The sequence below is a fragment of the Paenibacillus sp. YIM B09110 genome, assembly GCF_037167145.1.
In the GTDB taxonomy this organism is placed as follows: Bacteria; Bacillota; Bacilli; order Paenibacillales; family Paenibacillaceae; genus Pristimantibacillus.
On the sequence record NZ_JBANSP010000016.1, the window covers coordinates 1 to 162276 of the forward strand.

The 162276-nt window shown below is 47.0% G+C and carries 118 protein-coding genes and 6 pseudogenes; 17 read left to right on the forward strand and 107 right to left on the reverse strand.

Annotated elements, in window-relative coordinates; genetic code table 11:
* On the reverse strand, positions 1-1850 hold a 1850-nt coding region (locus V8F51_RS21160; RefSeq protein ID WP_337102461.1), incomplete at its 3' end, for a glycosyl hydrolase.
* Positions 1851-2020: 170 nt separating this feature from the next.
* On the opposite strand from V8F51_RS21160, the gene V8F51_RS21165 reads away from it, so the two are divergent.
* Entirely contained in the window at positions 2021-2833 is an 813-nt protein-coding gene (locus V8F51_RS21165; protein ID WP_337102463.1) for an AraC family transcriptional regulator, read from the forward strand.
* On the opposite strand, the gene V8F51_RS21170 is transcribed toward V8F51_RS21165, so the two are convergent.
* From V8F51_RS21170 to V8F51_RS21240, 15 genes are all read right to left on the reverse strand, one after another.
* Positions 2827-3579, reverse strand: a complete 753-nt coding sequence (locus V8F51_RS21170; protein ID WP_337102465.1) for a response regulator transcription factor — start codon at positions 3577-3579, stop codon at positions 2827-2829. The genes V8F51_RS21165 and V8F51_RS21170 overlap by 7 nt on opposite strands.
* Positions 3554-5317, reverse strand: a complete 1764-nt coding sequence (locus V8F51_RS21175; protein WP_337102466.1) for a sensor histidine kinase — start codon at positions 5315-5317, stop codon at positions 3554-3556. The genes V8F51_RS21170 and V8F51_RS21175 overlap by 26 nt, the downstream gene beginning before the upstream one ends.
* A 95-nt stretch (positions 5318-5412) precedes the next feature.
* Positions 5413-6984, reverse strand: coding sequence for an extracellular solute-binding protein (locus tag V8F51_RS21180; protein WP_337102467.1), 1572 nt, complete (start codon positions 6982-6984; stop codon positions 5413-5415).
* Between the two features lie 76 nt (positions 6985-7060).
* Entirely contained in the window at positions 7061-7942 is an 882-nt protein-coding gene (locus tag V8F51_RS21185) for a carbohydrate ABC transporter permease (protein ID WP_337102468.1), read from the reverse strand.
* A gap of 33 nt (positions 7943-7975) precedes the next feature.
* Complete coding sequence (locus V8F51_RS21190; protein WP_337102470.1) at positions 7976-8878, reverse strand: ABC transporter permease; 903 nt, start codon at positions 8876-8878, stop codon at positions 7976-7978.
* A gap of 278 nt (positions 8879-9156) precedes the next feature.
* Positions 9157-11568 (reverse strand): alpha-L-rhamnosidase-related protein, encoded by a 2412-nt coding sequence (locus V8F51_RS21195; protein ID WP_337102471.1) that lies wholly within the window; start codon positions 11566-11568, stop codon positions 9157-9159.
* Between the two features lie 2 nt (positions 11569-11570).
* The gene (locus V8F51_RS21200; protein WP_337102472.1) at positions 11571-12494 is read right to left on the reverse strand and encodes a nucleoside hydrolase; all 924 of its coding nucleotides are present in this window, start codon (positions 12492-12494) and stop codon (positions 11571-11573) included.
* 36 nt (positions 12495-12530) lie between these two features.
* Entirely contained in the window at positions 12531-13415 is an 885-nt protein-coding gene (locus tag V8F51_RS21205) for a carbohydrate ABC transporter permease (RefSeq protein WP_337102473.1), read from the reverse strand.
* A gap of 20 nt (positions 13416-13435) precedes the next feature.
* Entirely contained in the window at positions 13436-14356 is a 921-nt protein-coding gene (locus tag V8F51_RS21210; protein ID WP_442956470.1) for an ABC transporter permease, read from the reverse strand.
* Positions 14357-14465: 109 nt separating this feature from the next.
* On the reverse strand, positions 14466-16196 hold the full coding sequence (locus V8F51_RS21215) for an extracellular solute-binding protein (protein ID WP_337102476.1): 1731 nt from the start codon (positions 16194-16196) through the stop codon (positions 14466-14468).
* Between the two features lie 236 nt (positions 16197-16432).
* Positions 16433-18052 (reverse strand): response regulator transcription factor, encoded by a 1620-nt coding sequence (locus V8F51_RS21220; RefSeq protein ID WP_337102477.1) that lies wholly within the window; start codon positions 18050-18052, stop codon positions 16433-16435.
* Entirely contained in the window at positions 18030-19778 is a 1749-nt protein-coding gene (locus tag V8F51_RS21225) for a sensor histidine kinase (RefSeq protein WP_337102479.1), read from the reverse strand. Before V8F51_RS21225 ends, V8F51_RS21220 begins: the two co-directional genes overlap by 23 nt.
* A 217-nt stretch (positions 19779-19995) precedes the next feature.
* Positions 19996-22026, reverse strand: coding sequence for a Tat pathway signal sequence domain protein (locus V8F51_RS21230; protein WP_337102480.1), 2031 nt, complete (start codon positions 22024-22026; stop codon positions 19996-19998).
* A gap of 360 nt (positions 22027-22386) precedes the next feature.
* The gene (locus V8F51_RS21235) at positions 22387-23427 is read right to left on the reverse strand and encodes an NADH:flavin oxidoreductase (RefSeq protein ID WP_337102481.1); all 1041 of its coding nucleotides are present in this window, start codon (positions 23425-23427) and stop codon (positions 22387-22389) included.
* Positions 23428-23510: 83 nt separating this feature from the next.
* Entirely contained in the window at positions 23511-23939 is a 429-nt protein-coding gene (locus V8F51_RS21240) for a MarR family winged helix-turn-helix transcriptional regulator (RefSeq protein WP_337102482.1), read from the reverse strand.
* A 431-nt stretch (positions 23940-24370) separates the two neighbouring features.
* Between V8F51_RS21240 and V8F51_RS21245 the strand changes: the two genes are divergently transcribed.
* Both V8F51_RS21245 and V8F51_RS21250 read left to right on the forward strand, forming a co-directional pair.
* Positions 24371-25009: a cell wall hydrolase gene (locus tag V8F51_RS21245; RefSeq protein ID WP_337102483.1), complete on the forward strand. Its 639-nt coding sequence runs from the start codon at positions 24371-24373 to the stop codon at positions 25007-25009.
* A gap of 48 nt (positions 25010-25057) precedes the next feature.
* Positions 25058-25246, forward strand: a complete 189-nt coding sequence (locus V8F51_RS21250; RefSeq protein WP_337102485.1) for a hypothetical protein — start codon at positions 25058-25060, stop codon at positions 25244-25246.
* Positions 25247-25321: 75 nt separating this feature from the next.
* Here V8F51_RS21250 and V8F51_RS21255 read toward each other — a convergent pair.
* From V8F51_RS21255 to V8F51_RS21305, 11 genes and pseudogenes are all read right to left on the reverse strand, one after another.
* Positions 25322-25582 (reverse strand): annotated as a pseudogene (locus tag V8F51_RS21255) (sigma factor-like helix-turn-helix DNA-binding protein); the annotation flags it as partial.
* A gap of 43 nt (positions 25583-25625) precedes the next feature.
* Positions 25626-26708: a Gfo/Idh/MocA family protein gene (locus tag V8F51_RS21260; RefSeq protein ID WP_337102487.1), complete on the reverse strand. Its 1083-nt coding sequence runs from the start codon at positions 26706-26708 to the stop codon at positions 25626-25628.
* A 37-nt stretch (positions 26709-26745) separates the two neighbouring features.
* Entirely contained in the window at positions 26746-28548 is a 1803-nt protein-coding gene (locus tag V8F51_RS21265) for a sensor histidine kinase (RefSeq protein ID WP_337102489.1), read from the reverse strand.
* Entirely contained in the window at positions 28545-30128 is a 1584-nt protein-coding gene (locus V8F51_RS21270; RefSeq protein ID WP_337102491.1) for a response regulator, read from the reverse strand. The genes V8F51_RS21265 and V8F51_RS21270 overlap by 4 nt, the downstream gene beginning before the upstream one ends.
* 194 nt (positions 30129-30322) lie before the next feature.
* Complete coding sequence (locus V8F51_RS21275; protein WP_337102492.1) at positions 30323-32794, reverse strand: glycoside hydrolase family 3 N-terminal domain-containing protein; 2472 nt, start codon at positions 32792-32794, stop codon at positions 30323-30325.
* 54 nt (positions 32795-32848) lie between these two features.
* The gene (locus V8F51_RS21280) at positions 32849-35368 is read right to left on the reverse strand and encodes a glycoside hydrolase family 3 N-terminal domain-containing protein (RefSeq protein ID WP_337102493.1); all 2520 of its coding nucleotides are present in this window, start codon (positions 35366-35368) and stop codon (positions 32849-32851) included.
* Positions 35369-35621: 253 nt separating this feature from the next.
* Positions 35622-37181, reverse strand: coding sequence for an ABC transporter substrate-binding protein (locus V8F51_RS21285; protein WP_337102494.1), 1560 nt, complete (start codon positions 37179-37181; stop codon positions 35622-35624).
* A 47-nt stretch (positions 37182-37228) separates the two neighbouring features.
* Entirely contained in the window at positions 37229-38125 is an 897-nt protein-coding gene (locus tag V8F51_RS21290) for a carbohydrate ABC transporter permease (protein WP_337102495.1), read from the reverse strand.
* Between the two features lie 15 nt (positions 38126-38140).
* Positions 38141-39061 carry an ABC transporter permease gene (locus V8F51_RS21295; RefSeq protein WP_442956468.1) on the reverse strand — a complete coding sequence of 307 codons (921 nt, stop codon included), beginning with the start codon at positions 39059-39061 and terminating at the stop codon, positions 38141-38143.
* A 216-nt stretch (positions 39062-39277) separates the two neighbouring features.
* Complete coding sequence (locus V8F51_RS21300; protein WP_337102497.1) at positions 39278-41686, reverse strand: hypothetical protein; 2409 nt, start codon at positions 41684-41686, stop codon at positions 39278-39280.
* 40 nt (positions 41687-41726) lie between these two features.
* The gene (locus V8F51_RS21305; protein ID WP_337102611.1) at positions 41727-42524 is read right to left on the reverse strand and encodes an SDR family NAD(P)-dependent oxidoreductase; all 798 of its coding nucleotides are present in this window, start codon (positions 42522-42524) and stop codon (positions 41727-41729) included.
* Between the two features lie 337 nt (positions 42525-42861).
* On the opposite strand from V8F51_RS21305, the gene V8F51_RS21310 reads away from it, so the two are divergent.
* Positions 42862-44112, forward strand: a complete 1251-nt coding sequence (locus tag V8F51_RS21310; RefSeq protein WP_337102499.1) for a helix-turn-helix domain-containing protein — start codon at positions 42862-42864, stop codon at positions 44110-44112.
* Here V8F51_RS21310 and V8F51_RS21315 read toward each other — a convergent pair.
* The 9 genes and pseudogenes from V8F51_RS21315 to V8F51_RS21355 form a co-directional block, all read right to left on the reverse strand.
* The gene (locus V8F51_RS21315; RefSeq protein WP_337102501.1) at positions 44109-44999 is read right to left on the reverse strand and encodes a carbohydrate ABC transporter permease; all 891 of its coding nucleotides are present in this window, start codon (positions 44997-44999) and stop codon (positions 44109-44111) included. The genes V8F51_RS21310 and V8F51_RS21315 overlap by 4 nt on opposite strands.
* 14 nt (positions 45000-45013) lie before the next feature.
* A complete protein-coding gene (locus tag V8F51_RS21320; protein WP_337102503.1) occupies positions 45014-45943 on the reverse strand; it encodes an ABC transporter permease in 930 nt (309 codons plus the stop codon).
* 114 nt (positions 45944-46057) lie between these two features.
* A complete protein-coding gene (locus V8F51_RS21325) occupies positions 46058-47569 on the reverse strand; it encodes an ABC transporter substrate-binding protein (RefSeq protein ID WP_337102504.1) in 1512 nt (503 codons plus the stop codon).
* Positions 47570-47830: 261 nt separating this feature from the next.
* Positions 47831-49414 (reverse strand): response regulator transcription factor, encoded by a 1584-nt coding sequence (locus V8F51_RS21330; protein WP_337102505.1) that lies wholly within the window; start codon positions 49412-49414, stop codon positions 47831-47833.
* 22 nt (positions 49415-49436) lie between these two features.
* Positions 49437-51167 carry a sensor histidine kinase gene (locus tag V8F51_RS21335; protein WP_337102507.1) on the reverse strand — a complete coding sequence of 577 codons (1731 nt, stop codon included), beginning with the start codon at positions 51165-51167 and terminating at the stop codon, positions 49437-49439.
* 571 nt (positions 51168-51738) lie between these two features.
* Positions 51739-52309 (reverse strand): annotated as a pseudogene (sigK, locus tag V8F51_RS21340) (RNA polymerase sporulation sigma factor SigK).
* 177 nt (positions 52310-52486) lie between these two features.
* A complete protein-coding gene (locus V8F51_RS21345) occupies positions 52487-53458 on the reverse strand; it encodes an acetyl-CoA carboxylase carboxyltransferase subunit alpha (protein ID WP_337102508.1) in 972 nt (323 codons plus the stop codon).
* 12 nt (positions 53459-53470) lie between these two features.
* On the reverse strand, positions 53471-54391 hold the full coding sequence (gene accD, locus V8F51_RS21350; RefSeq protein ID WP_337102509.1) for an acetyl-CoA carboxylase, carboxyltransferase subunit beta: 921 nt from the start codon (positions 54389-54391) through the stop codon (positions 53471-53473).
* Positions 54392-54728: 337 nt separating this feature from the next.
* A complete protein-coding gene (locus V8F51_RS21355) occupies positions 54729-55082 on the reverse strand; it encodes a winged helix-turn-helix transcriptional regulator (protein ID WP_337102510.1) in 354 nt (117 codons plus the stop codon).
* Positions 55083-55330: 248 nt separating this feature from the next.
* On the opposite strand from V8F51_RS21355, the gene V8F51_RS21360 reads away from it, so the two are divergent.
* Together V8F51_RS21360 and V8F51_RS21365 are read left to right on the forward strand one after the other, a co-directional pair.
* Positions 55331-56170, forward strand: coding sequence for a pirin family protein (locus V8F51_RS21360; protein ID WP_337102511.1), 840 nt, complete (start codon positions 55331-55333; stop codon positions 56168-56170).
* 36 nt (positions 56171-56206) lie between these two features.
* The gene (locus V8F51_RS21365; RefSeq protein WP_337102512.1) at positions 56207-57400 is read left to right on the forward strand and encodes an MFS transporter; all 1194 of its coding nucleotides are present in this window, start codon (positions 56207-56209) and stop codon (positions 57398-57400) included.
* Between the two features lie 62 nt (positions 57401-57462).
* Here the strand turns inward: V8F51_RS21365 and V8F51_RS21370 are convergent, their stop codons facing one another.
* Entirely contained in the window at positions 57463-58107 is a 645-nt protein-coding gene (locus tag V8F51_RS21370) for a TetR/AcrR family transcriptional regulator (protein WP_337102513.1), read from the reverse strand.
* A gap of 244 nt (positions 58108-58351) precedes the next feature.
* Between V8F51_RS21370 and V8F51_RS21375 the strand changes: the two genes are divergently transcribed.
* The 3 genes from V8F51_RS21375 (at position 58352) to V8F51_RS21385 (ending at position 61947) form a co-directional block, all read left to right on the forward strand.
* A complete protein-coding gene (locus tag V8F51_RS21375; protein WP_337102515.1) occupies positions 58352-60052 on the forward strand; it encodes a CocE/NonD family hydrolase in 1701 nt (566 codons plus the stop codon).
* A 114-nt stretch (positions 60053-60166) separates the two neighbouring features.
* Positions 60167-60982 (forward strand): ZIP family metal transporter, encoded by an 816-nt coding sequence (locus V8F51_RS21380; protein WP_337102517.1) that lies wholly within the window; start codon positions 60167-60169, stop codon positions 60980-60982.
* Positions 60983-61008: 26 nt separating this feature from the next.
* Positions 61009-61947, forward strand: a complete 939-nt coding sequence (locus V8F51_RS21385) for a magnesium transporter CorA family protein (RefSeq protein WP_337102518.1) — start codon at positions 61009-61011, stop codon at positions 61945-61947.
* Positions 61948-61989: 42 nt separating this feature from the next.
* On the opposite strand, the gene mgrA (V8F51_RS21390) is transcribed toward V8F51_RS21385, so the two are convergent.
* From mgrA (V8F51_RS21390) to V8F51_RS21580, 39 genes and pseudogenes are all read right to left on the reverse strand, one after another.
* A complete protein-coding gene (gene mgrA / locus V8F51_RS21390; RefSeq protein WP_337102520.1) occupies positions 61990-62982 on the reverse strand; it encodes an L-glyceraldehyde 3-phosphate reductase in 993 nt (330 codons plus the stop codon).
* 14 nt (positions 62983-62996) lie between these two features.
* Positions 62997-64496: a glycosyl hydrolase family 28 protein gene (locus tag V8F51_RS21395; protein ID WP_337102522.1), complete on the reverse strand. Its 1500-nt coding sequence runs from the start codon at positions 64494-64496 to the stop codon at positions 62997-62999.
* Entirely contained in the window at positions 64496-67651 is a 3156-nt protein-coding gene (locus tag V8F51_RS21400; RefSeq protein ID WP_337102524.1) for a glycoside hydrolase family 2 TIM barrel-domain containing protein, read from the reverse strand. Before V8F51_RS21400 ends, V8F51_RS21395 begins: the two co-directional genes overlap by 1 nt.
* 32 nt (positions 67652-67683) lie before the next feature.
* A complete protein-coding gene (locus V8F51_RS21405) occupies positions 67684-69738 on the reverse strand; it encodes a glycosyl hydrolase 115 family protein (RefSeq protein ID WP_337102526.1) in 2055 nt (684 codons plus the stop codon).
* 103 nt (positions 69739-69841) lie between these two features.
* Positions 69842-70738, reverse strand: a complete 897-nt coding sequence (locus V8F51_RS21410) for an AraC family transcriptional regulator (RefSeq protein ID WP_337102528.1) — start codon at positions 70736-70738, stop codon at positions 69842-69844.
* A gap of 88 nt (positions 70739-70826) precedes the next feature.
* Positions 70827-71816, reverse strand: a complete 990-nt coding sequence (gene mgrA, locus V8F51_RS21415; protein ID WP_337102529.1) for an L-glyceraldehyde 3-phosphate reductase — start codon at positions 71814-71816, stop codon at positions 70827-70829.
* 39 nt (positions 71817-71855) lie between these two features.
* Positions 71856-73892 (reverse strand): hypothetical protein, encoded by a 2037-nt coding sequence (locus V8F51_RS21420; protein ID WP_337102531.1) that lies wholly within the window; start codon positions 73890-73892, stop codon positions 71856-71858.
* Between the two features lie 20 nt (positions 73893-73912).
* Positions 73913-75700, reverse strand: coding sequence for a sensor histidine kinase (locus V8F51_RS21425; protein WP_337102532.1), 1788 nt, complete (start codon positions 75698-75700; stop codon positions 73913-73915).
* Position 75701: 1 nt separating this feature from the next.
* Positions 75702-77135: a response regulator transcription factor gene (locus tag V8F51_RS21430; RefSeq protein ID WP_337102534.1), complete on the reverse strand. Its 1434-nt coding sequence runs from the start codon at positions 77133-77135 to the stop codon at positions 75702-75704.
* Positions 77136-77240: 105 nt separating this feature from the next.
* Positions 77241-78977, reverse strand: coding sequence for a hypothetical protein (locus V8F51_RS21435; RefSeq protein ID WP_337102536.1), 1737 nt, complete (start codon positions 78975-78977; stop codon positions 77241-77243).
* 115 nt (positions 78978-79092) lie between these two features.
* Positions 79093-79977: a carbohydrate ABC transporter permease gene (locus V8F51_RS21440; RefSeq protein ID WP_337102537.1), complete on the reverse strand. Its 885-nt coding sequence runs from the start codon at positions 79975-79977 to the stop codon at positions 79093-79095.
* A gap of 41 nt (positions 79978-80018) precedes the next feature.
* Positions 80019-80936 carry an ABC transporter permease gene (locus tag V8F51_RS21445; protein WP_337102538.1) on the reverse strand — a complete coding sequence of 306 codons (918 nt, stop codon included), beginning with the start codon at positions 80934-80936 and terminating at the stop codon, positions 80019-80021.
* A gap of 255 nt (positions 80937-81191) precedes the next feature.
* Positions 81192-86165: a glycoside hydrolase family 97 N-terminal domain-containing protein gene (locus tag V8F51_RS21450; RefSeq protein ID WP_337102539.1), complete on the reverse strand. Its 4974-nt coding sequence runs from the start codon at positions 86163-86165 to the stop codon at positions 81192-81194.
* Positions 86166-86186: 21 nt separating this feature from the next.
* Positions 86187-87200: a galactose/methyl galactoside ABC transporter permease MglC gene (gene mglC, locus V8F51_RS21455; protein ID WP_337102540.1), complete on the reverse strand. Its 1014-nt coding sequence runs from the start codon at positions 87198-87200 to the stop codon at positions 86187-86189.
* A 14-nt stretch (positions 87201-87214) separates the two neighbouring features.
* The gene (locus V8F51_RS21460) at positions 87215-88732 is read right to left on the reverse strand and encodes a sugar ABC transporter ATP-binding protein (RefSeq protein ID WP_337102542.1); all 1518 of its coding nucleotides are present in this window, start codon (positions 88730-88732) and stop codon (positions 87215-87217) included.
* 81 nt (positions 88733-88813) lie between these two features.
* Positions 88814-89854 (reverse strand): galactose ABC transporter substrate-binding protein, encoded by a 1041-nt coding sequence (locus V8F51_RS21465; RefSeq protein ID WP_337102544.1) that lies wholly within the window; start codon positions 89852-89854, stop codon positions 88814-88816.
* Positions 89855-89975: 121 nt separating this feature from the next.
* A complete protein-coding gene (locus tag V8F51_RS21470) occupies positions 89976-90944 on the reverse strand; it encodes a substrate-binding domain-containing protein (RefSeq protein ID WP_337102545.1) in 969 nt (322 codons plus the stop codon).
* Positions 90941-92695 carry a sensor histidine kinase gene (locus V8F51_RS21475; protein ID WP_337102612.1) on the reverse strand — a complete coding sequence of 585 codons (1755 nt, stop codon included), beginning with the start codon at positions 92693-92695 and terminating at the stop codon, positions 90941-90943. Before V8F51_RS21475 ends, V8F51_RS21470 begins: the two co-directional genes overlap by 4 nt.
* Before the next feature lie 2 nt (positions 92696-92697).
* The gene (locus V8F51_RS21480; protein ID WP_337102546.1) at positions 92698-94344 is read right to left on the reverse strand and encodes a response regulator; all 1647 of its coding nucleotides are present in this window, start codon (positions 94342-94344) and stop codon (positions 92698-92700) included.
* Between the two features lie 302 nt (positions 94345-94646).
* Positions 94647-95669: a Gfo/Idh/MocA family protein gene (locus tag V8F51_RS21485; RefSeq protein ID WP_337102547.1), complete on the reverse strand. Its 1023-nt coding sequence runs from the start codon at positions 95667-95669 to the stop codon at positions 94647-94649.
* Positions 95670-95703: 34 nt separating this feature from the next.
* On the reverse strand, positions 95704-96477 hold the full coding sequence (locus V8F51_RS21490) for a sugar phosphate isomerase/epimerase family protein (protein WP_337102548.1): 774 nt from the start codon (positions 96475-96477) through the stop codon (positions 95704-95706).
* A gap of 184 nt (positions 96478-96661) precedes the next feature.
* Entirely contained in the window at positions 96662-98677 is a 2016-nt protein-coding gene (locus V8F51_RS21495; RefSeq protein ID WP_337102549.1) for an RICIN domain-containing protein, read from the reverse strand.
* Between the two features lie 341 nt (positions 98678-99018).
* A pseudogene (sigK, locus tag V8F51_RS21500) lies at positions 99019-99558 on the reverse strand (RNA polymerase sporulation sigma factor SigK).
* A gap of 34 nt (positions 99559-99592) precedes the next feature.
* Positions 99593-99892 (reverse strand): hypothetical protein, encoded by a 300-nt coding sequence (locus tag V8F51_RS21505; protein ID WP_337102550.1) that lies wholly within the window; start codon positions 99890-99892, stop codon positions 99593-99595.
* A complete protein-coding gene (locus V8F51_RS21510; RefSeq protein WP_337102552.1) occupies positions 99880-100197 on the reverse strand; it encodes a hypothetical protein in 318 nt (105 codons plus the stop codon). The genes V8F51_RS21505 and V8F51_RS21510 overlap by 13 nt, the downstream gene beginning before the upstream one ends.
* 559 nt (positions 100198-100756) lie before the next feature.
* Positions 100757-101023, reverse strand: coding sequence for a hypothetical protein (locus V8F51_RS21515; RefSeq protein ID WP_337102554.1), 267 nt, complete (start codon positions 101021-101023; stop codon positions 100757-100759).
* Positions 101007-102797 carry a discoidin domain-containing protein gene (locus V8F51_RS21520; RefSeq protein WP_337102555.1) on the reverse strand — a complete coding sequence of 597 codons (1791 nt, stop codon included), beginning with the start codon at positions 102795-102797 and terminating at the stop codon, positions 101007-101009. Before V8F51_RS21520 ends, V8F51_RS21515 begins: the two co-directional genes overlap by 17 nt.
* Positions 102790-103377 carry a putative phage tail protein gene (locus V8F51_RS21525; protein ID WP_337102557.1) on the reverse strand — a complete coding sequence of 196 codons (588 nt, stop codon included), beginning with the start codon at positions 103375-103377 and terminating at the stop codon, positions 102790-102792. The genes V8F51_RS21520 and V8F51_RS21525 overlap by 8 nt, the downstream gene beginning before the upstream one ends.
* Positions 103367-104428 carry a baseplate J/gp47 family protein gene (locus V8F51_RS21530; protein ID WP_337102559.1) on the reverse strand — a complete coding sequence of 354 codons (1062 nt, stop codon included), beginning with the start codon at positions 104426-104428 and terminating at the stop codon, positions 103367-103369. The genes V8F51_RS21525 and V8F51_RS21530 overlap by 11 nt, the downstream gene beginning before the upstream one ends.
* Position 104429: 1 nt before the next feature.
* Positions 104430-104843 (reverse strand): DUF2634 domain-containing protein, encoded by a 414-nt coding sequence (locus tag V8F51_RS21535; protein WP_337102561.1) that lies wholly within the window; start codon positions 104841-104843, stop codon positions 104430-104432.
* Entirely contained in the window at positions 104843-105295 is a 453-nt protein-coding gene (locus V8F51_RS21540) for a DUF2577 family protein (protein ID WP_337102563.1), read from the reverse strand. Before V8F51_RS21540 ends, V8F51_RS21535 begins: the two co-directional genes overlap by 1 nt.
* Position 105296: 1 nt before the next feature.
* Positions 105297-106310, reverse strand: coding sequence for an XkdQ/YqbQ family protein (locus V8F51_RS21545; protein ID WP_337102564.1), 1014 nt, complete (start codon positions 106308-106310; stop codon positions 105297-105299).
* The gene (locus V8F51_RS21550) at positions 106307-106966 is read right to left on the reverse strand and encodes a LysM peptidoglycan-binding domain-containing protein (RefSeq protein WP_337102565.1); all 660 of its coding nucleotides are present in this window, start codon (positions 106964-106966) and stop codon (positions 106307-106309) included. Before V8F51_RS21550 ends, V8F51_RS21545 begins: the two co-directional genes overlap by 4 nt.
* The gene (locus V8F51_RS21555) at positions 106966-108882 is read right to left on the reverse strand and encodes a phage tail tape measure protein (protein ID WP_337102566.1); all 1917 of its coding nucleotides are present in this window, start codon (positions 108880-108882) and stop codon (positions 106966-106968) included. The genes V8F51_RS21550 and V8F51_RS21555 overlap by 1 nt, the downstream gene beginning before the upstream one ends.
* Before the next feature lie 66 nt (positions 108883-108948).
* Entirely contained in the window at positions 108949-109113 is a 165-nt protein-coding gene (locus V8F51_RS21560) for a hypothetical protein (RefSeq protein ID WP_337102567.1), read from the reverse strand.
* Positions 109114-109136: 23 nt separating this feature from the next.
* A complete protein-coding gene (locus V8F51_RS21565) occupies positions 109137-109535 on the reverse strand; it encodes a phage tail assembly chaperone (RefSeq protein WP_337102568.1) in 399 nt (132 codons plus the stop codon).
* Positions 109536-109620: 85 nt separating this feature from the next.
* The gene (locus V8F51_RS21570) at positions 109621-110055 is read right to left on the reverse strand and encodes a phage tail tube protein (protein ID WP_337102570.1); all 435 of its coding nucleotides are present in this window, start codon (positions 110053-110055) and stop codon (positions 109621-109623) included.
* A gap of 39 nt (positions 110056-110094) precedes the next feature.
* On the reverse strand, positions 110095-111153 hold the full coding sequence (locus V8F51_RS21575) for a phage tail sheath subtilisin-like domain-containing protein (protein WP_337102571.1): 1059 nt from the start codon (positions 111151-111153) through the stop codon (positions 110095-110097).
* The gene (locus V8F51_RS21580; protein ID WP_337102573.1) at positions 111153-111632 is read right to left on the reverse strand and encodes a hypothetical protein; all 480 of its coding nucleotides are present in this window, start codon (positions 111630-111632) and stop codon (positions 111153-111155) included. The genes V8F51_RS21575 and V8F51_RS21580 overlap by 1 nt, the downstream gene beginning before the upstream one ends.
* Before the next feature lie 232 nt (positions 111633-111864).
* Here V8F51_RS21580 and V8F51_RS21585 point away from each other — a divergent pair, with 232 nt between their 5' ends.
* Complete coding sequence (locus V8F51_RS21585) at positions 111865-112452, forward strand: response regulator transcription factor (RefSeq protein ID WP_337102575.1); 588 nt, start codon at positions 111865-111867, stop codon at positions 112450-112452.
* A gap of 14 nt (positions 112453-112466) precedes the next feature.
* On the opposite strand, the gene V8F51_RS21590 is transcribed toward V8F51_RS21585, so the two are convergent.
* A complete protein-coding gene (locus V8F51_RS21590; RefSeq protein ID WP_337102576.1) occupies positions 112467-113936 on the reverse strand; it encodes an ATP-binding protein in 1470 nt (489 codons plus the stop codon).
* Between the two features lie 114 nt (positions 113937-114050).
* Between V8F51_RS21590 and V8F51_RS21595 the strand changes: the two genes are divergently transcribed.
* Positions 114051-114425, forward strand: coding sequence for a hypothetical protein (locus V8F51_RS21595; protein ID WP_337102577.1), 375 nt, complete (start codon positions 114051-114053; stop codon positions 114423-114425).
* Positions 114426-114443: 18 nt separating this feature from the next.
* On the opposite strand, the gene V8F51_RS21600 is transcribed toward V8F51_RS21595, so the two are convergent.
* From V8F51_RS21600 to V8F51_RS21670, 15 genes and pseudogenes are all read right to left on the reverse strand, one after another.
* A complete protein-coding gene (locus V8F51_RS21600; protein WP_337102578.1) occupies positions 114444-114608 on the reverse strand; it encodes a DALR anticodon-binding domain-containing protein in 165 nt (54 codons plus the stop codon).
* A 58-nt stretch (positions 114609-114666) separates the two neighbouring features.
* Positions 114667-115088 (reverse strand): annotated as a pseudogene (locus V8F51_RS21605) (sigma-70 family RNA polymerase sigma factor); the annotation flags it as partial.
* A 120-nt stretch (positions 115089-115208) separates the two neighbouring features.
* Positions 115209-116153 (reverse strand): SDR family NAD(P)-dependent oxidoreductase, encoded by a 945-nt coding sequence (locus V8F51_RS21610; protein WP_337102579.1) that lies wholly within the window; start codon positions 116151-116153, stop codon positions 115209-115211.
* Between the two features lie 25 nt (positions 116154-116178).
* Positions 116179-117459 (reverse strand): glycoside hydrolase family 1 protein, encoded by a 1281-nt coding sequence (locus V8F51_RS21615; RefSeq protein WP_337102580.1) that lies wholly within the window; start codon positions 117457-117459, stop codon positions 116179-116181.
* Positions 117460-117501: 42 nt separating this feature from the next.
* Entirely contained in the window at positions 117502-119967 is a 2466-nt protein-coding gene (locus tag V8F51_RS21620; protein ID WP_337102581.1) for a glycoside hydrolase family 2 TIM barrel-domain containing protein, read from the reverse strand.
* 31 nt (positions 119968-119998) lie between these two features.
* Positions 119999-122629 (reverse strand): glycosylhydrolase-like jelly roll fold domain-containing protein, encoded by a 2631-nt coding sequence (locus V8F51_RS21625; RefSeq protein ID WP_337102583.1) that lies wholly within the window; start codon positions 122627-122629, stop codon positions 119999-120001.
* 46 nt (positions 122630-122675) lie between these two features.
* Positions 122676-124466 (reverse strand): family 43 glycosylhydrolase, encoded by a 1791-nt coding sequence (locus tag V8F51_RS21630; protein WP_337102585.1) that lies wholly within the window; start codon positions 124464-124466, stop codon positions 122676-122678.
* 59 nt (positions 124467-124525) lie between these two features.
* Positions 124526-126841: a glycoside hydrolase family 3 C-terminal domain-containing protein gene (locus V8F51_RS21635; protein WP_337102587.1), complete on the reverse strand. Its 2316-nt coding sequence runs from the start codon at positions 126839-126841 to the stop codon at positions 124526-124528.
* A 14-nt stretch (positions 126842-126855) separates the two neighbouring features.
* Positions 126856-127695, reverse strand: coding sequence for a carbohydrate ABC transporter permease (locus V8F51_RS21640; protein WP_337102613.1), 840 nt, complete (start codon positions 127693-127695; stop codon positions 126856-126858).
* 60 nt (positions 127696-127755) lie between these two features.
* On the reverse strand, positions 127756-128673 hold the full coding sequence (locus tag V8F51_RS21645; RefSeq protein WP_337102588.1) for an ABC transporter permease: 918 nt from the start codon (positions 128671-128673) through the stop codon (positions 127756-127758).
* 99 nt (positions 128674-128772) lie between these two features.
* Positions 128773-130281, reverse strand: coding sequence for an ABC transporter substrate-binding protein (locus V8F51_RS21650; protein WP_337102589.1), 1509 nt, complete (start codon positions 130279-130281; stop codon positions 128773-128775).
* 229 nt (positions 130282-130510) lie between these two features.
* The gene (locus tag V8F51_RS21655; RefSeq protein ID WP_337102590.1) at positions 130511-132118 is read right to left on the reverse strand and encodes a response regulator transcription factor; all 1608 of its coding nucleotides are present in this window, start codon (positions 132116-132118) and stop codon (positions 130511-130513) included.
* A 16-nt stretch (positions 132119-132134) separates the two neighbouring features.
* Positions 132135-133883: a sensor histidine kinase gene (locus V8F51_RS21660; protein ID WP_337102591.1), complete on the reverse strand. Its 1749-nt coding sequence runs from the start codon at positions 133881-133883 to the stop codon at positions 132135-132137.
* Between the two features lie 467 nt (positions 133884-134350).
* Positions 134351-135052, reverse strand: coding sequence for an RNA polymerase sporulation sigma factor SigK (sigK, locus tag V8F51_RS21665; protein WP_337102614.1), 702 nt, complete (start codon positions 135050-135052; stop codon positions 134351-134353).
* Positions 135053-135623: 571 nt separating this feature from the next.
* Positions 135624-137918, reverse strand: a complete 2295-nt coding sequence (locus tag V8F51_RS21670) for a beta-L-arabinofuranosidase domain-containing protein (protein WP_337102592.1) — start codon at positions 137916-137918, stop codon at positions 135624-135626.
* A gap of 248 nt (positions 137919-138166) precedes the next feature.
* Here V8F51_RS21670 and V8F51_RS21675 point away from each other — a divergent pair, with 248 nt between their 5' ends.
* Complete coding sequence (locus tag V8F51_RS21675) at positions 138167-139015, forward strand: AraC family transcriptional regulator (protein ID WP_337102593.1); 849 nt, start codon at positions 138167-138169, stop codon at positions 139013-139015.
* A 126-nt stretch (positions 139016-139141) separates the two neighbouring features.
* Positions 139142-140392: an MFS transporter gene (locus V8F51_RS21680; protein ID WP_337102594.1), complete on the forward strand. Its 1251-nt coding sequence runs from the start codon at positions 139142-139144 to the stop codon at positions 140390-140392.
* A 60-nt stretch (positions 140393-140452) separates the two neighbouring features.
* Here the strand turns inward: V8F51_RS21680 and V8F51_RS21685 are convergent, their stop codons facing one another.
* Complete coding sequence (locus V8F51_RS21685) at positions 140453-141196, reverse strand: phytanoyl-CoA dioxygenase family protein (RefSeq protein ID WP_337102595.1); 744 nt, start codon at positions 141194-141196, stop codon at positions 140453-140455.
* Between the two features lie 143 nt (positions 141197-141339).
* On the opposite strand from V8F51_RS21685, the gene V8F51_RS21690 reads away from it, so the two are divergent.
* The 3 genes from V8F51_RS21690 (at position 141340) to V8F51_RS21700 (ending at position 144008) form a co-directional block, all read left to right on the forward strand.
* A complete protein-coding gene (locus V8F51_RS21690) occupies positions 141340-142155 on the forward strand; it encodes an AraC family transcriptional regulator (protein WP_337102596.1) in 816 nt (271 codons plus the stop codon).
* Between the two features lie 198 nt (positions 142156-142353).
* Entirely contained in the window at positions 142354-142545 is a 192-nt protein-coding gene (locus V8F51_RS21695; RefSeq protein ID WP_442956469.1) for a transposase domain-containing protein, read from the forward strand.
* A gap of 179 nt (positions 142546-142724) precedes the next feature.
* Positions 142725-144008, forward strand: coding sequence for an outer membrane protein assembly factor BamB family protein (locus V8F51_RS21700; RefSeq protein ID WP_337102597.1), 1284 nt, complete (start codon positions 142725-142727; stop codon positions 144006-144008).
* A 501-nt stretch (positions 144009-144509) separates the two neighbouring features.
* Here the strand turns inward: V8F51_RS21700 and V8F51_RS21705 are convergent.
* From V8F51_RS21705 to V8F51_RS21730, 6 genes and pseudogenes are all read right to left on the reverse strand, one after another.
* Positions 144510-147353 carry an ATP-dependent helicase gene (locus tag V8F51_RS21705; RefSeq protein ID WP_337102598.1) on the reverse strand — a complete coding sequence of 948 codons (2844 nt, stop codon included), beginning with the start codon at positions 147351-147353 and terminating at the stop codon, positions 144510-144512.
* A gap of 13 nt (positions 147354-147366) precedes the next feature.
* Positions 147367-149397 (reverse strand): ATP-dependent DNA helicase, encoded by a 2031-nt coding sequence (locus V8F51_RS21710; RefSeq protein WP_337102599.1) that lies wholly within the window; start codon positions 149395-149397, stop codon positions 147367-147369.
* Positions 149398-149487: 90 nt separating this feature from the next.
* The gene (locus V8F51_RS21715; RefSeq protein ID WP_337102615.1) at positions 149488-150195 is read right to left on the reverse strand and encodes a vWA domain-containing protein; all 708 of its coding nucleotides are present in this window, start codon (positions 150193-150195) and stop codon (positions 149488-149490) included.
* A gap of 45 nt (positions 150196-150240) precedes the next feature.
* Positions 150241-150756, reverse strand: a pseudogene (locus tag V8F51_RS21720) (TerD family protein); the annotation flags it as partial.
* A 32-nt stretch (positions 150757-150788) separates the two neighbouring features.
* Positions 150789-151517, reverse strand: coding sequence for a hypothetical protein (locus V8F51_RS21725; RefSeq protein ID WP_337102600.1), 729 nt, complete (start codon positions 151515-151517; stop codon positions 150789-150791).
* A gap of 351 nt (positions 151518-151868) precedes the next feature.
* The gene (locus V8F51_RS21730; RefSeq protein WP_337102601.1) at positions 151869-152498 is read right to left on the reverse strand and encodes a GyrI-like domain-containing protein; all 630 of its coding nucleotides are present in this window, start codon (positions 152496-152498) and stop codon (positions 151869-151871) included.
* A gap of 161 nt (positions 152499-152659) precedes the next feature.
* Between V8F51_RS21730 and V8F51_RS21735 the strand changes: the two genes are divergently transcribed.
* Complete coding sequence (locus tag V8F51_RS21735) at positions 152660-153004, forward strand: cyclic-phosphate processing receiver domain-containing protein (RefSeq protein ID WP_337102602.1); 345 nt, start codon at positions 152660-152662, stop codon at positions 153002-153004.
* A gap of 13 nt (positions 153005-153017) precedes the next feature.
* Here the strand turns inward: V8F51_RS21735 and V8F51_RS21740 are convergent, their stop codons facing one another.
* The 8 genes and pseudogenes from V8F51_RS21740 to V8F51_RS21775 all read right to left on the reverse strand — a co-directional run.
* Entirely contained in the window at positions 153018-154001 is a 984-nt protein-coding gene (locus tag V8F51_RS21740) for a GNAT family N-acetyltransferase (RefSeq protein WP_337102603.1), read from the reverse strand.
* A 156-nt stretch (positions 154002-154157) separates the two neighbouring features.
* The gene (locus V8F51_RS21745) at positions 154158-154979 is read right to left on the reverse strand and encodes a copper amine oxidase N-terminal domain-containing protein (protein WP_337102604.1); all 822 of its coding nucleotides are present in this window, start codon (positions 154977-154979) and stop codon (positions 154158-154160) included.
* 106 nt (positions 154980-155085) lie between these two features.
* Positions 155086-155667, reverse strand: a complete 582-nt coding sequence (locus tag V8F51_RS21750) for a hypothetical protein (protein WP_337102605.1) — start codon at positions 155665-155667, stop codon at positions 155086-155088.
* Positions 155668-155976: 309 nt separating this feature from the next.
* Positions 155977-157314 (reverse strand): DUF445 domain-containing protein, encoded by a 1338-nt coding sequence (locus V8F51_RS21755; protein WP_337102606.1) that lies wholly within the window; start codon positions 157312-157314, stop codon positions 155977-155979.
* A 6-nt stretch (positions 157315-157320) separates the two neighbouring features.
* Positions 157321-158673: a DUF445 domain-containing protein gene (locus V8F51_RS21760; RefSeq protein ID WP_337102607.1), complete on the reverse strand. Its 1353-nt coding sequence runs from the start codon at positions 158671-158673 to the stop codon at positions 157321-157323.
* Between the two features lie 44 nt (positions 158674-158717).
* Complete coding sequence (locus tag V8F51_RS21765; protein ID WP_337102608.1) at positions 158718-160523, reverse strand: vWA domain-containing protein; 1806 nt, start codon at positions 160521-160523, stop codon at positions 158718-158720.
* 2 nt (positions 160524-160525) lie between these two features.
* The gene (locus V8F51_RS21770; protein WP_337102609.1) at positions 160526-161587 is read right to left on the reverse strand and encodes a MoxR family ATPase; all 1062 of its coding nucleotides are present in this window, start codon (positions 161585-161587) and stop codon (positions 160526-160528) included.
* 227 nt (positions 161588-161814) lie between these two features.
* Positions 161815-162276: pseudogene (locus V8F51_RS21775) on the reverse strand (peptidoglycan-binding domain-containing protein); the annotation flags it as partial.

Here is a 162276-nt window from a genome sequence, read left to right on the forward strand (position 1 = left end):
GTATAGGCGATCCCGCCTGACAGGCTCAACTGTGTCAGGCTTCCCCCTTGGTCGGCAGCCTCTGCTGCCGACCAACCGAACAAGGCTCGTACAATACCGTCTATCGTCGGGTCAATTGCACCGATTCGATCACTTGCCTCCGGCAACCGGTCCAGCGCGATAACAACGCCGCCTGCTTCGTGAAACAATTGAGCCTTCTTAAGCGTCGAATAACGCAAAGCGCGCATGGAAGGCAAAATCAAGACGCGATAGGCTTCTCCTGCCACGCGGAACTTGCGATCCTCCATTGTTGCCCGCTCTAGCGACTGAAAATCGATAAAATCAAAATCAATGCCTCTTTTATACAAATACTCGCCCATTTCGAAGGCTGACCTCACCGACGCTTCCCCGTCAAGTCCCGCTTCCATAGCCGCAACGGGATAAACAATGGCAACGTCGCAGGCATGAACCCCTTGGCTGAGCAAATAGCTGAGCCGCTCCGTGCATGCCATGAACGTCTTCATATGCTCCCAATACGGCATGCGGAAATGATTGCAAGGAGGCGCCCATTCCCACCAGCCGCCGAATGTCGTGTAATACAAACCGTGCAGCGTCAGCAAATTGTGTCCGGTAACGAAATTGCGAAACACCGCATCCGCTACATCCGCCGTCGTCGTGCCCCAGCCTGTGCCGTAAAATCCTTCCAGCCAAGTCCGAGGACGCTCATACAGATGGGCAATGGAGCTGGCTACTTTATTTTTGATCAGGTCGCTTTGGAAGTCGGGCTGGTCGCAGCCCGGTCCTTGATTCCAGCGCTGCGTGCGGAAATAATCGCCGAATTCGGTAATGTCCTTCCCTCTGCCGCCGTGATCGCAGCCGTAAATCATGCCGCGTTCCTGATGCCACTCGAATACCGGAATGAAATAATGCTCCTCGGATAATGCCACCATGACATCCCCGTAATCCAGTCGGATCTTAGTCGTTCGCGGGCCAATATCGATGAACAAGGCCGATAGCTCCTGCACGACGTCGTAGCCTTTGCGATTAATAAAGGCTTCCCTGAAGCGCTTGTTCCAAAGCAGCCCCCGGATGCCGAAATCCAGCTCGTCCGAGAAAAAGAATCCCAGCTTGGCGCCGCTTATCCCGGACAGCCGCTCCTCGAACCGTCCAAAAAAATGCTGAATGACCATAACCCCGCTTTCCGGATGCATCGGATCGATGGATCGCGGCTTGGGCTCTTCATAAACGATGGATAGATGCCATTTCCCCTCAGGCTTCTCCCACCGCAGCTTTCCACCCTTGACGAAGGACATGAGATTCATCATTCCCTTCGGCGGTCCCCCGTTCTCATCCTCCAACAATGCAGAGGCTGAGATCAAGCCAGCGGGAAGCTCCCTCTCGATCCATTCGCTCTGCCCCTCTGCTATCCAATCCAGGTGCGCAAGGTTCGATCCGGCAATATCCGGTCTTTGCGCCCGAATCTCATCCGTATACCATCCCTGTCCAGGCGCGCACAACGTATAGTCGCTAAGGCTGACCGCGATGCCGTATGTGCCGGCCTTCGCCGCAAACCAGGCAAACAGCTCCCACCATGCTTCTGAAAATAACGGAGGGTCGCTCTCATACGTCAATCCCCAGGCATCTCCGCCTTCGTCGCTATGCGCATAGTTGATCTGCAATCCCGTTATATGATGATCCTTTAACTGCTCCAGCTGCCAGGTCAACCTTTCCTTGGTAAGCGGCTCGCCGACCCACCAATAGAACGCAACCTCGCCGTAACCTGCCGGAGGGGCAACGAAACCCGGATACACGTCAAGCTCTTGACTTCGGCTAGGAACACCTGCCGCCGCAACGGCCTCTTCGTTATGCATGCGATACACCCCTTCATAAATCGAACTAAGCGATGATAAGCTCCATCGATTCGATCATATCGGAAATTAGCGCTTTCGAAGAGAGGAAGACGTAACCTATATGTGTATAAAACTAACCTGCTTTTGTACTCATACTATGTTAATATCTAAAGAAAAAGGAGGCGTACGGCGTGAATCAATTGCGGCTTAAGAAGTATTTCGAGGATCTTCAGGTGAACGTGACAATGGCCGGACATGTCCGAGTGCCTTCCGATTGGAAGCATCACAATCACATCACGGCGAATAACTGCCTTTATTATTTTTTGGAAGGGGAGGGGACGCTTCAAATTCGCAATTCGACCTTCAGTCCCCGGACTGGCGATTTGTTCGTGCTGCCTGCAGGAGCTCTTATTTCTTATTCCACGTCTCCAGACAATCCGTATCGCCAAATGTTTTGTCACTTCGACGCGACCGTGGGGCAAATCCCGCTTTTTCAACTCATAGATACGCCACTGCATATCTCTCTAAGCGATCAATTACAAGCAGAAACACTGTTCGGAAGGCTAATCGAGCGTTTTCATAGCAGTAACGCCTTCGCTGGACTTGCAGTGAAAGCAGCCATATTCGAGCTGCTGCAATTTATTTGGGAGCAGGAGCCGCAAAAGCCGTCAGCAGCCGTCTCACCGGCCGCCGAGCGCTGGAATGACATCTTGAGCTATATTGACGAACACGCCGACGGCCCACTGACGATCGACCAGATTGCGGACAACTTCAATTACAGTCCAAACTATTTTTTTCGTTATTTCAAATCCGCGTTTGGCATCAGCCCGCACCAGTATATCATCCAAAAACGCATGGAGAAGGCCAAGCAGCTCCTGCTGACTACCGATTGGACAACAGCCCGCATTGCGGGTGAGCTTGGCATGGAACGTTCCCATTTCTCTCGGCTGTTCCTAGCCTCCACGGATATGACGCCGCGTCAGTTCAGGAGCCTCCATCAATAACAAACGGATTTCCTATACTCTCCGGGAGTAACGCCTACCGTATTCCGAAAAACCTTATAGAACGTGCGGCTGTTGTCGTAACCGACGCATTTGGCGATTTTGTCCAGCGGCATATCTTTGGTGCCCTCGAGCAGTTGCTTCGCTTTCGTAATACGTACTTGATTCAAATATTTGACAAAGGTGTCGCCCGTTTCTCTTTTGAACATTTGTCCGACATAGCTTGGATGAAGGTTTAGGTTTGCGGCTATATCAGGCAAGGAAATATCTTTCATATAATTGGTTTCAATAAAGGCCTTCATGAGCGAAATATTCTCGTTTTGCGCAGAAGCCGCTAATGTGTTCGACGATAATGGCTCCGTTATGTGCTGTTTTTCCTCCAGCAGCGCCAAGGCGATTCGCTTCATCAGCTCGGCGAGCTCCTGTTGATTGACGGGCTTGAGCATATAATCCACGACCTGCAGTTGAATCGCTTTGCGGGCATACTCGAATACATCATGTCCGGTTAGAATGATGAACCGTTTCACCTTCTTCTGCTGAGCCTGTTTAATGAACTCGAGACCATTAATCCCCGGCATATGGATATCCGTTATGATAAGGTCGGGGTGAAAATAGTCGATTTTCTCCAATGCGTCGATCCCATCGTTAGCCAATATGATTTTGCCGAACGGCGTGTTTTCTTCCTCGATCATATCGCGAATGCCCTCTAGTATGATGGGTTCGTCATCCACGATCATCAGCCTCAACATGCTTGATCTCCCCCGTTTGCAAAATAAGAGTAAACGTAGTTCCCTGTCCATCCCCGCTTGCAACAAGCATCTTCGATTCCTTGCCGAAATACGCCTTCACGCGTTCTGTTACATTGCCGAGGCCAATGCCCGTTCCTGACGATAAAGCGAGATCTGCTATACCGCCATGAAGTCTTAGCCGCAGATTCGAAAGCTTCGGTTCCGGAATACCCGCTCCGTTATCCGTAACATGGATTTCAATAGCATCTTGTGCTCTCTTGAAATGGATAGCTATCTTCTTCGTCCCCCGCATGTTCGACAGTCCGTGAATCATGCTATTCTCTACCAGCGGCTGCAATATAAATCTCGGACAACGAACCTTGAGCAGCTCTTCATCCGTTTCAAGCTCGAACAGAAGATCCCTCATCCGAATCTGATGAATGGCGATATAGGCCTTGACATGCTCCAGCTCCTCCTGAAGCGTCGTATCATCTGATTGCGATAAACTATAGCGAAGGAGATTGCCTAAGGAATAGGCCATCTCAGCTACCGTATAATCCTTGTTCGACCTTGCAAGCATTCGCATCGTCTCCAGCGTGTTGTACAAAAAATGAGGCTGTATTTGAGCTTGCAGCATTTTGAAATCCGCATCCTTCTTCAGCAGCTCAACCTTCTGCACGTGATTGACGAGTTCGTCGATGCGCCCGATCATGGCGTTGTAATTGGATATGAGGAAGCCGATCTCATCCTTGCCCAGCCTTCCCGCATACGGTGTTCCAATATCATCCAAGCCGACTTTACGCATATGGCGGGACAGAAGCAAAATACGCTTTGTAAGCGATGACAATAAAACGTAATAAAGTACCGAAAGCAAACCAAGCAGGATAACTCCAGCTCCTGCGAGCCAAAGCTTCGTCCATAGAAATTGGAACAAGGCGTCTTGTTTATTCACTTCAACAACGGTTAGACCGAGGCGCGGCACTTGTACGGAATTAACCATAAGTCTCTCTCCGTCAACAAGGAACGTATTGTCCTCTCTGCTCAGAACGGATGATTTGATCCTCGCAAGCAGCCCGCTACGGATGACCGTTTCCCTACTCGAGCTGAAGACAGTGCCCTCCGAATCCATCAGCAGAATCGTATTTTGCGGATGAATGGCGCTAAGCGCTTTCATAAACTCCTCTAGTAAAGTCGATTTCACCTTGATTTCAACAATGCCAAGCTCGCTGGTATATGTTTCACTATAAAGCTTGTGATAGTACACCAAGGAAGGTTCCGACCCGGCGTCGATTGATTTCTTCCACAACCCCTTCGCCGGAAGCAACTTCCTCTTCTCCTCGCTGCTCAGCTTGCTGCCTATCTCCGAATAGTCCGCGAATTCAGGGAAAGACAACAGCCTTTTCTGCGTTTTCGGGTACACGACAAGCTGCTCGACCATCGGCTCGCCAAGAGACGCGAATGCAAAGGCGGGACTGATCTCCTTTAAATACGAGTAAATCAGATCCCTGTCATACACGTAATCCCCCCGCAGGAAATCAAGCAAGGCGGTATTATTTTGGTAGATGGAATACAAAGATTCGATCTTAGACAGACTGGCCTCCAAATTAGCGCCCTGCTGTTCGATATTTTGCTGATTGGTCAGTTGATACTGCGTAATCAATCGCCCATAGAGCTGGTTATAGACAAACGCCGAAAAAATAAGGAACGGGAGAACAATAAGGAAAATATAGCCAACGACCATTTTTGTGCTAATACGCATAGTATCAGATCTCCTCGATAAACTGAAAGCAAGCGAGCTCATACGGAAAGCCGCCCTTGCGGGCTAACCTTCCATATGAGCTTATAAGCAGCCTCTTATTTCGTCAAGCTATCATACTTTTCCTTTAAAGGTCCGTATTGCTCGCTTGCCCAAGCCTCCAGCTTCGACATTCCGATCTTCTCGGCTTTCTCCAACATATCTTCGTACGCTTGCAAAGCTTCGGCTTCCGTTGGCGCCAAATACACCTTCGTTACCTCTGTTTTCACCATGTTGTCAATGTTGGTACGAATGATTTGTTCTGGAGAATCCGTTTCCGGATTAATCATTCCGATAGCAGGATTGAAGGTTGTAATCTTCGAATAGGCTTCCCCTTGGCGAGTTGTTTCCGAACCTTTCTTGTAAGAGCTTAATGCCATGCCAACTCCCGTCTCAGTTGGTACTCCCCACCAGTATACGCCTTTTTGTTTTAGCGTCTCTAGATCTTGGACATTGTAGTTAAACTCAGGATATCCTTCTTCATTCCATGTCCAATCTTTCCCTTCAATTCCCCATTCCGCCGTACGCCAGCCCTCTTCAGAATACAAATATTCAAGGAACTTCACAGTCGCTTCTACATTTTTGTTATCCTTCGACACATACATGCCAAGTCCTCCGGTTCCGGTACTAACAACCGAGGCATCAGCTCCGAGAGGCTCGGCGAGCTGGATGAATTCTAAGCCTGAGTCTTTACTGGAAGCATTAAGGCGATCCGCGCCGGAATAGGTCCACGTGTAAGCAAAGCCTTTGCCGGAAACCATCATTTGCTCTGTCTCCGATTCATTCTTGTAGGCAAAATTTTCAGATGTAACATAACCGTTGCGGTATAAGCTGTTCATATACAGAATCGATTTACGTGTGGCATCTTGTCTGAGATAATATTCAATCTTTCCGTCTTTATCTGCAAATCCGCCTACTGCTCCATATTGCGTATCGAAGTAAGGACGTTGCCAGTTCGGATTAAGAATAAGCGGCGTCATGTCCGGATATTTCTCCTTTACGGCTGCAAAGGCTTTATCCAAATCTTCAATCGTGTTAATTGCCGGATTGCCGATTCCCTCCAAAATATCTTTGCGAAGCGTTAGCCCCGCCACCATCATATGGGCATATGGACTCGCTTTCCACTCCGATTCAGAAGAAAAGTCATTTCTGATGGCATAATAATTTCCATCGCTCACCGTATTGACGAGCTCCTTGACCGGGTCAAACTTCACGCTTGGAGCGTATTTCGGAAAAATCTCATTATATGGAAGGCTGATGTTGCCATCCGACATGAGCTTGAAGTTGAAGGAAACAACGATATCGGGCAAATCTCCCGATGCAACCATCAGGGCGAGCTGCTTGTCATCCGTAGCTACCGTAATTTTCGGCTTAACGCCTGTCGCTTTCGTGATCGCCTCCGGTATTTCACCCTTCCAGTCCTGGAACGGATACCATGTTGCATCGACGAACATCGTCAGCTCGACCGGTTCCTCTGTCCCGTTATTGCCGGAAGCTTCTCCTTCCGCTTTCCCATTGTTCGTGCTCGCCGCTCCGTTATTGCCGCTGTTGTTGCTGCAAGCCGATAGTGCTCCTCCTACCAATAATAATGCTGCGAACATGACAATAATCAGTTTATAGCTCTTATTCATTCCCATACCCCCGTCTATAATAGTCTTATTTTAAGGCCGCCAGTCCGATTATGAAAGCGACGGCCGAAAAACCGCATCAGCCTTTGACTGAACCTAACATCATGCCGGATACAAAATACTTTTGCAAAAACGGATAAACACCGAGAATAGGTACGATTGATACGACCATTGCCGTCGCTTGGACAGAGAAAGGCGTAACGCTGGAACGCGACATCGCTGCCGCCTGCGCATCTCCCGACGGGACCATGGATTGGTTAATAACCTGCATCATCCGGTAGGTCAGCGTACGAAGGTTCTCGTCCTGTACGAAGTAAGCTGAATCCAGCCATGCATTCCATTGACCGGAGCCGATAAACAAACTCATCGTGGCAAGCAGCGGCATCGAGACCGGAAGAATGATTTTGGCAAAAATACGCACCTCGGAGGCTCCGTCGATTCTTGCCGACTCCCCCAGCTCCTCGGGAATGTCAGTAAAGAAAGAGATCGCGATCAATAGGAAAAATAAATTCAGCATACCCGGGATAACATAAACGCCGAATGTATTAATGAGCCCAAGGCTCTTCAGCACGATATAGAAGGCGATAATGCCGCCGGAGAAATTCATTGCTACTACAACAATCGTAAAGTAGCTCTTGCGGAAGATGAGATCCCGCTTCGCAAGGCCATAGGCAACAAGCCCGGTGAACAAGACGCCTAGAACGGTGCCGACGATGGTCCTCAGCAGCGAAATGCCGAAGGCGCTGATCCACTTCGGATCCTCGAGAAAATAGAGATAGTTGCCAAATGTGAACTGCCTAGGCCACAAGTACATACCTCCGGCCGCGGTGTCGGTGCCGGCATTAAAGGTAATCAACAAAATATAGTAAAACGGATATAGCGTTCCGAAGACAACAACGACGAGAATAATCGTAATGATCGTGTCCAGTATCCGATCCTCTAGCGTTTTTCTTCTGCGCATGATGAATTCACCACTCTCTTGTTACTTATTGAATCAGAACAATCCGTTGCCCGACACGCGTTTGGCTATAGCGTTGCTGCTGAATATCAGGATCACGGAAATAACCGATTGCATAAGATCGATTGCCGTAGCGAACGAGAATCTTCCTTGGGCCAGACCGATCGTGAAGGCATAGGTTTGAATGATTTGCGACTTCTCGCTGTTAATCGTATTGCCAAGCAGCATCGATTGCTCGAAGTTTGATCCGACTAATCCTCCGCCAAGCATGCTGCCGATCGTTAGGATTAAGACAACGATGCTTGCCCCCTTCAAACCAGGCAGCGTAATGTGAATAATTCGCTTAAGACGACCCGCGCCATCCATCTCGGCCGCCTCGTATAGCGATGGATCAATGCCGGCAAGCGCTGCAAGGAATATAATCGTCCACCAGCCCGCTTCCTTCCATATGGCTGTCGAAACTGCTAGTCCCCAGAAAGCATCTGGATCGGTTAGGATGGCGAGCGGCTCCTTGATCAGATGAAGCGACAGCAGAAAATCGTTGACGATGCCGAAGCTTGACGAGAAGAAAGCAAACGATATGCCGGTAACGACAACCCATGAGATGAAATGAGGCAAATAGCTGACCGTTTGTACGAACCGTTTCACGAATACATGCCTGACTTCGCTTAAGATGATGGCGAACAGGATTGGAATCGGATACGAAAAAACAATCTTCAACAGGCTGAGCACCAACGTATTGCGAACCAGCATCGGAAAATTATAGTCGTTGATGAGCTCCTTAAAGTGTGACAAGCCTGCCCAGGAGCTGCTGAATATCCCGTCGATGCCGGTTGATATTTTATAATTTTTGAAGGCGATGATAATTCCGAACATCGGAATATAACTGAATACGAGCAGGAACAACAATCCAATCCATACGAATATCTGGAAGGGCAACTGTCTTTTGAACTGCTTTAGAAATAAAGATTTTTGAATGGGATTCGCCTCTCCTTTCGGTCTGTTTCGTGCTAGCTAGCTGCGCTGCGACCTCTTGTTTCTCATTATAAAAGCGCATACATTTTATGAAAACGGTTCATTTCGCATAAAATGATGTCCTTTTTCAAGGTGGAGCATACGGCAAAAAAAAAGAACCATTCATTGAGGTAATCAATGATTGGTTCTTTTTCGAGCAAATAACGAGTACTAGAGGGTGTAACGAAAAAACTTAATACTACTCACTTTGAAAACAATTCCTGCACTTTGGTTGCCGCTTCGAATCGCCCTCCAGCTTGGAAATCTACCTGCTCGCCGTTCGGCAGCACGATTATAAGCGGGATTCCTACCGGTCCAATGCCCGACAGGCGGAATACGCCCTCATCATCTAGCGTCCATTCGACTTCAACAGCTCCATGACGTGTGGCGACACGACCTCTCGCCCAACTCAACTGCAACGGCTTCGGCTCAACGACGATCGTCGAGAAGCCCGGAGCTCCCGGCCGAACCCCTAGAATCTCGCCTGTGAATTCCGATAGCGGCAGAGCGCTCCAAGCGTGGCAATCGCTCCGAGGATTGTTGTCATCCGTCACTTCTGGCAGCGTCGTTAAATTCACCCGCAAAAATGCTTTCCAGCGATCAATCACGCTGGAGGCTTTGTCGTACAGCCCGTGGCGTGATAACATCCGGAACAGTTCATAGGACGCCGGCACCGAAAGCTGCGCCATGTGCAAGTCAGACGTTTCAATCGTACGTTCCAGCAACAGGGCAGCCTCGTCACCTTTAACAGCACCACATAAGACACCCCATACCTGCGTATGCTGGCTGAAATCGTCCACCTCCGGTCCATCCGCGAACAGCCCGCGGTCCGGCCGCCAACAGAGACGTAGCAGCGCTACGTTCACGGCATTCGCATCAGTCCTCGCTTCGCGTGCAGCATCCGTCCAATCTAAAGCCTCATATAGTTCAGAAGCTGTATGGAGTGCCGCCGCGAACATCTGACTAAGTAGTGTGAGCGGACCGTGGGCATGTGCCGGAGGCGTGCCGATCTCCCATTCTTTGCACCAGTCAAAATAGGGCCAGTATGCGCGCGGCGTCGGAGCGACTAAAGCCTCTGGCGTCAACATTCGCCGGAACCAATCAAGTACCCCTGTCATCGTCGGCAAGTAACGCCGAATCAAGCCGCGATCACCATAATGCAAATAATGCTCATAGAGCATATGAATCCAATATAACGAGAACGAAGGGATGACCTGTCTGTACTCAGATGGATAGCGGCTCTGCAGCATACCTGACGGCAGCGCTGAGCTGTGGTAATCGAACAATGTACGACGAGCCATTCGGTCATCGGCACTGACCGCATAGGTGAACAACATTTGCAGGCGGGTATCCATTGTGTATTGCAACTGCTCGTAATAAGGGCAATCCTCGTACGTTTCGTGCATGCAGCGCCGAAGTGTGTTCAGCGACAATCCCCACAGCTTGTCATAATCCGGATCTGAGCAAGCGAAAGACGCCTGTACCTCAAGCGGGTAACCTGTGTCCCGGTAGGACAGCAGCACAAGCTCTAAAGGCTCATCTTTCGCGGTCGCTTCAAGCCTGATATACCGAAACGTACGGAATTCGAATGGTTCGTACCGCTCATTCTCTTGTCCGGTGCCTATTCCAGCTGCAGTGTAATAATCCGCTTCTCCGATCAGGATCCCGTTCTTGGCATCGTCGCGGATCCCCTTCACTTTATGGTGTACGGTGGATGTCGGCTCCTCGTAGGATTCGGCGTAAAGAAGCTTGAGCCTACTCTCGCGGCCGCCGCGTAATTCCAATGTCACGTAGCCGGTCACTAACTCGCCGGCATCAAGCTCTATCCATATGGATTCGCCCGCTTCGACCCGTACGGTTTCCTCTCGTCCTCCGTCCAGAATGGCCTCACAATACGAAAGATCTGCTCTATCATCAGCCTTTGTGATGCCTCGGAACGAAGCGAGCGACTCACGCATAGGCGGAATCGGACGCGGTGCTAATTGCCAAGGGGTCAGTTGACCAAATCTATCGTCAGTCTCGCAGACGATTATCGCATTCTCCCAACCATCAGCTGTGAATCCAGGTAGCTCCCAACCGTGGTCAAGTCCTCTTCCGTCGGTATCTTCACAACCGCCGAGAAAGAAGACTATCGGGCTCGGCACAAGCTTAAAGCCCGACATCTTCTTGCACTGCCACTTCTCATCGGAATGCAACGACTGGGAGTGCCCGTTTCGTTCAGTTAGTTCACCTTCGAGCAGCATAGCACCGCTGACTGCCCGATGAATCGAAAGCGGTCCGCCCTCTCCCAGCAAATGCGGTCCCGAAGGAGCGTAATGCAGCACCTGAACAGCCAACACGTTCGTTCCTGCTGCCAAACGATCACTAAGATCTACGGTCTCATAATAATGCGTTGATCGATCACCCTTGCATGGCCCAACGGAGACCGATTCCCCGTTAAGGAACAAGCGATAGCGGCTATCTGCGGTGACGTCGACGACAAGCCGAGCGTCGTGCGGATCGAATACTTCGAACTCGCGACGGAAGCACACCATCTCGTGCGCTCCCGGTTCCAATGTCCATGGATATCCCTGATGCCAGAGCCAACTAGCGTTCCATTTACGATTCTCCTCCATCTTTACGTCCTCCTAGCGAACAGTTCCAACTTGGCATACATATCTTCCAACGTAAATCTAACATCGACTTGACGGTAAACCCTGATCATCCGTTCCGTTTGATGGTGGATATAATGCATATCAGGGGTGATTCTCGGAGCAGGGATCGTGTCATAACCGTTCGTATACTCAAGATCGTCGAGAATGAGACTTACAGCCGGAGAGTCTCCAAGTCCCCAGGTCTCTCCCCGAGGCCACACGTTCGCTGGATCACTATTGAATTGAACGAGCTGCTCGAACAGATACTTCCCTATCTGACCGTGAGGCTTTACCCTGCTCTCCAACTCCGCCAAGCTGACACGCATCGTCCCGTACACATTTTGCGGTACCTGCCAAAGAGGGATTGGAGAACTCATAACCACGTTTGCCGCATGGATATCATTGCTCAGGTTGAATTCCAATCTTCCGTTGGGATAAGGCCCGCCGCCAATCCAAATCGCCGTCAATCGGTCTGCGATCCGAGGCTCCATGAGATAGGCCGAGGCCAAATCGGTTAACGGCCCAAAGAAAACAACGAAGAGACGGTGCGAATCGTCCTTAAGCGCTTCTCGGATAATCGCTTCGGCGCCTTCCGAGCCAACCGGCGTTTGTTCGTCCGGCAAAGCATGGGTGGCGCCTTTATAGATCGGAACATTCCCTGCCTCTCCCATTAAATGCGTAACAAATTTCGCTTCGGCATAGCTTTCTTCAATAGATTCCGTTGTTCGCCAAGTGCCGAAATGAGCGGCGATGATCCCCATGTTAATGAACATCGGGGTGAGCAAGGCATGAACAATCGCGTATTGGTCATCCGCTTCGTTCTTGACATCGGAATTGATTAGAAGACGGACCCGCTTCCGTTCCGTAACCTGAAAAGACAATCCCCTATTTTCACCTGTATGCCGCATCTGCATAAAACCCCCTTGTCTTGCCGTCAATATTGACTACTCTTTTACGCTTCCGAGCACGATTCCTTTCATAAAGAACCGTTGCAGGAACGGGTAAACAAGCAGGATCGGCAACGAGCCGAGAAAAATCTGCGCTGATTTGAAAGTGCGGTCGCTGATCTTTTGCAACTCAGCTATGCTCTCAAGGCTAGCGGAACTAAAATTCTGTTGGATTACCACGGTTTGCAGGTAACTCTGCAACGGGTAGTTATGAGGTGAATTCATGAAAATGAGTCCGTCGAACCAGGAATTCCAATGAAAGACCATGGTGAATAACGTAATGGTAGCCAAGGCCGGTGCGGACAACGGCACAAATATTTTCCACAGCGTCGTCCAATGGCCTGCTCCATCCATAAAGGAAGCCTCTTCCATTTCCTTTGGCAGACCTCGAAAGAAGTTAAGCAGCAAGATCATATTAAAGATCGGAAGCGCTTGCGGAAGGACAAGTGCCCACACGCTATCGAGGATTCCTGTGTATTTGACCATCATATAGATGGGAATAAGTCCGCCATTAAAAAGCATCGTGAATACAAACGCCCAAGCGTATATCGTGCGTCCGCGGAACTTTTGAACCTCTTTCGACAATGGATAAGCCACTAGCACGGTGAGTACCATATTGACGATCAAACCTATGCTAACCCGTTTTATCGTCATGAGAATGGATCGGAAAAACTCATCTTTACCAAGAACATATTTATACGATTCCAAGGTGAATTCAACCGGCCAAAGTTTGACATAACCTGCAGCGGCGGCCGAACTCGAACTGAACGAAACAGCCAAGACATGAATAAGCGGCATCAGACAAATCAATGACAGGATCGTCAAAAATACGTAATTAAACCCAATAAACAGTTTGCGGCTTAGTGTGAAGCGTTCTACCATAATCAATCATTTCCTCTCTCTTAGAATATCCGGTAGTTGGCGAAACGGTAGGCGAGGATGTAAGATACCGAAAGTAGAATAAGAGAAACGACCGACTTAAATAGCCCTACGGCTGTAGCTACTCCGTACTGCGCATCAACGATGCCTATCCGATAAACAAACGTATCAATAATGTCGCCTGTATCATATACCTGAGGACTGTATAAGTTGAATACCTGATCGAAGCCGGCATTGAGTACTTGCCCCAGAGCCAGCGTTGCTGTCAAAATGATGATTGGAGCCATGCCAGGCAGAGTGACATATAGCGTCTGCTTCCAACGATTCGCGCCGTCAATGACGGCTGCTTCATACAGGCTAGGATTAATGCTTGTCAGCGCAGCTAAATATACAATCGTGTTGAACCCGAATTCCTTCCACACGTCCGAGACGACCAATACGGAGCGAAACCATTCGTTGCTGCCCAAGAAGTAGATGGAGTCAATCCCCAACCCATTTAACATTTGGTTAACGATACCTTGCGAAGGGGACAAAATATCGATCAGAACCCCTCCAAGAATGATCCATGACAAAAAATGCGGCAAATAGACCATCGTCTGAATGGTGCGCTTGAACAGCTCCTTGCGAACTTCGTTGAGCAACAGCGCTACCGCGATCGGGACGATAAGACCGACTACGATCTTCATCACGGCAATGATGAGCGTATTCCAAACGACTTGAAAGGTGCCTGGCAAATCCATAACGTAGCGGAAGTTATCCAAGCCGTTCCATTCAGAATCAAAGATGCCGCGCGCAGGATTGAAATCCTGGAAGGCAATCATAGAACCGAGCATAGGACCGTAGCTGTAGACAATAATTAATAGTAGACCCGGCAGGATCATGAGATGCAGGGGCAATTGAGACCATTTCGTTTTCTTTGTCCCCGATCCGCCGGCAGACTCCATAACTGCCATCTGTTCGTCTGTCATTTTTCTCAACATGCGGCACTTCCTTTCCGAACAAGATGACCGCATTCTGCCCTCTGAGAGAGCAGAATGCGTATCTGGTTGCTATTTATTTAGCATTTATCAATTCATTGACTTCCTTCGTCATTTCATCCCCGCCAAGCTTCTTCCAGTTCGCAACGAAGGTGTCGAAGCTGTCGAGCGGCTCACCCAGAATAATTTTGGTAAAGGTTTGAAGTTCCTGCTTCAACAAGGTCGAGTCCCGCTTCACCATCGTATCCGTCATAACCTGGTCAAAGGCATTAGGAAGCAACAGGCTGTTTTTCTCATAGTCATCGATAATATGGAATGAAGAGTCTTCCGGACCGAAAACGCGATTCAAGGCCCAATCGATCGTCTCCATTTGTTCGCCGTTCACAGCCTTTTTGACGCTTCGATATGCGCCCATCTGTTCAATTGTGATGACCGATTCATCTTCATCACCGCCGATGACTTGTTTCACGATTCGATGCGTATTCAGGTTTTTCTCCGGTTCAGCCGTATAAATGGAATACATCCACCGTTCAATCCCGTCAACAGGATCAGTACCCAATCGATTGGCATCTTCCTGTGTATAAGTAGTACCGTATGTGACTTCAAAAAACAGGTTGATCATCTTAAGAAGCGCTTCCGGATTTTTGGCATCCTTGGTAACGGCAAGGTATTGAGGGGTTTTCAAATTGATCCCCGGCACTTGCGCCTTAGCAGGTTGCCCATCGATGGACACGAGCGGAAAAGGTATTAAATCCGCATTCGGATCATTGTTCTTGAGATCCTGTAATACAAGCGGGGCTGGCATTGTCCCAAACCACAAGCCGATCTTGCCTGCAACGATCAGCTCTTTCTCCTTATTCCAATCTTTCACGCCGAATTCGGGGTCGATGTACCCTTTCTTATAGAGCTCCTGCAGCTTGCCGAGCGCCGTCTTCACTTCCGGCTGAATGCTGCCGAAAGCGAGGCTGCCATCTTCGTCTTTGACCCAATTGCCTTTACCTTGTTGGCGCGGATAGGCATTGTAGCTATTAAAGAAGCCTTCCAACCCGTCGAAGAATCCGTACAGATCCTTATCCAAGGCCATCCCGAACGTATCCTTATTCCCGTTGCCGTCCGGATCCTGGTTCACGAACGCATCCATGATTTTGAACACATCATCCATGGTCTTAGGCGCCTGAAGTCCCAGCTTATTCATCCAGTCGGCGCGGATCCATATCATCGGAGCTTGGTCCGTCTTCGATGTAGGAGCAGGGATCGCAAGCAATTTGCCGTCGAAGGTGGCGGAATCTAGCGCTGCAGCTCCTGACGATGTCAAGACACCTTTCGTTATTGGGCTGGCATATTTTTCATAGATTTCCGTCAAGTCCGCCAGTTTGCCTGCATCCGCTAATTGTCTCAGCTGCGAGGCATTGACCGGAACGATATCCGGCAGACTGCCTGAGGCTATGGAGACGTTCATCTTCTGCTCCCCTTGACCGCCAGGCTCATCTCCTGTAACGGTCCATTCGTTGGTGAGCTTAATCCCAAGCTTGTTTTCATATTCCTGGTACCACACGTTTTTGTCTATCGTTTCGCCGTCCTTGAATTTCACAGATGGACTGAGAATGCGAACCGTCGACACATCGATAGGAGTTTCATACTTTCCTAAATACAAATCCTCAGGATTGCTTGACTCAACCGGAGGTGTCGTTCCTGTGCTCGATGCACCATTTTTCGGTTCATTCTCGTTATTCGAGCTGCATGCACTTAGAAGCAAACTTAAACCTAGCAATGCAGATAGTGCCAGCTTTCCAGCCTGTTGTCTCATTCCTGTATTCCCCCCATGATATGATAAGCAAGAGATCTCTTGAAATTTAGTATATAAGATTGAAGATGAAGGATATATGAGACTCTGTTTAGATTCTTATCCTCCCTTTGTGAGTTTCAAATGAGCCTACGTTTCAGAACCTATTCTTGTCGGTCGCAATCATTTTTACTCGCGATATGCCATAATGAGAAAAACTCCAGCGTCCCACGGGAACGTTGGAGTTTTTCTTATACCTCTTAGTCATTCGTCAATCGGCTGCGGAACTCTTGCGGCGTAACGCCAACATGCCGCTTGAAAAAACGGGTGAAGTAACCGGCTGTATCGAAACCGACCGCCAAGGCAATATCTTGCACCTTCGCATGCGATTCCACCAGTAGCTTCTTAGCTCGCTCGACCCTAAGCTCTGTAATGTAGTCTGAGATGTTGCGTCCGGTTGATGTTTTATATAGGTTCGATAAATACGATGGGTTCAGATAGACGGCATCCCCGAGAATAGCAAGCGAAAGGTCCTTATTCAGATGTTCGGCGATGTACTTGTTCAGCTTCTGGATGATGCGAGTCGTACGTTCATCCTGCTCCTGCTTCCCTTGCGCGAACAAATCGCGGCCCATTTGGCTCAGGAACTGAATCGCCTGCTCCTTCGTCGCGTGCGAATTCACGTCAAGCAGCCTGCTAATCATCGGCTCGGTATTCGCAACTGGCGTTAAGCCGCTCCGGTACATTTTGTTCCATTGATTGAGCAAGATGACGGCGACCGCGTAATAAGCCTGAGCATAGACGGTAAAACGATTCGGCACGCGCTGGAACAACTCGCTTAGCAATTTCTGGAATGCTTGCTCCTGGCCCATCTCGAACGTGTTCTCGATTCTTGTCAAGATTAACCCGGGAACGTCGGAAACCGAAGTCTCCCGATCCTGCTCACGGAAGAGCAAAATCATCTCTTCCCCGCTTCCGAGTCCAAGAATCAGATTCTGCTTCAGCAGTTTATAGGTTTTGGGTAGTTCCATCCATGCTAGAGGTCGTTCATGACAGATAAACGAGACCGGGACGCCAAGTAACTCCTTGCACGTTTGCTGGATGCTCTCCAGCGTCCCGTGTACAAAGGACACCATCTCTTCCCAAGGCGTTTCCCCAGGGGACTTCGATTGAATTAACCATGCAAAGTAGGATCCGCCTAACATAATGGGCAGCATGACGGCTCTTTGCATATATTCCTCAGCGATATTTTGCACTGCATACAACAACAATGTCTGGTCGGAAGTACGGTAATCTTCTTTCCATCGGTCAACACGACCGCAAACAAGAATGAGTGGCATTTCGGGATTCAGCGGCGTATCCAGCTCCTGCAGCCGGGTAATCAGACTGCCGGCGGGAAGCTCCCCCTGTTCGAGCAGCGCAGCGAACCATTCGCGGCGCAGCATTGGCAATACTTCTCTTAGTTGGCCCTTGGCTCGAATCAGAACCTCCTCGTTGCGCATTTCTTCGAATATCGTGTTGGCTGCACTGCGAATACTTCTTTCGATTGCTTCATCGCCCTCGGTCTTCAGAATATAGTCTACCCCGCCGTTCCTAAGGACGTGCTGTGCATACTGAATATCTCTAACACCAGTCAAGAAGATCACCTTACAGCGCGGCCATCTTGCCTGAATCCATTGCTGGAGCTGCAGTCCATCCATTTCGGGCATACGAATATCGCTTAAGACGATATCCATCTTCGTGCGTGAAAGCCGACTAATCGCTTCTTCGGCAGATGTTGCTTTGTACAGGTCCAAATCGAGATCCGGTACATCGGAGAGCATCTCAAATAAGCCTTCTGCGGTAAGCGGTTCATCATCAACGATGAGTAATCGAAGCAATAACAACATCCTCCTTTATCGGAATAACCAGAATGACCTTTAGTCCGCCAAGATCGCCTCGGCTCAATTGCAAACTTGCCGTACCGCCATAGATAATTTGCAGCCGCCGGTGGACATTAATCAGACCTGTGCTTTCTATTACATCCTGCTGGCTGTTCAACATAGTTTGCATGCGGGTCAGTGTTTCCTGTTCGAGCCTGCCGGAGTCTTCTATTCGAATGAGCAGCTCGGAAGAAGTCATCTGCATGTCCACCTCGAGCAAGCCGCCTTTTGCCATTTTCTCCAATGCATGCTCGTATGCATTCTCGATAACCGGCTGCAGAATGAGCCGAGGCACCAAGATTTGCGCTGCCTTCTCCGGAACATCAGAGAATATCACCTCGATGCGATTGGCGAAGCGTATCGTCTGAATATCAGTATAGGACTTCGCATGTGCCGCCTCGCTCTCCAGCGTCACTTCCTGTGTGCCATCACGCGTAATGTACTCGAAATATTCACCCAGATGATTGGTCAATCGAGCAATGCTTTCATTTTCCTCCTGCTTAGCGAGCCGGTAGAGGATGAAGAACGTGTTATACAAAAAATGCGGGTTAATCTGCGATTGCAGATGCCTAAGCTCCGCCACGCGAGCCCGATACTCCTGCTCGTACACCTCGTGGATCAGCCGTTTAAGCTCCCGCACCATTGCATTCAACTGCTTATACATATAACCAAACTCGTCTGTGAAAGGATACTCGATAGAGATGTCGAACCTTCCTTGCTCGATTCTGCGGAATGATCGGACGAGCAACTTGAGAGGCCGGTGGATAAGTCGGTATATTCCAAATGAGAATGAAACGATAACGATCACCGATACTCCATATAAAGCTAACACCCATTTTTGATACCGCTGCAACGGCTTTTCGACCTGCTCGGCAGGCACGAACATCATTAATTTAGCGTTAAGTATTCCTGACTCCTTACTGGTGTACAGATAGTCGACATGATTCAGAGTAATCATTTGAATGCCTTTCACATTAAACGTATCCAAACGATCAGGCATCCCTTTACTCAGCAGGTTGTCGAACTCACCGGATACTGCCCATTCCATGTCGTTGCTTACTACAGCCGCCATACCGGCTTGCTGGGTAAACTGCCTTAGCTTGGAGGATAACTGCGAGCTAGAAATCTCGACTGCTACTAAGAACAGAGGCTCGTTCTCTCCTGGATACGGCATACTAATGAAGATTCGGTCATTCCAAATTAGGAAAGGCGGCGCATATTCTTTTTGCTGTTTAGAAAGAGCTTTGAACATCTCTGTATCGAAATCCGAGATCGAATTCTCTTTTGAACTCACAAGTCGGTTCATGCTCGGAATAAAAGCCATCGAATTTTTGACAAAGGAACTTGTTCGGCTTAATTGATCCATTCGATTCTTCAACCTTAGTACAGCATCAGTCCTCTCGATGACTGGCATAATTTCTGAAGAAGTACTTAGTTTCATCAGATCATCGTCATACATAATTTCCCCTAGTTGTCGAATCGTCCTATCAAATTCGCTGTCCAAAAGATCCATGAATAATTCGGTACGCGATGATAATGAGTTTGCTATTTCATCCCGAACAATGTCCGAGCCAGACTCCCCCATTTGCAGGCTGATATAGAAAAGCGGCGTGAGCACAATCAGGAAAGTCAATGCAATTTTGGGGAAGATCGGCAACGAGCCGAGCCTTTTGATTATTCCCATCTATAACATCAATCCTTTTATTTAAAATCAACCATTGTATTTAAATTCTCTTCTTTCTTATCCCAAAGAGAAATTTCTTTCACTTGTAATCTTATCGTCCGCGGAACAGCAAATGCAATGTTGTTTAAAAACCACCATTCATTTATTAAAAATGCAAGACTCGATCAATATTGATCGAGTCCGGAATGATACTTTTTTTCACACTTAATAATAGTTATTAATGAACGACCACTCGAACTCGGCCCAGGTTTTCGATTCTTGCAAAGGCCGTTTTCGTATCTCCTTCACGCTGGGAAGTCACTCGAATCGACGGATAGTAGGTTCCTGCCTTCGTGTATTTGTATTTCATAGAGATGGTTACAGTCTGCCTTGGATCTCCAAACTTATATGCTTTGAAAGCGCCTGTACCGGTGAAGTCCAACTCGGTTCCTACAATCCTCCCAGCACCTGATGGTACCTGAATTTTCGCAACGAAGTTGACAGTCTGACCGGCACTAACATCAATTCTTTCAGCACCGTTGACGGTCAGATCCACAACAGGTTGAATGCCTCTTCGTACCACTGCCTGCTTCGGCACTTCAATTTGTCCGTCGACGACTTTATACTTGGTCGAACGGGCAGGCGATACCCCCTTTTCTACCCAAGCGCTTACATCACGTAACGCCTGCTGAAGAAGGCCGTCGTATTGAACGAGTCGGGAAGTACGGGCAGGGCTGATATGGTCCGCATTATCGTTGTACCATACCCGGAAGTTATCATCATATCTGTAGCCAAGCGATTCCTTCACTCTGGTACTATACCAATCGGCATTCCATGGATAAGCATCGACATCGAGCAAGTTAACTACCATAATAACCTTGGCATGGATCTTGCCAGTGTATGTAGCTCCGCCGGTTACGCCACCTGAAATCAGCGATCCCATCTCTAAGGGGCGCTGAGGATAAATAGGCGTTCCATCCGTTGCTCTAAACTGATTCCAAGTCGTGTAACTGGACTCTTTCGGAACTTGGTGCCGATGATAGGTGAGCGCTGCAAGATACCACCGATTATCTATTTTAAGCTTCGCTCCATTATGAATAGCTTCTAACACGTTCTCCGAGTTTCCTTCTCTGATTGTAAATACTTTTGTTTTTGAATCAAATGAACCTGACAACTTTCCAACCATCGTTGTGCCATCAGCTGCGTAAAGTGTGTAGTCGAGCCAGTAACTTGGCGTCGGGACTACTGGTACATGATCGAGGGTCAGATTAGTCGCAACATTCAGCGCGTTCCGTGTGACTTGTGTAATCGTAGAAGTGTAGTCAACCTTGGAGGACCTGAACAGATCGCCAAGTGCCGACTGTTCCGTCCCTAAATAACCCCGTTTATTCCAAAAATCATCAACATAAGCAGGATCTATATTGCGAAGGACAGCAAGAAAACCGAGTAAACCCTCCGGGTCTTTCAAACCGAGCAAATAGGAATAGTCCTCCCAACCCCTTAGCGGTACTCCCAGCTTCGTTACTTCACGGAGCACGGCCTGCTCCATATCGTTTAACCCTGCATATGGGTTTTGACTGCCCCCTGGGCTTACCGCATCTGCGATTTGCGGAGCTTTTTTCTCGAGTACAAAACGAGCGAATGCTCGTATGAAGAAATTATTTGGGATCGAAGTTGGAACTCCCGTTATATAGGGTACGGCACCATCCCATACTCGATTTGTACCCTCTAAAGCTCCGATTGTCTGAAAAGAGCCTCCGCTGCCACCATAGATATATCCGTAGATCCGTCCAGACCACCCATAGTACTTCGCCGCAACCGTTTTAGAAAACTTGGCCGCCGCAGCATCGACACGATAACCGCCTCCACCGTTCGTTTGCACAGTATAGGCTCCGCTGTCCGCACCGAAACTGACATTCACATCGGTAGCGTTCTGGTCCTGAAGCGGATACACAAGTTGGAAGAATCGTCCCTTAAACTGACTCTTCGGCGGTAGGTAAAAGGTAAATTTCTTATCCGTCCCTTCAAAGTGGCCCGATACCTTATGATGAGGCACCGGATTGGTCAGATCGGTCTCGTTGTCAATGATAGGTTTGTTGTATAACGGGTCTACACTGTCCGCCGTGACCAAAGTGGTCATGATCGGGTTCGGCGAAGATGCGCCCTCTGCAGCAGAGGCGCCGGTGCTTGGCAGCAGGAACGAGCTAAGCATAACAGTAGCCATTACACCTGCCGCAGCCTTGCGAACAAATTTCTTTGTAAAAACCATTTGGCTATCCCCCATTCTGATGAATGCGCTTTCTAAATCAATTTCATTTAGTACCTTATAACGCGTAAGAGATCTCTCGTGATTAAGTATATAGGAGGGATACTGAACGGCCTATTAGACTTTGTTTAGATAATGGACTTTCATTTGTTAGTTCGTCCGCACTTCAATAAACAACCTCGCCTCAGTTTGCATGCAAACAGGAGCCCTTTCTCTTTGATTAAATTCGTGTTGTAATCATAGAGGTCATCACATATTACAATTCGTTAAAAAGAAAAGACGCCACCTTCATAGGTGGCGCCACACTATCACTTCTTCGTCTTATAAAACTCATGATACAGTTTCATCAAAATTTGTATGGAATCAATATAATGTTTGGAGCGATTGAGGCGTGAATGGAATAAGTTCCTCCAGCCTTCCTTCCCTAATCTTGCTTACCCAAGCCGGATCCGACAGCAGCGCTCGGCCGATGGCGACTAGATCGAACTCCTGATTCTCCAGCTTGGGAATCAGACTATCCAAGCTCGCGATCCCCGAGCCGCTTCCGGTAGTGAAGAAGGTCGACACGTCCCCTTCCAAGCCGACGGAACCCACCGTGATGGTCGGTTTGCCGGTCAACTGCTTCACCCAGCCCGCGAAGTTCAGCTCGGAACCTTCGAATTCCGGTTCCCAGAAGCGTCGCGTCGAACAATGGAATATATCCACGCCTGCCTCCACCAACGGTTGGAGAAATTGCTTTAACTCCTCCGCTGTTCTTACGAGCTTAGCCGAGTAATCGGAACCCTTCCATTGCGAGATGCGCAGGATGATCGGGAAATCGGGGCCAACGGCTTCGCGGCAAGCTTTTACGACTTCCGCTGCAAAGGTCGTACGCGCGATGAAACTGTTTCCGTAACGGTCCGTCCTCTGGTTCGTTTTCTCCCAGAAAAATTGATCGATTAAATAACCGTGCGCTCCGTGCAGTTCGATGCCGTCAAACCCCAGACGTTTGGCTTCAGCAGCTGCTTTGGCGAATTCCCGCACGATATGGCCGATTTCTTCTTCGGTATACTCGTTCACGTTGCCGCGAGCGCCCATATGCCAGATTTGAGGAACGATCTTGCCTCCCGCATCGTGTACTTCGGATACGACATTCGCCCAGCCTTTCAAGGCTTCTTCCCCGTAGATGAACGGGACATCCTTCTGATTACTCGAATCGGCATGGTTAATGACCGTGCCCTCCGTTATGATTAGTCCGACTCCGTTCTCTGCCCTGCGACGATAATAAGCCGCGACGTCCTGTCCGGGAACGCCATTAGGCGATTTTTGGCGCGTCATTGGCGCCATTACCGTTCGGTTGGATAAGGATAGCTGCCCCATAGTAAAAGGACGGAATAGGGATTGCACCGTTTGCGTATTAGTCATGGTTACCCTCCATTAAACCTTATTTTTAAAAGCATGCGCATGCATATAAATTACCGAAATAATAGATTTCTGTCAAGTTGCTCTTATTTCAACAGTTTTCCGATAATATTTTCCAGATCAGTCAAGATGCCATCGCACTTAAGCTCCTCATTCAGAACCTGATTAACGGTTTCAAGCGCTTGTTGGCACTTATTTTCGCCCGACTCTGTAATGCGAGTATAAATGCCTCGCCGATCGTCGGCGCATGAGTGCCGTTCCAATGCTCCGACACTAGACGCTTCCATGCGATCAACTAGACGCGACGTCGCGCTTTGGCTTAACCCCACCAGCTCTTGGAGCTGTTGCAATCGCAGTTCTTTGCACGGTGAGCTGGACACGAATTTAAGCACGCAAAATTCCTTTAAGGAAATATCATATTGCTTGAGCAGCGCTTGTTCCAACTTTTCGTTGACGCTGGAATGAATCTGGGATACAGATAGCCATAGATCCAGACGTTCGCTGTTGTTTTGCAAGATTCGACCACCCCGAGAATAAAAGTTGATACCGTCGTCTTATTGTATCAAGCTTGCCCGGAATGGTCAAAACCTCGAGTAATAAATGATCTTCAAAATTTTTGTTTGAGCAGAATATAAAGGGTTACTTTCCTCAGGTAATGACTATTGGAAACAACAAGAGGTGATTAATTGGAAAAACGAAAAAAGAAGCTCAACACATTTGCAATGTGTTGACTTCCTTAGAACCTTCCCATGCTACAAGAAATTCTTTAGTAAATTCATCATCTCGTTTGTTAAATATAATAATAATTCGATGCATTTCCATTTTTTCAGGGGGGATGTATATGAGAAATTCTTAACAGGATTATCCTATTCATGCATGCTAGAATGAACGCTCTAAGCCATTCAACCATTTACCTATTATTTGCAAACGGAGGGATTTAATCATCATGTACAGATTTGTAGCTCTATTCGCTCTATTCGTACTCGTTACCGCAACGGTAACAAATCACAAAGTAGAAGCTTCACCTGTCTTGAAATTCGGCAGCGAGGGACAGGCCATTCAGGATTTGCAGTTCCGGCTTCAGACGACCGGTTATTACAATCTGCCCATAGATCTAAATTTTGGCAAGGCAACCCGCAGCGCGGTTCAACGTTTTCAAAAAAGCAACGGGCTCCAGAGTGATGGTGTTGTAGGTCCGAAAACATGGGCGAAGCTCAAAAAATTGTCGGTCAACAAAAAAGAGCTTTCCATGCTTGCGCGTGTCATCTATGCCGAGGCCAGAGGGGAAGCCTATAAAGGTCAAGTGGCAGTCGGTGCGGTCGTCATGAATCGCCTCCAGTCTTCAAAGTTTCCGAATACAGTAAAAGAAATCATTATGGAGCCAAATGCTTTCTCAACTGTAAAAGACGGACAGTACTGGCTTATTCCGAATCAAACGGCATTCAAGGCGGCTAAAGCTGCTGTAAAAGGGATGGACCCGACCGGCAATGCATTGTTCTACTTTAATCCGGCTATCTCAACATCGAATTGGTTCAAGACGCGTACAGCCACCAAGAAAATCGGCAATCATCTATTTACGCTCTAGGTATAGCCAAGAGAGAAGAACATTTATCTAGAACAGGAGAACGAATGAATGAGCATTTACACTAAGGACCGGCATCAGGCTAGAGTGGAATTGGTAATCGATATTATAAAAGGAATTTTTGAAAAAGAGACTATTCCGGAAGCTTTCAAAGAGAAATTAAATACAATGAGTTATGATGGTTTAGGAACTTTTGTTATGGATATCGTAAAAAAACGATCCGTTGATGAATTTTTTTAGCTCACGACTTCTCCATTCCTGTACTCAAAAGCTGACCTCGGACATAATCCGAAGTCAGCTTTTACATTTTCATCCCTATCGCTTCGCCTTATAAAACTCATGATAAAGCTTCATCAACGCCCACTTATCGATCCGGTTCACATAACTTCCCGAGATCCCGCGCTCCTTCGCGATCTCCCGCTGCGTCCGCTCGTCTCCGCCGTGAATAAGACCGAAGCGGCCAATGACGACCTCTTTCTCTCGGTCATCGAGAATGTCGAGATTTTTTTATATTTTTGATTTTTCGATCTTCAATTGTACTTTATCCGCCACATCGTCGGCTGCCGTGCCGAGGATATAGCGGCATTACCGCTCTGCTGTTTTCGAAGCAAATAAACGATTACTTTGTAAATCCCTGTTGGGACATTCCTAGCGGCAAGAGCTCAGGTTTGTCGCAAATGCTGCTCATCTGGTAATGTTGTCCGCTGTCTGAGGCCTTGTAAAAACGATATCCGAGTTCACCGCTCGCTCGGTGTGCTCTTCCATCTCTAATGGCAAAAGCCATGTCCATCAAACCTATTCCCCTGCTATTGGTTGTGAACCCGTAAGATAGTGGCACCTCAGCGAAGTCATTGTAATCCAGTCGTTTGATCAGCACCTTCCCTCCAAATTCATTGGGATCGCTCAGGATCATGGAACCAGCGGTTCCGTGAATTTCAATGAACGGCAATCGAGATCCCCAGACATCGAAGCTCATGACCATCGTCGCAATTGTACCATTGTGAAAATCGAGTACGCCTGCTACATGAGTTGGCGTTTCAACTGGGAACTTCCTTCCATAGTTGACCTCACCTGTTATCATCCGTTCCTTGGCATAAGACGCTGCCGAACCTGTAACACGCTTAACCGGCCCCAGGAGATGGACAAGCGCCGTCAAATAATAGGGGCCCATATCGAAGAGCGGACCTGCTCCCTTCTGATAGAAAAAATCCGGATTGGGGTGGAAACTCTCCGGACCGTGACTCATTAAGAAGGCATTCGCAGCGATCGGCTCCCCGATCCAGCCTTCCTCAATCAGCTTCCGTCCAGTCTGCAGCACACCACCTAGGAATGTATCTGGAGCCGATCCGACCAGCAGTCCTTTTTCTGCCGCTAAGCTCAGTATTTGTTTCGCATCCTCCAGTTCGATAGCGAGCGGTTTCTCACCATAGGTATGCTTGCCAGCCGCTAAAGTCTTTAGATGAATATCGGCATGGCTTGCAGGGATGGTCAAATTCAAAACCAATTCGATATCAGGCATAGCCAGAAGCTCGTCTACTGTGCAGGCATATGGAATTCCGTATTTTTCTGCTTGGGCCTGTGCTCTCGTCATATCCAGATCTGCACAAGCTACGATTTCTAGAATGGGAAACTTTGACCCTGCCTCGAAGTAAATGGAGCTAATGTTTCCACAACCGATAATTCCTACACGTACTGCTTTCATTCTTATCCTATCCCCTTTTTTAATAGTTTCCGATCTTTTATACGTTTAGCAATTTCTGCACGGGAATGCGAATTACAACAGCTGCCCCAAACCCCGGATTGCTACTAAAGGAAAGTCCATAATTCGAACCATAAAACAACTGGATCCGCTCATTTATGTTTCGCAGACCATATCCGCTCCCTCTTGTTCTATGATTGAGATCACCCGTGAGCAATTTCGATACGATATCCGGAGATATTCCTGCGCCATCATCAATAATCGAAATTACGATATCCCCTTTATCTAATCCGCCTGTAATCCGAATTGTTCCCGATTCCTCTTCGCTACAGAGTATGCCATGGATGATAGCATTCTCTACGATCGGCTGTAGGGTTATTTTCAAAATTCCATATTCCATGATTTCTTCATCCACTTGAATGTCCAGCAGGATTTTATTGGCGTATCGTGTGCTTTGTATATGCATATAACTGCTCACATGAAGAAGCTCGTCACGGATGGAGATTACCGTATTCCCTCTGCTTAAACTGAGTTTATAAAAATTAGAAAGAGAGGTTACAACTTGACCAATCTCGTCTGTCATTCCTTTTCGAGCCATCCATTTTAGCAAATCCAGCGTGTTATAAAGGAAGTGTGGATTAATCTGAGCTTGCAACGCATTAAGCTCCGCGCTCTTGATTGCTTGTCCAGACCGGAACTGATCTTCGAGCAATAATCCTATTCTTCCGACCATATAGTTATAATTCTCGATCAGCTCTCCGAACTCATCCCTGGACGGGGGTAAAGAGAGTGCAACGACATTGCCCTCTTGCACGTTACGCATTTTGCGCATGATCTGGGTTAAACGAGACGTCATATAATTGGAGATCAGAATGGAAAGCATAAAAGCGATAACAGCAATAACGATGAGCAGGATGAGTGAATGATTCAGCATTGCTCTGCTTTCGGAAGCAATCTCCTTTAGCGGAATCACCGTAACCATATACCAATCTGTCTCGGGTATCATTCTACTTTGTAAATATACTTGATGGGAGGAGTTCGCCAGTTTCACAAAATGTGGTCCTTTTTTGGAGGAACTCTTTACCTCATCTATGCTAAGTTTATATTCACCTTGAAGCGCGGGATTCGAGCTAGCGACGTAATCCCCACTGGAATTCTGAATATAAGTCAGGCTGTTCCGAATAGGCACAGCGTTGATTAAGATATCAATGACCGTCTGGATCGGGATGTCCAAACGGATGACACCGAGAAATTCCGAGTAATCATTAGGATTGCGAAATGGCCGGAGAACCGCCAAAAAATTATTTTCATTTGCACCCGACTCTGTGAAGTAAGAACCAGGGGCCCATAAAATCCCTTCGCCCCCCTTTATTAACCGCTTAAACCAATAAGTCTGACGAGCCTTTTGCAGACTGAACAGATTGACGTTATCTTCGGAATAGAACAATTGCTCGTTAACAAATAATTTGACGCTTTGAATATCACGTTGGTCCTCGAAGGAAGATAAAAACGGCCGCAAATCGAGAAAATCTCTGTACTGTATGAAAATATCGTTTGGTACATCGGAGATCATAACGTCGGTTAGCATTTTCTCAGCCAAAAGGATGTCGCTAGCGGATCGAATTTTTTGAAATTTATAGGAAAGAAATGAGTATGACTGGTCGAAATTCCGCTCGACCGAGAACGAAGTCCTATTCAAAAATTGCTTGTAAAGCTGTTCCGATGACAGATAAAAATAGCCGCCAAGCGGAAGAACGATTAATAAGAAGAAGGAAAGGATCAGTTTATGTCTAAGCTTCAGATCAGAGAAAAATTGAAAAATAAGCATTCCTTTCTCTCTCATCTCCCGAGTCCCTCCCTATACTCAGACGGGTTGCTTCCCGTAATCTTACGGAAACACTTCGCAAAGTAATCTCCATTGTTATAACCCACGCTTATCGATACATCTGCCACTTTCCGGGAAGGATCTCGAAGAAGCTCTTTGGCCTTTTCAATCCGGTATTGCGTAATATAATGATTGATAGTTTGACCCGTTTCCTGTTTGAATCGGTTGCACAAATAAGAAGTCGTAAGCATCGTGTGGGTGCTGATCTGACCAATTGACAGATGAACGTCATCGTAATGATCGTGCACGAATTGCAGGATTCCGTTTACTATGCCGCTGTAAGGGGATTGTTCCTTAATTAGCGACGCATATCGATCCACTCTCATGACGAGGAAATCTTTCATCTCGCTTAAAGTGTCGAATTCGTTCATCATGTTCCATAAAAAAACCGAACTATCGGTATTGTCGAATAAGCGAATGTTGCGATCTCCCGAGGTCCGGATCAATGTAATCAAAAGTTGGAAATAAATTTCTTTCACACGATTTACCAGCGTATTCTTATGCTGCTTGATGTCAAACGTGAGACTGAAGATGAGTCGCAACGCTTGTCCGAATTCCAGCTTGGATAGATGCTCCCCGAACATATTGACTAATTGTGGGTCGAAGGAAAATTCAGGTGCCTGGTTTTCGCGATATTCGTATACGGAGTACCCGTTATAGAACATTTGCTGCAAAGCAATGACGGCTGTATGATAAGATTCCTCTGCACCAGTCAGTCCTATGGCCGGCTTGCCTAATGCAAGGAATATCATCTCCTTGTCCGGCAAGACATCCAATAAGTTGGAGGCGAACCGATCGGCAGCATCTCGGAGGTCGTTCATATTGCCGGATGCAGTATATAAGTGAACGATGATATGGGACTCGTCTTTCACGGATCCAAATCCTGTCGTATTGGATTCCGTCAACAATCCGGATACCAACCCAAATGTATAATTTACTGAAAAGTCCATTTGTTTCAACTTCAAGATATTCATCTTCCGAATTTTGATAAGCAGCGTTTGTAGACGCATACGGGCAGGAAAAGCGTACCCGGCGAGTGTCGACAACTCTGCTATCCGTTCTCTATCGGATTGCGGTTTCGTTATCGCTAACGCTAGCTCACTTGAAATTAGTGGCATTGCCGCCGAGATCATGCTCGCCTCCGTATTGTTATTCCTTATTGTTGGCTGAGTCTGAGATACCGCAAGCCGGAGAGCGTCCTGCAGGTCGCTTATTTCAATGGGTTTCTCTACGTAAGACACGGCTCTAAGCTTAATGGCCGATTTCAAATATTGCTTGTCGGAGAAGCCGCTAATGAAAATGATTTGACAGTTCGGTTCCAGTTCCCTGTAAGCGGTGGCAAGCTCTATTCCGTCCATTTTAGGCATTCGCACGTCGGTTAATAACAACTGGGGGCGCTCCCGTCGTGCGATGTCCAATGCCTTGCTTCCATTACTTGCTTGGTATATCATCCCGATTCCAAGTTCGTTCCAGGGCATTGCCCCAACAATTCCCTCAAGCGTAAAGGGGTCATCATCCGCAATAATAATCTTCAGCATGTAAAGTCCTTCTTTCTAAGTACGTATTACTTGCGCTGGTCAAGTGATACTCACCCACATTCCCAAAGAATTCCCTCGATGATCTTTTTTATTCCATAAGCAAAACGGTCGGACATGAGATCATTCCCTCATGACCATCCACTCTTCTTCTATGCTCCACATAAGCGGCGTTGTCTTGTCTACGGGTGTTATTATTATTCTGTAATCGATACTTTCGACGAAAATATCTTTCGTTCAACCATCAGTTTCTCACCTGTAATTTCAAAAGCTCCTTTTAACCGTATATCTTGAGACGAAGCGCCGATAAATACGTCCATCTTCCCCGGTTCCACTACTTGATCCATATTTAGATCATGAAACGCCAGTTGCTTCATATTCACCTTGAATGCAACGTTTTTTGTTTCGTTAACATCCAAATGAACCCGGGCAAATCCAACCAGTTGCTTTACAGGTCTTGCAACACTGCTTACTCTATCCCGGATATAAACCTGTACAACCTCGTCCCCGGCAACCATTCCCGTATTTCTCAGTCTAAATTCAAGGTTTAATTCCCCATCTGGTTGAACCTCATTGTCGTAATTAAAGTTGCCATATTCAAATTCCGTATAACTTAATCCATGGCCAAATGGAAATAACGGTTCATTTTTGTTGATATCGATGTAACTTGCCCATTCATTAATATCCGCAAAGAGCGGGAGTCTGCTGTTGTACATGGGGATCTGACTTGCTTCTTTGAGAATAGTTGTCGGTAGCTTTCCGCTGGGATTTGTCTTCCCAGTAAGAATATTAGCGATCGCATACGCCCCGGACTGTGCTGGAAGCCAGGCATACAAGACTGCTTTGCTTTTTTCGCTAATCATAGGCGTAGCTAACGGCCGGCCATCGATGATAATCGAGATAACAGGTTTATTTAGCTTGAATATTTCATCCATCAATTCCAATTGTGATTGTTGTAGACCAATGTTGTGGTTATCTTTGTTCTCGCCGCAAGTCGCTTCAGGATCGATCATGCTTTCTTTTCCGCCTAATACAGCGATGACGATGTCCGCCTGTTTCACCACTGCTTTTACGGCTTCAATCCCGCCGTCGATGGCCTTCGAGATATTGCAGCCTTTGGCGTGCAGGACATGATCCTTGCCAAGCTTTTCTTCCAGAGCATCTTTGACCGATTTACAATCGGGGTAAAACATTTGCACAAATTGTTCACCTGTCTTGTACACTCTTTTCGAGGAGGCATCGGAAGCCAAATTCTCTCTGAGCATATTCATGATGATTTCTTTTTGCTCAGGAGTTGGCTGGTCCTCGAATTCGATACCCACAGATTTTAATGACTCTTTATTGTCGGTAATGGTCCCTGTGTAAATCATTCTTAGGAAACTGTCTTCCTCGGATTTGTCGAAATCGCTGCTTCTTGTGTTAGCGGATCCAACTGACGAATATCCTCCGAAGAAATTGGTCGTGGTGTCAGAGTTAGGGCCGATTAACGCTATTTTCAAATTCTTTTTTAATGGCAAAATCGCATCTTCGTTTTTCACCAACACCATTGATTTTTCGGCAATTTCTTGTGATAAAGCAGCATTCTCCGGTTTACGGATTTCGTATGCAAAATCGCCGTCTTCATACGGATTCTCGAAAAGTCCTAACGTGAGCTTAGTCTCAAGCACCCGTCTTACCGAGGTATCGATATCTGCCTCATGAATGTCTCCCGATTCAACTGCTTCTACCAAGTGCTGGTAGCACTGGTTGCCAGGCTGTTCGACATCCATGCCCGCTTTGAGCGCTAGAATGGCTGCCTCTTTGTGATCTTCTGCCACTTTATACCGCTTAGGTGCATGAGTGATACTGCCGTAATCAGCGACAACCAGCCCGTCGAATCCTAACTTGTTTCTTAGAATGTCGGTAAGCAGCCACTTTGACGTAGACACAGCCTGGTCGTTTAGAATTCCATAACTGTTCATAATCGCTTTCACGTTCGCCTCATGAATAGCCGCTTCAAAGGGGAAGCAAAAGGTATCCAACAGTTTTCTTTCCGCGATTTGCTGTTCTCCGCCGCCTCTTCCACCCTCCGCATTTCCATAACCGACAAAATGTTTGGCTGTCGCCATGACTTCATCCTTGCCTTGTATGCCTTTGACAAAAGATACACCTATTTGCGCAACTAAATAGGGATCTTCCCCATAGGTCTCGCCGAATCTTCCGAATCTTGGATCACGCGCTAAATCGAAAAGAGGGGAATGTACGGCCTTGAATCCGTATGCCATGAGCTGCTCTTTGACGACCTCCCCCATTTGTTGCGCCAAAGCCGGCTCCCAGGTAGCAGCAAGATTTAAAGACTGCGGAAAGGTAGTGGCACCGGGGATCTGCGCACCTCCTATACCTTCGCTGTGAAACAGTCCTGGGATACCTAATCTCGTTTCCTCTACAAGATATTTTTGTATGTTTTTGACCGTTTCCTTATCCTTTTTATTGTCGCCGGTCAGCGAATCATTTAGATAACTAATGGTTCCGATTCCGTCTTTTAATTTTTCATATCGGGTATCATATACGCTTTCTCCACCGTATGAGTTCGCACAAGTTAATTGAGCTACTTTTTCAATTACTGTCATTCTTCCGATTAAATCCTCGACTCTATCCTGAATTGAATACTTTGCGTCCTTATAGATCATTGTTCTTCCTCCTATTTATGATCATTAAACATCGATAAACAATATGAATTTCGTTTAAGGCAGAAGCTCGAATGACGCTTCTCGCACGTCGCGGGAATTGGACCCGATGTAAACAATGAAATCACCAGGTTCAGCTTCATATTGCCGATCTGCATTCCAATAAGTGAGCTCGGATTCCGTAATGTTGAAGCTGATTTCTGTTGCTTCACCTGCGGCTAAAGTTACTTTTTTGAATCCCTTAAGTTCTTTCACCGGACGGACCGCACTGCCGTAAATATCCTGAATATAGAGCTGTACCGTTTCTTCTCCCTTTTCAGTCCCTGTATTCGTTACCACCACGCTGGCGATTATCGTATCCAAAGCCTTCATTCGGGTGTGTGATAATTGAATATCCGAATACGCGAAGCTCGTATAGCTCAGTCCGTAACCGAAAGGATATAAGGGCTCATTGGAACCATCGATATACCTCGAAAAAAACTTCAGATGTTTGTTGCTTTCCGTTACAGGTCTCCCTGTTTTAAAGTGATTATAATAGACCGGCACTTGTCCGATATGAGCTGGGAAACTCATGGTCAGCTTACCCGACGGATTATAAAGACCGAAGAGCACTTCGGCTATGGCATGTCCGGCTTGAGATCCTAGGAACCATGTCTCTACTATTGCATCAACATGGCGCTCGAACCAATCCAACACAAGCGGCCGGCCATTGGTAAGAACAAGAACCGTTGGCTTCCCAACCTTGACAACAGCTTCCGCCAGTTCCTGCTGAACCTTCGGCAACATAATATCCATGCGGGATGCTGCCTCGCCAGACATCTCGCTGCTCTCCCCGAGCGCAAGGATAACTATGTCCGCCTGTTCTGCCGCCAAGACTGCACGCACCAAACCGCCCTCAATTTCAGCTTCAACCTTGCATCCTTCTTCAAGTATCAAGCGCTCTGCATGTACCCCTTGCTCCTCAAGTCCTTGTCGCAGCGTAATGGTTTCATTGGCGTAGCGAGACCACTGCCAAGGTCCAAGCAAATCTTTGTTATCACCGAACGGCCCGATGACTGCTATCTTCTTTTCCTTGCTTGCCATCGGAAGGACGCCGTTATTCTTCAGCATGACAATAGATTTACGAGCCAGATTTCGGCTTGCCTCCACGTGACTCTCATGGAAATGATATTCCTTTTCCTTCTCTGGCCGTACATAACGGAATGGGTCGTCCATAATGCCGATCTTATACTTGTAGGTCAGGATGCGCCGTACCGCTTCATTCAGTTGATCTTCCGCAACGAGACCTTCTTCCATTAATTCATGCAGCAGATCGTAGGAACGGGTCACCATTTCAATGTCCAGCGTTGCATCAAGAGCTTTTCTTGCTGCTTCTTTGCTGTCTTTTGCATACCCGTGGGCTACGATTTCATCGATGGAACCGTAGTCGGAAATTAAAATTCCGTTAAAACCTAACTCTCCTCTCAGTAAATCGTTAAGGAGATAGCGGCTTCCTGCCACTGGAACTCCTTGGTAAGTATTAAAAGCATTCATTACAGACCCGGCGCCGGCTTCGATTCCCGTTTGGAATGGAGGCAAGTAAACATTCCGCAAGGTGCCTTCCGAAATATCAACCGTATTGTAATCGCGTCCAGCCTCGGCAGCACCGTATGCGATGAAGTGTTTTAGACAAGCGATGAGCGTATCTCTATCGAATAAATCGTTCCCTTGATATCCCTCTACTTGAGCTCTCGCGACTAAACTTCCCAGGTAGGGATCCTCGCCAGCGCCTTCCACAACGCGGCCCCATCGCGGGTCCCTCGTTACATCGACCATTGGGCCGTGGTTATACGTAATTCCACTGGCAGTCGCCTCTTTTGCGGAAATTGCGCAAGCTTCTTTGATAGCTTCCAGATCCCAACTACAGGACCAGGCAAGAGGCACGGGAAAAATAGTCTGAAACCCATGTATAATATCAAAGTTAAACAGCAATGGAATACCGTGCGGAGATTGCTCCACTGCGATTTTTTGCAATTCGAACACACGGTAGCTGTTTACGGCCGCAAGTACCGAACCCACACGCCCCTCTTTAATCAATTTCTCCGGCGTTTCGGATTCAACATCTGTTCCAAGGGAAATGTTGGTAGACATACACTGACTCATTTGCCCGATTTTATCGGTTATGGACATCTTACTGAGTAGAGCTTCTACCGCTAAGCGTATTTCTTCACTATTCCTTTGCTTCACTTCATGTTTCCGATAAGGGGAAACCTCGGAAATCAGTATATCTTCGAGCGTCGGGCCAGAGCCTTTCGCCCCCTTCACCAGAAACTCATCCTGATAAGGCAACTTGATCTTTCCTTCAAATTCCTGCTCTTCAAAGGTCAATTCCATTTCAAATTGTTCATCCGGGACAAACGGCGATGTGCCCTTTGCCCAAAGAACATTTGCTTCAACAGTTAATGTGTCAATGCTGATCGGGAATGGATATGGCTCCAGAATCACGGATAACGTATAAGATTCTTTTTCCTCAATGATAAACTGCATTTTAATACTGGATTGTTGTGTTTGATGTAGAAAGTACCATGTGCCGATCATATGTTATCAACTCGCTCTTCTTGTTTTTTAAATATCTCTAACCACGCCCGTGGTTAATATCTCGACTCTCTATAGAATAGACTTACTCGTGTCTTCATCTCTGCTTTCCCAACGACATTTCATTGTTCATCCTCCGACTTTTGTCAAACAAACCGGTCACGTTTTAGCATGAGAGAGACCCGCAGCGTTCAACCGCTGCGGGTCCTTTCCTTACGCGTTTGTCAGGCTAGACAACCGAGCAACAGTTCTTTATTTATGGATTATTTGCCTTGTAAGCATCGATCTGCGCCTGCAGGTCCTGCAGAGCTTTGTCCAAACCGGCTTTCTTTGCTGCTGATTCAAATTTTGTATATGCTGTTTCGTAATCGACTAGTCCAACGCTTGCCGGATCCATATACTGTTGGGCGAGATTTTGAATCGCCGCATTTTCGTTCTTCACATTCGCGTCACTGTAAACAAAATTCCCGCCATATGGGTATTCGTGTACTTCACTTCGAAAACCCTTCAATGTATTGACAATTTCGTCTGGAGATTCGACGCTCCATCTTTCGTTCGGTCCGCGCCACCCCCAAGGATCGTTCGCACCAGGAGGATATTTAGGAGAATCTGCAAGCGCTTTGAATCGGTCGTCACCGACAGGTTCCCAATGTTTGCCCTCGATTCCGTACCAGGTCAAATCTGAGTAAGCCTTATTCCACTTCAACAGGTCAAGGAACATGAGCGCACGCTCGGGATTTTTTGATCGTGCGTTGATGGCGACAGCATTTTGCATATAACTGGAAGGAGGGACATTTATGCTCGGAATATATATTTCAGTCTTCCATTCTGGATGATCTTTTTCAACTTGTACGGCTATGTTTGAAATCTGATCCAATGACGAGAGTGCCACCGCAGATTTCCCTATCTGAAACAACTCAAATGATTTTTCTTTTTGCGACAATGCATTTTTCGAGAGAACTCCGGCATTCTGCCAGCGGAACATCGTGTTAGCAAAGCTTTTATATTGTTCACTTTGGAAATATAACAAAGCTTGCATTCCTTCTTTGCTAAATATGTTCCAACCTATAGCTTTGTTTGATGCTATTGTTCCAGAGGTATATGCTTGCGGATTCGGGTCGAATTGCCACTTGAAGTACTCTTCCGTTGGATTATGATAAGCAAACGGGGTAATCCCTTGATCATTCTTGGCAATCGCCGTTAAATAGGCATCTAACCCAGCCATGTCTTTAACCGGCGGCACATTATATTGTTCCCTTAAATCTCCGCGCAGCAAGAATCCTGGCGCCCCACTCTCTTGAACCGCCTGCGGCACAGCGTAGACTTTACCGTTAATTTCGGCTTGCTCCCAAGCGTCTTTCGGCGTTTTCTCCCAAGTAATCGGCGCATTCTTGGACAGAAGGTCCTCTGTCAGCTCCAGAAACCCGTTCTTACCGGCATAACCTTGATAATCAGTCCAAGTTGAGGCGTAGATCAGATCAAAATCCTCTCCAGCGGAGAAAAGAAGAGGGTATTTCTGCTGCCACTCGCCCCATGTTAGATTGGTCACTTCGATGTTGGCATTGATATCTGTCTTCGCCATTTTGCTTAATTCTTCGTAGACAAGATCAGCATCAGCAGGCTTGTCCCCAAGTAGAATCATCTTAAGCGTGACTTCTTCTAAGGCAGTGCTATCCCCCTTATCTGGTTGATTCCCGTTCTCAGAAGAACTGTTTGTCTCGGAATTTCCATTGTTCCCGCTGCATGCCGACAAGGCAAACGCGCAGACCATTACAACTGACAGTGCGATAAACCACTTGTTCCTTTTGTTTTTCATTTTGACCCTCCCGAATAGTATTTTATGTTAAACCGGTATTACCGGATTTAACCTTTAACAGCTCCTAAAGTCAGTCCTTTCACAAAAAACCGCTGTATGAACGGATACAAAAAGAGGATTGGGCCTATGGCGATCACGGTGACCGCCATTTTAAGCGAGTTTTGCGGCATATTGCTCAAGTCGACGGATGCTGCACCATTGGATAGCGCCAAAATTCTTCGCAGTTCGTCGGAGTTCGAGACCAGATTATAGAGAAGCAGTTGCAGCGGTCGCAAGTTCTCTTCCGAGATAAACAGCATGGATAGGTACCAATCGTTCCAATATTGTAAGGCAACGAAGAGCGTAACCGTCGCAAGCACCGGCTTGCTTACGGGGAGCATAATGGAATTGAATATACGAAACTCATTCGCCCCATCTATGAATGCGGATTCGCTTAGCGCGTCCGGCACCCCCCGCATGAACGCTTTCAGAACAATGATGTAGAAGACATTGAACAACGCGGGCAGAATAAGTACAAGTAAAGTGTCTTTCAAATTCAAGTATTTTATGATCAGGATGTACCAAGGCACGAGACCCGCATTGAACAGCGTGGTGAAGAAGAAATAGAAAGCCAAACCGTTTGCTATGCGGAACGTGCGCTTATGGATGACATAAGCCGTCATAGCCATCAAGTATACGCTCGCCAAGGTACCGATTACGGTAACCAGTATCGTAACGCCATAAGCTCTTAGAATGGTCATCGGGTTCTCAAGGGCAACCTCGTAAGCTTTGAATGTTAAGGAAGCCGGGATTAAAGTATATCCGTTCCGTACAATCTCCTGCTCACTGGTCAAAGACGAAGACAGGACCATTAGAAATGGTACGACGCACAGAATAGCAAAGACTCCAAGCAATAGATAAGATACGATATTGAAAACCACGATGTCCGTAGTTGTTTTTCTCAATCTGGCCCCTCCTTTCTAGAACAGTGAGTAATCTTTGTTGTATTTTTTGACCATAAAATTCGCAATAAGGATTGTAACGAAGCACAGTACCGATTGATAGAAGCCGGCAGCTGCCGCCATACCTTCCTCCCTTGTTGTCAGCAAAGAACGGAAGACGAATGTATCGATAACATCGGTCTTGTCGTACAGCACACCATTGTTTTGGACAAGCTGGTAGAACAAGCCGAAATCACCACGGAAAATGTTTCCGATCGCGAGGAGCACCAAGATGACAATGGTTGGGATAAGAAATGGCAGAGTCAGATGCCATATCCGGCGGAAAATGTTCGCACCATCAATTTGTGCGGCTTCGTATATCTCGGGATCCACGCTCATGATGGCAGCCAAATAGTAAATCATTCCGTAACCTATCGACTTCCACGCACTGACAAGAATAATCAGGAACGGCCAATATCCTGGGGAATTGTATATGTCGATTGGGTCGGAACCGCTCGACTGCAAGAAACCGTTAATAATCCCCGAGTCAAAATCAGCAAATCCGTAGACCAATAACCCCACGGTTACCCAGGATACGAAATACGGCAGGAACAGCATCGATTGCGTAATCTTACGGAACCACTTACCCGTCATTTCCACGAGTGCTATTGCAAGCACGATCTCTAGAATGTTGTTAACGATGATAAAGGCGATGTTGTACAAGAACGTATTGGTTGTTACAAGTAATGCCTTGCCTGAAATGAAGAAAAATCGAAAATTGTCGAATCCCGCCCAAGGGCTTCCAAAAATACCCTCTTGGTAGTTATATTGCTTGAAGGCAATAACCAATCCGGCAATGGGCACATAGTTGAAGATCAAAAAGAAGATGACTGCTGGCAGCGCCATTATCAGTAAAAGCCTGTTCTTTATCAGATGCCGGAGCAACGATTCGCGTTTCACTGTTGAACCCTCCTGTTCTCTTTGCACTTATCACGAAAGCGTTAACGTTATTATGACGGACTACCAACTCATCTTGAACCCGACAGAATTGTAATCTTGCCAACAATATTGTTCAGTCGGCAGTCAAAAAAAGACGCGACCACTGTGAGAGGTCGCGTCTTTTGAATGCTTGCTGAGAGGGAAGTTCGCAGTTCTACGATCAGCCCTATTCCTGCCTTACTTCAATTCCAGCAGGAAGTGGATAGCAGGAATTGTACCATCCAAACTGAAGATTACGCCGCCATGAATAGGAGTACCTTCGATTTGGGCGACTGGCGCGCCCACTGTGTCCAATGCGGTAAGCGTTGCGAACTTGTCGCGCACGAACAGGCTGCCTTCGGCGGTGTCCGCGTACAACTTACCTTGAAGATCGACAGTCGTAATAAATCCATCATTTGTAAAAATAGTTTCGTCCATACCAGTGTGGCCAATTACCGTCAGAAGAAAAGTTTCTGCGTGATCAATAGGAGCGCCTTTCACAGGTAGTAAAGCTGCCGAGATACGATCGTTACTAAGGTTCAATGTAATATCTTTCGTCAACGTGATACCACCTGCCGGGTTGCCGCTAAAGTAGGCGCATCCTTCGGTGCGAACACGGAAAGTTCCTGCAGTCGGATCGAAGGCTATCTCTCCTGTATCGGAAACGAGAGCATTGCCGACAAGGCCGCGGTCTTCAGGCAGGAGTCCCCATCGCTTGAACGCGGCATCCAAGTTGGCAGCAAAAGCGGTGTAATTACCTTCCCCAGCTAACGATGCTATGTCATTAAACACTAGCGTCTTGTCTCCCAATTTCGCGCCTTTCAGTTCTTCATCGGTCTGCTCCTCAAGTCTCTCCAATCGTCCTTCACCGCTTGCGTGTCTCATGGCGTCACGATAAGGCGACCAAGAATAATAAACGGCGTGTTGAGCCTGAGATAGATCACCGTTGTTCACGAAGCCCGCAGTAACTGCTACATCAGCATTACCGGTATAGGCATCCCCTTGATCCAAGAATACGTTGCGCATACTCGTGATGTAAGGCAGGAAGGTATTCGGCATACTAAAGGAATTCGGTAAAGTCTTAAGATCGTTTTTCGTGAAGACCAGATCCACCTGATTCTCGGCAGGGCGTACCAGACTTCCAAGGAATAATGCAGCCATAAAACCGAATTGACAGATTAGAGATGGGTCGTTGTAAAAGTCAAAAATATCTTCAATGACGTCGTCAGGCTGATCGTTCCAACTTTCTGAGGTATGGAAGCAATAGAGCATGAGGCCATCCCAATCGTTCAGACAAGCGTAAGACGCCATGGAAACAAACGACGTGGAGTGGAACGGATTGACCCCATATTCATTCCATTCGCTCAGAATGAACGGCTTTCCGGCAACTACTGCCGTGGTTGCCATTTGCAGCATTTCGGTACGGAGGAATATGCCATCTTTGTGTACATCCAGCGGGTTGGACGTTACAGCTTCCCTCATCCCAGGAACAATCAGCTTTTCCTGATGGAATGGCGGCATTGGATGGTTGAAGTACGTATTATTCTCCATAATGTCGGCGTCCGCGTGGGAGTAAACATCCGCAGAACCATTTATGAGGTTGCTTGTGCTAATAGGTACTTTAGCGCCCAACGAACGAACATGATCGATCATCGTTCCGTAATAACGCCGGTTGATCTGGATGCCGAACTCCATGAAATCGGCATAGCGAGCTGGACTTACACCGCCTGTCCATTCCCCCATCGGATTATTGGGAACCTGATAGAAACTGCCCTCTGGAAAAAACACCGTGCCCGCCTCTGGATCTTCTTCTTTACCAAGAGCACACTCACCGTTAAACGTCCAAGCTGCAGCTAGATTTTTCCTCGTATCATACTTGGCAAGCAGGAATCGGTTAAAGCGGCGCTGCAGTTCCTGCCGGTACGGCACAATGCCTTTCTCATCCTTAATGTCCTCTGTACCGCGGAAGATGGAATCCTCATTATTGATTTGAATGGTCATGACCGCAGGATCGTCAATTAAGGCCAACCCGGTGTAGGGATTGACGTGACAAAGGAGTTTCGTTGCATATTCCTTCTGAAGTTGAATCAGCCTTTCGTTAACATGGGTGAAGCTTTTGAAGAAGAAAGGCGACGCATCGGGATAGTCCAGATTATCCCCATCTTGGAAGACACGAGCCACAAGTAGATCTATTTGCAGATAAATCCCTTTTTCCTTGAGCTTCGCAACCAAATAATCAAAGCGATCAAGCCCCTTCTCATGGAACAATCGGCTCGAACCGCTGTTATAATCGATCAATGGATTTTCGAGGCTTGAGCTCCAACCGGAAGGACCGAGAGGCGCGTCGGCTGCATGTAGGCGGATGACATTGACACCTAGAGACGCAAATCGCTCAGCTAGAAGCTCCGCTGTGCGGTGGTCAGGCGTGTTCGCCCTTGTAGGAAGGTTGAATCCTATGAACTTCGCGCGAGTACCATCCGCAAAGTACAAATGACCGTCTCTAACCTCTGTGAACCCATGTTTGCCCGCAGGCGCGTCTAACAAATAAGAAAAATCCAGTGCTCCAGTGTTCGGTGCGACTTTATCGATTTTGATTCTCTGTTTCATATATAATCCTCCATTTTTGTATGAGATAATGATCAGCGCCTTAGAGTGTCAGGCCGCCGTCCACCGCAATGATCGAACCTGTCATGTAGCTGGACTTATCAGACGCCAAGAACACAACCGTTTCCGCGATCTCGGAAGGTTCGGCAAAGCGCCCGATCCGCATATTCGGAAACTCTTCTGGGGTATAACCCGATTCCTGCATCATCATAGGAACGGCCTGCGTGAGTGCCGTATCTACGCCACCCGGGCAGATGGCGTTCACGCGGATTCCCTTGCGCACGTATTCAATTGCCGCTGCCTTCGTCAGACCAATGACGGCGTGCTTGCTCGCCGTATAAGCAGACATACTATGCTCAGCGCGAATCCCTGCGGTGGATGCCGTATTAATGATAGAACCGAACCCCTGAGCGTTCATTATCTTTAGCACTTTATTCATGCCTAAGAAAACACCTCGTACGTTTACGTTCATAATACGATCGAACTCCACTGCATCGAGGTTCTCGATCAACGAAAACTTTTGCAAAATACCGGCATTGTTGAAAAAGACATCAATCCGGCCGTAGGTGTCAATAGTAGCCTTCGTGTACCGTTCAACATCCTCTTCCTTGGAAACATCGGCTTGAATAAAAAGTCCTTCTCCGCCTTGCGTACGAATCAAATTAACAGTCTCTTCACCCGTTATTGTGTTAAAATCGACAGCAACAATCTTGAATCCAGCTTGAGAGAGTTTAAGAGAGGCAGCACGCCCGATGCCGCCACCGGCACCAGTCACGACTGCCACCGAATCATTCGTCGGGAGTGGTTTTTGCTGGCTATCATTTTGCTCATTCTGTTGCATACTCGACGGCTCACCCGTGGAAATGATCGATAAATCCGATACGATTGCGGACAGGAGCTCCTTGGAGATATTCGCTTGAGGGAAAGCAGCCAACTGTTTTAAGGGAAAGCCCTTCCCCATGCTTGCCATCGGATTCGTCGAGATGCCTGGTAAATGCTTTTCCAAAATTTTTGCGGTTGTCTCGTTGGAAATAAGTTCACCTAAAGTTGAGTTTTCTGTAAATGCCATTTTTATCTCCTCCATTCTAGTATGATTCTAATTTTAGTACTCTTCTCTCTTTCGTTATGGTACGATTCTTATTAAAAGAGTATGGGATTATGATGAGGTGCTACTATTAATGAGATCAGCCGACCGTGAAGAGTATCTTCGTACTTCGTGCAAATTGCTTCAAGAAAGCATTCAATTACCCGTTTGCTACGCTTTGATGCATAGTGACCATATTCATGCGTTTACCGTAGAGGAAATACTGAGCAATCCATTTTTTGCTAACAAACCGGAACTTATTCGCTTTTTGATGCAGCAAGTTCAGCATTATAACGTTCCAAATATTCACACAACCAATTTCGGGGAATCTTTTATCATCTTGCCTTTGATTCAAGATGGGGTCTTGGAAGCAACCATATTTATAGGGCCGGCTATAACAATTCGGATGAATGACGAAATCATATTTAATAAGTTAAGCGAGCTTAATATTAAAGCGACAGAGGAATGGACCTCTTACTTGAAGCAATTGCCGCTCCTATCGTCAAAACGGCTTTATCATATCGGTATTTTGGCCAATCACCTCTTAAACGGAGTCATTCTTGATGTGACTGACATTATCGAAACTCATTATCGATTCGGGCAACCCGTCATATCAAAAAAGGAAGCCGACATTGTCATTTCTGACCGCCGAGAGTCTTTGGAGTTTCGAGGTCTGTTTGAGATAGAAAAGCAATTACTAAGTTCTATCCGGAATGGGGACAAAACAGCCTTTTACAATATGACGCTTTCAACAAACTATGACGGTCCAGGTATCCTGTCTAACTACAACAAGTTGCGTAATATTAAGAATCTAGGCATATATGTGACTGCATTAGCAGCCCGAGCCAGTATAGAAGGCGGTCTATACCCAGAAATCGCTTATACCCTCAGTGATCTACATATTCAAAACATTGAGGAACTACGCGACTATCACGCTGTTGTAAACGCAATCGGCGAGGCTCTGATTGACTTTGTTGACCGAGTGTCTAGGAGCAAAAGAAAACATCTTTCCAAATCTATTGCCACTTGTCAGGAGTACATTTTCAACCATTTGTACGAAAATACTCCATTGTCTATTCTGGCGGACATAGCTGGTTTACAGGAAAACTATTTATCACAGTTGTTTAAGAAAGAAACGGGAGTCACCATAACCCAGTTCATCCAACAGGAAAAAGTGGAAGAGGCAAAGAAACTGTTGGAACTAACCTCCGAACCTGTTACTGCAGTTGCCGCCAAGCTAAATTTTTTTGATCAGAACCATTTCATCAAAATATTCAAACGATATACCGGATTAACGCCTAAGAAATACCGGGACAAGAACAAGTTTGACGTTACGCATGATTAGCCCTTTACCGCGCCGATGGCCAGACCTTTTACGAAGTACTTCTGAAAGAAAGGGTACGCGATCATGATTGGGGCGATGCTGATCACGGCAATAACCATGCGGAAGGCCTCAGTCGGAATCTGATTCATTGCCTCTCCGGCCAAAGAGCTCACATTACTGTTGCTAGACAGAAATTGAATGTTGCTCATTAGTTGATTCATCACGTTTTGCAAGCTGTATAATTTAGGATTCGTAATGTAAATCAAGCCATTGAACCAGTCGTTCCAATACATGAGCCCTTGCAATAAGCCGACCACCGCTAAAATCGGCAAGGAGAGCGGCAACACGATTTTACGATAGATCGTAAACTCATTAGCACCGTCTATACTTGCAGATTCGATAACCGAAGGCGGCACCGTCGTCATGAAGAAGCCTCTCATCAACAGAACACTAAAGCCATTCATTAATAGGCCCGGCACAAGTAAAGCCGCCAGCGTATTTTTGATATCAAACAACTGGGTATAGATGATATAAGTCGGTGTTAACCCACCGTTAAACAATAAGGTGAAAAACAAAAGAAAGGCCACGAACATTCCACCAGGCAAATCCCTGCGCGATAGCGGATAAGCTAGCATCGACGTAATAATTAAACTGGCTGCTGTTCCGAACACAGTGACTAATATTGTGATTCCATATGCATTAAAGATTAATGACGATTGCTCCCAGATATATTCATAAGCAGTAAAGCTTATATCCTTCGGGAAAAAAGAATAACCGTCTCGGATAATGGATTGCTCATCGGTTATAGACGATATGACAAGAAGTACGAATGGAATTAAACAGGAAATTGATATCAATAGTAATATAATGTGTGAACCCCATTGCCAATAACGATCTTCACGTTGCACCGTTTTCCCTCCTTTTAGAATAATGCATCTTCTCGGCTGATCTTTCGAACGACATAATTCGAAAGGATAACTAGAACGAAACCTACAACGGATTGATACAACCCAGCAGCAGCCGACATTCCGATATCACCGAGCTGCATGAGTGCCCGGAACACGTACGTATCAATGACATTCGTTGTACTGAATAGGGCCCCCGAGTTCATTGGTACTTGGTAAAACAAACCGAAGTCTGAGTAGAAAATACGTCCTATCGCTAGAAGCGTCATCATAACAAGAATCGGAGTTATCATTGGGATCGTGATCCTTCGTATTTGTTGCCACTTACTCGCCCCATCGAGCATTGCTGCTTCATAGTATTCTTTATCGATGCTAATAATGGCTGCCAAATAAACAACGCAGGAGAATCCTAGACCTTTCCATACATTCACGATGACTAAAATATACGGCCAGTACTTTGGCTCGTTGTACCATGATATGGGATCGATTCCCAGTCCCGGTAGTATCGTGTTATTCAAGTATCCAACATTGACGCTTAATATCGAATACACCAAGTAACTTACCAATACCATGGAAATCAGATAAGGGATTAGCAAAACACTTTGATAAAACTTAACGGCAATCTTATTCTTGATTTCGTTTAATAGAATAGCCGTTCCAACGCCTACGATTAAACCAATCACAATAAAAGCTAGATTATACAGAATCGTGTTGCGAGTAATCACATATGCGTCTGACGACTGAAATAAAAATTTAAAGTTTTGCAAACCGTTCCAATCGCTGCCCCATATTCCTTTTGCAAAATTGATGTCTTTAAACGCAATGGTGACACCAAACATAGGCAGATAGTTATTGATGAGAAGATAAGCAATCCCTGGCAGCATCATAAGATAGAGAGGACTGTACTTCCATAGTTGCTTCCTCGTATTTATTAATCTAGTATTCATCGATCTAATCGCACTCCCTTCAACGTAAACTTTTATATCAATTAGTCTTTAACATGGTTAGGATGTAGAAACGGTCATGCAGCCGCATGACCGTTCCTAGATTTAAGAAACTCGTTATTGATTCACTTTTGCCCATTCGTCGAGTTGTTTTTGCTTTTCTGCAATCACCTTGTCGATACCCGCTGTTTTCAAGTTTTCTATAAACTTCGGCAAGATTTTATCTGGATCGACGCTCCCTGTTTCGAGGGGAATACGATATTGAGTAATCACATTTCCGATGGCAGCAACCTCCGTCTTAACCGAGGTCGGGTCGAATGAAAAGCCTAATGCCTTCGATTTAATTGCGGTTTCATTAAACTGTTTGACTTTTTCCCATAATTCCGGATCCGTTCCTTCCCAGACAAAGGAAATGAATTGATTTCCGAATAGCCATCCCATGTTCAAGTAATATCCCGAACTCTGAGCATCCACTCCTTCGGGGAAATCAATGACATTCTCCGACTTAATTTCATAATGCTTTCCTTCAATACCCCAAATTAATAGGTCTACAATCTCTTTATCGCTATACATCAGATTAAGAAATTCCATCGCTTTCTCCGGAGCTTTTGAATTTACAGCGATTCCCCACATCGTATTCGTAATTTGAGATGTTGTGGATACAGGAGGTTCTGAGAATGCTATCGTTTTCAAAGACACATCGCCATTGACTGTTTCAGCCAACGCTGCAGGATGCGCACTCGTTAATAGGGCGAAGCCCCTGTTGGATTTCACCAGATCGAGCGGATTGGTTTGATTAGTCGATGCATCCTTAAGAATCAAACCTTCTTCATACCACTTTCTGACCATCTGAATCCGCCCAGCGTATTCTTCTGACTCGTAAAGATTTACTGCTTGCAAATTATTATCAAACTCAGGTAGAACACCAAGCGTATTATCAAGTCTGTCATAGGTTAAATAGTTATCAAGGATAGATGCTCCTATAGTCGACGGAATTAAAGGAGCCATATCTGGTTCGCCGGCTTTAACCGTCCTTAATACATCCTCCAGATCTTCAAGTGATTTAATATTGTCCGTATTAATCTGGTACTTCTCAACAAGATCCTTCCGCATTGTAACTCCATTAACTGATGCCATTTCATGCAGAGTCGGCACACCATAAATTGTACCCTTAATTTTGGCTGCACCTAAGGTAGTCGGATCCAAAGCCGCAATAATTCCTTGTCCATGTTTCTCAAGCAGTTCATCTAGAGGTATCAATTGACCTTGAGACACCGCTTGGTTATACGTATAAATAGTTGGCATCAGGTCAAGCTTTTCACCACTTGAAAACATCAAATTTGTTTGCTGCGTCCAATTGGCAAAACTAATAGGCACTAATTTAACCTTAACATTAATTTTTTCCAGTGCGATTTCATTTACCGCATCTTCAACCGCTTGCATATCTTTCGGTTGTGCAGCGAATATCGGGAATGCAACCGTTAATTCTGTTGGTTTTTCGGAAGGTTTTGTAGATTGATTGGTTTCCTCCGTCACTCCATTACTACTGTTATTATTACCACTACAAGCAGCCAAAAGCATCATGGAACCAATGACCAACACGCTCAACAACTTCAATCTTATCTTCATCGTTCTCCCCCATTATTTAAATATTTTCCACTCACGAATCAACAAAGTTTCAAGTAGTGGATAGTTATAGTTTAATTCGAAGCACGTGTCGGCACTGCTCTTCGAACGACATTCGATTATTCAATTAACGACATCGCGTCATGTTTGCATATGAAGGAATCTTATTTTTCGAATTTATCCTTTTATCGTCCCCAAAAATCCTGAATAAAAAAAGGCGCTCCTGCAGGAGCACCACAATCATTAAACCGGTTTTCCGATACGCTATTTATGTCGATTCAACTGCCGATACTCATTTGGATTCATCGTTGTATGCTTCTTGAATGTTCGAGAAAAGTGGGAGAAATTCGCGTATCCAATATGGGATGCTACGGCGCTAATCGGCATATCGGACTTAGCTAGTAGTTCCTGCGCAAGCTGCATCCTTTCTTGAAACAGATAATCCCACATGGCCATCCCCGTTTCTTTTTTGAAAATTCGGGTCAAATGGTCTGGATTAAGAAATACGTGATTTGCAATTTCTTCTCGGGACAGATCCTCCGAAATACGAAGTTTAATCAATTCTTTTACTTTATCCACTACGCTTTGGGACTGCTGTAGGGTAAGGACATATTCCTTCGCTTTAGTTACGATATGTCTCATCCACTCCATCAAGTAAGTCACCGAACGGATTGCATTCGCATCTATTTCTTTAGAGTGAGGATCGCCAAAAAGTTGGTGAGCATGGATGCCTTTTGTCTGCAGGACATAATGCATCATTTGTTGAAAATCTTGATAAAATCGATTCAACGTATCCGCATTTAACTTTTCCTTTTCTATCCTCTCCAGATATTGTTTGGCTTCAGTCCATACTTCATCAAATTTATCTTCCTTTAACATGACGGACCACAACTGCATGTCAGCGGATTGCGAATGGGAGGAGTGGACTTGGGGTCTTGACAACAAGAGCACACTGTTGTTAAATGCAACATTGTTTCTTTCCATTTCGTAGAGCTTGGTTACCATCTCCAGCATTTCATGACCATGGACCTTCTCTCCAACATAGCAGGAAATATCGCAGTAAAAATAATGACTGCATGCATCAATATAACGCTGACATGCTGCTTCCAACTCAGAAGATGGGGCATTATTGCCCTGAACAGCTAATATGGCAAGCATTCTTCTGTTGTTCAACGTAATAAGTAGTCGATCTTGCCGAGATTCAAAGAGCACTTCCTCGGCCGAATTTTTGAGTCCATACTCTAATATTTTTTCGTCTCGAAGATTTACTGGCTTGTGCCATCTCTGCAGACTGATAAGAACGGGTATAAAAACCATTTCATCGAAATAAGGGATATTCCTGTCTGCCGCGGCGCGGCTAATCGCTTTTGCGTTTGAAAGAATGCTTTGATTTAGTATATCCTGCCAGAAACGTTCGATAATCATAGGTTGATTTTGAATCCAAAACTGACTGTATTGAACAATTTCTGATTCTTTATGGATTGTTGCTTTCGCTTTTTCAATTACTTTTTCAAGTTCTCTAAACGGCACTGGCTTCAAAATATAATCCAGGCTTCCTAGCTGAAGCGCCTGCTTGGCGTATTTAAAATCTGCATGGCAAGTTAAAAAGATCGTTTTCGTTTCCGGATATCGCTCTTTTACCCACTCTGCCAATTCTAATCCAGTTGCTTGCGGCATTTCGATGTCGCAAAGCATAATGTCTATACGCTCTTGTTCAAAATGTTGCTTCGCGCTTCTTACCGTATAGGCTTTAAATACCGTCGTTATCCCCAGTTTGTCCCAATCCACGCCTGAGTATATGCCCTCAACTGTATGAACTTCATCATCAACTATTAATATTTGATACATGCATCGATCCACCTTCCGACTCTTATCCAAAAGGAAGCTTGATTTCAACCACCGCACCGTTTGGGAACCCATTGTAACAAGACACTGAAGCCTCATCCGCGTATAAAATGGACAATCTTTTCTGCACATTCCATATTCCAATATGTTCGCCTTGTTCGTCAATAATCCGATTCCCCAATTTGATTTCATTTAATACATGATTGGAAAAGCCTTTGCCGGTATCTCTAATCATTATTTCTACATAAGGCTTTAAACCCGTTTCCTTTAAATCCAAGCTTACAGATAGATGTAAGGGTTCCTCCAGTGTAATACCATGTTTAATCGAATTCTCGAGAAAAGTTTGAATTAACAAAGGAGGAATTTGTATTGCTTTCAGAAACTCAGGGCAGCTAAATTGGCTCGTCAAATGACCGGGAAACCGCAATTCTTGAATCCGGATATAGTTCCGCACATGCTGTAACTCCTCCTCCAAGGTAACAAACGACAGGTTGCTGCGAAACATAAAGCGAAAATATCGGACTAAACATAATGTCATTTCTTGAATGAGCTCATAATTCTTCACCTCTGCAAGGTTAAACAGCATATTTAAGGAATTCATAAAGAAATGAGGATTTATCTGTAATTGGAGATGCTGTAGCTCCGCCTTTTGCTTACTCAATTTCTCTTCGTAAACGTTAATTTTTAATTCTTCGATCTGAGACATCATCTTATTAAAGGTTTGATTCACAAGAATGAATTCATCTGAAGTATTGAAGTTATCCATTCGGACATTCACAAACCCTTTATTAATTTTATTCATAACGGTGATGAGACGTTTAAGTGGAACTAATAATATTCGATGCAGGAATAATAGACTCAGTGGCACTAATCCTATGGCCGCAAATGATAACCATCCTATCAATTGAGTAATCCTTGGAAGATTCTGTAGGATCTCCTTATTAGGGATGACAGCGACAAGACTAAACTCACCTTTCTGTGATGCCTCTCCGACAACCATCAAATTTTTTTCGCTTCCTGTTAAATAAAACTTTTGGAATTCTCCTGAAAGATCAACTCCCTTATCTTCAGTCAAATTGGTATTGACCATTGGAACCCCTTCGGATGTAATGAGTAACGCGCTGCCATTCGAACCGAGATCAATTAAATTCATTGGTCCCAAGAGAGTCTTCGCTTTGACCCAAGCACCAAGATAGAGATTTCCAGATTTTATTGTCCGTAGAACGTAGTATGAGTTTTCAATTTTTCTTATATACCATCGATTAGGTCCAGGTTCGGGCGATATAGCAAGTTGGTCTAAATGCTGTACAAGATTCTTTTCTACCCCTATTTTTTCCGTATAGTTTACGGATGATTGTGAAATATTAAGAAGATCTTTTCTTTCATAGTTATAGATAAAAAAGGCATCAATCGATTCATAGAATAATATGTTTTTTGAAATGGTTGTCAACAAATGATATTTTGAAAGTTGATACTCGTCCTCATCGTTAGGCTCATCCATGGATTGAATATCATAATTCGTTGTATCTAAGCCTAATAAATTTTTTTCTGCAGCCTCCAATTGTGTGTCGATCTGGCCCATATATAAAGAGATCAGGTTTTTATTAGAAATAGCAACCTGGTTATGAACCACGTTAATACTGTAGTGATTGTTATAAAAAAATAAGGCTAACAGCGGAACGGTAACGAGAAATAGTCCTGCAACCAACTTTAATCGAATGGAGTTCCAAGAAATTTTCGGGAGTCGTATACGCATAAAAAGTCCTCCTGTTCGTCTAAAACTGCCGCAAACCTTGTTCTTATATAGTTAGCTATTCTTAGGGATTAATCCACTAACTTAACGACATTTCATTGTGCATTCACCGATCATTTCATTGTACCTGTAAACATCGACTTAGCAATACGGAAACTATCGGCGGTAGTATATCTCCGCAGAAAGGCGTTACTTGCATAATTTCATGTGATTTTGGGATGTTAACACGGATTTAAAGACGCGTTCATATCCAGTCACCGGATGCTCCTCAATACTTCCATCCTCCTGCTCATTGGCGACCATTTCCGTCTCTCTCCTCTCCAGTACCTTGATTGAAAGACAAATGACCCACAAGGGATCACTTTTTTAAAAAAGTGTCCTTCTTTGTGGGTCACAATTCAAACAAATAGAGGTGCTCTTTTCAATACAATTGTCACGATGGCTGACCAAAATACAATCATGCTTCCAAAGGCGGCTACGCATTTAGACAGTTCCTTACCACCCTTTATTTGACCAACAGAAGCAACTTCCGCTCAAGAGGGTACAGAGAAACAGCATTGCGATTTCTATTTCTTTATTTCTTCGCCTTATAGAACTCATGATACAACTTCATAAACGCCCGCTTCTCTATCCGAGATACATAGCTTCAGCTAATGCCAAGCTCCTTCGCAATCTCCCGATGCGTCCGCTCGTCGCCGCCGTGGATGAGGCCGAAGCGGCAGATGACTACTTCCTTCTCGCGGTCATCGAGAATGTCGAGGTTTTTGTATATTTTAGATTTCTCGATCTTCAATTGCACTTTATCCGCCACATCGTCGGCTTCCGTGCCAAGGATGTCTGATGAGCGTAATTTCGTTGCCTTCCTTGTCGGTACCGATCGGATCATGGAGCGACACGTCCTTGCGCGTCTTCTTTAGACTGCGAAGGTGCATAAGTATTTCGTTCTCGATACAACGTGCCGCGAACGTCGCCAGCTTCGTGCCTTTTCCTGTTTGGAAGCTCTCAATCGCTTTAATCAAACCGATTGTCCCAATGCTAATTAGGTCCTCGAGATCCTCGCCCGTGTTATCGAATTTTTTGACATTGTGAACACGAAACGATGTAATTTGTTTAAAATTATAACCGACCACTGTTTCGCAACAGATGTCGGCTTGTTCCCTAAATCTATCCTTCCAAACCCCAAGCAATTGCCCTGCTTGAGGTGGCCTGATATTTACGTGGATAGCCAGTACGCTGAGGAGAGCAGAAGCGAAAGCTTAGACAATGGGAGCTGTTTCAGTCATTATGCAAAAATCTAAATAATAATAATTCAAGAAATATACTCATCCGAGCTCTTCACTTACTTCTAAATATCTACCGATATTAAGCAACTTTTCTATCCTAGCATTAACCAAGTCATCAACTACAATCTCATTTACATTAATGAGATGTTTATTAATATATTTCTTAATAATATCTGCTTGGGCTTCAAAATCTTTATGAGCCCCACCTCTTGGTTCGGGAATAATCTCATCAATTATTCCGTACTCCATTAAATGGTTAGAAGTTATTTTTAAAGCTTCAGTGACTTCAGATACCCTCCCTGCATCCTTCAATAATATAGACGCAGCAGCATTTGGAGACGCCACAGCATATATTGCATTTTCTAGCATTAATAATTTATCTCCAACACCTAAGGCTAAAGCACCTCCGCTTCCTCCTTCGCCAATGACAATACATATTATTGGAACTCTTATCTTCGACATTTCTAGAAGATTAATTGCAATTGCTCCAGATTGTCCTCGTTCTTCGGCAGCCATCCCAGGGTAGGCGCCAGGCGTATCAATAAACGTAATTATAGGTCTTTTGAATTTCTCAGCTTGTTTCATTAATCTTAATGCCTTTCGGTATCCTTCTGGGTGGGGCATACCAAAATTTCGTTTTAAATTATCTTTCATATCCTTACCTTTTTGATGACCAATTACAGTGACCGTAGTTCCATTAATTCTAGCCAACCCGCCAACAATAGCATCATCATCGCCAAACAATCTATCACCATGTAATTCAATAAATTTTTCAAATATTCTAGCAAAATAATCTAAAGTCGATGGTCTCATTGGATGTCTAGCAATTTGCAACCTTTCATAAGCCGATAAACCCTTGTAAATCTCTTCTTCATTCTTGTTATAGCGTTCTTCTAATCTTTGAACTTCTTCCGTTAAATCAAATTTATTTTCTGTAATAAATGATTTAAGTTCATTAATTTGTCTTTTTAATTCTATTAAGGGCCGTTCAAATGGCATCTCTTCTGACATAATAAAAGCACCTCATAAATTTGTTGTGTCGTTCGAATTTGTATGCAAATCTATGATATCTATTATTGTCTTTCTTAGGTTTTTTCTATTAATAACACCATCTATTTGACCATGATCCAGATAAAATTCAGCTGATTGGAAATCCGGTGGAAGTTTTTGTCGGATTACTTGTTCAATTACTATCCGCCCAGCAAATCCAAAAGTAGCTCCTGCTTCAGCAAAGATATAATCACCCAACATCCCAAAACTAGCAGAAACACCACCAAATGTTTGATCAGTAATAATTGAAATGTATAACCCACCTGAATCGCTAAATCGTCCAATTGCTGCGCTTGTTTTTGCCATTTGCATTAAACTAAAAATGCTTTCCTGCATGCGAGCTCCACCAGAGGTTGAAAAAATAATTAATGGCAGCTTTAATATCATTGCTCTATTCACAGCTCTAACAATTTTTTCTCCTACTACTGCTCCCATAGTGCCTGTAAAAAAGTCATAACTTAGCAAAGCGACAATCACAGGGAAATCCCCAAGTTTCCCCTCGCCAGTTATGATTGCGTCATTTAACCCAGAAGATTGTTTAGCTTTATTAAGTTTTTCCTTATATCCTACAAAATGAAGCGGATCATCTGAAGTCAAACCACCACTAAATTCACACAATATACCGTCATCCAAAAAAAATGATATCCTTTCTCTGGCGGTTAAACGAAAATGATAGTTGCAAGAGCTACACACATTTAGGTTCTTCTCCAATTCCTTAGAATAAAGGATAGCATTACATTTCGGGCACTTTTTCATTAAACCGTTAGGAATAACATTCTCTGTTTCTCTTTTAACATTTATCTCTTGACGTTGTGATACAACAGCATATTTTTTCTTATTGGTTATAAAATCTCTGAATGAAATTATACTCACCTCATCTTGAAGCACCTGCATCAGCTGGGTTTTCTTCGATATTGATCTCGCTTCCTTTTATGACCAGCACCAGACTTTCTCCACCACTTATGAGAATGCTTGAAGCCTCAGCCATGCATTTGACACTTGACCTTTCTTCGAATTATAAAATTGGAGTAGGCTCCATTCAATAATTAATAAAGGCAATTGTGTTGGTTATGGAACATATTTAATAATTGTGTTGGGTAAAATTAACGAGGATATTGCTTGCGTAATATTAACCCTCCCCCGATTTACATGTCATTCGGACAAAAGAATCGATTCATAACTACATTCCCTCTGCTATCTGTTAAAAAACAGCGCTGGATTCAAGATCTTGTTAGGATTTAGTCTGAATGTTACTAATGTTTTCTTGTTTTCTTTCCAAATGCTGCACACCCCAATCATGCATTAAATGAAGTATGCTTTGAAGAGTTTGACCATACTCGGTCATGGAATATTCAACCTTTGGAGGAACCTGCGGAAAAGTAACTCGCTTGATAACCCCCTCCCCTTCCAATTCACGCAAATGGGAAGTAAGCATTTTTTGAGTTACGCCGGGCATGACCTGTCGTAATTCGCTAAATCGCATAGTCCCTTTATGAAGCAAGTTAAGCATAATTGCAATTTTCCACTTCCCCACTATCGTGTCTAATGTCGTCGCAACTTTACAATTGTCCGGTCTTTCGTCCATATGTCGAACCTCCAACTTACTCACTTTACCCTAGTATAACTGCCTCTTATGTTAATATGCGCCTTTAATACAGGTCTTGCAGGTCTTGCAGGTCTTCTTTAGGAAACAATCCGCTTGGTTACATAAATGATACTTTGTCACATTATAGTGCCTACTTCATAAATCGATTGAAAAGCAGCATAATGAGAACAAGACTTAATGTAACTTTATTTTATATAGTTAATACACATTACAGAGGAGGAATTGAAATGACCAATCAAGTTGTTTTCAGTCGGAGTATTAAAAATGTCCGTACACCCGAATTCCAACGTAATAGTGATATTCATACGATGGCATGGATTGTGGAACCTGGAAATTGGAAAGAGCATGATCCGTTTCTGCTCATGGCGCATGACCATATGCGCAGCGGAGTATTCGGCGTCCATCCCCATCGCGGAATGGAGACCGTTACCTTCTTAATAGATGGCAACCTTAATCATTACGACAGCAAGCATGGCAAAGGCGTTCTTCATGCAGGCGACGCGCAATGGATGACTGCCGGTAGAGGGGTTGAACACGTTGAGGATGCAGCGAAAGGAGAACTGGTTAACCTTCTTCAATTATGGGTTAACATCCCTGCTGAATCGAAGATGTCTCCCTCTAGATATCAAGACTTACGTAAAGATGAAATGCCCGTTCTACATGAAGCAGGTGTTCAAGTCCGCATATTTTCCGGATCATCCGGAAACAAGAGCGCCGCTACTCTCAATATAGCTCCAGTCACAATGCTGGAGATCAATATGGAACCAGGAGCAACATTTACGCAGCAATTGCCAAGCAACTATAATGGATTTCTGTATGTTTTGGAAGGAGAAGGCCGATTCGGAGCCAATACTGTTGCAGGTAAACAAGGACAGGTTTTATGGATGGGATCTGCGGGAGAAGCTGAGCGAAGCGAAATAACAATGGAAGCGAGAAGTAAAATGCGCGTTATGCTGTACGCTGGCGAACCAATTGGCGAGCCCGTTGTGGCAAGAGGCCCGTTCGTCATGAACACGGAAGAAGAAATTGTACAAGCCTATAACGATTATAGAAACGGTAGATTTTAAATCACTTATGAAAATAGACTTGGAGAGATAACACAAATGAAAAAGTATTTACTGCTTGGCTTCGCTTTATTTATCGCTTCATTGAACTTGCGGCCAGCGATCAATTCAATCGCTCCCTTGCTTGATAATATGAGAGACAGCTTGGGAATGAATGCCTCCGTTGCAAGTTTGCTTACTTCAATTCCTGTCCTTTGCATGGGACTCTTCTCGCCAATAGCCGCTAAAATGAGCGGAAAGTGGGGCATAGAACGGGTGCTTGGCTGGTCTTTGTTGGTGATTGGGATCGGTACCGTTCTTCGTTTCTTCACCCAATCGGTATCTTTCCTGCTTCTTACCGCCTTCATAGCAGGCGTTGGCATTGCAACTGCAGGACCGCTTCTACCCGGTTTTATTAAGCGTCATTATTCCAAGCATGTTCCGTCTATGATCGCTGTGTACACGGTTGCGCTCACACTAGGAGCTGCGCTTAGCTCTGGATTTGCCGGGGGTCTGCAAAAAGGGTTGAACTCTTGGCAAGGCGCATTAGGGATTTGGGCGCTAATCGCTTTCGTTGCCGTACTTTTATGGTGGTTGATCGTCATGCGGCATCATGCACCAGCAGTACAACAACCATCGGCAGGAACGAAATCAAGTTTGCCGTGGACGAATAAAAAAGCGTGGATGCTTACTCTGACATTTGGCTTGATGGCCATGCTCTTCTATTCGTTTACTGCCTGGCTGCCACAAATCATTCAAGGGATGGGCTACAGCAAGTCTTACGCAGCTAATGCCCTTACGATATTCGTCGTTGTTCAAATACCGGTAAGTCTCATTCTGCCGTTTCTACTTCGCAAATTCCCTTCCCGACGCCTATGGCTAACAATTGAAGCGTCGTTAGAACTTATCGGACTAATTATGCTTGCTCTTTCGTTTGAACCGATGATGGCTGCTGTCTTTATTGGATTGGGAGCTGGGGGATTGTTCTCGCTTAATCTGCTCCTGCCATTGGACGCTACCGACAATCCGCAGGAAGCAGCTGGCTGGTCAGCCATGACACAATCCGTCGGCTACGTTATCGGAGCGCTAGGCCCGATTATTTTAGGCTGGATTCATGATGTGACCAATAGTTTCTCTTCAGCCATAGCTGGGCTAATTGTGATCAACTTAGCAATGATCGTTGTACAAATTGCCGCTACGTCTGTCAAAAAGAAACAACAATCGAACAATAAACCAGTTCTTGTATCGAAGTGACCAAAATAAGTTAGACCTTATTTAAACAGCTTTGAGGGAATGAATTCGGTATTCTGCCGGAATCATTCCCTTTTCCTATTCGTTGAGGATTTTTTTTTTAGTCCAGCTGCAAAGAAAGGACCGTTAACCGAAATGGTCGTTAGGATACGAGCCATTTCTTGAGGAGATTCTTTCCCACCGCTTTCCAACCATTGTTGAATGACGCCTATTATCGCGCTGCCCAAATAAGAAGCTAAATATTGATCTGGAACAAGAAGATTTTCTTCCTTTAAAAATGCGTTTGGATTATTTCCATAAAGTGTTTCCCACATAAATTTTTTCAGTCTGGTTTGAAATGATAAATCCCCTTTTGGACCTAACACAGCTTTCATAAACTCACTATTTATATTTAGATATTCAAACAATGAAATGGTAAAGGAAAACGGTGTCAAAGTATGAGCGTCATTTTCGAGCGCGGCAATAACGCTTGGATAGTTTTGTTTTGTAATTTTGGACATATCGAGGATAATATCCTCTTCACATTTAGTCATTAAATCAAATTTGTCTTGATAGTGGGCATAAAATGTCCCTCTATTAATTCTCGCCTTCGTTGTTATGTCTTTAACTGTAATGGCTTCAAAACCTTTTTCATTTATTAATTCTACTAGTGCGTGTCGAATGGATTCTTTCGTCCGAACGACACGCAGATCTGGGTTATTATTACGCAAGCAAGTTCCTCCTTCATTTTACCCAACACAATCCTTAAAGGTGTTCCGTAACCAACACATTTGCGATATTTAATTATTGTAGAGAATCTAATCCGATTTTATAATTCGAAGTGTAATAAACAACAGGTTGTTGGTTATTATAACTTAACATCAAGGAGGGAGTACAGCCAACATTTCAAATGAAGGTATACGTTATGGTTTCATCAATCCATTCCATTTCTAAATTGAGAGGAAGTAATTTTATATGAACAAATTCTTAGGTCGCCCTGATCTGAAACCGACACATCCCAATGACACAAAACCAGGCTTGAACAATATAGTGATGACGACTGCGCATTATGGAAATCAAGAGATGATCATGGAAAAAGATGTTCCCATCAAAATGCGGGATGGGATCACAATCTACGTCAATGTATTCCGTCCTGATAAACCAGGGAAGTTCCCGGCCGTAATGAGCCTGGATCCATATAATAAAGACGGCCTACCGCCCTATGATGTTTTTCGTCAAGTCTGGCCGACATTAGGCAGTATCGTCACCTCTCTTTTTACGCCATTTGAGTCACCTGATCCCGGTTTCTGGGTGCCAAACGATTATGTTCTCGTAAAAATCGCAACGCGGGGAAGTTCAAATTCGGAGGGTGAGCTATATCCCTGGACGGAACAGGAAACGCAAGATTATCATGAAGTCATCGAATGGGCCGGCGTCCAGGAGTGGTGCGACGGCAATGTAGGATTAAACGGCGTATCTTATCTGGCCATGACCCAATGGCGGGTTGCCGCTACGAATCCTCCTCATCTGAAGGCGATCATCCCATGGGAAGGTACATCTGATTTGTACCGGGAATGGTACTTTCACGGCGGAATACCGGAAACGGTTTTCACAACATCTTTCGAGCAGTTAAATAAAACCCGATGGCCGAATAATAAAGTTGAAGATATGATTGCGGCGCAAGAAGAGCATCCTTTACTCGATGAACACTGGGAAGAAAGACAGGTCAAATTGTCCGATATACAGGTACCTATGTTCGTTTGCGCCAGCTGGTCGACCCATGGCTTGCATTCCCGCGGCACCTTTGAAGGTTTTAAACAGGCTTCATCCAAAGACAAGTGGCTGTTGGTCCACGGCCGCAAAGAGTGGGAAACCTACTATTTGCGTGAATCGCTGGAACAGCAAAGGGAGTTCTTCGATTATTTCCTGAAAGGCATTGAGAATGATTGGATGGATACGCCTAGGGTACGTTATGAGGTCAGAGAGAAATTCTACAAAGGACATATTCGCAGCGCGAATGAATGGCCGATAGCCAATACCCAATATACCGAACTTCATCTGAATGGCGAAGATTCGTCCCTGCAGCAAATCCCTGTTCAGAACGAAACCAAACTTACCTATAATTCCCAGCCTGGTCAGACCGAAAACAGTGATTTGAAGTTTAAATTCACCGCTGACGAGGACATAGAGCTCACCGGCAATATGAAGCTCAAACTCTGGGTCTCCACCGACGACACGGATGATATGGATATTTTTGTCGGCATTAAGAAGTACGACAAGCGCGGCAATGAAGTGTACCTGCCTGATTTCAACCATATTGAAGAAGGTCAGGTGTCCAATGGATGGTTGAGGGTTTCCCATAGAGAGCTGGATACGGAGAAATCTACACCTTATCAACCGGTACTGAAGCACAAGAGATTATTGAAGCTTACTAAAGGCGAGATCGTGCCTGTAGAAATCGAGATATTACCTGCAAGTATTTTCCTATCAAGCGGAGAAAGCCTGGTGTTGGTCATAAAAGGCAGCGAGATCGTAATCGAGGAACTCGCACCAGGCACAGGCGGTTCAAGGGGTTATGGGCACACGCAAACCGTGAACAAAGGAACGCATTCGGTTTATGCCGGCGGAAAGTATGATTCTTTCCTTTTGGTACCGGTAGTTCCCACAAAAGATTAGTGGAAATCCAGTTTAGGGTAAGAATAAACGCTAAGCCTGTCATGTCCGAAGGGTTAGCGTTTATTTAATTAAAATGTTGGCTAGCCCCAAAAATATCTGAAAGGAGTCCTTGCTATGGTTCATTTTTTTCAAAATTTCAATCCTATAATGCAAGCATTTATAGCCACCTTATTTACGTGGGGAATGACAGCGTTAGGGGCTACGCTCGTTTTTGCAACAAAAACAGTAAACCAGCGATTATTAGACAGTATGTTAGGGTTTGCGGGAGGCGTAATGATTGCAGCCAGTTATTGGTCTTTACTGGGGCCGGCAATCGAAATGTCAGAGCATCATGCAATAGGAGCTTGGTTTCCGGCAGCGTCCGGATTTCTATTAGGCGGGATATTCTTATGGGGAATTGACAAAATTATACCTCATCTTCATCCCAATACCCCTCTTAGAGAAGCGGAAGGGTTAAATCCTAAAGAAAGAAAAAGAAGCACGCTGTTGGTCCTTGCCATCACCCTTCATAATATCCCAGAAGGGTTAGCTGTCGGGATTGCTTTCGGTGCCCTTGCAAATGGGGGAACGGAAGCTTCATTAGCAGGCGCCTTGACCCTTGCCCTCGGAATCGGCATTCAAAATTTCCCTGAAGGCCTGGCGGTTTCCATGCCTTTAAGAGGAGAAGGAATGTCACGCAGAAAAAGCTTTTTCTACGGTCAATTTTCAGGTATGGTCGAACCTATAGCCGCAGTCATTGGTGCATTTGCCGTCGCGTTCATTGAACCCTTGTTACCTCATGCATTGAGCTTTGCAGCTGGGGCAATGATATTTGTTGTAGCTGAAGAAGTGATTCCAAGCTCGCAAGAAAAAGGAAATAAAGATCTGGCTTCAATGAGTTTAATGGTTGGATTTGTTTTGATGATGATTCTCGATGTGGCATTGGGTTAACTTGAATTAGAAAGGAGTGATATATGATGTTGATTACTTATAAATCTTCACATGATGGTATTCTAGAAATAATACAAAACTTCGAAAAAGATGGCTGGATAAATATTACTGCACCATCAAAGGAAGAACTTAAAGAGGTATCTCAACTTTATAATATCCCAATTGAATTTTTAGAAGATCCGTTAGATTTGGAGGAAAGCGCTCGGATTCAATATGATGAAGAATCGAATTGTACATTAATTATTAATGATTTTCCAACGATTGATGTTAATAATCATCAATTTGATTCTTATATAACCATTCCTCTTGGAATCATCTTAGGTAAGGATTACATTGTTACCGTTTGCAACCAATCGACTAACTCTTTAGAAAGTATTATCAAGAAAAATGCAAACACCTCAATGAGGAATCGTTTTGCATTAGAGATTTTGTTGTCATTTTCAACTCAGTATATAGAAAAATTAAAACAGATCAACAAACAACGTCTTAAAATTGAGAGCCATTTGCGCGACTCATTAACGAACAAACAACTCTATGACCTAATGGAGATTGAAAAAAGTTTAGTTTATTTTCTCACGTCGTTAAAGGCAAATGCGGATGTAATAACCAAACTATCACGTACCCATTTCGTAAAGTTAAATGAAGATGAGAAAGATCTTCTAGAAGATCTTAGAATTGAAAATAACCAAGGAATCGAGACCACAGAATTATATACAAGAATTTTGGACAGTATAACGGGCTCCTATTCTTCGTTGATATCGAATGAATTGAATAAAACAATGAAAACTCTTACGTTAATGACCGTGTTTTTAACGCTGCCTACGCTCGTATTTAGTTTCTTTGGCATGAATGTTACCTTACCAATCTCCGTCCAAAACCCCTTCTCTTGGATGATTACAATGATAATAGCATTCATATTTGTAATATTGATCGGACTTGCGCTTTGGAGAAGGAGGATGTTCTGAGGCCGCCGAGTTATTACTCGGCAGCCTGCTTCATTTTTGGAGCTATATTTTCAATATTTCCTCAATGCTCGACAGCTCTTCCTCGCTGAAATCCAGGTTGTTCACGGCTGCAGCGTTATCCTCAATCTGGCTTACTTTACTTGCCCCTATTAGAGCCGAAGTTACTCGTCCTTCTCTAAGCACCCAGGCTATGGCCATTTGGGCGAGGCTTTGGCCGCGCTCCTGTGCAATCGCGTTCAAGCGTTGAATTTTGGTCATAACCTCTGCCGTGATTGCATTGACAGACAATGCTCGACTTGGTCCCCCGGCCCTTGAATCGGAAGGAATGCCGCCAAGGTAGCGGCTGGTCAGCAGTCCCTTGGCTAGTGGGGAAAAAGCGATAGAACCCATCCCCTCCTCTTTCAGTACATCCTGCAGCCCCCCTTCTATCCATCTTTCAAACATAGAGTACTTCGGTTGATGGATAAGACAGGGGGTACCCAACCTTTTCAGTATGGCTGAAGCTTCTCTTGTCTGCTCGGCGCTGTAATTGGAGAGTCCCACATACAAAGCTTTTCCTTGTCTTACTGCCGAATCAAGCGCATTCATCGTTTCTTCCATTGACGTCTCCGGGTCTGGCCTATGCGAATAAAAAATGTCGACATAATCAAGCCCCAAACGCTTAAGGCTCTGATCAAGGCTCGCAATCATATGCTTCTTTGAGCCCCCGTCGCCGTAAGGGCCTTCCCACATTTGATTGCCTGCCTTGGTTGAAATAATTAATTCGTCGCGATACGAGGCGAAGTCCGCTTTGAATAATTGGCCAAAATTTTCTTCGGTCGTTCCTGCGGGCGGACCGTAATTGTTGGCTAGGTCGAAGTGGGTAATGCCTAGATCGAATGCTCGGCGCAGCATGTCGCGCTGGTTTTCAATCGCATTGACGCCTCCATAATTTTGCCAAAGCCCAAGAGAAATGACCGGCAATTTGAGACCTGAGTTACCGCATCTTTCATACTTCATGTTCGAGTATCTGTTTTGTTGGGGCATATAGCTCATATTTAAAACCTCGCTTATTCTGATTGATCAGCTTTCACCGTAATACCGGACACATAGCTGCCTTCAATGATTTTCCCATCCCAGTCATTCGTCAGCATATCTCCGCACAAGTCCACTTCGGCAAATACAACATTCGATACCGCATTGGAATCGCTTGAACCATAAATATGAATCTGATTATACGCCGGATTTTCGAATAGAGCGTTGTCGATATAGACATGGGTAATCGGTGCTGATCTCGCATCGATTTCGACGGGAATGCTTTTTCCCATGGAGGTAAAAACATAGCTTTCCACTCTTGTATTTACAAAATGGATGTTATTCATGAGTTGATCGCCCGAGCTTGCTTCTGCCACGATTCCGCGACGTGCCTGCACGACGTCGTTATTTTCAAACCAGACATCATACATAGGGCTCAGTGACTGCAGGCCTGCTTTCAGTCCAGCGCAGGACGAGAATACGATGTTGTTATTGAAACGGATGTTATACATGGCGAAGTCCACGATAGTCGATTTAGCGCACAAGGCATCATCTACCGTCATGACAAAGTTTTTTTCCGCTAAGGCATTCCTTGTCCCGCAAATGTCTATACCGTCATTCATGATTTTATATTGGTCTGCATTTTTGTGATTCATAATTTTGACGTTTCTTACCGTAAATCCATCGCCGCCTTGAATACCGTTAATCGTCCACGTTGTTGAGTCTTTTATAATGATGCCTTCTATCGTTACATCGTTGGAAAAGTTGCCTACAATAACGTTTCGTCTGAATCCGAGATACGTTGACGATTCGCGGTCCTTATCCATAATCGCTATGCCGCTGGCGTCCAGCGTGCCCCGCCCCGTGATACTGGCATTAGGTGCATGGTCTATCCTGATCATGGGATCGATAAATACTTTACCTTCACTGCTGGTCGTATAATCATACAAGGTTCGGTCCGGATTGGACTTGATGACCGCCCCCCCTTGCAAGTAAAGATTGACATTGCTCCTCATATAAACAATATCCTTCACTTTATATACACCTGCAGGTACATAAACGACGCCTCCGCCAGTTGAAGACGCATCATCGATGGCCTGCTGTATGATGCCGGTAACATCGTTCGTCCAAGTGTTGTCGGCTAGGTAAGGAGAGTCGGTTATATTATAAATATCGGTCCCAGTGGATGATGGAGCATCGATTTCGAAAGGATCGGCGAGAACAACCAGCTTCTCCAGACTATTAATCTGTATAACCAGATAGTTTGGCATTTCCGCGTTGCTGTCAATCGAGAAAGTCAATTGATTCCCTGCCGCTTTCCCTGAAATCCCTAAGCTGTGCGGGCTTATATCATAGCTTGTGATAGGCTCGCTTGCCCTGACAGTTAGCAGCGATGTGCCCGAGTAAGAAAAATGCGCATAATGATAGTCCAAAAATTTCTCAACAGGAATCAATGCATCGTCTACATTTAAACAAAACTCAGAGCTCGTTGTCGTATAAGCGGGTTTAGGGTAAGCAATCGTCGTTTTGCACATTAGCTTAACTTCACCTCGCGTTTGGCAAGCTGCGCGGGCGAACCCGACCCGGAGGTCAACGGCGTGAGGCGGACTTGGAAGCGGAAGCCCTCCGCATTCAGCACATACTGCGGGAGCACGCCGGGACCGCAGCTGGCGCTTCCGATGCCGTTCTGCGCAAGATCGAGATGCAGGAAGACGCGGTCATGCTCCTTCAGCTCATACGTATGCTTCGCCTTCTCCAAATCCTCGCTCGTGTAGCGTCTAGCAGTGAAATCGAACTGCGGTGATCCTGTAGCAAGTAGACCCGCTCCCTGCTCATTCGTCAACGCGAGCCAGCGCGTATCGGCGCGGTTGCCGTTCTCCTGCGGTACGATGTATTCGGTGAACAGCTCGCTTACGGTTCTCCGGTAAACGCCGAACCTTGCGGCTTGCTTCAAGTCAGCATACGATTCGCCAGGGCCGCGGCCATACCATTCCGCACGATCATAATCGTTCGGCAGCGCCATTCGCAGACCGATGCGCGGGAGCGTCTCCGGAGCTCCGCTGCCTTCGATCGACCCGTTCACTTCGATCGTCACGTCGCCTTTTGCATATATCGTGTAGGTATACAACGTGTCGACCGACCACTTCAGAATCGGCGGCGCAACGCGTACTCTACAGGTGACTGTCACGATCGTTCCGCTGACGTTACTGCTCCAGTCCACACTCATGACACGGTGCTGAAGCCAATGCAGGCCAGACTTCTTCCATAGGACAGTCGCTCGCTTATCATCATCAAGGGATGTTCGCCAGTCGCCGATCGGCCGCATATCGTTGTCCGTCGGAGCGCGCCACAGATCGAGCCTCGGTCCTTCCTCGAGCAGACGGACGCCGGCATGTCTCCAGTCCGAGATGGTACCGTAAACGGTGTCGAATTGAAGCACGAAATCACCGCCCCGCACCTCGAGCATTACCCCGTTCTCCGTCACGGACAATGGTACGAAGCCGAAATGCTCAATGTCGGATTTGTACTCCGATTTATTCGGCAGCTCGAACTGAGCCCATGCAACCTCGAAGCCTGCTTCGGACCACGCTGTATCGGCTGTATTTACAAGGCTGACGTTCAACCAGTAGTCGGTTGCTGGCTGCAATCGGTCCGGTAACGTATAACTGACGTCCACGGAACCCGTGCAGCCTGGCGCGACATCGGGCAGCTTGCTTGTACCCGAGCTTAGCACTTTGCCGTCTGCCATTACGTTCCATACGAGCTGCAAATGATCCAAAGACAAGAAATCATATCGATTCGTAAGCTTGATCAGGCCAGCTTGCAAATCCAACGCTTCGATCACAACCGGCTCGATCACCTTCTTTAGCTCCAGCAGCCCCGCCGATGGCACTCGGTCCGGGTTAACGAGTCCGTCGATGACAAAGTTCGAATCGTTCGGGTGGTCGCCGAAATCGCCGCCGTAGGCGAAGTATTCCCGGCCATCAACCGTCCGCTGCCGGATGCCCTGATCGACCCATTCCCACACGAACCCGCCTTGCAGGCGCTTATAGGTATAGAAGACGTCCCAGTACTCCTTCAAGCCGCCAGGACCGTTGCCCATTGCATGCGCATATTCGCAGACGATATGCGGCTTGTCGAGATCCACACGCTGGCCAAGCCCGTGCAACTGCCAAATCCTGTTATACATCGTGCTGAACACGTCGGCGGTTTCGGCTTCCCTATCTTCCGCGTAGTGCACCAGACGAGTGGGGTCGTGCTCCTTGGCCCAGCGGTACATCGCCGCGTGATTACAGCCATAGTACGATTCATTGCCAAGCGACCAAAGGATAATGGAGGGATGATTTTTGTCGCGCTCGATCATTCTCTCTAGCCGGTCTATATAGGCAATCTCCCAATCCGGGTCATCGCTTAACTGATTGGAATTGTCAGTCCGATGGAAGCCGTGGCACTCCAGATCGGCCTCATCGATGACGTAAAGCCCGTATTCGTCACACAAGTCATAAAATCGCGGATCGTTCGGATAATGAGAGGTGCGAACCGCGTTAATATTGTGCTGCTTCATCATCAGAAGGTCCTTGCGCATCCACTCAAGCGGCACGGTTCGACCTAAATCGGGGTGATGATCATGCCGGTTGACTCCCTTGAACTTAATCGGGACCCCGTTTACAAACAGCAAGCCGTCCTTCAGCTCGATGCAGCGGAAGCCAACGCGCGTTGCGATGACTTGCTTCTGAGCGGTGTCACTAATTACCCGAATCAACAGCTTGTATAAGTATGGATCTTCAGCAGACCATTTCCTTGGGGCTCTAAGAGGGAGCGCAAACATCGCTTCCTGATCCTGCGTCTGTTCATCGCAGGCTATCGTTTCCTTCGCATAGCCCCCATCTACCTCTCCCCCGTTCGCATCAAGCAGTTGCAGCTCGACCCGCACGCTTTGGGCAGTTGTATTCATGCTACGCAAGTTCAATCTGACCTCGAGCGTCGCATCACGGTAGTTCGCATCGAGCAGCGTGCGAACCGAATAATCGTATACATGCGTTTGCGGCGCGGCTGTCAAATACACGTCGCGGAAAATACCGCTTAGCCACCACATGTCCTGATCCTCGATATAAGAACCGTCCGACCACTGCATGACGCGAACGGCAAGGACATTGGTCCCCTCGCGGACAAGATCAGTGATATCAAACTGCGAAGGCATGCGGCTGCCCTTACTGAAGCCCGCTTCACGTCCGTTCACCCATACGAAAAATGCGCTGTCCACCCCTTCAAAATGAAGCGTAATGCGTTGTCCGTCCCAGCCGGCCGGAACCGTAAATTCACGACGGTAAGACCCGGTCGGATTTTCGGTCGGCACAAGCGGCGGTACAACCGGAAACGGGTAGACGACGTTCGAGTAATGCGGCCGTCCGTAGCCGTGCATCTGCCAGCAGGAAGGCACAGCGAGCTCGTCCCAGCCGCTTGTGTCAAAAGATTCTAGGTGGAAGCCCGCCGGCGCGTGAGCTGGAGTCGGCGCATAGTCAAATTTCCAGGTTCCATTCAATGGTACATAATAAGGAGATAACTCCCGTTCGCAATATAATGCGCCTTCGTCATTGTTAAAGGGGATGAATGCGGCTCTTGCCGGCAAACGGTTCCGGTGCAGTAGTCTATGATTTTCCCAATCGTTCATCGTATCCCATTTATCCAATTAATCTCACCCATCCTTAATCTTGTTTGAAATTAAAGTCCCCGACTGCCGCTCATTTGTTGAAACGAACCCGCACATTCCATTACTTGGCGAATCAGGTCAGGAAGGTTCAACAGTACATCTCCGTCGTACCATCCCTTCCACTGGTCCCGCTCAGCGTGCAGCCGGATAATGGAAGCTTGCTGCAGTTCCGCCACAGCCTCTATAATTCGGCCGCGTACCAAGCTTGCATCCTTGGTAGAGCCCGAGAGCATGGCTTCGGTCGCAACGGACAAATGATGAACAGCGCGGTAAAGGGCTCGAATAATGGACAGCTGGACCAAAAGGTTGGAAGTGAAGAAATCTCTGCGACTCTCGTCTATTACTTGCAATGCGTTATAAGCTTCATTCAAAGCAAAATCCCACTTCGGAAGAGCAACTGCTGTGGCCCTTTTGTAATAGTCCACGAAGTCTGCTGCCTGGCTAAAATCCATCAAAGTTTTGTTCTGGACTTTGTCTTTAGTGAACGGTTGACCGTTAAGCAGGGCCACAAGCTTGATCGTCAATCTGCGGCACATTCCATCCATTAGGAGCATACGGCCGTCGAATCCGCTATCATCTAATGAGTGGAATGCTGCGAAGTAAGCTTGATAAGCCTGAGCGGCGGCTAGCCCGCCTTGCTGTCCATAATGTTCAATTGTCCAATCTTGAATGAACGATTCTGGCTGGTATGCTTCAAAGTTCCACCCCATGGCTGCCGTACATTGAGTACCGAGCAGCATCTCTCTGAGATTCGTAACGTTGACGACCAAGTAATCGGTATTCCCTTTCTGAACGGCTGCGTGCAGATTGTAATAAATTTTGTCAGGTAATGTCCCTTGGACCAGATGGGGCCCGCAGCTCCAGAAAGCGACGTGATAATAAATGCCATACTGCCTGTCCGGTTCCCGTTGCACCTCATAGAAGCTGTCGCCCAACATCTGGGTCGGACCAAAATCCGCATGGATAATGATCGTTTCCGTCGGAAACGACAAATGTCCTCCCTTCAGCAGCTCCATTCCTTCCATCCACAAAGTGGCTGTAGAAGCAAAGTTGTCGTGACCGAGCGCTTCGGCTATAATCTCGCGTTGCTTCGCAATAGCATCCGTGATCAACTGCCCTCTGCCACATTCCGTGTCAGGCGCATATGGATCATCCTCCCATACGGGCTTGTCGCCCATGCCGCGAAGACCGAGCTGCCAAACGACATTGTCATACCTTGCCCATCGACTAGCATAGAGCTTCCAAACCTCTTCATACTTCTCTGGGTTTTTCGTATAAGACAGCGGACTATCGTCCCCCCGTTCCTGCCAGTAGCGCAACACCCGTTTGGGGAATACCCCGAGCGGCTCGATATGATGCTGGGAAATGAAAAGGCCCCGCTCCGTCACCCGCCGAACCAAGTCTTCATCCGATGGATCGAGTATATCGAGCAAAGAACATGGGATAAGCAGATTCTGTTTGAGCCGAAGCGCGGTCTCCATAATTGGCTCCAGCGCATCCGCATAACCCGCATGCTTCGTAAATGCATTGTTCTGGAAGTCATTATCGAATTTCCCGGTCCACCCCAGCAGCAGATCCTCATCATTGATAAACCAGCCTCGGTAATCGAAAGTGTTGGGCCCGTCGCTCAACGAAATGCTGCCGAAATCGAGATTTTCCTTAGTAGCAGCTTCATGCCCTGTCCATAGATGCAATGGATTGACGCCAAGCACGACGCGGCTAAATTCATAGATGCCATAGATCGCTGCCAGGGTATCGCTGCCGGCAATGACCAGATGGCGGCCTTCTTCCCCAACGCTCTTAATGAAGTAGTGCTCCTTCTTACCATCGATGCTGCTAAAATCGAACCTTATCTTTTTCAAATAATGCCCAAAAGCAATGTTGCTTAATGTCCCCACAGTAATGGAGAAACCATCCGTATCTGAAAGGTATTTCCGACGCACTCCCTGAATACCCATCACTTTGCCCAAATCATGAATTAAATCTTGCAAAGCTAACCCGACTCCCGTATGCTCCCGAGCGTCTATTCGGATTTCCACTGTATCATTAGCCTGTAACTCCAACATGACTCACCCTTTGCAGATGCTATTAGAAACATGCATTTTATTTTAATACGAGTGGTTTATTAAAAATATCCGCTGATTAACCAGAAATGTTGCTAAGGAGACTTTATACAAAAGAATATTTGCTTTTGTTGTTAGATACCCGATACTGCAAAGGAGTCAGCCCGATTCTATGTTTGAATACTTGACAAAAACGGGACACATTGGGTATCCCGATATGCATCGCGATTTCTTGAATGGAAAGCTCTGTCGTGCAAATAAACAAACATGCTTCTCTTAATCTGCGGGTCAGTACGTATTCAGAGATCGTACTCCCTGTAGCGTTGCGAAACAGCCGAGATAAATATTGCGGGTTTAAGAAAAGCTCATCCGCCATCTTGCGAAGATCAAAGGACTCGCGGAAATGGGTTTCGATCCACTCGAGCGCTTTCTCTGAATGGTTCAAGGTACGCGGCGCTTCTAATGAGGTTTTCTTCGAAAGCCTCCATGAATGTTGCAGCAATTGCAGGAAGCATAACAGCAGGATGGAGAACCTTTCCTGCTGCTCCTCTGCCGATAAGCTCTTATTTGGTTTGTACAGCTCGAATAGATGCTCAAGCTCCTCGCGCCGATCTGACAGATCAATGACTTGGGTCGGAAGCCGTTCCTTCCACAGCATCATGAAAAACTTCTTCATAACAGGTAAATGTTCGAAAAGCGGATAAAATATTTCGGGCTCGAAAAGAATTTTCGAACGGGTATACGTGCAGGCTTCTGACGCGTAAACCTTCATGCGGTGCATTTGATAAGGTTGAAAATAAAATACGGTGCCCGGCTTGATCGGAATGATTTTCTGTTCGATTATTACTATGCCTTCGCCATGCTGAACATAAACGAATTCCATGCCTTGATGGGCATGGTGCTTATCCCAAATAGCCCCCTCGCCGCTAGTTACGTCACGAGAGTGCAATTTGAAAGGTGTTTGATTCAATTCGAAATTTTGGTAGACTGGATTCCGTTTCAACAGGGACACCTCCTTGTCATATTGGATATATGTTTTTGTAAGCAGACCGGTAGGATGGAAAGAGGGGAAAAGCATATAGCTATTCCCCTCATTTCAATATTTCTTCTATGCCCGCCAGCTCTTCCTGGCTGAAATCCAGGTTGTTCAAGGCAGCAACGTTGTCCTCAAGCTGGCTTACTTTGCTTGCTCCTATGAGAGCCGAGGTTACGCGACCTTCTCTAAGCACCCAGGCAATGGCCATCTGGGCCAAGCTTTGACCGCGCTCCTCCGCCATGCTATTCAAGCGTCTTATCTTGGATATGACTTCATCTGTGATAGCCCCCGCGTTCAAGAACGGACTTCCGCCTGCAGCCCTTGAATCGGAAGGAATTCCGTTAAGGTAGCGGTTGGTCAACAACCCCTTTGCTAACGATGAAAAGGCGATGGAACCTATTCCATCCTGCTCCAGCACATCCTGCAGTCCATGCTCCAGCTTTCTTTCAAACATCGAATACTTGGGCTGATGAATCAAACACGGAGTACCAAGCGACTTCAAAATCGCAGAGGCCTGTTTGGTCTGCTCAGCGTTGTAATTGGATAAGCCTACATACAACGCTTTTCCCTGCCTAACTGCCAAATCGAGTGCGGCCATCGTTTCTTCCATCGGTGTTTCGGGGTCAGGCCTGTGGGAATAGTAAATATCCACATAATCAAGCCCCATACGCTTAAGGCTCTGATCTAGGCTCGCAATCATATATTTCTTTGAACCCCAGTCCCCGTAGGGCCCATCCCACATCGTATAACCGGCTTTGGTTGATAGAACCAGTTCATCGCGATATGCCATAAAGTCGGTCTTCAGGATTCTGCCGAAATTTTCTTCCGCCGAGCCTGGAGGCGGACCGTAATTGTTCGCTAGGTCAAAGTGGGTGATGCCAAGGTCGAATGCCCGATGCAGCATGGCACGCTGACTTTCGATTGCATCTACTCCGCCATAATTGTGCCAAAGACCAAGGGAAATAGCAGGCAGCTTGAGACCCGAGTTTCCGCATCTGTTGTACTTCATGCCGGCATATCTTTCGTTATTGGGTAAATAGCTCATATAATAACCTCCATTATTCAATTCTTTCTATTATCGCTCTTACTTCTTCGATGACTTGTAAATACCATGGTAGCCTAGCTCGTGATAGTATTTATTCATGTCGCAATTCAGCCGCCACCTGATGTCGCTAATCAACGCATTAGCATGTTTTGCTTGCACCTCGTCGTATTCACGAAGCAGCGCAACTTCCTTCTCGCATCTGCTCATGCAATCTACCAGCAGCTCATGCCTGTTTTCGATCTTCGTCAACATTAATAATCTGTATCTGAAAAACATCTCCGTATGGACTTTAAACGTTTTGACAACCTGTATTTGAAAATCCATGCACTTCCGTAAAGCCATATAGTCCTCTGCCCAAAGTCCAGGCTTGCATTGCTCCAATATCGCGCTCATTCGTAATACGTTATTAATGGCATTTTCTTTTTCCTTTAAGATGATGCTTAAGTTCTCTTCCGTAGGTTCCAAAATCCATTTTCTTTCCATGCAAGCCGTATTGTAGGGATGGTCGAAATATTCCAGCTGCCACTCGTACCTTTCGATAGAGCCAATAAAGGAGGAGTGAAAGTTATTTACAATCGATTCGTTCGAGTATTGGGCTTGCTCGGCTACTTTCTCCGACAGCTGGAAAAACTCAAGCATACGATCTGGGAATCTTCCTTTGTTGCTCATCCGCCATACATCCGCCAGCTTTATATTCACATTCCAACAGGATTTGAAGAAGACATCGTATTTAATCGCCTGTATTCCCTTTAAAACGGCATAATCACCAATAAATTTCGAATTAGGTGCCATGGAGTAACCGCGAATCCTGCACATAAATCCATCTATTCCTCGGTCATAGTAGTGCCTCATTCTATCCGGAATAAACTGCAATGCACAGGTGATCCAACCGCTCCAATCGCCTCTGTATTCCCCTCCAAGATCAAACTCAACCCATTCCTTGCCCGGGGTAAGCTTGCCTGGGAGCGTCGCAGGAGAATGAAACCGATAATAGTCCTCAACCTGCATCTTGCTGCGCGCTTCGCATCGCTCCGGCAATCTGCCCGCGATATCCTCATATATCTTTTCGCAATCCGGATGATGGGTAAAAGTCGAGCAAATGATCCGTCCATCGCTTCTTCCCGCTTCATCCATCGCCTCAAGCGCTTTATCGTACATCTCAAGGAACAGCTCTCCGATCGACCGCTTGTCCGTGTCAGGACGATAGCATTGCCATATTTCCATGGCTTCTCCTGTCCATAGTTCAATTCCAGAGAGAGATGGGAATTCTTCCATCACCTCTCTGATCTTAGCTTTGTAGAAATTCCAGGTATCTTCATGATCTAAGCGCAGTACGAATAGACCCGTATCAGGATTACGATGGAACATATCCGGGTGGATCGTAAGAAGCTCTTCGGGAATATTGAATTCGGTGCATGATAGATAGACGTCCATCCCCCAATTTTTCGCTTCATTAATAAGGGTTCGAAGACACTGCTTCGCAAGCTTGATCTGCCCGGTTGCATCCTCCCGTTCCAATCTAGGAAAATGCCTCAGATCGAGAAACGGGTACCAGCTCTCGCGAATCCAATTATCAATCCACATAAGATGATTGATTCTTTTCCTTGCCAGCAGCTTGATGAGCTTTATATTTTCGTCCAAGCTCTCCGTTGCCGTCATCGAGGGCCCCCAATGTCTCTCGACGCCTCTTCTTTTGATGTCCGGCGTACTTGTCAAGTTTAATTGGGGCAGTCTTACTTCATTATTACGTGTATACGTCTGATCGAGAATTTCGCAAATGCCGTATAACAGAGCTTGTTCGCTTGCCCCGGAAATATCGACACAATAACGTCCGTCTTGAACAACGGTATGAATCGTAAACGTTTGCTCGTTCTGACCTTCTACGGCCTCGGGCTTGTTGATTCTAATTCGGTTTCCTCCGTACGATTCCGTACTTATTGGGAGATTTCGGACATGATGGACATCCCTCCATTCCTCGAGCAACAAATCGATGGCATTTTGCGTAATGATACCGCAGGTGTAGCCGATCTCAATACTGACGTGAGGTGTGCCGTTTTTCGTAATGTATAAATCCATATTTCGTTTCTCCTTTCCGTCTATTCCATCTGCAAAGGCAGCTTTAAAGTAACTTTCGTGCCTACGTATTGTTCGCTGACAATATCCAATCCATATTGCGAACCGAACTGAAGCTTGATTCTCTTATTGATATTGCCAAGCCCGATCCCTTGTTTGTCGTTGCCGAGCAGCTCAATATTCTCATCGTCTCTAATCCCTTGAAGCAGCTTTGATAGCTGCTGCTCATTCATTCCGATTCCATTGTCCTCAATATCAAACTGCAAATAGCTTTCTTGGTATATAAAACCGCGAATCGATAGCCGCCCTTTCCCGCTTTTCCGCTCCAAGCCGTGGTACATCGCATTTTCCACAATAGGCTGAAGCACCATCTTCGCCATTTTCCTCTCCAGCAAGGACGGATCTATCTCGATTATGGACTCAAACTTGCCCTTGTAGCGGATATCCATGATTAACAAATAGTCCGTAATACAGCTTATTTCGTCTTGCAAGCTCACGATATCGTCCCCTTTGATGCTATATCTGAATATCCTGGACATGGCGGAAGAAATATTGACGACCTCCGTCACATCATAAGCAATTCCGATATTGCTCAAAGTGTTCAACGTATTGTACAGAAAATGCGGATTAATTTGGCTTTGCAAAGCCGATAGTTTGGCCCGGTTTTTCGATAATTCGGCTTCATAGAGATGGGTTTGATTGTCGACCACGTTCTTAGTCATCACATCGACTTTATCCAGCATCAGATTAATATTGTCCGCAATGATACCGACTTCGTTTTTGGAGTGGATTTTTAATCTTTGCTTAATATCCTGCTCGCCGATTTTGGATAAAAATCGTACGATTAACATAACCGGACGAGTAGTGCTGTAGATAAACCCGATACCTACGCCAATAAGCAATGCAATCATAATCAGACCGATCCAAATACCATAGGTAACGATCTGTTTCATGTCGCTGGTCAGTTCTTTAACAGGAATGACGCTGATAACTTTCCATCCCATGCTATTTATTTTTTGATACTGAACGATCGATTGATGACCCTCGTACTCGATTTCATCCTTTACAACGCCGCTTTCCCCTTCTTGCCAAAAGACGTTTTCATAGTTATCTCCTGCTTTTAGACCTTTGTTGCTAACGATAACCCGATTATCTGAATCGAGTATTAAAAACAGCGAGTTTTTGGTTAGCTCTGCCGTATTCACCAATTTGTCTAATTCTCGCGTATCCAGCAGAAAAATGCAGTTGCCGATTTTCGAATAGTTCTCCGTCATATCATAGGTAGAAAAGATTGGAGAAATATGAGAATAATAATAGAAGGCATCGCTGCTGTCTCTCACAATGGAAGAGAAAACCGCTTTCTTAAATTCAGGGTCTCGGAAGCTATACATCTCCTCCAATTTCTTCATAATGTCATTATTGTAATGAAGCGCGTCTGTAATTTGTCTTCCGTTATTATTCAGCAGAACAATGCTATAAATATTTCGATTGGAATGTCTAGTATGGCTAAACAGTTCAGCTACAAAGTCGTTTAATTCCGTATTCCTGACGGTATCATTCGAGATGAGCAGCTCCTGCACATACTTGCTGTAGCTAATGGTAATGGAATCCCTTTCTATACTGCTCGCTGTATTGTCCACATTTAGCGCAATCTGAGTAATAAGATCTTCTGCCACTTTCGAAGCGCGCTCGCGAGTCAACGAATAGAAGCCAAAATAATAAATGATCTGCAGTATGATCATCATAATCAGCGCGATCAATATAAGAAGCGACAATTGGTATTTCAGCTTCAAATTATTAAAAAATCGCATCTCACTTCTCCCAGTCTTTGCGATATTTAGCAGGGGTGCTTCCTGAATACCGTTTGAACACTTTATTGAAATAAAAATAATCGCTATATCCCACAGTTTTGCACACATCGGCTATGGATAAAGCACTATTCTGAAGCAGCTCGCTGGCTTTCTTCATCCTCAAATCCGTTATATATTGCGAGAACGTCTTGCCCGTCACCTTCTTGAACAGCTCGCTGCAATAGCTTACATTAATAAAAAAGCGATTGGACAATTCCTTGAGGAACAGCTCCTCTTGATAATGTTTATTCGTGTAGTGCAGCAGCTCTTTGAATTTGCTGCCGGCATCTCCAGGCTGATCTCGTTCCAGATCGGATAATAGTTCAAACAAATATTCGCTAAGCGCTTCCAAATTCATAAACTTTTCTTTGATTTCGCTATAGTCGAGATACTCAAGATCGATGAATCGGCTTTCGTTCTCCCCATTAGCTGTCGTATGCATCACGATTTCATTCCACATGAACACGGCATCCTCAATACCTAAGCCGTTAGCAACATAAAATGACGGCATGCCTGATGTTATCTCTTTAAGTGTCTTGTACTGGGCAAGCTCCAATGCTTCCGTAATCTGCTTGGCATATTGCCTGACCACATTTTTTTGGCCTTTGTTATATTGCGATATTTTGTTGGATGAATCAACAAAACAATCATTGCTGGCTAAGTCCGACGTTTTCAACAGATTGGATAAATGGTCAGACCCCTCACTGGACAAACTGATCCCTGCTCTGCCCAGCAAACTTTCCTTTGCAATCAGACCGTTATAAATCAGTTCGCTTTGATCTTCTTCGCTATTTATTATAAAAACACATTTCTGCGGACCTACTTTCAAGGTCGTGAATTGTGCTTTGTTGCCAAAGTCGAATAGTGCCGTATCATCAAATTCAGTGCTGTTAAAATAGACCGTTGCAACCTGAAATCTTTGATACAGGTTACGGTGCATTCTTGCTTTCATCATGGACTGAATATCTTTGTATTCTTCCAGCAACGAGATATAAACACTCAAATCAGACGCGTTGCGCTTATCCTCCAGTCTACGAAACAGCTTTTCAATCATTTCCTCGGCCTTTGTCATATCCAATGGCTTTAATTGATAATCGATCGCACCTTCTTGCAACGCACGCTGAACATAGGAGAATTCCGCAAATCCGCTAATGACAATAAAGTCCGCTTCCACGCCTAAGGCTCTTGTTTTCTGCATCAGCTCAATACCGGAAATGTCCGGCATTCTGACATCTGTAAATATAACATCCGGACGTTCTTTGCCAATCACTTCCAATGCATAGAGCGGTTCTGTCGTTTCGCATATCACTTTAAATCGTTTTCCGCTGCTTTCCAGCATTTTCCGAATGCCAATGAAAGCCCATGGTTCATCATCAACTATAACCACGCGATACATACTAATCCCTCATTTCTAAGGTGCGTATCTTGAAACCGCTTTTTTGAGCAACAGAGAACTCTTTATCCCTAGGACAAAGAGTTCTCCATCGCATATGTGACTAACTTATTGTTGGATCTTGGAATTCGCTTTAGCTGAAGGCAACAATTCCGGCTCGATTTTCAAGCCTTCGAAGTCTGCAGGCGACAGCATCGAGTCTTTATTTTGTTGATAGTAATCGTTGTAGAATGCATCGACATCTTCACCGCCAGCTTCCTTCCAAGCTTTCTTCGCGTCTGCAATAGCCTGCTCCGCCGTGTAGCTTGTCGTTACAAGGCTTTTCAGAAGAATACCGTCCACTGCCTTGTTACCATTTGATTTCTTCAAGAAATATTCGGAAGGGAGCGCAGGCATGCTTTGCTGCCATTTTCTTGGTTCAACGGCATTAGGTCTGTTTGCAATTTGCGACATCTTGAAGAACAAATCTCCGAATTCTTGTGTAATAGGGTCAGATGATTTCAAATACTGGTTATACCATTCATTAGCGAGCGGATCGTACGTTTGAGCGCTTCCCGTTAACTGCGCATTTCTTACGATACTGTAATCCGAAGCATAGTCATATTCCATTTTATTTTTCTCCAAATCTACAGCAACAACCGTACCTTCCGCATCACGTTTTTTGTAAACGCCATCAGGTCCATTTTGCAAATAGTCTGAAACGACTGGATCGTTCAACCAGTTAATAAATCTGGCAGCCGCATCCGGATCTTTCGTATTTGCATTAATGAAGCCAACAGCTGACGGTCCGCCATTGATATATCCTGTGAAGCTGCCGTACTTAGTTGCAGGCAAATCAAACGTATCCAGCTTCGCATCTGGATGGGCCTTCTTAAAGTCCGCAAAAACAGAAGAATTCACTGTGCTAAATCTACCCGTGAAATAAATGCCTGTCTTGCCATTAAGGAAGTCTGCCATTACCTTATTGGCATCGCTAAGCGCAAAGTCAGGGTCGACAAGCTTCGCATCTACGAATTGCTTGGAATACGCGAGCCAATCCTGCATTCTATCCCATACATAGGTTAGCTTTCCATCCTCCACTGCATATTTTTCAGGATTGCCGTATCCGAACATATGAGACAACATTCTTTGAGCGTCTGTATTCAAGTTTAACCCGTAAGTATCATCTTTACCATTTCCATCCGGGTCTTCCTCTGCAAAAGCTTTTGCTACGGCAAATAACTCTTCAGGCGTTTTAGGAATTTCGAGATTTAATTTCTCCAGCCAATCCGCCCGGATGACTACGGCATGATTAGCCGCAATATTTGTTACTGTTCCTACTGTGTAAAGCTTGCCATTAACAGTAGTCAGCTTTCTTAGTGCTGGATATTGATCCAAAATCGTCTTGTAGTTCGGCATCTTATCCAGCAGCTCATCCGTGATCTCCAGTGCTTGTCCTTTGGAGATGAATGGCAACATATCCTCGTAGTTCGCTACGACATCTGGACCTTCTCCTGCGGCAAAGAGCATGTTCATTTTCTCTGGCGCTTCCGATCTAGGTACGACGATAAACTTCACTTCTTCGAATGGAGCGTTTTCTTGAATCCATTTGGTCCAGCGATTATTGTCCATTGTACCTTCTGAAGAAGGAATGGTACCGCGATCGTAAACCATTACCGAAACCTTGCCGACTTTCGCATTTGGATCTGCCGTAGGGCTTGTACCGCTGTTTGTCGCATTGCTTGGGCTGTTTGTTGCTTTGACACCGCTTTCTTTTTCGTTGTTGGAGCTGCAGCCTGCTAACGCAGCAGATACCAGCATCACCGACGTCAATGCAACTGCAATGCCTTTAATCTTCTTTTTCATCCCCTGTTTGCCTCCCTTTTCGTTATACATCTTTATCGATTAGGATAACCTAATCGAAATTTATGTGAAAGGCTGCGGCATTAAACAGCACAGCCTCTACATATCCATTTCATTTCTAGCCTTTCACAGAGCCCAGCATAACGCCTTTTACAAAGTATTTTTGCAGGAAAGGATATACAATGAGCATCGGAATGATCAAAACAACGACACCTGCCGACTTAACGGATTCAGATATAACCTCGCTTGCGCCCGGTATCGCGCTAAGCTCTGCATTGCCTTCAACACTTAGCTGTTGAAGCTGGAATACCATCTGCTGGATGAGCACCGGTAAGGTATAGCCATCCGTGTCATTGATGTACATCAACACCTTCAAGAACATGTTCCAGTAGGCGACTCCGTAAAAGAGGCTTATTGTGGCAATCGCAGCCTTCGAAAGAGGCAAATAAATTTGAGCCATCAGCCTAAACTCTGAACAGCCGTCTATTTTGGCTGCATCGTTCAGCTCATCCGATATACTCTCGAAAAACGATTTCATAATTAACATGTTATAGGGACTGATCAGCGTCGTTAACCACAGCGCCCAATAGGAATCCAATAACCCTAGAGACTTCACTAGTAGAAAGCTAGGTATAACACCGCCGCTGAACAACATCGTGAAGACGACGAAAAACGTTATTTTTTTTCTCGAAAATAAATATTTTTTGGATAGCGGATACGCACATAATATGGTGAAGATCATGCTAAACGCCGTACCGCACAACGTGACCACTACGCTATTTGTGAAATATCGGGGTAAATTGGTCGACGCTATCAACACATCGTAGGCTGCCGCCGTAAAATCAACCGGCCATAAAAAAACTTTGCCCGCGTTAATAGCCGCACCGCTGCTGAATGATGTTGCAACGATATATAGAAGTGGAAGCAAACAAGTTAACGATATTACAAGAAGCAAGATGTTATTGATGACATAGAACGCTTTTTCTCCAGTCGATATTTTCATTTTTCTTCCACCTACTCGTCCTGTATTGTTTGTAATGTTGATTAGAATAATGCGTTTCCGGATCGCTTAGCCAATCGATTGATCGTAAGCACCAGCAACAGCCCGACCAAAGATTCGAATAATCCCATCGCCGTCGTAAGACTGAACTCCCCTGCTCGAATCCCATCGGTATAAACAAATGTAGACACGACCTCAGAGATGTCGCTGACTATCGGATTCTGCAGAACATAGATACGATCGAATCCAACTTCCATGATTTGCCCCGTTGCCAATATAAACGTAAGGATGATAATCGGAACCAAACATGGAATGGTGACTTTCGTAATTTGTTGCCACTTATTCGCGCCGTCTACTACCGCGGCCTCATAATACGTTGGATCGATACTCGATAATGCAGCCAGATAGATGATGGCGCTGAATCCCGCGTCTTTCCATATTCCAGCTCCTAGGAAGATTGCCATCCAAGAGGTTGGTTCAAACAACAGCTGCTTCGGCTCTCCGCCGAATGCTTGAACAATAAATGATATGGGACCATTGTTAACGGAGAAGATGTTAATAATGATGCCTCCAACGATGATCCACGAAAAAAAGTGGGGCAAATAAAAAATCGTTTGCGCTGCTTTTTTGTACCACTTTACTCTGATTTCATTAAGCAATATGGCTAGAATAATCGGGAACGGAAAGGTCACAACTACGGTAAGCAAACTAATCACAAATGTATTGCGAATAACTTGCAAGGTTTGCTGCTGTGCGAATATCATTTTGAAATTCCGAAGCCCTACCCATTCGCTTCCGATAATGCCATCTAAAAATCGATAATCTTTAAATGCAATTACGGCTCCTAGCATCGGAATATAGCTGAAAATCACAAAAAACGAAATGGGTAAAAGCAACATTAAAAATAACGGTACGTTTTGTTTGATTCTTGTTTTCCTACTCATTCTCTCGTTACTCGTCATATGGTCGGTCCTCCTGCAGCATTCAATAAACTCTCCCTCGCTAAAGCGCTTTCTTTATTTGATATCCTTATTGTATGGCATGCGACAACGTATAAAAATGTAACAATATCGTTTGTTTTATGTAATATGATCGTCACCGACTGTCCAATCTGCTTCCTTGAATTTATCTGTACTCCAGAAGAAGCCCGCTCGGCCTTCGTAAAGGCTGGGCGGGCTTCTATTCGAACAAGCGCCTTTAATAAACCAAAGGCATGCTTATTTCAGGGTATCCAGGAGGCTCTTAAGCTCCGGATTAGTCTCTAGAACGTGCAGTACAATAGTTAACGCTTCGGCACGGGAAGTCTGCTTGGCTGGAAGAAATCTACCATTTCCAAACCCGCTGATAATGCCGGCTGCCGCTGCTTGCTCGATCTGCTCCTTATTCCATGTCTTATCTAGATCCGAGAAGCTAGAAGACGCATCATTAACGCTGTTCAGGTTAATGATCTTGGAGATCATTGCAATAATCTCGGCGCGGCTGATTTCCCGATCAGGCAGGAATGTTCCGTTCGGATAGCCGGTAATTACACCTTTTTGCTGCAGGGCGCTAATGGAGGCTTCGGCCCAGTGACCGGAAACATCACTTAAAGAGCTTCCGGCAGCGTTGCCTGCAAGACCAAATACCTTGGCAAGAACCGTAGCGAACTCCGCGCGGGTGATGCTTGCATCCGGGCGGAAGCTGCCGTCCTGATAACCGGTAACTAACCCTAACTTCACAAAGATACCAATGGTGGAGTCAGCCCAATGAGAGGAAGTATCCGTAAATTTCAATGGAGCCTGAATGGACTTGGCTTCCTCAATTTTTTGGGCGAAGCTGGTTAGCATACTGGCAATATCAACGACATTGTCCATGAATTGCACTCCCGACTGAACGGATACAGGCACTGGCGTTGGTGTTGCGCTTGGTGTTGGTGTTGCGCTTGTTGTTGGTGTTGGTGTTGCGCTTGGTGTTGGTGTTTCAGTCTCTCTAGTAAGTGCATCTACTGCTGCATTAATTGCTGCTGTTGCTTCAGCCACTTCCTGCTGTGTAGCATTCTCTTTTGCAGCTACTTCTTTTCCTGCATTCAATTGATTTACTAATGCTGCCCAGCTTTCTGCTGTGTAGTCTGCTTCTTTTAATGCTTCTACAGCTGCTATTGCATCATTCAGCGCCGTTTTATCAACAACTTCTGGATCTACAACTACAAGTGCTTCTACTGCTGCTTTAATTGCTGCTGTTGCTTCAGCCACTTCCTGTTGTGTAGCATTCTCCTTTGCAGCTACATCTTTACCTGCATTCAATTGATTTACTATTGCTGCCCAGCTTTCTGCTGTGTAGTCTGCTTCTTTTAATGCTTCTACAGCTGCTATTGCATCATTCAGCGCCGTCTTATCTACTACTTCTGGTACCAAGGTGTCAATGGCTATCGGTACCTTCACATCATTGTAAGTAAACTCGCTGACTGTGATATCAATTGCTGTTTGTCCCCCGCCGGAGCCTGCATAGAAACCTACAGAAAGATTTGCACTTGCTGCCAAATTTGCATTTGTAGTCGTTCGGGGTGTTCCTTTATCGGTCATTACTGTCCAATTTTCACCATCATAGCTATAGGAACCAATAAATGTATTTCCATCTTTTTGAATTTTAACGTAAACATCCTCATTGTAATACTCATCTGCGCTGTAATATTCAGAGGTAGCACCTGAGGCCGTTGACATTACGCCGAACGCCTGAGGGTGACTTCCCATCATGCCGCTGTGATAACGCCGTCCTGCTGCTACCGATAGGCTATTCGGATTCGCTTTATCAAAGACTGTAATGAATCCACCCTGATAATTGGCCTTAAGGCCACCGGAAATCTTAGCTGTGATCGTAAAGTCTCTATCGCCTTCCGGAATGTCCATAGAGAACATGTTTTTCCAGTTATTCGCGCCAAGTACGCCCGTTTCTGTTGTAATTGTTGCAGAATCGGGATGATTGATAATAACATTTTCACTACGATTAAGGATTGTCCACCTATCACTATCAAGAACATATCTTGGAGATGTAACCGTTACTTTAATTTCTGCTTTTACAGTGTTGTCGTATGCAGAAGCTACTGTTACTGTAGTCTCACCTTCAGCAACGCCTCTGATTACACCGCTCTGATTTACAGTTGCGATTGTGTCGTCTGCAACACTCCATATAACATCTTTGAATTCTGCTTTTTCCGGACTGAGCGTAACTGCAACCGGATCCGATAAATATCCTTTTTCTACGGTCACTTCTGCCGGATTGGCAACGATTGAAGTGATGCTATCCAACTCTGCTGTCGGAACTGCACGTAATGCATATCCGCCGCCATAAAGTACTTTTATGTTTAATACTGTTTCGTTTGTAACATTCGGGATAATCTCCATATTTACGTCCCGTCTGTCGTTTTCTTTGTAAAGCAATACCGTATAGGTTGTATCTGCATCAAGGGATTCTAATGGAACTTCAATCGTTCTTGGATTCACACTGATTCCAGAAACATACCAGTTCGTTCCGGCCCTTCTTGCTATGCTCAGATATTGACCAATTTCACCGCCAACAAATTGTGTTGCATCCCATTTTTTCGGATAATTTTTATAGTAAGACATTCCTTCCGGAATATTTCTATAAGCATCCGGCGTAGATCCCATACTATGAATTCCGTCTTCAATTAACGCTGTCAATGCGAACTGGAATCCCATAGTCGTCTTGTTATAGTCCTTAGATCTGATTTCTTCAGTAACCTCTGCCGGTCCAATAGCCGCTCGGATAAACGGAATCATTGTGTACTGCTCCGCAGTAATACCTCCTGCTTCCTGTCCGCGGATTGCTTCACGTCCATATACGTTTGGATAAGTTCGAATTTCACCGGTTGGTTTATTTGCACCATGTGCAAGAACCATGAGCTTATACTTTGCCGCATCTCTATACAGATCATCATAAAGCTGCATGCGTTCCTGACTTTCCCCATCAAAGAAGTCCGGCTTGATGCCTACGATACCTTGTTCAGCCCATTCGGAAAAGTGCCTATCGCGTTCTTCCTGTGTATCAATATCGCGTACATGTACCCATGCCCACAATCTAACTCCTTTTTCCTCTGCAAAATCTCTTACCTCCGGCCACCAGTCACGCATACCGCTCACGTTTCCACGACCGCCCAAATTCCAGCCTTCATCAAGGATATAATAATCCCATCCGATTTCAGCTCCAAATTCGATCCAGTTCAAATGGGTTTCAGCTTTCGACTGATCACTGATTCCACTTCCCCAGTTAGCTACCCATGACCAGGAGGATAAACCTGGGTCTACCCATGATTCATAGTCATATGTTTCGTAATCTGCCGGAGTACTCAGGTTTTCAATCATTGTATTTTCTACAAGGTCTTTCGCAGCACCTGTGATTGCCGCTCTCCATGGAGATTTAAAAGGCGTCGTTGTCACTACATCTCCCGTTTGAGACTTAGAGAATGAGACATCTAACATCCCGTTTTCTTTTACTGTAAACATAGAACCGCTGAAACTTCCGTTGAGGTCTGCTTCTGAGAACAACGTCCATACCCCTTCTTTTCCATACAAGAATGGCATGGAGGGAGTAGAGTTCACCGCTAAACCTTCCGTCGTAGTCACTTGATACTGACCTTCATAGTTCCATGTAGCCGAAGTATAGTTCATCCAATATACCTCTGCTTCGTTCGGAAGCTGTAAGCCAGATACTTCATCACTGATTCTAATCTCTGTTTCCTCATCTGCGCGGACCGCATATCTGTATGCCGTTCCATCGTCATACGCGCGGATTATCAAATCAAATTCAACAGAATCATCATTTTTCCTTACAAATGTAAGCGTCTGTTCATTAAAGTGATCTGTATATTCATCACTCTTACCGGAAAGCACTTTATAGCTATCGTTGATTTCTTTCACTTCTGAAGCTTCTCTTAATACTAGGCCGCTCGAAAAGTCACCTAAGCTGGTTACCAAACCAAGCGGTGATGTCCCAATATTTTCTACGTCATTCTTTTCCGCAGTATATTGAAGAACTCCGCCTGTGATCATTTCTACCGTCATCTTGGTATTGCCATCTGGAGATGAAAGCTCCCAAGATTCTTCTGTCTCAATATCTCCAACTTGAATGCCCAGACTAGCTGTTTTTGTAACTTCGCCCAATGTTGCTTCGGCAGTAATGACTACATTGCCGTTACGTACACCAGTAACAACACCGTCTTCACTAACCGTTGCCACATCCTCATCACTGCTTGTGTAAACTACCGAATCAAAAGCTGTAATTTCATTTTCATCATAATCTCTACCTGTCATGTTAAGCGTTTGTGTATGAGCAGCACCTACGCCCATTTCCGCTTCTCCAGAAAGCACAACGGATTTTAATGCACTTGAATTTATAGCGAAGGGTACCGGTTCACCACCGATTCTCAGATCAGAGAACGTAATATTTGTAGGTGTAGCCCCGCCACCATTTGCCGCAGCGATACCTAAATAAATGTTCTGAGGCGAAATGAGAGCATTGCCCTTATCAATGTACTCTACAGCGCCACCAGACACCGTAGTATCAATAATCTGATTCCAATCTTCTACGCTATCACTGTAATCCTTTGCATAGTAACCGTAGACTCTACCGTTCCGCTTCTCCAATCTCAGATAAAACTCATTACCGAGAGCTGCAGCACCTTCATAATACTCGTTGTTTGAATTCGTATTCTGCATAAGACCCATGATCTCGTTTGTTCCATACCTTCCACTGAGATATCCATGCTGTCTGCGAACCACAGCAACGGCATTCTCACGGTTCTTTCCGCTTGCGATCATCAGATGAGCCCCATGATAGTTTGCTGTGAAATTACCACTAACTTTCACAGTAAAATCATAGTCCGTCTGATTCGGAAGTTGATAGTAAAGAATGTTTTTCATTCCCCCTGCATCACTAATTGTTCCAGCTTCCGTTGTGATCGTAATACTTCTATCCTCATTAACAACCAGATTTCCTTCTGTCGGGTTTACTACTTCCCATGCACTATCCAGCACCATGCTTCCTTCTTCCGCAGCTGGCAGCTCCGCCGCAAGTACGGGCACTACATTACCCAATAGCATCTGGCTAGACAGGACAAGCGCCAATATCCATTTAAAACCATTGGGGATCCACAGACTTTTTTGGTTCGTCGACATTTTCTTATTTCTCATATTCATATTAATCCTCCATTTCCATATTTATTTCTTCGCTAGATATTTACGAACATCAAACGCCACCGCGGCAACAATGATCAATCCTTTAATAATAAGCTGCCAATACGGGTTAACTCCGATAAAGGTCAAGCCGTAGTTGATAACGCCGAAAATCATAACGCCAACCATGACACCCTGAACCGTCCCAACGCCGCCTGTAGTCGATACCCCGCCTACAACGCAGGCTGCGATCGCATCAAGCTCATACATATTGCCGTAGTTGTTGGATGCTCCTCCGGATTTGGCAGCTTCCAGCACTCCAGCCAAACCGTATAAAGCTCCGGCAATGCTATAAATCCATAACAGATTGCGACTAACGTTGATTCCGGACACATGAGCCGCTTGAACATTGCCTCCTATGGCATACATATTTTTTCCTAGTCTTGTTTTGTTGAATATTACCCAACAGATGAAGGCCACCACAATCGCGACGATGACCAGATAGGGTAGACTGAAAGAACCGATCTCGATCGTTCCTGAACCCCACTTCGTAAAGTCTTGGCGCAACCCGCCGATCGGTTGAGAGTTATTAGGCTCCATATCGAAGTAAAGCGAATTGACTCCCAGTACAATAACCATTGTGCCGAGCGTTGTAATAAAAGGCGGGACGTGGAGCTTAGAGATAATAAGGCCGTTGACTAAACCAACGATGAGCCCTGCTAGAACAGCTAGCAGTACGGGGATAATAATAGGCAATTCATTTAGATTGGGAAAAAATTTCTGCGGGTAGTTAGACACCTGCACCATCGATGCCGAGATAACGGCGGATAGTCCAACGACTCGTCCCGCCGAAAGATCGACTCCTCCTGTAATCAGTACGAAAGCAGCGCCAAGCGCGATAATGGCTTTCGTTGAATTCTGATGCAGAATGTTCGTCAAGGTGCTCATCGATAAAAATGACGGATCAGATAAGGTTATGCCAATGATGAGTACGGCAAGTACGACATAGATCGCGTAATTCGTCAGGAATGACTTTGTTTGTTTAATAGAAATATTCATGTTAACTCCTCCGTTCAAGCCGTATGTTGAGCTGCAAGCCGCATAATCTCTTCTTCCGTCGCTGCCTGGCCTTCCACGATACCCGTTAATTTCCCTTCACTCATGACCATAATGCGATCGGACATGCCTAGAAGTTCCGGCATTTCGGAAGATATCATAATAATACTTTTACCTTGAGCGGCTAAATCCGCGATGATGGAATAAATCTCGAACTTAGCGCCGACGTCAATCCCCCGTGTCGGCTCATCTAACAACAGTATGTCGGGCTCCGTCAGCAGCCATCTGGCTAAAAGCACCTTCTGCTGATTCCCGCCCGACAAATATCTGATCTGCGTCCTCATGGATGGAGTCTTGACACTTAATCGGCTGATGCTTTGATCTGTATCCTCCCGCCTTCTGCTGTCGTCCAATAGGAGGTAGGATTTCTCATATTTCTTCTGATTCGCGATTACCGTATTTTCAAGCACCGACAATACAGGAAATATGCCGGTGACGCGACGTTCTTCGGTCAGTAAAGCCATTTTGTGCTTAATGGCATCGATTGGCCTGCGAATCTTAATCGGCTTGCCTCGCAGCGTTAATTGACCGGACGCGAGTGTGCGGATTCCGAATAAAGCCTCAATAAGCTCCGTCCTTTGGGCACCGACCAATCCGCCTACGCCGAGAATTTCACCCTTTCGCAACTGGAACGAAACGTTCTGAAAGGATTTCGGGTACGAAGAAGTAAAGTTATCAACTTGCAGAAGTACATCTCCTGGAACATTCGAACGCTCCGGAAATCGTTGAGTTAGATCGCGTCCGACCATACGGGATATAATAAGATCGGTCGTTAATTCCTTGGCTTCCCATGTGCCGATTTTTTTACCGTCGCGCATGATTGTAACTTCATCGGAAATACGCAGTATTTCTTCCATTTTGTGCGAGATGTAGATAATGGCAACGCCGCGGCGCTTTAAGCTCTCAATAATACGAAATAATTGTTCAACCTCATTGCCCGTTAGAGATGAGGTCGGTTCGTCCATAACGATAATTTTGGCATTGTACGAAACCGCTTTGGCGATTTCCAGCGACTGGATTTTGGAAACCGACAGCTTGCCGGTAATCATATCCGGTTTAATATCCATATCCAGCTCCGCAAAAAGCTTCTCGGTATCGCGGTACATTTTCCTGCCATCCACGAAACGAAAAGGTGTAATACCGCGTAACGGCAGTCTGCCCAGCCATATATTCTCCATAACGCTGCGGTATGGGACCGGATGCAGCTCCTGATGGATCATGGAGATACCGTTACTTAGTGCTGATTTGGAATCGGGCAGATGAAGCTTCTCGCCGTTCATCCGAATTTCTCCAGCTTCGGGAGAATAAATGCCGAAGAGACACTTCATCAGAGTCGACTTGCCTGCACCATTCTCTCCCATCAGCGCATGGACCGTGCCCGCGCGGACATTCAAGGTGATATCGTCAAGAGCCTGAACGCCTGGGAAAGACTTCGAGATCCCTACCATTTCGAGTAAATATGGCGATTTTGTCATTGTTCACGCCCCCTATTGACGGTTATAGCGGCATAAGAAAGGCGGGTAAGCCTTGTTCGCTCGCTCCCGCCCACTCTTCCGTTACTTGGCGTCGTTCATATTGTCTTTCGTGATTTTCTTATAAGGCACCCACACATACTTGCCATCCGTAATGTCGTAGCCGGAGTTGTCCTTGGAAGGCGTCTCGCCTTTAGCCAGCACAGCGGCAAGATTCAACGTCGCCGCGCCTTGATTCTTAGCATCATTAAGCACCGTTCCGAGCAATGTTCCCTCGGATAAAGCTTGCAAAGCAGCAGCCGTAGCATCGACACCTACGACAGGCATGAACTTATTGTCCTTGAAATAGCCGTTAGCCTTAAGCGCTTCAATCGCACCTAGAGCCATATCATCGTTATTCGCGAGAACGGCTTCGATATTATCTCCGTGCGCGGAGAGGAATGTTGCCATTTTGTCCTGTGCTTTAACGCGATCCCACATCGCTGTGTCTTCCGCCAGCTTCTCCACCTTGATTCCGGCATCCTCGATGGCTTGAATTGAGAATTTCGTGCGAAGCTCGGCATCCTGATGCCCTGGTTCGCCTTTCAGCATAATGTATTGAAGAACTCCGTCCTTGTTCTTGTCCATTTCCGGATGCGCTTTCCAATAATCGACGAGCAGCTCGCCTTCCATGGAGCCGGATTGCTCCGCTTTAGCACCCACGTAGTAAACTTTATCCCATTTCTTCATATCATCCGCAAGCGGTTCGCGGTTAAAGAAAACAACCGGAATGTCAGCCTTCTGCGCTTTCTCGATAATAACGCCTGCCGCCGTGCGATCAACCGGGTTAATCGCTATCGAATCGTATTTCTTGGAGACGAACAGGTCAACCTTGTCATTCTGGGTCGGCTGAGAATTCTGACTGTCAACGATATCGACTGTCGCTTTGCCGCTTGCAGCGCTCTCGATCGCGTTGCGTACACCTGTCATAAAGGTGTCGTCGAACTTGTAGATGGCCACCCCGATCGTACTGCTGTCCCCGCTTGAGCCTTCGCTATTTTCGTTGTTGTTCGCGTTGCCGCACCCTGCCGTTACTGCCGCCATCATGGCCCCCGCCACTAATACCGGAATGATCTTCTTATTCATATTGCTGTGACCTCCTCGACTCTTTCGTTTATACTTACAATATCGATTATGTCTCATAGAAGGAGCAATTCGAATTCAAAATCCTCCTCATTTCTAGCAAAATCCTGCTCATCTATCGTCGTTATTGTACGAACGGGAAGAGCATTTTTTGATTATCCGACCAGAACATGTTCTCCGCATCTATTACCTTCGTCACCGTGTCTATCCTATCGGGCACGTTCTGTTTATCCATCGCTTCAACAGCCGTCTTCACGCCTAAATAGCCCATGCTGAACGGATTCTGGATGACGGTCGCCTGAATGACGCCTTCCTGCAGCCATTCTAATTCCTCCGGCGTATTATCGAAAGCAACCAGCTTCACGATCCCATCCTGCCCAAGGCTCCGTAATTGCTTCGCCGCACTTATGGAAGCGCTTGCGTTTAAAGCCAGTATTCCGTCTATTTCACCGTATTTCCTCATCATCTCACTCGTTATTTGTTCACAACGCTCTTCCGAATCGCAATGAACCGTCTCCAATAATTGCATGTCCGGATTATTTGCCCATTCATCCCGAATGCCCTTTTCCCGTTGTTCAGCGTTACGCGAACCTTTCACGAAATTTAGAATAACGAACCTTCCTTGAGAGTCCGACAACTCCTTCATCTTCAACGCTGCTTGCCTTCCGGCTTCATAATTGTTAATACCGATAAAGCTTCGTACCTCCGGAGAATCGATTTCCGATTCTATCGTGACCACGGGCACTCCCATCTTACTCGCTTTCTTAACGGAGCCGGCAAGCTTCGTATAATCATTAGCTGCAAGAATGAGAGAGTCCGTGCCATAGGCTAAATACTTATCGATGAGATCGATCTGCGTCTTTGCATCCGTCTCAATCGACGCCCCATCATAAATAAGCTTCATATTAAATTCCTTAGCAGCCGCTTCCGCTCCCATCTTAACCGTATTCCAGAACTCCCCATCCATGTTTTTGACGATCAGAACAATCTCCCTCTGCGTATCCGTAACGGGATGAAGTTCTCCCCCTCGACTGCAGGAAGCTAGCAGTATGATCAATGGAAGCCCAAGTAGTAGAGCGATCGACCGTTTCATGACTCCACTCCTTCCTGCACACAGGGCAGCCATATGTAGACGATTGTACCTTCTTCGCGTTCACTTTCGATTTGCAGTCCATATTCTTCACCGTAATTCAGACGAATGCGTTCATGAACGTTCCGAAGACCGATGCCAGTGCCTTCCTGATTACGATGCGTATCCATCAACAATCCGCTCAGCCTATCGGGAGAAATTCCCACTCCATTATCTTTGATAGAAAGGCATAACTTCCCATCCAGAATACGAGCCGAGATGGAGATCAGACACTCATCGGCGCTTGGCTCAATGCCATGATAGATAGAATTCTCCACGAGCGGCTGCAGCACAAGCTTCAGCATCTTGTATTCAAGCACCAAATCCTCCGCTTCAATGATGTATTCAAATTTATTCTTATAACGCATCTTCTGAATAATTAAATAATTGCGAATGTGCTCTAATTCATCCGCTACCGAAATAAAACGCGCTCCCTTGGACAAGCTGATACGAAAAAACCGCGACAACGAGGTGATCATCGTAATGACGTCTTCATTCTTTCCGGTTCCGGCGAGCCTAACGACCGAATTCAGCGTATTATATAGGAAATGGGGATGAATTTGCGATTGCAGCACCTCAAGCTCGCTCCTGCGCTTCGCTTCCTGTTCATAAATATTCTGGTGCATCAACTCCCTGATCCGATTGACCATTAGATTGAATCTGCGGGACAATCGACCGACCTCATCCTCGCGGCGAATCGGGATATGAATGTCAAAATCCCCCCGCTCCACCAGTTGCATCGACTTCTCTAGTCGCTTAATCGGCTGGGATATTTTCTCCGACATATACAACGTGGCCACAAACACTACGGCCATTACAGCCAATAAGAGCCATAGCAGGAAGGTACTGATTTCATTCCGTGTCGTCAAGATCTCGTCCATATAGGACACGCCAACGATTTTCCAACCGACATTGTTGACGGTCTGAATGGTGATTAGCCTATCCACTCCTGCGAAATCATCGAAGTAACTTCCGTACGCATACTTGAGCGCTTGTTCCACATTCTCGTATTTCAGCCCCGCGTAGATCAACTGCTGCTGCGGGTGGTAGATGATGTTGCCGGCCGAATCATCGATGATATAGGCATAGCCCTTCTGTCCGAGCTTCACGCTGCGCGGCAGGTTATCGATCATCTTGAAATTCACGTCAACAAGCAGAACGGCGTTCATTTCCTCTCCGTTCGCCGTCTTAAGCGTAATCCCTTTGCTCATGGATACGACCCATTTGTACTTGCCCCTGAATAAGTTCTGAACGTGCGGCACCGAGAAGCTGAGATGATTCGGATTCTCGATGGCGGACCGGAACCAGCTCTGGGAGGTCAGATTAATGTTAGATCGCATATCGATTGACGGAAGCGAGGTCAAACGTTGCCCCGCATCGGTGAAAAGCCCGATCGTGACCAGGTCCTCTCGTGTTTGAAAAATCGTCTCAATACGTTCTTTAAGTTGTTCGTTCGGCAACTCGCCATTGGATTTAATTTGATTTTCTACCGAAGTAAATACGGTAGTCATGCTGCGAATATAATTCTCGAGATTAGAGGCGACTTGGTAAATAACCTGTTGATTAGCTAGAGATGCGTTATTCTCGGCAGTACGGTTGAACTTATTATAGAGAACGACGCTAACGAGAATAACGACGAGCACGGTCATTGCGGTGAAAGAAGCGGTAATCAGAAATTGAATGCTCTTAAATCGGAACAATCGCAGCCTAAACATGCTCACGATGAATCTCCCCTTGTCCGATTGCGATAATCCTTAGGCGACATGCCTACCTGTTTCTTGAAGCTAAAGCTGAAATAGTTCGGATCGGCATAACCGACAAGCTCGGCGATTTCGAATGCTTTTTTGTCGGTGGTGAGCAGCATTTCCTTAGCTGCTTCCATTCGGATATGCAGCAAATAATTCACGAAGGTCATTTTTTTCTCCCGTTTGAAGATACTGCTGAAATACCCGGAGCTGATGTGCAAATGCGCGCATAACTTGGCGATAGAAATTTCGCTATCTGCGAAATGGGCCTTCGTGTACGCGCATGCCTGCTCTACCAGAGAATGATAAGCGGTCAACCGATCGTTCGCAATTCGGGACATGATGGCAGCACATGTAGAAATGACCCAAGACTTTGCCTCAAGTATGCTGCTGACTTGAGTAATCTCCTTCACCCAATCGCTATTGTTGGCGGGGCGTTCGCTTGGCTCGCGGACGGGCTCTTGCGATGACTTCAGCATCGCGGTCACGATCTGGAGCAAGAAGATTTGCGCATCCTGGTATGAACACAATGCTCCTGCGGTCACAAGAGGGGCAAACAGATTGTCGACGATCGACTCCATTTCCTCCGTGGTGCCAACCTTCAAGCAGCGAAGGAAAGCCTGCTCCTGCAGCTCGTCGAAGTGGATGGGTACGTTGGCCCTACTCTCTACGTCCTCTATTGCAATAATTCGATTATTGCCTAGCAATATTCGATAATCGAGTGCCGTTACCGCATCCGTATAAGCATATTTGATTGCGGATAGCTGCGGCTTCGCTCTCCCGAGACCAATCGTGATGCTTCGTCTAATATATTTTTCAACATTAATGCGAATGTCTTCGAGGAGTCTGAAGCTATTCGTGTGGACGCTGTCGATATGATCTCCTTGGCTTATCTGTAGTAATACGACGCTATCGTTGTGCTGAAATACATAACCCGATGCTTCGTGCCGCAACAGGATTTCTTCTGCGATGTTGCGGACGGCAAAGCTCTGCAGTTCAAAGTCGAATCGGCTGCGGTTCGCATCCTGGGCCTCCCTCTCTATTGCAAGGTTATCTAGCTGCATGATAGCTACTGCGTAGTAACAACCTTCCAAAGACATGTTATAGCGCTCTGTTTTATCGTGAATTTCCGGACTTGCGAGCGTTCGAGTCATGAGCGATACGAGGAACTGCTCCCTAAGCACGGGAATGCTGCGCCGGTAATGTTCTTGCAGGGAGTCCACATTCTCTCGATTCGCCATTTCCGCATCGAGAATGTCTTTCAGCTTGTGCAAGGCTTGCAACAAATCTCTTACGGAGAACGGCTTTAGGACCAGCTCCTGTATGTTGAGATGGATCGCTTTACGCGCATACTCGAATTCGTCGAAGCCGGTTAGAATAATAATCTTAATCGAGGGATACGTTCTGCGAATCTGTTCTGCCAACTGGAGTCCGTCCATGAAAGGCATGCGGATATCGGTCACGATAAGGTCGGGCATTGATTTCTCTACCATCTCGAGTGCTTCGCGCCCGTTCTCGGCCACGTCTATTACCTGAAAGCCGTTCGCTTCCCAATCAATCTCGCTGAGCACGCCTTCCCGTACATCCGCTTCATCGTCCACTAATATCAATTTATACATATCCGAGTTCCCCTCCAGCAGGAAAATATCGCGTTTTCAATGATTATGTTAACCAACTCCCTTTCCCACCTGACGCCCATTCTGTATGCGCTTACATAATTTTGGTAAAGTTGATTCATAGAATGTCATTATTTTATTGCATTAGAAGGCTCATAAATATGTAATAATATCGGTAGTTTTATGTACTATGTTCGTCCTAATTGGACAGGCAGTTCACCGAGGTTATTAGGAAAAAGCAAGCCTGTCAGCTGCTCAAGCAGCAGACAAGCTTGCTTTTTCAGTTACTAGGTTTGGAGTAAGGTTTAGGACAAAGAAATAACCTTTTTCGTATGCTGCGATTCGAAAGCAGCCAGAATGACCTCCAACGACTTCAGGCCTTCTTCGCCGGAAATACTCGGTGGCGTATTCGTAATAATGCTTTCCACGAAAGCGTCCATAATGCCGCTAATCTCTTGCTTCTCGTTCGTCGCCATCGCGCCGACCTGGTATTTCTGGATCGTGCCGTCACGAAGCTCGACAATCACTTGATCTACCGGATGCGTGCCGATGTGTATGGCGCCATTTTCACACCACAATACCGTGCTGTTGTCGCCGCCTTTATAATACGTCCAGCTGGCAACCAACGTCCCGATTGTTCCGCTCTTCATGCGCAATATGCAGGTTGCGTTATCGTCTACATCGGTTCCTTCTTTGTGAAGCGTGTTCACGAAAGCAGCGACTTCAGCCACCTCGTCGTCGAGCAGCCAACGAATCAAATCCGATTTGTGTACGCCGAGGTCGCCCATCGCTCCCATAACGGCTTCTTCCTTGCGGAAGAACCAGCTGTCGCGGCCATCAATACTCCAACGTTCAGGTCCCGGATGACCGAAGGACGTTCGGAAGGAAAGCACTTTTCCCATTTTACCTGTTTGCAAAATTTCTTTGGCCTTTTGGTGAGGCGGCATCAGACGTTGGTTCTGACCTACCATCAAGAACATATTGTTTTTTCTTGCCGCTTCAATCATAGCCAAGGCGTCCGCTTCGTTCGTTGCCATCGGCTTCTCTACAAGCACATGAGCACCTGCATTCGCTGCCGCAATCGCATATGGAGCGTGAAGCACGTTCGGCGTACAGACGCTAACGGCATCCGGCTTCTCCGCCTTTAGCATTTCCTCATAGCTTGTATAGGCTCTACCGCCATGCTGCTGCGCATAACCTTCGGCTCTCTCAAGAATCAGATCGCAAAAGCCAACGAATTCAACATTCGGATTCGCTGCATATTCCGGAATATGTCTTTTCTTCGAAATGGACCCGCAGCCCACAATGGCTACTTTGATTCTTCTCATGTCTGGTTCGACTCCTTTTGTGAATGTATTCCGTTTAAAATTTGGATAAATAATTTTGCTTCAGCCAGTCGTAGCTGGCAGCAATGCTTTCAAGCGGCGGGTTCTCGCAACGATCCTGCTCAACGATGATCCATTCTACACCAGCGTCCGAGCCGGCTTGGATCACAGCTGGCAGATCGATATCGCCTTCACCCAACTCAACCGTATTGATATGTCCGTTCACGACACCTTTGAAATCTTTCAGGTGAAGCAGCGGCAGTCGGCCTGCATATTTCGCAATGTATTGCAGCGCGTCATGACCCGCGTATTGAACCCATCCTGCATCCAGCTCCACTTGCAGCGCCTCTGGAGCAACGGATGCGTACATGGCATCGAAAACGAATTGATCGTTTACTTTCATCTCAAATTCAAAAGCATGGTTATGGTAAGCGAATTGAAGTGCTTTCTTCTTCACCTGATGGCCTGCTTCAGCAAAATAATCGAACAGGCTTTGCCATGCTTCAGGTGATTGGCGATCTTCATCTGCAATATGCGGACAAACGAGGTAACGAGCGCCAATCGCGTGCAAATATTCCATTTCTTTATTCAAATCAGCCTTCATGTTGGCAAGACTTACATGAGCGCCAATTGCCTTTAAGTTCAATTGTTGCAAAAGATCATTCAGCTCTTCCGCAGGCAAACCGCCATAACCTGCAAATTCTACCCCTTCATATCCAAGTTCAGCCACACGGCGAAGAGTACCGGTAAAATCTTGAGCCAAGTCCTTGCGCACCGTAAACAACTGCAATCCAATACCCATTCTTCTCATTGCCTTTCTCCCTCCATGCAGTCTATATGAGATATGCGCTTCATTTTATAAGAAACAGGCTATAAAAAATATCCGTAGTTTGACTAAAAATATGGTTATCGTGACTTTATGAAAGACCCTATTTAGAAGAAAAACACTATCCATTTGAGTCTTTGGATAGTGTTTTCCTGGATTACATACTAGTCTACAGTTCAGTGAACAGCCACTTCTGATTGTCTCCGCCTTTATCTGTATACTGAATCAGGTCAGCCCCGTTTGACGTTGACGCATTCTCAACATCCAATAGTTTACCGCTATTGCGGTTCTTGATTTTGTAATAACCTTCACTAACGTTAATGATCTCCCAATGTTGATTATGCCCGCCGTTATCCGTCCATTGTATGACTTTTGCTCCATCATCTTTGGAAGCACCTTCAACATCCAATACCTTCCCGCTATTGCGGTTTTTAATCTTGAAATATCCGTTGCCGGCATCGACCAGCTGCCACTCTTGATTCAATTGGTCATTGTTCGACCACTGGTGTACAGTTGCTCCATTCGCCGTAGAAGAGTCATCGACATCTGCGAACTTGCCGCTTTTTTTACTGCTGAACTTGTAGTAAGCGTCAGGCTCCAGCGATAGGGAGAACGTAATATTGGACGTGTTGGCATTTATGTTAAATGTACCTTCGGAAGCGTTCGTGACGTAGCTGCCGTTCATCTTCAAATCACGGATGGTTACATTGGAAACCTTGCTCGTGCTGTCGTATCCTTGAATATAGGAAGTGAAACCCCGCGTATCCTCAAAGGAACAGCCGATGATTTCCACATTGCTTATTGGCCCAACCTCCGAGCTGCCGTATTTCGCCGACCAGATGAGGATCGGAGCCGTCCTGAATTGGCCGGAGGTTCCATTATTATAAATTCTCTCTGTCCGGATATCGATAAAATGAAGGCCGTCCCATACCCCGTTTCCTTGGTCATGATCGACACTGATGCCTCGATAGCCCTGAATCACGTCAATATTGATAAACCAAATATCGCTGACTGCCGCTTGACCTTGCATGCCAACCTTAGTGCCTGCGGATTCAGTAAACGCAACCGAGTTTTTGAATACGACATCCGTCATCGGTTCTTCCGTCGAAGATTTGGCATCGTATACGTCATCGCCGGTATAAGCGAAGCATTGATCCACGACAGCATGGGACGTATTAACGATATCGAAGCCGTCGCCATGGATCCAGTTAACGTTATTTACGATCTTTACATTGCTGATTTTGACGTTCGTAGCATCTTCGATTCTGAAATTCCACGTCGTTCCATCTCTCAGAGTGATACCCTCAAAGGTCAGATTGTTCGGTTTGGTTCCCGCAGCATTCTTAAAAGAGAAAATGATGTACTCGCGGTTCGGACCGCTGTCGCCCGTTGTAAGCGTTGTACCATTGGAGTCAATCATTCCTCTTCCTTTGATCGCTACATTAGTTGCCCCTTCTATACGGATATTGGCCTTACGGAACTGTGTTTCCGAGAAATCGTAATCGCTTAACGTAGACGAACCGCGAAGTACCGCACCCGCAGCCAAATATAGCGTGACGTTGCTCTTGAGTTCGATCTGAGAGAACTTGTAAATGCCCACCGGAAAATATACCGTGCCGCCGCCGCTGCGAGCATTCGCATCATTAATGGCTTGTTGGATGGTTGACGTCATCAGATTAGCGCCTGTATTGTCCGCCCCTGAATAGTCCATAAAGTTCTTCACGCTGCCGCCGTTCGGCACCGGAGCTCCTGTTTCCAAGGGGTCAGCCATAATAACAAGGTTCTCCAAGTTATTGACCGTGATGACTAAATATCTCGATCCAGCTTGAGGAAGGGTAAAGGTTAGATCTTTGCCGCTCACCGTTGCCGATATGCCGTAGCTGTGAGGACTGATGTTGTAAGACGTGATCGTATCTTTGGCTGTCACTTTGAACGTGGACGTACCGGAATAAGAGAACTGGGCAAAAGAATAATCAAAATGTTTGACAACCTTGACAGCCGTCGAATCCACGCTCAGGGAATAAGCCGTACTTGTTGCGAAATAGGCCGGAGTAGGATACGTCACGACCGTCCCTGCGGATGCAGGCTGGGCCCAGTTCATAGAGAAACTGAATACCAGAGACACAACTAGGATCATTTTCAACAGCACATTTCCAATTCGGAATTTCGCAAAACGGGTGTACATCATTAATTCGCCTCCTGTTTAGTTGAAATTTTTTACACGCATGACCATTCAACATGGTTCATGGAATTCATTGTAATATGGACGGTTTATGAAAAATATCCGTGGATTAACAAAAAATGTTGTTTAGGCGACATTGTTAAGCGCTTTCAAAATGATGTACTGATCTTATGGACGTCATTACATACGCGCAGGCGCCTTTACGGAATCATCTTACTGGGCAATCCACCTAATAAACAAATCTACCACGTCCAATGGACGTGGTAGATTTGTTTATTATAGAGGAGTCTAGGGAACCAACCCTTGACCACATCGCTACTGGCGATGTGGTCAAGGACACAATATCACTTCTTCGCCTTATAAAACTCATGATACAGCTTCATCAACGCCCGCTTCTCTATCCGCGACACATAGCTGCGGCTGATGCCCAGTTCCTTCGCAATCTCCCGCTGCGTCCGCTCGTCACCGCCGTGGATGAGGCCGAAGCGGCCGATGACGACCTCTTTTTCCTGATCATCCAATATATCGAGGTTTTTGTATATTTTCGATTTCTCGATCTTCAGCTGCACTTAATCCGCCACATCGTCGGCTTCCGTGCCGAGGATGTCAATGAGCGTAATTTCGTTACCTTCCTTGTCCGTACCGATCGGGTCGTGGAGGGACACGTCCTTGCGCGTTTTCTTAAGCGATCTTAAGTGCATAAGTATTTCGTTCTCAATACAGCGCGCCGTGAACGTCGCCAGCTTCGTGCCTTTGCCGGTCTGGAAGCTCTCGATCGCCTTGATGAGGCCGATCGTGCCGATCGAGATCAGGTCCTCGAGATCCTCGCCGTTGTTATCGAATTTTTTGACATTGTGAATACGAAACGATGTAGTTTTTAATATAAATTAACCGATTACCATCAGAGACAGCAATCGGTTAATCTTGAGCAATTCTTTTTTTCAAATGGCGATCGATGTTTTGCACCCACTCGGGAAGCAACTTCTCATAATAATTTATAGTTGTCCGATCAGATTCAAGCAAAATATCGCCTTCGGTACTGCTATTATCTATAACAATCAAATGATCAATAAGCTCCAAGTGTTCAATTAAGTTTTCCAATGAAGTCTGATGACGTCTTAAAATATCAGCTATTTCAATATGATGACCACCATTTCGAACCCGGGCTGCAACACGTTCAATGTTAAGACGAACATCACTAAGTCCTACATAAAACATAATAATCTTAAATCCATTTTTGTTTTTGCTTCACGCATTTGACGAATAACGTTGCCACCAGCGAGTGTAGTTTCAACTGTAAAGTCTCTCTGATGTGCTTTGAACTCCCTAACTAACTTGATTTCTTCTTTCCCAGCTGATATTTGATGTCGCTCGGGATTTTCACTATCAATTCTGCGCGCCAAGGCATCAGAGTCAATATTTACACTTACAACAAGTCGATCGACAATAAGATTCCGAATTGTTCTATTACCGCTTCCATTATTCCCGGCAAACACAAACATAGTTGCAATTGGTTCATTCATGTGGCGTCCAATTTGGCTCTGTCTCTAGTTAATCTTATGAACTTACTTAAATCATGGATTAATGCTCCGTTATACATTTCAACAACCGGGAAATTTAAAGGCATCATTGTGGATTTGACTGCTTCACCCAGACCAACTTTGTAACAACCCATGAATTTTGCACTCGTTCCTGGCTCACTTATAAACGTAAGGATGTAATCGCATCCTTGAAAGAAATTCTCGTTCTGAATTTTTTGATATTCATTCATAAAGCCATTAAAAAACATTTAAAAAAGGTTTTGTCTCGTAATGAATGTCTCATTAACTTTACTCTTTTGGGATCTAAATCATTTTTTCTCAATATGTCGGACAAATATAGTGAAGCCATGGATTCTCGAAGTGAACACAAAGCCGCAGTTTTATCCGCTGAAGAAGCTGGGAGATAAGACGATGTACAATCGCATCATCTCCTACGCCAAGCAATACGGACGGACCAAATAATAGCCAGCATCAAAAAGACGTTAACCCGGAGCTGCTTCGCGCTGCTCCCGTATAACGTCTTTCTGCCGTTCTTGCATAATTAAACTGACAGGCCCGGCAACTGCTTGGATAGCTTCTGCAGCCTACTCTCGATAATGGCTTGCTGTTCAAGCACATCGGACAACATCTCGTACAGCATTTCATTCGTTACCGTGAAGCCGGACTCCGCCTTCAAGCCGCTAAGCTCCTGCCGCTGAGACTGACGCTCGAGCTGGCGTTCTTGAATTTGCTTTGCTTTAAGCCGCTGCGGATCGGCGGGGATGCGGAAGTGGGCTTGCTGCGGTTGCGGGTCACGCTTTTTCGCCATCGGTTATCACCACCTTCATTTGACTGTTACGTTCAAATCCCACCGTTCGCAGCACAAACTCTCCTGGCTCTTCGCTGCTGACCGTGATTGTTCCAACGCCTTCCGTCAGCTTAACCGCTTGCGTCATTCCGTTCATTTCAAGCTGCACTTCCTCGTTAAAAGCAGATTGTATCTGACCTTGCTCATCGGATAAGGTTACGGTTATTGTCATCGTATCCGCTCCGTCATTCGTAATGGTTTGCTTATCAGATGACAGCATAGCGGCAAAGCCAGCCCCATATCTATTCTCCAGCATTTGCCAGCCGCTGCCTTGTTTGAATTCCAAATATTGATTGTAGTACGAACGGAATTCGATCCCATTGACAGAGTCTGCGTATATTCTCGTTCCAGCAACTCTTGCTGGCAATGCACAATTAAGATAGGCATAACCGTTCTCACCCCTCTGGGCAATAATAAGCCGATTAGGGTTATCATATTGTTTCACAGATAGAGGATACTCTCCCACGGCTAGATTTACAGTTACGTTATTCCAAGCGGATGGGATAGCAGTTGGAATATCTACATACAAATACCCCCATGACGGGAGGTGATAGCCTCCGCCATATATGGTAAACTTCAAACCTGCAGCTGCGTTTACAACTGCGATCGTATTATTAATATAGATATAACCGTTTCCGTCATCCGTAATATCTCCTTGCGGTATAACCATCATCCCTTGAAGCCGGGCATTAAGCCCCCAAGGCCGGGTATCGTTTAATGCTTCTTGTTCGATCGCACCGTAATAGCTGCTATATACGGCTATAGCGGACACGGAGGTTATATCGCCCTCGCTCCGTTCGGTGATCACTAGTCGAATATAAGCAGCGCTTGCGGCTCCAGTAAAAGGTAAGTAGGTAAACGGCGTATACCCGCCGCCCGGGTGGGTATACGCCCGTGTCCATGTCCCGTTATTCAAACTGGTTTCAATATAAAAACCGCGAGGAGCTTGAGCTGCATCCGCTCCGTTAGCCGTTCCAAATGACATTCCTTCGATTCCATGATAGGTTTTACCAAGATTAATAGTTAAAAATTGCGGAAGCTGAATCATGCGGTTTATGCTCCACTGGTTCTCTCCGTCGGCAGCATAATGCACCGTAGGACTGCCGGTAAGATTGCCTCCGGTCACGCTAACCGGTTTGAATTTCGCAATATTGGAGCCTAGTCCGCCTCCCCGCAGATGTCTGCGATCAACACTGTTGCTCGCCAGCTTGTTAGCTGTAACGGCATTGTCCGCAACTTTCACGCTCGTAATCGCATTTTCGGCTACTTTATCCGCCGTAATCGCGCCATTGGTCAGCTTGCTGCTTGTGATTGAAGCCGGAGCAAGCTTATTCTCCGTTACTGCGCCATCGACAATATGCCCCCCATTAACTGAAGCCGGGGCAATTCTGCTGCCTGTAACGGAAGCTTCAGCAAGCTTATCCGCAGATACAGCACCGAGTCCCAAATTGCTATTCATAACCGCGAATGCAGCAAGCTTGTCGCTCGTTACAGATGCCGCTGCAAGCTTTTCCGATGTAACTGCTCCGCTTGCTATTTTGGCAGCTATTACAGCTCCAGTTGCTAAGCCTCCACTCCCTATTGGCGGCGCATCACCCGGTTCTCCGCTATGCCGATGTCCGCTTGACGGGTGAAACAGCGCATCAATCACTTTGATATTTTCATTCTGCGCAGCGCGACTGACTGTATCGTTAGCCTCAAAGGTGTGCAGATTTGTCGGCAATTTGTTAGGCATCATACTCTTCCCTTTCAATTGGTTTCCAAACCTCAAGCTGCTCCCATGTCATATTCAAACCCTCCAGCTCTGCCCAGGATAGACCTGCCAAGTCCAGCTCCTCCCAGACCAAATAAGTGAACCGGAAGCTGATCTGCAAATGCGCCGGTACAACTTCGCGCAACGCATGCTCGACATCATCCAAATTCGGCGGCAGACCTCGCGTGCCGATAAACGTAATAATAACCTCATATTTAGAGAAGTTTTCCTCCAGTTGAATAACGCCGTTCTCGAAGGAGTCAACCACCTCTTTAATCGTGGCCAGCGTAATCGTACCCGCACCGCGAAGCTTCGTCAGTATAACCGAACGCCGCTGTTCGAATGGCTTGTCATTGTCCGTCGGAATGCCGCAAAGCTCTTCCCATTTCGATAATCCCCATGTTGCAGTTCCGACAAAGAACTGCCTCAACACGTCTTGCATGCGGGTATGAAGAATTTGCAATTCATCCGCTTCACGGCTGGTCAAATTATCAACAAGCGCTGACTCGGAATAGTAATTAGGCAAATAATCCAACATGTCAGCCAAAATATTACGAGACAACGAAATTCACCGCCCCAGCTATAGCAACCTCATCTGCCTCCAGCGATAAATTGCCGTTAACCCCATTAATACGCAAATCGCTAAAGTCAGCAATCTCTTTGATATCAAGCAGCAAGCCGAATATCCGGTTATAAGGAACAATATCATGACGGAAAGCAAGGTCCGCTAAATACTCCGTGAGTTGAAGCTGAAACAAGGCCGAAATTTTGCCCATTTCAGCTCCCGGGGCTAGCTTAAGCGCAGCCGAAACCCGAAGAGGAACTTCCTTAGCCGGCCAGACCGTTACAGAAGCACCAACCGGACGCCGCGCATCAACAGCATCGGAGACACGTTTAATAATGTCGCCATCAGGAGCTTTCTTTTCTTTCGAAAGTATCGTTAGCTTCACTGTTCCATTGCCGGCCCAAACGGGAAATACTTTCACATCGCCAACGCCAGCTACCTCTAGCGCCCATTGGCGGTAATGCCACTCGTTGCCGCTTGTGGCTGGACGCCGTACCCGGTCGTAATACCGGTTAAGCAGCGATTCGTCGCTTTCGGTATCCGTCCCGTTATCGAACGATTCCGGGTTCGTAACCGCCACAACTCCCGACAACGAGCCAAGCATCAGCTTAATCCGCCCGGCAGCAATATTCCCGGCTGTTCCCCCATTGGCCGCATAAGCTTTCACAGCCGCTTTGCCTTGCTGAATAATTCCAGGCTCAGCCGTTATGAACGTAATCGGGGTTTCCTCATCGGTTGAAACCGCTGTGCCTACGGGGATCGACACATTCTCATTGCCGTTGAATACGACAATCCCTGCCGCCTTTACGCTTTCCAGCCGGAATACGCCAACCTCAGCAGCTCTCATATCCAAAAAAACGGAAGGCTGCTGAGAACCGGCAAAACCAAACCGCAGCACATTATCCAGCTGAATATAGGCTTGCGCCAGTTCAATAGCTACTGGCGACAACAGGTCAAAGGTAACCGACCCCTGTCGTCTGTCCAGACTGTCCGGCGAGGCTGCCAGCATCCGATCCAGAATGGCTTTCTTCGTTTCTTGCTCGAACATGTTAAATGCTCACCTCCTGCTCCATTACGCCCTCGGATGTTGTGACTGCAAACGATGCGAACAGCTTATCGCCGACTCGTTCAATTTGGAATTGCCCGACGGATTGAATTCGGTCATCCGCCAGCAACGCCTCCGATATAACACGTTTGATTTCGCTCTTCAGCAGCTGCTGGGATATGTCCTGCCCAAGCAGGTCATTCAGCTCACAGCCGTATTGGCCGTTGTAAATCATATAGCGATAACGAGCCGTTTCGATTGCCTTGCGGATCGACTGACGCAGTGCATCCACCCCGTTTATCAACCGTTCCTCCACTTCGCCTGTATCGAAATTAAGAAGATAAGTGCGGGACGGACTAGCTTTCGGAGCAACGGCTTCATACCGTTCCTCCCGACTCTGCAGCGGAGATAATGCCATTAATACATCACCGCCCGATCCAAAATAATGTAGGTTTGCCCCTGATTGATACCTGCAACGATAACTCGTTCACCCTTCTTCAGTTCGTCGAGAAATTCCAGTTCCGCTGTCTCGACCTTGAACTCGGCGGTATCAAGACCGAAGGAATTAAAAGCAAACGTTGTTACAGATGCATTAGCAAGAACCATATTGTAGTCCATACTTACACTAGTCGATGAAATCTTACCCTTATCCTTGCTCGTCAGCGTCACACTGCGTATATGCTTCGTCAGCGATTTCGCAACAATCAAATCATCCTTCTCCAGCTCGATATTCATATGATCCACTTTAATCTTCAGCTCCGGAGCGTCGGCAGTCACCGTCGCCAGCTCGAACGTAATATCGGTATTATGACCGATAGCGCGGATCAACTGAACGAGCTGGCTTGCTCCCGAGCCTTCAATGCGCTCCATGCTATTGCGCCCCCTTCTGTTCCTTGTATTCCATCTTCGGCAGATCGTCGGTTGCCGATAGCGTCAGCGACATCGTGTGGCTGCTCTTCTCATAGCGGTGCTCGTCGGCAGATACATAATAGCCGCCGACAATTCCCGTCAGCTCTTCCTTCACATAAATGCAGGAGCCAGCGATTACATCCGGGATGCCTAAGCACTCGATTCTCGCTTCGTCCTTGATCATCGCCAAATCCTTCAACAGCTGCTTGGCACGCTGCTCCATTTGCGATTTCGTCATATTCTGTCCCGGCTTCTCCAAATGTTGCATCACACCATACAGCTTAATAACCTCGCCGTCCTTGGCAACAGCCGAAAGCTCCTTTTTCTTCTCGTCGCCGCCTGCTATCTTCACTTGCGTGCGCGTCTCTTCAATCGACTGACTGTAGCTCGCCGTCAACAAATTGACGCCATTCTCAAGCACCCACTTCTTTTTCTGCTGCTTGCGGGCCAGTAATTGCAGCTTTCCTTCCTTTGAAGAAAGAAAAAACCGCTCACCATTCTGTTTCTCTGATTCCGTCAGCGCTGTCACCATCATTTCAAATAGCGTTTTGTCGCGAAAAACCAGCTTCGGAATAACGAACTTCGTGTCGTGCACCTCACCAAGCGATATAGAAAATTCATTACACAGCTTCTTGATAATCGCAGCGGCCGTTTGCCCGCGAAAAATTTTTGTATCCTTGTTTTTGGTCAAATAAATGTTCTCGTCGTACGCCGTCAACGTCATTTGACCGCCGGAGTCCATGGAATCGGCGAATAGCACACCGCGAAATAGCTCCTTCTTCCCATCCTCAACCAGCCGCAGCTCGGCGCCTTTCTGGAATGCAATCAACGGCTTGCGCAGATCGTTAGTATTGGAGACCTGCACCGTCAGCTTACGGGCTGCCTGCATAACATCGCCGCTCCAGCTCACGGACTTCACGATATGATCCAGATGCGCCTCTTGCTTGGCGTCCTTATAGATCACGCTCCAGCTCATGCCGGGATCACCAGCTTTTGACCGGGAATAAGCCGGTTCGGATCTTTGCCGATTGCGGCTTGATTCGCTGTGTATACCTCGCGCCATCTGTCGCCGTTGCCTAAGGTACGCTGAGCGATTTTCCATAATGTATCGCCCGGAACGACAATATACGAGGCTGGCGGCGTTCGCAGCTCAGGACGCTTCTCCTCCGCGATCACCATCGCTTTGCCGGAGCCTGATGTCTCCACCTCGCGAAATTCCACGGACTTATACGCCTTCAGCTCCAGCTCATAATACACATCGCCGGGATTGCCGGCGCGCTCGCTGTACTGGAAGGAGCGGATGGTTGTCAGCCCTTTAATCGCGGTTCCGGTAATATCGAGACGAATTGGCTTGCGAGTCGCCATCCATAGCTCGATTCGCTCCACGGCTTCCCACGGGGGAGGCAGATTCTCATATTCACAATAGCCGGGGTGATAGTCTCGCGGGAAAAAAGAGCCAAAAGAATATTCCTTTAAGGAAGGCTCGCCAATAATCGTATACTCGCCAAGCTGCGTGACCTGAACATCCTCGTAGCCATAGGAGCTTCTTACCGATACCTGCTCCGGATTAACCGGCAGCTGCAGCCACTCCTTCTCATCCGCCGTTTTCAGCCAAAATTGCAGCTCCGCCATTACGCCATCAGCCCTCCCGCCGACTTAATTTCGCGGGCTAACGCTCTTGCAATCGCGTCGATATCCGATTCATGGCGGACATTAAATGTATTGCCCGTAATCGATATTGATCCGCCTCCGCCGCCCCCTTGGGAAAACTGTCTATTCTCGCCGGCGGTCATTATCCGCTCGCCTTTGTGCAGCCGGGCCATCATCCCGTCATACGGCACGTAATCCATGCCATGATATTTGCTTGTGGGAGGGCCGCCAGCGCTTGAAATCGTTGGCCCGCTATATGTCCCTTGCGTTGTCACCGTTTGACTTACATTGGCATCAAGCTGCGCCTTCTTGTCGTCGTCAAACAGACTGAACAAGCCTGACAGCTTCTCCGTTACCGTGTTGATAACGCCCATAATCGTATCAATGTGCTTCTTGACTAGATACGTCACGCCAGCGATTGCTGCGCCGATGATAGCGGCTATCAGAATAATGGGCCAGAAGGCAGCTAAGGTTGCGATCGCTGTAGCGACCATAGCCGGCCCGTATGCAATCATGAGAAAAGCTACAACTGCACCTAGAGCACCTATTGCAATTTCCGAATTTGCTGTCAGCATCTCGGCTAACCAGGCAATCGCATTGCCAACCGGAAGCAACAGCTCACCAATAGGCGCTAGAGCCGTTGTTATTCGATTCTGCAGCATCGTCCACTTATCGCCAAACGTCTGCACGCTGGCAGCTTGCTGGCTAATTGCGCCGTTCGACTGAGCCATCGCTCCCATCACACCGCTGAAATCAATGGAGTTACCCCCAAGCGCCTTTACCATATCGGCGCTTACTCGTTCGCCAAAGTACATCGAAGCAATGGATAGGGCATCCGTTTCGGTTTTAGCAGATCTAATCTTGGCGGCAATCGCAGCAAAGCCCTCGCCGTAAAAGTCCTTCTTCATCGCTTCCTGCAGCGGGTTCAAGCCTTCATTCTGCCATTTCGACATCAGCTCCATCGACTGTTCGAAGCTGAGTCCCATTTGCTTCATTGGCGTTCCTAGCAGACCCATGCTTTTCATCAAATCGCCCATGTTCGAGCCGCTCGCCCGGCTTGCGGCAAAAAACTTATCCATCCATTCCGTACTGGCCTCCGGCTTAATATCCCAAGCGGCCATCACCTTCGCAACGGAATCCGCCGCTTGAGCGCTGTTCGAGCCGCTTAACCGGGAAGCATCAAGTACCGTTTTGGTCATCACGCGCAATTTATCGCCAGTAAGCTGCGCATTGCCTCGCAAATTCCCCATCACGGCTGCGATCTCATTCAAGGATTGCGGTGTTGTTCCCCCGAGCTCGCGCAACTGCTTGATCATCGCTCCCATTTCCGCTGGCGGAGCCATCGAAGCGGCGCGCAGTGTTTCCACCGCTGTGCTGAACGTTTTGGCCGCTTCCAGTGATTGATCCTTTAGCGAGCCAAACACGTTTCCGATAGCGCCAATCATCGATATTGTCCGATCCTTCTCTTCATCGGACATCTGATGATACGGCATAATGCCGGCCTTATTCCGAGATGTTTGCAGCTTTGTAAGCCTGTTGGAAGCGTAAGAGGCAACGGCTGCCGTTTTCAGCTTTGCTCCCATCCATTTCTGGCTTAGTCTGGCGCTAACATCGCCTGATGCCATCTGCTGGGCAGCGCTTGCGATTCCTCCAACCGGATCGCGCTTACCGCGAACATGCTTGCGTTCATCAATCAAATGCTTTTGTGCTGCTTTCTCTAGCGGATTGTAATTTTTGCTTAGCAGCTCACTTCCCGTCGATTTACTGGCGGAAAGCAACCCCAACTGCTTCGTTATGCTAGTGAAACCACCGGATATTTGGCTTTTCTTCATGACCTTATGCAAATCTTTAAGCCCTCTAGTTAAACTAGCCAAATACTTAAGCTCTGATTTGCTCATATTTTTCTGATTCCCGCCTATCGAGAGAGAACTCATACCTGCTCACCTCCGTTCCAAGCCGCAGCTTCACGGCTTCATCCTGCGGGCAGCCCGCTGCTCCTCTTTGCGCGCCTTCTCTTCCTCCTCCAGCTGCAGCATCATCGAAGCGTACATGAAACGCTTCACATTATCATCCTTATTGAACATCGCGTCTGGAGGAATATGATGGCGCTGAAAAATAAGATGCAGCATAAAAGCCTCGCCGCCCGCTTTGATCAGTTTTTTATTTCATCCTCATCGTTGTTGAAGCCGCTGATCTCAAGTATTTCCGCAGACAGCTTGGCGATTTCGCCGGCCAGCAGAATGCCAAGAATCGCTTCTGTTGGTGTGCCGTATTTATCAGTCAGCTCTCTTGCCGACCAATCTGGAATCAAGCATGCTTTCTGAATGACTAACGCACCGAACTGCTCCTCGTCAAGCACCTTCTCCCGCTTCTGGCCTTTCCCGATATAATGCGTGCATTGCTCCTGAATGCGGTTAATCGTTTTCCCGTCAAGCGCCTGAATTTGAAATTCCACATCAAGACGCTTCATCGGCACATCCTTCTTCGGCTTGCAGTCCGCTCCAAGCAACGCCTGCAATACTACACCTTGTCTATTGTCTGTAGTAATCATTAATAGTCAGCTCCTTCTACTTAATTGATTTATATACTGCGCCGGAATGGCAGCTCCACTCCGGCGCCAGCAATAGGCCTAACGTCTATTCCGCCGTCAATTTATCCATCAGCTCGTAGCCAGTGAAATTAAATGGCAGCTCCTCTTCCACAATCGATCCGACCTCAAAATGCATCAGCGGCACCTTGTCGAAGGTTACTCCCTTCAGACGAACGCGGTATGCGCCATACGATTCCGGATCTTCCAGCTTCAGAATCAACTCTGTCGTAAACGTGCCTTTGCTGTCATCGGCAATTTGCCCGATGAGCTCGACGAATTCGGACGTCACCTTATAGCCGGTAATCGTTCCCGAGCCGCTGAGTCCGGTCACCTTATGCGCCGTCCAGCGCGTTCCGGCACGCTTGATTTCTTCCTTCGTAATTTCCACATTCGCTTCCGCCGATTTCACATTTGTCAGCCATCTGCCGTCGTAATAGACGTAGCCGTAAGTACCGTTAATGACGCGAGTTGAATCCAGCACAACAAATCCCTCCTAAATTTAGTTAAAATCGAATCTCCGTTAAACTTTAATCGTTAACAGAATCCGCTCCATGCTGTCGATCTCGGTGAACCCAATCAGCAAGTACACGGTATCGCCTTCGGACTTCCGTTCCGGATCAAGCGTAACCGCAATGTCAGTCAGCACATTGTTCAGCTCAAGCCGCTCAAGATAAGCCTTCACTGCAGCGATCAGCGCCGCTTGACCGTCTGCATTATTGTCCAGCTTGCCGATATAGGACTCGGCAGCCGCTTTCGGAATATCGGTCGCAATCGCTTGACGGGCGCGGATTGCGCGGATTTTGCGGCCGCTGGTAACCAGCCCTTGCTCTACCTTTACTTTCTCGCCGTCATGCACAAGCACAAGCGAGCCTTGCTGAAGCGAGCGGTTGATCTCGCTGTTCTTCAATCGTTTATTCACGTCATTCGCCCGAACCGGGCTGTAGGTAATCGACTTATTGATCGCTGTCCCCGCGATCAAGCCGGCAATATACGGCGCATAACTTGCGGAGCTGTACGTTCCTCCATTGATGACAGCACCCGTAACCAAATTCACGACATAATCGTCGGCCAGATCAATGCTGCGCTGATTGCCGGTGTCAATCGACGAATCATCCGTTAAGCTTCCGCCAAATACAGCGATGAAATGCTTGCCCTCGTCCTCGCGGCTGTCCTTGCACCAATGCTGCGCAGCCAAACGTTCATCCGCCGACAGCAGTTCCGGATAAACAAATACGTTAAATTGTCTCGTGCTGAAAACGTCGCGAATGCCAGCATATTCCGCAGCAGATACGGTATCGCCGGCAATCGCCGGTACGGTATACACCAGTACCTCCTTCGCTCCGCCTTGCAGCACCAGCGAGATTGGCTCGACTGCATCTGCGCCAAACAGCTGAATAGCCTCAATCTCCTTTTCAACCGTATAAAACTGTCCTGCGATCGCCGTACCCTCATACTCGAATAACGGCAATGCCACTACCCCTCTTGCGCCGCCTTTTATTTGTGCCGCCGCAGCTTCTACGAAATTGATGTACAGCCCCGGACGCACCGGCAGGCTGATTGGATCCCATGTACCGCCCATTAATTCATGCCACCCTTCAATCGAATTGTTGTACGCATTTCAACCTTCTCCATCTTCTCCTGCTGCTCGAACACAATCGGCTCGCGCGAGCGCACCGTTAGTACGGCGCTGCATGCCCGCAACCCGCTTTCGAGTTTAATCGGAGCATTCAAGCTGATCGACTCTACACGTTCATTCCATACAGGCTCGCCGCTAACGGCTCTTGGGCGCTCGTTCATCACATACCTGCTGACTGCTTCCATCCATAACACTGCGGTTTCCGCAGTCTCCGCATACGTGATAATCTCGAACTGCCGTTCTATTGCCGTGTAGCTTCTCGTTTCATTGCGCCGCGTTTCTTGCTTGAAGCTTACAGTAAACTGTCCGCTCGCCGGCGCTTCCGGCTCCTGATAGCGATGAACCGTTGCGGCTGGAAAAATTTCAAGTAACAGCTCCGCTAGCCTCACGATTTCCCCAGATACAAACATCCTTGCACTCACCTGCCATCCGTGTGAACCATTGTTCATTTGCTTGTTGGGCACCCATTGAACATTTGATCCCTCGCTTCTAACATTTGATCAGTTGACATTTCGGATTATAGGCTAAGCGGCAAACAGCGAAAAGGATGAACTTTCTTCACCCGGGGGGTGAAAACAGTTCATCCTTCTCGCGCGGCATATTTATTTGTTATAATAAAACCAGTCTTATTGATGATAGATTCGGAGGAATTGTATGGAGTCAATCCGTGTCATGCTGGTGGATGATGATCCGTTCTGGCGGAGCCATATAGGGATGGACCTCGCCGTCGAGCCAGACATTGAAATGGTCGGAGTTGCAGCAACCAAAGAAGAGGCTGTAGCGCTTGCCATTCAAGAATTGCCGGATGTCATCCTGATGGATATCAATCTCACCGGCAACAATCTTGACGGTCTGGATGCGGCAGAGCAAATTTTGCGTGATGAACGCACAAGGTCTGCCATCGTCATAATGCTAACCTCAATCACCGAGTCTGAAGTCATCTTGCGTTCCTTCCGGCTTGGCGCAATGAATTATATTAACAAATCCAGCTATCAGGATATATTGCTGGTCATTCGCGAGGCTACCCGCGGCCGGGCTTCCATTCATCCTGATGCTGCCCGCGCCATGCGCAATGAGGTTCAGCTTATGGAGCTGTCGTCAACGGAGCGTGAAGTTTTCGATCTCCGTCAGAATGGGCTCAGCAAGCGTGAAATTTCGGAACGGCTGCACAAGTCAACCAACACGATTAAATCACAATTGCGCAGCATTAAGAATAAGCTAACCAATTTCAAAATGGATTAGTTCGGCAACTTGTATCAAGCTGTCTGCTCATGATTCGATTCTTTGAGTTCATTAAGCTCAGCAACTTGAATACGTTCTGACGGTTTAAATTTATGGCGTGGAAAATGCAGCCGGAATGTCGTTCCCTTCCCCAGCTCGCTGGCATCGACCGTAAGCTTGCCTCCATGCTTAGCCATCACGCCGCGGCAATAGGATAACCCTAAACCGTAATTCAAGGCGTTTTTTTTCGTCGTGTAGAAGGGCTCGAAAATTCGGGACAAATCCTCAGGCGTAATTCCTGCGCCATTGTCGATCACATCGATCCGCAGCTCCCGCCTCGCATACGAGGTGTGCAGTCTGATTTCTCCGCCATCGCCCGATATGGAGTCCAGCGCATTGCGAATCAGATTCGACAGCGTTTCCTTTAGATGCACCTCATCGCCAATAAGCTTTCCATACGTTTCATACGAAGTCGTTAGTCGAACCGCTCTGCTCTCTGTTAGCGGACGAGAAGAAACTGTTACTGCTTCAATCAGCTCTCTTATTTCCAGCGTGCTTACATCGAGTTCAATATCTTCCGCTTTTTCTTTAATACGATTCACCATATGGAGCAAATGCGAGGTTAAGCCATGAATCTGGCTAATCGTTTGCACAGCATGCTCCTGTTTGCCTGAAGCCAGAAGCTGTACGCTTTTCTCCGCCAAATAATCGACTTTCTGGATCTCATTCTTAATCGAATGGTTCAGTATCGTAACTCCCATCGTCAGCGTTCGGATAGAGTAATCAAGCCGTTCCCGTTCAATTCGCAGCTTGAGGCCGAATATGCCGTAACGGATGGAGAAAAACAGCATTGCGGCAAACAAAGCAAATATGATGACTACATTCGCCTGCCACACCCCATTGCTGCGCAGCTCGAATGTCCACCAGCCCAATTGCAAATAATCCATTCCCATGTAATCGGATACATAAGCCCAGAGCATCACGGCAGGAAGAACTAATGTCCTTCTCTGGCTATTGCCGCGCGCACCCTTGCGCTCACGCACATAAGCAAGCATATAGAACACACAGCCGAAAGCGACAAACAAACCGTCCCATAACCGGAATAAATGAAGCTCGAATGTGTTCCACGGCTCGTTAATCAAATGATCGCCAAACAACACAGCCATCCCAACGAACAATAGAATGGTCCATCCCCGTTTCCATGCAAGCGATATTTTCTCATTCAGCAATAGTCCGCTCATGCAGAATACATAAGGCAATACATAGAAGTACAAGTTCATAGCGGCCACAGTAGATAAATAGAGCAATCGGCTTAACAGCTCAGGCAGCCAAGCAGCATCTACGAAATAAGGCATTATGGTTAAATGCATGCTGAACGTGTAGCTGGCCATCCCTCCTACAAGAAAGGTTAGCGCGATCCAAAAGTTCGAGGTCGTGCGACGGAATAAGAAAAATATCCCCAGCGACCACATGGAGAGAAACATCAAGATATACAGAAACTTCACTATTCTATCCCCTTTAAGCTTGGATTACCTTCTCCCTCCTATCTATTCCCTGAGCACAACCGTTATTCCTTTACTTTGGAACGTCTTATTCCTCAGAAAGAAGGTGACAACGGCATGCGTTCGCCCAACGGCAATCCGTTCATAATATGCACCGATGCCCCGTACTCTCTCAATTATTTGATCTATACATGGAAACTCATCGATGTTGCAAACTTCAAGACCGTATGGCTGGAGCTATGGAACGATTGGGTACGTCGGCTAGCAGATGGTCGAATGGACCATGGCGGCATACTGGATTCATTCAGCCAGCTGTTTCATCATGCTCCTGACGGCGATGCCATTCATATCCGACTTATCTACGAGCCGATTCCAGCCAGCGGCCTTATCGTGCTGCCTTGGCAAGCGGTAGTTCCGATTCAGTATATCCTCGATCCCGCGAAGCTGGATGAGCTGCACCTACTGCTTCTTAATTGCTGCAAGGATGAATAACCGCATGCTGCTGCGCGGCTACATCCGGAAAGGAGCGGGCAGCCCGATGACGGACAGCGCATCGTCTAGCGTTTCCTTAAACTTCAAGGTCAGCCAGAGGCGCAACTGCTGCGGTCCGTCTTCGGCCTTCAGAATCGGACACGCCGCATAAAAATTGTTGAACAGCGTCGCCAGTTCATGCACATAGTAGCAAATTATGCTTGGCGCATTTTAATCCCCCGTATTATATGTATTCCTTCAATTGCGTCCGCTCGTCTCCGCCATGATCCAGGCCAAAGCGGCCGCGAATCACTTCTTGTTCCCGCTCATCGAGAATATCGAGGTTGCGGTATATTTTACTCTTTTCAATCTTCAGCTGTACCCGCTCCACAACGTCATCAGCTTCCGTGCCGAGAATATCGATCAGCGTAATTTCATTACCTTCTTTGTCCGTTCCGATTGGATCATGCAAGGACACGTCCTTGCGTGTCTTCTTCAACGACCGTAAATGCATAAGTATTTCGTTCTCGATACAACGAGCCGTGAACGTCGCCAGCTTCGTGCCTTTGCCGGTCTGGAAGCTCTCGATCGCCTTGATGAGACCGATCGTGCCGATGGATATCAAGTCCTCGAGATCCTCGCCGGTGTTATCGAATTTTTTGACATTGTGAACACAACCCGATGTAAATGTTTGTAAAAAGTATTCTTACCTCACCGGTGCAATTGATAACGTCCTTCTTCAGGAGAATATGATTAGTTCCTATTAAGCCTTGTCTTGTTAATGTTAACCCTAGAATAATTTAATTACTTACCAAACCTTACACCGATCAGGTCTTCACTAAGCAGCCACAGGCGTTCTGCTAGGGAAGGATCAATTGCATGATGAAATACAGCATCCGGCATTTCATCCATTGAAGACGCAGCTTTAGCAATATCTGCATCCAAACAGTAAACTCCACCTTTACCTTCCAATAAAGGACTTGTAGCGCACCATACGCTAGTAGCAGCTCCTTGTTCCTCTGTCTTAAATTCGGTAATAACTGATCCGCTGATCTCTTCCTCCGAAACATATCGCAACAGGTCTGTCTTAATTGCACCAGGATGAACAGAGAACGCGCGAATATTATAATCATAACCGAGCTTATCTAGGGCAACCGCAAACAGTGCATTAGCTGATTTTGATTGAGCATAAGCTAGTCCCTTGTTATACTCCCGTCGTTCAAAGTTAGGATCATCAAAATCAACACCCCCATACATGTGCCCTGCAGAAGATAGCGAGACAACTCGTGCACTTCCTGCCTTATTCAGAGCAGGCCACAAACGTGCCGTCAATTGAAAATGGCCTAAATGATTGGTGGCAAATTGGGATTCGTAACCTCGTGCATCTCGCGTCAATGGCGGCGTCATAATACCGGCATTATTGATTAGGATATCAAGTTTTCGCTCCGAGCTAAGGAAACGTTTGGCGAATGTATCGATAGATTCAGGATTCATTAAATCAAGTTCTGCAATTTCGACCGAAGGAATACCTTCTAATGCTTCCCGAGCTTTATCCAAATTTCGGGCAGGAACGATCACTATGGCTCCTTTATTCGCTAGAGCACGAGTAGTCTCCAGCCCAATCCCAGAGTATCCCCCGGTGACAATGACCGTCTTACCGGTTAAATCAATACCATCTAATACTTCAGCTGCAGTCGAATTTTTGTTGAATCCCGATAAGATCGGGTTTTGCGGGGTAACTTGTGACATTTCCCTCTCTCCTCGTATCTAAACTTTATATCTTGGATATTGCATTCATTTGAGCAATGCTTCCAAGATGGTATGCGCTGGGCTTGGGATTACGGCCTTGCGTTGTACGATCCACCTCAATCAGCCCGAACCGTTTGGAATAACCAAGCTGCCATTCAAAATTATCAAGCAGCGACCAGTGCATGTATCCTTTGACCGGAATGCCGTCGGCGATGCAAGCATGCACACCTTCCAACGCACGATCGATATACGCTATGCGACGCGTATCTTCGTTTGTTGCAACTCCATTTTCGGTGATGATGATCGGCTTGCTCCAATGTTTGTAAACATATCGTATGACGTGTTCCAGCCCTTCAGGATAAAATTCATAGCCCATCTCGGTTTTTTCCGTTTCAGCAGAGAGCGCTAATACACCCTCTGGGCCATAGATCTCACGTGTATAATTTTGCAAGCCGAAGAAATCATCATCCTGCAAATATGGAAGAAATTGCACAAACTCCTCTTGCAACGAATGAGCAGCCAATGCCTCACCACCCGGGACGGATTGAACATCATAAAGAGACAACGTAATCCCTACTTGCGAATGAGGACTAGCCTCTCTAATAGCAGCCCTTGCCTCTGTATGTGCTTGAAATATAATTTTCAATCCATTATCTGTACGCGGTTGAAGAAAAGTTTGAACCTCTAGGGGAGGAATACCGAACACTTTCGACAATTCCGAATAGTACCTTTTCATTTGCTCCTGCATATCGGTATTCATACCGACCTGTGCTGCAGATGTCCCTCCGGACTCGAATTGCTTGATCATTTTTGCGATTCCGATGGCAATGTTCGCCTCATTAATGGTACACACATAGGGGATACATGTACCTAATTCTCGCATAACGTGAGCACAGTATCGCGCGAATCTAGCAGGAGTCCCTTCGGACTCCCAGCCTCCGTCACGGATGAGCCAATGCGGGGAACTGAAATGATGCAAGGTTACGATTGGCGTAATATTCAACTTTTTGCAAGTTGCCAGAACATCCCGATAATGACCGATTGCGGATTCGTCGAACTGATCTTCCTCTGGCTCGATTCGTGCCCATTCGATGGAGAATCGATACGTATTCAAACCAAACTTGGCAAGTAGTCCGATATCCTCCCTGAAAAGTCGATAATGGTCTACGGCGTCGCCAGAAGGCTCCTTGTACATAGACCCTTCCATATTCTCCATGAGCCAAAAATCCGAATGTTTATTATTCCCTTCTACCTGATGAGCTGCCGTTGCTGCCCCCCAGAAGAAATCGGATGGAAATTGAAGCATACTGTGTGTCTCCTCCTTGATTGCCATATAACTGAACGAGTTCTACACGACCTGAATCGTGATGCTTTGAGCAGCGCATCCTGCTGCGACAGCTGTAATCGTAATGGTCCCTGACTCATTAGCGGAGCGGACAACGGCGAGCACTTTGCCATCAAACGTCGTTCGTTCCCAATCATAGAAATTCTCTAGACTCACAGGATCTGCGCTTCCAAATCCTTGAAGCGTTCCCGCACCGTCTACCGTAATGGATACTTTCCGGTCCGCTGCAGTGTGCAGGTTTCCGTGCTCATCCGTAAGAGAAATCATGATATATGACAGATCACTGCCGGAGGCTTCCAGCACTTCACGGTCGTTCTCCAGCTTCAGCCGGAGTCCCTCTTCAGCGGTCTGAAGGACCATGCGGCCCGTTTCTTTTCCTTTAAGATAAGCAATTGCTACAAGCTCACCAGGCGAATACACCGTATCGAAGATCGCTTTGAACCTGCTTCCTTCACCTGCAGGCGCTCTGCCGACGGATGTCCCGTTAACCTGGAGCTCCACCTCTTCGGCATCCGAGTAAACCTCGATCTTAACAGGCTTACCTTCAGAACCGGGCCATGTCCAACTCGAGATCGAATCGCTCCAGGACCATGCCGACTTCATGACTTTGGACTGATAATATTCCGGTCGCTGGACGGCAATATACGGAACATTCCGAAGTCCCCATACGATCTCGCGATAGTAGGACGCTGGTCTGCGATTACCGTTAATATCGATATCCCCACAATGAGCCAGATACCACGGATATGGCCCATAGATTCCTTTGGTTTCATCCAGGGTGTAGTCGTTCTTGCCGATGCCCGCTTCTCCGATATAGTCCCATCCTGTCCAAGTAAAATCGCCAATGAGATGGCTGTTCTTCTTTACCAATCCCCAATTGATATCGATATCTCTCGGAAACGACTCCGTACCGCAAATCACCCGGTTCGGGTACAACTCTTTATCCATCTCATACCTGCCGCTCATATAGTTATAGCCAGCAATATCAACGGTGGCGAAAACTTCCTCCGTCACGCCCCCCACGATTTCATGCCTAACAATATCGTTCATTTTGCCTATAAGCGTAGACATCATCGTATTAATCTCGTTCGTTTCCAGCTGCTCCGATTGATTCGCTGCTCCGTTTTCTTCGTGTGCTGCGAAGCTGGCCATAATTTCGCCAAGCCGATCCATCACGCATAGCCATCCGTTGACAGAGTTTACGATGAATCTTGTTTCATCCAGTGTACGGAGCTTGTCGACCATTTTGCGGCTCATGCCGGCCCCGTGGCCTGTCGCGACTTCAGGAACTTCGTTCCCTATTGAATACATGATGACGCTTGGGTGATTGTAATCTTTCTCCACCATCGCTTGCAGATCGCTTTCCCACCATTCGTGGAAAGACAAGCCATAGTCATAGTCCGATTTAGTGGAATTCCACATATCGAAGGTTTCGTCCATGACCAGCATGCCGATGCGGTCGCACGCATCGAGCATCGCCTTCGACATCGGTTGATGCGAGATTCGGATGGCGTTGAAGCCCGCCTGCTTCAAAATCTCCACGCGTCTCTCCTCTGCCCGTTCAAAGGTAGCGGCACCTATCACGCCATTGTCATGGTGAATACATGTGCCTCTCAGTTTCACGACTTCTCCATTTATTCGTAAACCGCTTCGTGTATCCAACTGAAGCTTTCGAACACCGAAATGATTCCTGACTTCGTCTACAACGTTATCATCCACTAGAATCTTGGAAAAACAGATATACAAATTCGGATCCTCAACCGACCACAATCTTGGTTCTTCAACGCTGAGTCTTTGGCGGACCATCACGGTCTCTCCGTCAAAAACGGTGATCGGCGCTTTATCCGATGCAACCATATTTCCATTGCCATCTTGAATTTCGGTGTATACATAACCATTTTGCGTTGTGTACCCGTCGTATTCCACCGTGGTAGTTATTTCAATAACGGCTCTGTCTTCCTCAATATCCGGCGTCGTAATCTTAACGCCATCCTCCTTAATGTGAAGCAATTCACCAATCAACATATTTACATTTCGGTAAATTCCGCTTCCCGTATACCACCTGGCATTTGGCTCCGCGCTGTTTTTCACAAGCACTTTGATCTCATTGTCCGCTTCCAGCTTCAAGAACCTGTTTGCTTTCACATAGAAGTTGCTGTACCCGTACGGACACTTCCCCGCAAACGAACCGTTAATATAAACCATGGCGTTCATATAAACGCCTTCAAACTCGAAAATAACCGTTTTATTTTCATACTCTTTTGGAGCAAAAAACGTCTTCTTATACGTGTAATTTCCACCTGGGAAAAAGCCTGTGCTGTTCGAATTCTTGCAGTCCGCATTCCTTTCTTCCAGAATCATGGCATCATGAGGCAAGTGGATCTCTACCTCAGCACTCGGAGCAAAGGAAGAAAAAGCGTTTGCGCCTTTTGAAAAGCTCCATTTCTCATTAAATGACTTCCTTAACATGCTGCTGCCCCCTTTCAACTGATTTCGTTATTCACTCGCCATACAAACATACTGGACCTAACAAACCACTGGGATCAAGTTGCCCAAGTCTCGAGAGAAAATCCGGTGTTTCAAATACCAGTGTATTGGTCACTTCAATGGCAAGTGTGTTGCTGCCCTCCCGTAACAACTCGCTAAGATCAAACCGATAAGGGGCAGTTAAGCGAATGCCTGAGGAGACGCCATTCAGGTATACCTCTGCCGTCTCGAAGGCTTCGCCAAGATCAAGTACCGCTTGCTTCCCAGATGATAATGACCAGTTCAGATCGGTCTCATAACGAACCGTTCCGGAGAAAGCCGGCAACAACTCGGGTCTGCTGAGATCCGACAGATTATCCAATTTAATCCACGGGATAAATGACGGATATTGCTCGGAGGTTGCCGTAGTGACCGTCCATGGACCCTCGATAGCTGTAATCAGATTGCCTCTTATCATCCGCTTGGCTGCTGCCTTTATCCTATCAAGTGCCAGGCCGGCAATCACAACGATGGTTTCGGATGCCGGCAGGTTGAGCTTGAGCACCGATCTGTCACCTTCAATCACAGATTCCGCTTCCAGTACCTGATTGGTATAGGCATCGTAAAACCGTATATCTCCTGTTACCGGAAGAACCACTTCAGTAATGATTTCCTTGTTAGGATGTTCATTAAAGAACATAAAGACTTGCGAATCCAAATGGTTGACGTGGTAACAGCGCAAGAATGGCTCGTTGTCCTTCACGAACACGTCGTAATATCCGGCTGCTTGCAGCCTTCCCGCGAGCTTGTCAAGCGGGACAACCTTCACCTTGCCGTTAGCGGCTAGGCGTTCGAGAACTTCTTGATTCAGATCCCCTTCGCTTGACCGCGATGGAAGACCCTCTACGAAGAAGATGGGTAGTCCCAGATCAGCGAGTTGATGCAACCGGTTCAATACATTAGTCGGTAGTGCTTCGCTGTATGGAATAATGAGGCAATCATAAGACTCGTCCTGCATGAGGAGCTTGCCGTCCTGCACACTGACTCCGTTCACGATCGTATCGCATGGCAGAACATCACAATCAATTTGTTTCCGCATGAGTTCTTTGACAGGCTTGTGGAAGTACATGAACTCCCCAGACCATTCCGCTTCAGCGTGATAGAGTACGGCAGCCGTTGCTACATGTGTGCCGCCAGACAGGAGATGGCTCAGACGGTTCGTATAATGGTTCAAGTAGCGGTAGTAACGGTATTGCGGATTCTTCCCTTTGGCGTACAGATGCGGCGGACAATCCTGGTCAGGGTAATCTTTTGGCGAGAAGGCGTGCGGCACGAAATAGTTCACGCCTCGGACGAGCATGTGGTCCGTTATCCATTTCATAAGCTTCAGCCCCTCCGCCCAGCCGTAGGCACCGAACACCTCGGCCATGGTCCGTCCCTTTTTCTTCGGATCGAGATGGGCCAAAGACACCGCCATCTTCGCCATACCATAGTTGAAGAACTCCGAGTCGCTCTCCCCTGCGAACCCTTTAGTCGGGATATCATCGAACCCGGGCTTCAACTGCCAAAGAACAACATCCAAACCGGACATGTCCTGTCCGCCGAGAGCGCGATAAAAGTGACCCGCGCCGCAGCCAAGGCGAGCATGAACGTTGCCGTCTTCGAGCACATGTCCGATATACTCCACTCCGTGCTCTCGGCACCAATCGCCGATCTGTTCCGTGAAGTTCGCCGCATAGAGTCTGCTCAACAAATTCATGTAAGAGTAGCGCATCCGTGACGTATTCTCGCCGCCTTTATACCACAGCAAAGGCAGATACCGTTTATAATTCGGTCCAAATTCCCGCTCCAACAGGCTGAACATTTCCGCGCACCAGGGGAGCGTGACGTCCTTCTTGCCCGGCTTGGAGTTGTAGTCCCAAGTATCTTTATCGTTATAAAATCCAGGCTCATCGGAGAAAAATCCGGCTATTGTTTTTCCGAAGTCCTCACGGTACCGTTCGTAGAAGGCTTCGTGAACCGTGTTGATTAGAACGCGCACAGAGTCGGCTACGAGATGGTTAATATAGTCTTTCTTCTCCGAGTCGCCGCCATGTTCGCTTTCGATTAGCGAGAAGATGCGCCAATATCCATCTGGAACGTCCCAGAACAGCTTGCCGTTCTCCACCCGATCCGTCAATTCTACTGTCTCGTCCGTCAGTTCACCCGTGTCAGGATCCCTTTTTACCGCGATTACCGCAAAACAGGTTCCTCCGTTGCTGAATCCCGGAATGTATGGCAAGGTGGAAATCAAAAATGCAGAGTTATTTCGCGGTCCGACTGCGTCGACGTGGTTTTCATACACATAAAGACGGCGAAGTTCCCTAGGCGCCTCCTTCAAACGTCCTGCCGCATGCCCGGTAGGAAAATGATCATCATCTAGGATCCACACCCGCATGCCGTGCGTTCTCGCTTCATCCAGGATCACATCGATATCCTTCCACCATTTCGGTCCAAGAAAATCCGGGTGCGGTCTCGACTCTATGCAAACTGCCTTAATTCCCGACTCGTAGATCCGGGCCATTTCTTCCCGAAGCACTTCCTCTTCCTCTCCGTGCTGCCAAAAGAATGGCAAAATATAATTTTCTTCCTTGCCCGTCAATACATCTTGAAGTTTCACAGACATCTTTTTATCCACTCCTTTCGATACGAAGTCCGTATCCGCTCGATCCTCATCTTTCCAAATGTACAGCTTTGGAAACTTCGCCTTCGGTTATCCCGCTTTCATTAAAAGCGTCCACTCTTACATAAACAGGCTGACCTTTAACCAATGCTTTGATCGATACATGGTCACTGCCGAAAACCATGTGGCTGTGATACAATTTCTCAGGAGCATATCCCCAAAGCACGTTATATCCGACCGCATTACCATTATTCCAGGATACGGAAAGCTCTAGCTCGTCTATGTGTTCGGTTTGGATACCGCTTACTTTTGGAGGCAGTATTCCTTCCCCGATACCAAACACTCTTAGACCGGAGATACATGCTTGCTGGTTGTAAGGGAGCTCCTTTACCGTACATCTAATATACCTGGCCTTAATGCCCTGTTCTTTTACGATAAGATCATGCGATAAATCCGTATTGGCTTCCGATTTATCCTCAATTACGAAAAACTCTTGTCCATCTACCGAGCCTTCAAGTTGCCATCTGGTATAATGCCGACGAATGTCTATGAATCTTCCTTCCTGTAAAGCGGCTCCGTCGGGTAGATTCGCTATCAACCTATCATCAGCGAAATTGATCTGTATGGCATGCACGTTGCACTCATGCTTTAAATCGATTTCCAACCACTCTCCGGAAGCATTGGATGCCGCTTTCCACCACGTTTGCACATTCTCATCCGTGGCATGAGAAGCGTCCTTCCCCTCTTCGAAGGAAGATGCCCTAGCCGACTTACCATAGGAAAGCAGCATCCACTCCGGATTGTTCCACGGATTCATAGTCAACCGTTCGATCTTTAAAGGCCAATCTCCGTACCGTTGATTACAAAACAATTCTCCGTCTTCGTCAAAGCCTGCAGGCCATAGCCCGAGCCGTCTTTCAAAGTTATGATTGATGCTGATTCGCATCGTTGAAGTATGCCAGAGATTACCCTGCTTATCCTCCATAGTCGATCCGTGGCCAGCACCTGGGATGAAACCGCCCGGCTTGTAAGAGAAAGGATTATTATTTGCAAGCGTAAATGGCCCAAGCGGTTTATCCGATATATACACACCGTCGGCGTAAGTATTGTATTCCGTTCCGGGGGCGGAATATTGAAGGTAGTACTTTCCGTTATACTTATCCATCCATGCCCCTTCAATGTAAGGATCATTTCCGATAAGCTGTCTAATCAACGTTACGTATTCTTCAGGAGCGCCGGGATTTTCTTTTACAAAATTGTCTACAATTTCTTTGATCTGTTCTGGCGTTTTGGGAATGTGGTTATGATTCTCGCCTTTTCTTTCATAGCCAATTACCGTATTGTTTCCATAGATAAGAGCTGTTGGCTCTCCAATTGGTTTCATATCCGCTGGATTAAGCTCGACTCCATAGATCGGCTTATCACTCGAACAACCCCAGTAGAGGTAGACCTTTCCGTCATCATCCGCGAACAAGTTCGGATCCCAGAAGGGAAACGTCCCTTCTATTTCTTCAAATTCGCCTTCAAGAGGATCCTTCGTTCTGTAAAAGGAACAGTTCTTGGTGCTATGAGATGCGGAGAAATAGAGATAGTCTCCAATAACCCGCACATCCGGCGCGTAGTCATAAATAGGTACGCTCTTCAATGGATGGTAGGTCCAATCTATCAAGTTATCGCTTGCAAGAAATCCAGCTGTCATGGAAGGAAAAAGATAGTATTTTCCTTTAAACAGAATCATCGATGGATCTGCTGCTTCCCTATATGCGGCCATCGTGCCCATTGCGTTGTTCATTTGGTATTTGTATTCCATGTTGATCGGGTTGCATACATACGATGTCACTGCTAAAAACCTCCTCTAATCCGGCTAGATCCCGATTACCTTTATCTCATAATTAGTGCTTAGTAGATACGCCAATCCTCTTTATTTATTTCTTCCAAGGCAGCAAGAAGCTCTTCATTCGTATATTCAGGGATGAGGAAACACAGGATGTTAATCGGCAAAGATGCCATCACGTTTGCGCGATTGTCGGTCTCATCGGCTACGGCTTTAGACATGCTTACAGCTGCTTGTTCCGAATTAGAGTCCGTAACATAACCTTTCGCTTTGGTACCTTCGATCAAGCGCGGTTGAATGCTCTCCCAGTAGGCGGCGCCCTTTGGATTCAACAGGAGATCGCCTACTGTAGATAGCTCTGTCAGCTTTCCGACAAATAGCTTTATGCCATTTACGATGACCGTCTGTCTAAGAACATCCTCGTGCGCATTTTTGCCTATGACGATATCGCACTTACCGCTTTCTACATGCCATCCACCCAGCTCGATATTCCAATAGGCAAACGAACGTTTATCAAGATCAAATGTAACGGTCTTTGTCTCGCCAGGCTGTAAGTTTATTTTGGCAAAGCCTTTAAGCTCTTTTACCGGGCGAATAATAACACCCTTGTGAGGAGCAACATAAAGTTGCACGACCTCCTTGCCCTCCATATTACCGGTATTGGTCACATCTACAGTGACAGCAAGCTTCTCCGATTCAGAATTCCATTCAGCATGACTTAGCTTAAGATTCGAATACTCGAATGTGGTGTAGGACAGGCCGTAACCGAACGGGAAAAGCGCCTCGCACTTTTTGGTCTCGTAATAACGGTATCCAACAAATACGCCTTCCCGATATTCCACATTGTCTTGTTCCCCGAAGTAGAACAGATAGGATGGATTATCTTCCAGTTTCTTGGGGAAGGTCTCTGCCAATCTACCCGAAGGATTAACTTTGCCAAATAAGATATTCACCGTCGCCGCGCCGACCGCATCACCGCCAAGGTAGGTCTCTACGATCCCGCTCACCTGATCTGCCCATGGCATTTCAATAGGCGAGCCATTATGGAGAACTACAATGGTATTGCGATTGACTGCCGAAACAGCCTCGATAAGTTCGTTTTGGCAAGCTGGCATCCTCATATGATTACGATCGAATCCCTCTGATTCGTAGGACTCCGGAAGGCCAGCAAAAACAACCGCCACATCTGCGTGTTTTGCCGCTTCAATCGCCTCTGCCAACAGCGTATCATCCGTCCGTTCCTCATTGTCTACATAACCTTGGGCATAAATAACCTCTGTTATATCCTTAATGGCATCAAGTGCGGAAATGACTTTATAGGAGTTAATGTGTGAGGAGCCGCCCCCCTGGTATCGCGGTTTTGCTGCATATTGTCCTATAAACGCAACCTTTTTCTCTGCAGATAAAGGAAGCACACCGTCATTTTTCAATAGCACGATAGACTGCTCCGCTGCTTTTTGCGAGAGGGCAAGACCCGCTTCAAAATCGCGTTCTATTCTTTCTTTTCCCTCTCTCGCACGGAACGTGACCTGAAGAATTCGTTCGCATAGCTTATTGAGCTGCTCCTCGTCCAATTCGCCCGATCTGACCGCGTCTACTAGCTTCGAATCATTACCAGAATCCGACGGCATCGTAAGAGCGGTTCCTCCCTTTGCCGTTTCAATGCGGTTATGAACAGCACCCCAATCCGATACGACAAATCCGGTAAATCCCCACTCCTTATACAGCATTTCCTCTGTATATTGGGCGTGCTCAGTTGCGAAGGTTCCGTTAATTTTGTTGTAAGAGGTCATTACGGTCCAAGGCTGGGATTTGTTGATGACGATTTCGAAATTAGTCAGGTACAGCTCTCGCAGCGTGCGCTCGTCTGCGTTTGATGAAGATGTCATTCGCCTATGTTCCTGCGAGTTGGCAAAGAAGTGCTTCGCACTCGTCCCCACGCCTTTGCTTTGCACTCCGTTGATATAGGCTGCGCCCATCTCTCCGGTAAGCAAAGGATCCTCGGACATATATTCGAAGTTTCTGCCGCATAACGGAGATCTCTTCGTATTCAGCGCCGGCCCGAGAATAATATCTACTCCTTCCGCCAGACAATCCTCTCCCAATCCTTCGCCTACCTCTTTAGCTACATTGGTATCAAAGCTAGACGCAAGAAGACTGCCTGTCGGAAAGCAAACTGCGGGTTTGGCGTTGAATATGTTCGTATCCTCGCTTATATCCGGTTCAATCCTTAATCCATGTGGTCCATCGGCTAAGTGAAGCTTAGGCACGCCAAGACGGTCGACGCCTTTCGTATACCAGTTATCCAAACCAGATGTAAGTGCCGCTTTTTCCTCAAGCGTCATGTTGGATACGATCTGTTTGATTTGTTCCTTATCCAAGTTAATCCCCCTCATTATTTCACTGCGCCCAGCGCAATCCCTTTGATGAAATACTTTTGGAAGAAAGGATACGCAATTAGAATCGGAAGAACGCCGATAACCGCGATTGCCATCCGAACCGACGTGCTCGGCATTTCCGCCATTGTACCGCTGGCTGAAGAGCTCATATTGCTGTTATTGGCTAAGAATTGCATGTCCTCCATCATACGGTTCAGAATGTTCTGAATGCTGAACAATTTCGGATCGGTAACGTAGGTCATACCGTTGAACCAGTCGTTCCAATAAAGGATCGCTTCAAACAAACCAATCGTCGCCAAAATCGGAAGAGACAGAGGAAGGACGATGCGGTAGAAGACCTTGATTTCACCTGCGCCGTCAATCTTCGCCGCTTCGATCAGCGCCGGTGGTACCGAGGTCATGAAGTACGATCGAACGAGCAAGACATTAAATCCATTCATAAGCAATCCCGGCACGATAAGCGCCCAAATCGTATTCTTGATTTGGAATATCTGGGTATAGATCAAATACGAGGGCACAAGCCCGCCGTTGAACAGCAGCGTGAAGAAGACTAAAAACGCCAAGAAGTTCTTCAGCGGCAAATCTGAGCGCGACATCGGATAAGCGAGCATAGACGTCATGGCAAGGCTCGCCGCCGTACCGAAGACCGTAATCAGGATCGTGATGCTGTAAGCGCGTCCGAGTTCATCCCAATGCGTCCACAAGTACTCGTATGCCTTGAGGCTGAATTGTTCGGGGAAGAAGCTGTATCCGTTCTGAAGAATGCTTTGCTCGCTCGAAAACGATGATACGATAAGCAGAATGAATGGGATGATGCAGGCGAGAGAGATACCCATCAACAATACGTGAGGGATCCAACTCGTCCAATTCTTATTTTGTACCACAGGGCTCACCTCCTAGAATAAAGCGTTATCTTTGCTGTATTTGCGTACGACGTAGTTGGAGAAGATGACAAGCAGGAAGCCCACTAACGATTGGTATACCCCTGCCGCCGAGGACATGCCGAAATCTCCTAGATTCATGAGCGCCCGGTATACATAAGTGTCGATAACATTGGTCGTCTCCGAAAGGACACCAGAATTCATCGGAACTTGATAGAACAGTCCAAAATCCGAATAGAAAATACGGCCGATTGCCAGAAGCGTCATCATTGTTATGACCGGTATGATTAGCGGAACCGTCACGAACCGAATTTGTTGCCAGCGGGTTGCGCCGTCGAGCGTCGCCGCCTCGTAATATTCAGGATCTATGCTGATGATTGAAGCCAGGTAAACGACGCTTAGGTAGCCGACACCTTTCCAGAAGTTCACAATCGTAAGAATATACGGCCAATACTGTTTCTCCGCATACCAAGATATATCGTCTATTCCGAAAAGAGGAAGAATTGATTTATTAATGAAACCCGTGTCACTGCTAAACATGGCGAAGACGAGATAGCTGACGATAATCATAGAGATTAGGTGAGGGAAAATAACGATACTTTGGTAGAAACGTTGGAAAAATTTCTTTCGGATTTCGTTGAGCAGTATGGCTACCGCAATAGCCGCAACCGTATTGATTAGAATAAAAGATACGTTGTATAGAATCGTATTGCGGGTAATAATGTAGGCGTCCGATGTTTTGAACAAATATTCAAAATTATCAAATCCCACCCATTCGCTTCCGAAGATCCCCTTGTGGGGAATAAAGTCCTTAAACGCGATGATGATACCGAACATGGGAAGATAATTATTAACAAGCAAATAGATCAAGCCGGGAATCATCAGTAGATACAATGGAGCGAACTTTTTCCATTTCATTGATGCAAATTTCATTGTCTCTCACTTCCTTGTTAGGCCATATAGTCTGTAATGAAGGCAATCCAATCAACCCTCCAGTTGATTGGATTGCGTAGTAGTTCTTACAGCTTCTTCTTATTTCTTAGCGGCTACCCATGCATCCAATTGTTTCTGTTTTTCCGCAATAATCTTGTCAATGCCCGCATCCTTCATCTTCGAGATAAATTCCGGCAGTGCTATATCCGGATCTAGAACGCCGTTCTCGAGTGCCATTCGATATTGAACTACTACGTTGGTTACTGCAGCGACTTCCGTCTTCACCGAGGAAGAATCGAAGGTGAAGCCAAGAGCTTTCGATTTTATCGCATTGTCGTTGAATTCCTTTAACTTATTCCATTGATCCGGATCGTCTCCATTGAAGGTATAGGACAAGAACTGATTACCGAACAGCCAACCGGCACCTGTATAACTAACGTTGCCGGCATTGACTCCCTCCGGGTAATCAATAACATTGTCCGAAACTTTCGTGAAGTGTTTGCCTTCGATTCCCCAGTCCAGCAAGTTGACGATTTCCTTATCTGTATACATGAGATTCAGGAATTCCATCGCTTTCTCCGGGTTCTTAGAGTTCGGAGCTATTCCCCACATGATGTTCGTGACGGTACTCGTCTTTGCAACGGCAGGGAGCATCTCAGAGACGATCATTTCGGTCGCCGATACCCTCGTTTCTTGTGCGGATAAGCCCGGTTTCATTGGCACGAGGTAACCTGCCGCTTTACTGGCTCTAATAAGATCAGCCGAAGACTCTTTAATCGTGATAGCGTCTTTCGGAATGTAGCCGGCTTGGTACCAATTTCTCATTCGCTTCAGGAGATCCGCATACTCTTGCGTTTCATACCAGTTAACGACTTTCAAATCTTGCCCATTGTTCAGCAGGACGCCCATATCGTCGCCGAGCGAGTCTCTCGTGCTGTATGAGGCAATCGGCGATCCACCGGAGCCTACTGCCAGAGGCGATATGCCCGGCTCGTTATCCTTCAACGTTTTCAGCACCGCTTCGAGGTCGTCGAGCGTCTTGATTCCGTTTATATCAATCTTCTGTTTGTCCGCTATGTCTTTTCTCATCAAGAAACCATAGCTTGCTGCAAAGTCTCTGATACTCGGGACGGCGTACGTTTTGCCGTTGATAATCGCAGCGTTCGCGTAATCTGGACCAAGTACTTCCAAGATGCCGTTGTCTTGGTTTTTCAACAAGTCATCCAATTCTATAAGCTGTCCCTTAGCAACCATATTCGCATAGCTCGTCCCGAAGAGCGGCATCAGATCGAGCTTCTCGTTGCTGGTCAGCATCAAATTGACTTGATTGGTCCATGCGCTGAAGCTGATTGGCAGCAATTTAACGGTTACGTTTATTTTCTGCTGCGCAATCTTGTTAACCTCATCCTGTATGAGAAGAAGGTCTTGAGGAACGGCACCGAATGTGAAGTATGCCATTGTCAATTCATAAGGCGCTTCGTTGCCTTTGCCCGAATCTGATACGGACGAATTGTTCTTCTCAGGATTGTTCCCTGCGTTCGAGCTGCATGCGGCAAGCATAACCGTCACCGCGAGTATTAGACTTGCCCAACCCATTTTCCGTTTCATAGTACTCCCCCGTTTAACATTGTGGTTTTCATTATTCCCCTTCACGACTTTGTCGGATGCGCTTAAGGGGACAATGTAGCTCTATCATACAATCCCTAAATTTTGTACTCTACCTATAAGTCGACTTCCAACTGTCAGGTTGTCGACTTCTTGCAATTCAGCTTCGCAATGAAAGAAGAGGAGCGCTTTCTTAGCGCCCCTCCTTATTGGTTGTCTAATACAGTGCCTTCTAATCCTTAGGCTGATTTGCTGCTTCTTGTCGATATTCAAGCGGACTTTTGGAAGTAAACATTTTGAACATGCGGGAGAAATGGGAGAAGTGAGTATACCCGATCTCGGTTGCGATGGCATGTACCGGCAGATCAGTTCGAATAAGCAGATCCTGTGCTACATTCATCCGTTCCCGATATACATATTCGGTGACGGAAACTCCCATCTCTTTCTTGAAAACTCGGTCTAGATAATCGACATTTAGAAAAACGTGCTTCGCAATCTCATCCCTCAACAACGGCTGGGCAATCTGTTTGGTCACATATGCGACTACCCTCGCAACGACGGATTCTGATTGCTCCACCGAATTGGAGAATTCTATTGCTGTATGGACAACATGGTGAATCCAGAGAACCATGTCCTTCACTGAGCGGGTTGCGGTTACGGAAATTTGTACCGATTTATCGTCGCTAAATAGTCGGTTTGCCATAATGCCTTTCGATTGCAGGAATGAGTAGACCAACTGCAGGAAATCCTGATGGAATTGGTGCAATTGTTTGGCGTCGAGCCCCGGCCCTTTCGTTATTTTGTCCAAGTAACCCGTCATTTCCGCAGCCAGTCTCTCCGCAGAGCCTTCCTTCAGCATTGCAGACCATACATGAAATTCCGGCTCGAAATACGTTCCCGATGAAAATGAGCTACCATTCAATAATATGACGCGATTGTCGCTTGCCACATTGTTTCTATCCAGAGTCTGCAGCTTTTCGGCCATGGCTGGAAGTTGATATGGGTATGCGGGAGCGCCGACATAGCAGGACATATCGCAATAGAAATAGTTGTGACAAGAGGCAATATACCTGGTGCAGCACTGGTGGAGACGTTCCGCATCATTTGCATTCCAACACTCGAAGGATAGAATCGCAAGATGCATTCCTTTGCCGAGCGTAATTAGCTGCCCATAATTCCCTATGTTCAATAGTACTTCTTCGGCCGAATTTCGGAGCGCATACTCCATGATTTTCTCATCGCGAATGTTCAATTCTTTGTGCCAACGCTTGACCGCTATCAGTACCGGTACGAATTGCATCTGCTCCGTGTATGGAATATTGCGTTCCTCTGCAGCTTGACGGATGGCATCTGGATTAGCCGGTATTGTCTGGCCCAGAATATCCATCCAGAACCGTTCGATCAGCAACGGCTGATGCTGCACCCAATACTGGCCATAGCGGCTGAACTCGTTCCTCTTGATTTCCTCGCTGCGTTTCGCCATTACCTTAACGATTACATTTTCAAGTTCCGGAATCGGCACAGGCTTCAGCAAATAATCAAAACTCCCGAGCTGGATGGCCTGCTTGGCGTAATGAAAATCCGCATGGCAGGTCAGGAAGACGGAATCCGTCGACGGATAATACTCCCTTACCCAAGCCAGTAACTCCAAACCATTGCCTTCTGGCATCTCTATGTCACAAAGCATCATATCGATCGGATATTTTTGGAACATTTCTTTTGCTTGATGGATATCGTAGGCGGTAAAGACATTGGATATACCAATATGATCCCAGTTTACGACAGATTTAATGCCTTCCACAGCATGTATTTCATCATCAACGAGCAGAATACTTGTCATGACCAATCACTCCTATCTAGACCTCCGGTTGAAGAGGCAACAGTATCCTCACCACAGCTCCCGACGGATCTTCACTATTCTCGAACGAGATACTTGCACGATCGCCATAGAGCAGGCCAAGCCTGCGTTGAACGTTCCATATGCCGATATGTTCCCCGCCCTGTGCGTCAATAACTCTTTGTCCAGCACGGATTTCTTTTAAAATGTCCTCTGGGTATCCTTTGCCCGTATCGCGCACGGATATTGCTAATAATGGCTCGTTGCCGGATTCGTCAATGTCTATCAGAACGGATATTCGAATCGGGCTGTTCGAGGTTACCGATGTGTGCTTGACCGCATTCTCAACGAACGACTGAATCACGAGCGGCGGCACCAGCGTGCTCTTCAGAAAATCTGGGGATCCGAACTCGAACGACAGTTTGTTTGGAAACCTTAATTCCTGTATGCGTGCGTAGTTGCGGATATGCTGAATCTCATCTTTGAGCGGAACGAATGACAAGTTGCTTCTAAACATATACCTAAAATATTGGACCAGGCAGAGCGTCATCTCTTGGATCAGCTCAAAATTTTTAACCAGAGCTAGATTGTATACGATATTAAGCGAATTCATAAAAAAATGCGGATTAATCTGAAGCTGCAAATGCTGCAGTTCGGCCTTTTGTTTACTTAACTGCTCCTCATAGACATGAATACGAAGCTCCTGAATCTGTTCCATCATTCCGTTGAAGGTCATGTTCACCATCTGGAATTCGTCCGATGTCGGGAACGGCTCGATACGGACGTTCATATTGCCATCTCCAATCCGTCGCATAGCCGTCATGATTCGATTCAACGGCCTTAATACGAGCTTACGAAGCAGCAGCAAGCAGGCAGGCACGAATATAATCGCAATGATTGATATAATGGTTACGATTCTCCGGAGATACGGCAGATGACCAAGTATCTGTTCGTCTGGAATGAGCGCCATGAGACTGAAATTGCCCTTCGCCGACGGTTCGCCAACGACCAAATATTTATTTTTGCCTCCAGATAGATAATAATGTTCTAGTTCTTGTGTTAAATCAATCTCGTTTAACCGAACTGTCTCTTCATGCTCCATGGGGGTCCCGTTTTCGGTGGCGAATAGCGATAACCCTCTCTCCCCGAGATTGAGCAGACTAAGCGGAACAGCGAGCTTATCGATTTTGACCCATGCTCCTGCATAAACATCGCTTGTCCGCAAAATGCGGAACAAATAATAGGTCTTTTCGATTTCGACGACATGCCAGCTGCTTAGATCGAAATTACTTGTTTGCTGCAGTTCGGAGATTCGGTCACCAATATAAGCTCTAACTTGATCCCTTTCCTGGGTTTCTCCTATTTCCTGATAGGCATCCACATATTCTTGTTCCACATTTGTATACAAAAATATGGAATTGACCGACTTAAAAGCAGTCACATCCGCGGACATCTTCTGATTCAAACGGACTTTGGCCAGAATTCGTTCCTTTTCAGAATTGGCATTCGTCATCGTCTGAAGGTCCTTATCATTAACGATTAGGTTCGTTACATATTTGTCTATATCGTTCAAGTTATCGTCGATCTGAGCCATATAGAGCGTAATCATATTCCGATTAGATTCCGCGACCTGATCCCGGACGACGCCGATAGCATAGACGTTGTTATAGATGAGAAAGATGAGCAGCGGCACCGTGATAACGAGCACGCCGACAACCAGCTTAAGTCGTATTGAATTTAACGAGAGCCGGGAAAGACGCCTTGTCATTTCTATATCCCCCTTGTTCATGCTGCGAATAGAGCCTCCCCATATTATTCTAACTACAACTACATCCTTAAACTATCACAATATCGGCTTTATTATGACGTGAAGTCGACTTGAATCAAATAAAGACGTACTGGTTATGACCGTTATATTCGACAGTGTGTTGTTAAATCACCGTAATTAGCAAACAAACAATACTATAGAAGCAGCAGCCTTGAACCGAATTACGTCCTCGTCGAACACCTCTTGGTTCACCCCAAAGCCTGCACAAGCGGAACTATGAGAAAATCAATTAATAATTTCAATATTTACTTTCTGAAAAAAAAAAGCACTAATCCTCATACTAATAAAAGGATCAGTGCGTATAGTGTTACAATTTCAGCAAATAGGAAATAACCTGAATACTTACATCCCTAGGTAATCAAACCCCATACATCATCAGTTCTATTGATGAGGTCTAACTTACAATATCATTTCTTCGCCTTATAAAACTCATGATACAGCTTCATCAATGCCCGCTTCTCAATGCGAGACACATAGCTGCGGCTGATGCCCAGCTCCTTCGCGATCTCCCGCTGCGTTCGCTCGTCGCCGCCATGGATGAGGCCGAAACGGCCAATAACGACTTCTTTCTCACGGTCGTCCAATATATCGAGGTTTTTGTATATTTTAGATTTCTCGATCTTCAATTGCACTTTATCCGCCACATCGTCGGCTTCCGTGCCGAGGATGTCAATGAGCGTAATTTCATTGCCTTCCTTGTCCGTACCGATTGGGTCATGGAGCGACACGTCCTTGCGCGTCTTCTTAAGCGACCTTAAGTGCATAAGTATTTCGTTCTCGATACAGCGTGCCGCGAACGTCGCCAGCTTCGTTCCTTTACCAGTCTGAAAGCTCTCAATCGCTTTAATCAAACCGATTGTCCCAATGCTAATTAAGTCCTCTAGATCCTCGCCGGTGTTATCGAATTTTTTTACTATGTGCGCCACAAGTCGCAGGTTGTGCTCGATCAGCAAATTGCGCGACCTTGCATTTCCTTCAGCCATTAGCTGCAAATGCTTTGTTTCTTCTTCCTCTTGAAGCGGTTGAGGAAAAGCGTTATTTTTCACATAAGACACAAGCAGCGACAACTGCTTAATGAACAACGCAATAGCAGCGAACAAACCCATAATACGTACACCCCCATGCTGTATTGGCAAGGTTTAGGCTATAGCCTTCTCCCAGCAAGAACGTCAGTTGTACATTGTATGTAGGCTGGGGCCTATGCGTGCATGTACTTCATTCGATTTTTTATTTCATGATTCGAGCCGTCGCAAGCAGCAATGCAGAGTTTGGCTTTCAAGTCTTGCCCGAACAGGCGGAGAATATTGAATTAGTCATGTTGTCCCTTTTGAGTGGAGATCGTCCAATCAAAAGGCCACCTGCAAACCGGACAAGTACTTTTAATTGGAAAACATACAGCCTAATTCGCCCAATATGCTCATTTCCGACAATTCCACCTCATTTGCCTGTATGAAATCCATTCAAACTTCTTTTTCGATGTCATCTGGCTCATTAGCCTGTATGAAATCCACTCACCAGTCTGATTTCCGCAGCTGCAGCAGCAGCTCTAACTAATCTTCGGCAGTGAAAGACAAGAATGATAAAAACAAAACTCCAACCGGTGCACCTCGGGGATGTGCAACCACGTGTAAAAAAGACCGCATGGCGCCTAAGCTCCATGCGGTCTTCTCGTATACCCGTCTATTCTACAATCGGCTTCATCGTACGCAGCATGCCGTAGATGCCGTTAACCTGCTCATCCGGCACGAACTTGAACTCCACTTGATTCTTACCGCCGATCAGCGCGGCCGGAATCGGGTAATGCTTCGTTTCGAATACGCGGCGCCACCATTCCGGACCGGATCTCTCGCTGACGAACAATTGATCGTCCACGTAAATGTTCATGACACGGTCGCGGTTCATAGCGAAGTACATCACTTGCAGCACATTGTCGCCAGCCGGATCAACGTTCAGCTTGTAGCTGAACCAGCCGCCGCCATGCGCCAGCCTGCCGTTCTGACCATCCCATGCGCCGCTGAACGTCTCTTCGCCCTTGATCTCATGCTGCAGCTCGTATTGATCGTTGCCGACTTGAACGCTATCGATTGTAGCATCCTTCACGAGCTGCTCCCATCTGCCCTTCTCCAAATGCGCATTCAGCTCATCCGAGCCTTCCTCCACGATGTTCCAGTAGATACCGTAACGCTCATGATGCTGCTTATAATGAGGAGTGAACAGCAACCGCTCATCCTCGTCGGTATTCTGAAGCCTGAAGCTCAGCATGTCGCCCTCTTGGACGACATGCTGCTCGGCCCCTTCAATCCATTCCTCGGCCGTCATGCCGGTCGGGATAATAAAGTCTTTGACGAGCATTCTTCGCGTTGGAACGCGGACCATAATACCTGTCGAAGCTTGGATCATATCCTCGGTTCCAAGCGCTGCGCTCAGCACGACCGGACCGTACGCAAAACCGACGACATTCCGGTTATCCGGCAAGCGCGAGACGATCAGCTTCATCGGAAGCGTCAGCACAAGCTGATCGCCATCACTCCATGTCCGGTCTACAGAGATAAAGCCATCCACGGCTTCAGCCGATACAGCCACGTCATTCAGCTTCACGGCGACTTCGCCTCTCACCCAATAAGGAACGCGGAAGCTCAGTTTGAGCGGTTTCACTTGTCCGTCTTCGATTGCCACCGTAAACGTCGTTTGATCGCTTTCCGGAATGCCCGTGTTTTGCGTAATCTGAACACCTTGCTCGCTCCACTGCAGCGTCGAGCTTACATATTGATTTATGAATAGCTCGTTGCCTTTATGGAAGTAGAGGCTGTCATTCAGCTTCGTGAAGCTCTCCATCCCCGTGCCGGTACAGCACCAGAAGTGGTCGAACGGCGAGCTGTATATTTTAAAATAACCCGTCGCCATCGGCTGGAAGTACATCGTCATGCCCGTTTCCGGATTTTGCGAGGAGAGAATGGCATTCACATAGTTGGTTTCGTAGAAATCCGCATACTTCCGGTCTTTGGTCAGCTTGAACAATTCGCGGGTCAGCTTCAGCATGTTGTAGCTGTTGCATGTCTCGCAAGTAATATCGCTACGCCTGCTGTTCAGCGTATTGGGATCGCCGAAGTGCTCGGACTCGCTGTTGCCGCCGGTCATATAGCTATGGTTATATACGACGATATCCCAGAACTTTTTCGCCGCATCCAGATAAAAGCTCTCGCTCTCGCCAACCGCCAAGTAACGGTTCAACGCGCCGAGAAACTTCGGAATCGTCGTGTTGGCGTGTTTGCCTCTCAGAATATCGTTGCCCTGCGCGGTCGCTTCGAACAACGGCAGTTCGTCGAACTTATGCGCTGCGTCCAGATGCTTCGCATCGCCCGTAATTTTGTACAGTTCATATAGACAATCGTTCATTCCGCCGTATTCTACCGCAAGTACGGTCGCTTGCAATTCATCCGACCAACGCGACGTGCGCGAGGCCACCCAATCGCCTAACCGGACGACCGTATCCAAGGCAATCTTGGAACCTGTCGCATGATAGACGGAGATCAAACCCGCGATAATCTTATGCATCGTATACCAAGGAACCCATGCCGGTTGCTTATTCTCTACATTGTCGATCAGCGTCTCGGGAAACGCCGACAAGTACCCGCTCTCGAATTGGCATTGCGCCAGCTCGGACGCCAAATAATCAAGCTTCTCCAGCAGCACCGGATCTTTCGTATTCGTGTAGGCCTGCGATAACGCCGTTAAGTAATGGCCGAGCGTATGCCCTCGAATCTCTGTATTTTCCCAGCCCGGATAGATCTCGGCTTTTGGCTCAAGTCCCCGATTGGTCCGAAAACCAGCAAGCAGACGGTCGATGTTGTAGCTCTGCAAATATTCAAGCTCTTTCGCAAAAGCATTGACGTGATAGGGTCCCGTCAGCACCACCTTATCCATTCCGAAATCGAGCAAATCGCCCCGTCTCAGCGTCGCTTCTTGTATCGTCATCTTACTTCCACCTTTCATCTACCGTTAATAGAGCGCTATCAAATCTATTTACAGATTAGCGTTATACGGCGACTAGCATAAGTGGTAAAACGTTCGAATTCGTGTAAAAAAGTCAGATTTCCTCTCTCGTTGCTGCTCCAACAAAAAACTATACTTTATCGGGTTGTTATTGCATTAACCGCCTGTTATCCTATTAACAATATGCCTATCGACATGTGAAAAGGTTAGATGAGGAAGGTGAGGACAGAATGCTCGGATACAGGCTTAATGTCGAAAAACCACTTGCCCTGAAGATGACGGGCAAGTTCGTTTCGCCATCTCCCGACTGGACGCATATGAGCAGGTTGCTGATGGAATACGAGTTGTTCGTTCAGACGAAGGGGCAATTGTTTATAGCCGATGAAGAGGAGCAGCATGCGCTGCAGGAAGGCGACTTTCTTCTTATGCCGCCCCGCGCCAAGCAGTTTGGCTATCAGAAGTCGGATTGCAGTTTTTATTGGCTGCATTTTACGGTGGACGACCACTTAACGGACAGCTGTGAGATCGAGTCCTATGTTCCACAAGAGGGGAGCATTGTCATCCCTCGCAAAGGTACGCTGAGTAACGACAAAATCGTCGTACTGATGAAGCAACTGCAAGATTCCGTGCGAAGCTATCAGGATACGACGCTGAATAACTATTTGACGACGAGCATCTTATGCGAGCTCTATAACCAAGCCTACTTGTCCAAAAACGCGCCGAACAAAAAGCTGAAGCAGCTTCAGCTCTATAACGATATCGTCGATTATATGGCTTGGAATCGGTCCGAGCAGTTGAAGGTGTCGCAGATCGCCGATCATTTCGGCTATAACGCCAAATATTTGTCGCATCTGTTCTCGACGATTGCCGGCGTAGCGCTCAAGCAGTTCATCATGCAGCAGAAGATCGAAGCAGCTTCGTTCCTTCTCACGGACACGAACCAGACGGTCAACGAAATCGCGCTGCAGCTCGGCTACCACGACAGTCAGCATTTCATGAAGTCTTTCAAGCAAATGACGAATCTGACGCCGACGGAGTTCCGCAACGCCTCGGCCAACCGGCTGCTCTACTATAGATAATTGTAATCCCGCGCGTATGAATGGAATGATCTAACATGGCTAATTCACTCGCAAACGAGTATGATCGTAATTGCGTTTCCAAAAACAGCAAGAGTCAGTTGCAGCAACGATAAGGTGGTATCCGCAGTGGGATTTTTAGCAATAACATATTGGCGTAAATTAATAGGAGGCTATCCGAAGGACGCGATCTCGTTCATAGCGGCAAGCTTGGCAAACGCGATCGGCAGCTCTATTCTATGGCCGTTGACGACACTGTACGTGCATCAAGTATTGGGCAGATCTTATGCCGATGCGGGATTGGTGCTGTTATTCCAAGCGCTCGCAGGCGTCATCGGGCAGCTCGTTGGCGGAGCCATGTATCATAAATTCGGACCGAAAAATTTAATCGTAACGTCGATGGTCATTTCCGGTCTATTAATCGGACTGGTCGTTTTTACGAGAGATTACTGGATATACGTGGCGATGACCAGCATCTACGGATTAATGAACGGGGTTGCTGCGCCGGCTATCAACGCCTATATCGGCTTTCGCTGGCCGGACCATCGGCGGAAGCTGTATAACGCCATCTACGTAGGGAACAATATCGGACTGGCCGTCGGCGCTTCGGTCGGCGGACTCATCGCGGCGATCTCATTTTCGATGACCTATGTCGTTACGGCATTGTCGACGGTCGCTTTCGGCGTCTTCCTTCTCTTATTCATGCAAACCGAACGCCGTTCCACGGCTAACGACTTGGCGATGAAGACGTCAAGATCGGCTGCAAGCTCCTCTATCGCGGGAATGGAGGAAGATCTGCCGCTGCTCAAGAAGCTGATGAATGTCCGTATCTATTTATTTCTGGGCATCGGTCAGATGCTATTTTTCGTCTCGATTATGATATGGAATAGCGGTATCGCGCCTTATCTGAGCGACGGCGGTTACCCGCTATCGATGTACAGCCTGCTATGGACGACTAACGGTATCGTTATATTCGCCGGGCAGCCGATTACCAATTGGATCAAGAGGAGACTTGCCGGTTCGCTTCGCATGGAGATCGTGGCAAGCTCCGTTATTTGCACGGCAGGTTATTTATTCATCGCCCTATTCCATGACTACTATATATGTTTGGTGATCGGCATGATCGTATGTACGCTTGGAGAGATGCTGCTCCTTCCGGTCATTCCGACCTTCTTCTCCGAAAATGCGGGCAAAAGCGCGCCTTTCTACATGGGCATTGTTGGCGGCTTCGGCAGCGCCGGCCGTATGATCGCGCCAACGATCTACGGTACGATATACGATCAGACCGGCATTTCGCTCGTCTTGTATTTGGGCATGGCAGCTTCCCTCATATCTTTCGTTGTGTTCGTCGCCCATGCGTACTTGCATAAATCCTCATAGCTTTGCCCAAAAAAAGCCGCATGAAGCTTTCACTTCCATGCGGCTTCTCTATTAAGCCAATTAATATAACGGGAACTTCTGACGAAGATCCTCTCTGTGCAGGACGTTCGAGTCCTCGCGGATATAGTGGCAGACGTACGAGCGGCGCCAGCGGTCCTTGCTCCGGTTCTTGTTCGAGGAGTGAATAAGCAGCTCGCTGAAAAACAAAATATCGCCTTTCTCCATCTCGACCGGAATTTGTCTCGACGTGTCCACGCCTTCCGTTTCCTCCGTCCAATGCTCATGCTCCTCGATGTTTTTCACGGCGCCGTGAGGCAGCAGTCCGAGCTTATGCGTTCCCGGCATTACCCATAGGCAGCCGTTCTCGATATTAACGACTTCCTCCATCGCTGTCCAAGCCGCAATCATAGTCATTGGATCATTCTTGATGTAATAATAGTCCTGATGCGCGGCTTGCCCCGGCGAGCCCGGCTCCTTGTAAAAGTACATGCTTTGCACGCATACGGCCTCCTTGCCCATTAGCTGTGCCAGCGCTCCGCGCACGATGGCATTCTTCATCAATTGTCTGGAGAAGCTGTCATGCTTATGCGGATTAAATAATCGCAGCGAATATTTTTTCGCTTCGTCGCAGGCCGCCCACTCCGGCATCGGACTTTGGTTGCGAATATCGTAGATGTGTCCATTAAAGGCATCAATTAGATCATCCGACATTCCCTTCTTATACAGAAAGTAACCTTGCTCTCTGAAAAACTCAACTTGCTCCTCCGTGAGCGGCTTAAGCGGCGGTGTGAAAGTAGTATTCATCATTGCGTATCCCCTTTACTGTTTATTGGATTGCCATTTGCTATACTCAAAGCATACGCTTACAGACATGTTCCAACAATGGCTGTAATTTACTAAAATGTATCTGCAATTGATATTCTCTATTTTCATATCGAGGTGATCGCATGTTGCTTAGCGCTAACGCTGTATCCTATGAATCGATAACCTCCATAACCTCCGGCTCCATCGTCTATCCTCCGGGCGGAAGATTCGGTCCGCGCATCCAGCAGGACATTCAGCTCGTCATGCTGTATACAGGCGAGATGACGGTCACGATTGACGGCCGCGAGCTTCATGTACAGCCCGGACATACGGTGCTGCTGAAGCCGGGTCACGAAGAGTCGTTCACTTTCTCGCGCACGGAGGAAACCTGGCACCGCTGGATTGCCGTTCATGCGCCTGAACTGGAGGAAGCTGTGCGCGAAGACCTGTACGCACTGCCCGAATATTTGCCGCTGACGGAGGAGATGAATCGGCTTACGGACCTCATTCTGAACCTCCAGCGACAGTCGGAGCATACCGATCCCGTGCTGCGCAGCTTAGGTCTCGCCGCGCTCCAGTTATATCCGCACGAATCGTCGCGAGCGCTTCTCCAGCAAGAGAAGCACCCGGCCGTATACGCCGCGCTTGATTGGATTCACGAGCACCATAACGACGACGTATCGCTCAAAGCCATCGCGGATCATGCCGGCGTATCGGCGGAGCATCTCGTTCGCTTGTTCAAGCAGTTCGAGCAGACGACGCCGATTCATTATTTATGGCAATACCGCATTGAACGCGCCGTAGAACTATTGACGAATACGGGTCTTAACGTGACCGAAATCGCCCATCGTTGCGGCTTCAAAACCTCGCATCATCTCGCGCGTCTCATAAAGCAATCAACGGGAAAAACAGCGTCAGAGATACGCCGGCTCTCGTGGAGCGGCCTTCGCAAGGCGTAGGTGTTGGTGTAGAGTAAGCGTCAATTCCAGCCCACCTTTAAGTGCCGTTTCATGTGGACGCTTAAAGCAGAATCAGTAGCCCAACAGGGGATTCCGTTCTGTAATGAGCTGTTTGCCATTGAGCGAGAACTGAATCCCAACCATACCAAATAAGCATCCGTATGGAGCGCAGTCGCCCCCTTTTTGGATGCTTACAGCATGAAACAATGGAAAAAGCTGACGGCGTTTCTGCAGGATGGCCGGCTAGAGATCGAAACGGCGAAAGAAAATGGCTTGAATCCGTTTCGTTACCTCATGTACCTGTTCGAACAGCCCCCTCAGTTGCCTGGCCTTGCAAATTCCGGTGCACTGGACAACTTATACTTCCGTGGTCTTCCACGCTGCTATTGACCTGCCACATTTCTAAGTCTTAGATCATACATGAAACAGCCCTCAACTTGATGACAAGACGGGGGCTGTTTGTCGTTTACGTATGTACGGTGAGGATAATGTTCCAATATAGAGGGAATTGTGTGCTTTTTATCGAAACCTAAAATAGACATTGAACGACAGCAAACGGGGGTATTCAGGTGGAAGGGGTTCTTACATCGGATGTTTTGGGTTGGGTTGGCGGGATTATAATATTTGTGATCGTATTGTCTGGTATTTTGTTCATCGTTCACAAGGCCTTCAATCATGAGGGGTGTCTAATTACGATTGTTGCGCTCTTCCTGGCGGGGAGTGCAGCGAACATTACGCATGATTGGATTAAGACGGATGTGCAAGCTGTCATCGACGAGAAACAGGAGAATATGGCATTTCCCAATCTGCTTCGTCTGCAAGAAGGGGAGCTTGCGGTCATTGTAGGTCAGAATTATGAACAAATCAAAGCTTTTAATCTGAAGGAACAATCCCCCATCTGGACTTATCAGGTGGAAGAGAAACTTGAAGCGGTATCCATGTTTCACATGATAGATTCGGAACTTCAATTCTATATTTCGGATATAAACCTCAATCAAACAGTGTCCGCCAGCATTGAGAAGACCGTTTGGATCGCTATCAAGAACAGCAAGAAATCCAGCGTTTCAAACGATACTTCGCCACTGCCGGATCATTATAATGAGCATTTAAGGAAACAACGAGGGCTTAAGAAACGGGAAACAAAATACGATCAATACAGTTATACGGTTAGCAAATATACGGATATCGAATACACGGGGGAACCTCCGGCGAATAAGTTCGATTGGAGTTCATCAGGATGGACTGGCGGCGCATTGATCTGGAATTACGAAGCGAAGAGCCCTATAGCGACTGAGACATACGAAGTGAATGACACTTACGTATTTGGAGATGAGGGGCAATTGCTCTATGGTCTCGATCTTCTGAACGGTGAGTTGCGTTGGAGGGTGCAAGTGCCGGAGCCGCTCCTTCGTACGATGATCCCTGTTGCCGACCGGAACTTGATTATCGGCTTCGGCCAGCGCAAGGTATATGTGTTCAATGCCGGGACGGGCGAGTTGGAAACTGAATTTGAAATGAAAGGAAATGTTCAAGCAATGCCTGCAGTTGCGGCACAGATGCTGTATATTACCGACAGCGCAGGTAACCTGTATGCGTACGATCTCGTGCTTAACCAAGTGATATGGGAGGAGCAATTGGCCGAAGCATCGCTAGTGCCTCCATTGCAAGTGAAGGATTGTCTTTATGTCGGCGGGTTAGACGGAGCTGTCGTATCCGTCTCTGCGAGCGATGGTCGCGTAATCGAGCGATATCAGATTGGGGAGGAACAAATCACTAACGGCATGATCTTGGTCGATCAGCGAAACGTGTATTCCCAGAACAGTATGGGGCAGACGACAGTTACACCGAGATAACTACTCTCCTTACAAAAAACGAAATAAGTTCGCTGAATATCCCTGACATCACTTTATAATAATGTTTTCAATCTTCTTAGCCTATCAAAAGTACACATTATCAACTTTACGGGAAAGTTCCGATAGTAACCTTGTTTCTCAGAATAGGCTTGCATCCTCAGTCATGTAAAAATTCCTTTACCGGGGGCGACAATGCAGCAAACACAATTATTTCGTTTTTATGTAAGCGTAAAACTGCCCTCAACTTGATAACAAGGTGGGGGCTATTTTACGCTCGCGGTGTAGACTAAGCAACGTTGTACGAATAACTGGAATTTCTCCCGTTAATGCGGCACTCTCGGCCTGCTTTTATCGATTAGTGGGAATTACTCCCGTTAAAAGCTCAGGTTGTCAGCCGGATGAGCGAAATCAGTGAAGTTAACAGGGGGAATTCCCTTTATTTCATACAAGGCAAGACAAAGAGGGCAACCGCTATTCGCAGCGGCTGCCCTCTCATTGAACTTATACTACTGCCATCCCGTGGCAATAGCGCTTAAAATCGCAGCGGCCGCACACAGCCAATGGCGATTCCGCCACGTCGAATTGCTTCGACTCGATGCGCTGAATCGTCTCCGCCATCTCGGCCATTGCCGATTGCAGCTCGCTCTCCTCGCGAGTGAACGACACGACTTGCTCGCCATCCGCCTCGCCCGTATAGAACAACCGCATCGCCTCTGCCCGCAAGCCGGTCCGGTTCTCCCACAGGGCAGCGTACAGTAGTAATTGCTTCTTGTACCGCGATTGCTCCTCATCGTTTCTCGGTTTGCGTCCCGTCTTGAAGTCGATGATTTCGTAGCGGCCATCACGCTCTAGAACCGCGTCCAGCTTGCCGTTCATCAAATAATCGCTGACAAAGGACGATACGGCTAGCTCCGAGGACACGACGCCAAGCTCATTCAGCCTTACATATTGCAAGTAGCTGAACGTATGTTCATAAGCTTGACGTTTCATTTCCACAGGAGCTTCCAGTCCAGTCTGCGTCAGCGCGGCGTAATGCTCTTCAACCCACGCCTCTAGCTGCTGCTCCGTTACTTGTATGCCTGTCTGCATCGTCTGATGCATGTCCTCAATCGTAAAGTGAACGAGCGTGCCTAGCAATGCCGGAGCGCCCGCCGCCGATTCGAAGCCGAATACGCGTCGCAGCAAGTAATAGCGCGGACAATCATTATACAGCGCAACATCCGTTGTATACGCATAACTTCGCTGCAGAACAATGGGCTTAACCGGTGTCGCCTTAAGCTCATCCAAGTACACGTTCGGATCGCGCCAGCTTCGCAGCCGCCTATACAAAGGTTCGATATACTCCGAAGGCAACTGGCCTCTGCCGCGATAATCGGGTTCTTGCTCGTTGCCTGTAAGCACAAGCAGCTCCTGGGCACGGGAGAAAGCCGTATAGAACAGACGATAGAAGTCATATTCGCTCGTCTGGGCGAGCGGCTCGAACGGCTGTCTCGCGTAGTAAGGACGCAGCGTTTCCTCGATCCAGTCCGACTGCGAATAATGCGTACTGTCTAACGAGCCTGTCACAATAATGGGGAACTCCAGACCCTTCGACTGGTGGAACGTGAAGAAGGATACCGATCCGCTAGGCGCATAGTCCGACTCATCCTCATATTCATCCTGCCCAATCTCCTGTACATAAGCGATGAAATCGAAGAAGCTCAGCAGCTTGTCCGCCAGCCCAAGCACCTTCGTATTCGTTTCGTGAAGCTGCTCGAAACGCAGCAACCATTTGGTCAACGCCGCCATATTGCGTACTTCCCGACTCTCTCTTGCGCTGCCAAGATCCTTTGTCGCAACGAGCTTGTGGAACATCGGAAACTGCAGCAGCTCATAGAACAGATCGAGCAAGCTTTCGGAAGCCGCTGACCCTTGTTCCACGTCAGCGAATGACTTTCTCATTGCCTTGACCCATACAACGAATTCGATATGTTCGGGCGACAACGACTCGTTCCGAAGCAGCCTCGTGCATGTCCTGATATAAGAAGGCAACTGCCTCTCATCGATGATGGAAGAGAACAATACGGCGAAGGTGCCGAGCGCTAGTTGAACTTCCGGACGATCGAAGTAAGCGTTCCGCCTAGGGGCGAAGACGGGAATGCCGCGCTGCTCCAAGTAATCCGTCAGCCGTTTCACTTCCGGGCTGCGCACCGATCGGAACAAGAAGGCGACTTGATTCCAGTCCGTAATAACGCCTCGCTCCATGACATGGTTCAGAAAGTGATACACTTCCTCATGCCAATGCCGCTCATTGCGAGAGCCCGCCAGCTTAATAACCCGCGACGTCTTGCCGTTATCCGGCTTATCGGGTTTAATCGTCTTCTCCAGCCGATACGAAGTACCGTAACCATCCTTCCAATTGCATAGCTTCATCCATGACGCGAAAAAATTAATAATGCGCGGATGCGAACGGTAATTGACGTCCAGTTCAATGACCTTGCACGCTCCCGGCTCGAAATGCTCCTCGAACCGCACCAAGTTTTGCACCGTTGCGCCCCGGAAACGATAGATCGACTGGTCGTCATCCCCTACGACGCACAGATTGCCATGCTCGCCTGCAAGCAGCAAGATAAGCTTCTCTTGAATCGTATTCGTATCCTGATACTCATCGATCATCATGTATTGAATAGAACCGCTTATTTCCTGAAGCACGGCCGGATGCTCCTGCAGCAGCTTCAGCATCGTCATCTGAATCATGCCGAAGTCAAGCGCGTTCAGCTCGCGCAGAAGCTGCTCATAGAGATGATAGGCTTCGCCGAGCGCTCTAATCGGAACATCGTTCGATGCGATCAACTGCTGCGGATCGAGCATCTCTTCATTAACCTTGTTCAGCCAATAGACGAGACGCTGCGATCGGCTAATCGGCGTCGGGTCCTTGTATGATCCGTCCTTGAGCGTCAAGTAAACCGCATTCTCGATCGCAAGAAAACGGTCCAGATTGCGGTACACCAAATAATGCAGCTCGAAGTCATCCAACAACCGGAACCCTTTGCGCAAATGCGTAAGCGGCCGATACTTGTCCAGCAGCGTCAGGAAGATCGAGTGAAGCGTGCCGATCAGCAAGTTCTGCACGTTCACAGTCGCCCCCAGCTCCTGTAGACGATGGAGCAGCCGCGATTGAAGCTCGAACGCCGCCTTGCGCGTGAATGTCGAGATCATAATCCGCTCTGGAGGTACTTGCTTATCAATTAGAAGATGCGCTACCCGATTAACCAACGTTCGCGTCTTGCCCGAACCTGGCCCTGCAATCAGCAATAGCGGCCCTTCTGTTGTTATAACGGCTTCTTGCTGGGATGGATTCATCATAAGCTGCTCCCTTCTAGCGCACGCTTTGCCCGATCTTGACGGCTTGCAGCTTCTGCCTAACGAGCAACAATACTTGCTCAGAGAGGGTTTGAATTCCTTTTTCGACGATCAGCTTCGTAAAGACGTTGTTTTTGTTGAAATATACATTAAGCACCAGCTCTTCGCCTAGCGCTAATCCTCTTATTTTCACAACATGGGGATGTTCGGTTACAGCGATCAGCTCATAATCTGCAACGGCATCAACAAGCAGCGGCACGACGGCTTCCTTAACCGCATGAACCATTGAAGAAGGAGAGCTGTCACCGCCGGAGCTGGAATCGGAGCTTTCGCTTGTAACGAAAGTATCCATGATGAGCTTCATAATCCGATCGTCAAGGTTGCGGACACCGTCCAGCAATTGATAGGAGCTGATCGCCAGCTTGGCGTTATAATGGACGGAAATACGCTGCTCCGCGTTCTCAGTCCGCACATGCCAGATGAACTGATACGGTTTATATTCGATATCCGAAGGTAGAAGATTATAGCGCCGAAGCTTATCCGCCACGCCCTCGGCAAGCTGCCCTACGGCATCCGAATCGAAGCGAATATCCTCGAGCGGCTCGATTGCCGGCGGATAGATGGTGTACAGGCTGCTCTTGGCCCGCGTTGTAGCTGTGTATGCCCAGCGGAAATATTGCTCGCTTCGCGTCGAGCTGGTGAATCTGTAGTCGACGATGACCGACTTCCATTCGCCGCCTTGGCTCTTGTGACCTGTAATCGCGTAGCCGTATTTCACCTGCAAGGCGTTAAAGTACGGATCGGAGCGAAGCATCTCCGAGAACATTTCTTGCTTTTGCTTCAGATGAGGATTGCGCATACGAAAATCCGCCATTAATGCCCGCTGCTCCAGCTGCGGAATTTCCCGCTCTCCTGAATACAGCAAATTCTCGTACACCTTTGTCTTCACTTGCAAAGGCTCGCCATTTAATCCGGTCAATGAGACGATTACGGTCCGGAACGACAGCTTAACCTCTTCCTCTTCGCCCTTTAAGCGAATTCTTCGGATCTCCGGGTTCGGACTGACACGCACGACGTTGATGAAATCGCCGTTGAATAGCGGTACGCCATCGACCATCGTATTTTTGACGACCAGCAACTGATCGCCCTGCACAATATCGCTAGGGTTCATGCCCAGTCTGCGGCGAATCGCCCGATTGTACTTGTAGACCGCATCGTTCGTCTGAGCAATTAATATAATGCTCTCTTCATCGGCAGGCGACCACCGCGAGCTAAAGACATCAACCGATCGTTCAATCGGAATTTCATGGATATCCTTCTCGTTGCTCTGTATCGTTAACGCGCTGTAGCTTGCACTCTCAAGCTCGCCCCGAATGCGCATCGAAGCCTGAAGGATGCCGCTGTCCTGTGCTTGCCGATATACATCGGACAGCTCGAAATGCTCGCAAGCCAGCGCATGTTTATCTGCCAAATAATCGATGGACAATGCCGGCGACATTCGGCTGTTGACGGGAGGGAGCTGCGCATAATCGCCAATAAATATGACCTTCCGCCGCGATCGGTCGAGAGCTGCATAAGCTAAGAAGTCCGACAACAGCTTCCCGGAGCCGAACTTCAAGTGTTCATTATCGCTGTAGGTGTCCGAGACCATCGAAGACTCGTCCACGATATAAACGGTATTTATCGAATCCTCATTGTTTCGGAGGCGGAACAGGAGTTTGTATTGTTCCTCTTCCAGCTCGAGAACAGAATGTTTGGGGTCCAATTGATAGACAAGACTATGTATCGTAGATGCCGGTTGATTCGTTTTTTTGCGCAGCACCTTGGCCGCTCTGCCTGTAGGCGCAATATAGCGAAACGGTTGATCTACCGCATTAAAGTATTCGCATAGACGGCTTAACATGAACGTTTTTCCCGTTCCCGCGTAACCCTTTAATACGAAAGCCTGATTACTGCCGTTAATGAAGCTCTCCAGCCTAGCAATCGCTTCCGCCTGACTGCCGGTAAGGGCAGCCCGATCAAAAAAATCGGCTATCCGCATGCTCATAAGCACTCCTCTCTCTATTCTATGAGTCTATTTATGATACGCGAGCCAATGATTCAATTCAATACCAATATGCTCCAGCTAACGTGTCGTTTATCTAATAATTCTCTTGTTCTTCGCTTCCTTCAGCCACAACGGAAATTCATTCAACAGCTTGTCGTAAAGCTCCTCATCCGATACCCTCTCGATCGCGTCGAGATGGAAGAAGTTAGCGTTGTCCACCACCCGCCCTTCCATCGTATCCAGCTTCTTCAGCACCTCGAAATCCGACTGACCGATGCCGACGAACTGCCAGAAGATCGGCAATACGGATGATGATGTGATCACCTTCTTGATCGGTTTCACAACACCGCCGTCATTAATGAAAACAATGAAGACCGGGGTATCTGATTCGGATTCTTCCTCCGTATACTTGCGGATCACGTCCTCCATCACTGGGGGCTCGTTATTGCGGCCGAACTTATGAATGTGGCTGTTGTTCATAATATGCGTCTCCACATATCGGCCAAGCTCCCGCTCCGTCACCGAAGGAAGACGGCTGAACTCCGTATCATAAACCCACACATCGAGAGTTTTATTGTCGTCGAATTGGGTTGCAACCGCCAATATACGTTCGACGACCTCTTGGACAGTACCGTTTCGGTATAACGGCTGCATCGATCCGGTAATATCAAGCACGATTCCTACTCTAGCAACGACGTTCGTCAGCTGTTTCTTCTGCAACGTGAATTGCACCGCTTTTTTGCGCAAATCGATGGTGGATGGAATCGCGGTTTCCACCGCAGCCGCTACTTCTAGCATATCAGCGGACGCAGGTGCTTCCACCTCGAGTCCGAAGCTTGTGCAAAGAGCCGCGAGCCCGCCATAGAAACCGCTCCCTATCGCGTTGAACTTCCACTCACCGTTATGTCTATACAGCTCGCCGATCACGACGGCCGTCTCCTTCGTTAGATCCTCGCCGTATTCGTAGCGGTATAACTCTTCGCCGGTAGTCGTATCTATCAGTCGGACATACAACCCCGATACGTCCTGCATGTAATGTCCGGACTGTTCGCCTTCGTGAATTGTTAGGGTAAAAGCGATTTTCGATTCGTGGCTGGTTACTCGGCTTAATGCTATCTTAATAGCTTCCTTGTCGCCCTTGTCTGATTCGGTATGCATCAAAGCCCCATCTCGCGCAAGCGGGTTGCCGTAAAAAATAAAATCCTCGTCGCGCTCGCATCGCCCCCGCTCCGATAGCAGAAATGCGGCTGCATCAATGCTCATAGCGGCATTCGCCGTTGTCCACCCAAAGTGCAGAGCCAGTTCGGCGACGTTTCTTCCTTTGGTAACGTCGACCTTTTGTCCTTTTGATACTCGCATCGATATTCCTCCCAATCTTGCATCAGATTATATTATTGAAACCACTCAACAATCTGTCTGGTCAGCTTGTCCTTATTCGCCTCAAACTGTGTCCATCGATGCCCGTTCGCCCCTGACGGATGCGGAAAATCAAACAAACACCGCTCGCGAGCCACCAAGCCCTGCGCCGCAAAAGACTCTATGACCTCAGCGACCGCTTTGCCCAGCGGGATAAGAAGCGCATCCTTTACCGCTAGAAGCTCCGCAAGACAGATTCGCTCGGCGTATGGATAGAGCGTCTCCGATTTCAAGATAGACGGACTATGTCCGGTATAGTTATTGCCATTCACGAAGACCGGGTAACGAATGACTGAGGTCGTATGCAGCAGGTCGCGACGCTCCTCGAACAGCTCGCCGCTGCTTTGTATGGAGAGAGCCTTGTGCAGCTCGAGCTTGTCCAGCATGTCGATTAGATTGCGGCGCATCGTGCCTGCGAAGCTCGCTTGTTTCTTCGCTTCACGATCGATTTGACCTAACGGAACGCCCGCGTTCAGGCAGTCCCGAGCGGTTTGAAAAGCGATTTGCATTTGCGTAAACCCTGGGGTAATGCCGATAATGAACACTTTGGCGCTCTCATTCACATATTCGAAAGGAATATAATAGAGCTTCATTGCCTGAGACGGAGTAGCGTCCAGCAGCAGCTCTTCCACAAGCAGCTGCTCTTTCGCAAGCTGGCCGCTCGGCAGCGCACGAATGAAATCCGAATAATGATCCAGCAGCATATTCTCCTCCTTCGTTTGCAACTATTTTACCATAATCTAGGCAGCCCGGCTCTCCGAGAATAGAGTTCCTCCATTGCTGCGATAGCTGCGTACACGCTGTAACTGCATTTCGTCGAACTAATTTCGTCCTCTACCCTAACAGGCTTCACTTAGTAGCATTTCATCGAACTAAATCACCATTTTCCGCTCATCGCGTGAAAAAAGCCCCGTTAGTTGCCCAAAATCAAACTAATGGGGCACTTATTCTCCTACAGCCCAATTTAGCTGCCCAAAATGCCACTATTACCCAAAAAGCAAATAGCGGCAGCCATGGACGTTAAATAAAGTCCAAGACTACCGCTGTTTATTGCGTTATCGTCCGATTTCAACTCTAACAATCGTTTTCCATGTTTCAGGCGGATGACAGTCCGCCATCGCAGGAGTAAGATAGATTTCTCTGTGATTGCCCTTTACTTTGTATCCTTGTTCCTCAACAAAATCGTATATTTCTTGAAGCGTAATTTGAGTGTCACGATAGTGTCCAATATGGAGTTTTTGTGCGCATAGAACTGATTTTACTCCTATCAGCTTCGTTTCAGGGAGCATGTTATTACGTAAATTCCTTTGAACACAAGTACGTGCCTCTTCGAACATTTCCACAGTAATACAATCGGGAACTTGCATCAATTGTGTAACGGAATAGGTATCATTCACATTCGAATTGTGCCAGATGATTTCATGCGGCATCAGTTTAAATTTATAACCTAATGATTCCTTTGAAATTCGCTTTAATTGATTCACAACTTTCGCTAACATCGATTGTTCACCCAGAGGTTCTGGATGTCCAGTCCAATCCATATGGAAAGCTGTATTCATTTCCTGCGACACATATTGCAGATTAGGAATTTGTTGTATCGTTACTGGTCCGGGCTTGATCATGTAAACCTGAGGATATATTTTCCGATTGTCATGAGTAATTTCTTTAATCAGTGTATGATTCAATCCATTTCCTCCCTCGACAAAATGGCTCTGCTAAGTCTAACATTCTTCTTTGAACATAAAATACCTTCTTCTCCCATACGATGCGACTCGCCCAAACGATCGCCGCGCTATAGACATAAAGTAGGGTATTGAACAAAACGAAGCAGAGGGGAGGAATCAGAGTGAAGCTGTTTCTCGATGATAGAAGGCGCTGCCCCGCAGGCTACCGCTTGGCGCGTACGGCGAATATGTGCATCGCGATCATCAAAGCTAATCGGATCTCTGTGCTTTCGCTTGACTACAATCTAGGCCTTGGGCAACCGAAAGGTTCCACCGTAGCCAAATATATCGCAGCGAATGCCGCCTATCCGGCCAAAATCATCATCCATAGCAATGATCGGTTAGGCCGAATACGCATGTATCAACATCTCGTCAAGCATAAACCTCGGCATGCGGCATCTACGATCTGTATTCGGCCAATTAAATACAACCCTATCAGGCCAGACTCATTAAACAAAAATCGTTAGAAGTATATCAATACTAGTCCCCTGCCAACTCCGCCACCATTTGCAAATAACCCGGTACCGGCTTGTAGCCAAGCTTGCGGTTAATAGCCAGCATCGGACCATTCAACGAATCGTTATTCGTTCGAATGTAGCGGAAGCCGCGTTTGCGTGCGATATGAATGGAAAGCTTCTTGAGCGCCAACGCAATACCGCGTCCGCGGTAGGCCGGATCGACGCAAGTGAACTCGTTATAGACGCTCTGAGTCGATTCGAACGTCCGCAGTTCAACTGCCCCCACGATACGTTCCCCCTCGCTAGCCAAGAGAACCAAGGAGCGATCGAAATCTTCCCGGTCTACGGTCCTTTTACGCCATTCGCTGTACCACATGTATTCGCCCTCGAAGCCTGGAATATCCGGATGAGTTGCGAAATAAAGGTTATACACTTCGCGCTCGATCTGCTCGCCGCCGGGAAGATCGGCTAACGTCAACAAGCGAATATCATCCAACCGTGTGGAAGTCAAGTCACCACGCTCGTCAGCTTCTTCCAACTCGATTACCGACTCGAACAAATGCCGATCCTCCGTGAACCCTCTAGCGCAGGCGAAGCGCACCGATTCCGGATCGTCATCCCGTACATCGGCTACGATTTTGCTCGCACCCACTTCTGCCGAGTAGCTCATCAACGCCTCGTAGATCGCGCGTCCTCCCCCGCCTTGGCGTTCTTTTCGGCCCACGATAATTTGCTCATACAACACACCCGGCGTCGACCAAGGCGCTCGCCAAGCGTGACCGTAACCGATTAACCGTCCTTCTTCGTTCAACGCGACGAGTCGCAGCCGGTCGTGGCCGGTAAGCTGTCCCTGCCCGTCACGATCAAGCTGCCCCGTTAACGGTATAATCGCATCCTCGTCCCTCATCTTCTCCACGGTTACTTCCTCAGAGTAATGCTCCGTCATGATGGCGGCCACTGCTTCGTAATCGTCCGGTACAATCATTTTCCTCACAACAATCGTCATGCAACAATCCCCTTCCTTCCTATTACTTATAACTGTAATAGCGAAGGCATGAACGGCTCAAGGGATTAGTTGGTTTAAACGATTTACAACCTCTGTCCGTTATATAGCAGCAGGTCCCACGAAGGGCGATTAATGCAGTTGTACAGCAACGCGGTCTTATCCAAGCCTAGGCTTTTCTCTAGACGAGATTAAGCGCCTTGATGAATAAACACGCTGGCAATGCAGCCAATACACACCGGTTGTCGCGTCAAAGTTATTACCCTCGTAATAAGGAGCGCTCGTAGACCAACCTTCTAATTTTGTTGTGGAACTAGTAGACTGACCGTCCAAGAAAGCCGAAAATCCTTCCTCTGCAAAATTGACTCCGTCCGATCCTGCTGGACCTTGAATCCCTTGCTCACCTTGTTCCCCTGTCGCACCTGTTGGACCTGCTGGACCCACTGGACCTGCTGCTCCCGCCGGGCCTGCTGGGCCTCTAGAGCCTGCTGGACCTTGAGAGCCTTGCTGACCTTGCGGCCCTGCCGCTCCAGTCTCCCCGACTTCACCAGACACCACGCCTAACGAAAGTTGAATTTCTTGCAATGTATTATCCCATTTTACCGTTGCTCCGAATATTTCCGCTACGAAGCGAAGTGGAACCATCAGATGCTTGTTGATCGTTTGCAACGGCTGGCTAAGCGTGGTTTCTGTCGTTATCGAACCGAATGCGACAGTTGCTTTAACCGCGTTCTCTATGAACTTCACGGTTGTATTGCCTTTTTTGACAACCAAGGATTTTGCTGCTGCATCCCACACATAGGTGGCGCCCAATCCAGTCGAGATATCCTGGATCGGCACGATCATCGTTCCTTTTTTATAAATCGACGGCACATTGCTCTTTACGACTTGTCCATCCAAGTTCAACTTAATGCCTTCAGCTTGAGCAACCGGCGTAACGAAGAGCAGTGCCGCCAGAAAAACGAGACACAATACTTTCAATCCTTTGAACCGAAGCTTCCTTACTATAAGGAAAATTCGAAAAGGAAATAGAAAAACAAAAAAACGCAAGCTTGGTTCCTGCTTGCGTTTGTTGAGGACGAACATTTTACCGCCTCGCACTTCCATTTAAATAATAATTTTCCGCAATTTTATGATTCCAGATCTGAGCTTCAACATAGGGAATTGTGCCTTGCGGGTGCATGGATTCTAATGCATGCAATAAATCGGCGGTTACCATCCTCTTCACTTCTGATCGCGTAAACACTTTTCCATGGTAAGCAGGATGATAATATTCCTTCGGTTTGTCTCTTCCGATCCAAAAGGAAACCATACTGTCCGGCAGTGTAAAGCTAATATCTCCTTCGTGAAAAATGGAAAGGGGGATTTGTATCTTGTTCACTTCCAATCCCGCCGATAAGGAATAATTTTCTATCCAATCAGACGTCCCAAGAACGGAATAAAAAGGATAGCCCGCTTGCGGTGTTCCACCCTTTTCAATGAACTTTTCTCTCAGCCATGTCTCTGCTTCCAATCGACTCTCCCAGTATTGATGCGGTTCTTTAAACCGTTCGAAAAAAGGAGTATCGTCGCATAATTCCTCCATTTTCTTCAGAGCCTCAGACTTGGATAGAGCAGATAGGCTTTTAAAGGGTACGGAATTGTAATAATGCGTGATATGTTCAATCATCCATATGCCTCCCAACATAAGTTCTGACGATCTTATATATACGGCTAACAGTAGCCCCTTCAGATTCTACTGGGCCAACCGATGAGCCGAGCAAGCTATATTGGATATCAGCAGTAACTTTGCGCAGCGGGAACATGGTTCGCAGGCTATGTTGGATTTCTGCACTAACTTTCGAGCCAGATGGTAGTCAAAGAGGTTTAATGGTAAAAGTTAATGCGGATATCCAATATAGCTCTCGGAAAGGTCCCAAATCTCGAAAAGTTGCTGCGAAAATCCAACATAGTTTCACTTTTCTCTTCCGTGCGAATCTTAAGCCAACCAATCCAGAATCGGACGGTATATGCCGTGCAGGAAAATGAATAGTCCAGCTCCAATCAAGGAGCCGATGAGCGCGCCGTTCAGCCGAATACGCTGGAGGTCGGTGTCGACCTTGCTCTCGATGAACACCACGAGCTTCTCCTCCGTGTAATCCTCCAGCGTTCTTCTTACAATAATGCCGACTAAGCCATGCTGAGTCTCGATCAGCTTACCGATGAACTGTTGAACATACCCTTCCAGCCAGTCCTTCGACGATTGGCTGCTCTTGAACCAGTCCCAATAGCTTTGGATGAACTCGCCTACCCATTGCTTAATATCATCGTGATTAACAGATCGTTTCTCCGTCACAATGTATTTCAATTCTCCATCATCCGTCAGCATTTGCTTGAACGAACCAAGCAATGACTGTATGGATGGGAGCAGCGATATTTTATCCAGCACATCGTTCTTCCAATTGTTCACCGTCCCGGACAGCTCATGGCTATGCTGAAGATCGTCAGCAAGCTTGTGTACCATATCCGATACGAGAACGCGCAGCTCATGCTCGGGATTACGAAGCTGCTCGATGAAAGCGAGCATATCACGGTACATCGCTTCGGCAGCATCGTCAATATTCAGCGAGTCGGTCGATTCGGCGACGATCACTGCCATTCGCTTGAACCATTTGGACACGGTGCCGCCCGTATTCTCGAACTTATCCTTTTCCTTCATCATCATATCTCGGATGACTTGCTTCGTCTCCTCTACGGCGATCCGCTGGGCTGCGAAATCAATGATACCGCCAATCCATCTTTGGAAGTCGCCTTTCGCAAGCACCCACTTCAGCGCCGTACCGGCATAAGGAGCTACGTTCGCTTGACGCAGTCCTTTGCGTGCCTGCTCATCGAGCTTAACCGATACGCCTTCCAGATCAATCTTGGACAATAGCGTAGCAATAATTGCCCAGCCTTGTTTCGATACGAAACCGTCAGGCCTCCTGTCTACCCAGCCGACCAATACCTCGACGATATGGAACTGCTTCACCTTTGCCTTAAGCGATTCTTTGCTGAGCAATTGCTCTTCCACCATGGTGACGACGCTGTCAACCAGCTTATCGCGGTTCCTCGGTATGATCGCCGTATGCGGAAATCGCTTAATGCCGAATGGATGCCGGAACAGCACGGTTACAGCGAACAGATCAGCCAGCGCCCCAACGAGACCTGCTTCAAACGTATATAACAGCATGCGAGCCCACCAAGCTTCAGGATAAGCAACGACGCAGCATAACGCTCCAATGAACAGCACGGACAGCACAACGAGACTGCCATTTGCCCACTTTCTCATAATCATTGTATCCTACCCCCCAAGCGATGATGTGAGCCATTCAACGATATAAGTCAATAAATAGAGAACCGCTCCTATAAAAGCGCCAACTAACGTACCGTTAATTCGAATATATTGCAAATCCCGTCCTGCATGCTGCTTGACCTGCTTAATGAGCTCTTCCTCCGAATAGGTGCTGAGCTTATCCTGAACGAGCTTGCCTATATAATCATGTTTCTGTTCGATGAAGGCGTAGAGCCACGTTTTAATCGTGCCATCGATCCGATCAAGCAGCTCCGGCTTATTCTCCATTTGATCGACAGCTAACCGCACCTTGCTCGTAATCCAAGGGAAAGCTCCGCTCTCTCCAGCAGCGCCCGAAGCTGCCGCCTGCCTGAACGACTCGAGATTTTCCGAGATATAGGCATCCACATGGATATGATCCTTCAAGTTATTCACAAGCTTCATCTTGCTCGCTTCAATACGCGCCCGAAGCTGATCATCTGTACGCAGACGAACAACATATTGCTCAATCATCTCTTTCAGTTGGATCCGATGCGGATTATGAGCATCCGACATTTCCTGCAAGTAGCCTGTCAACCAGCTTTGCAGCTTAGCGCTTATAGCTGGCGCACTTAGACCGGCAGCGGAATTCACCCATTTGCGGCGAGACAATCCGTTCTCATAAGATTGTAAGGCGGAATCGATCAATCGCTCGGCAATCATACGGAACGAATGTGATTTAACCAGCTTGATCAGCTCCGCCGCAAGAAACTCCACGATTCGGTCGTCATAACGATTACGAAGCGTCCATTCCCCTACGTCTGCTATAATCTCCGACACCTGAATGGCATCGGCATGATCCAGTAAATAGTTCTGAACGACGCTCGCTAAATCCTTCAGATCGGCTTTGGACATAACGTCGCCCGCCAGCCTTTGGAGAATGTCGTTAACAGCCTTCTCGCCGTTATGCTCCGTCAAGTAGTTCAACAATACGGCGCCGATATTATGCTCATCGAGCCTCGCTCGAATGTTAGGAATGGATAACAGCTCGGACTGCACCATACTGACGAGCTCATTAATGAGCCGCTCACGATTCCTTGAAATAATGTTCGTTCCCATCCACGTCGGCCACTTCACGCGAAGAGGCTGCCCGAATAACGCCGTAACCGCGAACCAGTCCGCCAAGCCGCCGATCGCCGCCGCGCTGCCGATCGCGAAGATCATACCGCCGACGAACGTATGTTGAAAAGGAAAAGCGGCCAGCATGCCGACAAAAGCGCCAATAAGCAGCGTACTCGCCCATTTGCTGACACCAAGCTTTCTCACCTGAGCTTCCGATTTCATGCAAGCTTCACTCCAGAAGTTAGTTTGAAATAATTTCATTGTAATACTTTACGGAAGTCATTGCCATTGGTCGCATGCAGGCGTTATTCCATTCGAAACACTTTACCTTTAGGAATGAAAGGCAGATGCTGACCCTTGGGCAAAATATAGGCATGCTCGCGTTGAACAGTCAGTCTGTCGCAATAACCGTCCGTAATAATCAGCAACGGACCTTTCTTAGGAAAATCTTGTGCCTGCTGCAGAAGCTCGATGGCCGGTTGAATAATGGTACCGCCTCTGCCTTTAATCGTTACCCGGTCAGAGATTGCCTCAGGCGTCATATAACCTTGATCGTAAATAGCCGCATCGCAGAAGACGACACGAACAAGCGGGACATCCCTTGACAAGCTGTAGCTGGCAATCGCTCCAAGCGCCTTGGCAAGCAACTTCGTATCCATAGAGCCTGATGTGTCCAATATGACCCCGAAAGTCCTCCCATCATCGCTGCCACTATCCGCCACCCATCTCGGTCTCGCGATATCCGGCGTTGCCGCTTGTCTTCGACTTGCTCTCGCATATGTACGAACTTTCTCGATAGGAGAGAAATAGTGATCAAACCATTGGGCCAGCTCAACGTCCCACGCAATGGCAGGCTGGCTTAACGCTTTGATTTCCTCCACTAGTCCAAGGGGAATGTATCCGCGTTGTTGATCCAGATGATGCGACAACCCTTGACCTAAGCAGCTCCGATAGAAATCGTCGAGTGCCATGCCATCCTTGCAGCCCCACCAATCGGCATTCTGCTCCCCGATCATATCTCCTAGGCCAATGCCGCGAAATGTGGCGAGCTTTCGATATAATCGCATATCATTTACGATTCGATCATATACGGATTCAGCCGATAAACCTTTCAATTCAGGATCAAGCAGTCCGCCGATGCGCGGAAATGCGCCAATCCCCATCTCTACGAGCCAGTCGTTTATAACATAATCGCAAGCAACGTTCCATAGGTAAGGATCTCTCCCTCCGCTGCGAGTATGATGGCTTAGACCTACATGGAGGAATTCATGCGCCATAACAAAGCGGCATTCCTGTTCATCAAGTCCGGCAGCCGGGTTCATATAAATTTCTTTATGCTCTGCATGTACTGCCGCAACAGAAATTTCAAGTCTATTGCACAATACCGGATCTTCAATAAGTGTAAAATCGGCAGCCAACGCTCCGAGCAGCGGAAAGCTGCTAATGAACCAACTGCGCGCTTTCAGCGCAGGAGTAATTATTTCTTTGTCAGCGCCAAGGTACGCCTCATAGCCTGCGCTCACCTTAACTGCACTCGTTACGGCCATTGCCAGTCCCTTGCCTAGACATTCCTGCCAATTGACTTGACGATTCCAGCCATATTCTTTGGGTGACCGCATAATCATATCGGGAATTCCGTGTGCTGAGGTACTAAAGCCTTGAAATTGTGCAGGCAAACCTCGCTCAACAAAGCTTTGATACAACTCCTCTTCTGTCTTCGCCGCATATTCTACTCTTGATTCCATATCCGAGGGTGGCTGCCCGAGCTTCAAATCATATAGGAACTTGGCTATGAAGCAATCACAAGCAGCATTCCACAGATCCTGACGATCAACCGTACGGAAATGTCCGAATCCAAGATGCAGCAGGCAATGCGCAAGGATGTACATCCATTCCTCCGCGGCTCCTCTTCGTTTTGGGTGGACGTGTACTTGGCCGTTCTCCGTCACGACCGCCCATGCAGTATCAGGACATAGATTGCCTTCTCTACGGATAACTTGTGAATGATACACAAGCGGTGAGAACATGGGATGTTTCCCAATCATCGCGAGGCCTTCCTCGAATTGCTTCAATGAGACGTCGTTGCTATCTTGCTTGAGCTTCTTGGACATCGTTAGTTATCCTTCTTCTGGGCAAGACGAGGTAAATCCCTAACGAGCTCTACGAGAAACCAGTCCGGGAGTGTTTCCCCGTCGCTTGCGCGACCGGCTACGAGCTGTGCCATTTCCATACTGATCGCGCTCAGCTCCTTAATAAGCGCCTTGGAACGGTGGGATAATTTTTTGTGATGCTCGGAGAGATTGTCCTTTGACTCCGGCAAATCCTTGATGAGCTGTGCCCGAAATGATTGCGATAAAAAATACAAAACATCGCGGTCCTCTGGCTTATACGGCCACGATGTGTTCCCTTCCATAATGGCTTTTAGCTCGTATTTGCTCTTCAACTGCTTATGGAACGCTCTAAACTGGCCTGCGTGATGTGGCGTTAAGCAGCCATTCGTAAGTATTTCCAACATATCATTATCTAAGCGTTCGCCGTATTCCTTCAATGCGTCGCTAAGCATATGCCAGGAACGAGGTGTAGAGAACGGCTCTTCATGCTTTGGAGGAAGTGTCCACAAATGATCAGGTCTCGTCTGGATGTACTCCAGAATAAGGGGATGAATATCGTTCTGATACGCCCACTCCAGCCATTCTTGATGCGATACCTTCAGTTGAACATGGAACATCCGATTCACTAGAGCAGAAGAAAGCGGTTTGACAATGGCGCTGTCCTGCGCGCGATTGCCCGCTGCAATGACTACTGACCCCTCAGGCAGTGTAAATTCTCCAATCCTTTTCTCTAGAATGAGACTGTAAAAGGCTTTCTGCACCTCATGCGTACATGCGTTAAGTTCATCAAGGAACAGGCAATACGGATCTTCTCTAGCAATTATGCTAGGCGGACAGAAACGGCTTTTGCCATCAATTATTTGCGGTACACCTATTAGATCCTCTGGCGCAAGCTGACTTCCCAGCAATGAAACACACGGAAGACCGACCCTATCTGCAAATTGCTGTACAAGCGATGATTTGCCGATACCAGGGGCTCCCCAAACAAAAACAGGTCTTACTACTGCTACATTGAGAAGCACGTCGACCAACTGATTTTGCGTAATAGATGAAGTAATGTTCATAAAGTTAATAATTTCCTTTCATCTTAAAAATAAAGAGCCACAGGACACAAGCCTGTGGCTCTTCTGACTTTCTGTACAAGCAATTACTCCGATCATATATTCCCAAATGTCGGGCGTCAACCAATTTTCCACATATAAATAAACTCAACCATAATAGGTCTAACAGTAAGTAAAGGCTGTCCCGCGCGAACTTTCATTCGGCGGAACAGCCATTGTTCTAATAACGATTATCTCGCACCTGGAGCAGGCGCGTTCTCTTGCACTCGGTTCGGCGCGATGTTGTTTCCGTTGCCGCCTTGGCTGCCTTGACCCGCGCCGGATCCAGTGCCATTGCCTCCGCCATTGCCAGTTCCACCATGTGGACGGTTGTTCTCAGGACGCCCGTTCGGCATTGGTCTGTTCTCGCCGCCAGGGGCAGGACGGTTGTTCTCGATGCCTTGACCGCCACCGCCGCCTGCACCGCCTTTGCCGCCTCCAGCTCCGCCGCCTGCGCCACCACCAGCTCCGCCGCCTGCGCCTCCGCCAGCTCCGCCGCCTGCGCCACCACCAGCTCCGCCGCCTGCGCCACCACCAGCTCCGCCGCCTGCGCCACCACCAGCTCCGCCGCCTGCGCCACCACCAGCTCCGCCGCCTGCTCCGCCGCCTGCGCCACCTCCAGCTCCGCCGCCTGCGCCACCACCAGCTCCGCC

Bases quoted from the DNA above. Each gene is read 5' to 3' on its own strand.
- V8F51_RS21170 (WP_337102465.1), bottom strand. From the start codon at position 3,579: ATGTTGAGGCTGATGATCGTGGATGACGAACCCATCATACTAGAGGGC.
- V8F51_RS21175 (WP_337102466.1), bottom strand. From the start codon at position 5,317: ATGCGTATTAGCACAAAAATGGTCGTTGGCTATATTTTCCTTATTGTT.
- V8F51_RS21180 (WP_337102467.1), bottom strand. From the start codon at position 6,984: ATGAATAAGAGCTATAAACTGATTATTGTCATGTTCGCAGCATTATTA.
- V8F51_RS21185 (WP_337102468.1), bottom strand. From the start codon at position 7,942: ATGCGCAGAAGAAAAACGCTAGAGGATCGGATACTGGACACGATCATT.
- V8F51_RS21195 (WP_337102471.1), bottom strand. From the start codon at position 11,568: ATGGAGGAGAATCGTAAATGGAACGCTAGTTGGCTCTGGCATCAGGGA.
- V8F51_RS21200 (WP_337102472.1), bottom strand. From the start codon at position 12,494: ATGCGGCATACAGGTGAAAATAGGGGATTGTCTTTTCAGGTTACGGAA.
- V8F51_RS21205 (WP_337102473.1), bottom strand. From the start codon at position 13,415: ATGGTAGAACGCTTCACACTAAGCCGCAAACTGTTTATTGGGTTTAAT.
- V8F51_RS21210 (WP_442956470.1), bottom strand. From the start codon at position 14,356: ATGGAGTCTGCCGGCGGATCGGGGACAAAGAAAACGAAATGGTCTCAA.
- V8F51_RS21215 (WP_337102476.1), bottom strand. From the start codon at position 16,196: ATGAGACAACAGGCTGGAAAGCTGGCACTATCTGCATTGCTAGGTTTA.
- V8F51_RS21225 (WP_337102479.1), bottom strand. From the start codon at position 19,778: ATGGGAATAATCAAAAGGCTCGGCTCGTTGCCGATCTTCCCCAAAATT.
- V8F51_RS21230 (WP_337102480.1), bottom strand. From the start codon at position 22,026: ATGGTTTTTACAAAGAAATTTGTTCGCAAGGCTGCGGCAGGTGTAATG.
- V8F51_RS21235 (WP_337102481.1), bottom strand. From the start codon at position 23,427: ATGACTAATACGCAAACGGTGCAATCCCTATTCCGTCCTTTTACTATG.
- V8F51_RS21245 (WP_337102483.1), top strand. From the start codon at position 24,371: ATGTACAGATTTGTAGCTCTATTCGCTCTATTCGTACTCGTTACCGCA.
- V8F51_RS21250 (WP_337102485.1), top strand. From the start codon at position 25,058: ATGAGCATTTACACTAAGGACCGGCATCAGGCTAGAGTGGAATTGGTA.
- V8F51_RS21260 (WP_337102487.1), bottom strand. From the start codon at position 26,708: ATGAAAGCAGTACGTGTAGGAATTATCGGTTGTGGAAACATTAGCTCC.
- V8F51_RS21265 (WP_337102489.1), bottom strand. From the start codon at position 28,548: ATGAGAGAGAAAGGAATGCTTATTTTTCAATTTTTCTCTGATCTGAAG.
- V8F51_RS21270 (WP_337102491.1), bottom strand. From the start codon at position 30,128: ATGCTGAAGATTATTATTGCGGATGATGACCCCTTTACGCTTGAGGGA.
- V8F51_RS21275 (WP_337102492.1), bottom strand. From the start codon at position 32,794: ATGATCTATAAGGACGCAAAGTATTCAATTCAGGATAGAGTCGAGGAT.
- V8F51_RS21280 (WP_337102493.1), bottom strand. From the start codon at position 35,368: ATGATCGGCACATGGTACTTTCTACATCAAACACAACAATCCAGTATT.
- V8F51_RS21285 (WP_337102494.1), bottom strand. From the start codon at position 37,181: ATGAAAAACAAAAGGAACAAGTGGTTTATCGCACTGTCAGTTGTAATG.
- V8F51_RS21300 (WP_337102497.1), bottom strand. From the start codon at position 41,686: ATGAAACAGAGAATCAAAATCGATAAAGTCGCACCGAACACTGGAGCA.
- V8F51_RS21305 (WP_337102611.1), bottom strand. From the start codon at position 42,524: ATGCAACAGAATGAGCAAAATGATAGCCAGCAAAAACCACTCCCGACG.
- V8F51_RS21310 (WP_337102499.1), top strand. From the start codon at position 42,862: ATGAGATCAGCCGACCGTGAAGAGTATCTTCGTACTTCGTGCAAATTG.
- V8F51_RS21320 (WP_337102503.1), bottom strand. From the start codon at position 45,943: ATGAATACTAGATTAATAAATACGAGGAAGCAACTATGGAAGTACAGT.
- V8F51_RS21325 (WP_337102504.1), bottom strand. From the start codon at position 47,569: ATGAAGATAAGATTGAAGTTGTTGAGCGTGTTGGTCATTGGTTCCATG.
- V8F51_RS21330 (WP_337102505.1), bottom strand. From the start codon at position 49,414: ATGTATCAAATATTAATAGTTGATGATGAAGTTCATACAGTTGAGGGC.
- V8F51_RS21335 (WP_337102507.1), bottom strand. From the start codon at position 51,167: ATGCGTATACGACTCCCGAAAATTTCTTGGAACTCCATTCGATTAAAG.
- V8F51_RS21345 (WP_337102508.1), bottom strand. From the start codon at position 53,458: ATGTCAGAAGAGATGCCATTTGAACGGCCCTTAATAGAATTAAAAAGA.
- accD (WP_337102509.1), bottom strand. From the start codon at position 54,391: ATGCAGGTGCTTCAAGATGAGGTGAGTATAATTTCATTCAGAGATTTT.
- V8F51_RS21355 (WP_337102510.1), bottom strand. From the start codon at position 55,082: ATGGACGAAAGACCGGACAATTGTAAAGTTGCGACGACATTAGACACG.
- V8F51_RS21360 (WP_337102511.1), top strand. From the start codon at position 55,331: ATGACCAATCAAGTTGTTTTCAGTCGGAGTATTAAAAATGTCCGTACA.
- V8F51_RS21365 (WP_337102512.1), top strand. From the start codon at position 56,207: ATGAAAAAGTATTTACTGCTTGGCTTCGCTTTATTTATCGCTTCATTG.
- V8F51_RS21375 (WP_337102515.1), top strand. From the start codon at position 58,352: ATGAACAAATTCTTAGGTCGCCCTGATCTGAAACCGACACATCCCAAT.
- V8F51_RS21380 (WP_337102517.1), top strand. From the start codon at position 60,167: ATGGTTCATTTTTTTCAAAATTTCAATCCTATAATGCAAGCATTTATA.
- V8F51_RS21385 (WP_337102518.1), top strand. From the start codon at position 61,009: ATGTTGATTACTTATAAATCTTCACATGATGGTATTCTAGAAATAATA.
- mgrA (WP_337102520.1), bottom strand. From the start codon at position 62,982: ATGAGCTATATGCCCCAACAAAACAGATACTCGAACATGAAGTATGAA.
- V8F51_RS21395 (WP_337102522.1), bottom strand. From the start codon at position 64,496: ATGTGCAAAACGACGATTGCTTACCCTAAACCCGCTTATACGACAACG.
- V8F51_RS21405 (WP_337102526.1), bottom strand. From the start codon at position 69,738: ATGTTGGAGTTACAGGCTAATGATACAGTGGAAATCCGAATAGACGCT.
- mgrA (WP_337102529.1), bottom strand. From the start codon at position 71,816: ATGAGCTATTTACCCAATAACGAAAGATATGCCGGCATGAAGTACAAC.
- V8F51_RS21420 (WP_337102531.1), bottom strand. From the start codon at position 73,892: ATGGATTTATACATTACGAAAAACGGCACACCTCACGTCAGTATTGAG.
- V8F51_RS21425 (WP_337102532.1), bottom strand. From the start codon at position 75,700: ATGCGATTTTTTAATAATTTGAAGCTGAAATACCAATTGTCGCTTCTT.
- V8F51_RS21430 (WP_337102534.1), bottom strand. From the start codon at position 77,135: ATGTATCGCGTGGTTATAGTTGATGATGAACCATGGGCTTTCATTGGC.
- V8F51_RS21435 (WP_337102536.1), bottom strand. From the start codon at position 78,977: ATGAAAAAGAAGATTAAAGGCATTGCAGTTGCATTGACGTCGGTGATG.
- V8F51_RS21440 (WP_337102537.1), bottom strand. From the start codon at position 79,977: ATGAAAATATCGACTGGAGAAAAAGCGTTCTATGTCATCAATAACATC.
- V8F51_RS21445 (WP_337102538.1), bottom strand. From the start codon at position 80,936: ATGACGAGTAACGAGAGAATGAGTAGGAAAACAAGAATCAAACAAAAC.
- V8F51_RS21450 (WP_337102539.1), bottom strand. From the start codon at position 86,165: ATGAATATGAGAAATAAGAAAATGTCGACGAACCAAAAAAGTCTGTGG.
- mglC (WP_337102540.1), bottom strand. From the start codon at position 87,200: ATGAATATTTCTATTAAACAAACAAAGTCATTCCTGACGAATTACGCG.
- V8F51_RS21460 (WP_337102542.1), bottom strand. From the start codon at position 88,732: ATGACAAAATCGCCATATTTACTCGAAATGGTAGGGATCTCGAAGTCT.
- V8F51_RS21465 (WP_337102544.1), bottom strand. From the start codon at position 89,854: ATGAATAAGAAGATCATTCCGGTATTAGTGGCGGGGGCCATGATGGCG.
- V8F51_RS21470 (WP_337102545.1), bottom strand. From the start codon at position 90,944: ATGAAACGGTCGATCGCTCTACTACTTGGGCTTCCATTGATCATACTG.
- V8F51_RS21475 (WP_337102612.1), bottom strand. From the start codon at position 92,695: ATGTTTAGGCTGCGATTGTTCCGATTTAAGAGCATTCAATTTCTGATT.
- V8F51_RS21480 (WP_337102546.1), bottom strand. From the start codon at position 94,344: ATGTATAAATTGATATTAGTGGACGATGAAGCGGATGTACGGGAAGGC.
- V8F51_RS21485 (WP_337102547.1), bottom strand. From the start codon at position 95,669: ATGAGAAGAATCAAAGTAGCCATTGTGGGCTGCGGGTCCATTTCGAAG.
- V8F51_RS21490 (WP_337102548.1), bottom strand. From the start codon at position 96,477: ATGAGAAGAATGGGTATTGGATTGCAGTTGTTTACGGTGCGCAAGGAC.
- V8F51_RS21495 (WP_337102549.1), bottom strand. From the start codon at position 98,677: ATGTACACCCGTTTTGCGAAATTCCGAATTGGAAATGTGCTGTTGAAA.
- V8F51_RS21505 (WP_337102550.1), bottom strand. From the start codon at position 99,892: ATGTTTTATGTAGGACTTAGTGATGTTCGTCTTAACATTGAACGTGTT.
- V8F51_RS21510 (WP_337102552.1), bottom strand. From the start codon at position 100,197: ATGAATGAACCAATTGCAACTATGTTTGTGTTTGCCGGGAATAATGGA.
- V8F51_RS21515 (WP_337102554.1), bottom strand. From the start codon at position 101,023: ATGGCGAAAAAGCGTGACCCGCAACCGCAGCAAGCCCACTTCCGCATC.
- V8F51_RS21520 (WP_337102555.1), bottom strand. From the start codon at position 102,797: ATGCCTAACAAATTGCCGACAAATCTGCACACCTTTGAGGCTAACGAT.
- V8F51_RS21530 (WP_337102559.1), bottom strand. From the start codon at position 104,428: ATGTTCGAGCAAGAAACGAAGAAAGCCATTCTGGATCGGATGCTGGCA.
- V8F51_RS21535 (WP_337102561.1), bottom strand. From the start codon at position 104,843: ATGGCATTATCTCCGCTGCAGAGTCGGGAGGAACGGTATGAAGCCGTT.
- V8F51_RS21540 (WP_337102563.1), bottom strand. From the start codon at position 105,295: ATGGAGCGCATTGAAGGCTCGGGAGCAAGCCAGCTCGTTCAGTTGATC.
- V8F51_RS21545 (WP_337102564.1), bottom strand. From the start codon at position 106,310: ATGAGCTGGAGCGTGATCTATAAGGACGCCAAGCAAGAGGCGCATCTG.
- V8F51_RS21550 (WP_337102565.1), bottom strand. From the start codon at position 106,966: ATGGCGGAGCTGCAATTTTGGCTGAAAACGGCGGATGAGAAGGAGTGG.
- V8F51_RS21555 (WP_337102566.1), bottom strand. From the start codon at position 108,882: ATGAGCAAATCAGAGCTTAAGTATTTGGCTAGTTTAACTAGAGGGCTT.
- V8F51_RS21560 (WP_337102567.1), bottom strand. From the start codon at position 109,113: ATGCTGCATCTTATTTTTCAGCGCCATCATATTCCTCCAGACGCGATG.
- V8F51_RS21565 (WP_337102568.1), bottom strand. From the start codon at position 109,535: ATGATTACTACAGACAATAGACAAGGTGTAGTATTGCAGGCGTTGCTT.
- V8F51_RS21575 (WP_337102571.1), bottom strand. From the start codon at position 111,153: ATGGGCGGTACATGGGATCCAATCAGCCTGCCGGTGCGTCCGGGGCTG.
- V8F51_RS21585 (WP_337102575.1), top strand. From the start codon at position 111,865: ATGGAGTCAATCCGTGTCATGCTGGTGGATGATGATCCGTTCTGGCGG.
- V8F51_RS21595 (WP_337102577.1), top strand. From the start codon at position 114,051: ATGCGTTCGCCCAACGGCAATCCGTTCATAATATGCACCGATGCCCCG.
- V8F51_RS21610 (WP_337102579.1), bottom strand. From the start codon at position 116,153: ATGTCACAAGTTACCCCGCAAAACCCGATCTTATCGGGATTCAACAAA.
- V8F51_RS21615 (WP_337102580.1), bottom strand. From the start codon at position 117,459: ATGCTTCAATTTCCATCCGATTTCTTCTGGGGGGCAGCAACGGCAGCT.
- V8F51_RS21620 (WP_337102581.1), bottom strand. From the start codon at position 119,967: ATGTTAAGGAAGTCATTTAATGAGAAATGGAGCTTTTCAAAAGGCGCA.
- V8F51_RS21625 (WP_337102583.1), bottom strand. From the start codon at position 122,629: ATGTCTGTGAAACTTCAAGATGTATTGACGGGCAAGGAAGAAAATTAT.
- V8F51_RS21640 (WP_337102613.1), bottom strand. From the start codon at position 127,695: ATGGGTATCTCTCTCGCCTGCATCATCCCATTCATTCTGCTTATCGTA.
- V8F51_RS21645 (WP_337102588.1), bottom strand. From the start codon at position 128,673: ATGAAATTTGCATCAATGAAATGGAAAAAGTTCGCTCCATTGTATCTA.
- V8F51_RS21650 (WP_337102589.1), bottom strand. From the start codon at position 130,281: ATGAAACGGAAAATGGGTTGGGCAAGTCTAATACTCGCGGTGACGGTT.
- V8F51_RS21655 (WP_337102590.1), bottom strand. From the start codon at position 132,118: ATGACAAGTATTCTGCTCGTTGATGATGAAATACATGCTGTGGAAGGC.
- V8F51_RS21660 (WP_337102591.1), bottom strand. From the start codon at position 133,883: ATGACAAGGCGTCTTTCCCGGCTCTCGTTAAATTCAATACGACTTAAG.
- V8F51_RS21670 (WP_337102592.1), bottom strand. From the start codon at position 137,918: ATGACGATACAAGAAGCGACGCTGAGACGGGGCGATTTGCTCGATTTC.
- V8F51_RS21675 (WP_337102593.1), top strand. From the start codon at position 138,167: ATGCTCGGATACAGGCTTAATGTCGAAAAACCACTTGCCCTGAAGATG.
- V8F51_RS21685 (WP_337102595.1), bottom strand. From the start codon at position 141,196: ATGAATACTACTTTCACACCGCCGCTTAAGCCGCTCACGGAGGAGCAA.
- V8F51_RS21690 (WP_337102596.1), top strand. From the start codon at position 141,340: ATGTTGCTTAGCGCTAACGCTGTATCCTATGAATCGATAACCTCCATA.
- V8F51_RS21695 (WP_442956469.1), top strand. From the start codon at position 142,354: ATGAAACAATGGAAAAAGCTGACGGCGTTTCTGCAGGATGGCCGGCTA.
- V8F51_RS21705 (WP_337102598.1), bottom strand. From the start codon at position 147,353: ATGATGAATCCATCCCAGCAAGAAGCCGTTATAACAACAGAAGGGCCG.
- V8F51_RS21710 (WP_337102599.1), bottom strand. From the start codon at position 149,397: ATGAGCATGCGGATAGCCGATTTTTTTGATCGGGCTGCCCTTACCGGC.
- V8F51_RS21715 (WP_337102615.1), bottom strand. From the start codon at position 150,195: ATGCTAGAAGTAGCGGCTGCGGTGGAAACCGCGATTCCATCCACCATC.
- V8F51_RS21725 (WP_337102600.1), bottom strand. From the start codon at position 151,517: ATGCTGCTGGATCATTATTCGGATTTCATTCGTGCGCTGCCGAGCGGC.
- V8F51_RS21740 (WP_337102603.1), bottom strand. From the start codon at position 154,001: ATGACGATTGTTGTGAGGAAAATGATTGTACCGGACGATTACGAAGCA.
- V8F51_RS21750 (WP_337102605.1), bottom strand. From the start codon at position 155,667: ATGATTGAACATATCACGCATTATTACAATTCCGTACCCTTTAAAAGC.
- V8F51_RS21755 (WP_337102606.1), bottom strand. From the start codon at position 157,314: ATGATTATGAGAAAGTGGGCAAATGGCAGTCTCGTTGTGCTGTCCGTG.
- V8F51_RS21760 (WP_337102607.1), bottom strand. From the start codon at position 158,673: ATGAAATTATTTCAAACTAACTTCTGGAGTGAAGCTTGCATGAAATCG.
- V8F51_RS21765 (WP_337102608.1), bottom strand. From the start codon at position 160,523: ATGTCCAAGAAGCTCAAGCAAGATAGCAACGACGTCTCATTGAAGCAA.
- V8F51_RS21770 (WP_337102609.1), bottom strand. From the start codon at position 161,587: ATGAACATTACTTCATCTATTACGCAAAATCAGTTGGTCGACGTGCTT.